The sequence below is a fragment of the Flavobacterium ranwuense genome, assembly GCF_004349315.1.
In the GTDB taxonomy this organism is placed as follows: domain Bacteria; phylum Bacteroidota; class Bacteroidia; order Flavobacteriales; family Flavobacteriaceae; genus Flavobacterium; species Flavobacterium ranwuense.
Genome location: NZ_SMLH01000003.1, coordinates 57,672 through 288,357 on the forward strand (window position 1 = coordinate 57,672; position 230,686 = coordinate 288,357).

205 protein-coding genes and 9 tRNA genes (2 of these 214 only partly in view) are annotated in these 230,686 nt (G+C 34.2%); 130 read left to right on the forward strand and 84 right to left on the reverse strand.

What is annotated here, in order from left to right; all coding sequences use genetic code 11:
* The 6 genes from E0I61_RS06815 to E0I61_RS06840 form a co-directional block, all read right to left on the reverse strand.
* Positions 1-199: the start of an HlyD family secretion protein gene (locus E0I61_RS06815; RefSeq protein ID WP_132070309.1), read on the reverse strand. Its footprint begins 1,148 nt before the window's first position; the window shows 199 of its 1,347 coding nt (coding positions 1-199); the start codon lies at positions 197-199; the stop codon falls past the left edge of the window.
* 2 nt (positions 200-201) lie between these two features.
* Positions 202-1,863: a peptidase domain-containing ABC transporter gene (locus E0I61_RS06820; RefSeq protein ID WP_132070311.1), complete on the reverse strand. Its 1,662-nt coding sequence runs from the start codon at positions 1,861-1,863 to the stop codon at positions 202-204.
* A 15-nt stretch (positions 1,864-1,878) separates the two neighbouring features.
* Complete coding sequence (locus E0I61_RS06825; protein WP_131991792.1) at positions 1,879-2,550, reverse strand: TetR/AcrR family transcriptional regulator; 672 nt, start codon at positions 2,548-2,550, stop codon at positions 1,879-1,881.
* A gap of 123 nt (positions 2,551-2,673) precedes the next feature.
* Entirely contained in the window at positions 2,674-4,191 is a 1,518-nt protein-coding gene (gene gpmI / locus E0I61_RS06830) for a 2,3-bisphosphoglycerate-independent phosphoglycerate mutase (RefSeq protein ID WP_131991795.1), read from the reverse strand.
* A gap of 141 nt (positions 4,192-4,332) precedes the next feature.
* A complete protein-coding gene (locus tag E0I61_RS06835) occupies positions 4,333-6,750 on the reverse strand; it encodes a DUF5916 domain-containing protein (protein ID WP_131991798.1) in 2,418 nt (805 codons plus the stop codon).
* A 135-nt stretch (positions 6,751-6,885) separates the two neighbouring features.
* Positions 6,886-9,279 carry a DUF5916 domain-containing protein gene (locus E0I61_RS06840; protein ID WP_132070313.1) on the reverse strand — a complete coding sequence of 798 codons (2,394 nt, stop codon included), beginning with the start codon at positions 9,277-9,279 and terminating at the stop codon, positions 6,886-6,888.
* Between the two features lie 187 nt (positions 9,280-9,466).
* Here E0I61_RS06840 and E0I61_RS06845 point away from each other — a divergent pair, with 187 nt between their 5' ends.
* The gene (locus E0I61_RS06845; RefSeq protein WP_131991803.1) at positions 9,467-10,189 is read left to right on the forward strand and encodes a murein L,D-transpeptidase catalytic domain family protein; all 723 of its coding nucleotides are present in this window, start codon (positions 9,467-9,469) and stop codon (positions 10,187-10,189) included.
* Here the strand turns inward: E0I61_RS06845 and E0I61_RS06850 are convergent.
* Positions 10,178-11,767 (reverse strand): L,D-transpeptidase family protein, encoded by a 1,590-nt coding sequence (locus E0I61_RS06850; protein WP_235832079.1) that lies wholly within the window; start codon positions 11,765-11,767, stop codon positions 10,178-10,180. The two genes, E0I61_RS06845 and E0I61_RS06850, sit on opposite strands and share 12 nt — an antisense overlap.
* Positions 11,764-12,252, reverse strand: coding sequence for a GNAT family N-acetyltransferase (locus E0I61_RS06855; RefSeq protein ID WP_235832080.1), 489 nt, complete (start codon positions 12,250-12,252; stop codon positions 11,764-11,766). Before E0I61_RS06855 ends, E0I61_RS06850 begins: the two co-directional genes overlap by 4 nt.
* A 123-nt stretch (positions 12,253-12,375) precedes the next feature.
* Between E0I61_RS06855 and E0I61_RS06860 the strand changes: the two genes are divergently transcribed.
* Positions 12,376-12,448: transfer RNA gene (locus tag E0I61_RS06860), tRNA-Gly, on the forward strand.
* A 47-nt stretch (positions 12,449-12,495) separates the two neighbouring features.
* Positions 12,496-12,568 (forward strand) — tRNA-Gly (locus E0I61_RS06865).
* 53 nt (positions 12,569-12,621) lie between these two features.
* Here E0I61_RS06865 and pepE read toward each other — a convergent pair.
* Positions 12,622-13,329, reverse strand: coding sequence for a dipeptidase PepE (gene pepE / locus E0I61_RS06870; RefSeq protein ID WP_131991806.1), 708 nt, complete (start codon positions 13,327-13,329; stop codon positions 12,622-12,624).
* A 147-nt stretch (positions 13,330-13,476) separates the two neighbouring features.
* Here pepE and E0I61_RS06875 point away from each other — a divergent pair, with 147 nt between their 5' ends.
* The 8 genes from E0I61_RS06875 to E0I61_RS06910 all read left to right on the forward strand — a co-directional run bounded on the left by E0I61_RS06875 (position 13,477) and on the right by E0I61_RS06910 (position 20,424).
* Positions 13,477-14,232 (forward strand): hypothetical protein, encoded by a 756-nt coding sequence (locus tag E0I61_RS06875; protein ID WP_132070315.1) that lies wholly within the window; start codon positions 13,477-13,479, stop codon positions 14,230-14,232.
* Positions 14,222-14,950, forward strand: coding sequence for a hypothetical protein (locus E0I61_RS06880; RefSeq protein WP_235832081.1), 729 nt, complete (start codon positions 14,222-14,224; stop codon positions 14,948-14,950). The genes E0I61_RS06875 and E0I61_RS06880 overlap by 11 nt, the downstream gene beginning before the upstream one ends.
* Positions 14,922-15,701, forward strand: a complete 780-nt coding sequence (locus E0I61_RS06885; protein WP_165930189.1) for a hypothetical protein — start codon at positions 14,922-14,924, stop codon at positions 15,699-15,701. The genes E0I61_RS06880 and E0I61_RS06885 overlap by 29 nt, the downstream gene beginning before the upstream one ends.
* An 85-nt stretch (positions 15,702-15,786) precedes the next feature.
* Entirely contained in the window at positions 15,787-16,542 is a 756-nt protein-coding gene (locus E0I61_RS06890; protein ID WP_132070319.1) for a hypothetical protein, read from the forward strand.
* Positions 16,539-17,045, forward strand: coding sequence for a DUF6702 family protein (locus E0I61_RS06895; protein WP_131991818.1), 507 nt, complete (start codon positions 16,539-16,541; stop codon positions 17,043-17,045). The genes E0I61_RS06890 and E0I61_RS06895 overlap by 4 nt, the downstream gene beginning before the upstream one ends.
* A 60-nt stretch (positions 17,046-17,105) precedes the next feature.
* On the forward strand, positions 17,106-19,349 hold the full coding sequence (locus E0I61_RS06900; RefSeq protein ID WP_132070321.1) for a M1 family metallopeptidase: 2,244 nt from the start codon (positions 17,106-17,108) through the stop codon (positions 19,347-19,349).
* A 110-nt stretch (positions 19,350-19,459) separates the two neighbouring features.
* Positions 19,460-19,861, forward strand: coding sequence for a twin-arginine translocase TatA/TatE family subunit (locus E0I61_RS06905; RefSeq protein WP_131991824.1), 402 nt, complete (start codon positions 19,460-19,462; stop codon positions 19,859-19,861).
* A complete protein-coding gene (locus E0I61_RS06910) occupies positions 19,861-20,424 on the forward strand; it encodes a phosphatase PAP2 family protein (protein ID WP_131991827.1) in 564 nt (187 codons plus the stop codon). The genes E0I61_RS06905 and E0I61_RS06910 overlap by 1 nt, the downstream gene beginning before the upstream one ends.
* A gap of 144 nt (positions 20,425-20,568) precedes the next feature.
* On the opposite strand, the gene E0I61_RS06915 is transcribed toward E0I61_RS06910, so the two are convergent.
* Genes E0I61_RS06915 through E0I61_RS06925 form a run of 3 tightly spaced genes read right to left on the reverse strand, consistent with a single transcriptional unit; the run spans position 20,569 to position 21,753 of the window.
* Complete coding sequence (locus E0I61_RS06915; protein WP_131991830.1) at positions 20,569-21,210, reverse strand: O-methyltransferase; 642 nt, start codon at positions 21,208-21,210, stop codon at positions 20,569-20,571.
* Positions 21,210-21,509 (reverse strand): type II toxin-antitoxin system RelE/ParE family toxin, encoded by a 300-nt coding sequence (locus tag E0I61_RS06920; protein ID WP_132070323.1) that lies wholly within the window; start codon positions 21,507-21,509, stop codon positions 21,210-21,212. The genes E0I61_RS06915 and E0I61_RS06920 overlap by 1 nt, the downstream gene beginning before the upstream one ends.
* A complete protein-coding gene (locus E0I61_RS06925) occupies positions 21,502-21,753 on the reverse strand; it encodes a hypothetical protein (protein WP_131991836.1) in 252 nt (83 codons plus the stop codon). Before E0I61_RS06925 ends, E0I61_RS06920 begins: the two co-directional genes overlap by 8 nt.
* 209 nt (positions 21,754-21,962) lie before the next feature.
* Here E0I61_RS06925 and rlmN point away from each other — a divergent pair, with 209 nt between their 5' ends.
* Complete coding sequence (gene rlmN / locus E0I61_RS06930) at positions 21,963-23,006, forward strand: 23S rRNA (adenine(2503)-C(2))-methyltransferase RlmN (RefSeq protein ID WP_132070325.1); 1,044 nt, start codon at positions 21,963-21,965, stop codon at positions 23,004-23,006.
* Positions 23,007-23,079: 73 nt separating this feature from the next.
* Here the strand turns inward: rlmN and E0I61_RS06935 are convergent, their stop codons facing one another.
* Positions 23,080-23,958 (reverse strand): hypothetical protein, encoded by an 879-nt coding sequence (locus E0I61_RS06935; RefSeq protein ID WP_132070327.1) that lies wholly within the window; start codon positions 23,956-23,958, stop codon positions 23,080-23,082.
* A gap of 257 nt (positions 23,959-24,215) precedes the next feature.
* On the opposite strand from E0I61_RS06935, the gene E0I61_RS06940 reads away from it, so the two are divergent.
* The 5 genes from E0I61_RS06940 (at position 24,216) to dnaG (ending at position 30,349) form a co-directional block, all read left to right on the forward strand.
* Positions 24,216-25,193 (forward strand): polyprenyl synthetase family protein, encoded by a 978-nt coding sequence (locus E0I61_RS06940; protein WP_131991845.1) that lies wholly within the window; start codon positions 24,216-24,218, stop codon positions 25,191-25,193.
* Between the two features lie 149 nt (positions 25,194-25,342).
* A complete protein-coding gene (locus tag E0I61_RS06945; RefSeq protein WP_131991848.1) occupies positions 25,343-25,903 on the forward strand; it encodes an RNA polymerase sigma factor in 561 nt (186 codons plus the stop codon).
* On the forward strand, positions 25,890-26,609 hold the full coding sequence (locus E0I61_RS06950; RefSeq protein WP_131991851.1) for a hypothetical protein: 720 nt from the start codon (positions 25,890-25,892) through the stop codon (positions 26,607-26,609). The genes E0I61_RS06945 and E0I61_RS06950 overlap by 14 nt, the downstream gene beginning before the upstream one ends.
* 41 nt (positions 26,610-26,650) lie before the next feature.
* On the forward strand, positions 26,651-28,243 hold the full coding sequence (locus E0I61_RS06955; protein WP_131991854.1) for a hypothetical protein: 1,593 nt from the start codon (positions 26,651-26,653) through the stop codon (positions 28,241-28,243).
* A gap of 123 nt (positions 28,244-28,366) precedes the next feature.
* A complete protein-coding gene (gene dnaG / locus E0I61_RS06960; protein ID WP_132070328.1) occupies positions 28,367-30,349 on the forward strand; it encodes a DNA primase in 1,983 nt (660 codons plus the stop codon).
* 158 nt (positions 30,350-30,507) lie between these two features.
* On the opposite strand, the gene E0I61_RS06965 is transcribed toward dnaG, so the two are convergent.
* Positions 30,508-31,137, reverse strand: coding sequence for a response regulator transcription factor (locus E0I61_RS06965; RefSeq protein WP_131991860.1), 630 nt, complete (start codon positions 31,135-31,137; stop codon positions 30,508-30,510).
* A 94-nt stretch (positions 31,138-31,231) separates the two neighbouring features.
* Complete coding sequence (gene nadE / locus E0I61_RS06970) at positions 31,232-32,032, reverse strand: NAD(+) synthase (RefSeq protein WP_131991863.1); 801 nt, start codon at positions 32,030-32,032, stop codon at positions 31,232-31,234.
* 100 nt (positions 32,033-32,132) lie between these two features.
* On the opposite strand from nadE, the gene gldB reads away from it, so the two are divergent.
* Positions 32,133-33,089: a gliding motility lipoprotein GldB gene (gene gldB, locus E0I61_RS06975; RefSeq protein ID WP_132070330.1), complete on the forward strand. Its 957-nt coding sequence runs from the start codon at positions 32,133-32,135 to the stop codon at positions 33,087-33,089.
* Complete coding sequence (gene gldC / locus E0I61_RS06980) at positions 33,089-33,424, forward strand: gliding motility protein GldC (protein WP_091165314.1); 336 nt, start codon at positions 33,089-33,091, stop codon at positions 33,422-33,424. Before gldB ends, gldC begins: the two co-directional genes overlap by 1 nt.
* 79 nt (positions 33,425-33,503) lie before the next feature.
* On the opposite strand, the gene yihA is transcribed toward gldC, so the two are convergent.
* Together yihA and E0I61_RS06990 are read right to left on the reverse strand one after the other, a co-directional pair.
* Positions 33,504-34,124, reverse strand: coding sequence for a ribosome biogenesis GTP-binding protein YihA/YsxC (yihA, locus tag E0I61_RS06985; RefSeq protein ID WP_131915106.1), 621 nt, complete (start codon positions 34,122-34,124; stop codon positions 33,504-33,506).
* Between the two features lie 32 nt (positions 34,125-34,156).
* Positions 34,157-34,930: an alpha/beta fold hydrolase gene (locus tag E0I61_RS06990; RefSeq protein WP_099714437.1), complete on the reverse strand. Its 774-nt coding sequence runs from the start codon at positions 34,928-34,930 to the stop codon at positions 34,157-34,159.
* A 381-nt stretch (positions 34,931-35,311) separates the two neighbouring features.
* On the opposite strand from E0I61_RS06990, the gene mraZ reads away from it, so the two are divergent.
* The 17 genes from mraZ to E0I61_RS07075 all read left to right on the forward strand — a co-directional run bounded on the left by mraZ (position 35,312) and on the right by E0I61_RS07075 (position 53,174).
* Positions 35,312-35,785: a division/cell wall cluster transcriptional repressor MraZ gene (gene mraZ, locus E0I61_RS06995; RefSeq protein WP_132070332.1), complete on the forward strand. Its 474-nt coding sequence runs from the start codon at positions 35,312-35,314 to the stop codon at positions 35,783-35,785.
* On the forward strand, positions 35,760-36,668 hold the full coding sequence (rsmH, locus tag E0I61_RS07000; protein WP_205728745.1) for a 16S rRNA (cytosine(1402)-N(4))-methyltransferase RsmH: 909 nt from the start codon (positions 35,760-35,762) through the stop codon (positions 36,666-36,668). Before mraZ ends, rsmH begins: the two co-directional genes overlap by 26 nt.
* A gap of 11 nt (positions 36,669-36,679) precedes the next feature.
* Positions 36,680-37,027 carry an FtsL-like putative cell division protein gene (locus E0I61_RS07005; RefSeq protein WP_131991875.1) on the forward strand — a complete coding sequence of 116 codons (348 nt, stop codon included), beginning with the start codon at positions 36,680-36,682 and terminating at the stop codon, positions 37,025-37,027.
* Positions 37,018-39,021, forward strand: coding sequence for a penicillin-binding protein (locus E0I61_RS07010; RefSeq protein WP_132070334.1), 2,004 nt, complete (start codon positions 37,018-37,020; stop codon positions 39,019-39,021). Before E0I61_RS07005 ends, E0I61_RS07010 begins: the two co-directional genes overlap by 10 nt.
* Entirely contained in the window at positions 39,018-40,481 is a 1,464-nt protein-coding gene (locus E0I61_RS07015; protein WP_132070335.1) for a UDP-N-acetylmuramoyl-L-alanyl-D-glutamate--2,6-diaminopimelate ligase, read from the forward strand. The genes E0I61_RS07010 and E0I61_RS07015 overlap by 4 nt, the downstream gene beginning before the upstream one ends.
* Before the next feature lie 6 nt (positions 40,482-40,487).
* Entirely contained in the window at positions 40,488-41,717 is a 1,230-nt protein-coding gene (mraY, locus tag E0I61_RS07020; RefSeq protein ID WP_131991884.1) for a phospho-N-acetylmuramoyl-pentapeptide-transferase, read from the forward strand.
* Position 41,718: 1 nt separating this feature from the next.
* Positions 41,719-43,050, forward strand: coding sequence for a UDP-N-acetylmuramoyl-L-alanine--D-glutamate ligase (gene murD / locus E0I61_RS07025; RefSeq protein WP_132070337.1), 1,332 nt, complete (start codon positions 41,719-41,721; stop codon positions 43,048-43,050).
* A 45-nt stretch (positions 43,051-43,095) separates the two neighbouring features.
* The gene (locus E0I61_RS07030) at positions 43,096-44,382 is read left to right on the forward strand and encodes an FtsW/RodA/SpoVE family cell cycle protein (protein ID WP_132070338.1); all 1,287 of its coding nucleotides are present in this window, start codon (positions 43,096-43,098) and stop codon (positions 44,380-44,382) included.
* A gap of 30 nt (positions 44,383-44,412) precedes the next feature.
* Positions 44,413-45,501, forward strand: a complete 1,089-nt coding sequence (murG, locus tag E0I61_RS07035; RefSeq protein ID WP_132070339.1) for an undecaprenyldiphospho-muramoylpentapeptide beta-N-acetylglucosaminyltransferase — start codon at positions 44,413-44,415, stop codon at positions 45,499-45,501.
* Between the two features lie 37 nt (positions 45,502-45,538).
* On the forward strand, positions 45,539-46,888 hold the full coding sequence (murC, locus tag E0I61_RS07040) for a UDP-N-acetylmuramate--L-alanine ligase (protein ID WP_132070341.1): 1,350 nt from the start codon (positions 45,539-45,541) through the stop codon (positions 46,886-46,888).
* Positions 46,875-47,597, forward strand: a complete 723-nt coding sequence (locus E0I61_RS07045; RefSeq protein WP_132070343.1) for a cell division protein FtsQ/DivIB — start codon at positions 46,875-46,877, stop codon at positions 47,595-47,597. The genes murC and E0I61_RS07045 overlap by 14 nt, the downstream gene beginning before the upstream one ends.
* 6 nt (positions 47,598-47,603) lie before the next feature.
* Entirely contained in the window at positions 47,604-48,989 is a 1,386-nt protein-coding gene (gene ftsA, locus E0I61_RS07050; protein ID WP_131991902.1) for a cell division protein FtsA, read from the forward strand.
* A 97-nt stretch (positions 48,990-49,086) separates the two neighbouring features.
* Positions 49,087-51,030 carry a cell division protein FtsZ gene (gene ftsZ, locus E0I61_RS07055; protein ID WP_132070345.1) on the forward strand — a complete coding sequence of 648 codons (1,944 nt, stop codon included), beginning with the start codon at positions 49,087-49,089 and terminating at the stop codon, positions 51,028-51,030.
* A gap of 338 nt (positions 51,031-51,368) precedes the next feature.
* Positions 51,369-51,818 carry a GatB/YqeY domain-containing protein gene (locus E0I61_RS07060; protein ID WP_132070347.1) on the forward strand — a complete coding sequence of 150 codons (450 nt, stop codon included), beginning with the start codon at positions 51,369-51,371 and terminating at the stop codon, positions 51,816-51,818.
* Between the two features lie 140 nt (positions 51,819-51,958).
* Entirely contained in the window at positions 51,959-52,204 is a 246-nt protein-coding gene (locus tag E0I61_RS07065) for a GIY-YIG nuclease family protein (RefSeq protein ID WP_132070349.1), read from the forward strand.
* A gap of 1 nt (position 52,205) precedes the next feature.
* Positions 52,206-52,279: transfer RNA gene (locus E0I61_RS07070), tRNA-Arg, on the forward strand.
* A gap of 85 nt (positions 52,280-52,364) precedes the next feature.
* A complete protein-coding gene (locus E0I61_RS07075) occupies positions 52,365-53,174 on the forward strand; it encodes a zinc-dependent peptidase (protein ID WP_132070351.1) in 810 nt (269 codons plus the stop codon).
* A 26-nt stretch (positions 53,175-53,200) separates the two neighbouring features.
* Here the strand turns inward: E0I61_RS07075 and rpe are convergent, their stop codons facing one another.
* The 6 genes from rpe to E0I61_RS07105 all read right to left on the reverse strand — a co-directional run bounded on the left by rpe (position 53,201) and on the right by E0I61_RS07105 (position 59,468).
* A complete protein-coding gene (gene rpe / locus E0I61_RS07080) occupies positions 53,201-53,863 on the reverse strand; it encodes a ribulose-phosphate 3-epimerase (protein ID WP_131991917.1) in 663 nt (220 codons plus the stop codon).
* Positions 53,864-54,303: 440 nt separating this feature from the next.
* Entirely contained in the window at positions 54,304-55,167 is an 864-nt protein-coding gene (locus E0I61_RS07085) for a sigma-70 family RNA polymerase sigma factor (protein WP_007137700.1), read from the reverse strand.
* 163 nt (positions 55,168-55,330) lie between these two features.
* Positions 55,331-57,463 carry a polyribonucleotide nucleotidyltransferase gene (locus tag E0I61_RS07090; protein ID WP_131991920.1) on the reverse strand — a complete coding sequence of 711 codons (2,133 nt, stop codon included), beginning with the start codon at positions 57,461-57,463 and terminating at the stop codon, positions 55,331-55,333.
* Positions 57,464-57,616: 153 nt separating this feature from the next.
* Positions 57,617-57,883 (reverse strand): 30S ribosomal protein S15, encoded by a 267-nt coding sequence (gene rpsO / locus E0I61_RS07095; RefSeq protein ID WP_066079886.1) that lies wholly within the window; start codon positions 57,881-57,883, stop codon positions 57,617-57,619.
* Positions 57,884-58,036: 153 nt separating this feature from the next.
* On the reverse strand, positions 58,037-58,978 hold the full coding sequence (locus E0I61_RS07100) for an energy transducer TonB (RefSeq protein WP_132070353.1): 942 nt from the start codon (positions 58,976-58,978) through the stop codon (positions 58,037-58,039).
* Positions 58,979-59,012: 34 nt separating this feature from the next.
* On the reverse strand, positions 59,013-59,468 hold the full coding sequence (locus E0I61_RS07105; protein WP_132070355.1) for a GAF domain-containing protein: 456 nt from the start codon (positions 59,466-59,468) through the stop codon (positions 59,013-59,015).
* Between the two features lie 74 nt (positions 59,469-59,542).
* Between E0I61_RS07105 and xrtF the strand changes: the two genes are divergently transcribed.
* The 8 genes from xrtF to E0I61_RS07145 all read left to right on the forward strand — a co-directional run bounded on the left by xrtF (position 59,543) and on the right by E0I61_RS07145 (position 66,640).
* A complete protein-coding gene (xrtF, locus tag E0I61_RS07110) occupies positions 59,543-60,091 on the forward strand; it encodes an exosortase family protein XrtF (RefSeq protein WP_132070357.1) in 549 nt (182 codons plus the stop codon).
* Positions 60,069-60,512, forward strand: a complete 444-nt coding sequence (locus E0I61_RS07115; RefSeq protein ID WP_132070359.1) for an exosortase F system-associated membrane protein — start codon at positions 60,069-60,071, stop codon at positions 60,510-60,512. Before xrtF ends, E0I61_RS07115 begins: the two co-directional genes overlap by 23 nt.
* Before the next feature lie 58 nt (positions 60,513-60,570).
* Positions 60,571-61,401 (forward strand): ATP cone domain-containing protein, encoded by an 831-nt coding sequence (locus E0I61_RS07120; protein ID WP_132070361.1) that lies wholly within the window; start codon positions 60,571-60,573, stop codon positions 61,399-61,401.
* Positions 61,402-61,442: 41 nt separating this feature from the next.
* Positions 61,443-62,798 carry an MBL fold metallo-hydrolase RNA specificity domain-containing protein gene (locus E0I61_RS07125; protein ID WP_132070363.1) on the forward strand — a complete coding sequence of 452 codons (1,356 nt, stop codon included), beginning with the start codon at positions 61,443-61,445 and terminating at the stop codon, positions 62,796-62,798.
* 108 nt (positions 62,799-62,906) lie between these two features.
* Positions 62,907-63,251, forward strand: a complete 345-nt coding sequence (locus E0I61_RS07130) for an HYC_CC_PP family protein (protein WP_131992564.1) — start codon at positions 62,907-62,909, stop codon at positions 63,249-63,251.
* 71 nt (positions 63,252-63,322) lie between these two features.
* A complete protein-coding gene (locus E0I61_RS07135) occupies positions 63,323-65,335 on the forward strand; it encodes a TonB-dependent receptor plug domain-containing protein (protein ID WP_131991941.1) in 2,013 nt (670 codons plus the stop codon).
* Positions 65,336-65,343: 8 nt separating this feature from the next.
* Positions 65,344-65,685 carry a heavy-metal-associated domain-containing protein gene (locus E0I61_RS07140; protein ID WP_132070365.1) on the forward strand — a complete coding sequence of 114 codons (342 nt, stop codon included), beginning with the start codon at positions 65,344-65,346 and terminating at the stop codon, positions 65,683-65,685.
* A 274-nt stretch (positions 65,686-65,959) separates the two neighbouring features.
* A complete protein-coding gene (locus tag E0I61_RS07145; protein ID WP_131991947.1) occupies positions 65,960-66,640 on the forward strand; it encodes a DedA family protein in 681 nt (226 codons plus the stop codon).
* 73 nt (positions 66,641-66,713) lie between these two features.
* On the opposite strand, the gene groL is transcribed toward E0I61_RS07145, so the two are convergent.
* The 8 genes from groL to E0I61_RS16265 all read right to left on the reverse strand — a co-directional run bounded on the left by groL (position 66,714) and on the right by E0I61_RS16265 (position 73,670).
* On the reverse strand, positions 66,714-68,342 hold the full coding sequence (groL, locus tag E0I61_RS07150) for a chaperonin GroEL (RefSeq protein ID WP_131991950.1): 1,629 nt from the start codon (positions 68,340-68,342) through the stop codon (positions 66,714-66,716).
* Positions 68,343-68,381: 39 nt separating this feature from the next.
* The gene (locus E0I61_RS07155; RefSeq protein WP_035670228.1) at positions 68,382-68,657 is read right to left on the reverse strand and encodes a co-chaperone GroES; all 276 of its coding nucleotides are present in this window, start codon (positions 68,655-68,657) and stop codon (positions 68,382-68,384) included.
* Between the two features lie 136 nt (positions 68,658-68,793).
* Positions 68,794-69,138 (reverse strand): preprotein translocase subunit SecG, encoded by a 345-nt coding sequence (gene secG / locus E0I61_RS07160; protein ID WP_131991953.1) that lies wholly within the window; start codon positions 69,136-69,138, stop codon positions 68,794-68,796.
* 3 nt (positions 69,139-69,141) lie between these two features.
* Positions 69,142-69,993: a tetratricopeptide repeat protein gene (locus tag E0I61_RS07165; RefSeq protein ID WP_132070367.1), complete on the reverse strand. Its 852-nt coding sequence runs from the start codon at positions 69,991-69,993 to the stop codon at positions 69,142-69,144.
* A gap of 97 nt (positions 69,994-70,090) precedes the next feature.
* A complete protein-coding gene (locus E0I61_RS07170) occupies positions 70,091-70,594 on the reverse strand; it encodes an LptE family protein (RefSeq protein WP_131991959.1) in 504 nt (167 codons plus the stop codon).
* Between the two features lie 100 nt (positions 70,595-70,694).
* A complete protein-coding gene (locus E0I61_RS07175; RefSeq protein WP_132070369.1) occupies positions 70,695-71,951 on the reverse strand; it encodes a sigma-54 interaction domain-containing protein in 1,257 nt (418 codons plus the stop codon).
* Positions 71,952-72,041: 90 nt separating this feature from the next.
* On the reverse strand, positions 72,042-73,487 hold the full coding sequence (miaB, locus tag E0I61_RS07180; RefSeq protein WP_132070604.1) for a tRNA (N6-isopentenyl adenosine(37)-C2)-methylthiotransferase MiaB: 1,446 nt from the start codon (positions 73,485-73,487) through the stop codon (positions 72,042-72,044).
* 9 nt (positions 73,488-73,496) lie between these two features.
* A complete protein-coding gene (locus E0I61_RS16265; protein ID WP_165930190.1) occupies positions 73,497-73,670 on the reverse strand; it encodes a hypothetical protein in 174 nt (57 codons plus the stop codon).
* A 310-nt stretch (positions 73,671-73,980) separates the two neighbouring features.
* On the opposite strand from E0I61_RS16265, the gene E0I61_RS07185 reads away from it, so the two are divergent.
* Positions 73,981-74,208: a hypothetical protein gene (locus E0I61_RS07185; protein ID WP_131991965.1), complete on the forward strand. Its 228-nt coding sequence runs from the start codon at positions 73,981-73,983 to the stop codon at positions 74,206-74,208.
* Positions 74,209-74,265: 57 nt separating this feature from the next.
* On the opposite strand, the gene E0I61_RS16270 is transcribed toward E0I61_RS07185, so the two are convergent.
* Positions 74,266-74,436: a hypothetical protein gene (locus E0I61_RS16270; protein ID WP_165930191.1), complete on the reverse strand. Its 171-nt coding sequence runs from the start codon at positions 74,434-74,436 to the stop codon at positions 74,266-74,268.
* Between the two features lie 259 nt (positions 74,437-74,695).
* Here E0I61_RS16270 and topA point away from each other — a divergent pair, with 259 nt between their 5' ends.
* The 7 genes from topA (at position 74,696) to E0I61_RS07220 (ending at position 84,421) form a co-directional block, all read left to right on the forward strand.
* Entirely contained in the window at positions 74,696-77,212 is a 2,517-nt protein-coding gene (gene topA, locus E0I61_RS07190) for a type I DNA topoisomerase (RefSeq protein ID WP_132070371.1), read from the forward strand.
* 1 nt (position 77,213) lies between these two features.
* Positions 77,214-78,365 carry a formimidoylglutamase gene (locus E0I61_RS07195; protein WP_132070373.1) on the forward strand — a complete coding sequence of 384 codons (1,152 nt, stop codon included), beginning with the start codon at positions 77,214-77,216 and terminating at the stop codon, positions 78,363-78,365.
* Positions 78,366-78,631: 266 nt separating this feature from the next.
* Positions 78,632-80,035: a T9SS ring complex lipoprotein PorK/GldK gene (gene porK / locus E0I61_RS07200; RefSeq protein WP_131991974.1), complete on the forward strand. Its 1,404-nt coding sequence runs from the start codon at positions 78,632-78,634 to the stop codon at positions 80,033-80,035.
* 51 nt (positions 80,036-80,086) lie between these two features.
* Entirely contained in the window at positions 80,087-80,734 is a 648-nt protein-coding gene (porL, locus tag E0I61_RS07205) for a type IX secretion system motor protein PorL/GldL (RefSeq protein WP_131991977.1), read from the forward strand.
* A gap of 45 nt (positions 80,735-80,779) precedes the next feature.
* On the forward strand, positions 80,780-82,327 hold the full coding sequence (gene porM / locus E0I61_RS07210; RefSeq protein ID WP_131991980.1) for a type IX secretion system motor protein PorM/GldM: 1,548 nt from the start codon (positions 80,780-80,782) through the stop codon (positions 82,325-82,327).
* Positions 82,328-82,380: 53 nt separating this feature from the next.
* Positions 82,381-83,271: a type IX secretion system ring subunit PorN/GldN gene (porN, locus tag E0I61_RS07215; protein WP_131992570.1), complete on the forward strand. Its 891-nt coding sequence runs from the start codon at positions 82,381-82,383 to the stop codon at positions 83,269-83,271.
* Between the two features lie 100 nt (positions 83,272-83,371).
* Positions 83,372-84,421 carry an NAD(P)/FAD-dependent oxidoreductase gene (locus tag E0I61_RS07220; protein WP_132070374.1) on the forward strand — a complete coding sequence of 350 codons (1,050 nt, stop codon included), beginning with the start codon at positions 83,372-83,374 and terminating at the stop codon, positions 84,419-84,421.
* A 5-nt stretch (positions 84,422-84,426) separates the two neighbouring features.
* Here E0I61_RS07220 and E0I61_RS07225 read toward each other — a convergent pair whose 3' ends face one another.
* Positions 84,427-84,810 carry a DUF983 domain-containing protein gene (locus tag E0I61_RS07225; RefSeq protein WP_132070376.1) on the reverse strand — a complete coding sequence of 128 codons (384 nt, stop codon included), beginning with the start codon at positions 84,808-84,810 and terminating at the stop codon, positions 84,427-84,429.
* Between the two features lie 73 nt (positions 84,811-84,883).
* Between E0I61_RS07225 and E0I61_RS07230 the strand changes: the two genes are divergently transcribed.
* Entirely contained in the window at positions 84,884-86,791 is a 1,908-nt protein-coding gene (locus tag E0I61_RS07230; protein ID WP_131991989.1) for an ABC transporter ATP-binding protein, read from the forward strand.
* 32 nt (positions 86,792-86,823) lie between these two features.
* Here the strand turns inward: E0I61_RS07230 and E0I61_RS07235 are convergent, their stop codons facing one another.
* Positions 86,824-87,792, reverse strand: coding sequence for an App1 family protein (locus E0I61_RS07235; RefSeq protein ID WP_132070378.1), 969 nt, complete (start codon positions 87,790-87,792; stop codon positions 86,824-86,826).
* A 64-nt stretch (positions 87,793-87,856) separates the two neighbouring features.
* Between E0I61_RS07235 and E0I61_RS07240 the strand changes: the two genes are divergently transcribed.
* Positions 87,857-88,747 (forward strand): diacylglycerol/lipid kinase family protein, encoded by an 891-nt coding sequence (locus E0I61_RS07240; RefSeq protein ID WP_131991995.1) that lies wholly within the window; start codon positions 87,857-87,859, stop codon positions 88,745-88,747.
* Here E0I61_RS07240 and E0I61_RS07245 read toward each other — a convergent pair.
* The gene (locus tag E0I61_RS07245) at positions 88,740-89,888 is read right to left on the reverse strand and encodes an 8-amino-7-oxononanoate synthase (protein ID WP_132070380.1); all 1,149 of its coding nucleotides are present in this window, start codon (positions 89,886-89,888) and stop codon (positions 88,740-88,742) included. The genes E0I61_RS07240 and E0I61_RS07245 overlap by 8 nt on opposite strands.
* Positions 89,889-89,984: 96 nt before the next feature.
* Here E0I61_RS07245 and E0I61_RS07250 point away from each other — a divergent pair, with 96 nt between their 5' ends.
* Positions 89,985-90,263 carry a 4a-hydroxytetrahydrobiopterin dehydratase gene (locus E0I61_RS07250; RefSeq protein WP_131992001.1) on the forward strand — a complete coding sequence of 93 codons (279 nt, stop codon included), beginning with the start codon at positions 89,985-89,987 and terminating at the stop codon, positions 90,261-90,263.
* 58 nt (positions 90,264-90,321) lie between these two features.
* On the opposite strand, the gene E0I61_RS07255 is transcribed toward E0I61_RS07250, so the two are convergent.
* A complete protein-coding gene (locus E0I61_RS07255; RefSeq protein ID WP_131992004.1) occupies positions 90,322-90,804 on the reverse strand; it encodes a DUF1761 domain-containing protein in 483 nt (160 codons plus the stop codon).
* A gap of 182 nt (positions 90,805-90,986) precedes the next feature.
* Here E0I61_RS07255 and E0I61_RS07260 point away from each other — a divergent pair, with 182 nt between their 5' ends.
* Complete coding sequence (locus tag E0I61_RS07260; RefSeq protein ID WP_131992007.1) at positions 90,987-91,841, forward strand: leucine-rich repeat domain-containing protein; 855 nt, start codon at positions 90,987-90,989, stop codon at positions 91,839-91,841.
* 271 nt (positions 91,842-92,112) lie between these two features.
* On the opposite strand, the gene E0I61_RS07265 is transcribed toward E0I61_RS07260, so the two are convergent.
* Positions 92,113-92,185 (reverse strand) — tRNA-Met (locus E0I61_RS07265).
* A gap of 32 nt (positions 92,186-92,217) precedes the next feature.
* Positions 92,218-92,290: transfer RNA gene (locus E0I61_RS07270), tRNA-Met, on the reverse strand.
* Between the two features lie 117 nt (positions 92,291-92,407).
* Between E0I61_RS07270 and era the strand changes: the two genes are divergently transcribed.
* Together era and der are read left to right on the forward strand one after the other, a co-directional pair.
* A complete protein-coding gene (gene era / locus E0I61_RS07275; RefSeq protein WP_131992010.1) occupies positions 92,408-93,289 on the forward strand; it encodes a GTPase Era in 882 nt (293 codons plus the stop codon).
* A 284-nt stretch (positions 93,290-93,573) separates the two neighbouring features.
* Positions 93,574-94,884 carry a ribosome biogenesis GTPase Der gene (der, locus tag E0I61_RS07280; RefSeq protein WP_131992013.1) on the forward strand — a complete coding sequence of 437 codons (1,311 nt, stop codon included), beginning with the start codon at positions 93,574-93,576 and terminating at the stop codon, positions 94,882-94,884.
* Positions 94,885-94,950: 66 nt separating this feature from the next.
* On the opposite strand, the gene E0I61_RS07285 is transcribed toward der, so the two are convergent.
* Positions 94,951-95,187 carry a hypothetical protein gene (locus tag E0I61_RS07285; protein ID WP_132070382.1) on the reverse strand — a complete coding sequence of 79 codons (237 nt, stop codon included), beginning with the start codon at positions 95,185-95,187 and terminating at the stop codon, positions 94,951-94,953.
* Positions 95,188-95,311: 124 nt separating this feature from the next.
* Positions 95,312-96,052: a DUF2490 domain-containing protein gene (locus E0I61_RS07290; RefSeq protein ID WP_132070384.1), complete on the reverse strand. Its 741-nt coding sequence runs from the start codon at positions 96,050-96,052 to the stop codon at positions 95,312-95,314.
* A 110-nt stretch (positions 96,053-96,162) separates the two neighbouring features.
* Here E0I61_RS07290 and E0I61_RS07295 point away from each other — a divergent pair, with 110 nt between their 5' ends.
* Entirely contained in the window at positions 96,163-98,931 is a 2,769-nt protein-coding gene (locus tag E0I61_RS07295; protein ID WP_132070386.1) for an outer membrane beta-barrel protein, read from the forward strand.
* A gap of 57 nt (positions 98,932-98,988) precedes the next feature.
* On the opposite strand, the gene E0I61_RS07300 is transcribed toward E0I61_RS07295, so the two are convergent.
* The 7 genes from E0I61_RS07300 to E0I61_RS07330 all read right to left on the reverse strand — a co-directional run bounded on the left by E0I61_RS07300 (position 98,989) and on the right by E0I61_RS07330 (position 105,669).
* The gene (locus tag E0I61_RS07300; protein WP_132070388.1) at positions 98,989-101,535 is read right to left on the reverse strand and encodes a TonB-dependent receptor; all 2,547 of its coding nucleotides are present in this window, start codon (positions 101,533-101,535) and stop codon (positions 98,989-98,991) included.
* Positions 101,536-101,778: 243 nt separating this feature from the next.
* Complete coding sequence (locus E0I61_RS07305) at positions 101,779-102,192, reverse strand: RrF2 family transcriptional regulator (RefSeq protein WP_131992028.1); 414 nt, start codon at positions 102,190-102,192, stop codon at positions 101,779-101,781.
* A gap of 155 nt (positions 102,193-102,347) precedes the next feature.
* Entirely contained in the window at positions 102,348-103,157 is an 810-nt protein-coding gene (locus tag E0I61_RS07310; RefSeq protein ID WP_131992031.1) for a TPM domain-containing protein, read from the reverse strand.
* Complete coding sequence (locus E0I61_RS07315) at positions 103,157-103,594, reverse strand: TPM domain-containing protein (protein ID WP_132070390.1); 438 nt, start codon at positions 103,592-103,594, stop codon at positions 103,157-103,159. The genes E0I61_RS07310 and E0I61_RS07315 overlap by 1 nt, the downstream gene beginning before the upstream one ends.
* 10 nt (positions 103,595-103,604) lie before the next feature.
* A complete protein-coding gene (locus tag E0I61_RS07320) occupies positions 103,605-104,192 on the reverse strand; it encodes a LemA family protein (RefSeq protein ID WP_131992037.1) in 588 nt (195 codons plus the stop codon).
* Positions 104,193-104,257: 65 nt separating this feature from the next.
* Entirely contained in the window at positions 104,258-104,590 is a 333-nt protein-coding gene (locus E0I61_RS07325) for a MerR family transcriptional regulator (RefSeq protein WP_091165014.1), read from the reverse strand.
* A 101-nt stretch (positions 104,591-104,691) separates the two neighbouring features.
* The gene (locus E0I61_RS07330) at positions 104,692-105,669 is read right to left on the reverse strand and encodes a M23 family metallopeptidase (RefSeq protein WP_132070393.1); all 978 of its coding nucleotides are present in this window, start codon (positions 105,667-105,669) and stop codon (positions 104,692-104,694) included.
* Positions 105,670-106,000: 331 nt separating this feature from the next.
* Here E0I61_RS07330 and alaS point away from each other — a divergent pair, with 331 nt between their 5' ends.
* From alaS to E0I61_RS07350, 4 genes are all read left to right on the forward strand, one after another.
* The gene (gene alaS / locus E0I61_RS07335) at positions 106,001-108,637 is read left to right on the forward strand and encodes an alanine--tRNA ligase (protein WP_132070395.1); all 2,637 of its coding nucleotides are present in this window, start codon (positions 106,001-106,003) and stop codon (positions 108,635-108,637) included.
* Positions 108,638-108,861: 224 nt separating this feature from the next.
* Positions 108,862-109,644 carry a hypothetical protein gene (locus E0I61_RS07340; protein WP_235832083.1) on the forward strand — a complete coding sequence of 261 codons (783 nt, stop codon included), beginning with the start codon at positions 108,862-108,864 and terminating at the stop codon, positions 109,642-109,644.
* Between the two features lie 145 nt (positions 109,645-109,789).
* Complete coding sequence (locus E0I61_RS07345) at positions 109,790-110,746, forward strand: GSCFA domain-containing protein (protein ID WP_132070397.1); 957 nt, start codon at positions 109,790-109,792, stop codon at positions 110,744-110,746.
* 2 nt (positions 110,747-110,748) lie between these two features.
* Positions 110,749-111,369, forward strand: a complete 621-nt coding sequence (locus tag E0I61_RS07350) for a DUF4230 domain-containing protein (RefSeq protein ID WP_132070399.1) — start codon at positions 110,749-110,751, stop codon at positions 111,367-111,369.
* Positions 111,370-111,439: 70 nt separating this feature from the next.
* On the opposite strand, the gene E0I61_RS07355 is transcribed toward E0I61_RS07350, so the two are convergent.
* The 7 genes from E0I61_RS07355 to E0I61_RS16275 form a co-directional block, all read right to left on the reverse strand.
* A complete protein-coding gene (locus E0I61_RS07355) occupies positions 111,440-113,197 on the reverse strand; it encodes an aromatic amino acid hydroxylase (RefSeq protein WP_132070401.1) in 1,758 nt (585 codons plus the stop codon).
* A gap of 222 nt (positions 113,198-113,419) precedes the next feature.
* A complete protein-coding gene (locus E0I61_RS07360; RefSeq protein WP_132070403.1) occupies positions 113,420-114,553 on the reverse strand; it encodes an esterase-like activity of phytase family protein in 1,134 nt (377 codons plus the stop codon).
* 79 nt (positions 114,554-114,632) lie between these two features.
* The gene (locus tag E0I61_RS07365) at positions 114,633-115,019 is read right to left on the reverse strand and encodes a group III truncated hemoglobin (RefSeq protein WP_132070405.1); all 387 of its coding nucleotides are present in this window, start codon (positions 115,017-115,019) and stop codon (positions 114,633-114,635) included.
* Positions 115,020-115,080: 61 nt separating this feature from the next.
* Positions 115,081-116,325, reverse strand: a complete 1,245-nt coding sequence (gene ilvA, locus E0I61_RS07370) for a threonine ammonia-lyase IlvA (protein ID WP_132070407.1) — start codon at positions 116,323-116,325, stop codon at positions 115,081-115,083.
* Between the two features lie 222 nt (positions 116,326-116,547).
* A complete protein-coding gene (locus E0I61_RS07375; protein WP_132070409.1) occupies positions 116,548-117,090 on the reverse strand; it encodes a DUF4136 domain-containing protein in 543 nt (180 codons plus the stop codon).
* 50 nt (positions 117,091-117,140) lie between these two features.
* Entirely contained in the window at positions 117,141-119,123 is a 1,983-nt protein-coding gene (locus E0I61_RS07380; protein WP_132070411.1) for a urocanate hydratase, read from the reverse strand.
* 293 nt (positions 119,124-119,416) lie between these two features.
* Complete coding sequence (locus E0I61_RS16275; protein WP_158634650.1) at positions 119,417-119,593, reverse strand: DUF5522 domain-containing protein; 177 nt, start codon at positions 119,591-119,593, stop codon at positions 119,417-119,419.
* Between the two features lie 105 nt (positions 119,594-119,698).
* Between E0I61_RS16275 and E0I61_RS07385 the strand changes: the two genes are divergently transcribed.
* The 5 genes from E0I61_RS07385 to hemL all read left to right on the forward strand — a co-directional run bounded on the left by E0I61_RS07385 (position 119,699) and on the right by hemL (position 125,528).
* Positions 119,699-120,040 carry a hypothetical protein gene (locus E0I61_RS07385; RefSeq protein WP_131992069.1) on the forward strand — a complete coding sequence of 114 codons (342 nt, stop codon included), beginning with the start codon at positions 119,699-119,701 and terminating at the stop codon, positions 120,038-120,040.
* 450 nt (positions 120,041-120,490) lie between these two features.
* Positions 120,491-122,326, forward strand: coding sequence for a T9SS type A sorting domain-containing protein (locus E0I61_RS07390; RefSeq protein WP_132070413.1), 1,836 nt, complete (start codon positions 120,491-120,493; stop codon positions 122,324-122,326).
* An 86-nt stretch (positions 122,327-122,412) separates the two neighbouring features.
* Positions 122,413-123,309: a 1-aminocyclopropane-1-carboxylate deaminase/D-cysteine desulfhydrase gene (locus E0I61_RS07395; RefSeq protein WP_132070415.1), complete on the forward strand. Its 897-nt coding sequence runs from the start codon at positions 122,413-122,415 to the stop codon at positions 123,307-123,309.
* On the forward strand, positions 123,302-124,210 hold the full coding sequence (locus E0I61_RS07400; RefSeq protein ID WP_132070417.1) for a glucosaminidase domain-containing protein: 909 nt from the start codon (positions 123,302-123,304) through the stop codon (positions 124,208-124,210). Before E0I61_RS07395 ends, E0I61_RS07400 begins: the two co-directional genes overlap by 8 nt.
* Positions 124,211-124,241: 31 nt before the next feature.
* Complete coding sequence (gene hemL / locus E0I61_RS07405; protein WP_131992081.1) at positions 124,242-125,528, forward strand: glutamate-1-semialdehyde 2,1-aminomutase; 1,287 nt, start codon at positions 124,242-124,244, stop codon at positions 125,526-125,528.
* A gap of 63 nt (positions 125,529-125,591) precedes the next feature.
* Here hemL and E0I61_RS07410 read toward each other — a convergent pair whose 3' ends face one another.
* A complete protein-coding gene (locus E0I61_RS07410) occupies positions 125,592-126,053 on the reverse strand; it encodes a hypothetical protein (protein WP_132070419.1) in 462 nt (153 codons plus the stop codon).
* Positions 126,054-126,370: 317 nt separating this feature from the next.
* Between E0I61_RS07410 and E0I61_RS07415 the strand changes: the two genes are divergently transcribed.
* The 4 genes from E0I61_RS07415 to E0I61_RS07430 all read left to right on the forward strand — a co-directional run bounded on the left by E0I61_RS07415 (position 126,371) and on the right by E0I61_RS07430 (position 129,878).
* Complete coding sequence (locus E0I61_RS07415) at positions 126,371-126,745, forward strand: hypothetical protein (RefSeq protein WP_235832084.1); 375 nt, start codon at positions 126,371-126,373, stop codon at positions 126,743-126,745.
* Positions 126,746-126,880: 135 nt separating this feature from the next.
* Positions 126,881-127,660: an MbnP family protein gene (locus tag E0I61_RS07420; RefSeq protein ID WP_131992087.1), complete on the forward strand. Its 780-nt coding sequence runs from the start codon at positions 126,881-126,883 to the stop codon at positions 127,658-127,660.
* Between the two features lie 58 nt (positions 127,661-127,718).
* Entirely contained in the window at positions 127,719-128,759 is a 1,041-nt protein-coding gene (locus tag E0I61_RS07425; protein ID WP_132070421.1) for a cytochrome-c peroxidase, read from the forward strand.
* Positions 128,760-128,918: 159 nt separating this feature from the next.
* Entirely contained in the window at positions 128,919-129,878 is a 960-nt protein-coding gene (locus E0I61_RS07430; protein WP_131992093.1) for a transporter family protein, read from the forward strand.
* A gap of 61 nt (positions 129,879-129,939) precedes the next feature.
* Here E0I61_RS07430 and lysS read toward each other — a convergent pair whose 3' ends face one another.
* Entirely contained in the window at positions 129,940-131,649 is a 1,710-nt protein-coding gene (gene lysS / locus E0I61_RS07435; protein ID WP_131992096.1) for a lysine--tRNA ligase, read from the reverse strand.
* 205 nt (positions 131,650-131,854) lie between these two features.
* Here lysS and E0I61_RS07440 point away from each other — a divergent pair, with 205 nt between their 5' ends.
* Positions 131,855-132,586, forward strand: coding sequence for a hypothetical protein (locus E0I61_RS07440; RefSeq protein ID WP_235832085.1), 732 nt, complete (start codon positions 131,855-131,857; stop codon positions 132,584-132,586).
* Positions 132,587-132,781: 195 nt separating this feature from the next.
* Positions 132,782-133,480 carry a lipoyl(octanoyl) transferase LipB gene (lipB, locus tag E0I61_RS07445; RefSeq protein WP_132070423.1) on the forward strand — a complete coding sequence of 233 codons (699 nt, stop codon included), beginning with the start codon at positions 132,782-132,784 and terminating at the stop codon, positions 133,478-133,480.
* Positions 133,481-133,620: 140 nt separating this feature from the next.
* Here lipB and E0I61_RS07450 read toward each other — a convergent pair whose 3' ends face one another.
* Positions 133,621-134,280, reverse strand: coding sequence for a ribonuclease HII (locus E0I61_RS07450; RefSeq protein WP_132070425.1), 660 nt, complete (start codon positions 134,278-134,280; stop codon positions 133,621-133,623).
* A gap of 197 nt (positions 134,281-134,477) precedes the next feature.
* On the opposite strand from E0I61_RS07450, the gene E0I61_RS07455 reads away from it, so the two are divergent.
* The 9 genes from E0I61_RS07455 to E0I61_RS07495 all read left to right on the forward strand — a co-directional run bounded on the left by E0I61_RS07455 (position 134,478) and on the right by E0I61_RS07495 (position 151,993).
* Positions 134,478-137,648 carry a SusC/RagA family TonB-linked outer membrane protein gene (locus E0I61_RS07455; RefSeq protein ID WP_132070427.1) on the forward strand — a complete coding sequence of 1,057 codons (3,171 nt, stop codon included), beginning with the start codon at positions 134,478-134,480 and terminating at the stop codon, positions 137,646-137,648.
* A gap of 14 nt (positions 137,649-137,662) precedes the next feature.
* Positions 137,663-139,126 (forward strand): SusD/RagB family nutrient-binding outer membrane lipoprotein, encoded by a 1,464-nt coding sequence (locus E0I61_RS07460; protein WP_132070429.1) that lies wholly within the window; start codon positions 137,663-137,665, stop codon positions 139,124-139,126.
* 810 nt (positions 139,127-139,936) lie between these two features.
* Positions 139,937-141,886 carry a S8 family serine peptidase gene (locus E0I61_RS07465; RefSeq protein ID WP_132070431.1) on the forward strand — a complete coding sequence of 650 codons (1,950 nt, stop codon included), beginning with the start codon at positions 139,937-139,939 and terminating at the stop codon, positions 141,884-141,886.
* A 199-nt stretch (positions 141,887-142,085) separates the two neighbouring features.
* On the forward strand, positions 142,086-145,142 hold the full coding sequence (locus E0I61_RS07470) for a SusC/RagA family TonB-linked outer membrane protein (protein WP_132070433.1): 3,057 nt from the start codon (positions 142,086-142,088) through the stop codon (positions 145,140-145,142).
* A gap of 12 nt (positions 145,143-145,154) precedes the next feature.
* Entirely contained in the window at positions 145,155-146,636 is a 1,482-nt protein-coding gene (locus tag E0I61_RS07475) for a RagB/SusD family nutrient uptake outer membrane protein (protein ID WP_132070436.1), read from the forward strand.
* Between the two features lie 15 nt (positions 146,637-146,651).
* Positions 146,652-147,419 (forward strand): hypothetical protein, encoded by a 768-nt coding sequence (locus E0I61_RS07480; RefSeq protein WP_132070438.1) that lies wholly within the window; start codon positions 146,652-146,654, stop codon positions 147,417-147,419.
* 301 nt (positions 147,420-147,720) lie between these two features.
* Positions 147,721-149,676, forward strand: a complete 1,956-nt coding sequence (locus E0I61_RS07485; protein ID WP_132070440.1) for a putative porin — start codon at positions 147,721-147,723, stop codon at positions 149,674-149,676.
* Between the two features lie 207 nt (positions 149,677-149,883).
* Positions 149,884-151,245 carry a pyridoxal-phosphate dependent enzyme gene (locus tag E0I61_RS07490; protein WP_132070442.1) on the forward strand — a complete coding sequence of 454 codons (1,362 nt, stop codon included), beginning with the start codon at positions 149,884-149,886 and terminating at the stop codon, positions 151,243-151,245.
* 265 nt (positions 151,246-151,510) lie between these two features.
* Complete coding sequence (locus tag E0I61_RS07495; protein ID WP_131992120.1) at positions 151,511-151,993, forward strand: 3'-5' exonuclease; 483 nt, start codon at positions 151,511-151,513, stop codon at positions 151,991-151,993.
* Between the two features lie 42 nt (positions 151,994-152,035).
* Here the strand turns inward: E0I61_RS07495 and E0I61_RS07500 are convergent, their stop codons facing one another.
* Complete coding sequence (locus E0I61_RS07500; protein ID WP_132070444.1) at positions 152,036-153,709, reverse strand: GLPGLI family protein; 1,674 nt, start codon at positions 153,707-153,709, stop codon at positions 152,036-152,038.
* Between the two features lie 137 nt (positions 153,710-153,846).
* On the opposite strand from E0I61_RS07500, the gene E0I61_RS07505 reads away from it, so the two are divergent.
* Complete coding sequence (locus tag E0I61_RS07505; protein ID WP_132070446.1) at positions 153,847-155,118, forward strand: DUF2851 family protein; 1,272 nt, start codon at positions 153,847-153,849, stop codon at positions 155,116-155,118.
* Positions 155,119-155,182: 64 nt separating this feature from the next.
* Entirely contained in the window at positions 155,183-155,410 is a 228-nt protein-coding gene (locus E0I61_RS07510; RefSeq protein WP_131992129.1) for a PspC domain-containing protein, read from the forward strand.
* Positions 155,411-155,484: 74 nt separating this feature from the next.
* On the opposite strand, the gene E0I61_RS07515 is transcribed toward E0I61_RS07510, so the two are convergent.
* The gene (locus E0I61_RS07515) at positions 155,485-156,936 is read right to left on the reverse strand and encodes an amino acid permease (protein ID WP_131992131.1); all 1,452 of its coding nucleotides are present in this window, start codon (positions 156,934-156,936) and stop codon (positions 155,485-155,487) included.
* Between the two features lie 467 nt (positions 156,937-157,403).
* On the opposite strand from E0I61_RS07515, the gene E0I61_RS07520 reads away from it, so the two are divergent.
* The 20 genes from E0I61_RS07520 (at position 157,404) to E0I61_RS07615 (ending at position 175,538) form a co-directional block, all read left to right on the forward strand.
* The gene (locus E0I61_RS07520) at positions 157,404-158,105 is read left to right on the forward strand and encodes a ComEA family DNA-binding protein (RefSeq protein ID WP_317126166.1); all 702 of its coding nucleotides are present in this window, start codon (positions 157,404-157,406) and stop codon (positions 158,103-158,105) included.
* A 54-nt stretch (positions 158,106-158,159) separates the two neighbouring features.
* Positions 158,160-159,329, forward strand: a complete 1,170-nt coding sequence (locus E0I61_RS07525) for an acyl-CoA dehydrogenase family protein (protein WP_131992137.1) — start codon at positions 158,160-158,162, stop codon at positions 159,327-159,329.
* 238 nt (positions 159,330-159,567) lie between these two features.
* On the forward strand, positions 159,568-159,762 hold the full coding sequence (gene rpsU / locus E0I61_RS07530) for a 30S ribosomal protein S21 (protein ID WP_035670421.1): 195 nt from the start codon (positions 159,568-159,570) through the stop codon (positions 159,760-159,762).
* A gap of 70 nt (positions 159,763-159,832) precedes the next feature.
* A complete protein-coding gene (locus E0I61_RS07535) occupies positions 159,833-160,729 on the forward strand; it encodes a tyrosine-type recombinase/integrase (RefSeq protein ID WP_132070450.1) in 897 nt (298 codons plus the stop codon).
* A gap of 35 nt (positions 160,730-160,764) precedes the next feature.
* Positions 160,765-161,067: a ribosome hibernation-promoting factor, HPF/YfiA family gene (gene hpf / locus E0I61_RS07540; protein WP_131992143.1), complete on the forward strand. Its 303-nt coding sequence runs from the start codon at positions 160,765-160,767 to the stop codon at positions 161,065-161,067.
* Positions 161,068-161,158: 91 nt separating this feature from the next.
* Positions 161,159-161,232 (forward strand) — tRNA-Thr (locus tag E0I61_RS07545).
* A gap of 33 nt (positions 161,233-161,265) precedes the next feature.
* Positions 161,266-161,346: transfer RNA gene (locus E0I61_RS07550), tRNA-Tyr, on the forward strand.
* Between the two features lie 86 nt (positions 161,347-161,432).
* Positions 161,433-161,504 (forward strand) — tRNA-Thr (locus E0I61_RS07555).
* A 55-nt stretch (positions 161,505-161,559) separates the two neighbouring features.
* Positions 161,560-162,747, forward strand: coding sequence for an elongation factor Tu (gene tuf, locus E0I61_RS07560; protein WP_131992146.1), 1,188 nt, complete (start codon positions 161,560-161,562; stop codon positions 162,745-162,747).
* A 58-nt stretch (positions 162,748-162,805) separates the two neighbouring features.
* Positions 162,806-162,876: transfer RNA gene (locus E0I61_RS07565), tRNA-Trp, on the forward strand.
* 17 nt (positions 162,877-162,893) lie between these two features.
* Entirely contained in the window at positions 162,894-163,091 is a 198-nt protein-coding gene (gene secE, locus E0I61_RS07570; RefSeq protein WP_039109059.1) for a preprotein translocase subunit SecE, read from the forward strand.
* Positions 163,092-163,102: 11 nt separating this feature from the next.
* Positions 163,103-163,654: a transcription termination/antitermination protein NusG gene (nusG, locus tag E0I61_RS07575; RefSeq protein ID WP_126455879.1), complete on the forward strand. Its 552-nt coding sequence runs from the start codon at positions 163,103-163,105 to the stop codon at positions 163,652-163,654.
* A gap of 68 nt (positions 163,655-163,722) precedes the next feature.
* Positions 163,723-164,160 carry a 50S ribosomal protein L11 gene (rplK, locus tag E0I61_RS07580; protein WP_131992152.1) on the forward strand — a complete coding sequence of 146 codons (438 nt, stop codon included), beginning with the start codon at positions 163,723-163,725 and terminating at the stop codon, positions 164,158-164,160.
* Positions 164,161-164,173: 13 nt separating this feature from the next.
* A complete protein-coding gene (rplA, locus tag E0I61_RS07585) occupies positions 164,174-164,863 on the forward strand; it encodes a 50S ribosomal protein L1 (RefSeq protein ID WP_131992155.1) in 690 nt (229 codons plus the stop codon).
* A gap of 22 nt (positions 164,864-164,885) precedes the next feature.
* Positions 164,886-165,398: a 50S ribosomal protein L10 gene (gene rplJ, locus E0I61_RS07590; protein ID WP_131992158.1), complete on the forward strand. Its 513-nt coding sequence runs from the start codon at positions 164,886-164,888 to the stop codon at positions 165,396-165,398.
* Positions 165,399-165,490: 92 nt separating this feature from the next.
* Positions 165,491-165,859, forward strand: a complete 369-nt coding sequence (gene rplL / locus E0I61_RS07595) for a 50S ribosomal protein L7/L12 (protein ID WP_131992161.1) — start codon at positions 165,491-165,493, stop codon at positions 165,857-165,859.
* Positions 165,860-166,130: 271 nt separating this feature from the next.
* Positions 166,131-169,943, forward strand: a complete 3,813-nt coding sequence (gene rpoB / locus E0I61_RS07600) for a DNA-directed RNA polymerase subunit beta (protein WP_131992164.1) — start codon at positions 166,131-166,133, stop codon at positions 169,941-169,943.
* 245 nt (positions 169,944-170,188) lie between these two features.
* Positions 170,189-174,502, forward strand: a complete 4,314-nt coding sequence (gene rpoC, locus E0I61_RS07605) for a DNA-directed RNA polymerase subunit beta' (RefSeq protein ID WP_131992167.1) — start codon at positions 170,189-170,191, stop codon at positions 174,500-174,502.
* A 3-nt stretch (positions 174,503-174,505) separates the two neighbouring features.
* Positions 174,506-174,817, forward strand: a complete 312-nt coding sequence (locus E0I61_RS07610; RefSeq protein ID WP_073354716.1) for a DUF3467 domain-containing protein — start codon at positions 174,506-174,508, stop codon at positions 174,815-174,817.
* A 364-nt stretch (positions 174,818-175,181) separates the two neighbouring features.
* Positions 175,182-175,538 (forward strand): hypothetical protein, encoded by a 357-nt coding sequence (locus tag E0I61_RS07615; RefSeq protein WP_131992170.1) that lies wholly within the window; start codon positions 175,182-175,184, stop codon positions 175,536-175,538.
* A gap of 88 nt (positions 175,539-175,626) precedes the next feature.
* On the opposite strand, the gene E0I61_RS07620 is transcribed toward E0I61_RS07615, so the two are convergent.
* Together E0I61_RS07620 and E0I61_RS07625 are read right to left on the reverse strand one after the other, a co-directional pair.
* Complete coding sequence (locus tag E0I61_RS07620; protein WP_132070610.1) at positions 175,627-177,216, reverse strand: peptide chain release factor 3; 1,590 nt, start codon at positions 177,214-177,216, stop codon at positions 175,627-175,629.
* A 188-nt stretch (positions 177,217-177,404) separates the two neighbouring features.
* The gene (locus E0I61_RS07625) at positions 177,405-178,847 is read right to left on the reverse strand and encodes an alpha-amylase (RefSeq protein ID WP_132070452.1); all 1,443 of its coding nucleotides are present in this window, start codon (positions 178,845-178,847) and stop codon (positions 177,405-177,407) included.
* 788 nt (positions 178,848-179,635) lie between these two features.
* On the opposite strand from E0I61_RS07625, the gene E0I61_RS07630 reads away from it, so the two are divergent.
* The 5 genes from E0I61_RS07630 to E0I61_RS07650 all read left to right on the forward strand — a co-directional run bounded on the left by E0I61_RS07630 (position 179,636) and on the right by E0I61_RS07650 (position 189,850).
* Entirely contained in the window at positions 179,636-181,066 is a 1,431-nt protein-coding gene (locus E0I61_RS07630; protein WP_132070454.1) for a peptidylprolyl isomerase, read from the forward strand.
* Positions 181,067-181,184: 118 nt separating this feature from the next.
* Positions 181,185-182,138 carry an AAA family ATPase gene (locus E0I61_RS07635; protein ID WP_131992179.1) on the forward strand — a complete coding sequence of 318 codons (954 nt, stop codon included), beginning with the start codon at positions 181,185-181,187 and terminating at the stop codon, positions 182,136-182,138.
* A 334-nt stretch (positions 182,139-182,472) separates the two neighbouring features.
* Positions 182,473-185,244 (forward strand): bifunctional aconitate hydratase 2/2-methylisocitrate dehydratase, encoded by a 2,772-nt coding sequence (locus E0I61_RS07640; protein ID WP_131992587.1) that lies wholly within the window; start codon positions 182,473-182,475, stop codon positions 185,242-185,244.
* Between the two features lie 122 nt (positions 185,245-185,366).
* Entirely contained in the window at positions 185,367-187,634 is a 2,268-nt protein-coding gene (locus tag E0I61_RS07645; RefSeq protein ID WP_132070456.1) for an aconitate hydratase, read from the forward strand.
* Between the two features lie 722 nt (positions 187,635-188,356).
* Positions 188,357-189,850 (forward strand): peptidoglycan endopeptidase, encoded by a 1,494-nt coding sequence (locus E0I61_RS07650; RefSeq protein WP_165930192.1) that lies wholly within the window; start codon positions 188,357-188,359, stop codon positions 189,848-189,850.
* Positions 189,851-189,930: 80 nt separating this feature from the next.
* Here the strand turns inward: E0I61_RS07650 and E0I61_RS07655 are convergent, their stop codons facing one another.
* Positions 189,931-190,389, reverse strand: a complete 459-nt coding sequence (locus tag E0I61_RS07655) for a VOC family protein (RefSeq protein ID WP_132070458.1) — start codon at positions 190,387-190,389, stop codon at positions 189,931-189,933.
* A gap of 54 nt (positions 190,390-190,443) precedes the next feature.
* On the reverse strand, positions 190,444-191,496 hold the full coding sequence (locus tag E0I61_RS07660) for a glycosyltransferase family 9 protein (RefSeq protein ID WP_132070460.1): 1,053 nt from the start codon (positions 191,494-191,496) through the stop codon (positions 190,444-190,446).
* A gap of 460 nt (positions 191,497-191,956) precedes the next feature.
* Between E0I61_RS07660 and E0I61_RS07665 the strand changes: the two genes are divergently transcribed.
* A complete protein-coding gene (locus E0I61_RS07665) occupies positions 191,957-192,184 on the forward strand; it encodes a CDGSH iron-sulfur domain-containing protein (RefSeq protein ID WP_132070462.1) in 228 nt (75 codons plus the stop codon).
* A 158-nt stretch (positions 192,185-192,342) separates the two neighbouring features.
* On the opposite strand, the gene E0I61_RS07670 is transcribed toward E0I61_RS07665, so the two are convergent.
* A complete protein-coding gene (locus E0I61_RS07670; RefSeq protein ID WP_132070464.1) occupies positions 192,343-192,687 on the reverse strand; it encodes a hypothetical protein in 345 nt (114 codons plus the stop codon).
* A gap of 142 nt (positions 192,688-192,829) precedes the next feature.
* Positions 192,830-193,330: a hypothetical protein gene (locus E0I61_RS07675; protein WP_132070466.1), complete on the reverse strand. Its 501-nt coding sequence runs from the start codon at positions 193,328-193,330 to the stop codon at positions 192,830-192,832.
* Between the two features lie 387 nt (positions 193,331-193,717).
* Here E0I61_RS07675 and E0I61_RS07680 point away from each other — a divergent pair, with 387 nt between their 5' ends.
* The gene (locus E0I61_RS07680; protein ID WP_132070468.1) at positions 193,718-195,124 is read left to right on the forward strand and encodes an APC family permease; all 1,407 of its coding nucleotides are present in this window, start codon (positions 193,718-193,720) and stop codon (positions 195,122-195,124) included.
* Positions 195,125-195,409: 285 nt separating this feature from the next.
* Here E0I61_RS07680 and E0I61_RS07685 read toward each other — a convergent pair whose 3' ends face one another.
* Entirely contained in the window at positions 195,410-196,858 is a 1,449-nt protein-coding gene (locus E0I61_RS07685; protein ID WP_131992206.1) for a glyceraldehyde-3-phosphate dehydrogenase, read from the reverse strand.
* Between the two features lie 161 nt (positions 196,859-197,019).
* Positions 197,020-198,420 (reverse strand): trypsin-like peptidase domain-containing protein, encoded by a 1,401-nt coding sequence (locus E0I61_RS07690; RefSeq protein WP_132070470.1) that lies wholly within the window; start codon positions 198,418-198,420, stop codon positions 197,020-197,022.
* A 137-nt stretch (positions 198,421-198,557) separates the two neighbouring features.
* Between E0I61_RS07690 and dapF the strand changes: the two genes are divergently transcribed.
* The 5 genes from dapF (at position 198,558) to E0I61_RS07715 (ending at position 202,774) form a co-directional block, all read left to right on the forward strand.
* A complete protein-coding gene (gene dapF / locus E0I61_RS07695; protein ID WP_131992212.1) occupies positions 198,558-199,340 on the forward strand; it encodes a diaminopimelate epimerase in 783 nt (260 codons plus the stop codon).
* A 103-nt stretch (positions 199,341-199,443) separates the two neighbouring features.
* Complete coding sequence (locus E0I61_RS07700; RefSeq protein WP_132070472.1) at positions 199,444-199,977, forward strand: GNAT family N-acetyltransferase; 534 nt, start codon at positions 199,444-199,446, stop codon at positions 199,975-199,977.
* Between the two features lie 94 nt (positions 199,978-200,071).
* Complete coding sequence (gene mltG, locus E0I61_RS07705; protein WP_132070474.1) at positions 200,072-201,112, forward strand: endolytic transglycosylase MltG; 1,041 nt, start codon at positions 200,072-200,074, stop codon at positions 201,110-201,112.
* Between the two features lie 2 nt (positions 201,113-201,114).
* Positions 201,115-202,029: a DUF2279 domain-containing protein gene (locus tag E0I61_RS07710; RefSeq protein WP_132070476.1), complete on the forward strand. Its 915-nt coding sequence runs from the start codon at positions 201,115-201,117 to the stop codon at positions 202,027-202,029.
* Positions 202,030-202,126: 97 nt separating this feature from the next.
* Positions 202,127-202,774 carry a peptidoglycan-binding protein LysM gene (locus E0I61_RS07715; RefSeq protein ID WP_131992224.1) on the forward strand — a complete coding sequence of 216 codons (648 nt, stop codon included), beginning with the start codon at positions 202,127-202,129 and terminating at the stop codon, positions 202,772-202,774.
* 69 nt (positions 202,775-202,843) lie between these two features.
* Here the strand turns inward: E0I61_RS07715 and E0I61_RS07720 are convergent, their stop codons facing one another.
* From E0I61_RS07720 to udk, 7 genes are all read right to left on the reverse strand, one after another.
* On the reverse strand, positions 202,844-203,362 hold the full coding sequence (locus tag E0I61_RS07720; protein WP_131992227.1) for a hypothetical protein: 519 nt from the start codon (positions 203,360-203,362) through the stop codon (positions 202,844-202,846).
* Positions 203,363-203,702: 340 nt separating this feature from the next.
* On the reverse strand, positions 203,703-205,841 hold the full coding sequence (gene scpA, locus E0I61_RS07725; RefSeq protein ID WP_132070478.1) for a methylmalonyl-CoA mutase: 2,139 nt from the start codon (positions 205,839-205,841) through the stop codon (positions 203,703-203,705).
* A 36-nt stretch (positions 205,842-205,877) separates the two neighbouring features.
* Positions 205,878-206,174 carry a type II toxin-antitoxin system RelE/ParE family toxin gene (locus tag E0I61_RS07730; RefSeq protein ID WP_131992232.1) on the reverse strand — a complete coding sequence of 99 codons (297 nt, stop codon included), beginning with the start codon at positions 206,172-206,174 and terminating at the stop codon, positions 205,878-205,880.
* On the reverse strand, positions 206,164-206,397 hold the full coding sequence (locus tag E0I61_RS07735; protein ID WP_132070480.1) for a hypothetical protein: 234 nt from the start codon (positions 206,395-206,397) through the stop codon (positions 206,164-206,166). The genes E0I61_RS07730 and E0I61_RS07735 overlap by 11 nt, the downstream gene beginning before the upstream one ends.
* A gap of 72 nt (positions 206,398-206,469) precedes the next feature.
* Positions 206,470-207,834: a methylmalonyl-CoA mutase subunit beta gene (locus E0I61_RS07740; RefSeq protein ID WP_131992238.1), complete on the reverse strand. Its 1,365-nt coding sequence runs from the start codon at positions 207,832-207,834 to the stop codon at positions 206,470-206,472.
* Between the two features lie 74 nt (positions 207,835-207,908).
* Complete coding sequence (locus tag E0I61_RS07745) at positions 207,909-208,229, reverse strand: FtsB family cell division protein (protein ID WP_132070482.1); 321 nt, start codon at positions 208,227-208,229, stop codon at positions 207,909-207,911.
* Between the two features lie 139 nt (positions 208,230-208,368).
* Positions 208,369-208,977: a uridine kinase gene (gene udk, locus E0I61_RS07750; RefSeq protein ID WP_131992241.1), complete on the reverse strand. Its 609-nt coding sequence runs from the start codon at positions 208,975-208,977 to the stop codon at positions 208,369-208,371.
* Between the two features lie 151 nt (positions 208,978-209,128).
* On the opposite strand from udk, the gene E0I61_RS07755 reads away from it, so the two are divergent.
* From E0I61_RS07755 to E0I61_RS07770, 4 genes are all read left to right on the forward strand, one after another.
* A complete protein-coding gene (locus tag E0I61_RS07755) occupies positions 209,129-209,710 on the forward strand; it encodes a Crp/Fnr family transcriptional regulator (protein ID WP_132070484.1) in 582 nt (193 codons plus the stop codon).
* A 90-nt stretch (positions 209,711-209,800) separates the two neighbouring features.
* Entirely contained in the window at positions 209,801-210,553 is a 753-nt protein-coding gene (locus E0I61_RS07760; protein WP_132070486.1) for a pirin family protein, read from the forward strand.
* Positions 210,554-210,589: 36 nt separating this feature from the next.
* Positions 210,590-211,120 (forward strand): YceI family protein, encoded by a 531-nt coding sequence (locus tag E0I61_RS07765; RefSeq protein WP_132070488.1) that lies wholly within the window; start codon positions 210,590-210,592, stop codon positions 211,118-211,120.
* Positions 211,121-211,188: 68 nt separating this feature from the next.
* A complete protein-coding gene (locus E0I61_RS07770; protein ID WP_132070490.1) occupies positions 211,189-211,503 on the forward strand; it encodes a response regulator in 315 nt (104 codons plus the stop codon).
* 55 nt (positions 211,504-211,558) lie between these two features.
* Here E0I61_RS07770 and E0I61_RS07775 read toward each other — a convergent pair whose 3' ends face one another.
* From E0I61_RS07775 to dnaA, 6 genes are all read right to left on the reverse strand, one after another.
* Entirely contained in the window at positions 211,559-212,440 is an 882-nt protein-coding gene (locus E0I61_RS07775; RefSeq protein WP_165930193.1) for an SDR family oxidoreductase, read from the reverse strand.
* Between the two features lie 76 nt (positions 212,441-212,516).
* Positions 212,517-213,644 (reverse strand): methionine aminotransferase, encoded by a 1,128-nt coding sequence (locus E0I61_RS07780; protein ID WP_132070492.1) that lies wholly within the window; start codon positions 213,642-213,644, stop codon positions 212,517-212,519.
* Between the two features lie 190 nt (positions 213,645-213,834).
* Entirely contained in the window at positions 213,835-214,365 is a 531-nt protein-coding gene (locus E0I61_RS07785; protein ID WP_132070494.1) for a hypothetical protein, read from the reverse strand.
* Between the two features lie 508 nt (positions 214,366-214,873).
* Positions 214,874-215,596, reverse strand: a complete 723-nt coding sequence (locus E0I61_RS07790) for an SAM-dependent methyltransferase (protein WP_132070496.1) — start codon at positions 215,594-215,596, stop codon at positions 214,874-214,876.
* Positions 215,597-215,668: 72 nt separating this feature from the next.
* Positions 215,669-216,136 (reverse strand): low molecular weight protein-tyrosine-phosphatase, encoded by a 468-nt coding sequence (locus tag E0I61_RS07795; protein ID WP_131992265.1) that lies wholly within the window; start codon positions 216,134-216,136, stop codon positions 215,669-215,671.
* A gap of 7 nt (positions 216,137-216,143) precedes the next feature.
* Positions 216,144-217,571 (reverse strand): chromosomal replication initiator protein DnaA, encoded by a 1,428-nt coding sequence (dnaA, locus tag E0I61_RS07800; RefSeq protein WP_035674283.1) that lies wholly within the window; start codon positions 217,569-217,571, stop codon positions 216,144-216,146.
* A 184-nt stretch (positions 217,572-217,755) separates the two neighbouring features.
* Between dnaA and E0I61_RS07805 the strand changes: the two genes are divergently transcribed.
* Positions 217,756-218,160, forward strand: coding sequence for an acyl-CoA thioesterase (locus E0I61_RS07805; RefSeq protein ID WP_131992268.1), 405 nt, complete (start codon positions 217,756-217,758; stop codon positions 218,158-218,160).
* Between the two features lie 29 nt (positions 218,161-218,189).
* Here the strand turns inward: E0I61_RS07805 and E0I61_RS07810 are convergent, their stop codons facing one another.
* From E0I61_RS07810 to ribD, 3 genes are all read right to left on the reverse strand, one after another.
* Entirely contained in the window at positions 218,190-218,819 is a 630-nt protein-coding gene (locus E0I61_RS07810) for an IMPACT family protein (RefSeq protein WP_132070616.1), read from the reverse strand.
* 67 nt (positions 218,820-218,886) lie between these two features.
* Entirely contained in the window at positions 218,887-219,489 is a 603-nt protein-coding gene (locus tag E0I61_RS07815) for an HAD family hydrolase (RefSeq protein ID WP_131992271.1), read from the reverse strand.
* Positions 219,482-220,525, reverse strand: coding sequence for a bifunctional diaminohydroxyphosphoribosylaminopyrimidine deaminase/5-amino-6-(5-phosphoribosylamino)uracil reductase RibD (gene ribD / locus E0I61_RS07820; protein WP_132070499.1), 1,044 nt, complete (start codon positions 220,523-220,525; stop codon positions 219,482-219,484). The genes E0I61_RS07815 and ribD overlap by 8 nt, the downstream gene beginning before the upstream one ends.
* 116 nt (positions 220,526-220,641) lie before the next feature.
* Here ribD and E0I61_RS07825 point away from each other — a divergent pair, with 116 nt between their 5' ends.
* On the forward strand, positions 220,642-221,127 hold the full coding sequence (locus E0I61_RS07825) for a GNAT family N-acetyltransferase (protein ID WP_131992276.1): 486 nt from the start codon (positions 220,642-220,644) through the stop codon (positions 221,125-221,127).
* A 61-nt stretch (positions 221,128-221,188) separates the two neighbouring features.
* A complete protein-coding gene (gene prmC, locus E0I61_RS07830; protein ID WP_132070501.1) occupies positions 221,189-222,043 on the forward strand; it encodes a peptide chain release factor N(5)-glutamine methyltransferase in 855 nt (284 codons plus the stop codon).
* Between the two features lie 71 nt (positions 222,044-222,114).
* On the opposite strand, the gene E0I61_RS07835 is transcribed toward prmC, so the two are convergent.
* Positions 222,115-223,359 carry an ABC transporter permease gene (locus E0I61_RS07835; RefSeq protein WP_165930194.1) on the reverse strand — a complete coding sequence of 415 codons (1,245 nt, stop codon included), beginning with the start codon at positions 223,357-223,359 and terminating at the stop codon, positions 222,115-222,117.
* Between the two features lie 344 nt (positions 223,360-223,703).
* On the opposite strand from E0I61_RS07835, the gene hisS reads away from it, so the two are divergent.
* From hisS to E0I61_RS07865, 6 genes are all read left to right on the forward strand, one after another.
* Positions 223,704-225,074, forward strand: coding sequence for a histidine--tRNA ligase (gene hisS / locus E0I61_RS07840; protein ID WP_131992282.1), 1,371 nt, complete (start codon positions 223,704-223,706; stop codon positions 225,072-225,074).
* 310 nt (positions 225,075-225,384) lie between these two features.
* Positions 225,385-225,963, forward strand: a complete 579-nt coding sequence (locus E0I61_RS07845) for a nucleotide exchange factor GrpE (protein WP_131992285.1) — start codon at positions 225,385-225,387, stop codon at positions 225,961-225,963.
* 78 nt (positions 225,964-226,041) lie between these two features.
* The gene (gene dnaJ, locus E0I61_RS07850) at positions 226,042-227,157 is read left to right on the forward strand and encodes a molecular chaperone DnaJ (protein WP_131992288.1); all 1,116 of its coding nucleotides are present in this window, start codon (positions 226,042-226,044) and stop codon (positions 227,155-227,157) included.
* Positions 227,158-227,393: 236 nt separating this feature from the next.
* Positions 227,394-228,314 (forward strand): ABC transporter ATP-binding protein, encoded by a 921-nt coding sequence (locus E0I61_RS07855; protein WP_131992291.1) that lies wholly within the window; start codon positions 227,394-227,396, stop codon positions 228,312-228,314.
* 96 nt (positions 228,315-228,410) lie between these two features.
* Positions 228,411-229,727: an ABC transporter permease gene (locus E0I61_RS07860; RefSeq protein WP_132070503.1), complete on the forward strand. Its 1,317-nt coding sequence runs from the start codon at positions 228,411-228,413 to the stop codon at positions 229,725-229,727.
* Positions 229,728-229,809: 82 nt separating this feature from the next.
* Positions 229,810-230,686, forward strand: the 5' portion of a protein-coding gene (locus E0I61_RS07865; protein WP_131992298.1) for a sigma-54-dependent transcriptional regulator. Its footprint extends 287 nt past the window's final position; 877 of the gene's 1,164 nt are visible here — the first part of the coding sequence; the start codon lies at positions 229,810-229,812; its stop codon lies off the right edge, out of view.

Sequence of the window (230,686 nt, forward strand, 5' to 3'; positions counted from 1 at the left end):
CTGGTTTTAATGTGGTGACACTTCCAGTTCCTGAAATGTTTTGTGTCCAAGGCAGAAAGAGCGCAACGATACCCACTATTGAAACTCCTGCTATAATTTTATTTAAAATCTTATAATGTGGTCTATTGGTCAAGTTTCTAACTGTCTCGAAACGATCTAACGGTTGCAGTTTTGTTGTGTTATTAGATATGTTTAGCATGGCTAATTATTTTTTAAATCAAGTTGAATCGCTCCATTTTGCATAGTGATTCTTCTATTACATTTAGTTTTCCAATACGGATTTTTCGAAGAAACGATAATCGTCCATTTATTTTTTTCTGAAGTGATGAAATCAATAATTTCATTCGCCACTTTCTCATCCATCATGTCAGTTGGGTCCTCATAAAAAAGTATTTTAGGCTTATGAATGATACTCCTTGCCAACAGCATTTTTTGTGCATTGGAAGAGGATAATTGTTTTCCTTCCGGAAAAATGTGTGTCTCCAGTCCTTTTGTTAAAGACTTTACGAATGACGAAAGTTGTACGCCATCAATTGCCCATTTTAAATCTTCGGTGCTTACTGATTTGTCATTGAACGTGATGTTATCTGATAGTGTTCCTTCAAATGGCGTTTCGCCTTGAATAATACTACCAATTTGTGAGCGGTATTGTTTCAAGTTGATTTTTCTAAAAGTATCATCATTTATGTAAAAAGAACCAGATATAGGTTGCAATAAACCGGATAATATTCGGATCAGCGTTGTTTTTCCGGAACCATTTTCACCTTCAATTGCTATTTTTTCTCCTTGTTCAATTTTTAGTGAAATTGTACTCAGTATTTCTTTATCTGAATCTGGGAATTTAAAAGTAAGATTTTCTGTTTCCAATGAAATATTTGTATAACAGGTATCGCTTTTGAAAGTGGTATCTTCCTCTAATTGTAAGTCGGTTACTTGTCCAATTTTTTCAATAGAAGTCAATACATCGTAGAATGTTTCCAGTCCAATTATTATTTTTTCTACCGAATTGATGACCAATAAAATAATAATTTCTGCAGCCACAAATTGCCCGATATTCATTTGCTGTGATAATACTAAAAATCCTCCTATCGATAATAAACTCGCAGTTATTATGATTTTAAAAATAATTAATTGGCTGAATTGTCTTTGGATAACTTTAAAGTGTTTTTCCCGATAATTCAAATAATCACCAACCAGATTATTGTTTTTTTGCAAGCCATAATTATAGTTAAGGTCATTTTTGAAACTGAAATTATTTCGGGCCATTTCTTGTAACCAGCTGGCCACTTTATATTTGAATTTGGATTCTTTTAAGCTGGTTTCCAGTCCTGATTTATAAGAAAATCGGAAGATAAAGTACAAAAGAAAAAACAGTAAAACTCCAAATATAATAAAGTAAGGATGGTACAAAGACAGTAAAATTACTCCGAAAACGATTTGTAATAGTGCTGCCGAAAAATCGATTAATAGCTTCGAAGTTCCTTTTTGGATGGTCATCGTGTCAAAAAAACGATTGGCTAATTCCGGTGGATAAGAATTGTATAGTTGATCCGTTTTTATTTTTGGCAAGCGAGCCGCAAATTCAAAAGAGGAACGAACAAATATTTTTTGTTGTAAATTTTCGGTGATGCGGAGTTGCATTAAAGACAAAACTCCAACTAATGCGACACCAAAAACTACTAAAATAATTAAAACTATCCAAGAAGCGCTGACCCTTCCGGATTGTATAAAGTTTGTGATTGCTTGAATTCCCAGCGGTAAAGACAAGCTTATTAATCCGGCAAAAATGGCATAAAAAAATATTTGATAAACATCTTTTTTATCTAATTCGAGTAAGTTGTAAAAACGTTTTAATGGAGTCATAGCAGTTTTTTTAGTTTATCGGAGGACATTTTTGGCTAGATTTAGATAAAATTCAGTGGTACTCACGGATTCATTACAATCGGTAATCGTTTTTAAATGCTCCGTTAGAAAATGCTGATGCAAACTTCCCTCAACAATAGTAGAAACTAGTGATTTGGGAAAAGGATATTCTGGATTAACCTCTTTTACAATGCCTACAATTCGATTAATTACCCTTTTGTAAATCAGAAAAAAACCTTCCTTGTTTTCTTGATCTACTTCTTTCGTTTGTACTGTTTTTGTGAATTCAGCAATAATAATTTTGTTCAAAATAAATTCATTGATGTGCTCTGTGTTAGCGTTATCAGTAATTTTTTCAGTAACGATAGTTATTGCTTTGTTGAGCTTTTCCTTTGGATCCACAATATTTGTCGTAGCAAAAACCAGTTTATATTCCATCCAGCTCCAGTACCAAGAGGATAAGTAAACCAATAATTTATGTTTGTTTTCAAAGTAACGATAAATGGAACTTTCATTGGAGCCAATTTTTTCTCCTAACTTTTTGAATGTAAAATTATCAAACCCAATTTCGTCTATCAAAAGGATACTTTTTTCTACAATTTTTTTACCCAAAGGGGACGTTTCTGGATCCTTGACATAGATTTTTTCGTTGACTTTTATCTTTAAATTTGATAGTATAGTATTCATGATCGATAATATTTATGCAAATATAATAGTATTACTATCAATAACGAGATTTTAACTTTTATTTATAAAAAAAGCTACTCGTATGGAGTAGCTTTTAATTCAAATATTGGCAGTTTATTTTGTTTAAAGTAAAGAATGACAGGTCATTACGTCGGGCTTTTCTATTCCCATTAATTCCAAAATAGTTGGAGCAATATCGCCAAGAACCCCATCGTGAATAATTCTCAAGTCTTTGTCTACTAAAATAATTGGGACTGGATTTGTAGTATGTGCTGTATTTGGACTTCCGTCAGGATTAATCATTGTTTCACAATTTCCATGATCCGCAATAACAATTGTAGTGTAATCATTTGCTAAAGCAGCCGTGATTACTCTTTCAACGCATTTATCAACTGCTTCACACGCTTGTATTGCTGCACTCATAATTCCTGTATGGCCTACCATATCACCATTGGCAAAATTAAGGCAAACAAAATCTACTTCGCCTTTATAAAGTTCTGGAACCAAAGCATCTGTCAATTCAAAGGCACTCATTTCCGGTTGTAAATCATAAGTGGCGATTTTTGGAGAATTTTTCAAGATGCGGCTTTCCCCTATAAAAGGTTGTTCTCTTCCACCGGAAAAGAAGAAAGTCACATGAGGATATTTCTCTGTTTCGGCAATACGAATTTGCTTTTTGTGGGCTTTTTCTAAAACCTCCCCAAGAGTTTCAGTAATGTTATCTTTGTTATAAACGACTTTTACATTTTGGTAGGTTTCGTCATAATTGGTAAGCGTGACATAATACAAATTGAGTTTGTGCATGTTTTGCTCATGACAATCCATTTGAGTCAATACTTCTGTTAATTCTCTTCCTCTGTCCGTTCTAAAATTGAAGAAAATAACCACATCATCATCTTCAATTGTAGCTAATGGTTTGTCACATTCATCAACTATAACCGTTGGGTGAATAAATTCATCGGTTACATTGACTTCATAACTTTCTTCTATGGAAGCAACAGCATTCATTGAATGTGTCCCAATTCCGTTTACCAATAAATCGTAAGCGAGTTTTACTCTTTCCCAGCGTCTGTCACGGTCCATCGCATAATAACGTCCCACAACCGAAGCCAGTTTCACGGTAGTATTGGCAATGTAATCTTGTAAATCCTGAATGTAATGTTTGCCGGATTTTGGATCCACATCACGACCGTCAGTGAAGGCGTGAACGAAAACTTTTTGTAATCCGTGTTGTTGTGTCGCGTCAATCAAGCCGCGTAAATGAGAAGTATGAGAGTGTACACCTCCATCTGAAACTAATCCTAAAAAGTGTACTTTTTTATTGTTTATTCGGGCATAAGTAAAGGCATCAACTAAAACTTGCTCTTTTGCTAAAGTGTCATGTGCAACGGCAAGGTTAATTTTGGCTAAATCCTGATATACAATTCTACCAGCACCAAGATTCATGTGTCCTACTTCGCTGTTTCCCATTTGTCCCTCAGGAAGACCAACATTTAGTCCGTCAGTTCGAAGTTGAGCGCTTGGATAATTTCTATACAGACTGTTAATAAAAGGTACATTGGCATTATCAATAGCAGAAACTTTTGGGTCAGGTGATTTTCCCCAACCGTCCAAAATCATAAGTATTACTTTTTTATTCATTGCAAATTTGTTTTAAGCAAAGATAAAGTATTTCTAAAAATGTTCGAATGAAAGGAAATCACTATTATACATTCGGAAGCGAACCATAACAAATAATGATTATTTTGTTGTGGAACGTTGTCTTTTTTAAAATTAATGCATTTAGAATTTATTCTTAACTTGATTATAATCTATAAAATAACGCACACTTATCGAGAAAACATGGCTCAGTGCATCGTTATTCAATAAATTAGTGACATTGTCCGTAAACTCTTTATTGATGTTTCTTTCGAAAGCACCAGCATTATTTCGATATAAAACAGAAACTTGACTTCCGGGTGCAAACCACCAAGAATAGGATAAGTCAGCATTCCAGGAATAAAAACTCGAATTTTTATTGGCAGTATATCCTGCAAAATCATCAAGTCTTCCGTTTTGTTGTAATGATAAAGTGTTTTTATTTTCGGCATACGACCAATATTGGCGCAACGAAATATTAAACGTCATTTGGCTGTTCAGTGAGTATTTTCCAGAAAGCGTATTGGAATACGTAATTACATTTCTATTGGCGAAAATTATAGTATTTGGCGTAGCCGAATTCATGTCATCATTAATACTGTCAATGTAGCCTTTATTATTGTTTTGTCTGAAAAAATTGAAGTTGTAATTTAGGGATAATTTATCATTAAAACGATATCTAGGACCAACAGAAAAACCGTAGGAATTTCTTCCTGATTCATCAAAAAAAGCATAAGAAGGATTCACATCAATGGCAAAACTATTATTGTAATTGGTCGAAACGTATAGATAACCTCCAATTTTTGTTGGTTTAATCACGTATCTGTCGGCAGTTCTGGGTTCGTAATAATCAAATGTTTCTAATGCATTGGCGTCAATACCAAGTCCGAAAAAGTGATTTTTTTTGTTCTTAGAATTTATCTCAAAATTGATATTGCTGGATTGAATTTTACCAGTTTCTTTTTGAAATTGTGAATAGACATTAAGGTAAGCACTAAAGCTGTTAAAGTATTTCGTTGGATTGAGAATTCTATAACTGGTATTACCATATAAACTATAATAGTTAGTTTCAAAATTGATTCCTAAATCATTGTTATCGAAATCTTTAGTAACTATATTAGTACCAATGCTATAACGGTATTTTCCGCTGGTTTCAGATAGATTTAATTGGGAATTAATTCCTTTTTTATCTTCAATAGCATTGATATAGCTGTATTTAAAATCTCCGGAAAGACTGTAGGTGTTTTTCTTGGTGTTCAGATCCCAAACTAAAGCCGTAACATTTCCATCCCTGAAACTTCCGTTTCGAGTTACATTCGTATTTACAAACGCAATTGAGGAATTTTTGCGAAAGCGCTGGTCTAAAACCAAAACATTGTAATTTGCGAGTGGTTCAACTATTTCTTTTCGGACTTCTTGTGTGTCGTTATTTCGAATAGTTGCTGAAGTTTTTTCGGTCACGGCATTCAATATTCCTATTCCCAACCCATTTTTGGTTCTTCCAGAAATTTTTAAAGCATTGATAAGATTTACACTTGCCGGATTATCTATGATTTCTTCATTGGCTGCAGGGGTTGGATAATTGATTGGGTTTCCTCCAATTCTTCTTGAATAAACCAAATTTCCTTTGCTGAACAAATCGGTTCCCTCTGTAAAAAAAGGTCTGTTTTCGTTAAATTGTTGTTCGAATGGTCCTAAATTCAGAATTTGATCATCGTATTTTGTTTGTCCAAAATCAGGAATAAGAATCATATCCAGCGTAAAAGCATCATTTATTCCATACTTTAAATCCAATCCGCCTTTGAGTGTTCCGTATGTTTTTTGTTGCGCATTCGCATTTACATAAAAGGAAGAATACGGCAAAAGGAAAAGTCGAGTAGGTGGTTTTATGTTTTCAATCCCTTCCAAAACTCCAGTCTGTTGGGTGAAAGTCCCTAGTTTTGAATCGATGAAATTCCAAGTATATTTATGACGATCTCGTCTAATTTCTCTAAAAAAATTAAGTCCCCAAGTTTGTTTGTTTTCATTGGAAAAGCGTAGTGCAGCGTATGGAATTCTCATTTCTACAACCCAGCCTTTGTCCGTAATTACGGCTTTACTTTTCCAAACGGCATCCCAGGAATAATCCTCGCCATTGGTGTCAGTGGTAATACAATCTGCCTGTCCATCTGCAGCATTGACAAAAAACTGAAAATCTTGTTGTCCATCATTAAAGCCATTTATAAAAACACCAAAAAGGTCAGAAGTCCCAAAATTATCCCGTTGGGTAATTTCTCTTAAAATTTTATCGGGACTTTCATCATACATGATAGCTCCTATATATATGGCGTCATTATCGTATAAAACTTTTACTTCTGTTTTTTTATTTTCTGGAATCGCTTTGCCGTTGTCTGGATCAAACATGATAAAATCATTGGCTATTGAAGCCGTCTGCCATGTGTTCTCATCTAATTTTCCGTTGATTTCAATTTTTTCCGAAATGAATTTCGTTTGTAAGACCTTTTTTTGGCTGTAGCCAAAAACACTTATTAATAGAAAACAAAACAATAAATGATTTTTCATAAAACGATTGATTGGTTGATTGATGTATAATAAAAAAAACCAAAATAGCTTCAAAGGGAGTAATCACCAATCCACGGAATAGTTTGAATTAATAGACTCACTTTTCAATCGAATGTTACAGTTTGATTTGAAAAATTAAAATTTATTTTTCACCGCATTGTAATCAATAAAATAGCGAATGCTTATGGAAAGCACATTGGTGAGGTCACTGTTAAAAATACTTTTAAGATTTTTTGACAGATCTTTTTGAACCATGTCAGTCCTTTCTAAACCATAATTACGATACAAAATAGAGATTTCGCTTCCTGGAGCAAACCACCAAGAATACGATAAATCGAAGTTCCAAGAATTAAAATTCCTGTCTTTGTTCTCTGCGTAAGTACTGTTTGGAGTTAAATAACCGCTGTTTTGTAAGGTGAAGAATTCATGGTTTTTTGAATATGACCAATAATAACGCGCTGTTAAGTTAATCGTCATTTTATTATTCAACGAATATTTTCCGGTAAGGTCATTTTGAAGTATTTCTCGATTACGTTCTGCAAAAATGATTCCCGTTTCATTAGAATCAACCCAGCCTCGATAGTTAGTTTGGTTGATGTAATCCATTGCGAACGCAATAGAAAGCCTATCGTTGAATCGGTATTTTGGGCCTAAATAAAGACCGTAATTACCCCGGCCGTCCTCATTGTATTTTGTGAATGAAGGTTGAATAATTATCGAAAAAGCATTGTTTTCATTTGATGTGAAATTTATTGCAGTAAAAACTTTTTCAGGAATAAAGACATATCTTTCATATTCACGAGGTTCATAAAAATCGAAAGTTTTGAATGGTGAAAATTCAACTACAAACTCTAAATAGTCATTGCGTAATGTTGTTGCTTTTATTTCTGTTCCAAATGCACCAGTTTGTAATTTTTTGGAGGTGTTTTCAATCTCAAAATTAATATATTGATTCAGCTTGAAAGTATTAAAAATTTTAGTTGGATTTACAATTCTATAACTTCCATTCGCATAGGCGTTATGATAATTAGTGTAAAAATTAATTCCTAAATCATTTACATCGTAGTTTTTTGAAACATATTTCCCAGAAAATAAATACCGGTATTTTCCACTGGTTTTTCTGAAATTCAATTCTGCTTTATAACCATCGTAATCTTCAATGGTATTGATAGTACTGTATTTAAAATCTCCGTATAAGTTATACGTATTTTTTTTTGTGTTTAAATCGAATAGTAATCCAGAAACATTCGCATCTCTAAAACTTCCATTTCTGGTGGTATTTGCATTAACAAATGTAACGGATGAGTTTTGGTTGAAACGCTGATCTAAAACCAACATGTTATAATTGGCTAGTGGTTCAATGACCTCTTTTCTAACCTCGCCAGTGTCATTGTTTAAAATAGTAGCTTTTGTCTTTTCAGTAACGGCATTCAAAAATCCAATACCCAGCCCTTTTTCAGTACGGCCAGATATTTTCACGGCATTCAACAAATCTACAGTACTTGGATAATTGGTTATTTCTTCATTTTCAGCCGTTGCGGGTTCAGTGCTTGGAGCGCCGCCAATTCTTCGGGAATAGAATAGATTTCCTTTGCTGAACAAATCAGTTCCTTCGGTAAAAAACGGTCTATTTTCTTCTAACTGTTGTTCGAAAGGCTCTAGATTTAAAATAGCATTATCAAATTTTGTCTGCCCAAAATCAGGGACCAAAATAGCATCCAGTGTAAAGGAATCGTTGATACCGTATTTTATATCCAACCCAGCTTTTAAAGTCGTGTCAGAACCAATATCACTTTGTTGATAGTAAGCAGATGAATATGGAATCAGGAAAAGTCGGGTAGGCGTTTCTATGCTTTCAATTCCTTCAAGAATTCCCGCTTGCGGAATTACAGCGCCAATTTTAGTATCGATCCTATTCCAAGTATATTTTTGTACATCGCGTTTGATTTCACGCATGAAGTTTAAACCCCAAGTTTGTTTGTCAGCTTTTGAAAATCGTAAAGCGGCATAAGGAATTTTCATCTCCACAACCCAACCAAATTCAGTGAGTGTTACTTCGCTGTCCCAGATGGCATCCCAGGTAAAATCTTCAGAATCTTCAGTTGCTAAACAATCCATTTGGACTCCCGAAGCACTTACAAAAAAGCGAAAATCTTGTTGACCATCATTAAATCCATTAATGTAAACCGAAAAATGATCTGAAACTCCAAAAACATCTCGATTTGTTATTTCTTTCTGAATTTTTTCTGGCTCATTATCATAAAGCAATGCCGAAATGTAAATGGCATTGTTGTCATACAGTACTTTTACTTCTGTTTTTTTATCATGGCTTATTGGTTTTCCATTGTCAGGTTCAAACATTATAAAATCGGAAGCAACTGAAGCTGTTTCCCAAATTTTCTCGTTTATCTTCCCATCGATTGTTATGTTTTCTGTTATGGATTTTGCTTGAAGCGTTTTTTTTTGACTAAAAACAGCATGGCTAAAGAATATTAAAAAAAATAGAGCTGTAGAATGTAATTTTGACATAAATTGGGATTAAATCTAAACAAAAATAATAAAATTAACATAGAAAATGTATTTTTTTTGATTATTCACTCAATAATTAGGCATGGTTTTCGTTATAGCAAGACTAAAGTTTTGTTAAATGCAATTTGAATCGTGTTTTTTACTGTACGTTTGCAACCCGAATTAATTTATAACTTAAAGATAATCAATGATTTATACGATACTTCCTACTGTTTTATTTATGCTTGCTTCCTTCTCTCCGAATGAAACAAGTTTTTCTGAACCAAAGAATGTTAAACCAATAGTTTATGCCAAAACGCTAGAAACTAGCGATGAGGCTAAAATTGAAATAGCATACAATAATTTACATTCCGATAAATTTGCTTTACCAAAACTAGAGAGTTTTTCTGTAGCTTTGAAAGGATATTATTCGTTGAAAGAAAAAGGATTGATTAAGAAAGACATTTTAACTTTAATCGACTTTAGTTTATCATCTAATACCAAAAGACTTTGGGTAATTGATTTAATTACTGGAGATGTACTGTTTCATTCTCTTGTTGCCCACGGAAGAAATACTGGCGAAGAATTTGCTTCTAATTTCTCCAATGCTTCAGAGTCCTATAAAAGCAGCTTAGGGTTTTACTCCACAGGTGAAATGTACAATGGTAAACACGGAATGTCACTTCGTTTAGACGGTTTAGAAAAAGGAGTGAATGATAATGCAAGAGCAAGAGGTGTAGTGATGCACGCAGCTGATTATGTTTCTAATTCATTTATAAAAAACAATCACAGGCTGGGAAGAAGTCAAGGTTGTCCAGCTGTGCCGGTAGAATTGTCTAAAGAAATTATCAGTACAATAAAAAACAAATCATGTTTCTTTATTTATCATCCATCAAGGGTTTCTAAATTTGGGGCGGAATCAATTTCTTAGTTTAGAATATAAATTGGCATCTAGATTGTAAATATCATCTCTAAAAATCAGTTTGTTGTTTTCGCTCCAAGCGGTCCAATATAAGAGATGGAAGGAAACTTCTTTTTTGATTTTTATAAATTTTGTTTTTTCGTTTTGTAGGATTTCTGTAATTTTCTCCAGATTCCAATTGAAGGCATCGTCCAATAAATATTCGGTTAATTCTAATGGATCATCTACTCTGACGCAACCCGAACTCAGCGAACGATCTATTTTGTCGAAATAATCCCTGTGATTGGTATCGTGTAAATAAACAGAAAAGCGGTTTGGAAAAATAATTTTAACCATTCCCAACGAATTAAAAGTTCCCGGACTTTGTACATAACGATAACTTCTCGCGTTTGATAATTGCCATTCGTAAGGACTTACGATTCTTCCGTTACTATCGTATACCTTAATATTTGATTCAGATAAATAGTTTATGCTTTTTAAAATGGCTGGAATAACATCTTCCCGCAAAATCGTGGGAGGAACAGTCCAAGTTGGGTTAAAAACAACCTGAGTTAATTTAGACGATAAGATTGGTGTTTTTCTTTTGGCTCTTCCCACTATTACTCTGTGCGTTCTCAACGTATCTCTATCTTTGACTAACGTCAATCTGTAGTCAGGAATATTAATGATCACATATTCCTTTCCCATTTCTTTTGGATACCATTTCCAACGTTCCAGATTTACGATAATTTGTTGTGTTCGTTGTTTTTTAGAAAAATTGAGTGAAGCTATTGTTGCGGGTCCAATTATCGCGTCTACAGCTAAGCCATGACGATTTTGAAATTTTTCTATGGCAAGTACCGTTTCTTCGTCGTAAATAGATGTTAAGCTATCTTTATATTGCAGCTCTTTCCAGTAAGTCAATCTTTTTTTAATGTCAATTATGGAAGGGTTGGTGTCGTTTGGAGAAATTATTTGCTCGATTTTTAATGCTTTAAAATTATCTTTAGGAAAAGTATTGATCAATCTCAGTGCTTTTTTTAATCTTTTATAAACAATATGATTGGGTTTCAATTGCTCTATTTTATCTGCTAAGGAATCACTGTCCAGTAAATCGGTCAAGGTCTCATTTATGTCAATATAGTTTCCTTTTAAATCCCAGTTTTTATATAGTTTTCTGGGATTTAGTGTTCCGTTAGTCAAATGTGAAATATATTTTTGAAGACTCGAGGTCAATAAAATGTCATATTTGGATAAATCAGAATCGTCCAGTTTAGCTGATTTTTTTTCAAAATCACTTAATGTTTTTACTTTGTAATCGGCTGGATTTAAACCCTCTTCGTCAGATTTAAGGAGTTCTGCTAAAATTATTTTTCTGTTATCCTTAGAGTGCCAAATTGTTCTGTAATTAGTTGATTTATAAAAATCGGAAAGTGCTTTACTGTTAAAAGAAATTAGTAAAGTAGAATCAATTCTAATAGATTTGTCTTCGGGTAGAACAGGAGGATTTGAAATATTTTTTTTCAAAATTACCTCACTTTTTAGTTCTGCCTTTTTGCAACCAATAGTTACACAGATTAATAGTATTAGAAATAACGCGTTCATCATTCATTTTTTTTAAACATGACAATGTGTTCTCCGACATCTTTTATTTCAAAAGGCAATCCTTTGACTTGATATCCCATTTTTTTATAAAAACCAACAGCCTCTTTTCGGGCATTAAACCAAATTAAATTTGAATTTTGGTCCATGCAATATTTCTCTGAATTTATAATGAGTTTTTCTCCAAAACCCTTTCTTTGATGTTGCTTTAAAACTGCCATTCCCCGAATTTGAAACTGCTTTTCTGCATCAAATAAATCGTTTTTTTCTTCGAATAATGAAATGACACCTGCCAGATTTTTGTTTTCATACAATCCAAAATGGACGGTGGTTTCTAAAATGTCTCCATCAAAACGACAACTTTCAATTGGTTTTTCAGCACGAAGTACGGGATGTCTTACTGGAAATGTTTCTAAAGCGGTAATTTTTTTGATATTTTGGATCATTTTTTTTAATGTTTTTTCAACATAATAAAGGTATAATAATTTCATAATAAATTCTTTATGATTTTTATATGCTTTATTAAAAAAGGTTGTGGGTGTAAGTTTGTGATTTTTTAAGAAAAAAACTTGCATTGAAGCAAACTTATTAATTATATTTGCACCGTTGTTAATGCGAAAGTAGCTCAGTTGGTAGAGCTCCAGCCTTCCAAGCTGGTTGTCGCGAGTTCGAGCCTCGTCTTTCGCTCTAAGCCTCAAATTTAGGTTTGAGGTTTTTTATTTTACTGTTTTAATGCGAAAGTAGCTCAGTTGGTAGAGCTCCAGCCTTCCAAGCTGGTTGTCGCGAGTTCGAGCCTCGTCTTTCGCTCTTCAAAGCCGAAACTTAATTGTTTCGGCTTTTTTTTGTCATTTATTTTAGAATTACTTTATAAAACTTAAATCAGTTCCACTTTCCAGTTCTTCGGGTGCTTGTTTTTGTTTAAACAAGCGTGCTGTCAAATTCCCTTTCAAAGTAATTTTATCGCCTTTTACATCCAACCAGCTTCCTTCTCTTAATCCTAAAACGGGTACAGAATTATAAGCGTGGAACTCTTTTATTCTGGTTTCACGAGTTTCTCCCATGTGTTTTGAATTGGTGTCGGGATCTAAATAATGCGGATTTAAATTAAAAGGAATTAATCCCAGAGTTTTAAAACTTGGAGGATAAACAATTGGCATATCATTTGTCGTTTGCATCGTTAATCCACAAATGTTACTTCCTGCACTTGTTCCTAAATACGGAGTTCCATTTTTTACAACCTCAGAGAGAATTTCCATACAATTGTTTTTGTATAATTGTGATACTAAAACAAATGTGCTTCCTCCTCCAGTAAAAATTCCTTCTGCATTTTTCATAGCCAGTGCGGCATCCTCAAATTCATGTATTCCGATTACTTTTTTATTTATTTTGGCAAAAGCCAAGCTTACCATTGCGGTATATTCCTCATGAGAAATGCCACCGGGTCTTGCATAAGGAACAAAAAGGATAGTATTGCAATTTTGAAAATGCAATTGTAATTCAGGTAATAAATAGTCGAGATAATTCTGGTTGGCAAGCGTAGAAGTGCTTGCGATTAGTATATTTTTCATTTTTGGTGCATAATTTGTGCTAAAGGTATTAAATCAGTCTTTTTTATTTCACATTTTTAATTAACATTTTTTTACCAACCTATTAGTAATTAATTTGGAACGCATTAAGATACTTTTACGAGGCGTGAATAACGGATTTAAAAACGGATGATTAGAATTGTGTACTTATATTTGGCTTTTGTAGCAACGAATGTTGTAGCACAAGAAACTTCTCGAATAAAATTGAAAGGAAAAGTGACCTCTGATGTTTCTGTTTTAGAAGGGATTTATGTGATAAATTTAAAAAGTGAGCAAGCATTAGTTACAGATAAAGAAGGAAATTTTTCTATATTGGCTAAAGTCGGGGATACATTGCTATTCACTGAAGCGCAGTTTAAAGAGGTTAGAATTGGCTTAACACAAAAGGATTTTGAGCAAGAAATGCTTACTATTAAAATGATGCCCATAGTAAATCAATTGCGTGAAGTTATTGTGAGAAACGGTATCAATGCGGTTTCAATGGGGATAATTCCAAAGGGACAAAAAACATACACTCCAGCAGAACGAAAGTTATATACTGCCAGTAATCTTAATGCCTCTGCTAATGCGGGCACTATGATGGGTGGGTCAATCTCAGCAGATCCATTATTAAATTGGATTTCAGGAAGAACTAAAATGCTTAAAAAAGAAGTTGAAGTCGAAAAGAAAGAATCGTATTTGAGGCAATTAGAGAATATGTTTACCATCGATTATTTTGTAAGTAAATTAAAAATACCTTCTGAATATGTCAAAGGATTTGAATATTATATCGTAGAAAACGAAAGATTTGTAACCATTTTGAAATCTAAAAATGTGGCAATGACTACTTTCTTGATTGGAGAATTAGCCACTAAATACAAAGAAATAATTGCCAGTGAAAATTAAAAGTACCCTACAGTTTGTCGTTTTTTTGTTAGTTCAAGTTGCCTTTGGCCAAACGGACAACGGAAAGGAACTTCGAGGAAAAATTATCGCCGATTCTGTTGCGGTTGATCGCATTACGATTGAGAATGTAACAACAGATAAAACTGCTTTTTCGGATGTGAATGGTTTCTTTACTATAGCTGTAAAAGAAAGCGATGTTTTGGTGTTTACTGCAGTTCATTTAGAAGGTCTCCGTAGGAAAATTAACAAGCAGGATCTGTTACAGGAAGTTATTACAGTGAGGATGCTTCCCAAAAGCATTATTTTGAATGAAGTTATAGTGAATGAATCTACGATTACGGCGGAGAGTTTAGGAATTATACCTTATGGGCAAAAAAAATACACACCAGCCGAGAGAAAATTATACACTGCAACCTCTGGTGGAGGTATCGATGGATTGCTGAATGCAATTTCAGGTCGTAAAGCCATGCTTAAAAAAGAGATTGTAATTGAGAAAAAAGAACAATTATTAGCTAGAATCGAAGTTCTTTTTGAAGATAAATATTACGTGGAAACCTTGAAAATACCCACAGATTATATTAAAGGATTTCAATATTACTGTATTGATGATACTGGTTTTGCAAATGCATTACGATCTAAAAACAAGACAATGGTTATGTTTCTAATTGTAAGGCTTGCCGAAAATTACAATGAAATTATTACTGGTGAAAACAAATAGACTTCTATCGGTAATTTTATTTTTAATGTGTCAAATTTCCTTTTGCCAAACTGCTGGTGAAAAGTTGCTTCATGGTAAAATTAGAGTGGATTCGGGCTATATAAGTGGAATAAATGTCTTAAATTTAGTAAACGAAAAAACAGTCGTCACAAATAGTGAAGGAGAATTTTTTATTTTGGCAAAAGCCAATGATGTACTGGTTTTTACAGCGGTTAATTTAGAACTTCACAAGAAGTTAATCGATGAAAAAGATTTCATTTTAGATGTATTGAACATAAAAATGGTTTCGAAAGTAACGGAGTTAAAAGAGGTAATTGTTAATGAGAATTCAATTAATGCAGTTTCACAGAGGATTTTATCTAAAGAGCCTATGAAATATACTCCTGCAGAAAGGCGACTGAGGACGGCAGGAGATTTTAAACCCATTATGTTGTTAGGTTTGTTAGGTGGGTCAATGCCGCTTGATCCGCTTATAAACAAGATTAATGGAAGGACAAAACGGCTGAAAAAACTCGTTATTCTCGAGAAAAAAGAACAATACATCAAATTGATTTCGGAATTGTATGATAAAGAATATTTTACAATTAAACTGGATATACCTTCTGTATATGTGATTGGATTCAAATATTTCATTGTGGAGGATGAAATATTTTTGAAGGTCTTGGAGTCCAAAAACGAACAAAGGACTTCTTTTTTTATGATAGCTTTAGCGCAAGAGTATAAAGCTTTAATAGCTGGTGAAAATAAATGATTTTTTGTAGACTGTTTTATTCATAATCCTTAGCAAAAATCAATTGCCATGTTTGAAAAAAATAATACTTATAAAATAATCCAAGATGAAAACGAAAATAAGAATCCTTTGTTTGCTTTTCTTTTGCCAATTTTCTTTTGGTCAAAATGAAAATAGAAAGTCATTACACGGTCAATTTACAAATGAATCCGCTTTGGTGGACAATGGATATGTTTTTAATTTGAATTCAAAAACGAGAACCTTTATAAGTAATCAAGGTTTTTTTGATATTTTGGCGAAAGCCAAAGATACATTGCTAGTCTCAAGCGCTTCTTTTAAGTCTAAAAAAATTGTGATTCAGGAGAAAGATTTTTCAAAACCTTTGTTTGTGGTTAATTTAGAAACGCAGACTACGCTGTTGAAGGAAGTAATTGTGAAGCGCAAAGCGGAGATAAAACCAATAACTGGCGGTTCACAGGGTATTGTTGATATGCAGTTTTTTGATGATGCGAAATCCTCACCTATTAATAGAACCATGCCCTCAGATGGAACCATAGAAAATGGAATGGATTTTGTTAGAATATATAAAATGGTTTCTAAATTATTTAAGAATGATTCGGCAAAAAGAACCGATTTGAATCCTGATGTGGATTTTTCTGATGTGGTTTCTAAAGGGATTGATACTTATTTCTTTACAAATACATTGAAGTTGAAAAACGATGAAATTGGGCTTTTTCTGGATTATTGCGAGAATGATCCAAAATCAAAAAGCCTTTTGAAACAAGAAGATGAATTTTTACTAATTGATTTTTTAATCACCAAGAACGAAGAGTTTAAAAGAATTACTACTTTTGAAAAATGAAAAAAACAATTTTAATTACTTTTTTTGGGTTATTATTTTTAACGTTAACGTCCTTTAGTGTGCATAAATTTTATGTATCCTTATACCAAGTAAATTACGCTCCTCAAAAGAAAATGCTTCAAATCACCGCTCGTATTTTTGTTGATGATTTGAATAGTACAGTTGGGAAAAAGTATAGTAAAAAAATCAATTTAGGTTCCGAAAAAGAAACAGAGGAAGATTTGATTTTATTGAAAAAGTATTTAAGCGAAAAATTCTCAATAAAAATAAATGGAAAATCTAAGTCCATGAATTTTTTAAGCAAAGAAATGGAAGGAGATGTACTTATTTGTTATTTAAGTATGAAGGAAATCCCTAAGATTAATTCACTCGAAATTTACAATACAGTTATCATAGAAGGAAATTCAGAGCAACAGAATATTATGCATTTTAATGTATCTGGAATAAAAAACACGTTGCTATTTACAGAATCTACGCCAAAAGGAATGTTAAATTATGAATAAGTGTAGAAACATCTGTTTTAAATTATTATTTTCACGCACTGAATAACCAGATTTTCACCTATGAAAAAATTTACTTTATTATTACTTCTTCCTGCAATTTTATTTGCTCAAGAAAAAACTACTCCTGTTACACCAAAACAAACAGGAAAGTATGATACCAATAAGTTTAGCCAAATGTATGATTTGTTAGCAACGCCTAACATGTTTCGTACTGCTTCTGGAGCTCCGGGTCCGGCTTATTATCAGCAACAGGCTGACTACAAGATAAATATAGAGCTTGATGACAAGAAATCTAAATTGACTGGGTCAGAAACGGTTACTTATTATAACAATTCTCCAGATACTTTAGAGTATTTATGGGTTCAGTTAGACCAAAATCAAGCTGCTAAAACTTCGCAGACTCCATTGGCTGAAAGCCAAAAAATGGAACAGGTTTTTCCTGCTGGAAACTTTGCAAACAAGTTTTTAAAACAGGAACAAGAGCGTGGTTTTAACATTGAATTTGTGAAAGATGTAAAAGGAAATCCTTTGTCATATTCGATCAATCAAACCATGATGCGTATTAATTTATTAACTCCAATGAAACCTGGCGAGAAATTTACTTTTTCGATCAATTGGTGGTATAATATTAATAATTACAGACAAGATGGTGGTCGTTCAGGATATGAATTATTCGAAAAAGAAGGAAACAAATTATATGTAATTGCTCAGTTCTATCCTAGAATGGCAGTTTATAATGATGTTGAAGGATGGCAAAATATGCAATTTTGGGGAACAGGAGAATTTACGTTGCCTTTTGGAAATTTTGATGTAAATATCACTGTGCCGGCAGATCACGTTATGGAGGCTACAGGTGAATTGATGAATAGAAGCGAAGTATTTACTGCAGAGCAAGTAAAAAGATACGAACTGGCTCAAAAATCATTTGATAAACCAGTTGTAATTGTTACTCAAGCGGAAGCTGAAGCTAGTGAAAAAGGGTTTTCAGAGAAGAAAAAAACGTGGAAATTTAGCGCTAAAAACGTAAGGGATTTTGGTATTGCTACTTCTAGAAAATTTATTCTTGATGCAATGGCAGTTCAATTGACTAACAAAACAGTTATGGCTATTTCGGTTTATCCTAAAGAAAGTAATCCACTTTGGGGAGAAACTTCTACCAAAACTGTGGCGCATACTTTAAAAAGTTACTCATCTCACACATTTGATTATCCTTATCCAAAAGCAGTTTCTGTATCAGCAGAAGATCAAGGAATGGAATATCCAATGATTTGTTGGAATTATGGTCGTCCTGACGAAAAAGGAGTGACAAGTGAACGTACTAAAAACGGAATGATTGGTGTAGTAATACATGAAGTAGGGCATAATTTCTTTCCTATGATTGTAAATTCTGACGAGCGTCAATGGTCTTGGATGGATGAGGGTCTTAATACTTTTATGCAATATATGGCTGAACAAGAAATGGGTACAAATTTCCCTTCCAGTCGTGGGCCAGCAAGTAAAATTGTTCCTTACATGAGTGGAGATCAAAAATTCTTGGAGCCTATTATGTCAAACTCTGAAACGATAGTTCAATTTGGTGCTAATGCTTATAGTAAGCCAGCAACAGGTTTAAATATTCTTAGAGAAACTATCATGGGAAGAGAGTTATTTGACCATGCTTTCAAAGTATATGCTAACAGATGGAAATTCAAGCATCCTACACCAGAAGACTTTTTTAGAACTATGGAAGATGCATCAGCAGTTGATTTAGATTGGTTTTTCAGAGGATGGTTTTATTCGACTGATTTTGTTGACATCGGAGTGAAAGAAGTAAAACAATATTATGTATCTGAGACTGCAATTGCAGCATTAAAAGATGCTGTAGTAAGAAGAGGACGTTTTGGTCAAGAAAAAGGACCTTTCGTTTATTTAGTTCCTGGAACAAGTGAAGAATTGTCATCAAAAGATAAGAAGGCATTGGCAATTGCAGATGTAAATTTATTATCTGAGTATGTAAACCAAAATTTTTCTGTTGACGAAAAATTAAAATTAAAATCACCTAAGTATTTCTACGAAGTAGAGTTTAACAAACCAGGAGGAATGTTAATGCCAATTATCGTTGAATTGACGTACGAAGATGATACGAAAGAAACCTTCAAGTATCCAGCTCAAATCTGGAGAAAAAATAATGATACAGCTAAGAAAGTTTACGCAACTGAGAAAGCAGTCAAAAAAATTCAGATAGATCCAAAATTAGAAACTGCTGATATTGATGTAACCAATAACGCATGGCCTAAAGAAGAAGTAAAGTCTAAATTTGATTAAATAAAGACATAAAATTAAAAAAGACTCTGAAAAGAGTCTTTTTTTTATGAAAAAATTAAAAGTCAAGGATTCAAAATTAGGTATCTTTGCAACAATAAAAAATAAGAAATATGTTTGGCATAGGAGGAGGCGAATTAATTTTTATCATGTTTATAGTACTCATGCTTTTTGGGTCGGATAAAGTACCAGAAATAGCCCGCACCATGGGTAAAGCAATGGCACAATTAAAACATGCTACGAATGACATAAAAAGTGAGATTCAAAAAGGAGCAGAGGCTAATGGATTTGATACACAGACATTAACTGATTTAAGAGGGAATATTACATCAGAGATTAATAAAGCTAAGGAAAACCTATTGGGAGATACGTCTCAAATTAGCGATATAACCGGAAATATCACCTCAGAAATCAATAAAGCCAAGGACAATTTACTGGGCGAAACAACCACTCCAATCGAAACAGTTAAAGAAGTTATAGAAGATGTTGCAGGACCTATAAAACGTCAGATGTAATGTTGGAAAAATTACTGTCTTTAGATACGGAATTGTTTGTTTATTTGAATGGGTTAGGTTCGGAAACGTATGATGGACTTTGGTTATTTATTACCAGGCAAAGCAACTGGACTCCTCTTTTTTTACTGCTTTTGTATGTTATTTATAAAAAATTAGGAGTTAAACAAACCTTATATTTATTGCTATTTGTAGCAGCTTTAATCACAATTACAGATCAAACAACAAACTTGTTTAAAAACGGATTTCAAAGATTACGCCCTTGTAATAATTCTGAAATCAATTCCTTTATACGTGTAGTTCAAGAACGCAAATCATTCAGTTTTTTCTCAGGACACGCCGCAAATTCTATGGCAGTTGTAACATTTTTGTATTATAATTTTAAGGACAAAATTAAATTTTTTGGCTTCCTGTTCTTATGGCCGCTCATCTTCGCTTTCAGTAGAATCTATCTGGGATTGCATTATCCATTGGACATTCTTACAGGCTATTTCTTCGGATTTGCTTTTGGTTTTTTGATGTTCAAAGGCTACAAAATAGCACAACAAAAGTATTTTCCACAATAATAATTTTAGAATTATTTAGGAGCTATTTCCTGCTAATCGCTGTATCTTTTTCTTTTCCTTCTTCTTTATCAGTCAGAATTACAAGAAAAAGGATGCCGCTTTTATCAGGGCTAAGGTATTTGTTTTCAAAAGAAATATCCTAAACTAAAGAACTCTGCTCACTGTCAGTCCATCACGAATAGGCAACAAGACTGTTTCTACTCTTGGATCAGTTGCTAATGACTTATTGTATTCCAGCAATACTTTTGTACTCAAATCATTGGGTTGTAAAGGCTCTAGAACTTTACCGCTCCATAACACATTATCTGATAAAATAATCCCACCTTTATTCATTTTTGGAACAATTAATTCAAAATAGTTGCTGTAATTTTCTTTATCAGCATCGATGAAAACCAAATCAAATTTTAAGTCAAGCGTTGGAATAATGTCAATTGCTTCTCCTAAATGCTGAAAAATTTGCTTTCCCCAAGGTGATTTGTCAAAATGTTTGCGTTGAAAATCAACCAACTCTTCTTTGATGTCAATCGTGTGCAATTGTCCGGTTTCTTGCATGCCTTCGCACAAACACAACGCTGAATAACCTGTATACGTACCAATTTCCAGAATATTTACCGGCCGAATCAATTTAGACAACATACTCAAAACCCGACCTTGAAAATGCCCGCTCAACATTCGCGGCAGCAGAATTTTTTGGTAAGTTTCCTTATTCAGAGCTGCCAGTAAAGCCGGTTCTTTTTCAGAATGTTGCTCGATATAATCTTCTAATTCTTGGGAAATGAAATGCATTATTTTAAACTTTTTATCGGGTCATGAAAAGTATTGAATATTCTAACGATATGAATTGTGTTTAGATTGAATTGATAAAGTGTTTTGTAGTTTCTAGTGATAATTCTTCTACAATCAATTCGGTTTTCGTCAATCTGAAATTGCTCGGGAAAAGTAATTAAGTGTATACTTCTAAAAATTTCATCTGTTATTTTAGTAGCAACAAGGGGAGAAATATTTTTTTCTAATGAAAGATAAATGTCTTTTAAATCAAGCTTCGCATTATTAGTCCAGAAAATGGCATAATTAGTATTATTCATTTTTCCAGGTTTTCATTTCTTCGATAAGATTTTCTTGAGAAATTACTCTATTGTGTTTAATATCTTCTAATCCTTCTTCAACCTTATTATTATATTCCGAAAGTGTTAAGGTATTTCCTTTGGTATCGTAAGAAACAATTTCATTCAAATAATTATCAAATACCGACGATACAATACGAAGTACTCTTTCGTCTGCTAAATCCAATTGAAGTTGAATTTTTTGTTTTAATTCTTGAAGTCCCATTTTGCTAATTTATATACAAATTTACAAAATTTTATAATACGTTTCATTATTGTGTCCGGTCAGCTACTTAGACTCTTTTTTACAATTTCCCTCGATACAATCTTCTAATTCTTGGGAAATGAAATACATTTTTTTAAATTTTTCACAAAATTACAAATAACCAAATTCACAAATAACCAAAACCTCAAAATACTTGCTAACTTTGCACCATGGAAATCGATAAAAAAGACATAAGAGCTTTATCAAAAGAACAATTACGTGATTTTTTTGTCGCTAATAACGACAAAGCCTTTCGTGGGAATCAAGTTTACGAATGGTTGTGGAGTAAAGGAGCACATAGTTTTGAAGATATGACTAATGTTTCGAAAGGAACACGTACGATGCTGGAAACGCATTTTGTTATCAATCACATCAAAGTGGATACAATGCAGCGCAGTGAAGACGGAACCGTGAAAAATGCTGTTCGTTTGCATGATGGTTTGGTGGTGGAGTCGGTTTTGATACCTACTGATACGAGAACTACAGCTTGTGTTTCCAGTCAAGTAGGGTGTAGTTTGGATTGCAACTTTTGCGCTACAGCGCGATTAAAAAGAATGCGAAATCTGGAACCGGCTGAAATCTATGATCAAGTAATTGCCATTGATAAAGAAAGCCGTTTGTATTACAATCATCCGTTGTCGAATATTGTTTTCATGGGAATGGGAGAACCGCTCATGAATTACAACAATGTCTTGAAGGCAATCGAAATGATTACTTCTTCGGAAGGTTTAGGAATGTCGCCTAAACGTATTATGGTTTCTACATCGGGAGTTCCTAAAATGATTAAGAAATTAGCAGATGATGACGTGAAATTCAAATTAGCAGTTTCGCTACACTCAGCAATCGATGAAATTCGTTCTAGAATTATGCCTTTTAGTGCTAATTTTCCTTTGGCGGATTTACGCGAATCATTGGAATATTGGTACCGAAAAACTAAAAGTAAAATCTCCTACGAGTATGTCGTTTGGAAAGATATCAATGACAATAAAGCCTCCATAGATGCTTTGGTGAAGTTCTGTAAATACGTTCCTTGCAAAGTGAATCTTATCGAATACAATCCAATCGATGATGGAGAATTTCAACAAGCTTCCGAAGAATCAATTAATGCGTATATAAAAGCACTTGAAGCTAGCGGAATTGTTGTAAAAGTACGAAGAAGCCGCGGAAAAGATATTGATGCTGCTTGCGGACAACTGGCCAATAAAGAGATGTAATCTCAAAAAAAAGCATTAAAAAGCAAATGAGTATTTTGCTTTTTAATGCTTTTGTAATTTACAGAAAAGAAGTTTATTTCTCTAAATGGATTTCTTTAATAACACCATTTATTGTGATAGTTGCAAGATTATCACAACCACCTTTCCCAAAATCTAAAATCGCTTCAGCTTTATTTAATCCTTGAGAATTTGTTTTAGTATTGGTAATTGTTCCTTTTACGGGGAAAGGTAATTTACAACCCATAGAGAAACGAAGCGGGTTTGCTTTGATAGTACTTGTGTATATATCTCCATTCGGTAATTTTGTAATGCTATATCCCCAAACTAAGAAAACATTGTCTTCCCAAACAGTTAGTGTACTAAATCCTTCTATCATTTCTCTAACTCTTGTGCCGGTTCTAGTCAGAACTTTGCCGTTTTCAAAAGTAATCGTTAAGTTAATAGTAAATGTTGAAACGGGATGAATTGCTGCTAATAAATCGGTGCTTTTTAGGGATCTAGTTATGGTTTCTGTACCATTAATTTTTTTGCCATTATGGTAGAATCCATCTAAACGGTAGGTAATCTTATGCTCTAAACTAGTGAAATTATTAGAAAAAGTAATGAAAATTTTTCCTTTCAGCACATTTCCATTAGGAAGAGCGCAACCTTGAGTGCCAAAATCGATTGTTCTTTTCCAAATCCCATCTGTTAATACCGTAGTGACTGTTGCGCAGTCAGGCAAAATGCTTTTAATGGTAGTAGTGCTTTTACTTACGGACCCTTTTTGGACTGAGAATTGATCATCAGCAATGTTTGCAATATCATCAACTGCTATGTCAATATTCGAATCCGCAGTGATTTCTTCCGTTTCAATTGTGGCAATTTGGTCTTGAACTTTTTCATTTGAATCACAACTAATAAAAAAGGATAGCGCTACGAATGCTCCAAGTAATAAAATTTTTGTTTTCATAATAAATAGTTTTTTTAGGTTAAAGTTTTGAGTGGTAAACTAATAAAAAGTTTAATTGGGGCTCAATTAAGTCATAAATATATAAAAAAAATCAATTCAAAAGAGGATGGTTTTAAATGAATCATAATAAACCTGAAAAGCTATTAGATACCATGTTAGGCAATACTTTTTTTGAATTTCAAAGATTGTATATTAAAACACATACTTAAAGGAAATAAACGAATTTTTTTATTAAAAATAGTATCTTTGATTTCTAAATGAATGTCACTTCTAAAATAAAACAGCCCATTTTTAACGAAATGGAACTTTTTGAAAAAAAGTTCTACGAATCGATGACTTCAAAAGTGGCTTTGTTAAATAGAATTACCTATTATATCGTAAACAGAAAGGGAAAGCAAATGCGCCCTATGTTTGTTTTTCTGACGGCCAAAATGGTTTCAACCGGAATAGTAAATGAGCGAACGTATCGCGGAGCTTGTGTTATCGAACTGATTCATACCGCAACATTAGTTCACGATGATGTAGTGGATGACAGCAACCGCAGAAGAGGTTTTTTCTCCCTTAATGCGCTTTGGAAAAATAAAATTGCGGTACTTGTAGGTGATTATTTATTGTCCAAAGGATTATTGCTTTCTATTGATAATGGAGATTTCGATTTACTTCGAATTATTTCTGTCGCTGTACGCGAAATGAGTGAAGGCGAATTACTTCAGATTGAAAAAGCCCGAAGACTTGACATCACAGAGGATATTTACTATGAAATCATTCGAAAAAAGACAGCGACACTTATTGCTGCCTGTTGTGCTCTTGGTGCAAGATCCGTTATTGAAGATGAAGTTCAGGTAGAAAACATGCGCAAGTTTGGAGAACTCATCGGGATGGCTTTCCAAATAAAAGATGATTTATTCGATTATACCGAAGATGCCATTGGTAAACCTACTGGAATTGACATCAAAGAACAAAAAATGACTTTGCCTCTTATTCACGTCTTGAATACGTGTACTTCAAAAGAGAAAACATGGCTTATCAATTCCATTAAAAACCATAATAAAGATAAAAAACGCGTCAAAGAAGTTATTGCTTTTGTGAAAAACAATAATGGATTGCTTTATGCAGAACAAAAAATGATAGAATTCCAGCAAGAAGCGCTTTTGCTTTTAGATAATTATTCGGATTCTGAGTTTAAAGATGCGCTGATTTTGATGGTAAATTATGTGATTGAAAGAAAAAAATAATTTTTTTTAAAATATTTTTCTTTCGTTAACTATTGATTTTATTGACTTTTTTTGGTTTTAATTTTTTAGAATCAAAAAATTTTCTATCTAAGATGCAACCTTTTTGCATTGTCAATCGTCTATACTTATAGAAACACTTTATAAAAATTTTGAAAGTAATCAACTTACATCAGGAGGAAAATGAATTAATCGAGTTAGCTGTCGAGAATAATCGGCATGCACAACAAAAGATTTATACCCAGTTTTCTCCAAAAATGTTAAGCGTTTGCCGTCAATATATAAAAGACATTCATCAGGCCGAAGATATCATGATTACTGCTTTTATGAAAGTGTTTACGAATCTGAAGAATTTTCAACACAAAGGAAGTTTTGAAGGTTGGATTAGAAGAATCATGGTCAATGAATGTATTTCTTATATCCGAGTTGAAAAAAAGCTAAAATATATTGAAGATGAAACCTACTTTGAAGAAAGTTTTAATAACATCGAAAGCCAATTTTCAATAGACGATATTCAATTTTTGATTGACAGTTTGCCGGATGGCTATAAAATGGTTTTCAATTTATATGCTATCGAAGGATTCAAACATCACGAAATTGCAACTATGTTAGGGATTAATGAAGGAACATCAAAATCGCAATTGTCACATGCCAGAAAAATGTTGCAAGGACAGATTAATAAGCTAAAAAATTACAGTAATGGAACCGAATAAATTAGAAACACAGTTCAAAGAGCAATTAAATTCTCGGGAAATCAAACCATCAGAAATGGCTTGGAGCAAATTGGATGCCATGCTTACGGTTGCTGAAAAACCAAGAGCCAAATTTCCTTGGTTGTTTATAGCGGCAAGTTTTGTTGGATTTCTATTGATAGGAACGGTTTATTTTAATGGTTTTAAAACTATAAAAATAGATAAGGGAAATCCAGTAGTTCTAGAAGAAAAAATAGATAGGAATAATTTAGAAGAGCCAGAAATAGTCAGTGAAACTGTTTTGCCTAACCGAATTAAAAAAACAACAATAAAGGTACATAAAATTGTTGCTGACAATAATAATCTAAAAAAGCAGCCAAAGCAACTTAATAATAAAGAGGAAGAGGTTTTAATCATCAATCAATCAAAAGAAAATGGTGCTGTAGTTAATTCTTCTGAAAACAAGAATAGCCAATCAACAAGTGTAAATAAATATATTTCAGCAGAAAAATTATTAGCAGAAGTTACGAATACTAAATTTGAACCTAAAGCTATTGATAAAACACATGAAAAAACTAGGAAAGCTATTGCGGTTAATCCAAACAGTTTACTGGCAAATGCTGAAACTGAATTAAATCAATCATTTAGAGAATCTGCATTGGACAAATTCAATAAAAATTTTAATGCTATAAAAACAGTTTTAGTTAATAGAAATTACGAAGAATAAATAAAAATCAATCATCAATCATCAATCAAAAAACGAAAATCATGCAAAAAATTATTTTATTCACAGCAATTGTGTTGCTTTCTTTACTATGTAAGGTAAACGCTCAAGGAGTAGATGCCATAAAAAATAGTTCAGACTGGCACTATAGAGGTTCAAAGCCGGATAGTTATGAAATGGGATTAGATGCAGGGGCTGAAAAAAACAATCAAATGGTTTACAAAATTAAATCGATTCAAAGTAAAACGAATGGTTTTGGTACTATAATGAAAACCATACAATCGGATGCATTTTTGGGAAAAACAGTCAAAATGACTGCGTATGTAAAAAGTGAAAATGTAAAGTCATGGGCAGGGTTGTGGATGCGAGTAGATTATTATACTGCAGCAGTTTTAGCTTTTGATAATATGCAAAGAAGACCCATCAAAGGAACTAAGGATTGGACTAAATATGAGGTGGTTTTATATGTTCCAACTGAGGCAACAGCTATTTCGTATGGTGTTTTATTAAATGAAACAGGACAAATTTGGTTTAAGGATGTAGTAATAGAAATAGTTGATGACTCCCTTGAAGAAACCGGACAAAATAAAGGAAGAGACCATAAAGTAATTTCCTTTGAAACCAAAGCCAAAGCTATTAGTAACGAAATTAAAGCCATTACAGATAATGAAAAAAATGCCCTAAAAGTGGCTGTGGAATTAATTGACAGGGACTTAGAAAAAGGTGTTGTCACTAAGGAGCAAGCAAGTGACCTTAAAATGCAAAAAGCAAAAATTCATGCTGCAGTCATTGAGGCAAAAGTGAGTGTTGAACAAGCAAAGTTAAATCAATTGGTACAAGATAAAGTTGATGGAAAAGTTGCAGATGAAAAGGAGCATAGAAGCGGAGGCCGAACGATTATTCTAGGTAACAATTCAAATTCAATTGGTTCTCAAACCGAAATTAATATCACTTCTATGAAGGTTTATAATGGTCAGGAAGATAAGGAAGAGCGCCAATCCAAAAGAACTACTTCACAATTTGTATTCGCTACTGGATTGAATAATGTAGTGACTGATGGCTCAATACAAAAATCAGATTTTAGGTATTTAGGGTCGCATTTTTACGAGTGGGGATTGAGTTACAATACCAGAATTTTACAAAATGACAATCTATTGCATGTAAAATATGGATTTTCAGTCACCTACAATAACTTGAGAGCTACGGATAATAGGTATTTTGTAGCTGATGGAAACCAAACAAAACTTGAGGTAAATCCAATTCATCAGGATGATTCTCGTTTCAAGAATGTAAATTTAGTATTTCCAATGCACTTAGAATTTGACTTCACAAAATCCAAAGAAAGAGATGGGAAGACCTATTTTAAAACACACGATAGTTTCCGTATTGGTTTAGGAGGGTACGTTGGTACAAATCTAAAATCGAAGCAATATATAAATTATGATATTGATGGGTATAAGTCAAGAGAAATAACTAAAGGTGATTTTAATGTTGATAGTTTTATATATGGATTAAGCACTTATGTAGGATATAAATCTACCAGTTTGTACTTGAAATATGACTTGAATCCTTTATTCAAAGACAATACAGTGAAACAAAATAACGTTTCCTTAGGAGTGCGTTTCGATTTTAATTAAAGTCTAGTTGAGTTAGTTTTTATACTTTTTTAAGAGCCCTTTCAGAGTTTCAAACTCTGAAAGGGTTTATATCTTTAAAAACTTTGTAACTTTGACCTTTTGCAACTTTGACCCTATATTAAATTGATTTCAAAAGCCACTATAGATACTGTTTTCGAAACTGCTCGTGTTGAGGAGGTAATTGGTGATTTTGTACTATTGAAACGTGCAGGAAGTAACTTCAAAGGGCTAAGCCCGTTTTCTGAAGAGCGCTCTCCATCGTTTATGGTTTCTCCAGCCAAAGGAATTTGGAAAGATTTTAGTTCTGGAAAAGGGGGTAATTCTGTGGCTTTCTTGATGGAACACGAAAAGTTTACGTATCCGGAAGCTATTCGCTATTTAGCCAAAAAATATAATATTGAAATTGAAGAAACCGAGCAAACAGATGAAGAAAAAGCCAATACTGATGTTCGAGAAAGTATGTATTTGGTTTCAGAATTTGCAAAAACCTATTTCCATGATACACTTTTAAATTCGGAAGAAGGAAAAGCAATTGGCTATTCTTATTTCAAAGAAAGAGGTTTTACCAATGAAACCATAAAGAAATTTGGATTGGGTTATTCCCCTGAAGCTTGGGATGCTTTTACAAAAGAAGCTTTAGGAAAAGGATATAAATTAGAATTTCTGGAAAGTACAGGGCTCACAATTCCCAGAGATGACAGGCCTTTTGACCGTTTCAAAAGTCGTGTGATGTTCCCAATACAAAGTATGTCGGGAAGAGTACTTGGTTTTGGAGGAAGGATTCTTACCAATGATAAAAAAGCGGCAAAATACCTGAATTCACCAGAGAGTGAAATTTATCACAAGAGCAAAGTATTGTATGGTATTTTTCAAGCCAAACAATCCATTGCTAAACTCAATAATTGTTATTTAGTCGAAGGATATACGGATGTAATTCAGTTCAATCAATCGGGGATTGAAAATGTTGTAGCTTCTTCAGGGACAGCTTTGACGCCAGATCAAATCCGATTAGTAAATAGACTGACAAAGAATATTACCGTTCTTTTTGATGGAGATGCCGCCGGTTTGCGCGCTTCAATTCGAGGAATCGATTTGATTCTTGAAGAAGGAATGAATGTAAAAGTATGTACATTTCCTGACGGAGAAGATCCGGATAGTTTTGCCAGGAAAACGTCTTATGATGATTTAGTTTTATATCTCGAAAATAATGCTAAAGATTTTATTCAGTTCAAAGCATCACTTTTGATGAATGAGGCCAAGAATGATCCAATCAAAAAAGCGGATTTAATTCGGGATATGGTAGTCAGTATTTCGAAAATTCCGGATAGAATTCAACGCGAAATTTACATTCAGGAATGTTCCCGAATTATGGATATTTCGGAGCAAGTGCTTGTGAGTACCTTGGCACAATTAGTTCAAAAAGATGTTGTTGAAGTTGGAAAAAAGCAAAAACAAGAGTTAGTGCAAAAGGCTTTTGACTTTGTTAAAAATGAAGGGATAGGAGATAGCGAAAAGGTAGATTCACTTTATTTATTTGAAAGGAAAATTATTGAAATTTTGGTGCTTTATGGTAATTTAACAAAGGAGTTTGAAGATGTGTTTTTAAAATCAAATGAAGATGGAGAAATTATAGATGTTACTGAAATTAAAGAATTAAAAGTTTTTCAGAAAATATATTTGAGTTTGCAAGATGATGAAGTAGAATTTGCAAGTCCAATATTTAGAGAGATTTATAAAAATTTAATAGATTATTATTTGCAAAATGAGGATTCTGGGCTTGAAAAATATATAAACCATTTTCAGTCAGGTATTCCAGATGAAGTAACTAATATTATAATGGAGGATGAGAAAAATGTATTGCATAATTGGATAGGTCAAAATATTTTTCCTAAAACCAAAGAGGAAATGTTAAATCAGGATGTTTCGGATACATTACTTACTTTAAGATGGTTTTTAATTAGTGAAATTATAGAAGAGTTAAAAAATTTAGTCTCTAATGAGCCAGACTCAGATAATATGGAGTCATTGTCTTTAGTCATGAATTATATAGAGTTAAGAGGAAAATTTTCAAAAAAATTAGGAAGAGTTGTGGTACGTTATCATTAAAGGGATATGATTTTTTTACGTCACAATATTGACAAATTAAAAAGCTCTGTATCATCTGAATTAGTTTCAGATGATACAGAGCTTTTGTTTATGGTGATGGATTACAATGTATTAATCCATTTTTTTTAAAAATTAGGGAGAGTTATGTCGTGGTATTCTTAAACGATCTCTAAAGTTTTTGCTTTGTTTACCAAGTCTACTAAATTGGTAACATTTAGTTTTGTTAGTAATCGTAATTTGTACGTACTAATTGTTTTTTCGTTTAGTTTCAGAATGTCAGCTATCTCATGATTTTTCTTCCCATCACTTAGATAACGTAAAACTTCTACTTCTCGATTGGAAAGCTTACGGTATAAACGCTCGCTCTTACTTTGTTTTGCAATTAATGCTAGATTTTTCTTTACGGTTTCATTCATGATTATCTTTCCTTGGTGGACTTTGATAATCGATTGGCCCAAAGTTTCTAACTTTTCTTTTTTGTGGATAAACCCGGAAACTCCCGCTTTAATAGCATTGGGTGCGTAAATTTGTTCTGAAAGACCACTGAAGATAATAATTTTAGTTTTCGGAAAATTTTTCAAGAGTGCTTTAACCTCGAAAATACTGGAAAGACCTTCCAGCTCCAAATCTAAAATCAATACATCAATTTCTTTAGTTAAAAGTATATCCCGCACCATCAAAAAATTACCTACATTGGCAACTATTGATATGTCTGCATTGTCTTTAAAGTAAGATTTTACTCCAAAATGCACAACAGGATAATTATCGGCTATACATACTTTAATCATGATTTTAAATTTTTAGAATTAATTGTTATTGGAAATGTAAAATTAATAAATAAATTCTGTAATTAATTGTAAATCAATATAAAATGTGACTTCTTTATTTTTTTGGGATAAAACAAACAGGAATTGCTGTCATTTTATGTTGATTGATCGTATTTAATCGCTTATAAATTTCGAAAACAACTTTTTCTCTTCCTGAAAAAGCATTCGAAGATTTTCCGGCTTCATTTTGGGCCATTGCCCATTCCAGCTCGTCATAACTGGCTCCTAATTGATCTTCATCTGTTCTTTCGTCACCAAATAATCCATCAGTAGGCGATGCATTTAAAATAGAATCCGGGACTTTTAAGTAACTGCCTAAAAGAAAGACTTCTGACTTCATTAAATCAGCAATAGGGCTCAAATCAACCCCACCATCACCATATTTTGTATAAAAACCCACTCCAAAATCTTCTACTTTGTTTCCAGTTCCTGCAACTAATAAGCCATGAATGCCAGCAAAGTAGTAAAGTGTTGTCATTCTTAACCGTGCCCGGGTATTGGCAAGTGATAAATGAACTTTATCGCTATCTGAAATATCGGGTACAGCTTTCTTGAAAGTTTCGAAAACGGAGCTCAAATCAGCTTCAATACTGGATACATTAGGAAATCTTTTTTTTAATTGTTCGATATGTTCCTGTCCACGGGTTACGTGACTTTGTGCCTGATGGATGGGCATTTCAACGCATAAAACTTTTAATCCTGTTTGCGCACATAATGTTGAGGTAACTGCCGAATCTACTCCTCCTGAAACCCCAATTACAAAACCATTTACTTTTGCATTTTCTGCATATTTTTTTAACCAATTTACAATATGAGTATTCACTTTTTCAACAGGTAATGTGCTTTTTTTAGTCATAATAGTTTACATTTTAAAAATCAGGAATGTATATTTGCAAAATCAATTTGTTGCGCATTCGTTTCCTTAGATTCTTTGGACGCAAATTTAATTAATATATATGAAAAAATATCTGTTTCTTGTAGTCTTTTGTCTCTTTCTTTTATCCTGTGATAAGAAAAATAAAGTTGAAAGTGCCGTTACAGCAATTCCTTTGGAAGTAAAAGTGGAACGCTTTGACAAAATATTTTTTGAAACTCCACCGCAGGATTTAGAAAAAGTAAAAAAAGAATTTCCGTTTTTTTTTCCTCCAAGAAATGATAATAGTGTTTGGTTGAATAAAATGCAGGATCCGTTGTGGAGAGAATTGTACACCGAAGTTCAAAAAAAATATAGTGATTTTGGACCAGTAAAAGTGGAGTTAGAGTCACTTTTTAAACACATCAAATATTATTTTCCTAAGACAAAAACACCCAAAGTAATCACTGTAATCTCTGAAATGGATTATAAAAATAAGGCTATTTATGCGGATAGTTTGGTTGTTATTTCGCTTGAATTGTATTTAGGAAAGGATCATAAATTTTATCAGTTTCCAAATTATTTGAAACAAAATTTTGAGGAAAGACAAATCGCGCCAGATGTAGTTTCGAGTTTTTCGGAACGTCAAATCCCGCCTGTTTTGGACAAAAATTTACTTAGTCAAATGATTTATTATGGAAAGCAATTGTATTTAAAAGACTTACTTTTGCCGGATTATACCGATGCCGAAAAGATGGGATATACTCCAGAACAGATAACATGGTGTCAAGAAAATGAAAGTTATATGTGGCGTTATTTTATTGAAAAAGAAATGCTTTACAGTAATGATCAAAAGTTAATTTCCCGGTTTATAAACCCGGCACCATTTTCTAAATTTTATTTGGAAATTGATAATGAATCACCAGGGCAGGTTGGTGCCTGGATAGGATGGCAAATGGTACGCTCTTATATGAAAAATAATGAAGTGCCTATCGCAGATTTATTAAAAACCAATACAAAAGAAATATTTGTGAAATCTAAATACAAACCCAAGAAGTAATGTCGAATAAAAATACATCAGAAATTAAGTTTCTAATTGAATTAGATGAAAACCGAGTTCCGGAAAAATTAATGTGGTCAGCCAAAGACGGTGGAGTCGAACAAGAAGAGGCAAAAGCAATTATGTTGTCTATCTGGGACAGCAAGGCAAAAGAAAGTATGCGAATTGATTTATGGACTAAAGATATGCCAGTTGATGAAATGAAAATTTTCTTTCACCAAACTTTAGTGGCAATGTCCGAAACATTCAAACGCGCTACAGATGATGAAAAAATGGCAGATACCATGAAAGATTTCTGCGATTATTTTGCGGAAAAACTGGAGTTGACAAAATAGAATAGATTGTATGCTAAAAAATAAAATCCCAAAACTAAAATTTTTAGTTTTGGGATTTTTTATATAATAAATTTAGTTCTTAAAACTGACTATTATTTTTGAAAACTTCTTGATTCACTTCGTCAATATAAGAAAGTAATTCTTCTTTTCCAGTCGATTCTGTTGCTGAAGTAACAAAGTAATGCGGCATTTCGGCCCAATTGTTAGCAAACATTTTCTTCTTGTACGCTGCAATATGAGAATCAATTTTCACTTTACTGATTTTATCTGCTTTGGTGAAAACGATACAAAAAGGAATTTCACTTTCGCCCATATAAGACATGAATTCAATATCTATGGTTTGTGCTTCATGACGAATATCAATCAGAACAAAAGCACAAACTAATTGCTCTCTAGTTTCAAAATAATCAGTAATAAATTCTTGAAAAATTGATTTCGTTTTTTTAGAAACTTTTGCATAACCGTAACCTGGTAAATCGACAAGAAACCAATTGTTGTTAATCAAAAAGTGATTAATCAATTGTGTTTTTCCCGGTCTTCCTGATGTTTTTGCTAATTTTTTTTGATTCGTTAGCATGTTAATCAAAGAGGATTTTCCAACATTTGATCGGCCAATAAAAGCATATTCCGGCAAAAAGTCTTTGGGACATTTGGCTACATCGGAGTTGCTGATAACAAATTCGGCAGTATTAATTTTCATTTTTTCTAGGTGTAAAATTCTCCTTTTTAGGATTAGTGCACTGATAAATGCGTGTGTGTTAACCAGTCTTCTAATAAACGATTAAATTCATCAGGATGCTCCATCATGGCAGCATGACCACATTTATCTATCCAGTATAAGGTAGAATTAGGTAATAATTTATTGAATTCTTCTGCAACATCTGGAGGTGTAACTTTGTCGTTTTTTCCCCAGATTATACAAGTTTGAACATGCATTTTTGGCAAATCTTTTGCCATATTATGACGAATGGCACTTTTGGCAATTGTCAGTGTTTTTATCAATTTTATTCTGTCATTTACAGATTCGTAAACTTCATCAATAAGTTCTTTGGTAGCTACTTTTGGATCATAAAATACATCTTCAGCTTTTTTCTTAATGTATTCATAGTCTCCTCTTTTAGGATAACTATCACCCATTGCGCTTTCATAAAGCCCAGAACTTCCAGTTATTACAAGTCCGGCTACTTTTTCAGGATACATTTTAGTGTGGTACAAAGCAATATGACCACCTAATGAATTTCCTAAAAGAATTACCCTGTCTAACCCTTTGAATGTGATGAAATCTTTAACATATTTTGCAAAACTTTTTACATTCGTTTTTAAAATGTTTTGAGTGTATATCGGTAAATCTGGGATTATTATTTTATATCCTTTTGTAGAGAAGTAACTTGCTACAGCGTCAAAGTTGCTAAGTCCACCCATGAGTCCATGTAAAATGACAATTGGAGTTCCTTCGCCAGCTTCATAATAGCTATATCTACCTTCTTTTTTATAGTGTTTTTCCATTTTTTTTGAATGCGGATTTTCAATTTTGACAAATATAGGATTTAATAAATAAAAATGAATTTTTACAACAATTTTTAATTGTAAAATTATACATGTTGCTGTGAAAACAGGCTTCTCTTTTTGTCGTATTTGAGTTTTAAAATTTGATTATTTCGGAATTGGTTGTAAGATTTTAAATTGAAATTTTATTGTATTTCATCTCCTTTTTTTTATAACATTACCTTTCTTACAAATAAAATAAAAGAGAGCTAACGTCTTGATTGTCCAAAAATTAAAGGTTTTTGACCAAAAGTGGTTAAACTTATTAACAAAGTGGTATATAGTGGTAAATTGTGGTAATATTTTTTATATTTTTGCTCAACATCATTTAAAACTTTTTGCTTGGATACAATTATAGGAACATATGAATGTAAAGTCGATGCTAAAGGGAGGTTGCTGTTGCCAGCGCCTTTGAAAAAGCAATTGGCTGCTTCACTTCAAAACGGATTCGTTTTGAAGCGTTCCGTTTTTCAACCTTGTTTGGAATTATATCCTATGCAGGAGTGGGATTTGATGATGCAAAAAATCAATAAGTTGAATCGATTTGTAAAGAAGAACAATGATTTTATCCGCAGGTTTACTGCTGGGGTTAAAGTGGTTGAAATAGATGCTTTGGGTAGATTATTAGTACCGAAAGATTTAGTAATGTTTGCGAGTATCGCTAAAGAGGTCGTGTTTTCATCGGCAGTGAATATTGTTGAGATTTGGGATAAAGATTTATACGAAAAATCAATAAACGGGGAAGACGTTGATTTTGCAGATTTGGCAGAAGAAGTAATGGGAAATATAAATGACGACGACAATGGAATATCATAATCCGGTTTTGCTTCAGGCATCAGTAGATGGTTTAAATATTAGGCCTGACGGCATTTATGTAGATGTGACTTTTGGCGGTGGAGGACATTCAAAAGAAATTTTGAAAAGACTCGGGCCAAACGGAAAGTTGTTTGCTTTCGATCAGGATGAAGATGCTTTGGCAAATTCTCTGCTAGATGAAAGATTTACGCTTATAAATGAGAATTTCCGTTTTATAAAACGGTTTTTGCGTTTTTATGGGGTGAAAAGTGTTGATGGAATCTTGGCCGATTTAGGGGTTTCATCTCATCAATTTGATGTTCCGGAAAGAGGTTTTTCTACTCGCTTTGATGCAGGATTAGATATGAGAATGAGTCAGAAAAATGATTTGAATGCCTATCGGGTTGTCAATGAATATGATGATGTAAATTTGAAAAGGGTGTTTTTGGATTATGGTGAATTGAAAAATGCACCTGCTTTGGCAAGAACAATTATAGAGGCCAGAGAGGAGCAGCCAATCAAAACAACCGATGAATTGAAAGAGGTTTTGGCGAGATATTTACCGGAAAGAGTTAGAAATAAAATATTGGCTCAAATCTATCAGGCTATTCGAATTGAAGTGAATCAGGAAATGGATGTTTTGAAAGAGTTTTTGGAACAATCCTTAGAAATATTGAATCCGGGCGGAAGATTAAGTGTGATCTCGTATCACTCATTAGAAGATCGATTGGTGAAAAGATTTGTAAAAAACGGAATGTTTGAAGGGGAACCTGAACGTGACTTTTTTGGTAATTTTTCAGTGCCGTTTAAAACAGTTGGAAAATTAATTGTTCCGGATAATGCTGAAATAAAAGAGAACAATAGAGCAAGAAGTGCCAAATTAAGAATTGCTGAAAAGATATAATTAGTCATAAAATGAAAAACGGAGTTTACAGCCTATTGAAAGCGCGGTTTCTTATCAATGATGATGCAGTAAAAAACTGGCGGTTTATTGTTTTTGTAATTCTACTGGCGATCGTTATGATTGCTAATACGCAGCGATTTGAACAAAAAGTGTTTCAGATTGCCGAGTTGACAAATCAGGTTAAAGAGTTGCGTTCGGAATTTGTGGACAGACGCTCAGAATTAATGAAATTAAAAATGGAATCAACTGTTTCTGAAAAAATGATAGAAAAAGAAATTTTTCCGTCAACAGTTCCTCCAGTTAAAATAAAAGTTAAAAAAGAAGAAGAAAAAAGCTTTTTCAAAAAAATATGGCAGTAGAAGATAAATACATATCGTACAGAATTTATCTGGTTGCATTCGCTATCTTTTTGATGGCTATTGCGATTGCTGTAAAATTGACAAATATTCAATGGGTTGAGGGAGATTATTATAGAAAATTAGCCAAGGAAAGAACCGTTAAGAATTTTATCATTCCTGCTAATAAAGGAAATATTTATTCTGCCGATGGGAGCCTTTTAGCTACTTCCATTCCTAATTATGAAATACGTTTTGACGCTGTGGCTCCAAAAGCCGAAGCATTTGAAAAAAATGTGAAGTCGTTATCAGATTCATTGGCATCAGTTTTAGGAAAACCATCTAATTTTTTTGAAAACGAATTAAGAAAAGCCAGAGCTAATAAAAACAGGTATTATTTAGTTGCCCGTAAATTAAGTTATACCCAGTATTCTAAAATAAAAGGTTTTCCATTATTCAATTTAGGTGCTTACAAGGGCGGAATTATAATTGAACAAGAAACAGTACGAGAACATCCAATAGGGAAAATTGCAGAGCGCACTGTTGGTTATGAAAGGACTACAGAATCTGGATCATTTGATGGAAAAGGAATTGAATGGGCCTTTAGAAAATATTTGAACGGTAAAGACGGTAAGATTTTAAAGCAAAAAATAGCAAAAGGGCAGTGGAAACCCATTCGTGATATTAATGAAGTTGAACCTCAGGATGGATATGATGTGATATCCACAATCGATGTTTATGTTCAGGATATCGCACATCACGCGTTATTGAAACAGTTGGAATTGTATGAGGCGGATCATGGTTGTGTAGTAGTTATGGAAACTAAAACGGGTCATGTAAAAGCAATTTCAAATTTAGGAAGAGCAGATGACGGAACCTATTATGAAACTACAAACTATGCAGTTGCCGAATCGCATGAACCTGGATCTACTTATAAATTAGCAGGTTTAATGGCGCTTCTTGAAGATAAAAAAACGGATACCAGTACTGTTTATGACAGTAAAGGTGGAGTTGTGGTTTATTCAGGAAAAAAAGTAAACGATTCCCATACAGGAGGTTACGGAAAAATTTCTCTGGCAAGAGGTTTTGAACTTTCTTCTAATACGGTTTTGGTTCAGGCAGTTTACAATGGGTACAAAAATGAGCCTTCAAAATTTGTAAATCATCTTAATAATTTTGGATTAAATAGAACTTTAGGGCTTTCGATTAAAGGAGAAGGAGTGCCTTATATTCCGCAGCCAAGTGATAAAAATTGGTCAAATATTTCACTGCCTTGGATGGCCTTTGGATATGGAGTTCATATTACACCGTTGCAAACATTAGCTTTTTATAACGCGGTTGCCAATGATGGTGAAATGGTAAAGCCTCAGTTTGTTTCTGAAATTAAAGAATGGAACAGAACCATCAAAAAATATGAGAAAGAAGTATTGAATCCAAGAATTTGCTCTCCAGAAACTATTTCAAAATTAAAAGCTGTTCTGGCAAATGTTGTTAAAAAGGGAACGGGGTCAAAACTCTATTCGAAAGATTTTTCTATGGCGGGAAAAACAGGTACAGCTCAGGTTAATTATGGAAAAAGTGGTAGATCTGGAATGTATTATGCTTCTTCATTTGTAGGGTATTTTCCGGCGGATAAACCTATGTATTCTTGCATAGTTGTAGTTCATAGACCTAATACCGCGCTTAATAATTTTTATGGTGCTGATGTGGCAGGTCCCGTTTTTAAGAGAATTGCTCAAAAGATTTTTACAGATGCGCCCTCAACAAATGAGATTAAAAACCTAAATAGAAAGATTACAAAGCAAGAAAAAAGTTATGATTCTTACTTTGTAAAATCAGAAAAGAAATTGCAATTAATCCCAAATGTGAAAGGAATGTCTGGAATGGATGCGGTTGCTTTATTGGAGAATTTAGGTGTAAAAGTAAAGGCTGTTGGAGTTGGTAAGGTGAAAAAACAATCGCTTGCTGCGGGTCAGAATATTGTGAAAAACACAACTATACTATTGGAATTATCATGAGTATATTAAAAGATATATTGTACAAAGTAGCTATCGAAGCCGTAAAAGGTTCGACGGATATTGCTATCAATAAAATGGATTTTGATTCTAGAAAAATCGAGTCCAATGATGTTTTTATTGCTATTCGTGGCTCCATTTCTGATGGTCATGATTTTATAGAAAAAGCAATTCAACAAGGAGCTGTAGCAGTTATTTGCGATACATTTCCGGTGAATATTGCTAAAGGAATTACCTATGTTCAGGTAAAAGACACGAATTCTGCCCTCGCATTTATGGCTGCAAATTATTTTGGTGATCCTTCTCAAAACTTGAAATTGGTTGGAATTACAGGGACAAACGGTAAAACGACCATTGCTTCTTTGTTGTACCAATTATTTAAAAAAGCAGGTTTTAAAGTTGGTTTGCTTTCGACAGTAAAAATTTTAGTTGATGACGTTGAATACAAAGCGACTCACACGACTCCAGATTCGATTACGATAAATCATTATCTAAAAGAAATGGTAGAAAACGGTATTGAATACTGTTTTATGGAAGTGAGTTCTCATGGGATTCATCAAAAAAGAACCGAAGCATTGCATTTTGTTGGCGGTATTTTTACCAATTTGTCTCACGATCATTTGGATTATCATCCAACGTTTGCAGAATACAGGGATGTGAAAAAATCGTTCTTCGATAATTTGCCAAAAACAGCCTTTGCGTTGTCCAATATTGATGATAAAAATGGGCAAGTGATGTTGCAGAACACCGCTGCTAAAAAAATGACCTATGCCTTAAAATCGTATGCCGATTATAAAGCGCAAATCCTGGAAAATCAATTGTCAGGTTTGTTTTTAAAAATAAACGGAAATGAAGTTTGGGTGAAGCTGATAGGAACATTTAATGCGTATAATTTATTGGCTATTTATGGAACTGCGATTGAACTTGGAATGGAAAGTTTGGAAGTACTTCGGTTACTGTCAGATTTAGAAAGTGTTTCGGGACGTTTTCAATTTATTGTTTCCGCATCAAATATTACTGCGATTGTGGATTATGCGCATACACCGGATGCATTAGAAAATGTGCTGAAAACTATCAATGACATTCGTACAAAAAACGAACAATTAATCACGGTTGTAGGTTGTGGAGGAAATAGAGATAAAACCAAGCGACCAATTATGGCTGGAATTGCATCTGATCTGAGCGACAAAGCAATTTTCACTTCGGATAATCCAAGAAACGAAGATCCGGAAGTTATTATTGCTGAAATGGAGCTAGGTGTTGCCTCTCAGAATTATAAAAAAATGTTGACCATAACTGATAGAAAACAAGCCATAAAAACGGCATGTCAATTGGCTCAGCCCAATGATATTATTTTAATTGCTGGGAAAGGGCATGAGACGTATCAGGAAATAAATGGAATACGTCATGATTTTGACGATATGAAAATAGTTAAAGAAATATTAGACCAACTCCATAAATAGAAAAATATGCTGTATTACTTATTTGAATATTTAGACAAGATATTGGATGTGCCTGGAACGGGTGTTTTTCAGTACATCACTTTTAGATCCGCGTTAGCATTGATGCTTTCTTTACTATTGTCTACAATTTATGGTAAAAGAATAATCCGTTTTCTGCAAAAACAGCAAGTGGGAGAAACCGTTCGTGAACTTGGTTTAGCAGGTCAGAACGAAAAAGCGGGTACGCCAACAATGGGAGGGTTAATTATCATATTTGCCACTTTGGTTCCAGTTGTACTTTTTGCAAAACTGCATAACATTTACATCGTTTTGTTGATTGTGACTACACTTTGGATGGGAATAATTGGTTTTATAGATGACTATATTAAAATTTTCAAGAAAGATAAAGAAGGTTTAAAAGGAATATTTAAAGTTGTAGGGCAAGTAGGTCTTGGTTTAATAGTAGGAACTGTTCTTTATTTTAGTCCGGCGGTTACCGTGCGTACCGATACTTCTACATCAGATATTTTTAGAGTGCCAACAGAAACGGTGATTTTGCCAGCGCCAGTTGAAGAAAAATCTACTGCTACGACAATTCCTTTCTTTAAAAATAATGAATTTGATTATGCTGAATTACTAGCATGGACTGGCGAAGGATATGAAAAGTGGGCTTGGTTAATTTTTATTCCAGTTGTTATTTTTATTATAACGGCAGTGTCTAACGGTGCTAATTTAACGGATGGTATTGATGGACTTGCTGCAGGGACTTCTGCTGTTTCAGTTCTGGCATTAGGAATATTTACGTTCGTTTCAGGGAATATAATTTTCTCCAATTATTTGAATATTATGTATATCCCTAATTCGGGGGAAATGACGGTTTTTATTGCCGCATTTGTAGGATCATTGATTGGATTTCTTTGGTACAACTCGTATCCGGCTTCAGTTTTTATGGGCGATACAGGGAGTTTGACAATTGGAGGTATTATTGCAGTTCTGGCAATTGCCGTTCGAAAAGAAATGCTGATTCCTTTATTGTGCGGAATTTTTCTTGTCGAAAATTTATCTGTGGTTTTACAAGTAAGTTATTTTAAATATACCAAGAAACGCTTTGGCGAAGGCCGAAGAATCTTTCTAATGTCGCCATTGCATCATCATTATCAGAAGAAAGGCTATCACGAAAGTAAAATTGTAACACGATTCTGGATTGTTGCCATAATGCTGGCCATATTATCAATTGTTACCTTAAAATTAAGATAGCATGAGGCTAGTAATCTTAGGCGGCGGAGAAAGTGGTATAGGTACTGCTATTCTGGGTAAGAAAAAAGGATATGAAGTTTTTGTATCTGATTTTGGAAAGATAAAAGGAAATTACAAAGAGGTTCTTATCATTAATGGAATAGTTTGGGAAGAAGAAAAGCATACCGAAGATTTGATTTTGAATGCTGATGTGGTCATGAAAAGCCCAGGGATTCCAGACAAATCTCCAATAGTAAAAAAGCTTATCGAAAAAGGAATTCCAGTATTATCTGAAATTGAGTTTGCGGCACCTTTTACGGATGCAACCATAATAGGGATTACTGGTAGTAATGGGAAGACCACTACCACAATGCTTACACATCATTTGCTGAAATCAGCAGGATTAAATGTAGGGTTGGGAGGAAATATTGGAAAGAGTTTTGCCTGGCAAATAGCGGATAATAAATACGATTCTTATGTGCTGGAGTTGAGTAGTTTTCAATTGGACGGAATCATAAATTTTAAGCCACATATTGCTATTATTACAAATATTAGTCCAGATCATTTAGATCGATACGATTACAAATATGAAAATTATATTGATGCGAAGTTTAGAATTACGATGAATCAAACCGAGGAAGATTACCTCATTTATGATGCCGACGATGAAGCCATTGCAGAATGGTTTAAAACACACACAACAAAAGCCAAATTAATTCCTTTTTCATTGACAAAAACTTTCAGCGAAGGAGCTTATATAAAAAACAACAAAATGGAAATTTCAATCAATCAGGAAGAGCTTTCAATGGACACAGTACACATTGCCTTAGAAGGAAAACATAACATGAAAAACGCAATGGCAGCAACCTCTGTGGCAAAATTGATGCAGATTAGAAAATCTACAATACGTGAAAGTTTATCTAATTTTCAGGGAGTGGAACACCGTCTTGAAAAAGTATTGAAAATTCAAAACGTACAATACATCAATGATTCAAAAGCAACTAATGTAAACGCTACTTTTTTTGCATTAGACAGCATGAATACACCTACCGTTTGGATTGTGGGAGGTGTTGATAAAGGAAATGATTACAATGAATTGATGTCATTAGTTCGTGAGAAAGTAAAAGCTATTATTTGTCTTGGTGTAGATAATAAAAAAATTATTGATGTTTTTGGAAATGTAGTTGATATGATGATTGAAGTTGATAACATGAATGATGCTGTGAGAATGGCGCAACGATTATCAGAAAAAGGAGATACAGTTTTATTGTCACCTGCTTGTGCCAGTTTTGATTTATTCGAAAGCTACGAAGACAGAGGGAATCAGTTCAAACAAGCAGTTAAAAATTTATAGTAAGTCTAATTTATTAAGACTTTAAGCTTTAATAAAAATCAAACAATGAAACAACTAGTCAACAAATTAAAGGGAGATAAAGGGATTTGGTCATTCGTGGCCTTATTGGCCTTGTTTTCATTTATGCCTGTTTTTAGTGCTAGTAGTAATTTGGCCTATATTGGTCAAGGAAACGGAAATACATTAGGCTATTTAGTAAAACACATAGCACACATATGTATTGGTTTTCTAATTATATTTTGGGTTCATAAAGTGCCCTATCATTATTTTAAAGCAATTTCTAAAGGGGCCTTGTATATTGTTTGGCTATTATTGGCATACACATTAATCAAAGGGACCGTTATCGCTGGTGCTAATGCCAGTCGATGGATTCAGGTGCCATTTATTGGGATTACATTTCAAACGTCAACATTGGCAGCAATGGTGTTGTTTATTTTTGTAGCCCGTTATTTATCTAAAACCAGAGAAGTTCCTATTTCTTTTAAGTCCTCTATTTGGGAGCTTTGGTTGCCGGTATTCATTACGTTAATATTCATTCTTCCAGCCAATTTTTCCACTACGGCATTAATTTTCTCCATGGTGCTAATGTTGGTTTTCATTGGGAAGTATCCGTTGCGTTATATCGGAATTGTAGTAGGTTCTGGGATTGTGTTTCTGGCATTTTTTATTTTGATTGCTAAAGCTTTTCCGGATGCTTTTCCTAACCGTGTCGATACTTGGATTAGTCGTATTGATAATTTTACCAGTGATAAACCGGATGAGGATGATTATCAAATAGAGAAAGCTAAAATCGCCATAGCTTCGGGGAAAATATACGGATTAGGCCCAGGGAAAAGTGTCCAGAAGAACTTTTTGCCTCAATCTTCCTCCGATTTTATTTTTGCTATAATCGTCGAAGAATATGGACTTATAGGAGGTTTGGGAGTATTGACATTATATTTATTGTTGTTGTTTCGATTTGTGATAGCATCGCACAAAGCCAATTCACTATTCGGAAAATTAGTAGTGGTGGGATTGGGTTTTCCCATGATATTTCAGGCAATGGTAAATATGGCTGTAGCGGTTGAATTATTACCCGTTACGGGACAAACATTACCCTTAATCAGTAGTGGAGGAAGTTCAATCTGGATGACTTGTTTTGCCCTTGGAATCATCATTAGTGTTACGAAAAAAGAAGAAGAAATTACGCAGGAATTAAAAGATACTGCCAAAAGAGAAGAAGCACTTCAAAAATTAATTGACAGGGAATTAGAAGAGGAAGAGGTAGCAGCTGAGAATTATTCGATTGAAGATAAAGCTAAGAATCCGATGCATGCAGTTTTGAATAAATAAGGCGTTTTAGAAAATTAGAAATTAATAAAAATGAAACAGTATAAATTCATATTAAGTGGTGGCGGAACGGGAGGACATATCTATCCGGCAATTGCTATTGCAAATGAATTAAAATCTCGTTTTCCTGATGCCGAATTTCTTTTTGTAGGTGCCAAAGACAAAATGGAAATGCAAAAAGTACCTCAAGCAGGTTACAATATTAAAGGACTTTGGATATCTGGTTTGCAGCGTAGACTGACATTAGACAATGCTCTTTTTCCAGTGAAGTTGCTTTCAAGTTTATTAAAATCAAGAACAATAATCAAACAGTTCAAACCAGATGTGGTTATTGGAACAGGTGGTTTTGCAAGTGGTCCGTTATTGCAAGTAGCGGCAATTGCAGGAATTCCAACAGTGATTCAAGAGCAAAATTCCTTTCCGGGAATTACCAATAAACTGTTGAGTAAAAAAGCAAACAAAATATGTGTTGCTTATGAAAATCTGGAACGCTTTTTTCCAAAAGAAAAAATGATTTTGACTGGAAATCCAGTGCGTCAGGATTTAATTGATATCGAAAGCAAAAGAGAAGAAGCTATTCAATTTTTTAATTTGGATCCAAATAAAAAAACATTATTGGTTCTCGGAGGAAGTCTTGGAGCAAGAAGGGTAAACCAATTAATCGAAAAAGAGTTAGCCAATATGCTTTCTCAAAATGTTCAGGTGATTTGGCAATGCGGAAAGTTGTATTTAGAAGATTATAAAAAATACAATTCAGCAAATGTTCAGGTTGTCGCTTTTATTGAAAGAATGGATTTAGTTTATGCAGCAGCAGATATTGTTATTTCACGCGCTGGTGCATCATCTGTTTCGGAATTATGTATTGTGGGGAAACCAGTGATTTTTATTCCTTCACCTAATGTAGCTGAAGATCATCAGACTAAAAATGCACAAGCGATAGTCGATAAAAAAGGCGCTTTAATGTTGAAAGAATCCGAGCTTGATTCACAATTCAGTCTTGTTTTTGAAGTCTTACTGAAAGATCTGGGAAAGCAAAATCAGCTGAGTGAAAATATAAAATTATTGGCTATGCCAGAAGCAACAAAACAAATTGTTGACGAAATTGTAAAGCTAATTAGATAGAAATAAAAAAGATAATATACCAAAGACTCAAAATAAAATGAACTTAAATCAAATACATAACGTCTATTTTATCGGAATCGGAGGCATTGGGATGAGTAACTTGGCTCGTTATTTCAAGAATCTGGGCAAGAGTGTCTCAGGTTATGATAAAACGCCATCGGCTCTTACCAGTGAATTAATAGAAAGTGGAATTCCAATTCATTTTGAAGACAGTATTGATGCGATTCCGAAAGATTTTTACATAGAAAACACTTTGGTCGTTATTACGCCGGCTGTTCCTAAGACGCATTCAGAGTGGAATTATTTCTTGGAGAGAGATTTTCAAGTAAAAAAAAGAGCAGAGGTTTTAGGAATAATTACAAAAGATACTTTTTGTTTTGCAGTTGCTGGAACACATGGAAAAACAACTACATCAGGAATTTTAGGACATATTTTGCAGGAAAGCGGTGCTGATGTTACTGCTTTTATTGGTGGAATTGTTGAGAATTACAATTCGAATTTAATAGGAAGCGGGAAAACAGTAACTGTTGTTGAAGCGGATGAATTTGATCGTTCATTCCTGCATTTACATCCTAATATTGCCTGCATAACTTCTATGGACGCAGATCATTTGGATATTTATGGAACCAGTGAGGCAATAGAAGAATCTTTCCTTGAATTTGCATCAAAAATAGAAGATAAGAGTAATCTTTTTATAACAAAAGAATTACCAATTGAAGGTGTAACCTGTGCTGTGAATGAAGATGCAGTTTTTAAAGCTTTTAATGTTAGAATTGAAAATGCAAGCTATGTTTTTGATGTACAAACGCCTACGGAAGTAATCAAAGATTTACATTTTGGTTTACCTGGAAGACATAATTTAATGAATGCATTAATGGCTATCGCAATGGCAAAATTATTCGGCACCCCAACCGATGCCATTGCAAAAGCCATTACATCATTTAAGGGAATTAAAAGAAGATTTTCATACCAAATAAAAACAGAAGCTAAGGTTTATATCGATGATTACGCCCATCACCCAACGGAGATAAATGCAGTGCATCAGGCTGTTCGTGAATTGTATCCAAACCAAAAAGTTTTGGCCGTTTTTCAACCCCATTTATTTAGTAGAACGAGAGATTTTGCTGATGATTTTGCCAAAAGTTTATCGGCTTTTGATGCTATTATTTTACTAGATATTTATCCGGCCCGTGAATTACCAATGGAAGGAATAAACTCACAATGGTTGATGGATAAAATGACGAATAATAATAAAAAAATTGTAAATAAAGGCGATTTGATTGAGACAATTTTAGCAAGTGACGCATCGATTATTGTAACAATTGGAGCTGGAGATATTGGAGAATTAGTACCATCAATTAAAAAAGCGATAAATGAAACTCTTTAACTGGACAAATATTCGATTATTACTGATGTTTGTGTTGGTGATTCTTCTGTTTTCGTTTACGTCAAATCGTAATGCAAATAGAAAATTGACTAAATCTATAGTTATTTTTGTAGGAGATAACGCTCCTTTTGTGAAGCAAGAAACGGTTAATAAATTGTTAATAGAAAATAAAAAAGATGCATCAAGCATTCAAAAAGTTAATCTAGATTTGAATAAGCTGGAAACAAGTCTCAATGCACAAGAAATGATTGAAAAATCAGATGTATTTGTGAGTATTGATGGAGTGTTAAAAGCAGTGGTGAAACAAAAGACTCCTATTGCTAGAGTTTTTGACAAAAATGGTTCTTTTTATATTGATTACGAAGGAAATAGAATGCCCTTGTCAACTAATTTTACAGCTAGAGTTCCACTTGTTTCAGGAGGAATAAATAAAAAAAATAACGAAGATTTATCCGATTTATTTCGCTTAATCTATGACGATGCGTTTTTGAAAAAAAACATCATCGGAATTCAAATTATGCCTAATGGAAGCTTAAAAATGCTCAATAGAAATTTTGAATATCAAATTGATTTTGGTAGAATGATAAATGTGGAGCGTAAATTCAAGAATTATAAAGCTTTTTTTCAAAAAGCGGTTTTAGATAGTTCGTTGTATAAATATAAAAAAATTGACCTCCGATTTACGGAACAAGTAGTTTGCACTAAATAATAGATAATGGAAAAAGAGAATATTGCAGTAGGTCTAGATATTGGGACAACTAAAATAGTTGCCATGATAGGCAAGAAGAATGAATATGGGAAACTAGAAATTTTAGGTGTAGGAAAATCTAAAAGTTTAGGTGTGGCTAGAGGTGTGGTAAATAACATCACTCAAACCATACAATCAATACAGCAAGCGATTCAAGAAGCCGAAAATAATTCAGGCTATAAAATAAAAGATGTAGTTGTAGGAATTGCGGGACAACACATCCGTAGTATTCAGCATACAGATTACATCAGCAGAAACAACCCCGAAGAAGTAATCGGTGGGAATGATATTCAGCTTTTGATTGACCAAGTGAATAAATTGGCGATGTTACCCGGCGAAGAAATTATACATGTTTTGCCACAAGAATTTAAAATTGACGGACAATCTGAAATCAAAGAGCCTATAGGAATGTATGGTGGAAGATTAGAGTCTAGTTTTCATGTTGTAGTAGGGCAAGCTTCATCGATTCGTAATGTAGGCAGATGTATTCAAAGTTCTGGAATCGAATTATCAGGGTTGACATTGGAACCATTGGCTTCAGCTGATGCCGTTTTGAGTCAGGAAGAAAAAGAAGCTGGAGTTGCGCTTATCGATATTGGTGGTGGAACAACAGATTTGGCTATTTTCAAAGATGGTATTATTCGTCACACTGCGGTAATTCCTTTTGGAGGAAATGTGATTACAGATGATATCAAAGAAGGATGTTCGATCATTGAAAAACAAGCGGAATTATTGAAAGTTAAATTTGGATCTGCTTGGCCAGGAGAAAATAAAGACAACGAAATTGTTTCTATTCCAGGATTAAGAGGTAGAGAGCCCAAAGAGATTTCTTTGAAAAATCTATCTAAAATAATCCATGCTCGTGTTGTGGAAATTGTAGATCAGGTGTTCACTGAAGTGAAAGCTTACGGACACGAAGATCCTCGTAAAAAACTAATTGCAGGAATTGTACTTACTGGTGGTGGTGCACAATTGAAACACATCAAGCAGTTAGTAGAATATATTACAGGAATGGATACGAGAATAGGATATCCAAACGAGCATTTAGCTGGGAATTCTGATGAGGAGATTTCAAGTCCTTTATATGCAACTGCAGTTGGATTAGTAATGAAAAGCATTGAGAATAAAACACAGAGTGCGGTAAGAATGGATGCCATTGAACAACCTAAAGCTGCGGTATACAGACAGGCAGTTGTTCAAAATCCGGTGGTGAATGAGATTCTTGAGAAAGAGGAAGACGAAGAGGATCAAAACTCAAATGAGAAACATAATTCTACCGTAAATAGGATACAAAGAAATTTCTTTGACCGTTATGTTGACAAGATTAAGGATTTCTTAGATAATGCAGAATAATTTAGAAGTAATAAAAAATATTGTTTTTTTTCCTTTTTGCCCCAAGTAAAAAGAATTAAAAATCAAAAAATAATATAAATATCAAAAACCAAATAAAATGATGAGCAACTCAGAATTTGGAAGTATTTCATTTGATTTACCAAAGAACCAATCAAATGTAATAAAAGTTATTGGTGTAGGTGGAGGCGGAAGTAACGCCATAAACCACATGTTTAAACAAGGAATTAAAGGGGTGGATTTCATCGTATGTAATACGGATTCTCAGGCCTTACAAAGCAGTTCTGTGCCTAACAAAATTCAGTTAGGAGTGCATTTGACTGAAGGACTTGGTGCTGGAGCAAACCCAGATGTAGGACAGCAATCCGCTATTGAAAGTATTTCCGAGATTGAAAAAATGTTGGATAGAAATACTAAAATGGTATTCATCACTGCCGGAATGGGTGGTGGAACTGGAACTGGAGCTGCACCCGTAATTGCACAATTGGCTAAAGAAAGAGACATTCTTACTGTAGGGATTGTGACATTGCCTTTCTTGTTTGAAGGGAAAGTGCGTCAGGAACAAGCGTTAATTGGTATAGAAAAATTACGCAAACAAGTTGACTCTTTAATTGTTATCAACAACAATAAATTAAGAGAAGTGTATGGTAATCTTGGTTTCAAAGCAGGATTTTCAAAAGCGGATGAAGTTTTGGCTACAGCCTCAAGAGGTATTGCTGAAGTAATTACGCATCACTATACTCAAAATATCGATTTAAGAGATGCTAAAACGGTATTGTATAATAGCGGAACAGCTATTATGGGATCTTCTGTTTCTTCTGGTGAAAATAGAGCTAAAGAAGCCATTATTGCTGCTTTAGATTCTCCTTTGTTAAATGATAATAAAATTACAGGTGCCAAAAACGTATTGTTGCTTATCGTTTCTGGAACTAATGAAATTACAATTGACGAAATTGGAGAAATCAACGATCATATTCAAGTTGAAGCGGGGCATAATGCAAATATTATCATGGGGGTTGGTGAAGACGAATCACTTGGAGATGCTATTGCAGTGACTATAATCGCTACAGGTTTTGATATTGAACAACAAAACGAAATAGTAAATACTGAGCCAAAAAAAATTATACACACATTAGAAGATGAACAAAGAAGTGTTCATAATCTAAGTAATAAAACGGTAGCTGCTTTTGATTTAAATGCGGAATCTCCAGCATCTAATTCAAACGAAAGAATAGTTTTTGATTTATTGGAAGATACTGTTGTTGCTCCTGAGCCAGTGGTAACGACACCAACTATTAATAAGGAAGAATTGATGGTGATGTCTGAGTTTATTAAAAATTTAGACGTGACTTTCGAAATTGTTTCTCCTATTACTGACATTGATTTTACAATTTCAACACCTGTTGCTGAAGTTAATGAAGTAAAAGCAGTTCAGCCAAAAGTTATTGAAAGACAAGAACAAACTGCTTTCTCTTTTGATTTACCACTTTTCAAAGCAGAACCGGTAGCTCAAGTTGAAGAGAGCAAAGTGATGTTTGAATTGACGAATGAAACCCGTGATATGAAAGTAAACGAAGCGGTTCAATTTGTTCCCGTAACAGAATTGACTGACAATGGAATTATCAAATATTCTCTTGAAGAGTTCATGGAACCAGAGCATGATTTCATGGCTAAACCAGTTGCTAAAACTCCGGAAGTTGTTATTCCGGCGGAATTAAACATCACAATGAAACAAGTTGATACATCAGTAAATACATCTGTTGACTTTGAAGCTATTTCTCCAATGGAAATGACAATCGAGGAATCATTGCGAATGAGAGCTGATGAAAGAAGAAAAAAACTAAAAGAATTCAATTATAAGTTTCATAACAATGTTTCTAAAATTGATGAATATGAAAAAGAACCAGCTTACAAAAGATTGGGAATAGATATTTCAAACAATCAAGCCAATAATACAAATTCGAGAATTTCTGTGGGAACAGACAGCAACAACGATCTACAGTTGCGTTCTAACAACTCGTATTTACATGACAACGTAGATTAACTAACTCAAACCAAAATGAGGTAGCCCGAAAATTCATTTAATTTTCGGGTTATTTTTTTGTAGTTTCGAGCAACAAAGCAATCTATTGTTAATTACAGTAAATTTCTTTAATTTTGTCGGGCCTTTATCCAGCTGTCGTTTCAAGCTTTTTGTCAAAAATGTTTTTTCTACGTCCTTAAAAGAGCTTCTAAAGTCGCTTTTTAAGTGCATGAAAAAAATCATTTTCTCCTAAAAAGGCTTTCCACTACCATCTGGGTCAAAAAAGAATCGTTTTCATAATTAGCATTTTAACAATCGATTAAACAAATAGTCGATTAATCAAATTAACAATAAAGAATATGAGTTTATCAGTACAAATCATGGACGATATTAAAACAGCCATGAGAGCCAAAGATACAGTAGCATTAGAAGCTTTAAGAGCTATTAAATCTGAAATCCTATTAGCGCAAACTGCAACAGGATCAAAAGAAGAAATCTCAGCAGATGATGAAATAAAATTGTTGCAAAAATTAGTAAAAACACGTAAGGAAAGCGCTAAGATTTTTACAGAGCAAAACCGTTTGGATTTAGCTGAACCAGAATTGGCACAAATCGCAGTAATAGAAAAATTCTTGCCGGCACAATTAAGCGAAGCAGAAGTTGAAGTTGTGATTGCAAAAATTATTGCAGAAACAGGTGCGTCAGGAATTGCTTCAATGGGGAAAGTGATGGGATTAGCGGCAGCACAATTAGGTGGAACTGCCGAAGGAAAAACGATTTCTACTATAGTTAAAAAACTATTGACATAAATTTGTATGATTTAAGGTTAACGATTTTACACCATAAATCTAAAATCGTTAATCAATAATCTTAAATCAAATGGCTGCGTAGTTCAACTGGATACCTGCCTGCCTGCCTGCCGGCAGGGAATATCAGATTTCGACAATAAATGGAATATTTTGTATATATTTTAGAGAGTGAGATTGATGGAAGGCTTTATAAAGGTCAGACAAGTGATATAGATAAAAGAATAATAGAACATAATTCAGGTAAGACAAAATCTACCAAAGGTTTTAAGCCCTGGAAATTGGTTTATTTAGAAACTTTTGGTACAAGAGAAGAAGCAGTTCTTCGTGAAAAATATTTTAAAACAGGAAGTGGAAGAGAATTTTTAAAAGAAAAAACAACAAAATAATGGCTGCGTAGTTCAACTGGATAGAATATCAGATTTCGACTCTGAGGGTTGCAGGTTCGAACCCTGTCGCGGCCACAAACACAAATAAAAATGCTTCAAAAAAATCAAGTTTGCTTGAAATTATTTTGGAGCATTTTTTATTTTAAAGCGGTTATAAAATATGTCATTACAACTTTTTATTTCAGTATTGTTTGGAATATTATTTCTTCTAATAATTGTTTTTAGAGTTCTGGAGCCTGCCTATCTCTTACTATTTAATAAACCATTTTACATCCATTGGTATCCTTTCTCCAAAAAATTAAAATCAAGCCAACGCCAAATTTTAGTAAACGACTTTCCGTTTTATAGCAGGCTTTCTTCTAAAAGGAAAGCGTATTTTGAACATCGAGTAAGTGAGTTTATTGCTAAATATGAGTTTATAGGCAAGGAAGTTGTTATTACGGAACAAATGAAAATACTGATTGCGGGAACGTATGTGATGTTGACTTTTGGGATGAGAAATTATCTTGTTCGTTTATTCAATAAAATAATAATTTATCCTTCCAGTTATTTTTCTACCGTAAATGAAGCGTATCATAAAGGAGAATTTAATCCCAGAATGAAAGCGGTAGTTTTTTCGTGGGAAGATTTTTTATTGGGACATTTAACATCAAGCGATAATATTAATCTGGGTTTACATGAGTTCTCTCATGTGTTGCATTTTCATTGCTTAAAAAGTAATGATCCAAGTGCCATTATCTTTTTTGATGAATTCAATGAAGCCGTAAAATATTACAGCGATCCAGTTTTAAATAACGAGTTGACTCAGAAAGATTATTTTAGATTGTATGCTTATGAAAATCAATTCGAATTTTTATCGGTTATCTTGGAACATTTTTATGAGACACCTCGTGTTTTCAAAAGGGAGCATCCGGAACTATATGCACATATTTCAAGAATGATTAATTTTAAAGAAGAATATTTAAAATAAAAATGGCGCTTTAAGCGCCATTTCTTTTAGAAGTTTGTTAGCTTCTTCAGATCTTGTATCGTTTGGGTTGGATTTTCCGCTTTGAAAACAAAGCTTCCGGCTACCAGAACATCAGCTCCGGCTTCCACTAATTGTTTTGCATTTTTATTGGTTACACCACCGTCAATTTCAATGATTGTAGTTGCTCCTTTTTTAGTGATTAACGCTTTTAGCTTTTCAATTTTAGCATACGTATTTTCAATAAAAGATTGTCCTCCAAAACCTGGATTCACACTCATGATACAAACCAAATCAATGTCATTGATTACATCTTCCAGTAAGTCAATATTAGTGTGTGGATTGATTGCAACTCCAGCTTTCATTCCTTCCGCTTTGATGGCTTGTAGTGTTCTGTGAAGGTGTGTACAGGCTTCATAGTGTACACTTAGAATATTAGCTCCTAATTCAGCAAAAGTTTTAATGTAACGATCCGGATCTACAATCATCAAGTGAACGTCAATTGTTTTTTTTGCATGTCGGTTAATGGCTTCCAGAACTGGCATTCCATAAGAGATGTTAGGAACAAAAACGCCATCCATGATATCGATATGAAACCAATCGGCTTCACTGTTGTTGATCATTTCGATGTCGCGTTGCAGATTGCCAAAATCGGCAGCAAGCACTGATGGTGCAATAAGTGTATTCTTCATTGTGTAGTTGTTACGTTGAGACGCACAGCAGTGCGTCTTTACAGTTGTATTGTTTGTGCAAAAGTAGTTTTTTTACAGCAATTGGCGAAAGTTTTTTTATAGGGACAACTCGCGAGTTGTCTGTACTATGAAATTGCGTAAGGGATTGTAGTGGAAATCCTTTTTATTTTTTTTCTAAAAATAAAAGATTGCAACGGAAAGCCCGACTCGAAGTTTTTACGGAGGGTTACGCCTAAATGATTTTAAACAGAAATAGGTGAGAGAATCTGAAATGAATTCAGATTAAAAAGCAAAACTCCGGTAATCAACCGGAGTTTCAATCATCAATCAAAAAACGAACAGTTAATCAGACCGTCGTTACTTATTAGTCTAAAGCCGAAAGTCAAAAATCATAATGTTGTTGGACTTTATGACTTTTGACTTTTAGACATTTGACTGTTTTATCCTAAATAAGTTTTTAGTATTTTACTTCTTGAAGTGTGTTTTAATCTGCGGATTGCTTTTTCCTTGATTTGACGCACACGCTCACGAGTTAGGTCGAAAGTTTCTCCAATTTCCTCTAAGGTCATTGGGTGTTGGTCACCAAGACCAAAATATAAACGAACTACATCAGCTTCTCTTGGAGTCAATGTTTCTAGGGAACGCTCAATCTCCGTACGCAATGATTCATGGATTAATTCTCTGTCTGGATTTGGAGATTCACCAGAACGCAATACGTCGTAAAGGTTAGAATCTTCTCCTTCTACAAGAGGTGCATCCATTGATAAGTGACGACCGGAGTTTTTCATACTCTCTTTTACGTCATTTACGGTCATGTCTAGCTCTTTTGCAATTTCCTCAGCAGATGGTGGACGCTCGTTAGATTGCTCTAATAAAGCGTACATTTTGTTGATTTTATTGATAGAACCAATTTTGTTCAAAGGCAAACGAACGATACGGGATTGTTCAGCCAATGCTTGTAATATAGATTGACGAATCCACCAAACGGCATACGAGATGAATTTGAAACCACGTGTTTCATCAAAACGTTGTGCTGCTTTTATCAATCCTAAATTTCCTTCGTTGATCAAATCGGGAAGTGTTAATCCTTGATTTTGATATTGTTTTGCTACCGAAACTACGAAACGTAAATTGGCTTTTGTCAATTTCTCTAATGCTTTCTGGTCACCGGCTTTAATCTTTTGTGCTAATTCTACCTCTTCGTCAGCGGTAATAAGGTCAACTTTTCCAATTTCTTGTAAATACTTGTCTAATGAAGCAGTTTCACGATTGGTTACCTGCTTGGTGATTTTTAGTTGTCTCATGTTTTTTTGTCTCCTAAATTTTAAGTGTACAAATGGTTATACGTATAGAGTCTCAAAAAAGTTACAATAGTTTCTAAAATAATTTAATTTAAAACAAAAATCCCGTTTCAAATAAATGAAACGGGATTTTCTATAAATAAACCTTTAGTAAACTAAGATCTGATTACTCTTTTCTTTCCTCACGTGGAGGTCTTGGCATAAGTGCTTTTCTTGACACTTTTTCTTTTCTTGTTTTTGGATCCATACCTAAGTATTTCACTTGAAAAGTATCGCCCATATTAACAACATCAGAAACGTTCTCAGTACGTTCCCAAGCTAACTCAGATACGTGAAGTAATACTTCATTTCCGGGTGCTGCAAGGTATTCTACTACAGCTCCAAAATCAAGCATTTTGATTACTTTCACATCATAAGCTTCTCCCATCTGTGGTTTGAAAGTAATGGACTGAATTTTAGCCAGTACCGCTTCAATTCCAGCAGGATCTGTACCAAGAATCTCGATGACTCCTTGTTCGTCTACTTCGTTGATAACGATTGTAGTTCCGGTAGCTTTTTGTAATTCTTGAATTACTTTTCCACCAGGTCCGATCAAAGCACCAATGAAATTACCAGGAATAGTTCTTGTAATAATTTTTGGAGCATATGCTTTAACATCTGCTTTAGGCGTTGCTAAAACTTCAGTTATTTTTCCAAGAATGTGCAAACGACCATCACGAGCTTGAGCTAATGCTGATTCCATGATGTTGTATGCCAATCCTTCGATTTTGATGTCCATTTGACAAGCAGTGATTCCATCAGCAGTTCCGGTTACTTTAAAGTCCATGTCTCCTAAGTGATCCTCATCACCAAGAATATCAGACAATACTGCAAAACGATCTCCGTCAGTAATTAATCCCATAGCAATACCAGAAACTGGTTTGATCATTTGGATACCTGCATCCATAAGCGCTAATGTACCAGCACAAACGGTAGCCATAGAAGATGAACCGTTAGATTCTAATACTTCTGATACAATACGAATAGTATAAGGACAATCAGCAGGAATCATGTTTTTCAAAGCTCTTTGAGCTAAGTTTCCGTGACCTACTTCTCTTCTTGAAGTTCCTCTTAATGGTTTTGCTTCACCTGTAGAGAAAGGAGGGAAGTTGTAATGTAAGTAGAATTTCTCTTCACCTTGTTGAGATGGAGAATCAATTTGGTTTGCTTCTCTAGAAGTTCCTAAAGTCGCTGTTGCTAATGCTTGAGTCTCTCCTCTTGTAAACAATGCCGATCCGTGAACAGATGGTAAATAATCTACTTCAGCCCAGATAGGTCTGATTTCTGTAGTTTTTCTACCGTCTAAACGTGTCCCTAAATCTAGGGTTACGTTACGAACGGCTTCTTTATTGGCTTTGTAGAAATATTTAGAAACTAAATCCCCGTTTTCAGCTAATTCTTCTTCTGTAAATAAAGATTTTACGAGTTCTTTTACTTCAGCAAATTGGGCTGTTCTTTCGTGCTTTGCTGTTCCTTCTTTTGCAATAGCGTAACACAAATCGTAAGATGCCGCCTTTACTTTGTCATAAATGGCGCAGTCTTCTTTTTCTTGCTCGTATGTTCTTACTTCTTTTTTACCAAAAGCAGCAACTAATCTCTCTTGCGCTTCGATTTGAATTTTGATGGCTTCGTGAGCAAATTTAATAGCTTCCACCATTTCGTGTTCTGAAATTTCTTTCATCTCACCTTCTACCATTGCGATAGAATCTTTAGAAGCACCAATCATCATGTCAATATCAGATAATTCTAATTGCGCGCGACTTGGATTAATAACGAATTTTCCGTCAACACGAGCTACACGAGCTTCCGAAATCAAAGTTGAAAAAGGAATATCAGATAAAGCAAGTGCTGCCGAAGCTGCTAAACCTGCTAATGCATCTGGCATTACGTTTTCGTCATGAGACATCAACTGAATCATCACTTGCGTTTCTGCGTGGTAATCACTTGGAAAAAGTGGACGTAATACACGGTCAACTAATCTCATTGTCAAAACTTCGCTATCGCTTGGTCTTGCTTCTCTTTTGAAAAATCCACCAGGAAAACGACCTGCTGCTGCAAATTTTTCACGATAATCTACCGTTAAAGGCAAAAAATCTACTGGGCTTGCTTTTCTGGCAGATACAACTGTTGCAAGCAACATCGCATTTCCCATTTGTACTACTACTGAACCGTCAGCTTGTTTGGCTAGTTTTCCGGTCTCGATTGAGATGCTTCTGCCATCTCCTAAATCGATAATTTCTTTTGAAACTTTTGGAATCATAATTTGAATTCTCTTTAGATTAAACAATGGGTTCTAGTTGTGTTGTAGTTGTTGTTGTGCGTAGTTAATGCCTAAAACCCAATGAAAAACCAAACTTTTTTATTATTGTATATAAAAACAAAAAGAGGCACTTTCGCACCTCTTTACTATTGATTATTTTCTGATATTCAATACTTTGATAATTTCACGGTATCTGTTGATTTCTGTTTTCTTCAAGTAATCCAACAAAGATCTTCTTTTACCTACAAGCAATACTAATGAACGCTCTGTGTTATAATCGTGACGATTTTTTTTCAAGTGCTCCGTTAAGTGGCTAATTCTGAAAGTGAACAAAGCAATTTGAGCTTCTGATTTTCCAGTGTTTGTTTTTTCTCCGTGTTTAGCGAAGATTTCTTCTTTAATCTCTTTAGTTAAATACATTCCAATATTTGTTTAATGATTTTTATGTATGTCATACAGCTATTGTAAGACCGTGCAAAAGTAGTATTTATTTTTTGGAAGAACAAGTTTTTATGAATATTATTGAGCTTTTGGGGAAACCCTAAAAAATCAAAACTAGTTTTTACGGTCTATTTATCTAATTGTGATGGGCAGGGAATACAAAAATCTCACGGGAATACCTTTCATTTTGCCAGGAGTCCAACCTCTATAACTCTTTAATACCATGATGGCCTCATCATCGAGCCCGTAACCCAATCCCTTTATTATTTTAATGTCGTCTATGTTTCCGTCGCCTTTAACTATAAATGTTAAATATATTTTACCTGAAATGTTGTTTATTTGCGCTTCTTTTGTTTTCCTAATATTATTTGCGATGTAGCTGTAAAAATGGTCGATTCCTTTTTTGGGTTCGGCCTTTGATAATATAATTTTATAGGGATGCTCTACATTCCTGGAGTCAATGCTTATTCCTGAAATGAATTTGCCGTTTTCATAAATTTCCGTGTAGCTACAATTAAGGTTTTTACTTTGTCCTTTCCAGATACCATCATGAAATCCGTTTTTTATTTTTCCGCTTTCGTGCTGTTTGTCATCGGAGTATTCATAATCCCCGTTGCCGTCAATAACTTTTTGGACATTTTCGGTATTCCAAAATTGATTAACGCTGATTTCAGAAATAGGTCCGTTTTGACTTTCTAGATATTCAATTTCTGATTTGATTTGTCCATTTTCATGCCAGTCATACTGTTTGCCACTTGGTCTGGAATTTACATAATTCGCAATAGATCTTTTATTTCCATTTTCATAATAATATATAAATTGTCCTTCTTTCGATAAATAATCTTTGGCTTTTGAGGCTCCTTTCATTTGTATTTTTCCGGATTTATAATAATCTTGAAAAATATATTGGTCTTGTTCTAAAGAATAATCTTTTACGATACGATAGTATTTATGATTGATTTCATCAGTTTCATTCCAGAGGGAATCCAAATAAACTTTTTTGCTAATAGGGGTTTGAGAGAATGATAAAATTGGAATTAGAAAAAACAGTATAAAATGTAAGTTTGATTTCATAAATAATTTAGATTGAAAATTAAATGTATTAATTCTAATACAAATTTGCAATTTCGCGATTTACAAACTCCAAAAATTGCTCGTCAGCTTCAGAAAATGGATCCAACACATGGCTGTCAATATCAATTTGTCCTATGTTTTCTCCGTTTACAAAAAGTGGCACTACGATTTCTGATTTTACGGTAAAACTACAAGCAATATAATTGTCTTGCGCTGCAACGTCAGGAACGACAAAGTTTTCATTAGAAACTGCTACTTGCCCGCAAATTCCTTTTCCGAAAGGGATTACAGTATGATCTGTTTCTGCACCTACGTAAGGACCTAAGTGTAGTGTTTTAGTTTCTTGATTTGCAAAATAAAATCCAACCCAATTGTAATATGCAATAGAGTCGCTAAGTAATTGACAAATAGACAAGAGTTTTTCGTCTCTTGACAGCGTTTTGTTTAATGTGATTTCGGTAATTTTTGGTTGTAATTCTTGAAATGTCATGTTTTTAATTTTATTTATGCAAAAGTATTTAAAGCAGGTTTCAAAAATTACATAAATTTGTTAAAAAATAGATCTTGAAAAAATATTTTATTCTGTATAAACCTTTTTTGCTTTTTCTGGCAACTTTTTTTCTGGCTTATATCGTGCTGACTTTTTTGTATCAACGCTATCTTATGAGTTTTGAAGAAAATGAAATAGATTTAATTACAAGAATGGTGGGAAAAAATACGGCGCAAGTGTTGCAACTATTTAATGATGGGTCTTCGATTGAAGAAAGTGTTGCGCATCCTTATATGAAGTTGTTTTATAGTCAAAAATATGTAGCCCGAATTGTAGAAGGTTGTAATGCAATCAGTGTAATTATTTTGTTTATTTCATTTGTGGTAGCTTTTTCAGGAAAACTAAAGACGACGCTACTTTTTATCTTTGGAGGAAGTTTACTGATTTATGTGTTGAATATTTTGAGAATAGCAGCTTTAAGTGCGCTTATTTTTTATTTTCCAAAACAAGAACCATTTTTACACGGAGTCCTTTTTCCTTTGTATATTTATGGAGTCGTTTTTATTTTGTGGTTAATTTGGGTTCGTAAATTTTCAAGATATGCTTCAAAAGATATTAAATAACAAGCTAAGATTCATACAATTCCTTTTTTTAGTTGTATTATTAGTGCTTGTTCGCGCTTTTGAAAATCAGTTGTTTTATGACCCTTTTCTGGATTTTTTCAAAAAAGATTTTACTAAGTTAAGGTTGCCAAGTTTCAATTCAACCCAATTGTTTTTAGGGTTATTGTTCCGTTATACAGTGAATACTACTATTTCATTGGGTATTATTTATGTTCTTTTCAAAGACGTGGCAATGGTTAAATTTGCTTTCGTACTCTATTATTTTTTCTTCATAATTTTAATTGTTGCTTTTTTCTACATTGTCTACTTCGCGAATGAGCATAGTAATTGGGTTTTATTTTACGTTCGCAGGTTTTTGATTCAACCTATTTTTGTCTTATTATTTGTTCCGGGATTTTATTATCAAAAACAAAATAAATAGTCTTTTTTCTTTATCTTTAATGTTGATTTAAGTTCCTGTTTATCAAATAAATAAGGATATGAAAATAATAAAACATTCTGGAGATATTGTCGAATTTAATTCTGATAAACTCAAAAAATCACTTTTAAAATCCGGAGCAAGTGCTATTGCGGTCGACAACATACTTTATACGATAAAAAAACAAATGTATGAAGGTATTTCTACGAAGCAAATCTATAAAATGGCTTTTTCATTATTGAAAAAAACAGCTAATTCCCATGCAGCACGTTATAATTTAAGAGAAGCAATACGATTGTTAGGTCCTGCAGGTTTCTTTTTCGAAAAATACATTGCCCGTCTTTTTGCTTCGGAACAGTATCAAACGGTAACAAATATAACCTTGCAGGGCAAATGTGTCTTGCATGAAATTGATGTTTTAGTAAAGAAGAATGAGGATATTTCCATGGTTGAATGCAAATATCATGTGGGTAGAGACGCCGCTTCGGATGTGAAAGTTCCCATGTATATTTTGTCGCGTTTTAATGATTTGAAGGAAAGACAGCATGCTATTTTCGAAAAAAAAGATAGTATTTCAAATTGTTGGATCGTCACAAATAACAGGTTTACAACAGATGCGGTCGATTTTGCAAAATGTTCTGGATTGAATTTATTAAGTTGGAATTATCCGGAAGACAATAATCTAAAAACGAAAAACGACACGAGTTATCTTTATCCGGTAACTTGCTTAACCACGTTATCAATAGCTGAAAAAGATAAGTTATTGATATTGGATGTGATTTTGGTAAAAGAAATAATAAACCATTCCGATTGCTTGGAGAAAATTGGATTAAGCCCAAACCGGATAAAACACGTATTAAAAGAAGCATCAGAATTATGTAGTTATACTTAAAATGATAGGTTTTGGATTGTTTAATTTTAAATTCAAATCAAATGAAAGTTAAATTTATTGGTGGAGCAGGTACAGTGACCGGTTCTAAAACATTAATTGAAAGTAATGGGATTCGGATTTTGATAGATTGCGGGTTGTTCCAAGGCATTAAACCTTTGCGGGAACTCAATTGGGAACCTTTGCCTATTTTGCCCTCCACGATAGACTTTGTTTTACTCACTCATGGTCATTTAGATCATTGTGGTTGGTTGCCAAGACTGGTGAATCAGGGCTTTGACGGTAAAATTTATTGCACGAGTCCCACAAAAGATATTACTAAACTCATCCTTCTGGATAGTGCTAAAATTCAGGAGGAAGAAGCTAAAAAAGCAAATGAAGGAAAATATTCCAAACATGAAATTGCCGAACCACTTTATACGGTAGAACAGGCTGAAAAAGTTTTTCCGTTTTTTAGAGTAATTAAAACCAATGAGCCTGTTCCTTTGGATGCTCAAATTGAAGCTATTTATACCAATGCAGGTCATATTTTAGGCGCGTGCAGTATTGCATTGACACTTGAAAATAAAACCTTAGTTTTTTCCGGAGACATTGGCCGTGATAATGATGTGTTGATGTATCCGCCAACTAAACCCAAAAAAGCTGATTATGTTTTTCTAGAAAGCACCTATGGTGATCGATTACATCCTCAAACTGATACCAAATTAGAACTGGAAACTTACATCAACAATACAGTTGAGAAAGGCGGAACGATTATTATTCCAAGTTTTGCAGTAGAGCGTGCCCAGACAATCATGTATCTGATATGGCAACTTAGAGAAGAAGACAGGATTCCCAATATTCCTTATATTATTGATACCCCAATGGGAATTAATGCACTGAATATTTTTTCGAATAATAAAAAATGGCACAAGTTATCGCTGGAAGAATGTGCCGAAATGAGTAAAATGTTTTCATTGGTTTCTGATTATCAGGAAACAATTGAAGTGATTTTTGATCAAAAGCCTAAAGTGGTGATTGCGGCTAGCGGAATGGTTACAGGCGGAAGAGTGTTGAGTTATCTCGAACATTATATTGGCCTTCCGGAAACTACTGTAATCATTGTAGGATATCAGGCCGAAGGAACACGTGGAAGAAAATTATTAGAAGGAGCAGAAGAAATTAAAATTCATGGTCGGTATTATCCCGTAAAAGCAAATATTTTGGAAATACAAGGTTTGTCAGCGCATGGAGATCAAAAGGATTTGCTTAACTGGCTGTCAGCGCTGGAAAATAAACCGACAAGAGTTTTTCTCGTGCATGGAGAGAATCAGCCGATGGATGAACTTCGGATAAAAATTCATGAAAAATATGGTTTTGATTGTAGAATTCCTTTAATGGGACAAGAATTTGAGTTGTAAATTTTTCAGGAATTTGATTTTTTGATTTGATAAAATCACTAATTTTGCAATGTGAAATTTAATAAACATATAAGTATACTTCTGGCTATTTTTATATTGGTTTCCAATATGGGATTAGCATTTAATGTTCGTTATTGCGGGAACGAGATTGCTTCGGTTACTCTTAAAACTCCTGCTCAGGATCAAAATTTAGAAAAAGATTGTTGTGGGGTTGTTGAAAAAAAATCACATTGTTGCAAAGACAAAGAGGTTAATTTTCAAAAGAAAACAGATAATTTAATTCAAAAAATAGTTTCTCTCCATACGGATTTTACATTTTCAATAGAGGAATGGAATCCTTCTGTGTTATCATTTGTTTCAAATTTTAAAAGCAGCCCATTTATTTCGTATTACTACGATGCAAATGCGCCTCCTTTTTTTAAATTATACCACCAATATATTTTCTACGCGTAGTTTTAATGTTTTAATAAAAACTTGAATCACACCTTTGTGATTTTACATTTTTTAAACATTAAAAAACAATCATGCAAAAACAAATTTCAATACTTTTATTACTCTTCTTTTGTGCTTTTAATTCTTATTCGCAAGATACTTTGCAGGAGATAAAAGTAAAAGGCAACAGTAAAAGTTTAAAAAAATCATATAGCCTAACGGCTAATACTACAACGTTGACAAGCAAAGAATTACTTAAAGCCGCCTGTTGTAATCTGGCAGAAAGTTTCGAAACAAATCCTTCAATTGATGTCAATTTTTCGGACGCTTTGACAGGAACGAAACAAATAAAAATGCTGGGATTGACGAGTCCTTATTTGATGATTACGGAGGAAAACATTCCTTCGGTTCGTGGTGCTTCTCAAGCCTACGGATTGTCTTTCACGCCGGGAACTTGGGTAGAAAGCATCCAAATTACAAAAGGTGCAGGAAGTGTAGTCAATGGCTTCGAAAGTATTTCGGGACAAATCAATACCGAATTAATAAAGCCAATCAGCGATATTCCGTTTTTTCTGAATGCCTATGGTTCAACAGATTCTCGGTTTGAATTAAATACGCATTTCAATACCAAAATTTCTGATAAATGGAGTAGTAGTTTGTTTGTTCACGGAAACACAAGAGTTTCAAAAAACGATATGAATGACGATGGTTTTCTGGACAATCCATTGGCAAAACAAATCAATGTTTTAAATCGTTGGCAATATACCAATGCCGAAAAAGGTTGGGTGAGTTTCATTAACTTCCGGTATATGAATGATCAAAAACAAACAGGAGAATTAAATTTTGACCCAGATAGAGATAAGGGGACGACTAATTATTGGGGTTCCGAAATCAATACGGAACGTTTTGATGTTTCCACTAAATTAGGCTATGTTTTTCCAGATATGCCGTATCAGAGTATTGGTTTTCAGAATGCTTTTAACAGTCATGATCAAAACTCTTATTTTGGCTTAAATCAATATAATATTAAACAAAAAAGTTATTATTCGAACTTAATTTTCAATTCGATTATCAATAATACGAAACATAAATTTTCAACGGGTTTGAATTTCACGTATGATAAATACGGAGAGTTTGTCAATGTGAATGATTACAGCCGAATTGATAATTCGGTGGGTGCTTTTTTCGAATATACCTATGATAATACAGAGAATTTTAGCGTAGTTCTTGGCGGTAGGATTGACAATCATAATCGTTTGGGGACTTTTGCTACGCCAAGATTACACGTGCGATACAATCCTTGGGAAAAAGGTGTCTTGCGATTTTCAGCAGGAAGAGGGAAACGAAGCGCTAATGTTTTTGCTGAAAACCAACAGCTTCTGGCAAGTTCAAGAACCTTTGAATTTTTAGATACCAATGGAAAAATATACGGTTTGAATCCTGAAATTGCATGGAATTATGGGTTGAGTTTTATGCAGGGTTTTTTGCTTTTTGGCAAGAGTGCTGATGTTGGATTTGATTTATACAGAACCGATTTTCAAAATCAGGCAGTTGTTGATGTATTGCAAAGTCAGCAACAGGTATTGTTTTACAACTTAAAAGGGAAATCGTATGCGAATAGTTTGCAAGTAGAGTTCAATTATGAATTAGCCAAACATTTTAATTTGAGAACAGCCTACAAATACTATGATATTAAAACGGATTATTTATCAGGAACATATCAAAGGCCATTGCAGGCAAAACATCGTTTCTTTGGGAATTTAGGATATGAAACTCATATTTTAGATAAAGGAAAACAATGGAAGTTTGATTATACTTTCAACTGGCTTGGAAAACAACAATTGCCCAATACTTCAACAAATCCCGAAGAAGACAGGCTGCCTGAATTTTCGCCTTCATTTTCTGTGATGAATATACAAGTTACCAGAACTTTTTCTTCTACTTTTGAAGTATATATTGGCGGTGAAAATATTGGGAATTACAAGCAAGATAATGTTATCTTGGGTAATGAGAATCCATTTGGACCTACTTTTGATGCATCGATAGTTTATGGTCCGGTTTTTGGACAAATGTATTATGCGGGTTTGCGTTTTAAAATTAAATAATATAAATAATGAAAAATATAATAGTACTAATATTGCTGACATTTGCTGGATTTACAGTTCAGGCTCAAGTGGCGAAAAATAAAAATGCTAAGGTTGAATTTCATGTGAGCGGGAATTGTGAAATGTGTAAAAAGAGAATTGAAAAAACGGCATTAAGTGTTTCGGGTGTGAAATCTGCCGATTGGCATATGGATTGTGGTACTTTATATTTGATTGTAAACGAACAGAAAACGAATGTCCCAACAATTCAAAAAGCTATTGCAAAAGTTGGTCATGATACAGGTGAAGTCAAGGCATTAAAGGAAGATTATGACAGTCTGCATACTTGTTGCCAATATGAACGAAAATGATTTTTAAAAAAAACCAAAGTGAAAGCTTTGGTTTTTTTAATGCCATAGTTTAATAAATTTTTTGAGTGAAATGGAGGCTGTTAACTATAAAAAATCATGTTTTTAAGGAACTAGAATTGTGATTATTAAAAATAACATTTGATTGTTGGTAATGTAAAGTTAATTTGGTTAATTTAAATAGTTAATAAAACTTTAAAGTAGTACCATAAATTGTGGTTAAGATATATTATCCGTACTTTCACGCACGAATAATTTTAGCATAAAACACCGTAGAATGAACGATTTTGATTGGAAGAATTTGATTGACCCGCTTTTTTATATTCATTTTGATATTAATGGAATTAAATTGGGTATTTATATAGTTTTATTTATTGTTTTTGCAGAAACAGGTCTTTTTGCAGGTTTCTTTTTACCGGGAGATAGTTTATTGTTTTTAGCAGGGATTTACAGCCGGGAATTAATAGAGAATATTTTATTCATTGATAATGATTTTATAAATGTTGTTCTTTTAGCAACACTTGTGGCTTTATCAGGAATTTTAGGGAATATTGTAGGATACTGGTTTGGTTCAAAAAGCGGATACTATTTGTACAACAAGGAAGATAGCTTTTGGTTTAAGAAAAAGTATTTAGTTCAATCAAAAGATTTCTTTGAAAAATATGGAGGAAAAGCAATTATTTTTGCTCGATTCCTTCCAATATTTAGAACTTTTGCACCAATAGTAGCTGGGATTGTTTCTATGGAGAAAAAGAAGTTTATGTTTTACAATATTCTAAGTTCTTTCATTTGGTCATTCACCTTGATTTTCGCAGGACATTATTTATATGGTTTCCTACTTGAAAATTATCAGATTGATTTGAAAGAGCACATAGAAATAATTGTTATCGCTTTAGTTGGAATTACTGTTTTGCCGGTAATTTATAAGTTCAGCAGAAAATCTAAAGTTAAAGAATAAATCAATAATTTATAATCCATAAAAAAACCGTCTCATGTAAATGAGACGGTTTTTTGTTTATAGTGGATTGCTATTACATCATTCCTGGCATACCGCCACCCATTGGGTTTCCTCCACCATTATCTTCTTTAATATCAATCAAAGCACATTCAGTAGTCAATATCATTCCAGCAACCGAAGCTGCGTTTTCTAATGCTACACGCGTTACTTTTTTAGGATCAATAATACCTGCTTTAAGCATGTCAACATATTCGTCAGTTTTTGCGTTGTATCCAAAATCACCTTTACCTTCGGCAACTTTTGCAACAACAACTGAACCTTCAAGACCTGCATTTTCAACAATAGTTCTCAATGGAGACTCTACTGCACGAGATACAATTTGAATTCCGGTAGCTTCATCAGCATTATCAGCTTTAATAGTGCTAAGTGCGTTTTTAGCTCTTAGAAGCGCAACACCACCACCAGCAACAATTCCTTCTTCAACAGCTGCACGAGTTGCGTGAAGAGCATCATCAACTCTGTCTTTTTTCTCTTTCATTTCTACTTCTGAAGCAGCACCTACATAAAGGACAGCAACTCCACCAGCTAATTTAGCCAAACGTTCTTGTAATTTTTCTTTGTCATAATCAGAAGTTGTAGCTTCCATTTGACCTTTAATTTGGTTGACACGATTTTTGATCATATCAGCTTCACCTGCGCCACTTACAATTGTTGTATTGTCTTTATCGATAGTCACTTTTTTAGCAGTTCCTAACATTTCGATAGTGGTGTTTTCTAAAGTATACCCTCTTTCTTCTGAGATTACAGTTCCTCCGGTTAAGATTGCGATATCTTCCAACATTGCTTTTCTTCTATCTCCAAAACCAGGTGCTTTTACGGCTGCGATTTTTAAGGCTCCACGTAATTTATTTACTACCAATGTAGATAATGCTTCACCATCAACATCTTCAGCAATAATTAATAATGGTTTTCCAGATTGAGCAACTGGTTCCAAAACTGGTAATAATTCTTTTAATGAAGAAACTTTTTTGTCATATAAAAGGATGTAAGGATTTTCCAATTCTACTTCCATTTTCTCTGAATTAGTAACAAAATATGGAGAAAGATATCCTCTGTCAAATTGCATACCTTCCACAACATCTACGTAAGTGTCAGTTCCTTTGGCTTCTTCAACAGTGATAACCCCTTCTTTTCCAACTTTTGCGAAAGCTGCAGCGATTAACTCACCAATTACTTCGTCATTGTTAGCAGAAATTGAAGCAATTTGTTTTATTTTTTCAGAATCACTTCCTACTACTTTTGCTTGTTTAGCTAAGTCAGCTACAATAGCTTCAACCGCTTTGTCAATACCACGTTTCAAATCCATAGGATTTGCTCCTGCGGCAACGTTTTTCAATCCTTCTTTCACAATTGCTTGTGCCAAAACAGTTGCAGTTGTAGTTCCGTCTCCAGCTAAATCATTCGTTTTAGAGGCAACTTCTTTAACCATCTGAGCACCCATATTTTCCAATGGGTCTTTTAATTCAATTTCTTTTGCAACAGTAACACCATCTTTAGTAACAGTTGGTCCACCAAAAGCTTTTCCAATAATTACATTACGACCTTTTGGTCCAAGAGTTACTTTTACTGCATTAGCTAATGCATCAACGCCACGTTTTAATCCATCACGTGCTTCAATATCAAATTTTATATCTTTTGCCATTTTTATTTTATTTGTTAATTCGTTTATTTGTTAATTCGATTATATTATTGCTAAAATATCGTCTTCACGCATGATCAAATAGTCTTTACCTTCTAGTTTTAATTCAGTTCCAGCGTATTTTCCGTAAAGAACAGAATCGCCAATTTTTACAGTCATTGTGTGGTCTTTTGTTCCGTTTCCAACAGCAACAACAGTTCCTTTTTGTGGTTTTTCTTTAGCTGTATCTGGAATGAAAATCCCTGAAGCTGTTTTTGTTTCAGCTGCAACGGGTTCGATAAGAACTCTGTCTGAAAGTGGTTTAATGTTTAAAGCCATGATTTTATATTTTTATATTATTTATTTTAACGTCTATAAAGATTTCAGAAATTGTGCCATCCTAATGAAACTGACATAATTTCTTATAAAAAATGCCAGCTTTGACAGGCTGGCATCTAGAATATGTTGTAATAATTTATTTTGCTGGATTTGGTTCAGCAGGTGTGTTTTGAGCAGGAGCAACTGGCGTGTTTGTAGCTGGTGCTGCACTTCCTGTGTTTTCAATGATTTTAGAATCAGTATCACTTAATGTTCCTGTAAAGCTTAAGCTTGAAAGTAGTATAAGTGCAATTAGTATAGTTGCTAATGTCCAAGTGCTTTTGTCTAAAAAATCAGTTGTTTTTTGTACTCCACCTAGCATTTGAGAACCACCTATTGTAGATGATAATCCACCACCTTTAGGGTTTTGAACCATTATAACTACGATTAATAGAAAACAAACTATAGTTATTAAAACTAAAAAAATTGAAAATGTGCTCATTGTTTAATTATTATTATGTTGTAAAATCTTAATATCCGATATGCGGTCTGCAAAGAAACTACTTTTTTCTGGATATTTCAAAATTAATATTTCATAAGCTTGAATCGCTTTTTGATATTTCTTTTGTTCCAAATAGACTCTGGCCAAAGTTTCCGTCATCAAGAAGGAATTGTCGGCTGCATTTAAGTCAAAAGTAACGGTTGAAGCAACTCCGTGTTTGACCGGAGAAATCTTAGGACTCGCTTCGATAAATTTGTCTATTAATTCTAATTTCTTTCTTTTATCAGCATCTATTATAGGAGGCGGTGGATTAGTAGGATTATCTTTTTCTCTTTCGATAGGTTTAGTGCGCGAAAGTTGAAGCCATTCTTGGAAGGAATGTTGTTCGCTTTTAGAGAAATCTAAGGGCTTACCAATTGCCAGTTTCTCTTCGGTAGTTTTTGAAGCATCATCAACATCGATTGTTGAAGCTTCTTTTATTGAAGTGAGTATGGATCTTTCTAAAGAATTTATTTTGGATTCCGGTTTTTCTTCAGTAACAATAATTTCACTGTCGACTACTTTTATATCAAGAATTTCTAACGCTTTTTTATCGTAAAGACCTTTTTGAATCGAAGTGAACGTATCTGATGTAATGAAATCAAATAAAATAGATCGGTCAGTTGAATGTGCTGCAGTAATTTTTAAAGCAGTATTGTATTTAAAACTGTTTTGATTGTAAAGACCTTTTAATTGAATCGCTCTGGCACTTTGGAAGTAAGGAAACTCGGAGAGCACTTTTTCTAATGCTTCCGTTTGCTTCTCATGAATAGCATCTGGTTTATTAATCAAATAAGTATAATCGGTTACGTTCATTTTTTGAGTGTTCAGTGTTCAGTAATCAGTGTTTAGTGTTTAGTATGCTTATTGCAGCTAACTGAATACTAAAAACTGCCAACTGAACATTTTTTTATTACCATTTTGCGAGTGACTCATTAAAGATGTCCTGTGTAATTCTTTCAAAAATTTCCTTTAAAGCGCTGTTTAAAGTTGCTCCTGTCAATTGTTGCTGAGCGGGATAGTCATAGAAAAAAGTAAATGGTTTTTCAAAATCATCTGCTTCTTTTTTCTTATTGGTAAAACGAACATTAACCCTGATTGTCAAACGGTTTTGAGATGCTTGTTGATCTGCAGTAGCCGTCATTGGGCTTATTCTGTAATCTACAATTTCTCCTTCGTAAGTCAAATCAGCACCATTTTTGACCAAGTTTAAATTGGTTTGGTTCTGGATTAAATCTTGAAGTTCTAATGTAAATGTTCTGTCAATACCAGGTTCAATCAATTCAGCATTATTCTGAAAAAAACCAACTTGAAATGTTTCGGCATCAATTTTACCAGTTCCAGTAAAGTTATAAACCGAGCAACTGTTGATGCTTACTATAATTATTGAAAGAAGAATAAATTTTATATGTTTCATTTTCTATTTTAAAAATTGCTTCGTCAGTTTGCTAACGGCTGGGTCAAAGATATTCATTTTGAATTAAATCATTTATGTCTTAGTGTTTTTGTGGTAAAAACTACAAGTCAAATTGCTTAATTTTTCTATATAAAGTCCTTTCAGAAATGCCCAGCTCATCTGCTGCTGCTTTTCGTTTTCCTTTGTTTTTTTCTAATGATTTCTTAATCATTTCGATTTCTTTTTGTTCTAAACGCAATGTTTCTTCTTCTTCGATTGTTTCTGCAAAAAGATAATTATCATCATTTTCCTGATACAACTCTTGATTGTTTTGGGTAGTGATTAAGGCTGATCTTGGTTCTTCTTCAAAATCGATTTCACTGTCATTTTCTTTCGAACCATATATTTTTTTTATCAAATTCTGATTGGTTTCCTGTACTTTGGACACGCCATTTTGAATCAATTCCAAAGTTAATTTTTTCAAATCATTCAAATCACTTTTCATATCAAAAAGGACTTTGTACAAAATTTCTCTTTCGGTACTAAAATCACTTTCGCTTTTCTTATCCTTTATGACAGATGGCAAATTGTTCCCCAAAACCGGCAAATACGATTGTAAAGTCACTGCGGATATATCGCGATTCGTTTCCAAAACGGAGATTTGTTCCGCTACATTTCGCAATTGTCTGATATTACCGCTCCAACGAAATTTCTGTAATAATTGGATAGCATTTTCGTCCAGTTTTAAAGGAGGCATTTTATATTTATGGGCAAAATCAGCAACGAATTTTCTGAATAACAAATGGATGTCATCTTTTCGATCGCGCAAAGGCGGCAAAGTAATATCCACCGTACTCAAACGATAATACAAATCCTCACGAAATTTTCCTTTTTCGATAGCGTCAAATAAATTGACATTCGTAGCGGCAACAATTCGCACATCTGTTTTCTGTACCTGTGAAGATCCCACTTTTATAAACTCGCCATTTTCAAGAACACGTAACAAACGCACTTGAGTGGTAAGTGGTAATTCACCTACTTCATCCAAGAAAATTGTTCCGCCGTCAGCTACTTCAAAATAGCCTTCACGTGTATTGGTTGCGCCAGTAAATGCCCCTTTTTCATGCCCAAAAAGTTCACTGTCAATCGTTCCTTCTGGAATGGCTCCACAGTTTACGGCAATGTATTTCCCATGTTTTCTGTGCGAAAGTGAATGAATAATTCTAGGAATATTCTCTTTTCCCACACCGCTTTCTCCCGCTACTAAAACGGTAATATCAGTAGGAGCTACCTGTATGGCTTTTTCTATCGCACGATTAAGCTTCGGATCATTTCCGATAATCTCAAATCGTTGTTTTATAGCTTGAACTGTTTCCATATTGTTATTGCGAGGCACGAAGCAATCTCATTAATAATTACTTAAAACTCTTTTTATTTTTAATGAATTAAAAATTAGTGGCTAATTTTTCTAATTCATCTCACTCAACCCAACTGCTTCACCCTTCAAAGTTCCGCTGGTACAAGAAATAATTCTCACATTTACAAAATCCCCAATCTTGTAATTTTCCTTTGGAAAAACCACCGTAATACTTTGTGAATTTCTTCCAGAAAATTCTTCCGTTGATTTTTTTGAAACTTTCTCTACCAAAACTTCTACGGTTTGTCCAATGAATTCCTCAGAGCGGAACCAAGCGTGTTTTTGTTGTAAATCGACAATTTCCTGTAATCTTCTGGCTTTAGTTTCTTCGGTAACGTCATCCTCCATTTTTCTTCCTGCCAATGTTCCCGGACGTTCGGAATACGAATACATATAACCAAAATTATATTTTACATATTCCATTAAACTTAAGGTATCTTGATGATCTTCTTCGGTTTCTGTTGGAAAACCAGTAATCATATCTTGCGAAATCGAACCATTTGGAATAATAGTTCTGATTTTATCAATCAAAGTCATGTACTCTTCACGCGTGTGCAAACGGTTCATTTCTTTTAGTATTCTATTGCTTCCAGATTGGACAGGCAAGTGAATGTGTTTGCAAATATTAGGATGTTTCGCAATAACGTGCAAAACACTTTCATGCATGTCTTGTGGATTAGAGGTTGAAAATCGGATTCTCATTTTAGGAAAACCAACAGCCACCATTTCCAGTAATTGGTCAAAATCAACAGCTGTTGCTTTTTGCATTTCGGTAGCATTTTCAAAATCTTTTTTCAATCCGCCGCCGTACCAAAGGAAACTATCCACGTTTTGTCCCAAAAGCGTAATCTCTTTAAACCCTTTGTCCCACAAATCTTGAATTTCCTTCATGATACTCTGAGGTTCACGGCTGCGTTCGCGTCCGCGGGTAAAAGGTACCACACAAAACGTACACATATTATCACAACCACGAGTAATTGAAACCAAAGCGGTGATTCCGTTGCTCATCAATCGAACTGGAGAAATATCTCCATAGGTTTCATCCTTTGACAAAATCACGTTAATCGCATCGCGCCCTTCTTCCACTTCTTGTAAAAGGTTCGGTAAATCTTTATATGCATCAGGACCGACAACAAGGTCAACGATTTTTTCTTCTTCCAAAAACTGACTTTTCAAACGCTCGGCCATACAGCCTAAAACACCTACTTTCATTTTTGGATTAATGCGTTTTACAGCATTGTATTTTTCCAAACGTTTTCGAATAGTTTGCTCAGCCTTGTCCCGAATAGAACAGGTATTGACTAAAACCAAATCGGCTTCCTCCAGAACTTGCGTTGTATTGTATCCGTTTCCAGACAATATGGAAGCTACAATTTCACTGTCCGAAAAATTCATCGCACAGCCGTAACTTTCTATAAATAGTTTTTTTGTATTCTCAGGTTTATTTTCTAAAACAAGACTTTCTCCCTGCTTACTTTCTTCAATAATCTTTTCCATCATGTATTTTCAAAGCACAAAGATAACGCAATTCAAATAAATATGACAAGATGTCAGATGAAGAATTAACAATGTTTTAGAATAATGCTTATCAGCAGCCAATCCCGCTTTTCCGCTACAATCCACATCCTTCGGGACTCGCAAAGAAAGTAAAGTTTCCAAAGTTCTAAACAGAGCTTCCATTGGTCGTTTTTTTAGAACAGGAAATTTCTGCTTTTTTCGTTCCGTTTTTTTTACTTCAGCCGGCGCTGGTATAGAAATTATTTATAAGTTTTTAAAATATAGCCTCAAAAATAAAGGATGCGTAAAATTATTAAAAACACAGCCAATTGAGCTTAAATAAAAATATATTATCTTATTTTAAGGTTAAATTATGTGAATTATGTATTCTTTTTGTTTAATTATGAAACATTTAATAAAGATAATTTCGTTACCTTTGGTAGGTTAAAACTCCTAAAATAATATTTATCATTAATTTTAAAAACGATTTAACATGAAACAATTACAGAACATCAGCGTAATGTCAAAAAAGTGTTTAGCAATTAGTGCATTTTTCTTTTTTCATAGTCTTTTGAGGGCGCAAAATGAAGAGGTGGATGTAAATTTGACAGTGGGTGAGGAAGGAACTGATTGGTTTGCACAACCATGGGTTTGGGTAGTAGGGGGAGCGGTTTTTATTATAATAATAATAGCTCTTGTAAGGGGTAAAAGTGAAAGCTAATCATTTATTCCTTTTTATATAAATGATTCGGCATACAAAAAATCGATTATTATCGGTTTAGTTCTCTAAAACCCATTCAAAGAGACCAAACTCTTGAATGGGTTTTTGACACGCTGTTGAAATTCTGCCGTTAGCATGGAGTTGGGAAATATTAAACTTAAACTTCAATTCCATACTGATTTCAAAATCATAAAACACATCTTTAGTATTATATTTGAACCCATACATCTACTTGGATGTAATTTTGCATGTAATTGCTGAAATCATTTCCTAAGAAAGTTTCTTTTCTTGTTTAGATTTTATTTGCCCAACTTCTTAATAATCCATCTTGTCATAAACCGTAATAATTTTTGTAGAGTTAATTCGTAAAAACGGCTATAATTCACAACAGTTTAAATCTTTTGTTCAACGATAAAAATTACTTTTAGAAATACAAAAGCGCAATATTTAAAAAAAAAAGATACTTTTGTCTCAGAAAAATAGAGCAATGGCAAAGAATTTAGTTATAGTTGAGTCCCCTGCAAAGGCAAAAACAATCGAGAAATTTCTAGGAAGTGATTTTCAAGTCGAATCGAGTTATGGGCATATTGCCGACTTGCCTTCTAAGGAAATTGGAGTAGATGTAGAAAATGGTTTTAAACCCAAATACGAAGTTTCTGCTGATAAAAAAGCGTTGGTAAGCAAATTAAAGACTTTAGCCAAGAATGCCGAAATGGTTTGGTTAGCAAGTGATGAGGATCGCGAGGGTGAGGCTATTTCTTGGCATTTAGCCGAAGAATTAAAATTAGATAAGAAGAAAACCAAGCGTATTGTTTTTCACGAAATCACCAAAACTGCGATTCTAAAAGCAATTGATAATCCACGTGAAATCGATTATAATTTGGTCAACGCACAACAAGCACGTCGTGTTTTGGACAGGTTGGTTGGTTATGAATTGTCGCCTGTACTTTGGAGAAAAATTAAAGGTGGACTTTCTGCGGGTCGTGTACAATCGGTTTCTGTTCGTTTGATTGTAGAGCGTGAAAGAGAAATTCAAAACTTTAATGCAATTGCAACATATTCCGTTGTGGCAGAATTCACTAACGAATCAGGGAAATCATTCAAAGCCAAACTGCCTAAGAATTTCAATACTAAAAAAGAAGCCGAAGATTTTTTAAACAAGAATATCGGTTCAACGTATAAGGTATCAGATTTAGAAACGAAACCTACCAAAAAATCACCTACAGGTCCTTTTACGACTTCGACTTTACAACAAGAAGCTGCGCGTAAATTGTATTTGCCTGTTGGAATTACGATGCAACTCGCACAACGTTTGTACGAAGCTGGACTCATTACTTATATGAGAACGGATAGTGTGAACTTATCCAAGGATGCGATGGAAGCTGCTCAAGCTGAAATCATCAAATCGTACGGAAAAGAGTTTTCAAAACCTCGAACTTTTGTCAATAAAAGCAAAGGCGCGCAGGAAGCACACGAAGCAATTCGTCCTACAGATATGTCACAACACACGGTAAATATCGACAGAGATCAAGCCCGTTTGTATGATTTGATTTGGAAAAGAACGTTGGCTTCGCAAATGAGTGACGCACAATTGGAGCGTACTAACGTGAAAATTGAAGCGAACAATCACGGTGAAATATTCACAGCATCTGGAGAAGTTTTGCTTTTTGAAGGTTTCCTGAAAGTGTATCTTGAAGGCCATGATGACGATGAAGAAGAGCAAGAAGGGATGTTGCCTGCAATGAAAGTCAACGAAAAATTACAAAACAATTACATCACCGCGACCGAAAGATATTCTCGAGCTGCTGCAAGATATACCGAAGCTTCTTTGGTAAAAAAATTAGAGGAATTGGGTATTGGTCGTCCTTCTACTTATGCGCCAACGATTTCTACGATTATCAACAGAAATTATGTAGAGAAAGGAAATCTTGACGGTCAGGAACGTAATTATACGCAACTGATTTTGGAATCCGGGAAAGTAGGAGAGAAGTTGTTGAAAGAAAATACAGGTTCTGATAAAGGGAAATTAGTCCCTACAGATATTGGAACGATTGTTACCGATTTCTTGGTAAAGAATTTCGGAAACATTTTAGATTATAATTTCACTGCAAAAGTGGAGCAGGATTTTGATGAAATTGCAGAAGGAAATATCGTTTGGACAAAAATGATGCAGGAATTCTACGATAAATTTCACCCAACAGTGAAAGACGTAGAAGCCAATGCAGAAAGAGAAAGCGGTGAAAGAATTTTGGGAACTGATCCAAAAACAGGGAAACCGGTTTCGGTGCGTTTAGGGAAATTTGGACCAATGGCTCAAATTGGAGCTGCTGATGATGAAGAGAAAAAATTTGCCAGTTTAATGGCAGATCAAAATATTGGGAACATCACTTTAGAGGAAACGTTGAATTTGTTTTTGTTGCCAAAAAATCTTGGAGAATATAAAGGAGAAGAAGTTGAAGTAAGTAATGGTCGTTATGGTCCTTATATTCGTCACGGAGCAGCTTTTGTCTCTTTACCAAAAGGAGAAAATCCTCTAGATGTAGATTTTGAAAGAGCCCAGGAATTAATCGAAGAAAAAGCCGCCGCCGATGCGCCGATTGCAGTTTACAAAGGGGAAGGCGTTCAGAAAGGTGTGGGTCGTTTTGGTCCTTTTATCAAATGGAACGGTTTGTTTATAAATGTAAGTAAAAAATACGATTTTGATAATTTGTCTCAATCAGATATTGAAGCGTTGATTGAAGATAAGTTACAAAAAAATATTGATAAAGTTTTGCATAATTGGGAAGACGAAGGAATTTTGGTTGAAAAAGCCCGTTGGGGACGTTCTGTTATCACCAAAGGAAAAATCAAAATTGAATTAAGTAAAGATGTTGATGCTACAAAATTAACATTGGCTGAAGTTCAGGAAATGATTGCCAAGAAAACGCCAGCTAAAAAAGTAGCAGCTAAAAAAGCACCAGCGAAGAAAGCCGTAGTAAAGAAACCAGTAGCAAAAAAGAAATAAAATGGAATTTGATTTTCTGAAACCCGTAGATGATGAAATCCTTAGCTATATAAACGGATTGACTTCTCAGCAATTAGGAAGTAAAATTGTATTGCATACAGAAAAACAGTTCCCAGATTTAAATAAGATTAAAATTGCTGTAATTGGCGTTTTAGAAAACCGAGGAAATAAAAAAGCTGTTTCGGATGTAGATTTAGTGCCACTGAGAAAAGAGTTATATGGATTGTTTCCGGGAAACTGGGACGCTTCTATTGCTGATTTAGGTGATATTCTTGCAGGAAATTCTGTTGAGGATACTTATTTTGCAGTAAAAAAAGTTGTTGCAAGTCTAATCAAGAAAAAAATTACTCCTATAGTTATTGGAGGTTCCCAAGACTTAACATATGCACTTTACAGAGCTTATGATGATTTGGAACAAATGGTCAACTTGGTTTCCATTGATAATAAATTTGATTTTGGTAAGGATGAAGAGGAGGTTTCGGCTTCTTCCTATTTGACAAAAATAATTGTAGACGAACCTAATAATCTTTTCAACTATTGTAATATTGGGTATCAAACGTATTTTAATTCGCAGGAAGAAATAGATTTGATAGAGAAATTGTTTTTCGACGCCTATAGATTAGGAGAGGTTTCTAATAATATCTCTATTTCGGAACCTGTTTTTAGAGATGCTGATTTGGTAAGTATTGATCTGAATTCGGTTAAATCATCTGATTCAGGAAATTTTATTTCGTTTGCACCAAATGGTTTTAATGGAAAAGAGATTTGTTCTTTGTCACGGTATGCAGGAATAAGTGATAAAGTATCTTCTTTTGGGATATTCAATCATAATAATTCGGCACAAGAATCTGTCATCATAGCGCAGATAATTTGGTATTTCATAGAAGGGTTTCATTATCGTTCTAATGAGTATCCTTTTGGAAGTAAAGAAAACTATTTGAAATACATTGTCCCATTGGAGGAAGAGGAACTTGTCTTTTATAAAAGTGATAAAACGGATCGCTGGTGGATAGAAATTCCTTTTATTTCAAATGTTAATAATAAACTAAAAAGAAATACGTTATTACCATGTTCATATGACGAATATTTATTGGCATGCAACCAAGAATTGCCTGAAAGATGGTGGAAAGCACAACGTAAGAATATTTTATAATTATTATTTAATGTTTACAATTTTTGCCCTGAAAATTGTTTAAAAATTAATATGATTTATAAGCTTAACATTATAAAATACATAAAAAAATCAATTTTTATGTATTTTATCGATTATTTTGGCATTTTATCGACAAAATATTTTTTTTGTATTTTATTTAACATTATTTTTGGACTCAAATTAATTCATAACAAAAATATTGTTTTATTAATAAATAATAAATAGGTTTACACACTTAAAAATAATGAATAGATAACCAAATTTATATGAAGAAGTTCATTGCATATACGTCAATTTTAGCCCTTTTGATCGGCTGTGGTAAATCAAGCGATAAAGGAGAATTAGTTGGTATTAATGGAGGTAAATGGCATCCTGAAAAGCCCTTTGGAATGGCTTTAATTCCTGGTGGTGCCTTTATTATGGGTAAATCAGACGCTGATTTAGCTAATGTGGAAGATGCTCCTACTAAAACTGTTACTGTTCGTTCATTTTACATGGATGAAACTGAAATTACCAATAGTGAATACCGTCAATTTGTAGAATGGGTAAAAGACTCTACAATGAGAGTTCGATTGGCAATTATGGCTGATATGAGCGGGCAAACAGCTGATCCAGGAGCTGCTAAAGGTAAAAATGCCGGAAGTATTGGTGATTTTGCTTTTAATGATTCTGATCCTGAAAAGATGACCGCCTATGATAAATACATGTATGATAATTATTATAGTATAGGTACGGCTGACGATCAATATGCCGGAAGAAAATTGAACAGAAAAGTGAAGCTAATCAAAGATACTAAGTTGTATCCGGATGCAGATTATACTGAAGTGATGGATTCTATGTATTTGCCAATAGAGGCTTCATACAATGGATTACGAACTATAGATGTAGATAAATTAAAATTCCGTTACTCTTGGATGGATATTCAGGCTGCTGCAAAAGCTAAAGTAGGAAATAGAAAAAATTTCATCAGAACAGAAGAAGTAAAGGTATATCCTGATACAACGGTTTGGATTAAGGATTATGCTTATTCTTATAATGAGCCTATGCATAATGATTATTTCTGGCATAAAGCGTATGGAGACTATCCAGTTGTAGGTGTAAAATGGACTCAGGCAAAAGCTTTTTGTGCTTGGAGAACTTTAAATAAAAACACCTACATAAAATCTAAAAAGAAAGGTCGTGATTTGATAAACTCTTTCAGATTGCCAACAGAAGCGGAATGGGAATATTCAGCAAGAGGCGGTTTAGAATCAGCTACTTATCCTTGGGGTGGGCCTTATACTAAAAATGACAGAGGTTGTTTTTTAGCTAATTTTAAACCTAATAGAGGTGATTATGCGGCAGATGAAGCTTTGTATACTGTAGAGGCAAAATCGTATGAGCCTAATGGTTATAATCTTTATAATATGGCAGGAAATGTTTCTGAATGGACGGATTCATCCTATGATCCAAATGCTTACGAATATGTTTCTTCTATGAATCCGAATGTTCAGGATTATAAAAATCAAAGAAAAGTAGTTCGAGGTGGTTCATGGAAAGATGTTGCTTATTTTCTTCAAGTAAGTACTCGTGATCATGAATATGCTGATTCTGCAAGAAGTTATATAGGTTTTAGAACTGTTCAAGATTATATGGGACTTCAAACCACTGGAAACGGTAAAAAGAAATAAATAAACAAAAAATAAACCAATCGACATCTATTAAAACTAAAAAAAACTATTATGGCATTACTAAGTAAAAAACAAATGAATTTCGCATACGGTATGGGAGCTGCGGTTGTAATTATTGGTGCATTATTTAAAATAACTCACATTGAATTTGGTATTATTACTGGGAATTTAATGCTTACAATTGGTCTTGTAGTTGAAGCTTTAATTTTTGCTCTTTCTGCTTTTGAACCGGTTGATGATGATTTAGATTGGACATTGGTTTATCCCGAATTGGCAAATGGAGTAAAAGGAGAACCAAAGAAAAAAGTAGAAACGCCTTCAGATGCTCAAGGATTATTGTCCCAAAAATTGGACGCGATGTTGAAAGACGCTAAAATTGATGGAGAATTAATGGCGAGCTTAGGAAATAGCATTAAAAATTTCGAAGGAGCTGCTAAAGCAATTTCACCAACGGTAGATTCTATCACTGCAACCAAAAAATACAGCGAAGAATTATCTATGGCTGCGGCACAGATGGAATCTTTAAACAGCTTATACAAAGTACAATTAGAAAGTGCTTCAAGAAATGCTGAAGCAAATAAAGAAATTGCTGAAAATGCAGGAAAATTAAAAGAGCAAATGCAATCTATGACTGCAAATATTGCTTCATTGAACAATGTTTATGGTGGTATGCTTTCTGCAATGGGTAATAAAGGATAATTAGTTTCAAACTATAAAAAAATAATAAACTAATTAGTAGAAAATATGGCAGGAGGAAAACTAACCCCTAGACAGAAGATGATTAACCTTATGTACCTGGTTTTTATCGCGATGTTAGCATTAAATATGTCTAAAGAGGTATTATCAGCTTTTGGGATTTTGAATAATAAAATAGTAGAGTCTAACTCTATCACTGATACTAGAAATGAAAGTTCATTTCAACAATTAGCTCAAAAAGCAGTGGATCAGCCAGGGCAATTTGGGGATAAAAAAGCCAAAGTTGAAAAAATTAGAGCTTTGTCTAAAGATTTTAATGACTATTTAGAAAACATCAAGACGACTGTTACCAAAAAATTTGAAAGAGATGCTGAAGGAAATTTGCCATACGAGCAAATGGATAAAGGAGATTTAATTGACAGAATGTTCTTTACTGGAGATAGAGTTTCTAAACAAGGAAAAGAGTTCTTAGATAAGATTAATAATTTCTCAACTCAGATAAAAGCAATTGGGGGTAGTTCAATTGCGGAATCTGAAATGAAAAAGATTGAAGCCAGATTTGCTACAAAACCAGTTTATTCTGAAAAAGCAGGTGCTAAATTAGATTGGATCGATTACAATTATAAAGGATATCCTCTTATTGCGACTATTACTAAATTATCGCAATTGCAAGCAGATATCAAAACGACGGAGAGCGATGTAATGACAGGAATGTTTCAATCGGATTTAGTGGCTGCAGCGTCACTTACAGCTTACCAGCCTATTGTAGTTCTTGATAAATCTGTTTTCTTTCAAGGAGAAGCGGTAACAGGAAAAATTATTTTAGGTAAATTTGATCCATCATTAAAAGCAAAATCTGTTATTGTCAATGGATCTAGTGTACAAGCGCAAGCGGGTCAAGCTAAATTCTCTTTTGGAGCAGGCAATATTGGAGAACATGCTATTGGCGGTTCCTTTAATTTTGATGAAAATGGGAAAGTGGTTAGCTTGCCTATTAAAGATAAATATGTTGTTGTTGCGAGACCAAAGTCGGCTACTATTTCTGCAGATAAGATGAATGTAGTTTATAGAGGTGTTGTAAACCCAATGACTATTTCTTTTGCAGGTGTTACTGCAGATAAAGTTTCAGCTAGTGCTCCAGGATTAAGTTCTGCGGGTGGTGGTAAATATAACATGAGTCCAGGTTCAGGTTCAGAAGTGGTTATTAATGTAACTGGTACACTTCCTGACGGTTCTAAAGTTTCGGATAAGAAAAACTTTAGAATAAAAGGTATTCCTGGTCCAACAGGAACTATTAGAGGAGAAATGGGCGTTGTTAAAGGGCCTAAATCAAATTTACAAATTGCGACAATTGGAGCTAAATTAGTTGATTTCGACTTTGAAGTTGGTTTAAATGTAGTTGGATTTAATTTAAAAGTAACAGGTCAACCTACTGTTGTTGTTCAAGGAAATAAATTAAATGCACAGTGTAATGCTGTTCTTTCAAAAGCAGTTAGAGGAGATCAAGTTACTATTTCTGAAATAAAAACAAAACTTGTAGGTGCAGGTAGTTATTTATTACCAAGAACAGCTCCAGTAATTTTTGAAATACAATAAATAATAAGTAAGTTTATATTTGACCTACTTCAATATCTTATTATGATACCATGATGAATCTAAGAAATTTTTTAATCGCTATTGTCTCTATTACAGGAAGTTTCGCCTCTTTTGGACAGTCTAATTTGCTTAATGCAAAAACTCCTGACCAAATAGGACTTAAAACTGCGGCACAACTCATTTCAGATAATGATAAACCATTAGTCTATGGTTATGTGCATGATAGAGATGTTTTAATGGGTAAGACTACATGGGAAATTATTGACTTAAGTGAAAAAATTAATTTTGCTTTGTATTTCCCAATTGATACCGCAAATATTGGGTCTGATAGAAGATCTTTGTATGATGTGCTTACGAAAGCTTTGAAAAATGGTAAAATTACTGAGGTCTATACCGATAGTTATTTTAATACCAAAAAATCGATGCAAGACATTCAAACATCATTGACTCGTATTGATACAACTGATGCAGGTAGAGAACAAATTAATGCAGGAAATCAAATATCTGACGAGTATATTTTAAAACAAGACTTAGCAGCTCAAGATGTAACCCAATATAAAATTAAAGGATACTGGTATTTTGACAAGCGCCAGAGTGAATTGAAATATCGTTTATTGGGAATTTGTCCTGTGACGCCAGATGTTTATACCATGAACAGTGATGAAAAAGATTATATCGAATTGTTCTGGGTATTCTTCCCGGCAGCAAGAGATGTTTTACATGAAGCAAAAGCGTTCAATGATAAAAATTCAGCGATGCCAGTTTCATTTGATCAAATATTAAATTCCAGGCGTTTTAACAGTGTTATTTACAAAGAAGAAAATGTATATGGTGATAGAACTATTGATGAATACATGAAGGATAACGCTCAAAATCAATTATTAGAATCGGAAAGAGTAAAAGAAAAAATTCGCAATTTCGAACAAGATATGTGGAATTATTAATGCCGATTTTATAATATAATAAAAAACTCTTACTGTAATGGTAAGAGTTTTTTTGTTTTAATGTGTTTACTTTGCACTTATTTAAAAGGTGTTATTTCAAATGATTGATTATTTAATTATTGGTTCTGGTTTAGCAGGTATTTCATTCGCAGAGATTGCTTTGCGTAATGACAAATCTATTTTTGTATTGGATAATAATTCTCAAAATTCATCCAAAATTGCCGGAGGTTTGTATAATCCGGTTATTTTAAAACGTTTCAGCGAGGTGTGGCAAGCTCAAGAGCAATTAGTATTGATGAACGAATTTTATACTTTTTTAGAAGAAAAACTAAATTGCAAAGTTGATTTCAAAAGTCCTATTTTAAGAAAATTCTTTTCCGTTGAAGAACAGAATAATTGGTTTGCTGCTTCGGACAAAATAGCGCTGGCTCCTTTTTTATCTACACAATTAATTTCTAAAAAATATATAGGAATTGATTCCCCTTACGGGTATGGCGAAGTTTTACAAACGGGTTATGTGGACACCGCTTTGCTTTTAAATAAATACAGGGAATACCTGAAACAAAACAATCTCTTTCAAGAGGAAGCATTTGATTATGATGCTTTAAAAATCGAATCGGATAGTATTCAATATAAAAATATTCGAGCTAAGCATATCATTTTTGCGGAAGGTTTTGGTCTGCATGCAAATCCTTATTTTAATTACTTGCCTTTAGACGGAACCAAAGGAGAGCTTTTTATTATTAAAGCACCTCAGTTGGATTTAGATGTAATTGTAAATACGAGTGTGTTTATTTTGCCTCTTGGGAATGATTTATTCAAAGTTGGCGCAACATATAATTGGAAAGATAAAACAGATTTGCCTACTGAGGAAGGAAAAACGGAATTAGTAGCAAGAATAAAAGAAATTATTAGCTGTGATTTTGAAATTATAGAGCATTTTGCTGGCGTGCGACCTACTGTAAAAGACAGAAGACCATTAGTAGGAACACATCAAAATTATGAATCAATACATATTTTAAACGGTTTGGGAACAAGAGGAGTCATGCTTGGACCGGCAATGGCAAAAGTATTATTTGAAAATATAGAACATCAGATTCCTTTAAATAGGGAAATTGACATTGACAGATTTCTATCTAAAGGGCAGTAATACTATTATTTTAGTTTGGTTTTTGGATCATAGGAAACAAACATATTGATGTATATGTTTCTGGACCATCGCAAGATAAATGGGAATAAGACAATAAGTGATGCGATTATAGCAATAAATGCCACCTTAAGGCTGGAGCCAAAGATTACAAATGAGATTATAAAGGCTGCTATTCCAACGGCGACATTCAATCCGTAACTGACATACATGGCACCATAAAAAAAGGAAGGTTCAATTTGATATCTCAACCCACAATGGCTGCAATTTTCATGCATTTTCAAGATTTTATTGAAATGTAATGGATTTTTATCGAAATACATACTCTCATTCTGACATTTAGGACAAGTTCCTGTTAAAATGCTATATAATTTGGATCCTTTTTTTAACATTTGCAAAAAATTTAATTTTTCCTTTTTTAGAGTTACAAATTTACGCATTCAAAAAGGAATAAAATAACAATACATGCTTAATATACACAATTTATCCGTTTCGTTTGGTGGTACTTATTTATTTGAAGAAGTTACCTTTCGATTGGGTGCCGGAGACCGTGTGGGTCTTGTAGGGAAGAACGGAGCGGGAAAATCTACCATGCTTAAAATGTTGGCAAAAGATTTTGCTCCTGATTCAGGTGTTATTTCTCAAGAGAAAGATCTTCGTATGGGATTCTTGCGTCAGGATATCGATTTTGAACAAGGAAGAACAGTTCTTGAAGAAGCGTATGAAGCTTTTACTGAGATTAAAATTGTTGAGAAAAAGCTCGAAGAAATTAATCACTTGTTAGTTACAAGAACTGATTATGAAAGTGACGAATACAGCCAAATTATTGAAGACTTATCTGATTATACGCACCGTTTTGAATTGTTGGGCGGTTATAATTATGTGGGTGATACGGAGAAAATTTTACTTGGTTTAGGGTTTAAAAGAGATGTATTCGATAATCAGACCGAGACTTTCTCTGGTGGATGGAGAATGCGTATAGAATTGGCCAAATTATTATTACAGGCCAATGATGTTTTGTTGCTGGATGAGCCTACGAATCACTTGGATATAGAAAGTATCATTTGGTTAGAAAGTTTTCTTCGAAATTATCCTGGAGTTGTTGTGATTGTTTCACACGATAAAATGTTTTTGGATAATGTGACCAACAGGACTATCGAAATTTCCCTTGGTAAAGCGTATGATTTCAATAAACCGTATTCTCAATATTTAGAATTGCGTCACGAAATTCGTGAAAAGCAATTGGCAACGCAAAAAAACCAAGCCAAAAAAATTGAAGAAACGGAAAAATTAATCGAAAAATTCCGTGCCAAAGCTTCCAAAGCTTCGATGGCGCAGTCATTAATCAAAAAATTAGATAAAGTAGAACGTATCGAAGTTGATGAAGATGATAACTCGGTGATGAACATTACTTTTCCAGTTTCAAAAGAACCGGGAAGAGTCGTGATTGAAGCCGAAAATGTAACTAAAAGCTACGGTGACAAAACAATTTTGAAAGATATCAATCTGTTAGTGGAGCGCGGAAGTAAAATTGCATTCGTTGGACAAAACGGTCAAGGAAAGTCAACTTTCATTAAAGCTATTGTTGACGAATTCGAATATAAGGGAAATATCAAGTTAGGGCATAATGTACAGTTGGGATATTTTGCGCAAAATCAGGCTGAATATCTGGATGGCGAAATCACTCTGTTGCAAACAATGGAAGATGCCGCTGCAGATACAAACCGAATGAAAGTACGCGATATGCTAGGTTCTTTCTTGTTTCGAGGCGATGATGTAGAGAAAAAGGTAAAAGTCCTTTCAGGAGGCGAAAGAAACCGTTTGGCGTTATGTAAATTATTGTTGCAGCCCATTAATGTTCTGTTGATGGATGAGCCTACAAATCACTTGGATATTAAATCTAAGAATGTTTTGAAAGCCGCGTTACAAAAATTTGGAGGTACTTTATTGCTGGTTTCTCACGATAGGGATTTCTTGCAGGGAATGTCAAATTTAGTATATGAATTCAAAGACCAAAAAATAAAAGAATATTTAGGGGATATCAACTATTTCTTGGAGCAACGCAATATGGAAAATATGCGTGAAGTCGAGAAAAAAGATGCTCAGAAAGCTGCTGCACCTAAAGAAAGTAATAAAGCTTCTTACGAAGATCAGAAAAAAGGGAAAGCGTTGCAGAATAAATTGAGCAAAGTGGAGAGTCAAATTAAGCAATTAGAAAAGGACATTCAGCATGATGATAAAATGCTTGCTTCTAATTATGACAAACACATTGAAGACGCTAAATTTTTCACGGCATACAACAAGAAAAAAGCAGAACTGGACAAACTTCTCTCAGATTGGGAAATAGTTCAGGAAGAAATTGATAATTTATAAAAACGAGAGTTCCATTTTTTGGAACTCTTTTTTTATACAATAATTCCAATCATTTTAGAGTGCGCAATGGCTTCGCTGCTATTTTGGAAATAACAAACAGAAACTTTCAGTGTTTCTAGATTTTTTAAAATTGTGATTACTTTTTCCTTTTTAGAATCACTAGTTTGTCTAATATAGACTGCTTTTACGGTTACGGGGAAAATTTTACAAATTGCCTCGTACAAAAATGGATCGTGTTGCGAATCATCTCCAAGAAGTACATATTCTAAGTTTGGGTAAAATTCTAAAATGTGTTTTATTTTGTCAAACTTATGATTGTGGTTGCCTCTGCCGGTCAAGAAAAAATCAGTGAGACTCGTTTTAATATCTTTTAATAGCAAAACTGCTTTTGGTAGTTGATGAAGTTCTGTAAATTTTATAATAAAGCGATATAAATTCCATTCGCTGCTCGAAACATAGAAAAAAGCATTAAACTCCTCTTTATTTTCCCTTCCGGCTGTACTTAAAGCTTGATAATGGGTGACAACATCTTCGTATATTTTTCTCTTGTTTACGTTTTTAAATAATAAAACATACAATTTTTTCAAAGGATTCAATGTGTGAGAAACTAAAAAAGTGTCGTCTATGTCAGATATGATTCCTAAATTTCCTTTGTGTGGTCGAATGTAACTGTCTCGTGTTGAAATGGACTCATTTTTGTAAACAATACTTACCTCATAATCAATCCAGCCATAATTAGTGTTTTGGTCTAATGGGACACAGAATTTAAAATAACCGTCGATTAATGTTCTGGTATGAATTTTGGCATTGTTATGTTCTAAATAGACATCGGCGTTTGCTTCTGTTTTTATTTGAAACATTTTAATTACAGAAGTAGCATTTTTCAGATTCTTTTTTTGAAAATTATACTCTTTAATTGTTGTTGGTTTAAAAACATGTCCCATGACAATTAATTCCTGTTCATTAGCGTAGCCACGATATAATTTTAAAATTGGTTTCATTTATTATAGTACTTTTGAGTGTTGTTGAAATTAATTATTTTTAGTCAATAAAAGAAGAAAAATTTTGAAAAAAAATATTATGCTCGTTGTAAATCCTGTTTCTGGGAATGTTGATAAATCAGATTTGGTTGATGCGGCGACAAATTTTGCCGGAAAAGAGAATTTGAACCTTGTGATTTATAATACTTCTGGAGCATCAGATATTGAGAATATAAAAGTACTCTATAAAACCTATAATCCAGAAAGAATTGTTGTAGCAGGAGGTGATGGAACTATAAAAATGGTTGCTGAAGCGATGGAAAACCATGATGTTATTATTGGGATTTTACCGGCTGGTTCTGCCAATGGTTTAGCGGTAGATTTAAATTTGCCATCTACAATCGAAGAAAACTTAGAAATCGCTTTTCATAATGATTATATGGAAATAGACATGATTTCTATCAATGGAAAAAAAAGCATTCATTTAAGTGACTTGGGCGTAAATGCGGAAATGATTAAGAACTATGAAAGTAGTAGTATTCGAGGAAAATGGGGTTATTTTTTGCAAACTTTCAGTACTTTAATTGATTTAGATGACCCTTTTACAGCAACAATTACTGGCGATTTTGAAACAATTGAATGTATGGCAAGAATGATTGTCATTGCGAATTCTCAAAAATATGGTACAGGAGTTTCTATAAATCCTAATGGTGTTATGGACGATGGAAAGTTTGAATTAGTTATTTTGAAAAATTTAGATTTGGTAGTGCTTGGAAAAATTATTTCTGGAAATATGCCGATAGATTCCGAGGATGTTGAGATAATTTCTATAGAAAAAGCAATCGTTAAGACAAATGTTCCGGTTAGTTTTCAAATCGATGGAGAATATTGCGGTACTGAGACAAAACTGGATATTAAAATTTTGCCCAAACAAATGAAAGTAGCGGTTCCAAAATTAAATAGTGAAGTTATTTAAAAGGGTTTCGTTCTTGCCAATTAGTTTCAGGCTCCAGATATCTAAATATTTTTGGCATGTACGAATTGACTATTGGATTGCTATGCGCGATGAATCCATACATTTTTAAAGGTTTTGCGCCAACAGAACTTTTAATTTCCAATGCTGTTCTTGCAAACACAATTTCCTTAAACCCTTTATTAATAGAATACGCTATCATATCATACAGCATGTTCAAATACAGCATTTTTTCACGTTGAATATTTTCGTCGTACCCCAGAAAATAAGTGTCCATTACGAAACCATTTTTTATTAAAGTATTAAATCCAATTAATTTTTCATTAATAAAATAGCCATAAAAAAGAAATTTGTCTTTAAAGATTTCTTTAAAAATTCTGAAGTGGTTCTTTGGTAGAAAAAAAGTATTGAAAGGAGCGTTTTTGGCTACATGAAAATACAAATCATAAATGGTATCTTCTAAAGCTATGATGTCCTCCAAATGCATTTTTCTTTTCTCAATAATTGCTGCTTTTTTTCGGGCTCTTTTATACTGATCTCTATATTTTTTTGAAAGTGAGTCGATGTAATCTTGTTCTGATTTCCAGCTTTCATCAATGTGAAAAACCATATTCGGCTGTGTCGAAAACTGATAATCATTTTTGAATTCCGGAATGGCAAAGTTCGTAATGTCTTCTTTGTGAAAATCTTTATAAGTGGTAATATGAATTTTTTTTCCTTTAGATTGAAACAATTTTTTCAATGCTAATGCCGCTGATTTCAACGCTTGCAATGCTTTCTTTTTATCAATAGATTCTGATAATGCAAAAGCGTTTTGTCCAGTCAGCATATTGTTTCCAATTACGAGAACATGAGAACCTAAATTTCTGAAAACTAAATTTCGAACAGTGGTTTTAATGCATTTATCCCGATCTCCAAAAGACTCCAGTTGATTTAAATCTAAAAATTGAGAAAGTGCAATGCCTATTAAAGTTTCATTTTCGAATAGTCCAATAAAATGACAAACCATATTTTCCGGAGATGATTTTTCTAAAATCTCCAAATATTTTTTGGATAAAAAAATGGTTGAAACCGCTAAATCATCCCAGTTTAAAGGGAGTTGCGCTGTAGTACTATAAATTTTAAAGGAATAAGGTGTATTCAACTTGAAGTGTAATTTTTTTCAAAATTAGTTAATAAAGTTAAAGTATTTCTCAATGTCTCGAAATTAACTAACTTTATATAAATTAAAAAGTAGATTATGAAAACCTATTCAGCAGAGACAATTCAATCAGAGTTAAAAGGGCTTAAAGACTGGCATTTTGCTGCCAATGGAATGGAGAAAAAATTTGTTTTTTCAGATTTTACGCAAGCATTAGGTTTTATAGTGCAAGTAGGAGTGATGGCCGAAAAAAGAAATCACCATCCGGAATTATTCAATGTGTATAATAAAGTGACAATTAGGCTGACTACACATGATGCAAATGGTGTTACTGATAAAGATTTAGATTTAGCCAAAGCTATTGAGGGAATTAAATAAAAAAAATTTCGTCTTGATATTATTCGAAGACGAAATTCATTTTAATATTTTTTTGTAATTATTTCCAAGCGCAAATAATTCCACCCATAATCATAAAGCATACTATCCAAAAACCACCGGTAACGAGTGTGTATTTGAAACTTCTTCTTTCGTATAATGCATTTGTACCTATAATTGGTAATGCTAAAAATAGTCCAGTCATAAAACCGTGTAAAGCTCCATGCTTGAAAGTTCTAAATGCTAATCCATAATCTGCCATGAAAGCTTCGTAAGAAGGTTTTGCGATAGTAGGATCTCCGCCAACCATTCCTAATGCACCAAATTGATGTATAGTTAGCATTTGAAGGACAAAGCTTATGAAAAAAGCGTAAAGTAATGATACTCCAAATGTCAGGAGCATATTTCCTCCTTTCATTTTTTCTTCAGTCATGCCGGATTCTTTCATCCAGATTGTTCCAAAAACTTTTGGATTGTACCAAACAAATCCTACTACAAGTGTAGACAATGCTGCAACAAAAAGTGCTAAAAAATTGATTTCCATAAAATTGGGTTTAAAGATTAGTTAATCAAATTTAACAAATTAATATTTAATTAAGAAAATTAAATATTTCTGTAAGATATAACTCTCTAAAAAATAAAAAAGAATGTATTTCGTCGATTTTATTTGCTGATTGGCTTCGTTGTGCGTAGTTTTATAGGTATCAAAGATATAAATCCAACGTTATGAAAAATATAACTACTCTATTTTTAACCCTTTTCTTTTCGTTTTCAATGTTTGCAGATGTGTCTCAGTCAGAGAAAGATGCGTTGGTAAAACTGTATCAGTCTACAAATGGAAATCAGTGGACAGTAAAATGGGATTTGTCATCGCCAATTTCTACTTGGCATGGCGTTACTTTACAAGACGATAAAGTAATTTCTATTAATTTAGACAATAACAATTTGGTTGGTGAAATCCCGGAAGAAATTTTAAACTTAGTAAGTTTACAAGAATTGGATTTGCACAAAAATAAAATATCAGGTACGATTCCTTCTGCTATCGGAAAATTAAAAGAAATGAAAGTATTGGATCTTTCTTTTAATAAAATTTCTGGGACAATTCCTTCTTCTATTTGTGAAATGAGCAATTTGAAAAATTTAGAATTGTATATGAACATGCTTTCAGGAGAATTACCAATGCAAATAGGTGCTTTGAATCAACTAGAAATCCTGTCTTTATTTAATAATGAAATAGTAGGGCAAATACCAAGTTCTTTATATGAAATAAAAACGCTAAAAACATTACTCTTAAACAGTAATAAACTTTCGGGAGGATTAAGTCGTGAAGTGGCAAATATGGCGTCACTTGAGAATCTTAGTTTATTTGATAATAAGATGAATGGTCAAGTGCCTTTTGAGCTTGAAAAATTAGATGAATTAAAAGAAATGAATATTTCTTACAATATGTTTAATGGATTAATATCTAAAGACTTGGCAATTTTAGATACGCTGAATATGACAATGATAAATGATAAGGGAGTAGCGGTTTTATTAGAAGTAAATACTGGTAAAAATACAGCTATTGCTTCTGAAGATTAGTTTTGAAATAAAAAAGAGATTGCACTAACGCTCTTTTGTGTTATCGGTTAGTAGATTTTAATACCTTAGTTTTAATGAATATAGTTGTTTAAACCTGTGAAGCTTGCTTCACAGGTTTTTTTATTTAGATTCCTTTCCGAAATAATACTATTATGAAAGTTGGTTTTTTAGGATTGATCCTACTTTAAGAGGGATTTGTATGTAGTTAATGTTATTGCATCCTCAAATTCATTCCATAAAAAAAGCTCCAGATTTCTCTGAAGCTTTCTAGTAGCGGGAACAGGACTCGAACCTGTGACCTTCGGGTTATGAGCCCGACGAGCTGCCTACTGCTCTATCCCGCGATGTGCGTTTGTAATTTCAATAAAATTCTTAGTAGCGGGAACAGGACTCGAACCTGTGACCTTCGGGTTATGAGCCCGACGAGCTGCCTACTGCTCTATCCCGCGTTGTTTCGGGTGCAAATGTACGACGAAATATCGTATTTCCAATAAAAACTTTAAAAAATGTTTTATTTCGTCTATTGACTTGATATGCCTACCTTTGCAAAATAAATTATAATAAAAATGTCACATAAAGCAGGTTTTGTAAACATCATAGGGAATCCAAACGTCGGGAAATCAACGTTGATGAACGCCTTTGTTGGAGAAAGATTATCAATTATTACTTCAAAAGCACAAACAACACGTCATAGAATTCTTGGAATTGTAAACGGAGAAGATTTTCAAATGATCTTATCGGATACACCTGGAATCATCAAGCCGGCCTACGAAATGCAGGAATCGATGATGAATTTCGTTAAATCCGCTTTTGAAGATGCTGATGTGCTGATTTATATGGTGGAAATTGGAGAACAAGAGTTGAAAGACGAAGCGTTTTTCAATAAAATAATCCATGCCAAAATTCCTGTTCTATTGTTGTTGAATAAAATTGACAATTCAAACCAAGCTCAGTTGGAAGAACAAGTGGCTTTCTGGACTGCCAAAGTTCCTAATGCGGAAATTTTTCCAATATCGGCATTACAGAATTTTAATGTGCCGGAAGTTTTTGGAAGAATCATTGAATTGTTACCAGAATCTCCTGCGTATTACCCAAAAGATCAATTGACAGATAAACCGGAACGTTTCTTTGTTAATGAAACTATCCGTGAGAAAATCCTGTTGAATTACAGCAAAGAAATCCCATACGCAGTAGAAATTGTTACCGAAGAGTTTTTTGAAGATGAAAACATCATTAGAATACGTTCTTTGATTATGGTGGAGCGCGATACCCAAAAAGGAATCATTATAGGGCATAAAGGAGCCGCTTTGAAAAAAGTCGGAATTGAAGCCCGTGTTGATTTAGAGAAGTTTTTTGGAAAGCAAATTCATATTGAGTTGGTGGTGAAAGTGAATAAAAACTGGAGAAGCAACGCTAATATGTTGAAGCGTTTTGGATACAATCAGTAAGAAAGTGTTCGGTAATCAGTGTACAGCCGCAGTTTTTATTTTGAAAAATTAAGATTGATGTTGTTTAGAAACGCAATGTCCTAGCCCTGATAGCAGTGAAAATCCTTTTTCTGGCTTTTTTAGCAAGGAAAAGATTGTAACGAATAGCAGGAAACAGCTCCAAAAAAGAGTTTTCGGTTGGCAGTTTACAGTCGCTGTTTTAATGTCTTAAAACTGAATATTTAAAACTGGCCACTGCTAACTAAAAAAAAGACTACCTTTGCAAAATATTTGAAAAAAGGATTATGAATAACATTGTTGCGATAGTAGGAAGACCTAATGTAGGGAAATCAACCCTTTTTAATAGGCTGATACAAAGAAGAGAAGCGATCGTAGATTCGGTTTCGGGTGTGACCCGTGATAGAAACTACGGTAAGAGCGAGTGGAACGGAAAAGAATTTTCTGTAATTGATACGGGTGGATATGTTCGTGGATCGGATGATGTTTTTGAAGCCGAAATCCGTAAACAAGTAGAATTAGCTATTGACGAAGCCGATGTAATTATTTTTGTGGTAGATGTCGAAGAAGGTATTACGCCTATGGATGATGCTGTAGCGAGATTGTTGCGTAAAGTGACGAAACCGGTTTTACTTGCTGTAAATAAGGTGGATAACGCCATGCGTGAGAAAGATGCAATTGAGTTTTACAACCTTGGTTTAGGAGAGTATTACACATTTGCCAGTATTTCTGGAAGTGGAACAGGTGATTTATTGGATGCATTGATTGATGCTTTTCCAATTAAACCAGAACCAACACAAGAAGAAGTGGTATTGCCGCGGTTTGCAGTTGTAGGTCGTCCTAATGCTGGGAAATCAAGTTTTATCAATGCATTGATTGGTAAAGACAGATATATTGTTACTGATATTGCGGGTACAACCCGTGATTCTATTGATACAAAATTTGACCGTTTTGGGTTTGAATTTAACTTAGTTGATACGGCAGGAATTCGTCGTAAAGCGAAAGTAAAGGAAGATTTAGAGTTTTACTCGGTAATGCGTTCCGTTCGTGCGATTGAGCATGCTGATATTTGTATCTTGATTATAGATGCCACTCGTGGTTTTGAAGGACAGGACCAAAGTATTTTTTGGTTGGCTGAGAAAAACCGTAAAGGAGTAGTAATCTTAGTGAATAAATGGGATTTAGTTGAAAAAGAAACGATGTCAACCCGTGATTATGAAGCTAAAATTAGAGAAGAATTAATGCCATTTACAGATGTGCCTATTCTTTTTGTTTCGGCATTAACAAAACAACGTTTGTTGAAAGCACTAGAAGCGACGGTGAAAGTTTTTGAAAACAGACAACAGCGTATTGCAACTTCAAAATTTAACGAATTTATGTTGAAAGTCATTGAAGCCTATCCGCCGCCAGCGACAAAAGGGAAATATGTAAAAATTAAATATTGCATGCAGTTGCCAACGCCAACACCACAGTTTGTGTTTTTTGCCAATATGCCACAATATGTAAAAGAACCTTACAAACGTTACCTTGAAAATAAAATTAGAGAAAACTGGGACTTTTCAGGAGTGCCAATCGATATTTATATCAGAGAGAAATAATATGAAAGTCCCGAGAAATCGGGACTTTTTTTGGTTAAAATCGATATTTAATAGTAAAGAGTATTCCTAATTTTCTTCCTCTTCTAAAGTTTCCATTGGATGATCGCCGTACCAATCTTTAAATGTTTTGGTAGTTTTATAATCATCATGTAGTACGGTATAAACCATAAACAGGATTAATGGTATACCAATGCAGTATAGGGTCATTATTACCGGCAAAGCAACGTTAGTTTGACATAAACCGGCAAATACAAAAACATAAATGGTGGTGAACCACACGAGTTTAATTGCAAAATTTTTCATGGCTATATCTTTTTAATAAAGTTACGCCAGGAATTTTAAATTTTAAGTTAATATATTGATAATCAATGTTTAAAATATAATTAATTATTTGTTTTTCTTATCAATGAAAAGTCATAAATTGTGTTTAAACCTTTTTTGAGACTTTTATTTTGTGGAAAATACTGAATCTGATAATATCTCTGTTGAAATAATCGATTCCATTAGCTCGTCGTTGAAAACTGTTTAAATAGCCCAATTCAAATGCAATATTTTTGGTTATGCCGTATTGTATCGCGGCATAAATTCTATTTTGGTCAAAAGTATTTTTGATGATAGTTTTTCCCGCATTGAACATTATTTCATCTGAAAGAATAGTTTTTAAATATTGATTTTCTTTTTTCCAAAAAGTACAATCGGCTTGAAGTCTGTATCTGAATCTCCAAGAAAATGTTGTGCCAGGTAATAATGATACTTTATTGGCATTATGTATAAATCGTTCTTCTGCCTGAAACCGTTGATTCAATGTGACTTTGCCAACATTTTGTTTCCATGTAATGTCTTGTTGTCCTCTGTATTCTGGGGTTTTAAAAGTATAGGATACTTCAGGTTCTTGTGTAGCAACTGAGAAATGAGTAAAGCCAATTCCTGTTTCTAAATGTTCATTGATTTTATAGCGGCCTTGAACTCGTATGACATATAAATTTTCTTTTACGGGTTTTAAAAAAAGCCTATTATCAAATTCTGTATGCAAAGACCATTTTTCATTTAATAGCAATTGATTGTAATAGCGTGTCCAAAGAATGCTTTGATGATCTATGTTTTTCTCCGTTTGAGCTCGGGATATAAAGCAGACTAAGAAAAAGAAAAGGATTTTGGCTATTTTCATGAAGTTTCATTCAATTTTCGGTAAATTTAAGCAAACGTTTTAAAAAGAATCACATAGGTTAAACCTTTTATTTATTTAGGGGTCTTAACCGTTTCTAAACAAAGTTTTATATGTCTAAATTGTTCTTTTTTTTACTTTTTTTGCTTTTTTGTTTTTCTGCCATTGCACAAGAAGAATATATTATTAAAGGAACTGTTCTTGATGTGAATACCCAAATTCCTTTAGAGGCGGCAACGGTTTATTTTTCCAATGTAAAAGATTCTACGGTATTAGAATATACAACCACGGATAAAAGCGGTCTTTTTAAAATGAGTTCCAAAAAATATGAAAAACCTGTTTTTTTGAAGATATCCTATTTGGGATATCAAACCTATATTGAGGAACAAAAAGGGATTTTGGAGAATAAAGATTTTGGAAGACTCTATTTGTTAGAAAATGCAAATGCTTTAGCTGGCGTGACTATAAAAAGCGAAGCGCCTCCAATCCGTGTAAAAAAAGACACACTGGAGTTTCATGCAGGATCTTTTAAGGTTCGTCCTGATTCTAATGTAGAAACTTTGTTGAAGCAATTACCCGGTTTTGAAGTTGATAATGATGGAAAAATTACGGTAAATGGTAAAGAAGTTACCCAGTTTTTAGTAAATGGTAAAGCTTTTTTTGATAGAGAAGGGGCAATGGCTTTGAAAAACTTGCCAGCCGAAATCATTAATAAAGTTCAGGTTTCGGATTTCAAGACTAAAAAAGAAGAATTGTCTAAACAAGAGTCAACTTCAGATTTCTCGAGCATCAATTTGACTATTGATGAAAAAAAAAATAAAGGGTTTTTTGGAAAATTCTTAGGAGGCTATGGTACTGATGATCGTTATGAAAGTAGTATGGTAATGAACTTTTTTAATAACAAACAAAAAATAAGTGTTTTAGCTTCTTCCAACAATATTAATTCTACAGGTTTTTCTATGGATGAGGTATTTGATAGTATGGGTGGAGGAAGAAACAGTAGAGGAGGTAATATTTCTTCAGTAAGTGGAAAAGGAATTACACAGTCTAATTTGGCGGGATTTAATTATACCGATGAGTGGTACAAAGATTTCAATGCTACTGCAAACTATAATTTTTCGAATACCAATACCAAAAATGACAGTAAGTCCAAACAAATCAATTTATTGCCTACCGGTAGTTTCTCCACTGAATCGGAGTCGAAGTCAAGAGACGAAAATACCGGAAATAAAGCAAATTTGGAGTTTGAATATAAAATTAATCCAACAATGAGACTTGTAGTTACTCCAAAATTGAATCTCTCAAATTCTAATAGTAATTCTAGTGCTGAAAGCTTCTCCAGAGATGAAGATGATGAACTTTTAAACGAAAGCATATCAAAATCATATAGAGAAAACAAATCGACTAATTTTGGGAACACGATAAATTTTAATAAAGCGTTCCAAAAAAAATCTCGTAATCTAAGTTTTGTTTTTACTAATAATAATACCAATAGTGATTCAGATGCTTTAACGGAATCTAAAACTATTTTTTATCAAAATGGTCAATCCGATGATGAGAGAAATCAAAAGAGTAAAAATGAAAATACCTATGATTCGTACTCGGCTGATATTGAATATACAGAACCAATAACCGATTCTATACGAGTTCGTTTTGGTGCCGATTTTGATTGGACGAATGACGTAAAAGATTTGAAAACCTTCGATTTTGAGGGTAATTCTCAATCATATTCTGTACTAAATGAGTCTTTGACTAATTTTACCACTTCCAGACAAAATTCAGTTAGTCCCAAAGTTGGAATCACTTTCGAAAAAAATAAATTTACTTTTAATTTGAATTCCAGTACTTCCATTATTGATTTTGATAATCATTCGCTATACTTAAATAAAGTAACCGATTTGAATAAAAAATATGTGTTGCCTTATGGAAGAGCACAAATTAGATACAAGTTGGATCGTTCAAAATTTATTACTTTGAGATATGATTATTCCAATAGTCTGCCTTCGTCAAGTCAATTGCTGCCAGTAGAAAATCTGGCTAATCCTTTGAATACGATAATAGGAAATCCTGATTTGAATCCCAATGAAAAGCATAGTGCCAATATCAATTTCAGGAATTTTGATTTCCGTAGCCGTTCGGGTTATAGTTTGTTTATAAGGGGAGATTATAATAATAGTCAAGTAGTTTCTATTTCGGTATACGATGCGAGTAGAAAAAGGACTACGACTTATGAAAATATTTCAGGAACGTACTCTACTGCTATAGGGGGAAATTGGAATCAATCCATAAAAAGTGAAGCACATATGTTACGATATGGGATTGGTTTGAACAGTAGTTATTCTTTGGATAAAGGGTTTACCAATGGTGTTTTGTATAGTGCTAAATCATTCGGAATTACTCCGAGGGTATATTTGAATTATGATTATGGCGAAGTGTTGACCATTGCGCCATCGTATAGTTTATCTTATAACGAATCAAAATATTCAAATTATGTAACCAATGGAAGTGCTAATGTAGTACACCGGATTAATCTGCAAACCACCAGTTATTGGCCTAAAAACTGGATATTCGGAAATGATTTTGGATATACGTACAACTCCAGAATCGCAAGTGGTTTTAAGAAAGATTTTTATCTTTGGAATACCAGTTTGTCTTATAGTTTTTTTAATAAAAACATGATTGCTAAAGTAAAAGTCTATGATGCCCTGAATCAGAATCAGAATTTTTCCAGAACTATTTCGGCTACTACTATTCGCGATGAAGAAAACACCATTTTAAAACGATATGCTATGTTTTCGCTAACTTATAAAATTCAAGATTTTTCGGGCATGAAGAAGCTTCCAAGAGGTGAAAATAGGAGAGAAGGTATGGGAGAAAATTAAAAGAAGCGGTTGTGATTCACAACCGCTTTTTTATGGGATTATTTCAGTTTGGAACTATTATAATGAATATTTCAATGTAATTCCATACGTTCTTTGATCGCCTATTACACCAGCATATTGTCCTGTATTTCCACCAGCAGGCAATAGTTGTTCGTAGTAATCCTTATTTAAAAGGTTACGTCCCCAGAATTGTACCGAGAAACCATCTGTTGCACGGAAACCTAAACGAGCATTAAATAAGGCATAACCCTGAACTATTAAATATTTTGAAGCAGATGGACTTGAGGAGAACTCAGAACGAGCATAAGAATCAACGGCAATGAATATTTTTCCTGAATTCCCAAAGAATTTTGCATTGTCAGAAAGCTCACCTCCTAAAGATCCAGCCCATTTTGATGCGCCAGGTAAATTAGTTCCTGAAACATCTTTGAAAGCTACAGAAGCTCCTGTTTCTTCTAATGGAAGTGGAGCATTTGTAAATTTAATATACTTTCCGTCAGTATAAGTTACAGCTCCGTTTATGGTTAGGTGATTGTTAACTATAATGCTAGCATCTAGCTCTGCACCACTTACACGTACTTTATCTGCATTAGCAAGATATCCACGGTTAACACCTAATTCGGCAGCTTGAACATTGGTTTGAAAATCTTTGATATCTGTATTAAAGAATGTCAAATTTAATATTGAGTTTTTAAACGGTGATGTTTTTACTCCTATTTCATAATGATTTACTTTTTCTGGCTTAATTACCGCAAGATCAAGTAAAGGCTGCCCTGACGAATTAGTTGGAAGTCCAGCTACATTCACACCAACTGGTTTGTAGCTTTTTGCATAAGTTGTATACGCATTAATCTTGTCAGTAGCTTTAAAAGACACGGTTAAATTTCCAGAAAAGTCCGTATTATCAGTATTTGATGTAAAAGCTTGGTCAGAATAAACTAGTTTTTTTAAAGCAAGTAGTGCAGGGTCGGTAGTTTGAAGGCCTCCGTATGTTTTTCGGCTGTAATCTGCATCTTTTTTGTCAAAATTGTATCGCAAACCTGGTAATACATGCAAACGATCTGTTATTGCCCAGTCTAATTGACCGAACACTGCCGCACTGGAAGATCTGATACTGGCATCGGTTTTTATTCCGTATCCTTCAAAAAGACCTGGAGTTTTCCATAATGCGCTGGGAGTACTTTGTGCAAATCGCCATTGCGCATTACCGGATTCTTCTGTACCGTCTGTTTTTGATGTTTGGTCAATAAAAAATACACCCACAACACCACTCACTTTTGATATAAGCTGACCAGCATAACGAACTTCTTGCGTTATTTGTGTCTGTCTGGTAGGATTTTGAGATTTTGCCAATACTTGTAATCCTGTAAAGTCTCTGTCATTGGATGGATCCCAATTCCAAAAGCGCCAAGCAGTGGTTGAGGTAAGCGTCCCGTTTCCAATTTTTGTATCAATATTCAGGGATATACCACCTAAATCTTGTCCAGAACGCCATGGCGTATCGTGGTCAATTTTACGATCAAAGGCATTTAAGCTTGGAAGTTGATAATTCAAATCGGCAATAATTGCATTAAACTGACGGTAAGCAGCTCTTTGCGTAGGAGCTACGCCTGCAACGACTTGAGCGTATCCGTCCGGACGTTGCGTTGTAATATCAGCCGCCAATATAATATTGGTTCTTTCTGTTGGCGTATAAAGTAATTGTCCTCTGATTCCTTGATTATTGAGGGTGTTTGTAGATTTTCCTGTTGCTACATTATCTATTAAGCCGTCACGCTGTGTACCAGAAAAAGAGATACGACCTGCTATTTTTTTGCTTAATGCTCCTGTAATTGAAGCCTTGGCTTGTAGGAATGCATAATTTCCGTAACTCACTTCAAAGTCAGCACCTGAAGTAAAGCTTGGCTTACGAGTTGTGATGTTAAAGGCTCCCGAAGTTGTGTTTTTGCCAAACAATGATCCTTGCGGGCCACGTAATATCTCAATTTGTTCTACATCGATAAAATCTAAAGTTGTTGCTGCTGGACGTGCATAGTAAACACCATCAACATAGAAACCAACACCCGGATCGATACCATCATTTGTAAGTCCAAAGGGAGAACCTAGGCTTCGAATATTAATACCTGTATTTCTTGGGTTTGACGAATATAATTGAACTGATGGAACAAGTTCTTTTATGCGATTTACGTTAAAAGCTCCAGTTTGTTCTGCCTGTTTTCCTGTTATTACTGATATAGCGATTGGCACATCTTGTACTTTTTCTATTCTGCGTCTTGAGGAAACTACAACCTCGACCAAAGCATTTTCTTCATTAAGTGTTATTTGTAATGAAGGTATTGAAAAAGAAGTAATTTCTATTTCTGCAGTTTTGTATCCTACATATTGTGCTAAAAGAGTTAGAGGGAGTTTTCCTTTGGTGTCTATTATAAATTTCCCTCTAGAATCTGAAATTGTGTTAGAGGTTGTTCCTTTTATTACAATATTTACGGCTTCTAACGGAATGTTTTGGTTTGTTGTAACTAGACCTTCAATGTTTTGTGCAAATGATATTGAGAAAGTTAAAACTGATACTATTGTAAGTTTATTTTTTATAGAATTTTTCATTTATATTAAGTATATGTAATTAGTAGAATTTAAATTAAATTTTTTTACTAACACATGCACATCATTTGTGAACTCTTTTTTTCAATTACAATTAGTTCATTTTTTCGGGATTGCCTATTCAAAAAAGCAAACTTACTTCGGTACGTTTTCATACGTTTAAATTTGGATTATTAATGATTTATTAAATTCGAAGCAAATATACAATTAATTCTATAAAATTAGTAGAGTTTAAAAAATATTTTTTTATTTTTTTACTAACGAAGCTATAGTAATGCCTTCCATTGCTTTTAAAGTTTCTTCTCTAATGGTAATTAATCCGTGTCTTAACAGGCATTCCGATTCGTCGGCACAATCAGAACAGCGTTCGTAAAAATTCAGTGATGCGCAGGGAAGTAGGGCAATAGCGCCATCAAAAAGTCTGTGAATGTCAGCTAAAGTAATGTCGTTTTTAGATTTTAAAAGATAATAACCGCCAAATTTCCCTTGTTTACTTCCTACGAAATGGCCTCGTTTTAGATCCAATAAAATCTGTTCCAAAAACTTTTTTGGAATAGTGGCCGCTTCGGCAATTTCGATAGTTCGAGAAACATGGGTTTCTTCTTGTTGCGCTAAATATAACAGAGCTTTTAGGGCATATTTGGCTTTATGTGAAAGCATTTAATGTGATTGATTTATGTTTTTTTGAATAGATTAAACGCTGCAAATGTTTAAAAGAGTCTTTAATTTTTTGAAAGTTGATTATAAATCTCGGATGTACTTGTTTTATCAAGATGGGAACTGAATACTGCGACTGAGCACTGAATACTAAAAATCTACCAATCTCCACTTGATCCACCGCCAGAGAAACCTCCGCCACCAAATCCACCGCCGAAACCACCGCCACCAAATCCACCACCAGATGAACCTCCGCCGAAACCACCTCCGCCACTGTTTCTTCCAAGGCTACTTAGTATGATAACATCCAATAAACTAGGTCCTATACCACTGCCTCTGTTACCGGAATTTCCACCACCACCTTTGTTTCTTGAAATCAGCACGAGTATAATGATTACAATAACGATTAAGGGTAAAATGGGGAATCCTTTATCTTTGGTTTTTTTTACCCGTTCTCCTTTGTATTTTCCTTTGAAAACATCAAATAAAGCATCCGCTCCTTTATCAAGTCCTTTGTAATAACTTCCTGCTTTAAATTCCGGAATAATAATGTTTCTGATTATTTCTCCCCCAATACCGGCAGTCAACCGATCTTCTAATCCGTAACCTGGGTTTATTGCAATTTTTGTTTCGGCTTTAGCCAATAAAATAATGACACCGTTGTCTTCTTTTGCCTGGCCTATACCCCAAGTATGTGCCCATTTTGTCGCTAATTGACTTATATCTTCCCCTTTAAGGCTTTCTACAGTAATTACAACAATTTGGGTTGTAGTGGAATCAGAATATTTAATCAGTTTTTCTTCTAATTGTGCTTTTTCTGTTGCGCTTAAAACATTTGCATAATCATAAACAGAAGTTTGTAAAGTTGGTTTTTCAGGAATGGTAAATTGCGCAAAGCCAATTTGTGTGAATAACAAACAAACAAACAGCTTTAGGGAAATTAGGGTACTCTTTTTTTGTAATAGCATTATCCTCTAGATATTTCGTTTGATAATTCATTTGTATCGCCTTCCAGCCAAGGAAAATAATGCTGTAATTGTTCTCCGGCTCTGGTGATTCCATCAATTAGACCTTGCTTGAAATCTCCTTTTTTGAACTCAGCCACCATAATATCGCGGGTGCAATTCCAAAAATCATCTTGAACTACATCATTAATGCCTTTATCTCCACAAATTACAAAATTGCGGTCTTCTACAGCTAAGTAAATTAAAACACCATTTTGAAGCTCGGTTTCATCCATTTTCAGTTCATGAAAAACTTCCATGGCGCGATCATACGCATCCATGGAAGTTGTTTTTTCTATATGAACTCTTATCTCGCCAGAAGTATTTTTTTCAGCCATGCGAATAGCTTCAACAATTTCTCGTTCATCTTCTTTGGTTAAAAAATCTTCTACTTTTGACATTGTTTTTAAATTAGAATTTTACTTCAACTGGTTTGTCTGCACCTTCAACTGCATTAAAGTATGCTTTCTCTTTGAATCCAAACATTCCAGCAAATAGGCTATTTGGGAACGTTTTGATATGAGAATTATATGGTTTAACAGCTTCGTTGAAACGAGTTCTCGCCGTTAGGATTTGATTTTCAGTACTCGCCAATTCATCTTGTAATTTTAAGAAATTTTGGTTTGCTTTCAATTCAGGATATGCCTCGACAGTTACTAATAACCTTGATAATGCTGATGAAACTCCACTTTGTGCTTTATTGAATTCCGCTAATTGTTCCGGAGTAATATTTGTAGGGTCAACATTTACTGATGTTGCTTTAGAACGTGCTTCAATAACAGCTGTCAAAGTACTTTTTTCGAAATCTGCGGCACCTTTTACAGTATTTACTAAATTTCCAATAAGGTCATTTCTTCTTTGATACGCTGTTTGAACATCACCCCAAGATTGTTCTACATTTTGGTTTAAAGTTACTGCGGTATTATTAATTCCTTTAACCCAGCTGTAGATTACAAAAATCACAACTGCTCCGATAATCCAAGGCAAAAATCTTTTCATGTTTATTTAATTTAAGTTTAGTATTTAATTGTTTAAAAATTTCAATCAGTGAGAAGTCGTGTTGATTATAATTCGTTTTTTATATTTGTTAATTGTGTGCGTATCGTTTCTAATTTTCGAATGATTTCAAACTTATCCAATGTTTTCTTTTGTCCTTCTTTTAAATGTGTTTTGGCACCTTCCAATGTAAAACCTCTTTCTTTTACTAAATGATAAATCAATTGTAAATTAGTGATGTCTTCCGGAGTAAACATTCGATTGCCTTTAGCGTTCTTTTTTGGTTTCAGAATATCAAATTCATTGTCCCAAAAGCGAATCAGCGATGCATTCACGTCAAATGCTTTGGCTACTTCGCCAATGCTGTAATATCTTTTGTCTTTAGATAATTCAATATGCATATCTATTTTTTATTTTTTGTCCAGTTGAATTAATCACTGAACACTATTTTTTCTTCTTCTATCTGAACACTGCCAACCGAACACAGAACACTATTTTTGTGTTAGTCTAATGATTGATTCTCCTGATTCGCCAATTGTGCAATGGCAAGATACTCCACTGCCGAAATATTCCCGTAATAAAAATTAAGCGGATTCACCACATTATTACCCTTGTGGACCTCATAATGTAAATGCGGTCCTTCGGATCTTCCCGTGCTCCCTACATATCCTATGACATCTCCTCGTTTCACACGTTGTCCTGCTCTAGCTTTGTATTTGCTCAAATGTGCGTATAAAGTTTCGTATCCAAATCCATGCCGAATAACAATATGATTTCCATATCCTGAGGCGGTATTGTCTGCTTTTGATACCACTCCGTCGCCGGTGGCATAAATGGGAGATCCTGTTTTAGCTGTAAAATCCATGCCTTTATGCATTTTTCTTACTTTTGTAAAAGGATCAGTCCGGTATCCAAAACCTGATGCCATTTGTTTTAAATTTTCATTTCGTACTGGCTGAATAGCTGGAATAGCTGACAAAAAATCACTTTTGGCTTCTGCCAATTTCAAAATAGCATCCAATGATTTTGACTGAACCGCTAATTCCTTGCTAAGGACATCAATCCTTTTTGTGGTATTCATTACTAACTGGGAATTGTCATAACCTTCTAATACTTTATACCTGTTTTTTCCCGGTAATCCTGCTTTTCGAATAGAATCAGGGATTGCCGCTTTGTTAAAATACACACGGTACAAATTATTATCCCGGTCTTCAATAGCTTCAATAACATCATTTACCCGATCCATTTTTTTGTTCAGCAGTGCATAATTCAATCTTAAATTTTCAATTTCACGCGCTTGCAAACGGTCTTTTGGCGTTTCAAAATAAGGAGTGTTCAATAAAACAATAAAACTTAAGAAACCAAACAAAGCCGATGCCAATAAAAACAGAATAATAACACCAAATTTTCTTCTTTTTTGTGTTTTTATTTTTCTATAGGCTAGATTTTCGGAATCGTAATAATATTTTACTTTCGACATATTTTAAAATACCCTATTTTTGCACACTGTAAAAGGTTAGACGAACAAATTTAATAAATGTTTCATTTGTTACACCCTTTTTTCAATAATAAATAAAATAATGTGCCTATTCCAGCTATTCGTTACAAGTTCTCGTTTATGAATCTTTTTTTCTAATGAGCCAGCAGGAGCTTCCTCCGGTCGCTCTGCCACCTCAAGAAAAAATAAATCTATAAATCTCGAAGCTTTTCACTGCTATCTGGGGCAAAAATGTTGATTTGTTCATTTGGTTATTCGTTTATGCGATACAGCCGATTACCCAAATTAACAAATAACCGAACAAACAATAAAAATGACATCACAAGACGTACGTAAACAATTTCTGGATTTTTTCGCATCAAATGGACACTTAATTGTTCCATCAGCACCCATAGTTCTTAAGGATGATCCAACCCTGATGTTCAACAACTCAGGAATGGCACAGTTCAAAGAATATTTTCTGGGTAACGCCACGCCAAAAAGCAATAGAATTGCCGATACACAAAAATGTCTTCGTGTTTCAGGAAAACATAACGACTTAGAAGATGTAGGTTTTGATACCTACCACCACACCATGTTTGAAATGCTTGGTAACTGGTCTTTTGGTGATTATTTCAAAAAAGAAGCCATCAACTGGGCTTGGCAACTTTTGACAGAAGTGTATAAAATCCCAAAAGAAAATTTATACGTTTCCGTTTTCGAAGGAAATCCAGATGAAAACGTACCATTCGATCAGGAAGCTTGGGACATTTGGAAGGAATTGATTGACGAAGACCGAATCATTCTTGGAAACAAGAAAGACAATTTCTGGGAAATGGGAGATCAAGGACCTTGTGGGCCGTGTTCAGAAATTCACGTTGACATTCGTTCTGCGGAAGAGAAAGCTTTAGTTTCAGGAAAAAGTTTAGTAAATAATGACCATCCACAAGTAGTAGAAATTTGGAACAACGTATTTATGGAGTTCAATCGTAAAGCTGATGGTTCTTTAGAAAAATTGCCTGCGCAACATGTTGATACCGGAATGGGATTTGAGCGTTTGTGTATGGCATTGCAAGGAAAAACGTCTAATTATGACACTGATGTTTTTACGCCGCTTATTGAAAAAGTAGAACAAATTACTGGATTAAAATACACTTCAAACGAAGTTTTAAATATCAGCGAAGAGCAAAACAAAACCAATATCGCTATTCGTGTAGTGGTAGATCACGTTCGTGCGGTGGCTTTCGCTATTGCTGACGGACAATTGCCATCAAACACAGGTGCTGGTTATGTAATTCGTAGAATTTTGCGTCGAGCAATCCGTTACGGATTTACCTTCTTGAATACAAAAGAACCGTTCATCAATCAATTGGTAGCCGTTTTAGCGAATCAAATGGGTGAATTTTTCCCGGAAATCAAATCGCAACAACAATTGGTTACGAATGTGATTCGTGAAGAAGAGGCTTCTTTCTTGAGAACATTAGACCAAGGATTACAATTACTGGAAAATGTAGTTGCCGACACTAAAGGAGCAACTGTTTCAGGTGCAAAAGCATTTGAATTATACGATACTTTTGGATTTCCAATTGACTTAACGGCATTAATTCTTAGAGAAAAAGGATTCGAACTGGACGAAGCTGGTTTTAACGCTGCGATGCAAGAACAAAAAAATCGTTCCCGTGCCGCATCAGAAGTTTCTACCGAAGATTGGTCCGTATTAATTCCTGGAAATGTAGAAACATTTGTAGGGTACGATCAATCAGAAAGTGACGTAAAAATCACTCGCATCCGTAAAGTTGACAGTAAAAAGGACGGTATTTTATACCAAATCGTTTTAGACAATACGCCATTCTATCCAGAAGGTGGTGGACAAGTGGGTGATAAAGGAACCTTGTTTTCTGCAAATGAAACTATCGAAATCATCGATACCAAAAAAGAAAATAACCTGATTTTGCATTTTGCAAAAAAATTACCGGAAAATGTAAATGCTGGTTTTACAGCTAAAGTAAATCAGGATTTGAGAAGTCTGTCTTCCAGAAATCACTCGGCTACGCACTTAATGCACCAAGCGTTGAGAAGTATTTTAGGAACACACGTAGAACAAAAAGGATCCTTGGTAAATCCAAACTACTTGCGTTTTGACTTTTCTCATTTTGCTAAAATGACAGAATCTGAATTACAACAAGTGGAAGATTTTGTAAACACAAGAATTCAAGAGCAATTGCCACTAATTGAAAGAAGAAATATTCCTTTTGCGCAAGCAGTTCAAGAAGGAGCGATGGCTTTGTTTGGAGAAAAATATGGAGATGAGGTTCGTGCTATTAAATTTGGCGAAAGCATGGAATTATGCGGTGGAATCCACGTAAAAAATACCGCTGAAATCTGGCATTTCAAAATCGTTTCAGAAGGAGCGGTTGCTGCAGGAATCCGTCGTATTGAGGCGATTACAAGTGATGCCGTTAAAGCACATTTCGCTTCGTATGAAAACACATTGAATGAAGTAAAAACAGCATTGAAAAATCCTCAGGATATTTTGAAAGCCGTTCATTCGATGCAAGAAGAAAATGCCAAACTGGCCAAACAAATTGAGGCTTTGGTAAAAGATAAAGTCAAAAATTTGAAAGCGAGTTTAATCGCTGAAATTCAGGAAATAAACGGCATACAATTCCTAGCGAAACAAGTGGATTTGAATCCGGAAGGAGCAAAGGATTTGGCTTATGAATTAGGGAATTTAGGGAATAACTTATTTCTAGTTTTGGCTACAGCCGACGAAGAAAAACCAATGTTAACTTGTTATATCTCTAAAGAATTAGTAGCGGAGAAAAACCTAAATGCTGGACAAGTAGTTCGCGAATTGGGTAAATTTATCCAAGGTGGTGGTGGCGGACAACCGTTTTTTGCTACAGCAGGAGGGAAGAATGTTGCAGGAATTCAACAAGCTTTGGAGAAAGCGATAGAGTTTGTAAAGTAAAACAAATTTATTTTTTATAATAGAAACCCTTTTAGGACATAAGTTCTAAAAGGGTTTATTTTTTTTGTTCAATACACTATTTGTAGGGTTATGGTGAGGTTAAAAAAAAGTAGTTTAACCGAAATATAGGGATTGTAACGATGAATATTGTCTCTTTTACTTTATTTTTTTAGGTTTGATTGATGTAGCCCCAAAAGGTTTAGTAAAGGAGTACACGATTTATTATGATGAAAATAAATAAATATATATATTGGGTTTTATCAATTTTTTTATTGACACTTTATTCGTGTTCAACTGATACTGACGGTAGTGCAAAATTGCTAAAGAAGGTTGTTGAGACTTCAGCGCAAGGTACTGTAGGAACAACGTTATTTACTTATAATGGAACTGAAATAGTTAGTATTGAAGGAGCTCAGAAACGTACTGATTTTACATACACGGATGGTTTAATCACAAAAAGTGTAACGCTAAATAAAACAAATCAGCTTATTGAGACTATTGAATATAGTTATCTGGAGGGTAAATTGGTTGAAGCGGAGTCTTTAGGTAATTATAGAATAAATTACATTCATAATACAGATAACACCGTTTCTTATCAAAAATTCACCATTGGTTCAGGAAATCAGGAGACAAAAGAATTTCACGGAACATTGTATTTTGAAAACGAAAATCTCATCAAAGAGGAAAGGATATTCGATAATACCGCATCAGGTGTTTTGTCAAAATATAGTGTGAGTTTTGATTATGATTCTAAGCATAATCCGCTGTATAATATATTGGGATACAAAAAACTATTGGAATATAATGAAGGAATTTCGTCAAATAATAGTTTAATAAGTACAGTAATTACAAGTGTTTCTAAAGACAATCAAATAACATCCTCCGCTAATTTTTATAAAAGTTCTTTTAAATACGATTTAGATAATTACCCAACGGAACAGGTTTCAGAAAATGCTATTGCTACTAATGGAAATGTCGGTTATTTGAAATCAGAATACTTCTACTAAGAAAATATTTATTTTATAACAACCCTTTCAGCAAATTAAACTCTGAAAGGGTTTTTTAATTTAAAGTGTGTCTGATGAATGAAAAAAGAGTGAAACAGTATTTAATTCGCTAAAATTATTCAAATTTGTAGTAAATAAAATAAAAATGCAATTCAGGACCCCAATACCCATTTCTAAAAGTAATCATCCTTTAGATTACAATTCAAAGATTGTCTCTTTAGGTTCTTGTTTTGCAGAAAATATTTCTGAAAAATTCCAATATTTTAAATTTCAAAACGCCACAAATCCTTTCGGGATAATTTTTAATCCGGTTTCTATGGAGAAAATTATCGATAAAGCTATACATGCAACTTTATTCACGGAAGAAGATGTTTTTTTCTATAACGAACGATGGCATTGTTTTGATGTGCATTCGGATTTGAGTAATTCAAATAAAGAGGATTTATTAGCATCTTTAAACACAATACTTGAATCAACAAAACTGCAATTACATCAAGCTTCTCATGTTATTATCACATATGGAACATCATGGGTCTATCGAAATATTGAAAGCGATTCTATTGTGGCGAATTGTCATAAAGTGCCACAAAAGAAGTTTCAGAAAGAATTGCTTTCGGTTGAAACGATAAAAGAAAGTCTGGTAAAGACAACCAAATTAATTCACTCGGTAAGTCCTGATTGCAACATCATTTTCACGGTTTCGCCGGTACGTCACTTAAAAGACGGTTTTGTCGAAAATCAAGTAAGTAAAGCGCATTTAATTGCTGCAATTCATAGTGTTCTGAATTCTGATCACTGCAAACTGATCACTGAATACTTTCCTTCTTATGAAATCATGATGGATGAACTTCGGGATTATCGGTTTTATGCCGAAGATATGTTGCATCCCAATCAAGTGGCGATAGACTATATTTGGAAACGTTTCAAGGAAGCTTTTATTTCTGAGGCTGCTTTTGCTACGATGGAAGAAGTGGAGAATATTCAAAAAAGTTTGTCTCACAGACCTTTTAACCCTGATTCAGAAAGTCACCTGAAGTTCGAATCCAAATTGAAAGAAAAAATCACTAAATTGGTTTCACAATATTCATTCATGAAATTTTAATTATGCTTAGAAGAATACTTATTGGAATAGGAATTATAGTTGGAATATTTTTATTGTTCAAATTTTGCGACTTTAAGAGAAACGATGATGACGATATCAGTTACAACACGAATCTCATTCAGCAACAAATTGTAAACGTAGGGAAATTGGTGGTTACGGAAGGCCACTTCTCAGAAGTGATAACCTATAAGAACCAGCAGAAATACCTGTTAGACATGATTTCTTTCGAGAAAAAAGCACTCATTGTTGTCAATGCTGATGTAACGGTGGCTTATGATTTGCACAAAATGAAATACGATATCGATGAAAAAAATAAAACTATCACAATTATTAGTATTCCAAAAGAAGAAATAAAAATAAGTCCGGATATTCAGTTTTATAATGTGGAACAAAGCAAATTGAACCCTTTTACCGGTGATGATTACAATAAAATAAACAAATCGGTAAAAGCGAATTTGGCCAAGAAAATTGAAAAATCGTCCTTGAAAACAAATGCTCAAAACCGACTAATAAGTGAATTGTCTAAAATATTAATTCTGACCAATACGATGGGTTGGAAATTACAATACGAGGGAAAAGTAATCGAAAACGAAAAAGATTTCGGTCAGCAAATAAAATTATAATTTAAAAAATGAACCGCAGATTAACAGATTTTAGATAACTCTACTAATTTGCGAATCTGCGGTTCCTTTTTTAAGCTTTCTCTTTATCGAAAATCAAATCCAAACCTCCAGTTATCAAATGGGCTACTTCGGGTCTTTTTTCTTTTAATTGATCAAGATAAGCCATTATTTCCTGTAGTAATTGTGGTTCGTTTCTGTCTTTCAAAAGTTCCGTGATTTCAACAGCTAACAACCAATCGTTTGGATGATTGTTACGTAATTTATCAAAAATCGGTACCACAGAAGTTTCTGTATCCTTGGTTTCTCTACTATTTCTAACCGTTTGGTATAAAACCTCTAAATCATCACGTTCCGCGGTATGTTTCGCCTTGATGGTTTTACTTGTTGGAACATGTGAAATCAAATCAAAACTATTCACATCAGCAGGACCTGAAAAAGCAGAAACCACTTTTTTACCAACAGCCATATCGTAAATTCCCCATTGCGGTTGAAACAAAATAGTTTTTCCATGGGTTACGGTACAATTTTTTAAACTGATCAGAATAATTTCACCGTGCAGGTTTCTCGATCCGGTAATAATTTCCCCTTTTACGGTAATATCACCTTCAAATTCTAGCGTTACAATTTGATTTTCAGTAATAGAATAGGCACTTAAATCTCTAGGACTCATGTCTTCAATGGCAAGATTAATGCCTTTTAGTTTTCCAATAGGACTTCCAAAACCTTCTGTATGTTTGATTGTTCCATGACCCACTAACTCTTTTTCTCTATATGATAAAGCTGTTTTGCCCGTTGTTTGGATATAAACGGGTTTTCCTTCTTCTTCGATAACATTGGTGAATACTCCTGAAATTTGAATCCCGGTGCTCAATTCAATTGTGCCTAAAGCATTTGAATGGATCAATTTATTAATTCCTGATAATCCTCCGGTACGCAACGCCATTTTATTGGCAAATTCCTCTAAAACCAAGCTTAAATAAGCAAAATCTGGAGTGACGTAAAGTTGCGGTTGCAGTTTAGTAATGTCAAAACTCTGGTTGGCAGCTGATAGGTCGTAAGGGATTTTCTTTACATTATCCGTCATGCACCAGGCACTTTCCCCAATAGACGAAAGCAGTCCGGCACCATATATTTTTGGATTGTCAATAGTTCCAATCAAACCATATTCCACGGTCCACCAATGCAGGTTTCTGATTTGCGCCATTTCCGATAATTCACCCATGTTATTCTGCAAATCTTCCACTGCTTTTTCGGCTGCATCAATATCGGCTTGTGGGGTATCTTCGGCTTCTTTCAAGATAGAAAGCAATCGGATGGCTTCATACATTTGGTAATCTTTGTGCGAAGAAATCGCTTTGCAGCCTATCTCACCAAAACGACGCAGGTATTCCGCATATTCGGGATTGGCAATAATGGGCGCGTGACCGGCACCTTCGTGAATAATATCCGGTGCAGGCGTGTATTCTATGTGTTCGAGTTGGCGAATATCAGATGCAATTACAAGGACATTATATGCCTGAAATTCCATGAAAGCATTTGGCGGAATAAATCCGTCAACCGCTACAGCAGCCCAACCAATTTCGGTTAGAATACGGTTCATACCATACATGCTGGGAATGTTGTCGACTTCGATTCCCGTTTTTTTCAAACCTTCCAAGTAGGAACTATGAGCCACTTTTGATAAATAATCCACATTTTTGCGCATCACATAACGCCAAACCGCTTGATTTATGGGCGTGTAATCGCTATAATCCTGAGGTTTAATAAATTGCTTTAAGTGTTTTGGCAATCGGTCTAATAACGGATTACTTTCTATAGTTGTGTTCATATCGAAAACGTTGTAGTTCAACTGCAAAAGTACGAATTTCAGGAGCTATTTCCCGCTTTTCATTGCAAGTTTTTGCAAACCCGTTTGTTTTTCTAAAGTTTATAAAATAGCTTCCTCCGGTCGCTTTTTATAAACAAGAAAAACCAAAACGGCTTTCGCAAAAAGCTTTCCATTTCAATCTGGGCTAGGGGAGTTGTGGATTGATAGATTTTTTTGGATTTACTACTTCACCAACTCAAATACCAAAACCTGCGTTTTTTGTTTGTCTGAAAAATTATTATCCGAAACAAAAATTATCGAGCGGTTGCCATTGGCTAATTTTGGTCCAAAAGTAAGTCCTTCGATATTATCAATAAAAATTCCCAAATTATCCATGTTTAGAATGAGTTTTTTAGAAGCTAATTCAAATTTCTGATTCTTTAAGGAAGCGTAATTTTTTACATTAGTTGCTTTTTTCAAATCACAAAGAAATACTTTTATCGTGCAAGCTTGCGTACCGGTAGAGTAGGAACGTTCCACAACCAGCAATTGGTTTTTACCATAATACTGTATCGCTGAAACTCCATTTACAGCAAAAGAGCCTTTTGGGTCGGGCTCATGTGCAATGGGTTCCAGTTGGTACCCGTATTGGGCGGTGTTCTTTTTTGTTTTTGCATTAAATTGATACAATCTAATCAAACCTCCTATGCTGGTATTGGCTTTGTCGCCATCTTCAAATAAAGGTTCTTCAATGTTGGTATAGATTTTTTTATACTTTTTGTCAAAAGTAATTCCTTCTAAAGTTCCATTATTTCTCGGACCTTTTTCCAGTTTCTGCATTTTTAAATTTTCCGATAATGTGACATTGCCAAGAAAATCACCTTTTAAATCCATGAAATTTATCGATGGATTTTGTAAAACTTCTTTATCTGCAGTAATCACTCGAGCACCTTCGCTACTCCAAACCAAAGTGTTCGTTTTTGGATTGAATCGGATATCTTCTGGATCTGCTGAAGTAGTTGGTGTTGTGGTCCAATTGCCATACACTTTTCCGATTTCATTTTTTAAAGTACTAACACTTTGGAAATGGATACTTTCTAATTTATTTTCGACCAAACGAATTTTTGCGGTGTAAAATCGGGAATCATTAGTCTGGGATCTTTCATCACTTATCAAGTAATACAAGTCGTTTTTTGCATCATAATCGATTCCAGATAAACCGCCCACTTTTGTATTCTGAAAAGTTTCATCAAATGGAATTTCGATCGAACTGATTAGTCTTAAACTGGGAGTTGGTTTGTTTTCAGTGGTTTGTTTTAAATTGGAGCAAGAAAGAAGAACGGCTGGTAAAACAACGAGAAATAAAAGTTTACGCATGAAAGAATGTGTTACTATTTGCAAAAGTGAACTGATGTATTGATTAAAAAGCTGCTGTAAAAACTACGGATTGTTAATTTTATTTTTTTTCGGCATTGCGGAAATACTCAATTTTGTAGTTGAACATTTCAGCCATATTTTTGGCGCGTAGTTTTGCTTCTTCGGCCAATGGACCTGCAAATAAACTATCAGTAGTTTCCGTGAAAATTTCCATCCAACGCTCAAAATGTTCCTTGGTAACCGGCAACTGTTTGTGTGGTGGAAACGGACTTCCGGAATAAGAGTGTACTTCGAGTAAAATGGTTTGCCAGAAACGATACATTTTTTCCAAATGTTCGGACCAGTTATTGCCTATTTTTTCGTTGAATATGGGTCCAATAAAGGTGTCTTTTTGAACTTTAGAATAAAAAGTGTCAACAAGCAATTTGATGTCTTCCAAGTTGGTAATATCCGTGAGTGTTGTCATGATTGGGTATAAAAAAAGCCTACGCAAAGGTAGGCCTTTATGCTGAAAATGGATAATTCTTTTACCCAATTAAATGCGTAAATAAATCTTGCTTTTCGTTGAGGTATTTAAACTCAAAACCTTTGTTCGTCATCTGGGATTTAATGGATAAAATGTCATTTTTGTTTTTTAGTTCTAGTCCAACTACTGCGGGACCTACTTCACGACTGTTCTTTTTGGTAAACTGAAAATAGGTAATGTCATCATCAGGTCCTAAAATATCATTTACAAATTCCTTTAATGCACCAGGGCGTTGCGGAAACTGGATCATGAAGTAATGCATTAATCCTTCATACAGTAAAGAGCGTTCCTTTATTTCGGCAGTTCTTTCGATGTCATTGTTACTTCCACTGACGATGCAGACTACGGTTTTGCCTTTTATTTGGTCTTTATAAAAGTCCAAAGCAGCAATGGTTAACGCTCCGGCAGGTTCGACAACCATGGCTTCTTCGTTATACAATCGCAAAATGGTGGTGCATACTTTACCTTCAGGAACCAGAATGATATCGTCTAAATTTTTACGGCAAATTTCAAAAGTGATGTCGCCTACCTGTTTTACCGCTGCGCCATCCACAAATTTGTCAATGGTTTCCAGAGGTGTGTTTTTGCCATTGGCAATAGCCGTTTTCATCGAGGGTGCACCTTCGGGCTCTACACCAATGATTTTAGTATTGGGGCTCAAATGTTTAAAAACCTCCGAAAGTCCAGCCGCCAATCCGCCACCGCCAATAGGGATAAATACATAATCGATAGGGTTCTTAAATGATTCTAAAATTTCTAATCCGACTGTACCTTGACCTGCAATGACTTTTACGTCATCAAACGGGTGAATAAAAGCTTTGTTGCTTTGGGTTGCATCTGCTACGGCTTTTGCGTAAGCGTCATCAAAAGTATCTCCTGTTAAAACAATTTCTACGTATGATTTTCCAAACAACTGCACTTGTTTTACTTTTTGCTTAGGCGTTGTTTTAGGCATGTAAATCTTGCCCATTATTTTTAGCAGATTGCAGGAATAGGCCACTCCTTGTGCATGGTTCCCTGCGCTGGCACAAACAATACCCTGTTTTTTTTCCTGTTCTGTAAGAGAAATCATTTTGTTGTAAGCTCCCCTAATTTTGTAGGAGCGAACGATTTGTAAATCTTCGCGTTTTAACAGGATGGTTGATTCGAATTCATCGGAAAGATTCAGGTTTTCTGTCAATGGAGTAGCAGGAACCACTCCTTGTAACTGATTTTTTGCCGCTACTACTTCTTTAAATATATTCATGGTCGTTGTTTTCTAGTCTTTAATTTTTTTTTTTGATATAAAAAAACCTCCCGATGTGGGAGGTTTGATAAATTGTATATTGCTTACTTATTTATATAACACCTCGCCATTATTGTTGAATTACAATAATGTTAATAGCGATAATAATGTTATTTAAGTTGTTCATTGTTTTTGTTTGAGCTGCAAATATATAGATTGTCTGATAAGATCATATCAAAATGTTTATTTTTTTGAAGCCGAAGGTGGGAATTGTTCTAAAATTTTTGCCACAAATTCATTGATTTGTTTTTCTTTTTCACTGCGGTTTTCAGTCAAATATCCAACTCCTTCTCCTTGCCAAACCAATTCTTTTTTCTTGGCATCTATTAAATCAATATACAATGTTCCTTCGGTTGAAGACGAAACATACGTACTGCGTCCTCCCCAGAAATAAGGATTCCATCCGTAACCCCATCCATAACCCCAACCGGCATTGTATTGGTTCACGTCAATTTTTTCTCTTTCTTTGGTGAGAATGTTAATCAGCAAATCTGGATTTTCACTTTTGGTCATACCTTTTCTGCTAAGTTCTCGGTCGATAGCATTAAGTATTCTTTTCTTATCCAATTCTGAAATTTCAACTCGATCGATGCCTTTTTTATGAAAAGCATACGTTTTATATTGACTGAAATCTACATTATTATCATAATCTGAATATACTTTTACGGAACTGCAAGAGGCAATTACGAAAAGTAGAAATACGGGAAGGAATTTTATTGCTTTCATGGTGTGATTATTTGATTACTATATGTTTACTAAAGATACACTCAAATTTTTTAAAAATCCAACAAATTGTCGGCTACTATATTAGGGATGGTCACTTTCAATAAAGGTTGCGTCTCCATCGCTCTTTTTATGGCAAATAGTGCTCCGTCATTTCTAGCCCAGCTTCTTCTGGATATTCCGTTATTGACATCCCAGAAAAGCATTGATGCTAAACGTCTCGAAGCTTCTTTAGATCCATCAAGAACCATACCAAATCCACCGTTAATTACCTCGCCCCAGCCAACACCACCGCCATTGTGAATGGATACCCAAGTGGCACCTCTAAAGCTGTCACCAATAACATTTTGTATCGCCATATCAGCCGTAAAACGGGAGCCGTCATAAATATTAGAAGTCTCTCTGTACGGGGAATCCGTGCCGGAAACATCGTGGTGATCCCTGCCCAAAACTACTGTTCCAATTTCGCCTTTGGCAATAGCCTGATTAAAAGCTTCGGCAATTTTTACACGACCTTCGGCATCAGCATAAAGAATTCGGGCTTGAGACCCTACTACCAGTTTGTTTTCCTGAGCACCTTTTATCCAGTGAATGTTATCCTGCATTTGCTGCTGTATTTCTTCAGGAGCCGTTTTTGCCATTTCTTCCAAAACTTGACAAGCAATAGCGTCTGTTTTGGCTAAATCGTCCGGTTTTCCCGAAGCACAAACCCAACGGAAAGGTCCAAAGCCGTAATCAAAACACATAGGTCCCATAATATCCTGTACATAACTTGGATATCTGAAATCGATATGATTTTCTGCCATAATATCGGCACCGGCACGGGAAGCTTCTAGCAAGAAAGCATTTCCATAATCGAAGAAATAGGTTCCTTTTGCAGTGTGTTTGTTAATTGCAGTTGTGTGTCTGCGTAACGTTTCCTGTACTTTTTCTTTGAATAAATCTGGATTGTTGGCCATCATTTCGTTGGCTTCTTCAAACGAAATACCAATTGGATAATAGCCTCCAGCCCAAGGATTATGCAAAGAGGTTTGATCCGATCCTAAATCAATATGAATATTTTCCTGATCAAATTTTTCCCAAATATCGACCACGTTTCCTAGATACCCGATAGAAACGATTTCTTTATTGGCTTGTGCCGAAGCGACTCGTTGCACCAACTCATCAATGTCTTCAACCACTTCGTTTATCCAGCCTTGACTGTGGCGAATATGCGTTATTTTTGCATTTACTTCGGCACAAACGGTGATGCAACCGGCAATATTTCCGGCTTTCGGCTGTGCGCCACTCATTCCGCCCAAACCAGAGGTTACAAATAAACCACCTTTTGGACTGCGTTTTATTTTACGAAAACCATTCAAAACAGTAATGGTTGTTCCGTGTACGATTCCTTGCGGACCGATGTACATGTAACTTCCGGCAGTCATTTGTCCGTATTGCGAAACACCCAATGCATTCATTTTTTCCCAATCGTCCGGTTTAGAATAATTAGGGATTACCATTCCGTTGGTTACTACTACTCTAGGAGCTTCTTTATGTGATGGAAACAATCCCATCGGATGTCCGGAATACATCGTCAAGGTTTGCTCATCGGTCATTTCCGATAAGTATTGCATCGTCAAAAGATATTGTGCCCAGTTTTGAAAAACAGCTCCATTCCCGCCGTATGTAATCAATTCATGCGGATGTTGCGCCACAGCATAATCGAGATTATTTTGAATCATCAGCATGATGGCTTTGGTTTGCTCACATTTTCCGGGATATTCGGCAATAGGTCTTGCGTACATTTTATAATCCGGACGCAAGCGGTACATATAAATACGACCATACGTTTCCAATTCTTCCGAGAATTCTTTTATTAATTCAGCGTGGTGATGTGGTTCAAAATAGCGTAGGGCGTTTCGTAACGCTAGTTTTTTCTCTTCGTTCGAAAGGATTTCTTTCCGTTTTGGAGCGTGATTGATGTCTATTTCGTATGGTTTCGGTTTTGGTAAAACTGATGGAATTCCTTGTTGTATTTGTTCTTGAAAAGTCATGTTTTTTTATTGAAAAATTTAAATATTGAAAAATTTAAAGAAATAGCAATGTTTTCTACATTTTTATGTCTTCAAATTAACTCATTTTCGAATTGTATTTATACTCGATTCGCATTTTGTTCCTTATTTTAGTTAAGGAATACAGCCAATAAAAAAAACGACTATGGATAACGGATATCCGATCTATGGTAGGATTTGTATATTTTAATCCTATACTTTAATGATTGATTATCCATGTTTTAGGGTTAGTTGATTTTGTGATTGAATACTGTAAACTGCTATCTGAAAACTGTTTACTTTTTATTCGTTCCTGTTTTTTTATCAAATCCATAAGGACAATGACGACAACCACTCTTACAGCAATAACCACGTTTTAAATGGTGTTTTTCAGTAAAACATTTATAGCCTTCAGGTGTGTAATAGAAATCTTCGCCTTCTATTAATTTATTTTCATTACTTTGGTCAATCATATTTGGGATTATTCGATTGTAAAATTCATGAAATCAACTCAAACGATTGAGTTTTTCATTAAATAGAACCATTTTATTATTACAAATTTATAAATTTTATAGCGAATGTTTCTGATTGTTGCTAAATATTTAATTCCTAAAGGCTATCACGGACTAACTGTATTTCCTTTTGTGTTTGTAAAATATGGTATAGATAAAGAGAATGCTATTTTTATCAACCATGAAAAAATTCATCTTCGGCAACAACTGGAGCTTTTAATACTACCTTTTTTTGCTTGGTATCTGTTAGAATATTTTGTTCGCTTGTTTCAGTATAAAAACACCAATTTGGCCTATAGTAATATCAGTTTTGAAAGAGAAGCTTACGCTAATGAATCTAATTTTGAATATCTAAAAAGCAGACCCTTTTTAGGTTTTGTGAAATATTTATACTTAAAAAATAAGTAGTGCTTGTCAAAACCATTTTAGAACTTAATGTATTTTGATGTTACCTTCGATTGCATTTTGCTGTCTCGTATTTATTGACCTAAAACAATTATACAGTATTAACTTATAGGTTGTTAAATGCTTTTTATTTAAAATCCTGAAGTATTTAATCATTTTTGCTTAATTTTTTAATTATAGGAAATAACATATTTAAAACATTAAAAACATGTATTTAGTCGATTATTTATACTTTTTGTCGACATTTATGTTGACTCCTATCCTGTTTTTTTGTAGTTTTAATGAAATTAACTCAAAACAGATTTTTTTGACTAAAATCCTTGATTAAGAATGTTTTTTTTAGACCTTTTTAAAGTTCAAGAGATTTCATTTTTTATAATTAAAATAATATTACTAAAATAAAATGTCTCATAAAAAAATCTGATTTTAGATGAAAATTTAATAAGCAAGCTTATGAATTCAAAATTACTTAAAATAGCATTGTTGATTGTTACTGGATTTTTTTTACAGAACGGTGCCAATGCCCAGATGTATATAAGTCCTAATAGTTACGTTTTTGCGAATAACGAAGTCGTTTTTATAAAACAGCAATTAGAGTTAAATGCTGCCAACAGTAATTTCTATTTAAGGAAGGATGCCCAGTTGGTTCAAGGTTCTACGTCAGCCGGAGCAAATAAAGGACTTGGGAGTTTATCTGTTTTTCAAGAAGGAACTACAAACAATTTTCAATTTGATTATTGGTGTTCTCCAGTTGGAGGCAGTAATGCAACTGCAGGAAACACTGCTTTTGGAATTACTCAGCTTAAAGATATTGTAAACTTGACAAATAGTAATAATTCAACACCTTTGGCAATGAACAATTATAATGGGACAGCCAGCCCATTTGCAATTGCACCTTATTGGATTTTTAAGTTAACCGCCACTTCCAGTTATTCAGATTGGATTCAGGTAGGAGCAACTTCAGGTGTAAATGCAGGAGAAGGATTTACGATGAAAGGGAGTTCAGGAACTAATTTAACTACAGTAAATGGAGTTCAAAATAATCCTGGAGGCAAACAGAGATATGATTTTAGAGGTAAGCCAAATGATGGAACTATTTCTATACCAGTTGCATTTGAGCAATTTACATTGACAGGAAATCCCTATCCATCTGCCATAGATTTATCTGCTTTTTTAATTGCACAAACACATTGCACCGGAATTGCTTATTTCTGGGAACAGGATGGGACAGTTGATTCTCATTACATTGCAAATTACAAAGGCGGATATGGTGCTTTTTCTCCAGGTGATATTACTACTAATGGTATATACGTACCGGCTACTTTTTATTCGTACGATGGTTCTGGAAATGAAGGATCGGCTTCCGGTACAGGAGGAAGTTATGAAAGACGTTTTTCTCCTATTGGGCAAGGATTCATGATTGATGGACTTGTAAATGGAACTGTAGAGATGAAAAACAGCTACAGGGTTTTTGTTAAAGAAGATGTTTTGAATTATTCTCAATTTGAAAAAAATATAAATTCAAATAAAACAAAGACCACTTCTACTTACATGTCAGATATCCCATCAGTATCCGGATTTGATTATAAAACGGTAAGTACTGCACCAACGCCGCAAATACGATTTAATACCTTATTGAACAATCAAGGAATTCGTCAAATTGTTTTGGCATTTATTCCTGGAGCTACTGATGGGGTTGATCGTGCAATGGATGCAATATCTTCCAGTGATGATAGTCCGGCCGATGTTTACTTTGTAATAGATGATGAAGAATATCTTATAAACGCAGTGAATTTTGATATTGATAAAAAAATTCCAATAGGTTTTAAAAATACTGATCAAGCCAATTTTAAGATTACAGTAAAAGGAATGTTGAATTTCACAGGTACCAATGCCGTTTATTTACACGATAAAAAAACTGATTTATATCATGATATCAAAAACGATTTTTATGATTTGACATTGCCGGCAGGAGTAAACAACACACAGTTTGAAATTACGTTTAAAAATAATACTACTTTAGGATTTGACGAAACATCACGTCAAAGTTTAGTGGTTTATCAAAATAATACCACTAAAAACCTAACAATTAGTAATCCTTTACTAGTGGATCTTGCTTCTTGTAATTTATATGATGTTGCCGGAAAATTAATTTTCAATAAAAAAGATTTAGGTTCAAATCCCTCTTATACTTTTTCTACTTCGGGACTTAGTGATGGGATTTATATCGTTAAAATAGCCACTAAAGATAAAAATGAAGTTGGTCAAAAAATAATTATCAGAAAATAGAGTCAATATAAAAGAAACGAAATGCAATCTTTAGAGGTTGCATTTTTATTAGATATAATTTTACCTTTGTGCCAAAATCACTTAGCTTGAATCAACATCTAACAACTCTGTTTCCAAACGCCATTTCAGTAGCCATCAAACGGGAAGATTTGATTCATCCTTTTATTTCCGGAAATAAATTCAGAAAGCTGAAATACAATTTGCTGCAAGCAAAAACGGAGTATTATGAAACGCTACTTACTTTTGGAGGTGCTTTTTCGAATCATGTAGCGGCAGTGGCTTTTGCAGGAAAAGAAAAAGGATTTAAAACCATCGGAATTATTCGTGGGGATGAGTTAGGGAGTAAAATATCGGAGAATCCCACATTGTCATTCGCTCAAAATTGCGGAATGCAACTGGAATTTATTTCAAGGGAGAAGTACCGATTGAAAAGCGAACTTTCTTTTTTAGAGAACTTAAAACAGCAATTCGGGGACTTTTATCTAATACCTGAAGGCGGGACAAATGCGTTAGCCATCAAAGGTTGTCAAGAGATTCTAACTCCGGGAGACGCTGAATTTGATTATATTTGTTGCTCAATAGGAACTGGCGGAACCATTTCAGGAATTATTAACAGTGTTTTGCCACACCAAAAAGTTTTAGGATTTCCCGCTTTGAAAGGTGATTTTTTGAAAGAGGAAATTCGTAATTTTGCCCAAAATGAAAACTGGGAGTTAATTACCGAGTATCATTTTGGAGGTTACGGAAAAGTAAATGAAGCCTTAATCGAATTTATCAATCAGTTTTACAAGGAAAATCAAATTCCCTTGGATCCTATTTATACGGGAAAGATGGTTTTTGGCGTTATAGATTTAATTCAAAAAAACTATTTTCCTGCCAAATCAAAAATTTTACTAATTCATACGGGTGGAATTCAGGGAATTCAAGGAATGAATGTGAAATTAAGAAACAAACAATTACCAACAATAGATATCTATGTTTAAAAAAATCCTACTGCTTCTTACCATAATTACTTTGATAGGTTGTAATGCCGCAAAACCTGTTATTGTAACAAAGAAAGCTCCTTTAAAACCAAAATCAGAAGTCGTTCGCACGATTAAAAAAACAGCTACATCAAGCTCTAATACAGCAAAAACAACTGTTGCAAAACCTGTAAAAAAAGAACAAAGTAATCGTGAAACAGAAGTAATCGTTTCAACATCAAAAACAGTAGTCACAAATGATGTTGTCGTATCTTATATTTCTAAATTTAAAGAAATTGCGATGGGAAACATGAAGAATTATGGGATTCCCGCAAGTATTATTTTAGCTCAGGGGATTTTAGAATCAGGTGCAGGAAGAGGAGATTTAGCAATAAGTGCTAATAATCATTTTGGAATAAAATGTCATGCAGGATGGACAGGAGAAAGCGTTAAGCACGACGATGATACTGATCAGGAATGCTTTAGAAAATACGATAATCCTTCAGAATCATTCAAAGATCACGCTTTATTTTTAACGGGAAGAAGCAGGTATTCTAAACTATTCGGATTCTCAAAAGGCGATTATAAAGCTTGGGCAAAAGGCTTAAGAGCGGCAGGGTATGCCACAGATCCTAAATATCCGGATAAGTTGATTTCTTATATTGAGCGCTACAATTTGCACGAGTATGACAATCAGGTTTTAGATGTTAATTATGTGTCTAATGAAAAAGAGATGGTTGAGGAATTAACTATAGAATCCAGAAAGACAATCAGTCAAGACTTATTTTCATACGTTGTTCAAAAAGGGGATACGCTTTATTCCATTTCAAAAAAATTCGATTTAAAAGTCGATGATTTAAAACAAAAAAATAATCTTTCTGACAGTATATTATCGATTGGACAGAGATTGGTAGTAAAATAATTAAAAAATAACTATAACTCATAATTCATAAATGTTGTATAAAAGAAGCAGTCAGCTTTTTGCTGAAGCAGAAAAAGTAATTCCGGGAGGTGTAAATTCACCAGTGAGAGCTTTTAAAGCAGTGGGTGGAACTCCAATTTTTGTCAAAAGTGCTAAAGGTGCTTATTTGTATGATGAAGATGGAAACCGTTTGATTGACTATATCAATTCTTGGGGTCCAATGATTTTAGGACACGCTTACGAACCGGTAGTACAAGCCGTGATTGAGAAAGCAAAATTAGGAACCTCTTTTGGGATGCCAACAGAATTGGAAACTCAAATTGCAGCTTTGGCTGTTGCTATGGTTCCGAATATCGATAAAATCAGATTTGTAAACTCAGGTACTGAAGCATGTATGAGCGCTGTAAGGCTGGCTCGTGGATTTACTAAAAGAGACAAAATAATAAAATTTGCAGGTTGTTACCATGGTCATTCGGATTCGTTTTTAATCCAAGCGGGAAGTGGAGCAATTACTTTTGGTTCACCAAACAGTCCGGGAGTAACAGCAGGAACGGCAAAGGATACTTTACTTGCAAAATACAATGATTTAGATAATGTAGCCACTTTAATTGAAGCGAATAAAAATGAAATTGCAGCCATAATCGTGGAGCCTGTTGCGGGGAACATGGGCTGTATTCCACCAAATAAAGGCTTTTTGGAAGGCTTGCGCCAATTGTGTACCGATAACGGAATTCTATTGATTTTTGATGAGGTGATGACTGGATTCAGACTCGCAAGAGGCGGTGTTCAGGAATTATTTAATATAACTGCTGATATTGTTTGCTTCGGGAAAGTAATCGGTGGAGGATTGCCTGTTGGTGCTTTTGCCGCCCGTGCAGAAATTATGAATTATCTGGCTCCGTTAGGTCCCGTTTATCAAGCAGGAACATTGTCAGGAAATCCATTGGCAATGGCAGCAGGATTAGCGATGTTACAAGCATTAGATGCTGATCGTGCTATTTTTAAAAGATTAGAAGAGAAAACAGCATATTTGGCTGCAGGAATTGATAAAGTTTTAAAAGCAAATGATGTTGCATTTACAATCAACAGCATTGGATCTATGATTTCGGTTCATTTTGATGCCGCTCCGGTTGTAGACTTTCAAACAGCTGCAAATGGCGATAATGAAACCTTCAAGAAATTCTTTCACGGATTATTGCAAGAAGGAATTTATATTGCGCCGTCTGCTTATGAAACATGGTTTATAACCGATGCATTAACGTATGAGGATTTAGATTTCACCATTCGAGCTATAGATAAAGTATCGAAAACATTTTAAATAAAAAAAGCCCCAATTGGGGCTTTTTTTATGAAATAAGATGAAATATTTCAAGTGAATGGATTATTTTTTATCACCCATTTCTGCTGGTTTTCTATCTTTATGATGTATCATTCTTTTTTTTATTCCGTGATGTTTTTTTCCTTTCATGTCATCCCATTTTTTATATTGTTCTGATGTAAGAATTTTTTTCATTCTTTCTTTCATAACAATTTGTTCGTCTAACATTTTGCTTTTTTTAGTAAAAAGTTCGTCAGAAGTTAGTTTTTTAGCCGAATCTTTAGTTGCTTTTCTTTCTGCCATTCTAGCTTCTCTTTTGGCACTTTGTTCTGCAATGATTGTACTCATTTCTTTTTGTTGTGAAGCATTCAAATCTAATTCCAGAGTCATTTTTTTTAACTGCAATTGATTTCTTTGCTCAGGTGTCAATTGCTCCATTTGGGTGCGCTCTGGTCTTGCTTTTTTTTCTTGTGCAAAGCTTGTCATTCCGACAATTAATAATGCAGCGATAAATAATTTTTTCATTTGTATTGTTTTAATTTTTATGCATATAGGACAATAATTTTCATAAAAAGTTTAATCGTTAACAAAAAATTATCGTTTGGATTTAATAGTAAATGAATATTTGTAGTAGCTATTTTTGTATATAAGACACCAAAAAAGTAGCTTTTATTGTTGCTAAAGCATGATATTTATTAGTTTTTATAAAGTTTAATTTTTCGACTTTTTGAGGTTATTTATTTAAATTATTTTGGATGACAATACTTTATTTTGAATTTGGTAAACAAGATTATTCTATTTAAAACATTTTTTATGACCTAATGATTTAGTAAATTCGCACCGTGAAAAAAATCGTATTCATAATTGTATTAATCATGCTTGTAAAGCCAATTCTACCGGTTTTAGAGTATGTCGTGAATTATGAATATATTTCGAAAGTACTTTGTATCAATAAGGACAAACCTAAAATGCAATGTAACGGAAAATGTCATTTGATGAAAGAATTGGCTAAAGCTTCTGATGCTGAAAAGCCTCTTTCTTCCAATAAAAAAGGAACTTCTCAAATACTTGACGTACTCATTTTTGAGGAAATCAAATCTTTCGTAATTACACCCGTTTGTTTTGGTAACAAAGAAAAAATAAACTCATACTATTCTAATTTATACTTTCACTTGAATAGTGCTTCAGTATTTCATCCACCCCCTTTCATTTCTTAAATTTTTATGCACGTAGTGTGCTTTTCTTGTCTGTTTTATGCAACGGATGAGATTCTGTTTGCTTTTTTTGGAAAAAAATCGTCCAAAAAAGGCATGCAAATCAATACCTAAATTTAAAATAAAAAAACTAAAGAAATGAAATTTCAATTAAAAAATATACTAGCTGTACTAGCTATTGCCATAACAATGTTTTCTTGTTCAAATGATGATAATGAAGCGATTACTGGTGAAGGAAACCTTAAATTAGAATTTGACAATACCTATAAAACGGCTGATTTTGCCATGAATACTAATTATACAAATTCTAATGCTGAGGTTGTTGCTGTTTCGAAAGCGATGTATATTGTGAGTAACATTGTCTTGACAAAAGAAGATGGGACAACCTTTACCTATCCAAAAAGCCAAAGCTATTTTATCGTGGATGAAGCAACGCCTGCAACATTAGTATTGAATCTTTCCAATATTCCTGCAGGAAATTATACTAAAGTAAAATACGGAATAGGAGTTGATAAAACGCAATGGGAAGCGGGAGCAACCGGTCAAGGGGACTTTTTGGCGAAAGCCCAAACCGCAGGAATGATGTGGTCATGGAGTGCCGGCTATAAGTTTGTGGCTTTCGAAGGAACTTTTACTTCATCCACTGTGTCAACAGCAAAACAATTTAAAGTGCACACCGGACAAACTGGAACAGATTATAATTACACCGAAGTGACGCTAGATTTTCCTAAAATTGCTTTGGTAAGAACTACAATTACACCTCAGGTTCACATTATGGCCGACTTGTCTCAGCTTATTGATGGTGCCAATAAAATCAGTCTTTCAGAAGCCGCAACTGTTATGGGCGGGGCTAAATTAGCATTGGTTACTGCTAATGTTTCCTCTATGTTTACAATAGACCATGTGCATAACGACTAAATTTTAATGCAATAGCGGTTGGTTTTTTGGCTGACCGCTTTTTATAAAAATATAAAAAATGAAAGCACAATATATACTGTTGCTCATTTTGCCGTTGCTGTGGTCTTGCTCTAATGATAATGCCGAGGAATATCAGAATCTTCCATTAGACTTTCAAGTGCCGTCTAATTTTCCGGTTTTGGCGTATGATTTAGCAAATAATCCACCAACAGAAAAAGGATTCGAACTCGGAAAAAAGCTTTTTTATGACGGGCGTTTGGCTTCGGATGGAATTGTTTCCTGTGGATTTTGTCACATTCAGGAAGACGCTTTTACGCATCATGGACACACTTTTAGTCATGGTGTTGATGACGCTATTGGAACACGAAACACGCCACCAATTCAGAATTTGGCTTATCAAACCACTTTTATGTATGATGGAGCAACAACACATTTAGATTTGCAGCCTATTATTCCGTTTACGAGTCCCATTGAAATGAATGGCGATTTTACCAAAGCCATCACTATGATGAAAGACGATCCAGCGTACCAAAAGCTATTTAAAAATGCTTTCACCGATGGACAAATTAATTCCGAAAACATGCTCAAAGCCTTGGGACAATTTATGGTTATGGTCACGTCCTCGAATTCCCGTTTTGACAAGTACCGCCGCAACGAATCTGGCGGAACCTTAACTAGGGATGAACAGGATGGATATGCAATTTTTAATCAAAAATGTGCCAGCTGTCACGCTACGGATTTGTTTACTGATAATTCTTTTAGAAATAACGGTTTGCAAGTGAATCCTGCTATCGATGATGTCGGTCGTTTTCGTGTAACTGAGCTACCTCAGGACAAGTACAAATTTAAAGTACCAAGTCTTAGAAACATAGAAAAAACGACGCCTTATATGCATGATGGACGACTATTTACGCTGGAAGCTGTCATGGAACATTACAATTCCGGAGTAGTGAATTCAGCTACTTTAGACCCAATTTTATATAAAAACGGGTCACTCGGCATTCCTTTAACAACAAATGAAAAAATAAAAATAATCGCTTTTCTAAAAACATTGACGGACACGCAATATCTAACGGATAAACGTTTTTCCGAATATTAATTTCCGAAGCTATTTCCTGCTGTACACTACAAGTCCTCGCGAAAAAAGCCGTTTTTCTAAGTTCTGAAAAGGGCTTCCTTTGGTCGCTTTTTCAGGACAAGGAAAACAAGCTTTTTCGCTCTGGGCTTTCCGTTTCCATCAGGGCTAAAAACAACAAATATGAAAAAATACGCACTACTATTTCTGCTGCTTTTTCAATTGGCAAACGCCACCGAAAAAGACAGTTTAAACACTGTTAATCCATTTGTAAAATACCATTCGTTTCTTGAAGAAGAGGATTTTTGTGATGCTTGCGGTTGCTCAGCCAGCGGTGGAAGCATGGGATTTACATCGATGTTAAATTCTAATTTTGTCGGGATACGGTATTTCAATCAACAGTACAAATCCATGGATGGTTTGTACAGCAATTCGCCTTGGTACAAGGAAAATTTCAACACCGTTCAGGCTTGGGGCAGAATTCCAGTTAGCGAGACTGTTCAGGTTTCGGCTTTAATTCCGTATCATTTTCATGAGAGAGAAACGGCAACAGGCAATAAAAGTATAAATGGAATTGGTGATATTACGGTTTTGGCGATGTATCGTTTGTATCAAACCCACAAAGACAGTACTTTTTTGGTGCATACGTTGCAATTAGGAGGTGGGATAAAAGCGCCAACGGGAAAATTTAACGAAGCTAATTCCGGAAGTATAAATCCAAGTTTTCAGGTAGGAACGGGAAGTTGGGATTATCTTTTGGCTACCGAATATGTCGTTAAAAGAAAGCAGTTTGGTTTGAATTTCATGCTAAATTATGTGATAAAAACCGAAAATCAAAAGAACTACCGTTTTGGAAATCAGTTGAATTATGCAGGAACTTTTTTCTATTTATACGAGAAAAATAGCTTTTCTATAGTTCCACAACTTGGTTTTGCGGGCGAAGTCTATGAAAGCAATTATCAGCACAATCAAAAATTGAAAAACACAAATGGAGATATTCTTTTCGGGAAAATTGGTTTAGAAGTAGGGAAGGAAAGACTTTCTTTTGGAGCCAATGCCATGTTACCTATCAATCAAAACCTTACGGGTGGCAATGTAGAAGCTAATTATCGTTGGAGTATCAATTTGAATTACAGTTTGTAAAATAGAAAAAGGAGTTTCGATTGAAACTCCTTTTTTTATAAATATATTTTATCGAATAAAATTATTCTTTCAGTCGACACGCTTTGCTATCGCCATTAACGACAACTTCAGTCAATCCTAAAGAAGATAAATTTTTCATGGCTTTGTCCCATTTTTTACCGCTCAATTCCGATTTTATTTTTAAAAGACCAAAATCCATTTGGTTTTCATTTCCTTGTAATAGCGAGACAATTAATTTCTCATCCTCTTCCAGTTCAATTTTAACTTGAGTTTTCTCTGGTCGCATTTGTGGGAACAACAATACTTCTTGAATAGAAGCATTATTTGTCAAATACATAATCAATCGGTCCATTCCAATTCCCATTCCAGATGTTGGAGGCATTCCGTATTCTAAAGCTCTCAAGAAATCCTCATCAATAGTTCCGGTAGCTTCATCATCTCCTTTTTCAGCCAATCTCATTTGGTCTTCAAAACGTTCTCTTTGGTCAATTGGGTCATTCAATTCAGAATAGGCGTTTGCAACTTCTTTACCGCAAATCATTAGCTCAAAACGCTCTGTCAATTCCGGGTTGTCACGGTGTTGTTTACAAAGCGGAGACATTTCTTTTGGATAATCCGTGATGTAAGTAGGCTGAATATAATTTCCTTCGCATTTAGCGCCAAAGATTTCATCAATCAGTTTTCCTTTCCCCATGGTTTTATCCACGTCAATTCCCATTCCTCTGGCAGCGTCAAATAACTCTGTTTCACTTTTTCCTGAAATATCAAATCCTGTAAAATGTTTGATGGAGTCCGTCATTGTAACGCGAGCATAAGGCGCTTTAAAATTGATGGTATGTTCCCCAAAAATTACTTCTGAACTTCCATTTACGGCAATTGCGCAATGTTCCAAAAGGTCTTCGGCAAATTTCATCATCCAGTTGTAGTCTTTGTAGGCTACATATATTTCCATGGCGGTAAATTCCGGGTTGTGTGTACGGTCCATCCCTTCATTACGGAAGTTTTTTGAAAACTCATAAACCCCTTCAAAACCACCAACAATTAATCTTTTTAAGTACAATTCGTTTGCAATACGCATATAAAGCGGGATGTCAAGCGAGTTGTGGTGCGTGATAAAAGGGCGCGCTGCAGCTCCACCGGGAATCGGTTGCAGGACAGGCGTTTCTACCTCTAAATATCCTTTATCGTTAAAGAAAGAACGCATCGCATTAAACAATTTAGTTCTTTTGATAAAGGTTTGTTTCACGTGATCGTTTACGGTCAAATCCACGTAACGACGACGGTATCTTTGTTCTGGATCAGCAAAAGCATCGTGTGTTTTTCCATCAGCATCCGTTTTTACTACTGGAAGTGGTTTTAAGGCTTTCGCCAAAACCGTCAATCCATAAACATGAACCGAGATTTCACCTACTTGCGTTTTAAAAACTGTTCCACGAACCCCAATAAAATCTCCAATGTCCAATAGTTTTTTGAAAACTACATTGTACATCGTTTTCTCCTCATCAGTCGAAATATCATCTCTAGAAACATATACTTGAATGCGTCCTTCAGCATCTTTCAATTCCGCAAATGAGGCCTTTCCCATGATACGTTTACCCATCAAACGACCTGCTAAGACAACCTCTTTTCCTTCGTATTTCTCGAAATCAGCAAGGATTTCGCTGGAATATGCTGTTGTGATAAATTCGGCTGCAGGATAAGGTTCGATGCCTAAATTGCGTAATTCTGTAAGTGCTTCTCTACGTAGAGTTTCTTGTTCGGATAATGCCATTTTATTCTGATTTTAAGAGCGCAAAGATACTGTATAAGTAGCAAAGTAGCAAAGTGCTAACCGTTTTTTGGAGCTATTTCCAGCTTTGCGCTACAATCTTTTTATTTTTAAAGTAAAAATAAAAAGGATTTTCACTGTACTCTGGGCTAGGGATTGTAGTTCTTAATTTACATTTGGTGAAAATCACGATTCAAAATTATAGAAATTGAAAAATAAAATTTACGCTTTGTTGTTTTTAGGATTACTCGCTACAAGTTGTCAAATCACCGAAACCATCCATTTAAATCAGGACGGAACGGGGAAAATAGAAACCGAATCACTTCGAGACGAACACAGTTATATGCAAGTAGCGGGTGAAAATTATTCGAAAGAAGAAAAATTCGAGGATACAACTTACGTTTTCAAGGATTTTATAACGAAATATTCGGAAACATTTTCAAAACTTCCAGCATTCGAAAAAGCTATTTTTCAAAAATATGCAACCGTTAACGTTCACATCAAGAAAAGTTCTTACGAGAAAGAATTTCGAACAACAATCAGTCAAAATTTTAATACAATAGAGGAAGTTGCGGATTTATACAAAACCGAAGAATATGCAGATGATATAGAAAATAATTATGCATTGGTTGCCGAAGAGCATTATTATTCAGTCAGCTACACTTTTGACGGAAGTCTTTTTAAAAGGACAGTGGAAATTACAGATGCAGTTGAGCTAAAAAAACAGCAGGATAAAATTGAAGGATACAAAACTCAAATTTCTAAATCTAAAATCACGCAGCTTTATGTTTTAAAGTATCATTTTCCCAGAAAAATAAAGACAGTGTCAAATACAAAAGCAAAAATTAGCGAAGACAGAAAATCATTGGAATTGCAATTTCTGTTATCTGATTGTTTACAAAATCCAGAACGCACGAATTTAGAAGTAATTTTGGAGTAACGATGTTAAATTTAAAGAATCGTTCTTCTTGTCCAGTCGAGCGCAGTCGTGACTCCTTTAATTAGTCTCGACTGCGCTCGACTGGACAAACGTGTAATTAGGAACAACTTCATAATTCATTCTTGAAAACTTTGTACCTTTGCGATTCAAAAATAAGGGGACGAAATAGGATTGCTTCGTTCCTCGCAATGACAAATGAATAAAACCATCCAACTTCAAGATTTAGGAACCAAAGATTACAAGGAAACTTGGGAATACCAAGAAGAATTGTTCAAGGGTATTGTTGATTTGAAAATTCGAAATCGCAGAGAAGAACTCGATTTAGAGACTCCAAATTACTTTCTTTTTGTGGAACATCCGCATGTTTATACTTTAGGGAAAAGTGGTGATCTGAGTAATTTACTGTTATCTGAAAAACAATTGGAAGCTAAAGGAGCGACTTTTTATAAAATCAACCGAGGTGGTGACATAACGTATCACGGACCGGGCCAAATTGTGGGTTATCCCATTATAGACTTAGAAAATTTCTTTACAGATATTCATAAATACTTGCGTTTTTTGGAAGAAGCCATCATTCTTACCCTTCAAGAATATGGAATCGTTTGCGGTAGAAGCGAAGGCGAAACTGGAGTTTGGTTGGGCGTAGGAACTCCATTTGCAAGAAAAATATGTGCTATGGGCGTTCGCGCTTCCCGTTGGGTAACCATGCATGGATTTGCTTTAAATGTAAATGCTGATTTGGGTTATTTTGATAATATCATTCCGTGTGGGATTCGCGGTAAAGCCGTAACTTCATTAAACGTCGAACTTGGCGTAGAAAAAGTAAACGAAGCGGAAGTGAAAGAAAAAATCCTAAAACATTTTGCAGATTTGTTTGAAGCTAAGTTTGATTGAAGATTTTAGATTAACGATTTTTGATTTCAGATCTGTGTCAGACTTATGAATTTCATTATTATTGAATATTTTAAAAAAAAAACAATTTTTAATGTAATCGATTTCCTTTCAATCTGAAATCAAAAATCGTTATTCCTCATTCAAAAATCAAAAGAATACTGTTCCGGTAACAATCGAAACGTCATTCGGTGGTATTTCGTCACGCCATATTTCCGTATCGCTTCTCTATGCTCTTTGGTAGGATAACCTTTGTTTTGTTTCCAATTGTACATTGGGAATTCCTCATGAATCCGGTTCATGTATTCATCTCTATGCGTTTTTGCTAATACAGAAGCGGCAGCAATACTCATAAATTTTGCATCTCCTTTTATGATACTGGCACTCGGAATCGAATTTAGGATTTCGATTTCAGCATCTGTAAAAATCTTTCCTCCTCGATTTTTAATTCCTCCTTTAGGAATTAAAGGACTATTTCCATCTACAATAATAGATTCAGGTCTTGGATCCAGTTTTAGAATACTTTCCTGCATTGCTTTTATAGAGGCATTCAGAATGTTTATTTCGTCAATTATCAAAGGTTCAAGATGTGTTACTGCAAACGTAACGGCTTGTTGTTCTATTAAAGGTTTTAATTTTTCTCTTGCTTTTTCAGATAACTGCTTGCTGTCATTTAATATATCATTTTGAAAATCAAATGGCAATATTACAGCAGCGGCAGTAACCGGTCCGGCAAGACAGCCTCGGCCGGCTTCGTCAGTTCCGGTTTCTAAATTTGGTATTAAAAAAAATAGGTTTAGCATTAAAAGTGATTTTGGTAAAAATATAGTTTTACACATAATTATTTCTATATAATTGTATTTAATAATTAAATTATTTAGGAATGTTTTTTCTTTTGGCGAAAATGTTAATAAATATAAAATATGTTTTTTGTTATTAATATTGTTTTTTAAGATTTTTTTAAGATTTTTGTCGAATAACTAATTCAAACAAATTTAATATGAGATTAAAATTCAAATGGATTTTTACGCTATTGTTAGCGTTATCTATGCAGTTTTCTTTTGCACAAGAGAAAACCGTTACTGGTGTTGTTTCGGATGCCGCTGGACCAGTTCCGGGGGCGAATATTGTGGTCAAAGGTACAAAAAACAGTACTCAAACTGGTTTTGACGGAAGATATTCTATCAAAGCCAAAGCGGGTGATGTTTTAGTGTTTTCTTTTATAGGTATGAAAGAGATTACAGCTAATGTTGGAACTTCTTCGACAGTTAGTGTAATTTTAGTTAGTGATTCACAGTCACTAAATGAGGTTGTGGTAACATCCTTTGGAATAAAAAGAGATAAAAAATCTCTGGGTTATTCTACACCAAAAATCCAAGCAAAAGAACTTACTGCCGCAAAAGCTACTAACGTAACCAATCAACTTGTAGGTAAAGTTGCTGGTGTACGCGTAACCGGATCAGGAGGAGCTTTTACGGGTTCTAGTATAATAATAAGAGGACTTACAACTTTTACCGGAAGTAACCAACCGTTGTATGTTGTGGATGGGGTGCCTATCGATAACAGTGGTGGAGGTGCTTCGTTACAAAGAGGTGCATCGCCATCAAATCGTGCTGTCGATATTAATCCTGAAGACATTGAAAGCGTAGTTGTTTTAAAAGATGCTGCTTCAACTGTTCTTTATGGATCTAGAGGTGCATCTGGTGTCATTGTAATTACTACTAAAAAAGGTAGAAAAGGAGAGAAATCATCAATTACTTTTGACTCAAGTTTTAACATAGGAAATGTAAATCGTTTACCGGATTATCAAAATGAATATGCGCAAGGTTTAAACGGTACGTTAACACCTGCTCAAATTGGTTCTGCTTTAGTGCCTAATAGATCAAATTCCGCAGGCCTTATGGTCGCATCTTCATGGGGGCCTAAGATTATGGGTCAAACAATTACAAACTCATATGGTCAACCTGAAGTATTGCAAGCTTATAAAAATAATGTTAAAGATTTTTTTAAAACTTCTTATAACGCTCAAAATAACTTAAGTTTTGCTGGAGGTTCTGAAAAGTCTAGTTTTAGACTTGCTATTGGAAATACAAAAGAAACGTATGTTATTGACAATAACAATTTATCTCGAACTAATCTAACTTTTTCAGGAAACACTCAAATGTCTGAAAAGTTGAACATAGGAGCTAATATTACCTACACCAATACAACTTCACAAAGAACTTTACAAGGAAACAACTTGTCTAACCCATTGTTTAGAGGATATTTTACTCCAAGATCCTATAATTTAAGTGGTTTGCCGTTTGAAAATGCACAAGGTCAGCAGTTGTATGCAGGTGGTGAGGACAACCCTTATTGGACTATTAAAAACAATCTGTACAATGATAAAGTAAATAGAATATTGGCTAATTTTAATGCTAAATACGATTTTGCTTCATGGTTGAGTGCTGACTTTAAAATCGGTACAGATTTCTATAATTTGAATAGTGCTGGTTTTGATGAGATTGGAAACAGAGGTGCTGGTTTTGTGCAAGGTTCAACTAATATTGGAGGTTTAATAGAGAGCGCTACAAACGTTCACAATTTGAACCAATATTTTACATTGAATGCCTCTAAAAAGTTCAATGATTTTACTTTGTCTGGATCACTTGGAAATGAGTTTAATAATAATTATAGCTTTGCTTCTCAAGTTACAGGTCTAAATTTAGTGATTCCTGGATTTGCCAATTTATCTAATGCTGTGACGTATGCTCCTGCTTCCTCTATTGTAAATACAAAATTGTTTGGAGTTTTTGCAGATGTTGTTCTAGAGTATAAAAATTTCTTGTCCGTAAATGTTAAGGCTAGAAATGACTGGTCCTCTACATTAGCTCCAGAGAACAATTCTATTTTCTATTCGGCAGTGTCAGGAAGTTTTGTTTTGACTGAGGCATTTCCTGCAATTAAGTTTGGCGATAAAATCAATTTAATAAAGTTTAGAGCAAGTGCAGGTGAAGTAGGAAAAGGTGCTCCTGCTTATGCAACGAATACTTACTTCGCTCAAGCTAATGCTTCTGATGGTTTTGGTCCACAAATTGTTTTCCCTTTCAATGGGAATGCTGGTTTTTCTCTTTCTAATACAGCTGGTAATGCAGATCTTACACCAGAGTTTACTAAAGAGATTGCTTTTGGAACTGAAATGGCATTTTTTAATAATCGATTAAATATTGATGCTACCTATTACGAACGTAATACTCGTAATGTAATTTTAAGTGTACCAGTATCAGCAGGATCAGGAGTTACAAACGTTTTGAAGAATGCAGGAAAGCTTTCTACAAAAGGGCTTGAAATTGCAATATCTGGAACACCAATCAAAACTCGAAATTTTTCATGGGATTTAGGAGCAAATTATACTCAGTATGTATCTACAGTTGATGAATTGGCTCCAGGTGTAACTAATATATTTTTAGGTGGCTTTACAACTCCTAATATTCGCTTAGTTGCAGGTGATGAATATGGTCAAATTTATGGTTCTAAATATCAGCGTAACGCTAATGGGCAAATGTTAATTAATCCTGCAACTGGTTTGCCATTGCAAACTACAAGCGTAGAGAAAATTGGAAATCCAAACCCTGATTTTACAATGGGTATTACCAATACTTTTACGTACAAAAACTTTAGTTTATATGTTTTGTTAGACATTCGTGAAGGAGGAGATCAATATTCAAGAAATATAGCTGACGTACAAAGAAATGGTGTGGCCGTAGAGACAGCTGAATTTCCTAGATTTGCAGCCGATAATGTTACTGCTAACACACCATATCTTTATGAAGGTGTTTATGCCTCAGGCGTAAATGCAGGTCAGCCGAACACCATACAGGTAAATGCTCAATCTTATTATGGTAATCAAGGGAAGTATATTGCTGCTGAAGGATTTATATATGACACCTCTTGGTTTAGAGTTAGAGAGATGTCCTTTTCATATAAACTAGGCTCTAGTTTATTAGCGAATACCGGAATTAAACAATTTGAGGTTGGAGTATTTGGAAGAAATTTATTCTTGCACGCACCTAATTATCCACATTTTGACCCAGAACAAAATGCTTTAGGGGTTAGTAACGCACAAGGTTTAGAATTTAACTCTTTACCAAATACAAGAACAATTGGATTTAATCTTAAAGTAGTACTTTAATAATAATTTTACATATGAAAAACATAAAAAATAAAATAGTATCAGTTCTATTCTTAGTTGCTTTCGTAGTGACTGGCTGTGAATTTGGTGATGTCAATGAGGATCCAAGCAGTGTAGTAGCTGCTCCAATTAATCAGCAGTTAACTTCATTGACCGTTAATGTTGGTTTTTTAGCTGGTAGCGATTTAAATCGATATTCTTCTTTGATAATGCAGCAGTATTCAGGACAAACTGTTGGTGCAACTACTCAGACTCAATTTTTCGAACAATTTCAGATTGTTGGTTCGGATTTAAACAATGTATGGTCTAGTATTTATGCTACTATCTTAAATGATGCGGAGAATATAATAGTTGAAGCAACGGCTTCAAATAGCCCGCACTATTCAGGTGTTGCCAAAATTTTAAAGGCATATACTTATCAAATTGCTGTAGATACTTGGGGTAGTATTCCTTATTCAGATACTCAAAAATTAGCTGCAAATGTTAAGCCTAAGTATGATTCGGATGAAAGTATTTATGCTGATTTAATTACTTTATTAGATCAAGGTATTGCTGAGGTAAATGCGCCAACTTCGGCAATTTCGCCAGGTACTAATAGTACAATATATCCAGGGGCATTTTCAACTACTAAGAACAACTGGATAAGATTTGCTAATACATTGAAATTAAGAATATTTTTACATTACAGTGAAAAAAATCCAGGTTTTGCTAAATCTAATATTGATGCATTAGTAAATTCTTCTGCTTCTTTTTTAGCAAGTAATTTGGATAATTTTCAGATGAATTTTGTTGATGCTGCTAATGCGAGAAACCCAATTGACCAATTTGAAACTAATAGACTTGGTAATTTAGTGGTTAATGCAAAATTGGTTAATATGATGAATTCTAAAACAGACCCAAGAAGACAATTTTATTTTACTCAATTACCTGCAGGTTCTGGTTTGTATGTTGGTGCTGTTGCTGGAGCGCCGGCAGGTCCAGGTAACTATTCTAAATTCCACACTTATCTAAGAGGATCACTTGCTGGTTCAGTGTATACTGGAGCGGCGCCTATTAGAATGTTGACCTTTGCTGAATATAACTTTATTAGAGCTGAGGCATCACTAAGGTTTAGTTCTCCTGGGAGTGCTCAAACATTTTTTCAAGATGGTATTCGGGCTTCAATGCTAAGTGCTGGTGTTGGTGTACTGGACATTAATACTTATTTAGCAACAAATGGTACATTAACAGGAACTGATGCTCAAAAACTTGAGCAAATAATAAACGAAAAATTTATCGCTAATTATGGTGTAACGTTAGAACCATGGTCAGATTTTCGTAGAACAGGGTATCCTGTTTTAACTTTACCGTCAAATGCAGTTGTACCATATTTTCCAAGATCACTTTTTTATCCTCAGTCTGAGCTTGATTTAAATCCTGAAAATGTTCAGCAAAAGGCAGGTATGAATGTGAAAGTTTTTTGGGATACCAGACTATAAAAAGGGGAACATTTTTTTAGTTCCAAAAATACATGCAGGATTAAAAAAAGAGTAAACAAGAATTATTAAATTAGGCTGTCTCAAATTAAATTTGAGACGGCCTAATTGTTTTAGATGATTTTCATTTGTTTTTTAATGAATTTTAAATACCATTCAATTCTGAGAGAGTTGATTTTGATAAATAGGCAAACCGAGTCTTTTAGGCCACTCTTTTTAAATATTTTCTGTGACTGCCAATAAATCAGCTTTTAATGCTATTGTTTGTTTACGCTTTAGCATGAAGCGTCGGAATCCTTTTTTTGCTTGATATTTGCGAAAAGTTGTTCTACTATGTGGTGAAACGGTTTTCGTTGTTCTATATTTTTTTCACTGTTCAGGAGTCGATGAGCTTTAAGTTTTTATGGCCAATACCGCAATTGGAATTGGACTCTAATCCAACTTTAAGAGCACAACAAAATCCTGGTTAATAAAATTAATATTTGTAGCGGATTGAATAAGATTGGTAAGTTGTTATAGTTAACAGCCTTGAACAGATGGTATAGATTAATTAATAATTATTTAAACAATTGGAAGATTTTTCTTTTATATGTTTTTTTATATATAATACTTTAGTTTTTTATTTAGCTTGATGTTTGCAATAGTTCTATACTTAATTAAATTAAAATGTATGTTTTATTATACTTTATGTGAAATACTTTATGAAAAAGTAATTTATTGAATTAATCAGATCATCTAGTATTATTCTTTAACATAAATAAGTTATTTTTTATTTTAATTTTGCAAGCAAGAAAATCCATTTAATTTCAAATCATGAAAAAAAATACTTTTAGAATATTATTGTTGTTTGCGCTGTTTTTTTCGGTTTTTTCATATTCACAAACTGACAAAGAAAAAAATGTTATTTTAAATCAGACCAATGTTTCAAATCTTAAAAAATTGAAAACGGAGTTTGGTAAAAAGCAAATCGAAAATTATGATCAAGCAATTGTTCTGGCGAAACTGAATGGATGGCCCGTTAAATTCACAAGTTCTGATGGGACTCATTCAGAAATAAAGGAAGTTACAGAAAATGGATTTCCGTTATATCGTGTTACCAGAAACGAAGGCTCCGCATTTACTTCTAGAGCAAATAAATTACGTCCCAATGGTGGATTAGGTTTAAATTTAACTGGTAACGGATTATTCGTTGGAGTCTGGGATCAAGATAATGCTCTTATTGAGCATGAGGATTTTGGGGGTAGAGCTTTTGTTTATGATAATAATACCAATCCCACTTCGTATCATTCAAGCCATGTAACAGGAACAATGATTAGTTCTGGTGCAAATTCAACTAATGGTTTAGGCAGAGGTATTGCTTATCAGGCTTATGCTTATGTGAGTAATTGGACTAGAGATTTAGAAGAAATGGCTGAATTGGCTACAAATAATGGTTTATTACTGTCTAATCATTCTTACGGAGTTCTTGCAACTAGCGCAAGTTTTCCTGAGTATATTTTTGGAGCTTACAGGAGTGATTCGAGAGACTTAGATAAAATAACTTTTGATGCGCCTTATTATCAACCAGTTATTGCGGCTGGGAATGATAGAAACAAAACGCCTAACATTAATGCCTCAAAAGAGGGCTATGATTTGCTAACCGATTTTAGCACTGCAAAAAATGCAATAGTAGTTGCTGCTGTTGAAGGTCTGGGAGTCAATGGTTATGTTAATTCAAGTAGTGTTGTCATGTCCAATTTTAGTAGTTGGGGACCAACAGATGATAATCGAATAAAGCCAGATATTTGTACAAAAGGCGTTAATGTATATTCAACAACCAATGCAGCAGGTAATAAGGGCTATGGAACTATATCTGGAACTTCTATGGCTGCTCCGGGTGTGACTGGAACTTTATTGTTATTACAAGAGCATTTTAGAAACATTACCGGAGGATTTATGCGTTCTGCAACATTAAGAGGATTAATGATTCATAGTGCAGATGAAGCAGGTGATACAGATGGACCAGATCCTAGATTTGGTTGGGGTTTAATTAATGCTGAAAAAGCAGCTTTACTGATTTCGAATGCATATCAGACAAATAATAAAGTTTTAATTCAGGAATTTGATTCTAGAACATCTCCTTTATTGCAAGGCGCAGTTTTTACTAAAGTTATCAAAGCTAAAGGTACGGAACCATTGGTTGCTAGTATTTCTTGGACAGACCGTTCAGGCATTGCCAATACTGGTACTGTTGACTTGATAACTCCGGTTTTGATTAATGATTTGGATATCAGAATTACAAAAAATACTGAAGTTTTTTTTCCATGGCGATTAAATGATATAAGAAATCAGCCTGCTATTAAAGCAGATAATAGTGTTGATAATATTGAAAAAATCGAAATTAATAATCCGACTACTGATCTCTATACAATTACGGTTAGTCATAAAGGAAATTTGATAAGTAATAGCCAAGATTTTTCTTTAATAGTTTCAGGTGTAGATGAAAGTACATTGTCAAATTATGAGTCTGATTTCGAATCATTAAATGTATGGCCTAATCCAATGAATGATTTTGTTAATATATCGGTTCAATCTGATCTTTCTGATGAAATGTATTTAGAGGTGTATGATGTTTTAGGAATTAGACAACTTTATAAAAAAATTGATCATTCAAATAATGGTTTTGTAAATTCAATAACAGTAGATTCTTTAGAAAAAGGACTTTATATTTTTAAAATTAAGCAAGGTAAAAAGCAATCAATTTGGAAAATATTAAAAAATTAACACTTAGAAAACTAAAATTTTTTCTTTTTAATAGATTTTTCCATTATAAAAATCGTTATAACCATTTACTGTGTCAAAAGTCTTGTTTTTAATAAAAATGACTGTTTTACCTAAATGTTGAGAATATTAACTATTAAATGTTTGTTAATTAATAATTAATTGATAGTTTTGTTTTTTAACTAACTCAAAAAAAATATTTATGAAATCAAAGTTTACTTGGATTCTGACGTTATGTTTAGCGTTTTTTATTCAGTTTTCCTTTGCGCAAGAGAAAACTGTTTCGGGTACTGTTACTTCTAAATCTGATCAGATGACTATGCCAGGGGTAAATGTCGTTGTTCAAGGTACAAGTCGTGGAGTACAAACCGATTTCAACGGAGAATTTTCTATCAAAGCTTCCGTTGGAGAAAGATTAGTTATTTCTATTGTCGGGTCAAAACCTGTTACTGTTGTAGTAGGTGCTCAAAATAGAATTAACGTTCAGCTTGAAGATGATACTACTGTATTGGAAAATGTTATTGTTGAAGGTTACAACGTAACAAAAACAAAAGCAAAGTCTAACGTTGCTTCGGTAACTGTTAGTTCTAAAACTATTGAGGGGAGACCTAATGCCTCTTTTATTCAAACCTTACAAGCACAAGTTTCTGGTTTGAATATTACATCAGGAACGGGACAACCTGGAGGGAATAGCCAAATTATTATTAGAGGTACAGGTTCTATCAACGGTAAAGTCGAGCCATTATTCGTTATTGATGGAATTCCTTTGAATTCTGATAACTTTAGAAGTATCAATCCAGATGATATTGAATCAGTTTCGGTTCTTAAAGATGCTGGTGCAACTTCTATCTATGGTAATAGAGGAGCAAATGGTGTAATCATTGTTAAAACTAAAAAAGGTAGTTTTGATTCAGCGTTAAGCGTTAAATATTCCTCAACTACAGGTTTTTCAACTTTGCAAAAAACTAAATACAACTTGATGAATTCTCAAGAATTACTTACTACTGAGAGAGCATATGGTAGAGGTAGAGGTTTTACTACTGGTCCTAATGGTGGTCCAATGACAGATGCTCAGATTGCTGCAGCACCAAATACAGACTGGAATGATTATTTTTTTAGAACTGGTGTAACTCAAAATCAAGTTTTGAGCTTATCTGCTGGTGGAAAAAATATGACTTCATTTACATCTCTTGGATATTTTGATCAACAAGGTATCTTGAAAGGATCTGATTTGAAAAGATTCAGTTTTAGAAGTAATATAAGTGGTAAATCTAACAATGAAAAATTAACTTATTCTACTACTACATCTATCAATTTTTCTAGAAGAAATGAAGCAAACGCTATTGGTACTGGTGGTGTAAATCAAAATTATGTATTAGGTGCTAATAATAGTGCGCCATACATTACACCTAGTGAATATAGTACATCTGCGCAACTTTTTGCAGATTATGGTACTCAAGGAGGGACTTTATTGTTAACTCCATTATTTCTTATTGATAAGTTAAAAACTTTTGAGAACAGAATAGATGAATTAAAAGGTTTGATCAATATTGAAGGTGGTTATAAAATTACTAAAGATTTAAGTATTGGTACATCTATAGCATTAGATTACACACAACAAAATTTATATACTTGGCAAAGTCCAGGAGCTTTTAATTCACTCCTTTTTGCTGGAGCTGCAACTGCACCTGAATTTGAAGACCAATTGTTTGAAAGAGATGCAGCTATAACTTCAAATACGCGTTTGAATTATAACCGTACTTTTAATGAAAAGCACACTGTAAATGCAGGTGCATATGTTGAATACATCAAAGCACACAGAAATGGTTTTAATTTTAGACAAAGAGGTTTAAATCCTAAAACTACTTCTCCTGGAGCTGGTACTGGATACATTTTAGATGGTCCAACTAACGATAGATTTGTACCTACTATAGGTGCTTTTAAACAAGAAACAGGTTTGTTCTCTTATTTTGGTACTGCTGATTATGATTATGACAGCAAATATGGTTTTGGCGCTACTGTTCGTAGAGATGCTTCTTCTAGATTTGCAGGGGACAATAGATGGGGTACTTTTTACTCATTAAGTGGTCGTTGGAATATAGACAAAGAAGCTTTCATGCAAGGTTCTGTAATTAATGCTCTTAAACTAAGAGGGTCTTATGGAACATCAGGGAATCAAGACGTTTTAAATGGAACATACTTAGCTTTAAATAATACAAGAGAGTTATATACTACTGGTGTTGGTTATAATGGAACTCAGTCTTTTATACTTTCTCAGTTAGCTGTGCCAGATTTACGTTGGGAAACAACTGCTCAAGCAAATATAGGTCTTGACTTTGAGGTTTTTAAAGGTAGATTGAGTGGTTCATTTGATGTGTATAGAAAGAAAACGACAGATTTGTTTATTCCAGTACCTTTGTCAGCGGTTAATGCAACAGGTACTATAAATGCTAATTTTGGAGCATTAGAAAATAAAGGAGTAGAAGCGACTTTGAATTATGACTTGATTAAAAGTGCAAGTGGTTTTAATCTAACTTTAAACTTTAATGGTGCTTATAATAAAAATACGATTCTTGATATTGCAGGTACAACAGGATTAATTGATAATGGAACTACCGTTATTCAAGAAGGCGTTACTATTGATGAATTTTTTCTTACAAGATATCAAGGGGTTAATCCAGCTAATGGTAATTTACTTTTCCTAAATGCTGCTGGAGAAGTTACAGAAAATCCTAATCCTACTGTTGATAGAGTGCTTACTGGTAAGTCTAGAATTCCCTTGTATCAAGGAGGATTTGGTTTTGATTCAAGCTATAAAGGTTTTTTCTTAACAACTAATTTTTCTTATGCTGCTAAAGTGTACAGAATTGATTTTGATTTACAAGGATTACAGAATCCTACAAACAATGTAGGAGTATTTAATGTTTCTGCTGACTTATTAAATGCTTGGACGGTTGATAATAGAGTTACTGATATTCCTGCGTTGAGAGCTGCTAATTATGCTGCGCAAAATAATTCTGACCGCTATTTAGTAGATGCTTCTTATGTTAGACTAAGATTTGCATCTTTTGGATATGATGTTCCTAAAAAACTACTAGACAAAACACCTTTCAAAACTGTGAAGGCATTTGTTCAAGGAGAAAACTTAGTTACATTCTCTAAGTGGAGAGGTTGGGATGCGGAAAGTCCACGTACTGCTGATCAATACCAATACCCTACTCCAAAAATCGTTTCTGTAGGATTACAATTAGAATTTTAATATAAAAAAGATATGAAAAAAATTAATTTTATTTTATTAGCATTGATCGTGTCATTTTTCTCTTCATGTGAAGATGCGATTGATATTATTCAGCCTGGTGAATTAGGTCCAGATGTTACTTTTCAGACCGTAGATGATTTGCAATTGGGTCTTAATGGGGTGTATGCTGCTGTTGCTGGTGAGAACGCTATAGCTTTTAGCACTGTTTTTACAGATGAAGTTGCTATTGGTTTTGCCAATGGAGGTCAAGGATTGAATGGTGGTGAATATGTTTTTAATCTAACAGCGGCCTCAGCTGATCCTGCAGCAATATGGTATTCTAATTATGCTTTAATAAATAGAGCGAATAGAGTTATCGCTGGAGCTGCGCTTGTTACTCCAACGGCTGCTAATGAAGCCGCATACAAAAACATATTGGCACAAGCACACATATTAAGAGCTTGGGGACATTTTGTATTGTTAAGTCATTTCACAACAAATATGGCTGACGATAGCGCACTTGGTGTGATTAAACTGGATTTTGTCCCGCTTGTTACTGACCAATTGCCAAGAAATACGAATGGTGAAGTTTTTGCATTAATCAATGAAGACTTGAATTTTGTTTCTTCATTGTCTACAAATGCGGCTAATACTTCACGTACTTTTGTTTCAACTGATTTTGTGAAAGCTTTCAGAGCCAGAATGGCAGCATACAGAGGTAAATATGCTGAAGTAACTGCTTTGGCAGATCAATTAATAGCTGCTTACCCTTTGACTCCGAGATCTGCTACTGTTGCTACAGAAGCTACATCTTTATATTTAAATATTTGGACTGACGTAGCTATACCTACAGCTACTCAGAATGAAGTTATTTTCAAATTGGAGCGTGTTCCAGGAAATAGATTGATAAATGCAACTTGGGCATCTGTTAATAGTACTGTAAATGGTTCTCCTTTTTATGAAATGAGTACTCGTTTATACAATTTACTTAATAATCCAAATGATATCAGAAGACGTGCTTTTTTAAGTCCTTCTTCAGATCCTGCTGGGAATAGAATTGTTATTGGTAAGTATCCTGGTTCAGGCGGGATTGTTCAATTAAATGACATTAAGATTTTTAGAACTCCAGAAATGTATTTCTTAAAAGCGGAAGCTCTTGCTGATGCTGGAAATTTTACAGGTGTTGCAGCTCAATTGCAAGCGGTTACTAACGCTAGATTTGTTGCGGGAACTGCTCCAGTTATAGCTACTCCTACTACCGCACAAGCGGCATTTGCAGAAATCTTGAAACAACGTAGAATAGAGTTGTGTTTTGAAGGACACAGATACTTAGATTTAAAACGTTTGGGTGTTAGAGCGGGTGTCTCTATTGATAGAGATCCAGCGGACTGTAGTATTTATAATGCTTGTACTATACCAAATACTGATTATAGATTTACAATGCCTATCCCTGTTGGTGAACTTAGTGCTAATACAGGTATTAAAGATCAACAAAACCCTGGTTATACTAACTAATTTAACTATAGTAATATGAAAAAATATTTATTAAAAATAATCGCAATTGCCCTTTTTATGGGGGTAATTGCAGGTTGTGAAAGCGAGAGTGTTGTATTTGATAATGTAAATGGCCAAGAAGGTGTTCAATTTACAACAAGAAGTTATAATATTACTGTTCCTGCTGAGGGAACAAAAGTAACTATACCAGTAAGCGTTACAACTATTTCTGATGTCGCTAGAACATTTCAAGCAGTAGCAGATGCAAAGTCTACTGGCGCAGCCGTTTCTTATGCAATAGGTGTTGCAAATATTCCTGCTGGATCTTATGAGGGAACTTTAGATGTTACTTTAAATACTAATTCTTTGCAAGATGGTATTGCATATGCACTGCTTGTAAAGTTAGTAGCGCCAGCTGGTGGTTCGGCTTTTAACAATGTTGCTACAATAAATTATAATAAAAAAGTTGTATGTAATAATGTGGTTCTAACTGTAACTACTGATCAATATGCAGAAGAAACTTCTTGGAAAATTAGAAATGCTGCTGGAGTAGTAGTTGCGTCAATACCTCCTGGAACCTATGGACCTGCTGGATCTGTAGCTAGTAGAGGAAAAGTTTATACGCATAATATTAATTTACCTAACGGAAAGTATACTCTCATCATGGAAGATGTTTATTGTGATGGACAAACTGATGGTGTTTATGAGGGTAGTTATAAATTAGACTGTTCAATTATTAAGCATGCGTCTGGTACTGGAGCCTTTGGATGTACAGAAGTAACAAATTTTGAAATAAACCCATAAAAATTTTTTCAAAAAAAATAGAAAGAGTGTTTTGTGACTAACAAAACACTCTTTTTTTTTGTTGATAAATAGCTGAAGTCATATAATTTATCGTTAACAACCGACAAAAATAATAAATGATTATAGAAATAACTTCTGCTCTTAAAGCATAAAGATTGTTTTGTTAACAGATTAATTTACCAACCCTTATTTTAATTAATTCAGTTTGAATTCATATTGGCATTTCTTTTTTTAATTATATCTCTTAATAATATATCTTTGCTTGATTATTTTTCCAATCGGTTAATTAGATTATTTGTCAATGAGAAAATTATTTTTATTCTATTTTATAGCAATTCCATTTATAGTACTTTCTCAAGAAAAAACAAGAAAGATTTTAGATTTTAATAGTAAGTACAATAGTTCTGATTCTATTAAAAAGAAAAATGAAAAAATTGCCACTATTGACATGTATCGTTTTATCACTATAGATAACGATACAACTTACATTGATACCTCTCTTACAATTCAAAAAGAATACAGTCACAATTATTTACGAAAAGATATTTTTGGACTTTTACCTTATGCAAATGATGGACAAACCTACAATACGTTGCAGTATAGTTTGACCGATTTTTCACCTTATCCAGAATTTGGTTTTAAAGCAAAACATTTCAATTTTTTAGAGGCTAATCAAATAAAATACAGTTCTGTAGCTACTCCTGTAACCGAATTATATTTTAAAACTACTGTTGGAAAAGGACAATCTGTAGATGCATTTATAACCTTGAATACTTCTGAGAATCTTAATTTTTCTATTGCATACAAAGGGTTGCGTTCTGAAGGAGAATATATTAATCAGTTATCCAGTACAGGTAATTTTAGATTTACTACAAATTATAATACCAAAAGTAAGCGCTATTTTGCTAAAGCACATTATACTTTTCAAGATATTCTGAATGAGGAAAATGGAGGGATAACAACAATAGAAGATTTTGAAAGTGAAGATCCCAACTATAATAATCGCCAAAGATTTGAAGTTTATTTTTCAGACGCGAAGTCATTTCTAAAAGGAAAAAGAATATTTCTGGATCATAATTTTAGAATAAATTCAGAAAAGGGTGATAATAACCTGTATTTAACCCATCAGTTCAATTATGAAAATAAATTTTTTGAATACAACCAGGCTACTGTTCCATCAACTGTAGGAGGGACAGTTGTATATAGATTTGGTGAATCTTTTAAAAATAGTGGGATAAATGATCAAACCCGTTATAACAAAATGTACAATAGAGTAGGGCTGGTTTATGAGAATACCACTTTAGGAAAATTTCAATTTTTTGCGGATGATTTTAGATCGAATTATCATTACAATCAGATATTAATTTTTGATGATAAAACAATTCCTAGCTCATTCAGTCAGGAAATTAATAGTGTTGGTGGTCAATATGAATACCGACAAAATAAATGGAATGGTAAATTTTTATACTCAAGAGCTGTAACGGCACAATCGTTATCAAATCTGGATGCTAAATTAGAATATGATCTTAATGATGAAACACAATTCTCATTTCGATACCAAAACATAAACAAACTGCCAAATAATAATTATAATTTGCATCAGAGTAGCTATGTGCAATACAACTGGTCAAATGATTTTAAGAACGAAAAAATAAATTCAATTAGTGCTAATGCGATTACTCCATGGGTTGATGCGGAACTACAATTTTCGGTTTTAAAAGATCATCTGTATTTTAATAATGTGTCAAATTCTGAACAAACACTGGCAAAAACACAAATAGTGGCGCCGTCACAGTATGATGGGACAATAAATTACTTGTCTGTAAAAGTAAGTAGAGAATTAAAATTCGGAAAATTTGCTTTAGATAACACCATTCTATATCAAAAAGTGGGTCAACAAGATGCAATTTTAAATGTTCCGGAAATTGTCACAAGAAACACATTTTATTATTCCAATTATTTATTCAAACGTGCTTTGTTTTTTCAAACAGGAATAGTGCTAAATTATTTTACGAGCTATTATGCAAACGATTATAATCCGGTTATTGGAGAGTTTTTTGTGCAAAACGAAAAACAAATTGGAAACCATCCAAATTTTGATTTTTTTATAAACGCAAAAATCCAAAGAACTCGAATTTATTTCAAAGCAGAGCATTTTAACTCTTCTCTTACGGGTAATAATTTTTATGCTTCACCCAATAACCCTTCACGTGATTTCACGATTCGATTCGGATTAATTTGGAACTTCTTTAATTAATTCGCGACAAATAATATAGTCTTTCAATGCTCTTTTCTTGGGCGTTTTATCGTGCTATCCGCTATATCTTTACTCGCTTAAAGGAAGCAAGTAAAGGATGCCGCTTTTATCACGAACGCAAAATTCCGTAAACAAGAATGTTTTATAACAAAATACTATCTTTGTACCAGTATTTACAACAAATTACAATCTTAAATTTATAATAAAATGCGCTACGCAGAAAATATATTAGGCACAATAGGCAATACACCATTAGTAAAACTGAATAAAGTAGTTGCCGGTATTGATGCTTTGGTATTGGCCAAAGTAGAAACTTTTAATCCAGGAAATTCTGTAAAGGATAGAATGGCAGTAAAAATGATTGAAGATGCCGAAGCTGATGGAAGATTAAAACCGGGCGGAACCATTATTGAAGGAACTTCAGGTAATACAGGAATGGGATTGGCATTGGTAGCCATCATAAAAGGCTACAAGCTGATTTGTGTGATTTCAGATAAACAGTCCAAAGAAAAGATGGACATCCTTCGTGCAGTAGGTGCTAAAGTGGTAGTTTGTCCTACTGATGTAGAGCCTACAGATCCACGATCGTATTATTCAGTTTCCAAAAGATTAGCGGAAGAAACATCTAATTCCTGGTATGTGAATCAATACGATAATCCTTCAAATGCGATTGCACATTACGAGCAAACGGGTCCAGAAATTTGGGAGCAAACGGGAGGTAAAATTACACATTTTGTTTCTGGAGTTGGTACTGGAGGAACAATTTCAGGAGTTGGGAAATATTTGAAAGAGAAAAATCCGAATATTAAAATCTGGGGAATTGATACCTATGGTTCTGTGTTTAAAAAATACCATGAAACAGGTATTTTCGATGAAAATGAAATCTATTCCTATATCACTGAAGGAATCGGTGAAGACATATTGCCAAAAAATGTTGATTTCTCTTTAATAGATGGATTCACAAAAGTAACTGATAAAGACGCCGCCGTTTATACCCGTAAAATAGCACTTGAAGAAGGAATATTTGTTGGGAATTCAGCAGGTGCAGCCGTAAAAGGATTGTTGCAACTCAAAGAGCATTTTAAACCGGAAGATGTTGTTGTGGTATTATTTCACGATTCTGGAAGTCGTTATGTAGGTAAAATGTACAATGACGATTGGATGCGCGAACGCGGTTTTCTGGACGAAGAAATTACAAAAGCAGAAGACGTTATCAAAGACCATATCGATAAACCATTGATTGTAGTTCGTACGGAAGAATTAGTTTCACACGCTATCGAAAGAATGCGTAAATACAAAATTTCTCAAATTCCGGTTATTGATGTTACGGGATTCGTTGGTTCTGTTGATGAAAGTGACTTGTTCCAAAGTTATGTGCATGACAAAAATTCAGCAGAAAGACCTATTAGAGAAATCATGGGGCAACCCTATCCGATTGTGAAATTAGGTACGCCAATAGAAAAAGTTTCTAAATTATTTACCAAAGAAAATGAAGCGGTACTCATTGATTTAGGAAATGGGAGACACCACATTATTACCAAATATGATATTATTGGGTCGATAAAGTAAGATTTAAGTACAAATTTATTTTTATACTATATACTCCTGCAAGGTTTTTTTTAACCTTGTAGGTTTTTTAGATTAAGTACTTTGATTTTGCAAAACTTGAGGAATCTGTAATTGCTCTTCATCAGTGCAGAAGTAAAAGTTTTAGAACCCAAAAGTTTACAAGAAGAAATGAAAAGAAAGTTGTTGAATGCTTTGAACTTGTATAATTGATAGTATTTTTGTAAATCTGAAATCAAAAATCGTTAATCCTAAATCTAAAATCAAATTGACCTTCACCGCTATAGATTTTGAAACCGCAACCGCATTCCATCCATGTTCTGTGGGAATTGTTACCGTAGAAAACGGAATAATTGTAGATGAATTTGTTAGTTTAATCAAGCCTCCAAATAATTTATATTCTCCCTTTACCATTCAAGTACATGGGATATATCCACGAGATACGGTTCATGCAAAATCATTTGCACAAGTGTATCCTGAAATACAAAAACGCCTTCAAAATAGAGTAATTGTGGCTCATAATGAGAGTTTTGATAGAAATGTTCTGGCCAAATCAATGGCGCTTTATGGTTTGGATTATGCTGATCTGAATATCGCTTCGCGTTGGGAATGTACCGTTAAAATTTACAAATCCAAAGGATTAAAACCAACAAAATTAAGTGATTGTTGCCGAGAAATGAATATTAAACTAAACCACCACGAAGCATTATCTGATGCTCGGGCTTGTGCCAAATTGTATTTGTTGAGATAAATTAGCTGTTTCTTTATTTGGTACAAATCCGAATATCATTATTTATTCTCCGATTAAACAGCCAGAGACATTCCAAGAGCTAAAGCTGGTTCCTTCTGATTGACCTTGAGGGATTTTTATTTGTATCGTATGTTTTCCGGGTGAAAGATTTCCTAAATCAATATAAATTGGATTAGTTACTGTTCCAGGACACCAGTTGGAACGACTTAAATCGGATGAGGATAATCCGTCGCTGAAATTTCCCGATGCGGGATTACTCAATCGATAAGAACCACAATCTGTTCGCCAAGGTGTGAAAGCAAAAACTTCTTTAGAGTCAACTAGAATGGTGTTTTTCTTGGGAACAAACTCATCCCCATTTCCCCAGCCTCCGTGACCGGTGGTGATGTATCGCAATTTGAAATTTTTGTACCTTTCAGGAACTTCAAAAGTCACTTCCAATCCTTTTTCGTTGTTAAACATGGTTGCGTATTGCTGACCAGCCATTTCCATGACATTATTAGTATTGAAAACTGGCAATAACCACATGTTTTGTTTGTTATCTTCTCCGGGATGAATGGTAATATTCAGGCTGGCTTTGTGTCCGCCTTTGTCGTAATTACCAATGTTCATACCAATCCAAACTTCTTGATTGCTCAAAGCAGGAAGCATTTCAGAAATATCCTGACGGTAAGAAACGCTGTCTTGCCAGACTTTGTTTTTCAGTTGAAGAGTGTTGAATTGCTTTACGCCAAAAGGAGTAAAAAAACGCATCAATTCTAGTAGCGGAGCATAATTTTGAGTTCGAACCACACCTTGGTATTTTTCGCCATTTCCATTTTCGTAAACAGGCAATTCTTTGGCTCCATTTTTCAAACCATCAAGAAACGAAATGTTTTTGTCCGTAGGAATTAAAAAAACGGAACCGGTTCTGTCATAAGCATCACCATTGGATTGTTCCGTTAAATCGACAAAAATGCGATTTCCTTTTTTGATTTCCGGGATTTTTACTTTTTTAAGAATTATGGTTCCATTAGCAAATCGCAAGATGCTGTCATTGGATTTGGATGCATCCGAAAAGTTGATAATTTCTTTTTCGAAAACAGCAATATTGGTAAAACGACTTTTCCAGATTAAATCCTTATAGGTTAATTGGTCTACCGTTTTAGGCAAAGGATTTGGCAATGCCAGGAGAGCTGGAACAGACTTTAATTGTTCTATTTTGGTGGCTGTAACTTTAAAATTTCCGTTGCGGACCATTTCAAGAACCAAACCCAAATCATGTCCCAAGACAGTTGGGGCGCCTTTTATATTCAATTCATTGGTGTACCATAATTCAATCGAGTTAGAATTTACCGTAGTTTTGGCTTTCTTGCAGGTGTAACCCAGTATTTTTTTGGTGTCATCCGTAAGTACAAAAGTTTGTTTTCCTAAAGCCAAACTGTCAATGTTTAGTATCGACTTTCCGTTTTTAAATTGTGCGAATTGTGAAATGGATTTTGCTTGAGAATCCACTAAAAATTGTTCAATAGGGAAATTGGTTTTTTTTAAGGTTATTTTCTCCGAAGTGATTAAACTGGTTTTGCCGGAAGCAAAAGCGAAAATCGGGTCTTGGTTTTCAATAAGTTTACCGTTTGAACTTTTGAGATAGGTTACTTTTATTGATTTGACATTTTTTTGGGCTAGAGTTGAAAAGACAAAACAGAAAACAAATAATAAAATGAAGTGGTTTTTCATAGTAATGGGAGTTAAAAGAGCAAATATAAAAAAATTAGGTTAGGATTTATTTGAGGTTATTTTTTTTCAGGCTATCTCGATGTATTTCGGCGTGATAATTTTCATTACTTTAGTATCTTATCTTGAAATTTAAAAAAATGAAAGAAGATTTTCTCCATTACCTCTGGAAGTTTAAGAAATTTGATACTTTGAATTTAAAAACTTTCAATAATGAGGAAATCACAATTGTTAATGCGGGCCAATATCTTGGATTGGCAGGGCCTGATTTTTTTAATGGTCAGATCGTTATTGGTACTCAAAAATGGGCTGGAAACGTTGAAATTCATCTTAAATCTTCTGATTGGTATGTGCATCATCACGAAAAGGATAAAGGGTATGAAAATGTAATTTTGCACGTGGTTTGGGAGCATGACATGGCGGTTTTTAGAAGTGATAATTCTGAAGTTCCAGTTTTAGAATTAAAAAAATACGTTGAAAAAGCGACTTTTGAAAATTACCGGTCTTTAATGGCTCCAAAATCATGGATTTTTTGTGAAAAACAGTTGAAAGAAGTTGACGTATTTATATTGCGAAACTGGCAAGAGCGTTTGTTTTTTGAACGGTTGGAAAGAAAATCTCAATCTATATTTGATTTATTGGAACAAAGCAATCAAGATTGGGAAGGAGTTTTGTTCTGCTTGTTAGCTAAAAATTTTGGTTTAAACACAAACGGAGAAATCTTTTATAAAATCGCGCAATCTATTCCTTTTTCAATAATTAGAAAGGAAAGTTTTGAAGTCGAAAACCTGGAAGCTTTGATTTTTGGAGCTGCTGGATTATTGGATTCTGAAAAAGAAGACAACTATTTCAAGGATTTAAAATTTAGGTATTTCTATTTGTTGCATAAGTATCAAATAGAGAAAATTTGTATAGAACCAGTTCAGTTTTTCAAGCATCGTCCTGATAATTTCCCAACAATACGATTGTCACAATTAGCTAATTTATACCACAGTCAGCAGAACTTATTTTCGAAAATCAGCAGTTTAAATTCATTAAAAAGCACTTACGAATTGTTTCAAATTACTGCTTCTGAATATTGGCAAAACCATTATCAGTTTGATAAAGAAAGTCCGAAGAAAAATAAAACGCTCTCTAAATCTTTCATTGATTTAATTGTAGTAAACACCATAATTCCGATTCAATTTGCTTTTGCAAAAAGTCAAGGGAAAGAAATTTCGGAGGATTTAATCTGTTTGTTAAATGAAGTTGCTGCAGAGAAAAATGCCATTGTAGAAAAATTTACTTCTTTTGGAATACAATCAAAAAATGCTTTTGAAACACAATCTTTGTTGCAACTCAAGAATGAATATTGCAATAAAAGTAAGTGTTTAGAATGTGCTATAGGTACAGAATTAATGAAAAAATGTTGATTCGTTAATTCGGTTATTGGTTTATTCGAAAAATTTGTAATTTTGCTCATAATCCATGACTAAAATGAGAACAGTAATAAAACTCAAATATTTTTTTGAAAAACACGGTTTCCATGTGTCTTCACGTCTGGCAGATAAATTAGGGATGCGAGTAACAAGCGTGCGGTTGTTTTTTATCTATATATCGTTTGTTACGGCTGGATTGGGGTTTGGGGTGTATTTGACCTTGGCTTTTTGGATTCGTTTGAAGGATTTAATTCGGGCCAAACGAAGTTCGGTTTTTGATTTGTAAATAACTGTAAATGAAAAAAGGGATTATAAAGTATTTAAGCACTTTATAATCCCTTTTCTATTTATGATAAAATTCTATTTATCTGGATTGTTTAATTTACTGTTTTTCTTTCCATAGATAAAATAGATAACAACACCTAATGCCATCCATACTACAAGTCTCGCCCAGCTTTCATTTGGCAATGAATACATCAAGGCCAAACAGATTAGGATTCCTGCAATTGGTACAAATGGTACCCAAGGAGTACGGAAAGATCTTGGTGCATCTGGCATTTTTTTACGCATTACCAATACTCCAATACATACTAAAACAAAGGCTAATAATGTTCCAATACTTACCATGTGACCTAAATCACTTACTGGTACAAAACCTGCAAAAAGACTCACAAATACCATAAAGAAAATATTTGTTTTCCATGGTGTTCTGAATTTTGCGTGAATATCACTAAAGAAAGAAGGCAATAGACCATCTTTACTCATCGTGTAGAAAACACGACTTTGTCCCATTAACATTACAAGCATTACTGAAGTATAACCCGCTAAAATAGCTACGATTAATCCGGTTTGTAAAAATGTATATCCAGTTCTTGCAAATGCAGTTGCTGCTGGTTTAGCATCGCCTGCAAATTCATTGTAAGGAACAAGACCTGTCATTACATGTGCAAACAATACATATAAAATAGTACAAATAACAAGAGATCCTAAAATACCAATTGGCATCCCTTTTTGTGGATTTTTTGCTTCTTGAGCAGCTGTAGAAACAGCGTCAAAACCAATGAAAGCAAAGAATACAGTTCCAGCTCCTGCAGCAATTCCTGACCATCCAAACTCTCCAAAAACTCCTGTATTTTCAGGAATGTAAGGCGTGTAATTTGCAGTGTCAATAAAGCTCCAGCCTAAAACGATAAACATAATAACTACTATTACTTTTACTACAACAAGAAAGTTATTTATAGATGCAGATTCTTTAGTTCCTCTTATCAATAATAATGATAGCATTGAAACGATAAAAATAGCAGGAAGATTAATGATTCCTCCCTCTATAATAGTTCCGTCACTTAATTTTAATGTTTCCCAGGGAGAACATATTAAATCATGTGGAAGATGTATTCCGTATTTGTTTAATAATTCGAGTAAATAGCGAGACCAACTTACACCTACTGTAGCGGCTCCTAATGCGTATTCAAGAACTAAATCCCAACCGATAATCCAAGCCATAAATTCTCCCATAGTAGCATAAGAGTACGTGTAAGCACTACCTGCTACGGGTATCATTGATGCGAACTCAGCATAGCAAAGTCCAGCAAAAGCACATCCTACAGCGGCTAAAATAAATGAAAGTGTAACTGCTGGGCCGGCATGTTCTGCGGCAGCAATACCTGTTAATGAGAATAATCCTGCTCCAATAATTGCTCCAACTCCAAGTGCTACTAATGAACGTGAAGACAAAGTCCTTTTTAATCCTTTTTCGGATTCTGATGCTTCATTTAGCAGTACCGACAGTGGTTTAGTTTTCCAAATTGACATGGGTTATATGGTTTTGTTTGTTATTAAGCTCCAAATGTATAGTTTTTTATAAAAAATAAAAACAATAATTGAATTTTAAGTTCTAAAAAATTAATTTAATCGTTTTTATTAGGGTTTAATCTATGGGAAAACTTTTTTGGAGTGTGTTTAATAGATATGTTGCTTTGTTTTTGGCATCATAAATTTTACTTTTTTCGAATGTTTTTCTTTAGAAAGGGATACATCTTGATTTTAATTTATAAATTTAGGATTCTTATATAAATTTACTAACCCAGAATTGTCAAATGAGTTTTAAAACGATTCACACTTATTTTAAGTTCACACGGGATCAAAGGACGGGTGTGTTTTTGTTATTTGCAATCATTATTGTTTTACAGTTCATTTATTTTTTTGTTGACTTTAATGCAGTAATAAAAGAGTATCCTGAAAGACAAAAATGGCTTTCCCTTCAGTCTAAAGTTGACTCCATGAAAATAGATGATAATAGGAAGTCACCTAAAATATATCTTTTTAATCCTAATTTCATAACCGATTATAAGGGATATAAGTTAGGAATGTCAGTGGAGGAAATTGACCGCTTGTTCGTTTTTAGAAATGAAAATAAATACGTTAATTCACCTAAGGAGTTTCAAAACGTGACTAAAATTTCGGATTCATTGTTAAACGTGATAGCTCCTTATTTTAAATTTCCGGATTGGGTAAATAATAAGAAAGAATATAAAGAATTTAAAAAGTATCCAAATCAGGCTTTCGCCAAAAAAGAAAAAATTGCTTTAATCGACATCAATCAGGCATCCAAGGAGGATTTGATAAAAATTTACGGAATAGGTGAGGCAATTTCTTTGCGAATTTTGAAACAAAAAGAAAGTTTAGGCGGATTTGTTTCCATGGAACAAATGAAAGATGTTTGGGGATTATCGCCCGAAGTGATTGAGAATTTGAATACTCATTTTAAAGTTTCGGAACTTCCGAATTTTAAGAAAATAGAGATTAATAATGCTTCTTTAAAAGAGCTTTCCCAGTTTTATTATTTCAGATATGCTTTGGCAAAAGAAATTGTGACTTATAGAAGTATGCGGGGAAACATTAACAATATTGAGGATTTAACAAAAATTAAGGGATTTCCTGTTGATAAAGCAAATATAATTGGCTTATATTTGGACTTTTAATTTGAAGGACACCTTTCAGTTTATTAAAAATTAATAAAAAAATTAATTAATTATATGAATTCAATATATTTCACAGAAGAACATCAATTATTTAGAGCAAGTTTGCAAGATTTTTTACAAAAAGAAGTTGTGCCTCATATTGAAAAATGGGAGAAAACTGGTACAATTGAGCGTTTTATATGGAAAAAATTTGGAGAAATGGGCTTTTTCGGAATACGATATCCTGAGGCTTATGGCGGATTGAATTTAGATTTATTTTACACAGTTATTTTTTTAGAAGAACTTCAAAAAATAAAATCATCTGGTTTTGCAGCTGCTATGTGGGCGCATTCTTATTTAGCAATGACACATTTAAATGCGGAAGGCGATGAGCGAATTAAACAAGAATATTTGGCACCGAGTATTTCTGGTGATAAAATAGGAGCTTTGTGTATTACAGAACCTTTTGGTGGAAGTGATGTTGCAGGTATGCGTACTACAGCTATAAAAAAAGGAGATAAATATATTATTAATGGTTCTAAAACATTCATAACTAACGGTATTTATGGCGATTATTATGTAGTTGCTGCGAAAACAAGTCCAGAACTTGGAAACAAAGGAATAAGTATGTTTTTGATGGATAGTAACCTTAAAGGAATTTCCACTACAAAACTTGATAAATTAGGTTGGAGAGCTTCAGATACAGCAGAAATTGCATTTGATGATGTAGAAATTCCTGTAGAGAATTTAATGGGTGAAGAAGGAAAAGGATTTCCTTATATTATGCAACATTTTGCCTTAGAGCGTTTGATTATGGCTATAAATGCTCATGCAAGAGCTGAATATGCAATTGAGTATACAATCGAATACATGTCACAACGAGAAGCATTTGGGAGAACAATAGATAAGTTTCAGGCGTTAAGACATACATTAGTAGAGCACGCAACAGATGTTGAGCATTGTAAAGTGTTTAATTATGCTGCCGTAGCCCGATTAGACAAAGGAGAATATGTGGTTAAGGAGGCTACTATGGCCAAATTAAAATCTACAAAAGTGGCTGATGAAACAATTTATAGTTGCTTGCAAATGTTGGGAGGTTATGGCTACATGGAAGATTATCCATTAGCACGTTTATTTAGAGATAGTCGTTTGGGGCCAATAGGAGGTGGAACTTCAGAAATCCTTAAGGAGATTTTATCGAAAATGATAATTGACAAACAAAATTATAAGCCAGCTGTGAAATAATAACTTTTTAGAATATAGAGAATAGAATATTGAGCCAAGAAACAAGTAGTGTGACTTGGCTTTTTTTAGCTATTATAACAACTAAAAAACGTCTTTGTATTACAAATAATTCATTAGTCTAACAATCTAAAGATCGAATAGTCTAAAAATCTAATTAAAAAATAATTCGTAATTTATAACTCGTAACTCGTAATTAATACATACTTTTGCACACTTAAAGAAAGGGGGTGTCTATATTATGTTAATTATACCAATTAAAGACGGAGAAAATATCGATAGAGCGTTAAAACGTTACAAAAGAAAATTTGATAAAACAGGAACTGTTCGTCAACTAAGAGCACGTACTGCTTTTATTAAGCCTTCAGTTACCAATAGAATCAAAATTCAAAAAGCGGCTTATATCCAAAATATGAGAGATAACTTAGAGAGTTAGTCAATATCTATTAGAATAAATTACCGTTAGTCATTAAAAGTTTTATAACTTTGATGCTAACGGTTTTTTTATGGCTACTAATAAAGATGCATTTCGAGATTATCTACAGTTGGAGAAAAAATACTCTTCACATACCGTTACGGCGTATTGTAATGATATTACTTCTTTTGAATCATTCAATACTATTCATTTCGATCAAGAGAATCTAGAGCAAGTCAATTATAGTCAAATTAGAACTTGGATTGTCTCTCTTGTTGATAATGACATATCAAATGCCTCAGTTAATAGAAAAATGGCGTCCTTAAAAGCATTTTATAGGTTTTTGTTAAAAACAAAGCAAATAGAAGCGAGTCCGTTGTTAAAACACAAAGCCTTAAAGACTCCGAAGTTGTTGCAGATTCCTTTTTCTGAAAAGGAGGTTGCTGATGTTTTAGGTGTAATGCAAGGTGCGATAGGATTTGAGGAGATTAGAAATAAGCTCATAATTGATTTGCTTTACACTACAGGGATGAGGAGAGCGGAATTAATAAGTTTAAAAATAGCGAATGTTGATTTGTCCGGCAGTGCAATCAAAGTGTTGGGAAAGCGAAATAAAGAGCGTATACTTCCTGTTTTGCCAATAATAAAAGAACAGTTCACTTTGTACTTAGGAGGGCGAGAGGGTTTGTTATCTATTGTGGATCATGATTATTTATTTCTCACAAAAAAAGGGTTAAAATTAAATGATTCCTTTGTGTATCGATTAATAAATTCTTACTTTAGTACTGTCTCCGAAAAAGTAAAAAAGAGCCCCCATATATTGAGACATACTTTTGCAACGCATTTGTTAAATAATGGAGCGGATTTAAATTCAGTCAAAGAATTATTAGGGCATTCTAGTCTGGCGTCGACGCAAATATATACGCACAGTAGTTTGTCAGAACTGAAAAGTGTATATAAAGAGGCGCACCCACGGGGTCAGAAGTAATTTTGAGAAATGTTTAACTATTAAAAAAAATGATTATGAAGGTAAGTGTTCATGCAGTTAACTTTACTGTTGACAAAAAGCTAGTGGATTTTGTTCAAGAAAGAATGGACAAGTTGGAAAAGTATTATGACAAAGTAGTATCAGCGGATGTTTTTTTGAAAGTTGAAAAGACAAGTGACAAAGAAAATAAAATTGCCGAGGTAAAAATCAATGTTCCGGGAGATGATTTTTTGGTAAAAAAGCAATGCAAAACTTTTGAAGAAGCGGTTGAGCTTTCGGCGGAATCCTTACAGAGAATGTTGGTTAAAAGGAAAGAAAAAATAAGTTCTCACATTTAATATGATTTTTTTTTAAAAAATGTTTTGATTGAGAGATAAAATCTATACATTTGCAGTCCGTTAGAAATAGCGGACTTTTTTTATAGATATTGCCAGCGTAGCTCAGTTGGCTAGAGCAGCTGATTTGTAATCAGCAGGTCGTGGGTTCGAGTCCCTCCGCCGGCTCAAAGCTGTAAAGGTTTGATAATAGAAAAAGTAGGGGAGATACTCAAGCGGCCAACGAGGGCAGACTGTAAATCTGCTGTGTGAACTTCGCAGGTTCGAATCCTGCTCTCCCCACAAGGATGAATTTCAGATTGTAGATTTGAAAAGTCTAAAATTAGAAGTCTATCCTGATAGCTATCGGGACTAAAATCAAGGATTCTGCCGACTTAGCTCAGAGGTAGAGTGCTTCCTTGGTAAGGAAGAGGTCACGGGTTCAATTCCCGTAGTTGGCTCAAGATTAGTAAGAAATTGAAATAAATATATAAACTAGATTAAAAATTAAGTAAAATGGCAAAAGAAACCTTTAACCGTAACAAGCCCCACTTAAACATTGGTACAATTGGGCACGTGGATCACGGAAAAACTACATTAACTGCAGCAATCACAAAAGTGTTATCTGATGCAGGTTACTGTCAAGCAAAATCATTTGATCAAATTGATAATGCTCCTGAAGAAAAAGAAAGAGGTATTACAATTAATACATCTCACGTTGAGTACGAAACTGCTAACCGTCATTACGCACACGTTGACTGTCCAGGTCACGCGGATTACGTAAAAAACATGGTTACTGGTGCTGCTCAAATGGACGGTGCTATCCTTGTTGTAGCTGCTACAGACGGACCAATGCCACAAACTCGTGAGCATATCCTTTTAGGTCGCCAAGTAGGTATTCCTAGAATGGTAGTATTCATGAACAAAGTGGATATGGTTGATGATGAGGAATTATTGGAACTTGTTGAAATGGAAATTAGAGACTTATTGTCTTTCTATGAATATGATGGAGATAATTGTCCAGTTATTCAAGGGTCTGCTCTTGGAGGATTGAATAATGATCCAGCTTGGGTACCAAAAATTATTGAATTAATGGCTGCTTGTGATTCATGGATTGAAGAACCAATTCGTGATACTGCAAAACCATTTTTGATGCCAGTTGAAGATGTATTTACAATTACTGGTCGTGGAACTGTTGCTACAGGTCGTATCGAAACTGGTATTGCTAATACAGGAGATGCTGTTGAGATCATTGGTATGGGAGCTGAAAAATTGACTTCTACTATTACAGGAGTTGAAATGTTCCGTAAAATCCTTGATAGAGGTGAAGCAGGAGATAACGTAGGTTTATTGTTGCGTGGTGTTGATAAAGAATCTATCAAAAGAGGAATGGTTATCATTAAGCCAGGTTCAGTTAAGCCACACGCTACTTTCAAAGCAGAGGTTTATATCTTGAAAAAAGAAGAAGGTGGTCGTCACACACCATTCCATAATAACTACCGTCCACAGTTTTACGTACGTACAACTGACGTAACAGGAGTTATTACTTTACCAGAAGGTGTAGAGATGGTAATGCCAGGAGACAACTTAACTATCAATGTTGCTTTGTTAAGCCCAATCGCAATGAGCGTTGGTTTACGTTTCGCTATCCGTGAAGGTGGTAGAACAGTAGGTGCTGGTCAAGTAACTGAAATTGTAGGATAATCTACTAAAATAAATTCAAAAAATAGTGTCGTTTAACGATGACACTATTTTTTATTCTACGGGCGTAGTTCAAGGGTAGAATAGCGGTCTCCAAAACCGTTGATGGGGGTTCGAATCCCTCCGCCCGTGCAAAAAAATAAATCATAATGACAAAAGTTGTTAATTACATATCAGAAGCATTTGAGGAATTAAAGTCAAATGTTACTTGGCCAGCTTGGGCTGAGGTACAACGTCTAACGATTGTTGTTGCTGTTTTTTCAGTATTATTCGCTTTGGCAACTTGGGGAGTGGATGAAATTTTCGCAAAAGCTTTGGCTGGATTTTTTAACTGGATAAAAGCATAATTTTTTTTGTTATGGCAGATAATAATATTAAGAAGTGGTATGTCGTTAGAGCGGTAAGCGGACAAGAAAATAAAGTGAAAGCTTATATTGAAACCGAAATTGCGCGACTAGGAATGGGTGATTATGTTTCGCAAGTTTTAGTGCCTACTGAAAAAGTAGTGACAGTAAAAGAGGGAAAAAAAATAATCAAAGACAAAGTTTATTTTCCTGGTTATGTTATGATTGAAGCTAATCTTATTGGTGAGATACCTCATATTATTAAGTCTATAACAAGTGTTATTGGTTTTCTAGGTGAAATCAAAGGTGGAGAGCCTGTGCCATTGAGAATTTCAGAAGTAAACAGAATGTTAGGTAAGGTAGATGAGTTAGCTGTGAATACAGATACTCGTTCTATTCCTTTTAACATCGGTGAGACTATTAAGGTTGTTGATGGACCTTTTAATGGTTTTAACGGTACTGTTGAAAAAATTAATGAAGAAAAGCGTAAACTGGAAGTGATGGTTAAGATTTTCGGAAGAAAAACACCATTAGAATTGAGTTTTATGCAAGTTGAAAAAGTATAATTTTTTGTTACATCTATAATATCCATTACAATCGCTTCCAATGATTGTAGTGTTAAATTTTTTAAAAAATGGCTAAAGAAATTAGTAAGGTAGTTAAACTACAAGTTAAGGGAGGTGCTGCGAACCCGTCGCCACCGGTTGGACCTGCTTTAGGAGCTGCTGGGGTAAACATCATGGAGTTCTGTAAGCAATTTAATGCTAGAACTCAAGATAAACCCGGCAAAATATGCCCAGTACAAATTACTGTGTATAAAGACAAGTCTTTTGATTTTGTCGTAAAAACTCCTCCAGCTGCTGTCCAGTTATTGGAAGCTGCAAAGCTAAAGTCCGGATCTGGTGAACCAAATCGTAAAAAAGTAGCTAGCGTTACTTGGGATGTTATTAGAACAATCGCCGACGACAAAATGGTAGATCTAAATGCATTCACAATCGAATCTGCTATGAGCATGATTGCTGGAACAGCTAGATCTATGGGTATAACTGTATCAGGAGATTCTCCTTTTTAATTAAGAGAAAGACATGGCAAAATTGACAAAAAAGCAAAAAGAGGCTGCTTCAAAAATTGAAAAGAACAAACTATATTCTCTTAAAGATGCTGCGGCATTAATAAAAGTTTTAGCTTCTGCAAAATTTGATGAGTCTGTTGATATCGCAGTTCGATTGGGTGTAGATCCAAGAAAAGCGAATCAAATGGTAAGAGGTGTGGTAACATTACCTCATGGAACTGGTAAAGATGTTAAAGTATTAGCATTAGTTACTCCAGATAAAGAAGCGGAAGCTTTGGCAGCTGGTGCAGACTATGTTGGTCTTGATGATTACCTTCAAAAAATTAAAGACGGTTGGACAGATGTTGATGTTATCATCACTATGCCTGCTGTAATGGGTAAATTAGGTCCATTAGGTCGTATATTAGGACCTAGAGGTTTGATGCCAAACCCTAAAACAGGTACTGTAACTATGGATGTTGCTAAAGCTGTTGCAGAGGTTAAAGCTGGTAAAATTGACTTTAAAGTTGATAAAACTGGTATTGTACATGCAGGAATTGGTAAAGTTTCTTTTGGAGCTGAGCAAATTTATGACAATGCACACGAAATTATTCAAACATTAATCAAACTTAAACCAACTGCTGCTAAAGGTACCTATATTAAAGGGATTCACCTTACAAGCACTATGAGTCCTGCAATTGCATTGGACCCAAAAGCAGTATAATTGGTAGTTAATAATTTTTAGTATGACTAGAGAAGAAAAATCAATCGCGATTGAAGAATTAACTGCACAGTTAGCTGGTACAAATATCATTTATGTATCTGATATTTCTGGACTTAATGCAGAAACGACTTCAAGCTTGAGAAGAGCTTGTTTTAAAGCAGGTATAAAATTAGAGGTTGTAAAAAATACTTTGCTTGCAAAAGCAATGGAAGCTTCTGCTAATGATTATGGTGATTTACCATCTGTATTGACAGGTAACAGCGCTATATTTATTTCAGATGTTGCAAATGCACCTGGAAAAATAATTAAAGATTTCAGAAAAAAATCGGCTAAACCTGTATTAAAGGGAGCTTATATTAACTCTGAAATTTATATTGGAGATGATCAATTAGATGCATTAGCAACTATTAAATCTAAAGAAGAGCTTATCGGCGAAATCATTGGATTGCTTCAATCACCAGCTCAAAGAGTTATTTCTGCTCTTCAAAACCAATTCGCAAAAAGCGAAGAGGCTACAGAAGAAGTAGAAGCATAATAAAACCGACTTTAATAGTCTAAGTTTTATTTTAAAAAGCGCACAATAAATAAATTATATTTTTACAAATCATTTTAAAAAAGATAGAAAAAATGGCAGATTTGAAACAATTCGCAGAACAATTAGTTAACCTAACAGTAAAAGAAGTTAACGAATTAGCAACAATATTAAAAGATGAGTACGGAATCGAACCAGCTGCTGCAGCTGTAGTAGTTTCAGGTGGTGGAGAAGCTGCTGCTGAAGAAGCTCAAACTGAATTTACAGTTGTATTGAAAGAAGCTGGTTCTTCTAAATTAGCAGTTGTAAAATTAGTTAAAGAACTTACAGGTTTAGGTTTGAAAGAAGCTAAAGATGTAGTTGATAGCGCTCCAAGTAACGTTAAAGAAGGTGTAACTAAAGAAGAAGCTGAAGGGCTTAAAAAATCTTTAGAAGAAGCTGGAGCTGTTGTTGAGCTTAAATAGTTAAACTCAGTTTAAAGAATTAGGTTTAGGTCTTGGGTTTCCCAATGACCTAAACCATTTTTCGTATAACAAAAGTCTACCTTGTATAATTACATAATAGTCTTTGAAAACAAATTCATTTTACCCATTACGAGGAAAAAAAATTAACAGATAATAAGAAAGTAGTTATCTTAAATTGGTTTTTAAAGATGTAATGGTTGTAAAAGAAAAGTATAAATAGATCAATATTTGTACAAAAAAATTACTTTTTTAATCAAAATTTTGTCCATTGATGATAACAAATCAGACCGAAAGATTGAATTTTGCCTCTACAAAAAATATTCCTGATTATCCAGATTTTCTAGATGTTCAGGTTAAATCGTTTAAAGATTTTTTTCAATTAGAAACTAAATCTGACGAAAGAGGCGACGAAGGGCTTTACAATACCTTCATGGAAAACTTCCCAATTACTGATACAAGAAATAACTTTGTATTAGAATTTCTTGATTATTTTGTAGATCCACCACGTTATACAATTCAAGAATGTATAGAAAGAGGTCTTACCTATAGTGTGCCTTTAAAAGCAAGGTTAAAACTATATTGTACAGATCCAGAACATGAAGATTTTGAAACGATTGTTCAAGATGTTTATCTTGGTACAATTCCGTATATGACACCAAGCGGTACCTTTGTTATTAATGGTGCTGAGCGTGTAGTTGTTTCTCAATTACACAGATCTCCAGGTGTTTTCTTTGGTCAATCATTCCATGCAAATGGTACAAAATTATATTCTGCGAGAGTAATTCCTTTTAAAGGTTCTTGGATAGAATTTTCTACAGATATTAATAGTGTAATGTACGCTTATATCGACAGAAAGAAAAAATTACCAGTTACCACTCTTTTTAGAGCAATTGGTTTTGAAAGAGATAAAGATATTCTAGAAATTTTTGATCTTGCGGAAGAAATTAAGGTTTCTAAAACAGGTCTAAAAAAATATATCGGTAGAAAATTAGCTGCCCGTGTATTGAATACATGGCACGAAGATTTCGTAGATGAAGACACTGGTGAAGTAGTTTCTATCGAACGTAACGAAATAATCCTTGATAGAGATACTATTATCGACAAAGATAATGTGGAAGAAATCATTGATTCTAACGTTAAATCTATTTTGTTGCACAAAGAAGATGCTAATCAAGGCGATTATGCTATCATTCATAATACATTGCAAAAAGATCCAACTAACTCTGAAAAAGAGGCTGTTGAACATATCTACAGACAATTACGTAACGCTGAACCGCCTGATGAAGAAACGGCTCGTGGTATTATTGATAAATTGTTCTTTTCTGACCAACGTTACAACTTAGGTGAAGTAGGTCGTTATAGAATAAATAAAAAATTAGGTTTAGATACTCCAATGGAAAAGCAAGTCTTGACCAAAGAAGATATCATAACTATTGTGAAATATTTGATCGAATTGATCAACTCTAAAGCAGAGATTGATGATATTGATCACTTATCAAACCGTCGTGTTAGAACAGTTGGAGAACAATTGTCTCAACAATTTGGTGTTGGTTTAGCGCGTATGGCTAGAACTATCCGTGAGAGAATGAACGTTAGAGATAACGAGGTGTTTACACCAATAGATTTGATTAATGCTAAAACATTATCTTCTGTTATCAACTCTTTCTTTGGAACGAACCAGTTGTCTCAGTTTATGGATCAAACGAATCCACTTGCCGAGATTACGCACAAGAGAAGATTATCTGCACTAGGACCAGGTGGACTTTCGAGAGAGAGAGCAGGTTTTGAGGTACGTGATGTTCACTATACGCATTACGGACGTTTATGTCCAATTGAAACTCCAGAGGGACCAAACATTGGTTTGATATCTTCTCTTGGTGTTTATGCTAAAGTAAACGGAATGGGTTTCATTGAGACACCTTACCGTAAAGTAACTAACGGAACTGTAGATTTAGTTTCTACTCCGGTATACTTAAGCGCTGAAGAAGAAGAAGGAATGATGATTGCTCAGGCAAACATTCAAATGGATGCTACAGGAAAAATAACTGCCGAAGACGTAATTGCACGTCAAGAAGGTGATTTCCCGGTTATTGAACCAACGCGAGTTGATTATACGGATGTAGCTCCAAATCAAATTGCTTCTATCTCCGCTTCTTTGATTCCTTTCTTAGAACATGATGATGCGAATAGAGCCTTGATGGGATCTAACATGATGCGTCAGGCCGTACCATTAATTCGTCCTGAAGCTCCAATTGTTGGAACTGGTTTAGAGCGTCAAGTTGCTTCTGATTCCAGAGTATTGATTAATGCTGAAGGAGATGGAGTTATAGAATATGTAGATGCAAATATCATCACTATCAAATACGATCGTTCTGAGGAAGAAAGAATGGTGAGTTTTGAGCCAGATGAAAAAACATACAATCTAATTAAATTTAGAAAAACCAATCAAGGTACAAGTATCAACCTTAAACCTATCGTAAGAAAAGGGGATAGAGTGGTTCCTGGACAAGTATTATCTGAAGGGTATGCGACTCAAAATGGTGAATTAGCTTTAGGTCGTAACCTAAAAGTTGCATTTATGCCATGGAAAGGATACAACTTCGAGGATGCGATTGTAATTTCTGAAAAAGTAGTTCGTGACGATATTTTTACCTCTATTCACGTGGATGATTATTCATTAGAAGTTAGAGATACTAAATTAGGTAACGAAGAATTGACGAACGATATTCCAAACGTTTCTGAAGAAGCTACTAAAGATTTAGATGAAAATGGTATGATCAGAATTGGAGCCGAGGTTAAACCTGGCGACATTCTTATCGGAAAAATTACTCCAAAAGGAGAATCAGATCCTACTCCAGAAGAGAAATTGCTTCGTGCAATCTTCGGGGACAAAGCAGGTGATGTAAAAGATGCTTCATTGAAAGCGTCTCCTTCTTTACATGGTGTTGTCTTAGATAAAAAATTGTTCGCAAGAGCAGTAAAAGATAAACGTAAACGTACTCAGGACAAGGATGCTTTAGGAGCACTTGAAATGGAATTTGAAGTTAAATTTGTTGAATTAAAAGACAAATTAGTAGAGAAACTTTTCTTGATCGTAAACGGAAAAACTTCTCAAGGTGTAATGAATGATTTGGGAGAGGAAGTTTTGCCAAAAGGTAAAAAATACACTCAAAAAATGCTTTATGCTGTTGAAGATTTTGCTCACTTGAGTAAAGGTCAATGGGTTGCTGATGATGCAACTAATAAAATGGTTAATGATTTAATTCATAACTATAAAATTAAATTGAACGATTTACAAGGTGCATTACGTAGAGAGAAATTCACTATTACTGTTGGAGATGAATTGCCAGCAGGAATCTTGAAATTAGCGAAAGTATATATTGCCAAAAAACGTAAACTGAAAGTTGGGGATAAAATGGCGGGACGTCACGGTAACAAAGGTATTGTTGCTCGTATCGTTCGTCATGAAGACATGCCTTTCCTTGAAGACGGAACGCCAGTTGATATCGTGTTGAACCCACTTGGTGTACCTTCACGTATGAACATTGGTCAAATTTATGAAACGGTTCTTGGTTGGGCTGGACAAAACTTGGGTAGAAAATTTGCTACACCAATTTTTGACGGAGCAACTTTAGACCAAATCAATGAATTGACTGACGAAGCTGGAATACCACGTTTTGGACATACACATTTATATGATGGTGGTACAGGAGAACGTTTCCATCAAGCTGCAACAGTAGGAGTTATCTACATGTTGAAACTTGGACACATGGTTGACGATAAAATGCACGCACGTTCTATAGGTCCATACTCGTTGATTACACAACAACCACTTGGAGGTAAAGCTCAATTTGGAGGTCAGCGTTTTGGAGAGATGGAGGTTTGGGCACTTGAAGCGTATGGAGCATCAAGCACACTTAGAGAAATCTTGACTGTGAAGTCTGATGATGTTATCGGTAGAGCTAAAACTTACGAAGCAATCGTAAAAGGTGAATCTATGCCAGAACCAGGATTACCGGAATCATTCAATGTATTAATGCATGAATTGAAAGGTCTTGGACTTGACATTCGTTTAGAAGAATAAATAATAATTTGTCACTGGTAGAGACGTTCATTGTAACGTCTCTACTTTGGCATTTATAAAAGTTTTTAGGATTTATACCCGTAACCCGTTCCGATTTTTTATTTAAACCCAAAGGTTTTATAAATAGCACTTCAAAAATTTTATTTGAAGTTTAGAGAAGTAATTCGAGGTAATAGTTTAATGATTAAAGAAAATCATAAATCTACAATCAATTTTTAATTGCAAATAAATCAATAGTAAAAACTATGATGAATAATAGAAATAATAACAATAAAGATAAAAACCCTGTAAAAAGGTTTAATAAAATCTCCATAGGACTTGCTTCTCCTGAATCGATCTTGAAAGAATCAAGAGGTGAAGTATTGAAGCCAGAAACGATCAACTACAGAACGCACAAGCCAGAGCGTGATGGACTTTTCTGTGAACGTATTTTCGGACCAGTAAAAGATTTTGAATGTGCTTGTGGTAAGTATAAAAGAATACGTTACAAAGGGATCATCTGTGACCGTTGTGGTGTTGAAGTAACAGAAAAAAAAGTACGTAGAGACAGAGTAGGTCACATCAATCTTGTTGTGCCAATTGCTCATATCTGGTATTTCCGTTCTCTTCCAAACAAAATTGGTTATATCCTTGGTCTTCCATCTAAGAAATTAGATATGATCATTTACTACGAAAGATACGTAGTAATCCAAGCAGGTATTGCTAAAAATGCAGAAGGTGAATCGTTGCAAAGACTAGACTTTTTGACAGAAGAAGAATATTTAAATATTTTAGATACACTTCCTGCTGACAATCAGTATCTTGATGATTTTGATCCAAATAAATTTGTTGCCAAAATGGGAGCAGAGTGTATTATGGATTTATTGGCAAGAATAGATCTTGACGCATTGTCTTACCAATTGAGACACAATGCTAACAATGAAACGTCTAAACAACGTAAAACGGAAGCGTTAAAAAGATTGCAAGTTGTGGAATCTTTCCGTGAGTCTAACTTGAACCGTGAGAATCGTCCAGAATGGATGATTATGAAAGTGGTACCAGTTATTCCACCAGAATTACGTCCACTTGTGCCACTTGATGGAGGTCGTTTTGCAACTTCAGATTTAAATGATTTATACCGTCGTGTAATTATACGTAACAACCGTTTGAAAAGATTAATGGAGATTAAAGCTCCAGAAGTGATCTTAAGAAACGAAAAACGTATGTTGCAGGAATCTGTAGATTCACTTTTCGATAATACGCGTAAAGCTTCTGCAGTAAAAACTGAATCAAACAGACCATTAAAATCATTATCTGATTCCCTTAAAGGTAAACAAGGACGTTTCCGTCAAAATTTACTTGGAAAACGTGTGGATTATTCTGCTCGTTCGGTAATTGTTGTTGGACCAGAATTGAAATTATCTGAGTGTGGTATCCCAAAAGATATGGCAGCAGAATTATACAAACCTTTCGTTATCCGTAAATTGATAGAAAGAGGAATTGTAAAAACTGTAAAATCAGCTAAGAAAATAATAGATAAGAAAGAGCCTGTAGTTTGGGATATCCTTGAAAATGTAATCAAAGGTCACCCAATATTACTGAATCGTGCTCCTACTTTGCACAGATTAGGTATTCAAGCATTCCAACCAAAATTAATTGAAGGAAAAGCAATCCAGTTGCACCCTTTAGTTTGTACTGCATTTAATGCGGATTTTGATGGGGATCAAATGGCAGTTCACTTACCGTTAGGTCCAGAAGCTATTTTGGAAGCACAACTATTAATGTTGGGTTCACATAATATTCTGAATCCTGCAAATGGTGCGCCAATAACGGTACCTTCTCAGGATATGGTTTTGGGTCTATACTATATGACCAAAGAACGTTTGTCAACTCCTGAGCTTAAAATTTTAGGAGAAGGAATCACTTTTTATTCTGCTGAAGAAGTAAATATTGCTTTGAATGAAGGTAGATTAGAATTGAATGCTTCTGTGAAAATTAGAGCAAAACACTTTAATGAAGCAGGTGACTTGGTTTACCAAATCATAAAAACTACTGCGGGTCGTGTATTATTTAATGAAGTAGTACCGGAAGCAGCTGGATATATCAATGATGTATTGACTAAGAAAAACCTTAGAGATATTATTGGACACGTTTTAAGTTCTACTGATGTACCTACAACAGCGGCTTTCTTGGATAACATGAAAGACATGGGGTACAAATTTGCCTTCAAAGGTGGATTGTCATTCTCTCTTGGAGATATTAGAATTCCAGATCAAAAACCTAAATTAATTGCTGACGCCAGAGAACAAGTTCAAGGTATTTCTGCTAATTATAACATGGGTCTTATCACTAATAACGAACGTTACAACCAAGTTATTGATGTATGGACTTCAGCAAATGCACAGCTTACAGAGTTAGCAATGAAAAACATTAGAGAAGACCAACAAGGTTTCAACTCTGTGTATATGATGCTTGATTCTGGAGCAAGGGGTTCCAAAGAACAAATTCGTCAGTTAACTGGTATGCGTGGTTTGATGGCTAAGCCTAAAAAATCAACTGCTGGTGGTGGTGAGATTATTGAAAACCCGATTCTTTCTAACTTTAAAGAAGGTCTTTCTATCCTTGAGTACTTTATTTCTACTCACGGTGCGCGTAAAGGTCTTGCGGATACGGCATTGAAAACTGCCGATGCAGGATATTTAACAAGAAGATTGCATGATGTATCTCAAGATGTTATTGTTAACATCGAAGATTGTGGTACACTTAGAGGTGTTGAAGTTTCAGCATTGAAGAAAAATGAGGAAATTGTTGAATCATTAGGAGAAAGAATTTTAGGACGTGTTGTTTTACAAGACGTAATTAATCCTTTAAACAATGAAGTTTTAATTCAATCTGGACAACAAATCACTGAAGTTATAATGAAAGCAATTGACGCTTCTCCAATCGAGAAAGTGGAAGTGCGTTCACCATTAACTTGTGAAGCGTTAAAAGGTATTTGTGCAAAATGTTACGGTAGAAATTTAGCTACTGGTAAAATGACACAAAGAGGTGAAGCAGTTGGTGTTATTGCAGCACAATCTATTGGAGAGCCTGGTACACAGTTAACATTACGTACATTCCACGTTGGTGGGGTTGCGGGTGGTATTTCTGAAGAATCAAGCATCGTTACGAAATTTAATGGTAAACTTGAAATCGAAGATTTAAAAACGGTTAAAGGTGAAGATAGTGAAGGAAATGCAGTTGATATTGTTGTATCTCGTTCTACTGAATTGAAATTAATTGATGAAAGAACAGGTATCTTGTTAAGTACCAATAATATTCCTTACGGTTCAAGTATTTTCGTTAAAGACGGTCAATCTGTCGCTAAAGGAGATGTGATTTGTAAATGGGATCCATATAATGGGGTTATCGTTTCTGAATTTACCGGTAAAATTGCTTACGAAGATTTAGAGCAAGGTCAATCATTCATGGTTGAAATTGATGAGCAAACTGGTTTCCAAGAAAAAGTAATTTCTGAATCTAGAGCTAAAAAATTAATTCCAACTTTATTGGTTTACGGTAAAGAAGGGGAACTAATTCGTTCTTATAACTTACCAGTTGGAGCCCACTTGATGGTTGAAAACGGTGAGAAAATTAAAGCAGGTAAAGTATTGGTAAAAATCCCGCGTCGTTCTTCTAAATCAGGAGATATTACAGGAGGTTTACCTAGAATTACAGAGTTGTTAGAGGCTCGTAATCCTTCAAACCCAGCTGTTGTTTCTGAAATCGATGGTGTTGTTTCTTTTGGAAAAATCAAAAGAGGTAACCGTGAGATTGTTATCGAATCTAAATTTGGTGACGTTAGAAAATACTTGGTTAAATTATCAAGCCAAATTCTAGTTCAAGAAAATGACTTCGTAAGAGCAGGGGTGCCTTTATCTGATGGTGCAATTACTCCGGATGATATTTTAAGAATTCAAGGACCAGCAGCTGTTCAACAGTATTTGGTAAATGAAATTCAAGAAGTATACCGTTTACAAGGGGTAAAAATCAACGACAAACACTTTGAAGTAGTCATACGTCAAATGATGCGTAAAGTAAGAGTACAAGATCCAGGTGATACTTTATTCTTAGAAGATCAATTGATTCACACTAAAGACTTTATCGTTCAAAATGATAAATTATATGGTATGAAAGTAGTTGAAGATGCTGGAGATTCTAGTGCTTTAAAAGAAGGTCAAATTATTACGCCTCGTGAGTTGCGTGATGAAAACTCTCTTTTGAAACGTACAGATAAAAATCTTGTTGTAGCTCGTGATGTTGTTACTGCAACAGCAACACCAGTTTTACAAGGTATTACAAGAGCATCGCTTCAAACTAAATCGTTTATTTCTGCTGCATCTTTCCAAGAAACTACTAAAGTATTGAACGAAGCTGCTGTTGCAGGTAAAATCGATTACTTAGAAGGATTGAAAGAAAATGTAATTGTAGGACATAGAATCCCTGCCGGAACAGGTATGAGAGAATATGATCATACAATTGTAGGTTCAAAAGAAGATTATAACGATATGATGGCTAACAAAGAAGAATATATTTATTAAAATATGAGTAATTCTAATCAACAACAAGAGCAAATTAATATTGAGCTTGATGAAAAAATTGCCGAAGGAATTTATTCCAATTTGGCAATAATAAATCACTCTTCATCAGAGTTTGTTTTAGATTTTGTAAGCATCATGCCTGGTATTCCTAAAGCTAAGGTGAAATCAAGAATTGTCTTGACGCCACAACATGCTAAAAGATTGTTGAAAGCAATAGGAGAAAATATTCACCGTTTTGAAGTCGCTCATGGCGAAATAAAAGACACTGAACAAGCACCGATTCCGCTTAATTTTGGTCCTGCGGGACAAGCATAATATTCTTTAAAAAGGCTCCAGAAATGGAGCCTTTTTTTGTTTATAGATTAATACTTTCTTTTGTAGCCTCTTAATTGTCAGCTGCGCATTTTTGATTTTTAAGATGTATGTCAGAACTAGTTCTATATTCTTCTGTCAACGGTTCCCGAAATTTTGAATTTCTAAAAAAAAAATCAAGCGATACCTTTTATTTGATAAATTGACATTAAGAAACTATTAAATTCAGAGTATTGATAACAAGTTTGTGCTTTAAACGATTATTATTGTGCTTCATCGAAAATATTTTTTGCTGGTAATTAAATGATATACTTTCGTGCTCGAGATGGGGAAGCAAATCCTATCCATCATAAAAAAACGAATTGTTATGAAATATTTTTCTTTAAAAGCGGACACTAAAGGGATTTCTAATCTCTTGATAATATTCGTTTTTATGTTAATGTCAAACGTATCTGTATTTGGTCAATCTGCTCAAAAGCTAGTTGATGCTAATGCTGTAGAAGTTAACAGTAATGCAAAAAAAGAAAATGTTTCAGCAACTTCTTCAAATAGTATGAATTTCGTACTATGGTTTATGGGTACAAAACAAGGTCCAAACGGTACAATTTCTAAAGAAAGTACAAGCGCAAAAATACAGGTTATAACATCTGGTTCTGCTCCAAATCGTTTGTTGATTAAAGCTTTTTTAAAGAAAGCGGTAGATTCTGACAGTATGATTTCGTAAATGAAGATTTATTTTAAAAGGGATATAAAAAAAACGCTAATTTTTAAATTAGCGTTTTTTTTATGCAACGTTTTATGAGGACGTAATTTTACTCAAATTCTGAAGTAAAATATAATTTCACATTTGGATATTTATTCTGTGTCATTTGGATCGTAAAGTCAGAATCAGCTAAAAACACTAATTGTCCATATTTATCATGCGCCAAGAATTTTTGTTTGATTCTTCGGAATTCTTTAAATTCATCACTTTTCACATCATTTGGTTTTACCCAACATGCTTTGTGTACCGGAAAGTTTTCATACGTACATTTTGCGCCATATTCATGCTCTAAACGGTATTGGATAACCTCGTATTGAAGTGCGCCAACCGTTCCAATGATTTTTCTGTTGTTCATTTCCAGCGTAAATAATTGTGCTACACCTTCGTCCATTAACTGATCAATTCCTTTGTCCAATTGTTTGGATTTCATTGGATCAGCATTATTAATATATCTGAAATGCTCCGGAGAGAAACTTGGAATCCCTTTGAAACTCATGATTTCTCCTTCGGTCAAAGTATCTCCGATTTTAAAATTTCCGGTATCATGCAAGCCTACAATGTCACCTGGATAAGAGATGTCTACAATTTCTTTCTTTTCTGCAAAAAAGGCATTCGGACTCGAGAATTTTAAGTTTTTCTTCTGGCGAACGTGATAATACGGTTTGTTTCTTTCGAAAGTTCCAGAAACAATTTTTATAAAGGCCAGACGGTCTCTGTGTTTTGGATCCATATTGGCGTGGATTTTAAAAACAAATCCAGTCATTTTTTCTTCTTTGGGATCTACTAATCGTGTTTCAGAATCTTTTGGTCTTGGAGATGGAGCAATTTGGACAAAACAATCCAATAATTCTCGTACTCCAAAATTATTCAATGCCGAACCAAAAAATACAGGTTGCAATTTCCCATCTAAATAATCCTGACGATCAAATTTTGGATATACTTCGTCAATAAGTTCCAATTCTTCACGTAAACTGTCAGCAGGTTTTTGCCCAATAATTTTCTCTAATTCTGGATTTTGAACATCGGAAAAAGCGATTGTTTCTTCAATGTTTTTGCGGCTGTCACCACTAAACAAGTTGATATTTTGTTCCCATAAATTATAAATTCCTTGAAAATCATAACCCATTCCTATCGGGAAACTTAATGGAGTAACTGTTAAACCTAGTTTTTGTTCCACTTCATCCATCAAGTCAAAAGCATCTTTTCCTTCTCTGTCTAATTTATTGATAAACACGATAATTGGAATTTTTCGCATTCTACAAACAGCTACTAATTTTTCCGTTTGTTCCTCAACACCTTTGGCAACGTCAATTACAACAATAACGCTGTCAACAGCGGTTAAGGTTCTAAAAGTGTCCTCAGCAAAATCCTTGTGTCCGGGAGTATCGAGAATATTTATTTTTTTATCTTTATAATTGAATGCTAAAACCGAAGTAGAAACCGAAATTCCTCTCTGGCGTTCAATTTCCATAAAGTCACTGGTAGCACCTTTTTTAATTTTATTATTCTTTACAGCACCAGCTTCTTGAATCGCACCACCAAAAAGGAGGAGTTTCTCAGTAAGTGTTGTTTTTCCGGCATCAGGATGTGAAATAATCCCGAAAGTTCTTCTGCGTTGTATTTCTTCTAAAAAGCCCATATTTGTATAAATAGTTTGCAAAAGTACTATTTATAAATGCCAATTAAAAAAATTGTATACTCTAAATGGAGTAGGCGAGTTTTGAAGTTGTAATTCATGTGGTTTTAAACCAGTATTAAAATTACGAATATGTAACAGCTGATAAAAAGAAGGCTGCCCTTTCAGACAGCCTTTATGATATTTATGTGTTACATATTGATTGACCAAACAGAATATCCATTTGGTGGACATTGAATTTTAACCCATTTGTCACCTTGGGTTGTCGGAAGCCAAGTTGAATTTCCTGTGAAATCTTTGATTTGCGCATTTGCCCAATTCGTTTGAATCCATCTTTCTTGCCAAGTTGATGAGTTATTAATGTAAACCACTAAACCAGGATTTCCATTATAGCCATTTCTTCGTGCGATATATTCATCAGTATCGGTGTATAAAATAGATGTAGTTCCGGTTCCTTTATTGTTGTGAATCCAAATAAGGTTGTCCATTTTTGTTTTATTCAACCATTCTTCATAATCTCTATAAAAAATAGTTGGATATCCTTCGTGAGTTAAAATGTAAGCGTATGCTAGCTCTTTTTTCCAAATTTCATCAGTGTCATGATTGGAAACGAAAGTAACCGCTTTATAAGGATTTCTTTTCCACATCATATCATCATTCAAAAGATTTAAATTATTTCCATCAAATGCGTCGTTCATTTTATAATAACATGCAAAATCAAAAACAGAACTATTAGCATTATTAGCCCACCACTCTAAAGTATTTACGTTTGAATCCCAATATTCTCCAACAGAAAACCCACCCACATTAGCATTCCAGTCATTCACAACCCAAGGAGCAAAACCTTTCACGTAATCAAATCTCCAGCCATCAAACTTCATAGTGTTTTTATAATATTTACCTACTCCGTCTGCTCTTTTCCAAAGCCAGTCTTGTACATTTGGTACCACATGAGCTAAGTCAGGAAAACCTCCAAAAGCACTTTCGTCGTTATTTCCATATGAATTTTTATAAAAATCAGCACTTGTTCTAGGGAATTTGCCTGAAGCGACACCAGTAAAATTAGTATACGTTTGAGTTCCCGTAAAAGGATTGTTTTCTAATTGTCCGCCGCTATTATGATTTAATACCATATCAGCATATACTTGCATGTTTTCGGCGTGTACTTTTGTTATCAGACTTTCTAATTCTGTGCGGGAACCAAATCTTGTTTCCACAGTACCATTTTGATTGTAATTTCCAAAATCGAAATAATCAGTAGGGTCGTAACCCATAGAAAATGGTCCGTTTTGAGCTTTTGAAACTGGTGGGAGCCAAATGGAACCAATACCGGCATTTGACCAAGCGGTTATTTTCGTATTAATGGTATTCCACCACGTTCCACCCGCTGGGACATCCCAATAAAAAGCCTGCATCATAACGCCTCCTCCAGGATTTGCAGCATATCTTCCAGTTGTCGAATTAGTCGATTTTCCAGTACTGAAGGGATGTCCATCGTGATGTGTAACATTGATTACTTTGAATTGTGAAGCTGCAGCAGCTGAATCGGTTACCAGATCGTCATTCGAATTACAGGAATACATACCAACTAATAAAGCTGATAATAGATAAATTTTAAAATTTTGCTTTTTCATAAAAGGAATAAATTAGGTTAAATAATAGATTTTGGAATGACAATTGAAAAACAGAATGCAATATGAATTCTAGAAATTTAATTTTTATTTAGTTGTTTTATTTTAATTTGGAATAACCCCCCCCCCATTTTATTAAAAATCAAAAAATAAATTAAATAATTATTATAAATTTATTTTTATAGCTAATATTTTAATAAAAAATTACTTTTTTAGCTAATTTATACAAATTCTTACGTGATGAACATGAGAATTTTTTTAATCCCTAACGAAAACGTTGTAGTGTTTACAACTTTTCAAATAGTGCGCTAAAAATGAGAATTTTAAGCTCTTATTTCTTAGTTATTTTTTGTTTTAGGATATGATTTTTTTAATCAGAACTCGATTCGGAACAAATGAAACATTAGAAAAAAGAAAAGCAGATTTTGTAAAAAAATGGGATGTTTGAAAAAGGGAAGTAAAATAATGCTGTTGCAATTCAAGAATGTGCAATTAAGATTTTGATTTTTTGACTTCTAATGCTCAGTTTCTTTACGATTTAGGAGTTAAACATCACAATAAATAAATGCGTTTATAATTTTTTGTTAATAGTAGGTAGGAAACTTGTATTATGTAATTGAATTGTTATTTTTGTTCGTTTTAAATTTAAAGAATGGTAAGAAATTGTATTATAAATTCAATTCGCTTCTTGATTCTTAAAGTGTATATTTGCCAAAATTATTCTGGCCTTTATAAAATAGGTTTAAAGACAATTGAATAAAGATGTTTTACAATAAATACAAATTATAATAATGCCAATAAATAAAATACAAATGAGATCCATTAATAATAGAATTGCACTTATTTTTTTTGTTTTGCTTTTTTCCAGTGTTGTAGCAAGTGCTCAAGAAATTATTAAGGATAGTGTCATTACTCCGGTTAAGAAAATACAATCTACTGGGAAACAAAAGATTGACGGTGTTATTGCCACTGTAGGAGACTATATTATATTAGATTCAGATATTGACAAGTCGTATCTTGAAATTTCAGCAGGGGGAGGTTCTGTAAAAGACATCACAAGATGTCAAATGTTAGGGAAATTACTCGAAGATAAATTATATGCTCATCAAGCCATTCAAGATAGTATTGTAGTGACAGATGCTGAAGTTAAAGGCATGATGGAAGAGCGTTTGAACTATATGATAGAGCAAATAGGATCTTTGGACAAAGTGGTGAAGTACTATAAAAAAGATTCTGAGGAAGAATTTAGAACTTATTTCTCCGATATTTTGAAAGAGGGAAAGTTAAGTTCAGAAATGCAAAAGAAAATTGTTGATGCAGTAGAAATTACTCCTGAAGAAGTCCGTAACTATTTTAAAACAATACCTACTGCAGATCTTCCTTTTTTTGGTGTAGAATTAGAAGTAGCGCAAATTGTTGTTACTCCTAAAGTTTCGGCAGAGGATAAGCAAAAAGTTATTGACAGATTGAATGGCTTTAAAAAAGAAATAGAAGAAGGTTCTAGTTTTTCAACTAAAGCCGTTTTGTATTCTCAAGATCCGGGTTCAAGATCTAACGGAGGATTTTATAAAATGAATCGCAGAACACCATTTGTAAAAGAGTTTAAAGATGTTGCTTTTAGTTTAGCTGAAGGAGAAATTTCGGCTCCTTTTGAAACAGATTTTGGTTTTCATATCATTTATGTTGAAAAAATTAAAGGACAAGAAATAGAATTGCGTCATATATTATTGTCACCAACTGTTACAGAAGCAGCTCTGAATGAAGCGAAAGAAAAAATTACTTTGATTAAAAAAAGAATCACAGACAAAGAAATCACTTTTGCAGATGCGGCCAGAACATTATCTGATGAGAAAGAAACAAGAGCTAACGGTGGTGCTTTAATCAACCCAAAAACACAAGATACTCGTTTTGAGTTGACAAAAATGGATCCGGCTTTCTATAGCCAAGTTTCTAATTTGAAAGAAGGTGAAGTTTCTGCTCCGTTATTAGAACAAGGAGAAGAAGGAAAGAAGAAGTTCAAATTAATTACCGTGACGAATAGAATAGATGAGCATGCGGCAGATTATGCTAAAGATTACATCAAAATTAAAGATTTGGCTTTAAAAAGCAAACAAATTACTACTATTGGTAAATGGTTTGATGAGAAGATTAAAGAAACGTACATCAAAATCATTGGAGAATATAGAGATTGTAGTTTTACAAACAATTGGCTTAAAAAATAATATTTCTATTCCTTTACCAGGTTAGAATTAGGAATAAAAAATTTTCGATAAATAAATAAAAAGAGTTAGTTTTATGTTTTCATAACGCTAGCTCTTTTTAATTTTAAATACTTAATACATGTCAGACGTAGCAGCAATACATAACTTAGTTCAAAAAAGGAATGAGCTAAAAGCGGAGATAGCAAAAATCATTGTAGGTCAAAATGATGTAGTAGATCAAATTTTGCTTTGTATATTTTCTGGAGGTCATGCATTATTGGTCGGAGTCCCTGGGCTGGCAAAAACATTGATGGTAAATACACTTGCGCAAGCATTGGGGCTTGATTTTAAAAGAATTCAGTTTACCCCGGATTTGATGCCGTCAGATATACTTGGGAGTGAAATATTAGATGAAAATCGCCATTTCAAATTTATAAAAGGACCCATTTTTTCGAATATTATTCTGGCCGATGAGATCAACAGAACGCCACCAAAAACACAGGCAGCTTTGCTGGAAGCCATGCAGGAACGTTCCGTTACTATTGCTGGTGAAAATTATAAACTAGACTTGCCTTATTTTGTTTTGGCAACTCAAAATCCTATTGAGCAAGAAGGAACGTATCCTTTGCCGGAAGCGCAGTTAGACCGTTTTATGTTTGCTATAAAACTGGAATATCCTTCTTTTGAAGAAGAAGTTCAGGTAGTTAAAAGAACTACATCAGATATAAAAAACACTATAAATCCATTATTTACAGCACAAGAAATTATTGATTTCCAACAATTAATCCGCAGAATACCTGTCGCTGATAATGTAATTGAATATGCAGTAACATTGGTAAGCAAAACAAGACCGGACAATTCTTTGTCGAACGAGTTTGTGAAAAATTATCTGGATTGGGGAGCAGGACCGAGAGCCTCTCAAAATTTAATTTTGGCTGCCAAAGCGAACGCTGCTTTCAATGGGAAATTTTCTCCGGATATTGAAGATGTAAAAGCTGTGGCAATCGGAATTTTACGTCATAGAATCATCAAAAATTATAAAGCTGATGCCGAAGGAATTACGGAAGAAATGATTATTGCGAAATTAATTTAATTGAAAAAGGTAATTTAGAAAGGTTCTTTATTCAATTGCGAATAAAGAACCTTTTTGTTTTTAGGGATGAATTTCGACTTTGCTGGGAAAAAGATCTTATATTATTGATTGTTTAGTTTTTTGATAAAAATTCGTGTTTTTATTAATATAAAGCAATAAAAACGATTATTTTACAATAATAATTTTTCAAAAGACGACTTCTATTAAATTTTTTTTATTCTCATCTTTAATTGTTAAATTTGCTCCACAAAATAAACTAACACCTATTTATTATGGCTTTTGTTATTGAAATGATCAATGAAATCTGCCTTTAAAATTGAAAAATACTTCTATTATGAATACTTATAAGGATTACATTCAAGAAATTGAAGAACGAAAAGGCCAGGGACTTAACCCAAAGCCAATTGATGGTACTGAATTGCTAAGCGAAATCATTGCACAAATCAAAGATTTGAGTAACGAGTACAGAGAGGATTCTCTTAACTTCTTTATTTATAATGTTGTTCCAGGAACTACTCCTGCTGCTAATGTGAAAGCTAAGTTTTTAAAGGAAATCGTTTTAGGTCGATCAGTAGTTGCTGAAATTACGCCTGCTTTTGCTTTAGAGCTATTATCACATATGAAAGGTGGAACTTCTATAGAGGTATTACTTGATTTAGCTTTAGGTAATGATGTTGCTACTGCAAAAGATGCTGCGGAAGTTTTAAAGACACAAGTTTTTCTTTATGAAGCAGATACAGATCGTTTAGAAGCTGCTTTCAAAGATGATAATGAAATTGCTGCAGCAATTCTAGAGAGCTATGCAAAGGCTGAGTTCTTTACTAAATTACCAGAAATAGCAGAAGAAATTAAGGTAGTTACTTTTATTGCTGGTGAAGGAGATATTTCAACTGATTTACTTTCTCCAGGAAACCAAGCGCACTCAAGATCAGATCGTGAACTTCATGGTAAATGTTTAATTTCTTCTGAAGCACAAGCTGAAATCAAAGCATTAGCTGAAGCGAATCCTGATAAGAGCGTGATGTTAATCGCTGAAAAAGGAACTATGGGTGTGGGGTCTTCAAGAATGTCAGGTGTAAACAACGTGGCGCTTTGGAGTGGTAAACAAGCAAGTCCATATGTTCCATTTATTAATATTGCTCCAATCGTTGCAGGAACAAATGGTATTTCTCCAATTTTCCTAACAACTGTTGATGTTACTGGTGGTATTGGTCTTGACCTTAAAAACTGGACAAAAAAATTAGATGAAAATGGTAACGTTCTTCGTAATGAAAGCGGTGATCCTATTCTTGAGGAAGTTTATTCTGTTGCTACTGGTACTGTTCTTACAATCAACACAAAGACGAAGAAACTTTATAATGACGATAAGGAATTAATTGATATTTCTAAGGCATTCACACCTCAGAAAATTGAATTTATAAAAGCTGGTGGATCGTATGCTATTGTATTTGGAAAAAAACTTCAAACATTTGCATCAAAGACTCTTGGTATTGATATTGTACCTGTATATGCTCCGTCAAAAGAGGTTTCTGTTGAAGGACAAGGTCTTACAGCTGTAGAAAAAATATTTAATAAAAACGCAGTTGGTTCAACTCCGGGTAAGGTTTTACACGCTGGTTCAGATGTTCGTGTTACCGTAAATATTGTTGGTTCGCAAGATACAACTGGTTTGATGACTTCTCAGGAATTAGAGTCTATGGCTGCTACTGTGATTTCGCCAATCGTTGATGGTGCTTACCAATCAGGTTGTCACACTGCTTCTGTTTGGGATAATAAATCTAAAGCAAATATTCCAAGATTAATGAAATTCATGAACGACTTCGGCTTGATTACAGCTCGTGACCCGAAAGGCGTTTATCACTCAATGACTGATGTTATTCACAAAGTACTTAATGATATTACTGTAAACGAGTGGGCTATCATCATCGGTGGTGACTCTCATACAAGAATGTCTAAAGGAGTCGCTTTTGGTGCTGACTCAGGAACGGTTGCTCTTGCTCTTGCTACTGGTGAAGCTTCAATGCCAATTCCTGAATCTGTAAAGGTAACATTCAAAGGAGATATGAAAGGGTACATGGATTTCCGTGATGTAGTACATGCTACGCAATCTCAGATGCTTAAAACATTTGGTGGAGAGAATGTATTCCAAGGAAGAATTATTGAGGTTCACTTAGGAACTCTTAATGCGGATCAAGCCTTTACGTTTACGGACTGGACTGCAGAAATGAAAGCAAAAGCTTCGATATGTATTTCTGAGGATTATACCTTGATCGAATCACTAGAGATTGCGAAGGGTAGAATTCAGATCATGATTGATAAGGGAATGGATAACAAAAATCAAGTTCTTAAAGGACTGATTGCTATAGCTGATAAGCGAATAACTGAGATCAAAACAGGTGTGAAACCAGCTTTGACTCCGGACGCAGATGCTAAGTATTATGCTGAAGTTGTTGTTGATCTTGATGTGATTGCTGAACCAATGATTGCAGATCCAGATGTTAATAATGCTGATGTTTCTAAGCGATATACTCACGACACCATCAGACCGCTATCTTTCTATGGAGGTGTTAAAAAAGTAGATCTTGGATTTATCGGTTCTTGCATGGTTCATAAAGGAGATATGAAAATTTTAGCTCAAATGCTTAAGAATATAGATGCACAACAAGGCAAGGTGGAGTTCAAAGCACCACTAGTTGTGGCTCCTCCAACCTATAACATCGTGGATGAACTTAAGGCTGAAGGAGACTGGGAGATTTTACAAAAGTACTCTGGTTTTGAATTTGATGATAGCATACCTAAAGCAGTAGCGCGTACATCATATGAGAAAATGTTGTATTTAGAGCGTCCAGGATGTAACCTATGTATGGGTAATCAGGAAAAAGCAGCCAAAGGAGATACTGTAATGGCAACTTCTACACGTCTTTTCCAAGGAAGAGTTGTTGAGGATACTGAAGGTAAAAAAGGAGAGTCGTTGCTTTCTTCTACACCTGTTGTAGTTTTATCTACAATCTTAGGTAGAACTCCAACAATAGAGGAATATAAAACGGCAGTGAAAGGTATCAATCTAACTAAGTTTGCGCCTTCTCATAAGTTATTAGTTAAATAATTCACATAATTAGTTAATTATAATTTAAAAGCCTGAGTCTAATGACTCAGGCTTTTTTTATACTCTATTTTTTTGTATCTTGTATGTTTAAAATAGAATAGTAACAATTATATATAAATCTTATGGCTTTTGATATTGAAATGATTAAAAAAGTGTACGACAACATGACAACTCGTGTTGATAAAGCACGTGAGATAGTTGGTCGCCCACTTACTTTAACAGAGAAAATTTTGTACAATCACCTTTGGGACGGAACTCCATCTGTCGCTTTTACAAGAGGTGCTGATTATGTTGATTTTGCTCCGGATAGAGTTGCTTGTCAAGATGCAACGGCTCAAATGGCATTATTGCAATTTATGCATGCAGGTAAAAAGAAAGTGGCTGTTCCTACAACAGTACATTGTGATCACTTGATTCAAGCTAAAGTTGATGCTGCAACCGATTTGGCCAGAGCAAAAACACAAAGCAATGAAGTATTTGAATTTCTTTCTTCAGTATCAAATAAATACGGAATTGGTTTCTGGAAACCAGGAGCGGGAATTATTCATCAAGTAGTTCTTGAGAACTACGCATTCCCAGGTGGAATGATGATTGGTACTGATTCTCACACTGTAAATGCAGGGGGTTTGGGAATGGTAGCGATTGGTGTTGGTGGTGCTGATGCGGTTGATGTTATGTCAGGAATGGCTTGGGAATTGAAATTTCCTAAATTAATTGGAGTAAAATTGACTGGAAAACTTTCCGGTTGGACAGCTCCAAAAGATGTTATCCTTAAAGTTGCTGGTATTCTTACTGTAAAAGGAGGAACAGGTGCGATCGTTGAATATTTTGGTGAGGGTGCTACTTCTATGTCTTGTACAGGAAAAGGAACTATCTGTAATATGGGTGCCGAAATTGGCGCTACTACATCTACTTTTGGTTACGATGCTTCAATGGGACGTTATTTGCGTTCTACAAATAGAGCTGATGTTGCTGATGCAGCTGATAAAATTGCTCCTTATTTAACAGGTGATGCTGAAGTATATGCAAATCCAGAATTGTATTTTGACCAAGTGATCGAAATCAACTTAGACGAATTAGAGCCGCATTTAAATGGACCTTATACACCGGATTTAGCTACGCCAATTTCTAAAATGAAAGAAGAAGCAATCAAAAATAACTGGCCTTTAAAAATTGAAGTAGCTTTGATCGGCTCTTGTACAAACTCTTCGTACGAAGATATTGCTCGTGCAGCTTCTTTGGCTAAACAAGTTACCGATAAAAATTTAAAAATAAAATCTCAATTCACCATTACTCCAGGTTCTGAAGTAGTGCGTTATACAATAGAACGTGACGGATTTATCGATATTTTCGATAAAATGGGAGCAACTGTTTTTGCTAATGCTTGCGGACCATGTATCGGAATGTGGGACAGAGAAGGTGCTGAAAAAGAAGAACGCAATACAATCGTTCACTCTTTCAACCGTAACTTTTCAAAACGTGCCGACGGGAATCCAAATACTTTGGCTTTCGTAGGTTCGCCTGAATTGGTAACGGCACTTGCTATTGCTGGAGATTTAGGTTTCAATCCATTGACTGATACGTTAATCAATGAAAATGGTGAAGAAGTAAAATTAGACGCTCCAACAGGAAACGAATTGCCTCCAAAAGGTTTTGATGCTGAAGACCCAGGTTTTCAAGCGCCTGCCGAGGATGGTTCAGGTGTTCAAATCGCGGTTAGTGAAACTTCAGAAAGATTACAATTATTAGCTCCGTTCTTACCTTGGGATGGAAAAAACATCACAGGTGCTAAATTGCTTATCAAAGCTTTCGGAAAATGCACAACAGATCACATCTCTATGGCTGGACCATGGTTGCGTTTCCGTGGACATTTAGATAATATTTCTAATAATATGTTGATAGGTGCGATTAATGCATTCAACCAAAAATCAAATGCAGTTAAAAACCAGCTGACGGGTATTTATGATGCAGTTCCTGCTGTAGCGCGCGCTTACAAAGCTGCTGGTGTTCCTTCGATTGTTGTTGGAGACCATAACTACGGAGAAGGATCTTCTCGTGAACATGCAGCTATGGAACCTCGTTTCTTAGGTGTAAAAGCAGTACTGGTAAAATCATTTGCTCGTATCCACGAAACAAACCTTAAAAAACAAGGTCTTTTAGGATTGACATTTGCTACTGAAGCTGATTACGATAAAATCCAGGAAGATGATACTATCAACTTCATTGATTTAGTTGATTTTGCTCCAGGAAAACCATTAACTCTAGAATTCGTTCACGCAGATGGAACCAAAGATATCATCTTGGCAAACCATACGTACAACGAAGGACAAATTGGTTGGTTCGTTGCCGGTTCAGCATTAAACTTGATTGCTGCTGCTGGAAAAGCATAAGTAAATTATATAGTTTATATTCAAAACTCTCAAGGAAACTTGGGAGTTTTTTTATTCATTCCCAATTTATTTCAGGAGCTGTTTCCTGCTGACCGTTTCAAGCTTTTTCGCAGAATTGCTTTTTTCCAAGATAAAAAAGGAGCTTCTTTTAGTCGCTCTTTTTTCTTAGGAAAAATGGGCAATTCTGCTTCAAAAGGCTTTCCATTTTCATCAGGGCTACAAATCAGAAATTAGAATTTCAATTTCTATTTATTGATTTGGAACAATTTTTTTTTTGAAAAGCAAAAGAGCTTTAAGCCTAAAATAGAGGCAAAATTCAAAAAACAGGGCAAAATTTTATTTTTTGAACGTTAAAATTTAAAAAAAGACTATGTTTTTTGATTAAATCACTTATATTAGCCTTTTTGGAAAATTAAATTTTAAAAGAAGCTTTTTTGATTGTTTTTAAAATCAACCTTCTTTAGAATTTTTATTTTCAACGCAACAATACATTAGGATTGTAAGGCGTTACTGTTTCAGCTGCTTTTACAATTGAAATAAAAAATCAACTAGAATTTAAAATGAACACATTCTGAACCTCTTTTTTTTGAAAGAGACAAGGATTATTTTTACAATTTTTTAAATAAAAAAGTAAAAAAGCAAACCATAGCGAGATTTAATAATTATATCCCGAAATCGCTGTGTAGAATAAAAAAGGGGTAAGTAATTTGAAATAAATGAATATGAGTTTAAGATTAATTGTAACATTGTTTTTATTGAATAGTATCGTTCTTTTTTCTCAGGAAAATAACATGAAACACACCATAGTAAAAGGAGAAACAATTTCTAGTATTGCTGAAAAATATGATGTAAAACAAAGCGCTATTTTTAAACTAAATCCAAACGCAAAAAATCTTTTAAAACTCAATTCCATTTTATTAATTCCTGTAGCATCCTCAAAGAAAACAAATACTAAATCCAAGGTCGCAACAAATTCTTCCGCAAAAGAACACGAAGTACTTGCCAAAGAAACGCTTTACGGAATTGCAAAACAATACGGAATCTCTCTAAAAGAATTAAATGAGCTCAATCCAACATTAGAATCTACAGGACTGAAAATTGGCCAAAAAATTATAATTTCAGCGAACACATCTTCAACAGAAGTAGCTGTTGCTCCTCAAGCCAATAAGGTTTCTCAAAAACCTGAATTATTAGTTATCCCACAAATAATTGAAACTGAAAAATCCACTACGGAACAAACCACGGTTGAAGTGCTGTCAAAAGAATCAAAATATTCTATCGCAAGAAAATACGGAATTACGGTTAAAGAATTAGACAAAGCCAATCCAACTTTAGGAACCAAAGTACTTAGAGTAGGTCAAAAAATAACGATTCCAGGAAATGGAATACCAGTGACTGAAATAGCAATTATACCACAACAAAACAAAGAATTAACAAGCGAAGCAGTGGTAGTTATTGCTGAAACGGTTAAAGTTGTACCCAAAATAGAAGAAGTAGTTTCTCAGCCGAAAATAGATTTACCGAAATCAGAAGTTACAACTGTTTCTCAATCAAATGAAACAGTAAGCGCAACTTCAGAGAATATTGTTCGTGAAGTTTTGCCAAAAGAAACTAAATATGGTATCGCTAAACAATATGGAATTACGGTTCAGGAATTAGAAAAACAAAATCCAGAAATTAAAAACGGACTTCGTGTAGGAAATAAATTGAACATTCGGGCGAATAATGTACCACTAGAAAACAATGTTGTTGTTAGCGCTGATAGTAACAATACTACTATTGAAAACACTAAAATTGATTTTAACAATTCAATAAAACCTACTTTCAGTCATGATTTTCTTGATCAATTGATAGAACGTGCTTCAGAAAATATAGGAACCAGATACCGTACAGGAGGAACTTCAAAAGCAGGATTTGACTGTTCCGGTTTAATGTGTACTACCTTTGGGGCATTTGACATTAAGCTACCAAGAACATCAAGAGAGCAATCAGGTGTTGGAACTAAAATAAATACCGAAGAAGCTCAAAAAGGGGATTTAATTTTCTTTAAAACCAACGGTAGAAGCCAAATTAATCATGTAGGTATGGTTGTAGAAGTTTGTGAAGGAGAAATAAAATTTATTCACTCTTCAGTGAGTAATGGAGTTATAATTTCCTCAACAAAGGAAAAATATTATGAGAAAAATTTCTCCCAAATAAATAGAGTTTTGCAGTAATTGTAATTGGTGAAATTCAAAAATATAAGAACTAAAAAAGCGAAACTCCTCAGGCAACTGAGGAGTTTCGCTTTTTTAGTTTAGTGTTGTTCTGCACTATTTATTTCAATCCAATAGCCATCTGGATCCTGTATGTATATTTGTTTGATTCCATCTGCTCTAACGGTTATAGTATCGAGTTTTCCCGGCCAGTCAGAATAAGTAATGTGTAGTGCTTTAAGTACTTGAATCAGTGCCTCAAAATTAGCCGATTTAAACGCAAGATGTACCGCTTTGTTTATCGTAACAGGCCCTTTAATAGTGGAAACTAAGTGTAATTCTTTGCCATCACCCAATGAAACCCAACGGATGCCTTCCTTTCTTGTAAGATTGGTAATTTCAGAAAGTTTTAAAACGTTAGTGTAAAAATCAACTGAACGATCCAAGTCTTTTACTGAAAGTGCCATGTGATCCAACTTCAAAGCAAATAAGTTGGTCTTCTGGGCGCAAAGTGTTCCGGTGAATACAAATACAATTAGGAATGCGGTTATTTTTTTCATGAGTAATTTGATTTATATTTCACTAAAGTAGTATTTGTTGTTTTGTATTTATAATCAATTCTTACCAAGAATGTTATTTATTACCTTAATTGATTCCTCAGTTGTGCTAGTATTGGTATTTATAGCCACACTATTATTGTTGTAGGGTTCATATTTGTTTTGATTTGAGCGAGAAAATAAACCCACTGTAGGTGTTAATGAAGCACTGGCCAAATGCATAATTCCACTGTCAGCGCCAATGAAAATTTCAGTATTTGCAATTACAGACCCAATTTCTCGAATGTCTTTACTATAAAAAGTAGGTGCTTTAAATCCTATTTTTGAAATATTTTCAACTGGTAAAACTTCTATAATATTGTAGTCTTCATATTCTATTTTTAATCGGCCATAAAATTCTTCCCACCACGTTTCGGAATAGCATTTGTCATCAGTTGCATAGGTAAAAATAGAAATGGTTTTTTTGTCATCAGGAACTATTTTGTCTACTATTTTTTTGCCTTCAGCAAGTTCAGCAAGGCTTAACTTAAGGTCTAAGGATGGAACTGGATTCTCGTTTTCCTGAAATCCTAATTTGGTTAAAAAACTCCTAAATTCATATACCGGATATTTTGCAATATGATCATAATCTGTATGTTTTAGCTGAATTGTTTCGTCAGCCTCACCAAAAAATTTATATTTTGCATCCGCAAATTGTGCGGATAATCTCCCAGACGAAGAGTTTTTATCAACATTAATAACAATGTCATAGTGTTGTCTTTTAATTTTTATCCAAACTTGAAAATAAGCGATTAGATGTTTAAAGGGTTTTTTGGGAAGTTCAATGATGTAATCGATATTCGTATAATTTTTAAATACAATAGGTGTTAAACCACCTTTTACAAACAAATCAATTTTACACTCAGGAAAAGTAGTTATTACATCTTGAACCAGTGGCGTAATTAATAATAGGTTTCCCAATCTATGATTTGGTCTGGAAATTAAAACCCTTTTGATTTCAATTTTTTGAGTCAAATCTATATCTTGATTTTTTTGAGAACTGCCGATATTTTTAGTTAGGCTATGCGTTAAAATCCTTCGAAATACATTTACTTTTTTTAAGATACTCATGCTTTTAAAATATTATATAGTATTGAATTTATTTTTAATTATAAAATTGAAAAGGTCTGTTTTTATTCTTTTTCACAGAATATAGAATAACTAAGATGAACCAAAACGTATCAGCTAACAGGCAAATATACAATATAGAAGCTAATAATATTTGTAGCCCTTTATTATATACCTTAATTTTAAAGGTGGCTTAATCTTAAAGTGTTTTTCAAGGCTATATTAAAATCAGAAAGATTAAGATCAGGATATGCAAATAAAAATACCTTCTTTCTCGATTATCCAAATTTCAATATTTAAAGACTTCTAGTTTCTTTCAGTTAATTACTTTTGCTCCTAATTTAAGCTTTACATAATATAGAATTAGTGTAAATTAGGATTTGGAATCATAAAAAAGCACATCAATGCTAAACGGTGATAATATATTTTGCAATCTTTGAACTCTAAAAAATTAAACAGCATTATGAATAAGACGAAACTAACAATTAATCGCAACGGATCTATAAAAATAGAAGGCGATTTCGAAATAACAGACAGCGAAGGAAAAGTATACGGATTAGAGGGAAGAACTGCTTTGGGTCTTTGCCGTTGTGGATTATCAGTAAACAAACCTTTTTGTGACGGCTCACACCGCAATGGTTTTGAGCATGAATCAGCTGCATTTGATTTGCCACCAATGAAAACGAAGTAATATAATTTTCTGATTCGATTAAACAAGAAAAGCTAAATCTTTATGGATTTAGCTTTTTTTGTTTTTAGATCTTTTTCGTTGTGGATATTGAAAAAAATTTCCGCGCAATTATTCTAGTAATGATTGTAATCAGACTGATCGGAGCGGGTTTTATTAATTTACGTACTCCAATAGAAGAAATTTAGAAGTTTAAAGAGTGCAATTCCTGTAGCTACTCCAATTAACATCCAAAAAAATCTTTGTGATTTGTCTACTTTTACCAGTAACTCTTTTACCAATACTCCATTTTCTTTCAATTCAAGTTTGATTTCTTTTTTGTCGAATTGTTTGTATTTAGATTCCAATATTAAATCTCTTGCATGTAGTTTTATTTCATGCTTAATTCCAGAAAAAGAAAACTTTTTAGAAATTATTTTCCCATTCAATAAAACGCTTTCAATTCCAAAAGTAGAGTTCCAGAATTCTATTTCATTCGAGTCAATGTTAAATTCAGCGTATTTCATTTTCTTTTTGAGTTTTTTAAGACGCTAAGCGGGGTTGCTGTTGAAAGCGGGTTGAGTTCTCTCTGTCAAGATAAATAGAAATTGTTAAAGTAAAACGTTCTAAGTCTACAAATCAGCAATTTTATATTAGCGGCGATTAGGTTTACATTACTTTAATGATCAGATAAAGTAAGCACAATAATGATAGAAAAAGAGAGAATAGCGAAAGTGTAGTTTGTTTGTTGATTTTATTGCCATATTCATTTCTTTCATCAGTAGTCCAATCTTGCTCACCCGCAGCGAATCTATGTATTTCCATTTGCCTGTAATCAATATAAATCATGAAAACCATATTGATTATCGGAAAAATAATTGTCCATAGTTTTAGATGAGGCGCATTATTTGGAAATGTACCGAGTACTAAGAATGCACCAATTAATACATTATTGAAATTAAATATTTTGTCATGGATTCTATCAAAGGTATTTTGTATTTGGTCGAGTGAATTTTCGACTCTTCTATCAGATTTGTCTAAGAATTTATGAGTGTCGGACATCATTTCATTGGATTCTTCTCTAACATTAATTTTTGTAAGAGAGTTATTGATTTGTTCAAGTAATTTTATAGCGTCTTTATCCATGATAGTGTTTAGTATTACACACAAATTGTATAAACCCGAAACAAACTTTCGCAAAGCACGCCTAATCTAGTTGTATAAGCGAAGGTTTTTCTCGTTTTATATTCCTTCAAATATATTAAAATTTTCTTACAATTTTTAATGAAATAAATTTATGTCATTGGTATTACGGTTTGCGCGAGGGATGGAAGCGACATCCTTTATTTTCTTTCTTTAAGGAAATAAAGATACAGCGTACGGCCCGACCCGAAGTGGCGAGGAGGTACGAAGAAGCAATCTGCGAGGTCATGCACAAACTTACAATCTAGTTTCTTATCTCACTATTTACTTTTCACTTCTCACTTTTTTCATCCATTTTATGAAATTTCCAAAAAAAGTATATCTTTAGCCAACTAAAAACCAAAAACCCAATATATGGAAGACCAAAAACCAGAAGATTTTAAAAGAGAATTAGGATTACTCGACGGAACCATGCTTGTGGTGGGTTCTATGATAGGTTCCGGGATATTTATTGTGAGCTCTGATATGGTACGACAACTGGGTTCTGCCGGCTGGTTGATTGCCATGTGGGTGCTTACGGGAACAATTACGGTGATTGCCGCCGTGAGTTATGGCGAGTTGAGCGCGATGTTTCCTAAAGCGGGTGGTCAATATGTGTATATCAAGGAAGCTTACGGGAAACTGGTGGGTTTCTTGTACGGTTGGAGTTTCTTTGCCGTGATTCAAACCGGTACCATTGCTGCCGTGGGTGTGGCTTTTGCTAAATTTGCTGCTTATTTGTACGCGCCTTTAAGCGATAAAAATATTTTGTATGAGATTGGCGATTTCCAACTTAATGCTGCCCAGATTGTTTCTATTTTTACCATTATTTTGTTGAGTTACATCAACAGTCGCGGAGTAAAAAACTCTAAGATTTTACAAACGGTTCTTACCGTAATCAAAATTCTGTCGTTGGCAGGTTTGATTATTTTTGGTTTTATGGCTGCCAAAGCAGAGGTTTGGGACGCTAACTGGACCAATGCCTGGACGTCACAATCACTGAATGTGGAAACTGGTTCTTGGTTACCCATCAGTGGAACGGCTTTGATATCTGGAATTTCGGCTGCCTTAGTGGGTTCAATGTTCTCCAGTGTGGCTTGGGAAGGAGTAACTTTTATAGCTGGTGAAATTAAAAATCCAAAACGCAATGTGGGATTGAGTTTGTTCTTAGGAACCTTGATTGTGAGTGTGATTTATATTTTGGCTAATATTATGTACTTGGCCGTGGTGCCTTTGTATGATATAGCAACGGCAGAATCAGATCGTGTGGCTGTAGTGGCCTCGCAAAGTATTTTTGGATCGGTGGGAACATTGATTATTGCTGTGATGATTATGATTTCGACTTTTGCCTGTAACAACGGATTGATTATGGCGGGTGCCAGAGTCTATTATACGATGGCGCAAGATGGTGTTTTCTTCAAGAAAGCAGCTGAATTGAATAAAGCCAGTGTTCCTGCTTGGTCTATCTGGGCGCAGTGTATCTGGGCTTCGGCGTTGTGTTTGACAGGGAAATATGGTGATTTATTGGATTTTGTAGTCATCATCGTCTTGATATTTTATATCTTGACTATCTTAGGAATATTTATTCTTCGCAGGAAAATGCCAAATGCCGAAAGACCGTATAAAGCTTTTGGATATCCATTTTTGCCGGGGCTTTACCTTATTATCGCCAGTGCGATTTGTATTGCTTTACTGTATACGAAAACAAGTACAAGTGGTTGGGGTGTTTTGATTATGCTTATTGGTATACCAGTGTATTATTTGACTAAAACAAAGGAGTAGTTTTTTTAAGTTATGAATTGTGAGTTATGAATTATGAATTTGCGATGTATTACTTTCATGACTTTTAAAAAATCCGTGGAAATCGGATTGATCTGAGTCGTCTGCGTGCCAATTCGGTATAAAGACTCTTATAAAACTTAAATAAATAAAAAAAATCCGTCTCGTTTTCATAACGCGACGGATTTTCTATTTAATTCAGGTTGGGTTGCTGCTTTCTTCAATCTAAAACTAAAAACTAAAAAACTAAAAATTACAATCCGCAACCAACAACCTGTAATCTAAAGGCTAGTAATATGTAAAACGTCTTACTTTGGCAATGTATTTTGCTAATCGGATTACTTGGTGGCTGTATCCGTATTCGTTATCGTACCAAATATATAACACGATATTTTTTCCGTCGGCAGAAACGATTGTGGCGTTACTGTCATAAATTGCAGGAGCTGATGTTCCCACGATATCCGAAGAAACCAATTCGTTATTCAAAGAATATTTAATTTGCTCAACTAATTCGCCTTCCAATGCATATTTTTTCATGATGGCATTGATTTCTAAAAGCGATGTTTCTCTGGACACTTCAAGATTCAAGACTACCAATGAACCATTAGGAACTGGTACCCGAATCGCATTTGAGGTTAATTTTCCGGCAAGGCTCGGCAATGCTTTTGCAACTGCACTTCCGGCACCAGTTTCGGTAATCACCATATTCAAAGCAGCGGCTCTTCCACGACGGTATTTTTTGTGCATATTATCCACAAGATTCTGGTCGTTCGTATACGCATGGATCGTTTCTAAATGTCCTTTGACAACTCCTAATGTGTCTTCAACAGCTTTCAATATTGGCGTAATGGCATTCGTAGTACACGACGCAGCCGAAAAAATATTGATTTCGTCAGGATTGTATTCGTTTTGGTTTACGCCATGAACAATATTAGGAACTCCTTTTCCCGGAGCGGTAAGCAATACTTTATCCGCACCTTTGGAAACTAAATGTCGGCTTAACGCTTCGTGTGTCGTAAAAGCACCTGTGTTGTCAATTACCAATGCATTGTCGATTCCAAAAAGCGTGTAATCAATTTCTTCAGGTCCGTTGGCGGTAATGACGTGAACGGTAGTTCCGTTGATAATCAAAGCATTATTTTCAGGGTCAGCAGTTACCGAGCCTTGAAAATCGCCGTGAATAGAATCGTATCGTAATAATGAAGCTCTTTTTTCAAGTGAAGTGGCGTCATTTTTATCGCGTGTCACGATAGCGCGCAATCGCAATTGACTTCCTTTTCCGGTTTTTGACATTAATTCTCTGGCCAATAAGCGGCCAATTCGACCAAAACCATATAGTACAACATCTTTCGGTTGAATTTCCTCAGAGTCTTTTGCGTATTTTAATTTATCAATTACAAAATATTTGGCATCAGGATATTTTTCATCTTCCAAACGATATTCGTAAGTCAGTTTACCGATGTCGAGTTTAGAAGGTGGTAAATCCAATTCTAAAATAGCTCTGGCTATTTCTACAGAATCGAATACCGAAATAGGTTTGCTCACAAATTCTCCCGCATATTCATGTAGGTTGATGATGTCGCTTACATTTCTATCAATTAATTGATTTCTAAATAAGACCATTTCTATAGATTTATCATACCATAGATCGCTGATAATTTTAATCAATTCTACTCCTGCACGTCGCCTGTCGGCTTGAAAAGTAACTTCCTTTTCGTATAAAGTTGTGGTTGCCATGTTGAAAATTTAATGAAAATAAGTGATTGTATTTTTTACAAATTTTGCGCAAAAGTACCTATTTCAATCGATTTCGTAACACATTTCATGAATTATTTATAAAATAAAAAAGCCACCTTGTTTTTTCAAGATGGCTTTGGTTTTTTTTTTAACAGGATGCGTTAGAGAATCACGCGCATTACTTCTCCGTTTTTATTAATCATTTCGATGCGTACCGTTTGGTTTTCCTCTTTTTTACTTAAAAGTTTAGAAACCGTTTCCACATCCGTAGCTTTTACATTGTCAATACTCAAGATAATATTTCCTATTAACTCCTCTTCGTACTGTTTCAGGTTTTCGCTGGTAATTGATTTAATTCGTACACCGTAATCAATTTTAAATTTCTTCTTGTCAGCTGCCTCAATGTTTTCTAATTCGATGCCTTTAAATTCAGCATTGAAAAATTCATTTTTACTTAAGATTACAGGAACCGCTCTGGTTTTCCCATCTCTGATATAGGTAACCTGTACTTTGTCATTAGGTCTTTTCGTATTGATGTACTTGGAAAGATCAGCAAAAGTGGCCACATTTTGCTCATCTAATTTGATGATGACATCGCCTTTTCCAAGTCCTGATTTTTCGGCACCGGAATTTTTGGTTACTTTATTAATGTAGAATCCTTGCGTTTGCGTTATTCCTAATTCCTTGGAAGTAATACTGTTCAATTCGCCTCCTTCAACCCCAAGAATTCCACGTTGTACATTCCCAAACTCCATAAGATCTTCAATGATTTTTCGGGTAATATTCGAAGGAACCGCAAAGGAATAGCCTACGTAAGAACCCGTCATGGATGAAATCATCGTGTTGATTCCTATCAGTTCACCACGCGTATTGACTAAAGCACCACCACTGTTTCCAGGGTTTACCGCAGCATCTGTTTGTATGAAAGACTGGATTCCGCTGGAGTCTAAATCTCTGGCTTTCGCCGAAACAATTCCGGCGGTTACCGTAGAAGTTAAATTGTACGGATTTCCAACTGCCAAAACCCATTCGCCAATTTTCACCGAATCAGAATTGGCAAAAACAGTATAAGGTAATTTCTCCTCCGTGTCAATTTTCAATAAGGCAATATCCATTTTAGAATCAGTTCCAATGAGTTTTGCCACATATGATTTTTTGTTATTTAAGGTAATTTCAATTTCTGATGCGCCTTTAATCACGTGATTATTGGTCACAATATAACCGTCTTCAGAAATGATTACTCCAGAACCCGTTCCTACTTGTTCCTGGGATTGTCCTCCTTTATAACCATAAAAATATTCTAAAATGGGATTCGTAATAGTTCTGCGGGAAACGTTTTTTACGTGCACAACTGTATGGACAGTTTTTTCTGCAGCTTCAGTAAAATCAAGTACATCCGATGACAATCCTACTTTCTTTCCGTAAGAATAGGGTGCAGTTGTGACTCCTGAATTTTTATCATTAGAAAAATATCCATTGGTGTCAAATAATAATTTGTATGAACCTAGTGTTACTACTCCGCTCAACAGGGAAACCAAAAAAAGTGTTGAAAATTTTTTCATAATTAAATTCGTTTATTAAGATATTTACTCGTAAAAATAAAACTAATTTAGCTTCGTAAAATACAGTTTAACGCTCTTTAACAATGATTAACATTTCATTAATAGTTCGTACTTTTGTATAACTCAATTCAATTAAAATGCAACTAGAATTTTATAAATACCAAGGAACAGGAAATGATTTTGTCATAATTGATAATCGTTTGGATTTTTTTCCAAAGGAGAATACACAACTCATTGCGCATTTATGCGACAGACGTTTTGGAATAGGAGGCGACGGTCTTATTTTACTGGAAAATGACACGACTACAGATTTTAAAATGGTCTACTACAACTCTGATGGAAACCAAAGTTCCATGTGTGGCAACGGTGGAAGATGTTTAGTGGCTTTCGCCAAAAAGCTGAACGTAATCAAAAACAGTACTACTTTTATTGCGACAGATGGTTTGCATCACGCGACAATTGAGGAAGACGGATTGGTTGCGCTACAAATGATAGATGTTGCTGAGGTAAAAGTAAGTTCAGATCATGTGTTTCTAAATACGGGTTCGCCGCATCATGTGCAACTGGTAGATGATTTAGAAAATTACAATATAAAGGAAAACGGAGCAGCTATTCGATACGGAGATTTGTATGGAAAAGTAGGAAGCAACATCAATTTTGTAAAACAAATTAACGATACCACTTTTTCGTTAAGAACGTATGAAAGAGGGGTGGAAGACGAAACACTTTCTTGCGGAACAGGCGCGACAGCAGTTGCAATTGCGATGAACGTTTTAGGAAAAACAGATTCTTCTTCTATTGATTTGAATGTAGAAGGCGGAAAATTAGTCGTTTCTTTTGATAAAAATGAAGGGCAGTTTACCCATGTTTTTCTCAAAGGACCAGCGGAATTTGTATTTAAAGGAACGATTGAGATTTAAAAAATAATCACTCTGAAACTTGAGGAGTCGATTTGACAACTCAAGCCTTTAACCCCTAACCCCTAACCCCTAACCTATAACTTCTAACCCCCTAACTTCCAAAATGAAAACATTAAAAGGCGATAACATCTATATTCGTGCATTAGAACCCAATGATTTGGAGTTTGTATATGCCATAGAAAACGACCAGAGCATTTGGGAAGTCAGTAATACGCATACGCCTTACAGCCGGTTTTTAGTCAAACAGTATTTAGAAAATGCCCATCAGGATATTTATGAAGCCAAGCAATTGCGATTGGCTATTTGTCAAGATCAGGATTTTCCAGCCTTAGGTCTAATCGATTTATTTGATTTTGATCCAAAGAATAATAGGGCAGGAGTGGGTATCGTTATCCAAGACAACGAAAACCGAAAACAGAATATTGGTTCAGAAGCTTTGGGGTTATTAATCGAATATGCTTTTTGTAATCTTAATTTACATCAATTATATGCAAATATAGGAACCGAAAATGAAGCTAGTAAAGCTCTTTTTACTAAATTTGGATTCGAAATGATGGGTGTAAAAAAAGATTGGACCTTTGTGAACGGCGTTTATAAAGACGAAGCTATTTTTCAATTAATCAATACTAAATTTTAAAGTTTTTAGTTTTAAATCAGTACTATTTCAAAATCAAATAAATAGGAATAATGGTCGTGTCATGATTCCACAAAAAAAACAAATAATACCACCTATGAATATTAAGAAAATTATCACCATTGCTTCTGTTGTTTTAATATCAATATTAATGATTTATGGATTAATACTTTTGAAACAAATTTTTTCTGCCAACACAAAATTTGCGGATAAAGAAGTGTATGTCTACGTTCCAACCGATTCTAAATACGAAGATGTCAAGAAGATAATCGCACCGTACATAGAGAATATGGATCGTTTTGAAATGGTAGCAAATAAAAGAGGCTATTCTGATAATGTAATCCCGGGTCGTTTTCTATTCACAAAAGGGATGAACAGTTATGAATTGGTAAAAACCTTGAGACTTAATTCGCCTGTGAAATTGGCATTCAATAATCAGGAACGAGTGGAGAATTTGGCTGGACGTGTAGGTTCTCAAATAGAAGCCGACAGTTTATCATTATTAACTTCGTTCAAAGATTCTATTTTCCTGAAAGAAAACGGGTTCAATGAAGAAAATGTTTTGGTTATGTTTATTCCTAATACGTATGAGATTTATTGGAATACTACGGCTGAAAAGTTTCGCGATAAAATGATAAAAGAATACCGTAATTTTTGGAATAAAGAAAGAGTTGCCAAAGCTCAAAAACAAGGGTTAACTCCAATTGAAGCAACTATTCTGGCTTCAATCGTACACAAAGAATCCGTTAAAAAAGACGAGAGACCTAGAATTGCAGGCGTGTATTTGAATCGTTTAAGAGCGCAAATGCCATTGCAAGCTGATCCAACCGTTATTTTTGCGATGAAAAAGAAATCGAATGATTTTGACCAAGTCATCAAAAGGGTTTTTTACAATGATTTGACGATGAGTCATCCCTACAATACGTATATGAATGTAGGACTTCCTCCTGGGCCTATCGCCATGCCTGATATTACAGCATTAGAAGCTGTTTTAGATCCTGAGAAAAATAATTTCATTTACTTCTGTGCCAGTGTGGAGCGTTTTGGATACCACGAGTTTGCAGCTACATTAGAGGAACACAATAAAAACGCCAAAAAATATTCGGATTGGATCAACAGTCAAGGCGTAAAAAGGTAGTTTTGGGATTTAAAGTATTCCTTATATTTTTACTCTTAGTTGGATTTCAAAGTGGCCATTCACAAAATAAATCGGATAGTTTCTTTAAGCCATCCGATTCTTTACACCTAAAAAGGCAAAATACAGTTGTCATTTCCGAAGCAGTTTTGGCTACGGGAACTTTAATAGGTTTAAACCAAGTTTGGTACGCCGATTATCCCAAATCTGATTTTCATTTTATAAATGACAACTCAGACTGGCTTCAAATGGATAAAGCCGGTCATGTATTTTCGTCGTATCATTTGGGGCGATTTGGTGCCGAAATGCTGCAATGGAGTGGTGTCAATAAAAAAAATCAAATGCTGTACGGAGCGGGCTTAGGCTTTGCGTTTTTAACTGCAGTTGAGGTTTTAGATGGATATTCCTCTGAATGGGGCGCTTCATTAGGGGATGTTGTTGCTAATGCCTCCGGGACAGCTTTATATGTTTCACAAGAATTAATATGGAAGGAACAGCGTATTACACCTAAATTTTCTTTTCATACTACAAAATATGCCGGATACAGACCAGAGGTTTTAGGAAGTTCATTTACAGAGGAAATTCTAAAAGACTATAATGGACAAACGTATTGGCTTTCGGTCAATTTACATTCTTTTGCTAAAGGCTCAAAAATACCAAAATGGCTCAACTTGGCTTTGGGATATGGGGCCGACGGTATGATAACTGGAAATAAAGAAGATACTTCCCCCGTTTTAACGTCTAATCCACGAAGAGTCAGACAATTTTACTTGAGTTTAGATGTCGATTTGACAAAAATTAAGACGAAATCTCGTTTTTTAAAGACTGTTTTTTCCATTTTTAATACCGTTAAAATTCCTGCGCCGACAATCGAATTTGTGCGTTTTAACGATATAAAATACCACTTAATCTATTTTTAGAAAAGTTTAACTTGCTGATTATCAGTATAATTATTTTTATTGTATCTTTGCGCATAGAAATTTCTTAACGGGACAGCGTTTTGAAGAAAAACAATTTATGATAAAGAAGTGGTATTTTTACACTAGTCTGACTGTAATTACAGTTTTTTTAAGCTCAGGTTTTAAACCGTTTAACTTAGAAACCAGCCCTTGGTTTCTTATCAATGAAGAAGAGGGAACGCACTACTTATTTCCTTCTGAAAAGCAAGAAGATTACACCAATCTGAACATCCCTTTTACTGGAAATTTTTTCGTTGGCTTTAAAGAAGCAATCGGATACAGAGAATCTGAAAGTAAATATAAAAAAATCAATTCTTTAGGATATTTAGGCAAATACCAATTTGGTATTGAGACCTTAAAGTCTGTTGGAGTTCGCAATAGTTCTACTTTTTTAAATAGTCCTGAGTTACAGGAAAAAGCATTTATCGCACTTTTGGCTAAAAATAAATGGGAGCTGAAAAAGGAAATTGAAAAATACGAAGGAACAATACTCAACGGAATACATGTTACTGAATCTGGGATTTTAGCAGCTGCTCATCTTGGTGGTGCAGGATCAGTAAAAAAGTACTTTAAAAATAAGGGTAAACGTTATTTTAGAGATGCTTACGGAACTTCCATAAGAACTTATATGAAACTATTTGGCGGTTATGATACTTCGTCTATTGTTGCGGATAGCAATGCAAACGTAAAAAACATACAGATCTAATAGTCAAAAATAAAATAAAAAAGGCTGTCTGAATTATTTTTGGCAGCCTTTTTTTTATTCTAAATCGAATTATTTCGCTTTAAGAATTTCCCCATTGGGACGTACCACTAATTTCATGGTTTCTTTATCTTTTTTGATTTTAATGTTATATTGTTTTTTGATAATATCCCCTTCTTCCTGTGAATAAAGAAAAGTGTCATTTACAATTGACCAACCGGGATATGTTCTGTAAATAGAATAGATAACCTCACTGGGAAGCTTTACGTTTTTGAATTCTTCCACAACGCGTATTAATTTTCCGTTTTCATTATAAGTAGCGGTCAAAGAACCGTTTTTCACTTCCATTACGACAAGGTATTCTTCAAATCCTTCAGCATCTTTACCTAAATCATAGGCAATAAATTTTTCTTCTACGGTTCTTACTCTTTGGTCAGGATTATTATCAGGAATATAAACAGAAAAATCTGTTCCAACTCTCTTAATAACCACACCGGGTAGTTCTTCGATTTTAATTTTACCTTTTTCAGTTACTTGGGAATATGATGCTATAGTAACACTTAAAAAAAGTAAAATAATAAGAGATTTCATAATATTTAGTTTTAAATTAATAAATGAGTTTTTATAATTCCAATAAACAAATAAATCATTAAGGCATATTGTTTTACTTCCCCTTTTCTTTAGATTTAACTATCTATATATCAATGTTTTAAAATTTATATTTTTTAAAAAAAATAAATATGCTTATGTAAATTTAGCTTTTTAATTTAGTTTTTAGCGTTAATTTATACCATAAGTTATGTTAATAAAATTAGTTAAATTGCCTCTTTTTTAATAGGAATAGTATATTTTTAATCTGTAAAATAAAACAAAAAAGCACCAATCTTTTGATTAGTGCTTTAGATAGAATTGACAATTATAGTGTCCTTTTTTATTCGAAACTGTCTATTAAAATTTCTAATATTTTAATGGCAGCTTCGCTGATTTTTGTTCCAGGCCCAAATACGGCAACTGCACCGGCATCAAACAAAAATTGGTAATCTTGCGCAGGAATTACTCCGCCCACAACCACCATTATATCTTCTCGACCGTATTTTTTTAGCTCTTCGATTACTTGCGGCACAAGGGTTTTGTGCCCTGCCGCGAGTGATGAAACGCCCAGAATGTGAACGTCGTTTTCTACCGCTTGTTTCGCAGCTTCAGCCGGTGTTTGAAAAAGTGGACCTATGTCAACATCAAAACCTACATCTGCATAACCTGTAGCCACAACTTTAGCACCACGATCGTGCCCGTCTTGCCCCATTTTGGCAATCATTATTCGAGGGCGACGTCCTTCTTTTTCAGCAAATTCATCTGCTAACTGTTTTGCTTTTTCAAAACTTTTGTCGTCTTTTATTTCTTTACTATACACACCGCTAAAGGATTTAATTTGTGCTTTGTATCTTCCAAAAACCGCTTCCAGTGCATCACTGATTTCTCCTAATGTTGTTCGGTTTCTAGCCGCTTCTACGGCAATTTCCAGTAAATTACCTTCTCCTGTTTGAGCACAAAGGGTTAGTTTTTTTAGTGAATTTTGGACTTTTTCTGTATCTCTGGTTGCTTTAATTCTATCCAATTGTTCCAATTGTTGCTTGCGAACCATTTGGTTGTCTACATCCAGTATCTGTAAAGGATCTTCTTTTTCTAATCGGTATTGATTTACGCCCACAATAATATCCTGACCGCTGTCTATTCTCGCTTGTTTTCTGGCCGCCGCTTCCTCTATTCTAAGTTTTGGAATTCCAGATTCAATGGCTTTGGTCATTCCGCCCAGTTCTTCGACTTCTTCAATAAGTTTCCAAGCATTTTCGGCTATTTCATTCGTCAAGCTTTCTACATAATAACTGCCGGCCCAGGGATCAACGGTTTTTGTGATTTTAGTTTCTTCTTGTAAATATAGCTGTGTGTTTCTGGCAATTCTTGCAGAGAAATCTGTTGGTAAAGCTATAGCTTCATCCAAAGCATTGGTGTGTAAGGATTGTGTTCCTCCAAAAGCAGCTGCGGCAGCTTCAATACAGGTTCGAGCTACATTGTTAAAAGGATCTTGCTCCGTTAAGCTCCAACCCGAAGTTTGACAATGGGTTCGCAAGGCTAATGATTTATCGTCTTTTGGTTCAAATTGTTTTACCAGTTTTGCCCATATCATTCTTCCCGCACGCATTTTGGCAATTTCCATAAAATGGTTCATTCCAATCGCCCAGAAAAATGATAATCGTGGAGCAAACTCATCAATTTTCATTCCGGTCGCTAATCCAGTTCTAATGTATTCCAATCCATCAGCTAGTGTGTAAGCCAATTCGATATCAGCAGTGGCTCCCGCTTCCTGCATGTGATAACCAGAAATGGAAATAGAATTGAATTTCGGCATTTTTTTGCTGGTAAATTCAAAAATATCAGCGATTATTTTCATTGAAGGAGTTGGAGGATAAATATACGTGTTGCGCACCATGAACTCTTTCAGAATATCATTTTGTATCGTACCGGAAAGTAATTCGGGTTTTACACCTTGTTCTTCAGCAGCGACAATGTAGAAAGCCATAATAGGCAAAACAGCACCATTCATCGTCATGGAAACTGACATTTCATCCAACGGAATTTGGTCGAATAATACTTTCATATCTTCGACGGAGTCAATCGCAACTCCCGCTTTTCCTACATCGCCTACTACACGTTCATGATCAGAGTCATAACCGCGATGTGTAGGTAAATCAAAAGCTATGGAAAGTCCTTTTTGACCCGCAGCCAGATTTCTTCTGTAAAAAGCATTGCTTTCTTCAGCAGTTGAAAATCCTGCATATTGGCGAACGGTCCAAGGTCGGCGAACGTACATCGTAGCGTAAGGTCCGCGTAAATTTGGTGCAAAACCGGCGCCAAAATCAAGATGAGCAAGATTCTCAATGTCTTGTTCCGAGTACGTTGGTTTTAGTTCGATTCCTTCTGCTGTTAGAAATGAAGCAGCCAAAGAATTTTCATTCTCCACTTTTAACGGCGTATTTTCTAATTTTATATGTTGTAAATCTTTTCTTTTCATTTATTTTAGCACAAAGATTATAGTTTTTTGAAATTTTTAATTCCTTTCAATCCATATTTCAGCATTTCTTGAAGTATGAAAAATAGCTTTAATTACAATTATGTTATCGTAACTATTGAAATGAATTAAGTATGGAAAATTTTCAATTAAAGCCACTCTAGAATTGTCATATCTTATTTGAAACAGTAGCGGATTTAACTTAATTATTTTTAAACTTTCTCTAAAAGACTTGGTGAACCTTTCTCCTAGTTTAGGCTGAATGCTTTTGTACCAATCCAAAGTTGTTTTGAAATCAAGTTTAGCTTCCTCTACAATTACAATTTTATATTTCACCGTCAATTTCTTTTAGAAAATCATCAATGTCTTGAGCTGAAGAAGGATTTTTAAGATATTTCTCCGTTCTTTCTCTAACTTGGTCTATTTGCCATTGAGGGATTTCCACATTATTCGATTTAGGAAGAATAATCACTTCTACTTCATCAGCATTAAAATCATCGGGCAGTGTGATATTTATTTTGTGATTTCTCACCTTAACGATTTGTCTTATGGCTTCCATTATTTTGTTTTTTTAGTAAAGTAAATATACTCTTTTGCAATGGTATTAAATCAAATAACAAAATCTGACTGACTATTCAAGATCCAATCGCTCTTGTTCTATTTTTTCTGCCAATCGTTTTTCGATTATGGGTGTAATCAATGTTTTTCTTGGTTTGACTTTTACAAAAGGGAACAGCTCTAAATCATGTTTCATGGTATCCTGTTTGTTGGGATGTTTGTTTGTTCCCAATAAAATTTCTTTACCGTTGTCAAATAATGCTTGAGCCGTATCTGCACTTTCCTGAATTTTTCTTTTGATGATTCCATCGTTAAGTTGTTTCAAGAAACCGCCATTTGCCTCAATATCTTTGAATAAAGCCAATGATTTTTCAGCTAATTGATTGGTAAGATTTTCGATATAATAACTGCCGTCAGCTGGATTATTAACTTTGTCAAAATAACTTTCATTTTTGAGAATCAACAATTGATTTCTCGCGATTCGGTCTCCAAATTCATTGTCTTTGTGGTACAACGCATCGTAAGGTAAGTTTGCAATAGCATCTGCTCCGCCAATAATAGCACTCATACACTCGGTAGTGGTTCGCAACATATTTACGTTAAAATCGTATAATGTTTTGTTTCGTTTTGTAGGCGAAACGATGATGTTGCAATCTAAGTTGTGGTTGTATTCTTTGGCAATCACATTAAAAAGTAATCGTAAGGCACGCAGTTTTGCAATTTCAAAAAAGTAATTTGTCCCAACGGCAACTTCAAAAACAATGGGTTTATTTATAGCTTCAATTCTATTGAAATATTCATTGGCATGTCCTAAACTATAGGCAATTTGCTGCACCATGTTGGCTCCGGCATTTTGATACAATGACGCATTGATGCTTATTAACGATACAGATGTTGTTGCTGCAGAAAGTAAATTCAGGGTGTCAAAATTGCTTTTTTCTTTGGTTGTAAACCAGTTTCCATCTTTGGCTAATTGCCCGATTGGATCCAGATTACAGAAAATAGTAGTATTGTTTTTCTTTGCAAAAGCATCAATTTTTTTGACGAAATCGATTGAGATAAAATCCAAATGAAAGTAAACGGTAACTTTTTCTAAAGGTAATTTCTCCAATAGATTGGTAACATCGATAGACTCGTTTTCTATTGTAAAACGAAGACTATCAGCACCACGACTCAAGGAATCTAATGCTCTTTCGATTGATTTTTCAATATCGTAAACAAATACGTTTTGGCAAATTCTGAAATTTGTCGCTTTTGTAGTTACCGAAAAAACTTTTGAGAACTCATCTTTGTGATAAAAAGGTTTCACTTGGATGTCTTCGGGAGAATTCCAAACTAAGGTTTCATTATAATCAGCTCCATTGAGTTCAAACTGAATTTTTTGTTTCCATTGTTTGGAAGAAATGGGATTGAAATCATCGAAAAGATTTGTTGTCATTTTGTTTATGGTTTTTCTAATCCCAGCCTTCTCCGTCCCGAAGTTTCGGGGGAGAGTGAGCTGAACTTTGTGTTTTATTTTTCAATCGTGTCGCCTTCGAATTCAATGATATAAATATCTTCACTATCTTTTTTCATATAGTATTTCTCTCGGGCGTATTTTTCTATCTGTTCTGAGTTTTTTAACTGCTTGATATTCTCTTGGTCTTTTTTTATTTCTTCCTTATAATAATTTGCATTGTCTTCCAATTCGTTGATTTGTTTGTCTAGAACACGATGTCCGAAATAGGAATAGTTATCCAGAAAAATCATCCAGGCAGCAAAAAATAACAAGACCCAGACATATTTGTTACTTAAAAATTTAAACCAAGGTTTGTCTTTATACGGATTTGTCATTTTTTATTTTTTTTAGCCCCGATTACAGTGAAAATCCTTTTAGTAGGTGATGATGACGAAGGAAGATTCACCTACTAAAAGATTGAAACGGAAAGCGGGAAATAGCTCTTAATAATTATTACACTAAAATTACACTAAATTATAGAATTTTTTGATTTATTACCGCACGAACTACATCAATGGCGACCGTATTGTATTTGTCGTTTGGTATGATGATGTCTGCAAATGCTTTAGTTGGTTCTATAAACTGTTCGTGCATTGGCTTTAATGTTGTTTGGTATCTGTTGATTACTTCATGCATATCTCGGCCACGTTCAGCGATATCGCGTTTCATACGACGGATTAATCGTTCGTCAGAATCAGCATGGACATAAATTTTCACATCGAATAATTCTCTTAATTCTGGGTTTGCCAAAATTAAAATTCCTTCTACAATCATTACTTTTCTAGGATGTGTGAAAACCGTATCGTCCGTTCTATTGTGCGTTACAAACGAATAAACGGGTTGATGAATGTTGTTTCCTTCTTTTAAATCTTTAAGGTGAGTTACCAATAATTCGAAATCAATGGCACGCGGATGATCAAAATTAATTAATGCTCTTTCATCAAATGACAGTCCGTGATTTTCTTTATAATACGAGTCTTGCGAAATAATTCCTACTTCGGTTTCTGGTAATTCATTCATAATTTGATGTACAACGGTTGTTTTTCCGCTTCCTGTACCACCTGCAATTCCTATAATGAGCATAATTTTTTTGTTATGTATTTTATCCCGACAAAAATAGGAATTTAATTGGGAGTGGATTTTGTTTTTTGAGGAAATCTTGCTAATTTAATATATTTATGGGTCGTTATTAATTGACATTTTTTTCTATCTTTAGTTTCTAAAACAGACTGCTTTGTATTCACAAATCAATAAAAACATAAGCCGCTATGTCGCTCTTGATCCTGAAGAATTAGAAATTTTCAATTCTTTATTGGAATATAAATCTGTTCCTAAGAAAACGATTTTACTTCATGAAGGCGAGATGTGCAATTTTGAAGCTTTTGTTATCAAAGGTTGTGTCCGGAAATATTATATTGATGCCAATGGTTTTGAAGTCATTCTACAATTTGCCATCGAAAATGCTTGGGTGAGCGATATTTCTTTTAGTATTTATGAAGATAAACCGAGTCGGGTATATATTGAAACATTGGAAGATTGTGAGTTCTTTATGTTTAGTCCAGACACTAAAGAAGAGTTATTCGCTAAAGCACCGAAGTTTGAAAGAGCTTTCAGGATATTAATGCAACGCAATCTTGCTGTTACTCAAGAACGCTTATTCAATACTATTTCTAAAACTGCTACCGAGAAATATTTAGAGTTTCTCGAACATTATCCCACACTTTCACAGCGCGTTGCCCAGCATTACATTGCTTCTTATTTGGGTATTTCGGCTGAGTTTTTAAGTAAAATAAGGACTAAAATGGCTAAACTATAAATTCTTGTTATTTTTCATTTCTTGTCCTAGTTCAATGCATGCGCTTTTTTTTTGACGCAACTTTGCATCATATTATTAATGAACAGAACAATGGAGAATACAAATAAAATATTAGAAGGTGTAATTACCAATTCAGTTTTGCATAAAGCAAATACTCGCGGTCATGCCAATCACGGTTGGTTAGAATCGTATCATACTTTTAGTTTTGCGAATTATCAAAATCCAGAGCGTATGAATTTTGGCGTGCTGCGCGTTTTGAATGATGACAGAGTCAATCAAGGAATGGGTTTTGGGGAACATCCGCATGACAATATGGAAATTATTTCTATTCCGCTGGATGGTGATTTAGAACATCAAGACAGTATGGGAAATTCTACCGTAATCAAAGAAGGTGATATTCAAGCCATGAGTGCCGGTACCGGAATTTTTCATAGCGAGTACAATAAAAATAAAGATCAGTTGGTTAAATTTTTGCAGATTTGGATTTATCCGAATCAGAAAAATGTAACGCCTCGTTATGATCAAATTACTTTAGACTTAAATGATCGTCACAATAAATTGCAGCAAATTTTATCGCCAAATCCAGAGGATGATGGGGTTTGGATTCATCAAGATGCCTGGTTTCATATTGGGAAATTTGACAATGATTTTTCTACTCTGTATGAATTGAAAAAAACAGGAAATGGAATATATGCTTTTGTTTTGAAAGGGGATTTCACCATAGGAAATATCGCTTTAAATGAACGTGACGGATTAGGAATTTGGGATACCAATACTATTAAAATTACCGCTAATTCCGCCAATGCCGAAATCCTTTTGATGGAAATACCCATGAAATTGTAATTAAATAAATGAATAATAGAAATAACTAATAATACTATGTCAACAATAAAATGGGTAATTGACCCCACACACTCAGAAATTGGTTTTAAAGTGAAACACATGATGTTCACTAATGTTTCAGGTAAATTTTCAAAATTTGATGCAACGATTGAATCAGAAGACAACGATTTTGAAAACGCAAAAATTGAATTCACAGGAGCAATTGATTCTATAACAACAGGAAATGTGGATAGAGATACTCATTTATTGAGCCCGGATTTTTTTGATGCTGCGCAGTTTCCAGAAATTAAATTTAGCGCAACTTCTTTCACCAAAATTAATGAAGGTGAATATGAATTGGTTGGAGATTTAACATTGCACGGTGTTACAAAATCAGTAAAATTAGCTGCAGGATATGGAGGATTAATAAAAGATCCATGGGGTAATATCAAAATGGCACTTTCATTAGAAGGAAAAATCAACAGAAAAGATTGGGGATTAAACTGGAATTCTGCTCTTGAAACAGGTGGTGTTTTAGTAAGCGAAGAAGTTCGTTTGAATATCGAATTGCAATTTTTGCAACAATAATTTTAAAATAAATACAAACAAACCTCAAAGAATTAATTATTTGAGGTTTGTTTTTTTATAAAAGAAGAATGATGGAAACCATAAATATTTTATACATAGGAAGACATCTCGAAATTTTGGCAACTGTAGTCCGATTAATAAATGCAAACGATAATTGGAATGGAGTAGGCGTTATGAATGATGAGGAAGCTAAGGAAATTTTTCTAAGAAAAGATTTTTCACTTGTGTTGTTGGGTTCCGGAATTCAGGAAGAAAGTGAAACTAATTTGTGTGCTTTTTTCAATAACCAGAATCCAAATATAATTATTGTGCAGCATTATGGCGGCGGAAGCGGTTTGCTGAAAAGTGAAATTCTAGATGCCTTGGAGAATAATAAAAATTAGCAGAAACAAAAAAGAGAGCCATGTGAATGACTCTCTTTTATATTTTATAAAACTATTATTTATTTTTCTTTGCTTTGATCATCATTTCCAACTGATCCCAAAGTTCTTCTGGAATAGCTTCCAGAATATTAAATTGACCGGCGCCTTTCAGCCATTCACCGCCATCAATGACAACTACTTCGCCATTTACATATGCTGAAAAATCAGAAACTAAATAAGCCGCTAAATTGGCTAATTCCTGATGATCTCCCACACGTTTTAACGGTACTTTTTTAGCCATATCAAATTTTTCAGCTAAATCTCCGGGTAACAATCGGTCCCATGCTCCTTTAGTTGGGAATGGTCCCGGTGCAATCGCATTAGAACGAATTCCATATTTTGCCCATTCTACCGCAAGACTTCGTGTCATGGCCAAAACTCCAGCTTTTGCAGTAGCACTAGGCACTACATAAGCAGAACCCGTCCAGGCATAAGTCGTTACAATATTCAAAATGGTAGATGATTTCTGTTTGGTGTCAATCCAATGTTTTCCAAAAGCAAGTGTACAGTTTTTGGTGCCTTTTAAAACAATATCAATTACAGTATCAAAAGCATTTGCAGATAATCTTTCGGTTGGAGAAATAAAATTTCCGGCAGCATTATTAAGCAAAACATCAACTTTGCCAAAAGCTTTCAAAACTTCTTGGAGCATATTTTCCACTTCTTCATAATGACGCACATCACATTGAATTGGTAGACATTCTCCACCCGTTTCCGTTTCCAGTTCTGCAGCAGTATTTTTTAGTTTTTCTAAATCTCTGGACGTAATGGCAACTTGTGCACCTAATTCCAAGAAATATTTAGTCATTGCTTTTCCTAAACCGCTTCCGCCTCCGGTTACGACAATCACTTTGCCTTTTAGAGCATCGTCACGCAACATTTTATCTGTATAACTCATATGTTTTATTTTTTTTATTGTAAATATAATAAATTAAATAGTATGCATGCATAATAAAAAAACAAAATCGTTTCTTTTAAATAGCAGACAGTCTTTTAGCAGCTTCTTCCAGCGTAGCGTTGTCTTTAGCAAAACAGAAACGTATTAATTTCAGGTCTTTTCCATCGGCATAAAAAGTAGAAATAGGAATTGCAGCCACGCCATGTTCCATAATGAGGCGTTTGCAAAAATCAACATCATTCTCATTTGATATAGTTGCGTACGAAACTACCTGAAAATAAGTTCCCTCGCACGGCATGAGTTTGAAGCGGCTGTCTTTTAATAATTGTCTAAAGTAATCTCGTTTTTTCTGATATAGTTTCCCGATTTCAGCTATTGAAACGATGTCTAGATACTCGCTAATGGCAACCTGACAAATGCTATTTACGCTAAAAACTAAAAACTGATGGACTTTTTTGATTTCTGTCATTAAGTATTCTGGAGCTACCAGATAGCCCACTTTCCATCCTGTTACGTGGAACGATTTTCCAAAAGAGGAAACCATCACACAACGATTTAATAGTTTTTCACGGGTATGAGCCGAAATATGTTTTTCTTCAAAAGTGATGTATTCATAGACTTCATCAGAAAGAAGTACGATGTCAGGATATTTTTCCAGCAGGATTTGCAATGATTCAAAATCAGATTCAGTTAAAATTTTCCCCGTTGGATTATGCGGATTATTAATGATAATCATTTTGGTTTTTGAAGTACATGCTTTTTCGATAATTACCCAATTTGGAGTATAATCATCGTTTAGTGCTACCCGAACAGGATTTGCGTTGCATAGTAATACGGGCGCTTCATAGCAATCATAACTCGGATCTAAGATAATTACGTCATCATTGTTTTTTACTAAAGCCGTTATGGTGGTAAAAATGGCTTGCGTCGCTCCTGCGGTAACTAATAATTCCGTTTCAGGATGAACAGTTCTACCATAGGAATTATTGACTAGTGTCGCTATTTTTGATAATAACGGCGCGTAGCCTGACATCGGTATATATTGATGAACATTTTCTTTCGCCAGTTTGGCAACAATATCAGTCAATCTTTCATCAACAGGAAAGTTTGGAAAGCCTTGTGAAAGATTGATGGCGTTATATTCAGCTGCCATTTTTGACATAACCGTAAAAATACTCGTGCTGATATTTGGTAGTTTACTCATAAAATGATTTCATTTATTACGTGATAAAAATAGTAGTTTTATCCTAATTCCAATTTTTTACGGGCTGGTAATTATCAAAAAATTAAGTTCTTACCTTTCTTATTAATTTAGAGTTAAAAAGAAATTGCTAAATCGTATTCTAAAAAAAAGCCACCGGAATGGCAGCTTTTTCTTTATGGTTAGTATCAGTTTAATCTTCTTTAACAATTTCACCATCTGGTTTAACAACTAATTTACGAACTTCGTTGCCTTTTTTTATTTTAAGGTTGTACTCTTTTTTAACGATATCACCTTCTTTTTGAGAATATAAATACTTGTCATTTACAATCTGCCAACCGGGGAAATTTTTATAAATGGAATAAATTACACTATTGGGAAGTTTTATATTTTTATAATTTTCAATTACACTAGTCAATTTACCATTTTCATTATATGTTGCAGTCAATGATCCTTTACTGGTTTCCATAATCACCAAATAATTCTCAAATCCTTCATAATCCCTACCTAAATCATAGGCTATGAATTTTTCCTCTAGTGCTCTTACACTTTTATCTGGGTTTCTATCAGGTATGTATATAGAAAAATCTTTTCCGGCACTTTTAATTACAACTCCCGGTAAATTCTCCATTTTAATATTCCCTTGCCCTGAATTAATTTCTTTATCCTGGGAATAAATTGTGCTTATACTTAAAAAAAATAAAACAATTATATATGATTTCATGATATTTTGCTTTTAAATTAATGATTTTATACACAATGCATTAATGATTAAATTAACTGTTAAGGCTTACTTCATTTCTTCCCCTTTTTGTTTTTTGCAATTTATTTATATCATTATAATTCATAACATCAGTAGTTCTATTTTTTTTGAATTTTGAATCAAAAAACGACTGTGGGCAGTAGTAAAATTACCTTTTTTTCATAGGTACACGGGTTAATTTTTTTGTAAATAATGTTAATGTAAACAGGAATTTTGTTCGAATATTTTAGCAGGAAAATCCATTTGCTATATCGAAGAAATAACGAAGTATTTACTATTTCGAAACAAAAAAGAACCTTTTAGTAAGTAATTCTTTAGTTTATTTAATAGACAGGAGGAAATCTTTCAAAAAGTTTAATTTTGAAATGAAATTGTAGCGCTAAAAAAGAAGTGTTTTAGGATTGTTATGATAGCGATTGGTTTCTAAATAAGATTTTGGACTCAGTTTTAAAGTCAAAAATCAGAAATATTACATTTTGTGAATGATGAAAATTGTAGGGCGGTTGTGTAAATCTACTTTTGTTTTTTTCCAATCAGAAGCTCGCATGGTTTTGATATATTCTGTAGGTAAAGTAATATCCGTTGCAATACAAAGGTGAGTTGCGGGATTAATAGCCTGTAAAATATCCTCGAGCATTTTATTATTTCGATACGGAGTTTCAATGAAAATTTGAGATTGGTTTTTCTCCTGAGATAGTTTTTCCAGATTTTTCAGAGCTGTCTTTTTTTTACCTTTTTCAATAGGCAAGTAACCATTAAACGTAAAACTTTGTCCGTTCATTCCTGAAGCCATCATCGCCAAAAGAATAGAAGAAGGTCCAACCAACGGTACAACTTGGATTCCTTTTTCATGTGCCAATTTCACAATAACAGCGCCAGGATCAGCAACACCTGGGCAACCAGCTTCACTCATTAATCCCATGTTTTTACCTTCTAATAAAGGTTTAATGAAATCTAAATGCTCTTTGGTTTCGGTATGTTTATTTAATACAAAAAGTTTTAGCTCCGATTGTTTCTTTTCAGGATTTACGCCTTTAATAGATTTACGGGCTGTTTTTTCGTTTTCAACAATATAATAATCAATGAAATCAATGCTTCTTTTTACGGTTTGAGGCAACACATCCATTGGATCGCAATCGCCCATGGTAGTAGGGATTAAATATAATTTTCCTAATAAAGTAGTTGTTTGCATTGCTATAGTTTTACGTTTCTAGAGTAAATTTCTGTTAATTTTTCTTCTGAAAAATTTTAAATTCAAAGAGAGTTATTGATGTTTGTCTATTAATTTTTTTGCAATTACATCGCAAACTTCATCAAGCATATTATAAACTATTTCAAATCCATTGGGTAAACCAAAATAAGGATCCGGAACATCTACTTTTTCGTTGGGAAATAATTCATTTAAAATTAATTGTACTTTTTGTTTTTGTTCTTGACTTTCGGCAAGCTGAATAACATCATCATAATTAGAATTATCCATTACATAGATGTAATCAAATGAATCGAAATCAGATTTACTAAATTGTCTTCCTTTTTGATCTGAAATGCTTATTTTATTCTTTTTAGCTACAGCAATGGAACGGTAATCTGGTTTATGGCCAACGTGCCAAGCACCAGTTCCTGCTGAATCAACTTTGAATTTATTTTTTGGAAGCTTTGAGGCTAATATACCTTCGGCCAAGGGTGACCGACAAATATTACCTAAACAGATCATTAAAATTTTTACGGACATGATGCGTTTACAACGTTAATTTTTTATTGATGTCTTCAACAAATTTTTTGAATTGTTTGTCGGTAGCAACTAAATTATCAACGGTTTTACAAGCATGTAATACGGTAGCGTGATCTCTGTCTCCAATTTGAGAACCTATATTTGCCAAAGAAGCTTTAGTGAATTTTTTTGCAAAAAACATTGCCAACTGTCTGGCTTGAACAACGTGCCTTTTTCTGGTTTTTGATTGAAGTGTTTCTAAATCCAATTGAAAGTAATCAGAAACAATTTTTTGAATGTAATCGATAGAAATTTCTCGCTTTACATTTTTAACAAATTTTTCAACAACACTTTTAGCAAGTTCCAGTGTAACTTCTTTTTTATTGAATGAAGATTGTGCAATCAAGGAAATGATGGCTCCTTCCAGTTCTCTAACATTCGATTTGATATTACGGGCAACATACTCTATTATTTCTTCAGGGATTTCAACACCATCTCTGTATAATATATTTTTTAGGATAGAAATTCTGGTTTCATAATCCGGTTGGTGCAATTCAGCAGACAATCCCCATTTGAAACGAGATAATAACCGTTGTTCAATATCTTGCATGTCAACTGGCGCCTTGTCAGATGTCAAGATTACCTGTTTACCATTTTGGTGTAAATAATTGAAAATATGGAAAAAAACATCCTGCGTTCCAGATTTTCCGGAAAGGAACTGAACATCATCAATAATTAAAACGTCAATTAATTGATAGAAGTGTATGAAATCATTTCGATTGTTTTTCTTTACCGAGTCAATATATTGTTGCGTGAAAATCTCAGCTGAAATGTATAAAACTGTTTTTTCCGGGTATTTGTCTTTTATTTCTACACCAATAGCATGCGCTAAATGTGTTTTTCCCAGACCAACTCCTCCAAAAATCAACAACGGATTAAAGGAAGTTCCTCCAGGTTTATTGGCAACAGCCATACCTGCTGAACGGGCTAATCGATTAGAATCTCCTTCTAAAAAATTATCAAAACTGTAATTTGCATTAAGTTGAGATTCAATTTTTAAATTTCGGATTCCCGGGATTACAAATGGATTTTTTAATTCTGGGTTTAAGTTCTTGAATGGAGCATCAACTTCTTGAGGTTTCATAGGAACTCTATTAGCACTTGGCAATTGCTCCGTAAACGGTTGTTTGTTGCCATAAGTGTTTTCCATTCTAATTTTATAAAGTAACTTAGCGTTTTTTCCAAGTTCTTTGGTAAGCGCCACTTTTAATAATTTCACATAGTGTTCTTCTAACCATTCATAGAAAAATTTACTTGGAACTTGAATATATAATGCGTTATCGGTAAGTTCAACTGATTTGATTGGTTCGAACCAAGTTTTGTAAGCTTGATCCTGAATGTTGTCTTTTATAAAAGACAAACAGTTTTCCCATACTGATTGAGCAGTTTTGTTCATATATTCTATTAAATTATTTTTAATTGGTAATTGTTATCTTACAAAAAAAAAGGTGTTTTCCTATTATTTATCGGGTTAACAAATATGTGAACAAATTTCTGTAAAAAAAAATATATTGGACAATAATTTTCCGAATTATTGTTGTAAGGAGCTTTTTGAATTTAAAAATTTTAATACATAATTAATGAAAGATCATCAAATACAAGTTAGGGTGCGTTACTCTGAAACGGATCAAATGGGTGTTGTATATCATGGAAATTACATCCCTTATTTTGAGATAGGAAGAGTGGAATGGCTTAGAGACAAAGGGATTTCGTATAAAAGCATGGAAGAAAGTGGGATTGCGCTTCCTATTGTTTCCATGAATATAAATTATAAAAAATCAGCTCGCTATGATGAGTTGCTTACGGTTCACACTGTTTTCAAAAGTCAGACTTCTGTCAAGATAGAATTTGATTGCGCTATTTATAATGAGTCTGATGAGTTATTAACAACTGCCCAATTTATTCTTGTTTTTGTGTCCTTAAAAACAGGTCGTCCTATTGCTCCGCCCGATTATATTTTGGAACTCTTAAAAACTATAGAATAAATTATAAAAAAAGCAATTTTGAGCAGAAATTAGAGTCGTTTTATATCGATTTCAAACATTGAATTAAAAATGTCGAATACCATTTCGGCATTTTTTTTTCGGGTTTTTATTTCGATTTTGCCTATCGGAAGTCCTGAATCTTGATTTATTTCCATTTCTTGACTTACAATTTCCAGTTTTTTTTCCTTGATTACCCGCATAACTTTATTCATGTTTTTATAATCAAATGTGATTGTAAAATGAATATCTATTGTTTTTTCGACAATTTCACAGGCCTCAAGAACCATTTGTGCGGTCGTTTTATATGCGGAGATTAATCCTCCAACACCTAATTTCACGCCACCAAATATTCGGACTATAACAATAAGTATATTGGTTACGGAAAAAGACTGAATTTGTCCGTGAATAGGTATTCCTGCACTATTACTGGGTTCGCCGTCATCATTTGCTCTATAAGTTACAGTATCCGCGCCTATTTGATACGCATAACAAAAATGTCCTGCATTGGGGTGTTGTTTTCGTAAGGTTTCGATTAACGGTTTTACTTCTTCTTCTGATTGAATTGGAAATGCATAACCAAAAAATTTACTGTTTTTTTCTTTGAATAATACTTCTTCAGAGGGAAATTCAATAGTGTTGTAGGTGTCTTTCAAGTTCAATGGCAATTTCAAAAATCAATTTCAATTTCAAAACGTCATTGTTATTGATTTTTTTAAATTATTTTTTTTAAATTATTTTTTTGTCAAATAAATGAACTACATCTTCTTTTCCCACTTGTAGATTCCAAACTTGAAATCCTAATGCAAGTGCTGCATCTGTATTTTCTTTTTTGTCATCAATAAATAAAGTGCGTTTTGGAGTTAACTCATGTTGCTTTACCAAGTATTTGAAAATTTCGGCTTCAGGTTTTCGCATACCTAACTCAAAAGAAAAATAAACTCTTTCAAAACATTGATAAAATTCTCTGTAAAAAGTTATTCCGGCTTTGTGCTGAAATCTATCGATGTGGATTGCATCGGTATTACTTAACAAAAACAAACGGTATTTTTGCGAAAGCATTTGCAAAAATTCAAGTCTGTACAATGGAAAATCCAATAAAATGGTATTCCATGCATTCCTGATCTCATCTATTGAAGCTTTAGGCATATGTTTCTGGAAGCCTTCAATGAATTGAAGTTCAGAAATTTTTCCTTTTTCAAATGATAGGTTTAGTTCATCTAAATCCTCAGTCCATTCTTTTAAACCTAATTTAGAAAACTCGACAATGGGAGCTTCTTTGTCTAAATTGATGAAAATATCTCCAAAATCAAAAATTATAGTATTAATCATAGTTTCTAGATAGTATTAATTCATCATTACCAATCGATTGCTTTTTGAACTGGTTTTTATCTAGTATTGGGGCTTTAATTCCTTCTTTAAATACTACGTTTCCAACAAATATCCTAGCTTCGTCCCAAAGATTGGCATCAATAAATGTCTGTAAAGTTTGTCGTCCCCCTTCAATAATAATGGATTGAATTTGATGTTGATATAGCGATTGTATTATTTGGGTTGCTATATTTTGTTCAAAATCAATATACTCAAAGATACTATTTTCTTTTTTAATAGGTTGTTTTGATTTAGAAAATAGGATTGTTTTTGCTTGATTGTCAAATACATGATTGTCTTCAGGAATGCGATTGTTTTGGTCTAAAACTACTCTAATCGGATTGTTTCCTGACCAATCCCGTGCGTCTAATTTTGGATTATCATCAATGGCAGTTTGAGTTCCCACCAGAATAGCTTGCTCGTCTGTTCGCCATTTATGTACCAATTGTCTAGAATACCGATTTGTAATCCAGACCGGTTTTTTTTCTGATTTTTCCTTAGGCGCGATAAAACCATCTTGACTTTCGGCCCATTTCAAAATAATATAAGGCCTTTTCTTTTCGTGAAAAGTAAAGAACCTTTTATTAAGTTCATGACATTCTTCTTCAAGAATCCCTACGGTAACATGTATTCCGGCTTCTATTAGTTTTTTGATTCCGTTTCCTGCCACTTTTACATTGGGGTCAACAGTTCCTATAATGACATTTGGGATTTTATTTTTGATAATCAAATCACAACAAGGCGGAGTTTTGCCAAAATGACTACACGGTTCTAAACTCACATAAATAGTCGCTTTTTTCAATAACGATTTGTCTTTTACAGAATTTACAGCGTTTACCTCGGCGTGTGGTTCTCCCGATTTTTTATGCCAGCCTTCGCCAATGATTTTGTCTTCATAAACAATAACACTGCCTACCAAAGGATTTGGATACGTTGTTCCCAAGCCATTTCTGGCTAATTCGATGCACCGTCGGATGTATTTTTTATGTATTTTCACAATACAAAAGTAGTTATTTTGGGTTTAGCCCCGAAACTTCGAGATTAGTTTTAAAACTTTCTAAAATAACACTAAACAATTTTTACTTTTGCATAAAAAATTAGTTTTTGATAAAAATGGAAAATTACAGCATTAGAAAAATAAAAAAAGAGGACAATCAAGCAGTTGCACAATTGATAAGAGCAGTTTTTGATGAATTAAACATTCCAAAAGTTGGAACAGCCTATGAAGATCCATATTTGGATTTAATGTTTGAGGAATACAGTAAGCCAAAATCGGTTTATTTTGTTGTGGAAAAGGATGGAAAAATCATTGGTTCTGCCGGTGTTGCGCCACTTGAAAATGAAGCGGAAACCATTTGCGAACTTCAAAAAATGTATTTTCTACCGGAAACCAGAGGTCTTGGAATAGGAAGCCAAATGATGGCCAAGTGCTTGCAAAGTGCCAAAGAATTTGGTTTTGAAAAATGCTATTTGGAAACAATGCCTTTTATGCTTGATGCTCAAAAACTGTACAAGAAAGTAGGTTTTGAATACATTTGTTCTCCTATGGGAAGCACGGGGCATACCAGTTGTCCTGTTTGGATGCTGAAAGAGTTATAAGTTTTGAATGATGAGTTATGAACTGAGAGTGTTTAATTCATAGAATCGATAACCCAATAAAATGAAAATAAAAGAATACAGAACCCAATTTATTCAAGAACTGACTCCAATTTATGATGCTGGAGAAGCGGAGAGTTTTTTCTATTTAATTTTAGAAGAAAAACATCAATTGAAAAGAATAGACTTGGCGTTGCATCCTGATTTGGTTTTTTCGGAAGCAGAAATTGTAGTTTGGAATTCGATTTCAGAACAATTGAAACAGGAAATTCCAGTACAATATCTTTTAGGGAAAACGAGTTTTTATGGATTGGATTTTGAAGTCAATGAGAACGTTTTGATTCCAAGACCAGAGACCGAAGAACTAGTTGAATGGATTTTAGAAAGTCAAAAGTCAAAAGCCGAAAGTCAAAAAGTAAAGATTCTAGATATTGGAACTGGAAGTGGCTGTATCGCTATTTCATTAGCAAAAAACCTTCCAAATGCACGGGTTTTTGCAATTGATGTTTCTGAGAAGGCTTTGGCTACAGCCCAAAAAAACGCAGAAAATAATTCCGTAAATGTTACTTTTATCAATCAAAACATTCTTGAAACGGAAGATTTAATGCAACAATTTGATATTATTGTTTCTAATCCGCCATATGTTCGCAATTTAGAAAAGGAGGAAATCAAGAAAAATGTATTGGAGAATGAACCGCATTTGGCACTTTTTGTAGAAGATAATGATGCGTTGATTTTTTATAAAAAAATAGCCGAATTGGCCCAGAAAAACCTATCTGAAAACGGAGAATTGTATTTTGAAATCAATCAGTATTTAGGAAAAGAAATGGTCGATTTACTCGAAAAAATGAATTTTAAAAACATCGAATTACGAAAAGATATTTACGGGAGTGACAGGATGGTTTTTGGTAAAAAGTGAGATGTGAAAAGTAAAAACCGAATATCTCGATTCACTTTTTACTTTTCACATCTCACCCTTAAGACTCTAATCTACTCATATCGTAATGCCTCAATTGGGTCCAGTTTCGCAGCTTTTACAGCTGGATATAGACCGGAAACGATTGCCACGATAAAACTGGTTATAAACGCGGACATAATGGCGCCCCAGGGAATTACAAAATCGAAACTCATTGCTGTTGCAATACCAAAACCAATTAAGATTCCAAAAATTATACCGACTAATCCACCTAATTGACCAATAAGTAATGTTTCTATAAAAAACTGAAAGGCAATTGTCGTTTTTTTGGCTCCCAAGGCTTTCCGAACCCCTATTTCCCTTGTGCGCTCGGTTACCGAAACAATCATAATATTCATCAAGGCAATTGAAGATCCAAGAACGGTGATGATGCCGATAAGCCAAGATGCAAGCCCCAGATATTGTGTGATTCCAAGGATTTTGTTGATGAGGTCATCGCTACGAACTACTCCAAAATTATTGTCTTTTACCGGACTTAATTTACGAACTCGGCGCATAGTACTTGTCGCGTTGTCTATTGCCTTATCTAAAAATTCTTTTTTAGAAACCATGACGCTCATGGTGTAATTTATGTTTGGTGCAGTAAACAAGGAACGTGCCACTTGAATAGGTATTAAAATCCTTAAATCTTGACTGTTCCCAAAGGTTGATCCTTTCTCTTTTAGGACTCCAATAACTTTAAATTTGGCTCCTCGAATCGAGATAATTTTATCAATAGGATTTACATCTTTTAATAATTCTTTTTCAAAATCAGAACCTACAATACACACATAGGCATTGTTATCGATGTCAAATCCCGTAAAATTACGTCCGGAGCTGATTTCTAACCCGGAGTTGGTAACAAAAAATTCATCGACACCAACAACCGTGTTTTCGGGATCCGTTTTAGAAGATTCATATTTTACTTCGGCAGCAGTAGTTGCGGTAAAAGAAAGCGAAGTTTCAGTAAAAGGATATTTATATTTATTTTTAAAAGCGACCGCTTCAGGGTAAGAAATGATTGGATTTATTATTTCTCTTTCTCCGCTACCACGATTTCGAGTTGTGTTTTCGTATTGATTGATATTAAAGGTATTGGCTCCCATTGATGCGAAATCAGAGGAAATAGTGTTTTCCAAAGCAGAAACAACAGTAAGAATACTAACTAAAGCCGTGATTCCAATAGCTATAATCAGCACGGTAAGAACGGTTCTCAACAATTGTGTTCTGATGGAACCGAATGCAATTCGAATATTTTCTTTGAATAATTTTAACATCATAGCAGTTTGACACGAAAATACAATTTTTGTTACAAATTTCCTTTTCAAAAAGTCTAATTTATTTTTTAGGAGCTATTTCCAGCTTTCCGCTACAACCTGTCAGTGAAAATAATTTGTTTTAAATTGCCTAAAAGGAGCTTCCTTTGGTCGCTCTTTCAGGCAAGAAAACAATATTATTTTTCACTTCCCTATTTCCGCTGTAATCTGGGCTAGACATCGGGTAATAAAATGCTGAAATTTGTAAACAGATTTATTTTAAAAATAAGATATTTGCAAAGAATTAGAATTTGGAATTTTTTCAACAATTCCTAAATCTGAAAATCTAAAAATCCAATAATCAAAAAATGGCATCAAAACCGAGCATTCCAAAAGGAACCAGAGATTTTTCACCAACTGAGGTGGCAAAACGTCAATATATCATTCAGATTATAAAAAGTAATTTCGAGAAATTTGGTTTCCAACCCATAGAAACGCCTTCATTCGAAAACTCCGAAACCTTAATGGGGAAATACGGAGAAGAAGGCGATCGTTTGATTTTTAAAATATTAAATTCAGGAGATTATTTGGCGAAAGCCAATGCGACTCATTTAGAAAATAAAGACAGTACTAAATTAACGTCAAGTATTTCTGAGAAAGCCTTGCGTTATGACTTAACGGTTCCGTTTGCGCGTTATGTGGTACAACATCAAAATGATATAGAATTCCCATTCAAAAGATACCAAATTCAACCCGTTTGGAGAGCAGACCGCCCACAAAAAGGACGTTTCAGAGAGTTTTTTCAATGTGATGCTGATGTGGTAGGTTCTAAATCATTGTGGCAAGAAGTAGAATTGATTCAATTGTACGACACTGTTTTTTCTGCTTTAGGTTTAGAAGGTGTAACCATCAAAATCAATAATAGAAAGATATTATCTGGGATTGCTGAAGTGATTGGCGCATCAGATAAATTAATAGATTTTACCGTTGCGTTGGATAAACTCGATAAGATTGGGGAAGATGGCGTTAAAAAAGAAATGATGGAGAAGGGAATTTCGGAAGAAGCGATTCTGAAAGTACAGCCGTTATTTAATTTCACAGGAACAATTTCAGAGAAAATAAATCAACTTTCGGTTTTGCTTGCGGAGTCTAATGAAGGAATGAAAGGAGTTGAAGAACTGCGTTTTATTTGTGACAATGTTACTGAATTGGGATTGTCAACAGCAATTTTAGATTTGGATGTAACCTTGGCCAGAGGATTGAATTATTATACGGGTGCTATTTTTGAAGTGGCTCCGCCAAAATCAGTTGCCATGGGATCCATAGGTGGCGGTGGAAGATATGATGATTTGACCGGAATTTTCGGATTGAAAAACATGAGCGGAGTGGGAATTTCTTTTGGGTTGGATCGAATTTATTTGGTTATCGAAGAATTGAATTTATTTCCTGAAACCGTAACCGCAACATCCAAAGCGTTGTTTGTTAATTATGGTGATACAGAAGCTTTTTACGCGATGAAAGCGATAAAAGAATTAAGGAATTCAGGGGTAAAAGTAGAATTGTATCCGGATAATGCGAAAGTAGCGAAGCAGTTTCAACATGCTGATAAAAGAGGGATTCCTTTTGCGGTAATCGCAGGGGAACAAGAAATGGCTTCCAATTCTTTTTCGCTTAAAAATTTAGTGAGCGGAGAACAGACTTCAGTGGATTTTGAAGGTTTAAAAAACGCATTATTATAGTTTTATTTTAAAAGCATAAAAAAAGCTTCGTCTACTAGACGAAGCTTTTTTTAATATAAGACAATGGTGAATTAATAATTTGTAGGTAAACTTTAGTTTTTTCATTTACAGAAAAATAACGGTAAACAATTGAAACAAATTTATATAAACTATTTCGAGATAGTCTTAAAATTATATTAAATTTTTGAGAAGGAAAATTTGTTTTAAAGAGTGTAAAATTTAAAAAGAATTATAAATTCAATAAAAAGATGACAATTTGACATTTTATAAGATTTGGCAGTACTTTTGCAATCCATAGAAAAGAATAAAAATGAAGTTTAAGAATATTTTTAAAAATACAAGTACTATGACTACTGAAAATACAGAAATCGATCAAGAAATAGATGAGGCAACATTAGAGAATAATGCCAATGGAGAGCAGCTTATTATTGAGGAATTGGGTGTAGAAGAGCAATTAACACAAGATTTAGCCAAAGAGAAAGACAAGTATTTACGATTATTTGCTGAATTTGAAAATTATAAACGTAGAACTTCAAAAGAGCGTATCGAGTTGTTTAAAACCGCTAATCAAGAAGTTTTGCTTGCCATGTTACCTGTTTTAGATGATTTCGACAGAGCGATTGTAGAAATAAGCAAATCAGAAGATGAACTTCTTTTAAAAGGAGTGGAGCTTATTCATGAAAAATTAAAAAACACTTTAGTTTCTAAAGGGTTAGAGCAAGTTGAGGTAAAGGCTGGAGATGCTTTTGACGCTGATTTTGCTGAAGCAATAACTCAAATTCCTGCGCCTTCAGACAAAATGAAAGGGAAAATTGTTGATGTTCTTGAAAAAGGATATAAATTAGGAGACAAGATCATTCGTTTTCCAAAAGTTGTTATAGGGCAGTAATAGATTCGTGATTAATCGCGTATTTATATCACGCGTAGAGGCGCATTGCAGTGCGATTCAACAAAAGAAAAAATAAAAATGAAAAAAGATTTTTACGAAATATTAGGCATTTCAAAAAATGCTGATGCTGCTGAAATTAAAAAAGCATATAGAAAACAAGCAATAGCACATCATCCTGACAAAAATCCTGGAGACAAATCGGCAGAAGATAAATTCAAATTAGCTGCTGAAGCTTACGAAGTATTAAGTGATCCTCAGAAAAAAGCAAAATACGACCAATATGGTCATCAAGCTTTTGATGGTTCTGGCGGTTTTGGCGGAGGTGGTCACGGCGGAATGAATATGGACGACATTTTTAGTCAGTTTGGTGATATTTTCGGAGGCGGTTTTGGTGGTTTCGGAGGCGGTGGAGGCGGCGGAGTTCGTCGTGCTAAAGGAAGCAACCTTCGTATCAAAGTAAAATTAACATTGGAAGAAATTGCCAATGGCGTGGAGAAAAAAGTAAAAGTAAAGCGTAAAGTTCAAGCACCTGGAGTTACTTATAAAACATGTTCTACATGTAACGGTCAAGGACAAGTGATGCGCGTTACGAATACAATTTTGGGCAGAATGCAATCTGCTTCTACATGTCCAACATGTAGTGGTTCAGGTCAAATTTTAGATAGAAAACCATCAGAAGCAGATTCACAAGGAATGATTCTTGAAGATGAAACGGTTTCGATAAAAATACCTGCGGGTGTCGTGGACGGAATGCAGTTGAAAGTTTCTAATAAAGGAAACGATGCTCCGGGAAACAGTATTCCAGGAGATTTAATTGTTGCTATTGAAGAATTAGAGCATGAGTTCTTGAAACGAGAAGGGGAGAATTTACATTACGATTTATACATCAGTTTCGCTGAAGCTGTTCTTGGAATTTCAAAAGACATCGAAGCTATAAATGGAAAAGTGAGAATCAAACTGGAAGAAGGAATTCAGTCCGGTAAAATTCTGAGATTAAAAGGAAAAGGAATTCCTAGTATCAATGGATACGGAAACGGTGATTTATTGGTGCATGTGAATGTTTGGACTCCAAAAACGTTAAACAAAGACCAAAAACAGTTTTTCGAAAAAAATCTTACCGACGAGAATTTTATTCCAAATCCGGAAAAATCAGACAAGTCATTTTTTGAGAAAGTGAAAGACATGTTTTCATAATAAAAAGTTAGATGCTATTTATAGCGTCTAATTTAAAAAATATATTCCCCATCCTTGTTAAAATAAGGATGGGTTTTTTATGAAATCGCCACTAACAATTTGTTTGTTGCAAACAGACACCAATAAATATAAGGCGATAACATATATGACCGCTAAAAATTAAATGCTACATATATGAAACTATTCTAAGTATTTCGGCACTAATTATTTACTTTTACACCAATTAAAAAATAAGCATGAGTAATATTCTTGAAGTGAATAAAGTTGTCAAGCAATACGGTGATTATGTGGCGCTTAACGAGGTTTCATTAACTGTTCCAAAAGGAAGTATCTACGGACTTTTAGGTCCAAATGGAGCCGGAAAAACATCACTTATCCGAATTATAAATCAAATTACATTGCCTGACAGTGGTGAAATTATTTTGGATGGTGAAAAACTGCAACCCAAACACGTTCAATATATAGGCTATTTACCGGAAGAAAGAGGATTGTACAACACGATGAAAGTAGGAGAACAATGCTTGTATTTGGCTCAAATGAAAGGACTTTCTAAGGCTGAAGCCAAAAAACAACTGGAGTATTGGTTCGAAAGATTAGAGATTCAAGGCTGGTGGAACAAGAAAATTCAAGAACTTTCTAAAGGAATGGCGCAGAAAATTCAGTTTGTGGTATGTGTTTTGCACAAGCCAAAGTTGTTGATTTTTGATGAACCTTTTTCTGGTTTTGATCCCGTAAATGCCAATATTATCAAAGATGAAATCCTTGCCTTGAGGGAAGAAGGAGCTACCATAATTTTCTCGACACACCGCATGGAAAGTGTTGAAGAATTATGTGATCATATTGCGCTGATTCACAAATCCAATAAACTGATTGAAGGAAAACTGGACGATGTAAAAAGACAATTTAAAACCAATAGTTTTGAAGTGGGTATTTTATCTGAGAATGTAGAAGGTTTGATGTATGCTATTACGCAGAAATTTACCGTTGGTCCAGCTAATTTTAAATCACTGAACAACGAATTAAAACTGGAAATTCAACTCGGGAATGCATCGCCAAATGAGTTATTGAATATCCTGACACAATGCGGTCAAGTAACGCATTTTGTAGAAAAAATACCAAGTGTTAACGACATTTTTATTCAAACAGTAACACAATAAGATTGTTAGACTTCTTAGATTGTTAGACTTTTTACAGTCTTCTAATCTAATCGTTCTAAAAAATCTATATAATCTAAAAATCTAAGCAGTCTAAAAATGAGCATCATATCATTAATTATAAAAAGAGAGTTTATTGCCAAAGTGCGCAATAAATCTTTTATTGTTATGACTTTTTTAAGTCCGTTACTATTTGTGGGAATAGCCGTTTTTGTAGCGTATTTAAGTTCCATGAAAGCAGACACCAAACAAATTGCTATTCATGATGAATCGGGTATGTTCATAAAGGAATTTACGTCGCAAAATAATAAAAATCAAGCGTACAAATACCTTGATTTGTCTTTAATAGATTTAAAATCCCTGAAAGATAGTATCACAAATGAAAGCTACCAAGGATTGTTGTACATTCCAAAAGTGAGTAATTCCAAGGATTTCGAAAGTAAAATCCAATTTATTTCAAACAGTAGTCCAAGTATTTCATTCATTGAAAATGTTCAGGATGTAATTGCAAGTAAACTGACCAAAAACAATTTAGAAAAAGCACATTTGGATACATTGGCAATTAAAAATGCCCAATCAAAAGTGAATATCAGCTTAACAAAAGCATCTGGTGAAGAAAGTGTCAAAGGTCTTAACGAAATCAAAATCGGGATTGGAGGAGCATTTGGATATCTTATTATGATGTTCATAATCATTTACGGAAACATGGTGATGCGAAGCGTGATCGAAGAAAAAACCAGCCGAATCGTAGAAATTATAATTTCCTCGGTGAAACCATTTCAATTGATGATGGGAAAAATCATAGGAACTTCATTAGCTGGATTGCTGCAATTCTTTATATGGGCAATGATTGGAATGTCATTAATGTTTGCTGCCTCCGTCTTTTTTGGAGTAAATGTGGGACCAACAGCTAGAGTTTCACCTGAATTGATGCATACTGCACAGCAGGAAATGACTGGAACTGCCCAAATGTATATTAAAGAATTATGGAATTTGCCCATTGCAAGTATTCTTATTGGATTTGTGATTTATTTCATAGGCGGTTATTTTTTGTACAGTTCATTTTACGCGGCAATTGGAGCTGCAGTCGATAATCAAACGGATTCACAGCAGTTTTTGTTGCCTATCATTATGCCATTAATGTTGAGCGTTTACGTTGGCTTTTTCACTGTTATAAATGATCCACACGGGACAATTGCAGTCATTTTTTCAATGATTCCGCTTACCTCACCCATCGTTATGCTGATGCGAATTCCGTTTGGTGTACCTTTGTGGCAAATTGCAATATCAGTTACATTATTGTTCGGAAGCTTCTTTTTTGTAGTTTGGTTTGCCGCAAAAATATACCGAATAGGAATACTCATGTACGGCAAGAAACCGACGTGGAGTGAAATGTACCGATGGTTGAAATATTAAATAAAGGTTAATTCGGTTATTTGATTATTCGTTTAATCGATTAAATAAATAACCGAATTAACAAATTAACAAATTAACAAAAATGAGCAAAATACTAATCATAGAAGACGAAGCCGCCATTCGAAGAGTACTTACAAAAATACTCTCTGAAGAAAACGACACCTATCAGGTTGAAGAAGCCGAAGATGGTGTTGCAGGTTTTGAAAAAATAAAAAACAACGATTACGATTTGGTTTTGTGTGATATCAAAATGCCAAAAATGGATGGTGTTGAGGTTCTGGAAGCAGTCAAAAAAATCAAACCCGAAATTCCTATGGTGATGATTTCCGGTCATGGCGATATGGAAACGGCTATCAATACGATGCGTTTGGGAGCGTTTGATTACATCTCAAAACCGCCCGATTTAAATCGATTATTGAATACGGTTCGCAACGCTTTAGACAAAAAGCAATTGGTGGTTGAAAATAAAATTCTGAAGAAAAAAGTCAGTAAAAACTATGAAATGATTGGCGAAAGTGAAGCTATCAATCACATCAAAGTAATGATTGATAAGGTTGCACAAACCGAAGCCAGAGTTTTAATCACCGGACCAAACGGAACCGGAAAAGAATTGGTTGCGCATCAATTACACGAAAAAAGCGAACGTGCCAATTTCCCTTTGATCGAAGTGAACTGCGCCGCTATTCCATCTGAATTGATAGAAAGTGAATTATTCGGTCACGTAAAAGGGGCGTTTACATCGGCAGTAAAAGACCGCGCAGGAAAATTTGAAGCGGCTGATAAGGGAACTATTTTCTTGGATGAAATTGGTGACATGAGTCTTTCGGCGCAAGCCAAAGTATTACGTGCTTTACAGGAAAGTATGATTACCAGAGTAGGAGCAGACAAAGACATCAAAGTTGATGTTCGTGTTGTTGCTGCTACTAATAAAGATTTGAAAAAAGAAATTGCCGAAGGTC

What these genes read in the sequence shown, in the direction of transcription:
- porN (WP_131992570.1), top strand. Translation starts at nt 82,381, where the DNA reads ATGAATCTAAGAAATTTTTTAATCGCTATTGTCTCTATTACAGGAAGT.
- era (WP_131992010.1), top strand. Translation starts at nt 92,408, where the DNA reads ATGTCACATAAAGCAGGTTTTGTAAACATCATAGGGAATCCAAACGTC.
- murC (WP_132070341.1), top strand. Translation starts at nt 45,539, where the DNA reads ATGAACTTAAATCAAATACATAACGTCTATTTTATCGGAATCGGAGGC.
- E0I61_RS06920 (WP_132070323.1), bottom strand. Translation starts at nt 21,509, where the DNA reads ATGAATAATACTAATTATGCCATTTTCTGGACTAATAATGCGAAGCTT.
- E0I61_RS07290 (WP_132070384.1), bottom strand. Translation starts at nt 96,052, where the DNA reads ATGAAAATAGCCAAAATCCTTTTCTTTTTCTTAGTCTGCTTTATATCC.
- E0I61_RS07015 (WP_132070335.1), top strand. Translation starts at nt 39,018, where the DNA reads ATGAGTATATTAAAAGATATATTGTACAAAGTAGCTATCGAAGCCGTA.
- rsmH (WP_205728745.1), top strand. Translation starts at nt 35,760, where the DNA reads ATGACGACGACAATGGAATATCATAATCCGGTTTTGCTTCAGGCATCA.
- E0I61_RS07835 (WP_165930194.1), bottom strand. Translation starts at nt 223,359, where the DNA reads ATGATGTTAAAATTATTCAAAGAAAATATTCGAATTGCATTCGGTTCC.
- scpA (WP_132070478.1), bottom strand. Translation starts at nt 205,841, where the DNA reads ATGAAAAGAAAAGATTTACAACATATAAAATTAGAAAATACGCCGTTA.
- topA (WP_132070371.1), top strand. Translation starts at nt 74,696, where the DNA reads ATGGCAAAGAATTTAGTTATAGTTGAGTCCCCTGCAAAGGCAAAAACA.
- E0I61_RS07305 (WP_131992028.1), bottom strand. Translation starts at nt 102,192, where the DNA reads ATGCTTTCACATAAAGCCAAATATGCCCTAAAAGCTCTGTTATATTTA.
- E0I61_RS07045 (WP_132070343.1), top strand. Translation starts at nt 46,875, where the DNA reads ATGAAACTCTTTAACTGGACAAATATTCGATTATTACTGATGTTTGTG.
- porM (WP_131991980.1), top strand. Translation starts at nt 80,780, where the DNA reads ATGGCAGGAGGAAAACTAACCCCTAGACAGAAGATGATTAACCTTATG.
- E0I61_RS07425 (WP_132070421.1), top strand. Translation starts at nt 127,719, where the DNA reads ATGAAAGCACAATATATACTGTTGCTCATTTTGCCGTTGCTGTGGTCT.
- E0I61_RS07420 (WP_131992087.1), top strand. Translation starts at nt 126,881, where the DNA reads ATGAAATTTCAATTAAAAAATATACTAGCTGTACTAGCTATTGCCATA.
- rpsU (WP_035670421.1), top strand. Translation starts at nt 159,568, where the DNA reads ATGTTAATTATACCAATTAAAGACGGAGAAAATATCGATAGAGCGTTA.
- E0I61_RS07625 (WP_132070452.1), bottom strand. Translation starts at nt 178,847, where the DNA reads ATGAAAAAGCAAAATTTTAAAATTTATCTATTATCAGCTTTATTAGTT.
- E0I61_RS07715 (WP_131992224.1), top strand. Translation starts at nt 202,127, where the DNA reads ATGATAAAGAAGTGGTATTTTTACACTAGTCTGACTGTAATTACAGTT.
- alaS (WP_132070395.1), top strand. Translation starts at nt 106,001, where the DNA reads ATGACATCACAAGACGTACGTAAACAATTTCTGGATTTTTTCGCATCA.
- E0I61_RS06905 (WP_131991824.1), top strand. Translation starts at nt 19,460, where the DNA reads ATGTTTGGCATAGGAGGAGGCGAATTAATTTTTATCATGTTTATAGTA.
- E0I61_RS07460 (WP_132070429.1), top strand. Translation starts at nt 137,663, where the DNA reads ATGAAAAACATAAAAAATAAAATAGTATCAGTTCTATTCTTAGTTGCT.
- E0I61_RS07765 (WP_132070488.1), top strand. Translation starts at nt 210,590, where the DNA reads ATGTCAACAATAAAATGGGTAATTGACCCCACACACTCAGAAATTGGT.
- E0I61_RS07645 (WP_132070456.1), top strand. Translation starts at nt 185,367, where the DNA reads ATGGCTTTTGATATTGAAATGATTAAAAAAGTGTACGACAACATGACA.
- E0I61_RS07285 (WP_132070382.1), bottom strand. Translation starts at nt 95,187, where the DNA reads ATGAAAAATTTTGCAATTAAACTCGTGTGGTTCACCACCATTTATGTT.
- E0I61_RS07500 (WP_132070444.1), bottom strand. Translation starts at nt 153,709, where the DNA reads ATGAAAAACCACTTCATTTTATTATTTGTTTTCTGTTTTGTCTTTTCA.
- E0I61_RS07690 (WP_132070470.1), bottom strand. Translation starts at nt 198,420, where the DNA reads ATGAAAAAATTTTCAACACTTTTTTTGGTTTCCCTGTTGAGCGGAGTA.
- E0I61_RS07760 (WP_132070486.1), top strand. Translation starts at nt 209,801, where the DNA reads ATGGAGAATACAAATAAAATATTAGAAGGTGTAATTACCAATTCAGTT.
- E0I61_RS07780 (WP_132070492.1), bottom strand. Translation starts at nt 213,644, where the DNA reads ATGAGTAAACTACCAAATATCAGCACGAGTATTTTTACGGTTATGTCA.
- E0I61_RS07325 (WP_091165014.1), bottom strand. Translation starts at nt 104,590, where the DNA reads ATGCATATTGAATTATCTAAAGACAAAAGATATTACAGCATTGGCGAA.
- E0I61_RS06825 (WP_131991792.1), bottom strand. Translation starts at nt 2,550, where the DNA reads ATGAATACTATACTATCAAATTTAAAGATAAAAGTCAACGAAAAAATC.
- rpe (WP_131991917.1), bottom strand. Translation starts at nt 53,863, where the DNA reads ATGAAGAATACACTTATTGCACCATCAGTGCTTGCTGCCGATTTTGGC.
- E0I61_RS07135 (WP_131991941.1), top strand. Translation starts at nt 63,323, where the DNA reads ATGCAAAAACAAATTTCAATACTTTTATTACTCTTCTTTTGTGCTTTT.
- rplA (WP_131992155.1), top strand. Translation starts at nt 164,174, where the DNA reads ATGGCAAAATTGACAAAAAAGCAAAAAGAGGCTGCTTCAAAAATTGAA.
- E0I61_RS07175 (WP_132070369.1), bottom strand. Translation starts at nt 71,951, where the DNA reads ATGGAAACAGTTCAAGCTATAAAACAACGATTTGAGATTATCGGAAAT.
- E0I61_RS06890 (WP_132070319.1), top strand. Translation starts at nt 15,787, where the DNA reads ATGAAAACGAAAATAAGAATCCTTTGTTTGCTTTTCTTTTGCCAATTT.
- E0I61_RS07620 (WP_132070610.1), bottom strand. Translation starts at nt 177,216, where the DNA reads ATGGGCTTTTTAGAAGAAATACAACGCAGAAGAACTTTCGGGATTATT.
- E0I61_RS07075 (WP_132070351.1), top strand. Translation starts at nt 52,365, where the DNA reads ATGTCATTACAACTTTTTATTTCAGTATTGTTTGGAATATTATTTCTT.
- E0I61_RS07065 (WP_132070349.1), top strand. Translation starts at nt 51,959, where the DNA reads ATGGAATATTTTGTATATATTTTAGAGAGTGAGATTGATGGAAGGCTT.
- rplK (WP_131992152.1), top strand. Translation starts at nt 163,723, where the DNA reads ATGGCTAAAGAAATTAGTAAGGTAGTTAAACTACAAGTTAAGGGAGGT.
- E0I61_RS07615 (WP_131992170.1), top strand. Translation starts at nt 175,182, where the DNA reads ATGAAATATTTTTCTTTAAAAGCGGACACTAAAGGGATTTCTAATCTC.
- lipB (WP_132070423.1), top strand. Translation starts at nt 132,782, where the DNA reads ATGAATAAAACCATCCAACTTCAAGATTTAGGAACCAAAGATTACAAG.
- E0I61_RS07155 (WP_035670228.1), bottom strand. Translation starts at nt 68,657, where the DNA reads ATGGCTTTAAACATTAAACCACTTTCAGACAGAGTTCTTATCGAACCC.
- E0I61_RS06935 (WP_132070327.1), bottom strand. Translation starts at nt 23,958, where the DNA reads ATGAAAACAAAAATTTTATTACTTGGAGCATTCGTAGCGCTATCCTTT.
- pepE (WP_131991806.1), bottom strand. Translation starts at nt 13,329, where the DNA reads ATGAAAAATATACTAATCGCAAGCACTTCTACGCTTGCCAACCAGAAT.
- E0I61_RS07855 (WP_131992291.1), top strand. Translation starts at nt 227,394, where the DNA reads ATGAGTAATATTCTTGAAGTGAATAAAGTTGTCAAGCAATACGGTGAT.
- E0I61_RS07475 (WP_132070436.1), top strand. Translation starts at nt 145,155, where the DNA reads ATGAAAAAAATTAATTTTATTTTATTAGCATTGATCGTGTCATTTTTC.
- E0I61_RS07310 (WP_131992031.1), bottom strand. Translation starts at nt 103,157, where the DNA reads ATGCTATTACAAAAAAAGAGTACCCTAATTTCCCTAAAGCTGTTTGTT.
- E0I61_RS07010 (WP_132070334.1), top strand. Translation starts at nt 37,018, where the DNA reads ATGGCAGTAGAAGATAAATACATATCGTACAGAATTTATCTGGTTGCA.
- E0I61_RS07030 (WP_132070338.1), top strand. Translation starts at nt 43,096, where the DNA reads ATGAAACAACTAGTCAACAAATTAAAGGGAGATAAAGGGATTTGGTCA.
- nusG (WP_126455879.1), top strand. Translation starts at nt 163,103, where the DNA reads ATGGCAGATAATAATATTAAGAAGTGGTATGTCGTTAGAGCGGTAAGC.
- der (WP_131992013.1), top strand. Translation starts at nt 93,574, where the DNA reads ATGAATAACATTGTTGCGATAGTAGGAAGACCTAATGTAGGGAAATCA.
- ilvA (WP_132070407.1), bottom strand. Translation starts at nt 116,325, where the DNA reads ATGAATATATTTAAAGAAGTAGTAGCGGCAAAAAATCAGTTACAAGGA.
- E0I61_RS07295 (WP_132070386.1), top strand. Translation starts at nt 96,163, where the DNA reads ATGTCTAAATTGTTCTTTTTTTTACTTTTTTTGCTTTTTTGTTTTTCT.
- E0I61_RS07770 (WP_132070490.1), top strand. Translation starts at nt 211,189, where the DNA reads ATGATGGAAACCATAAATATTTTATACATAGGAAGACATCTCGAAATT.
- E0I61_RS07490 (WP_132070442.1), top strand. Translation starts at nt 149,884, where the DNA reads ATGCGCTACGCAGAAAATATATTAGGCACAATAGGCAATACACCATTA.
- hpf (WP_131992143.1), top strand. Translation starts at nt 160,765, where the DNA reads ATGAAGGTAAGTGTTCATGCAGTTAACTTTACTGTTGACAAAAAGCTA.
- E0I61_RS06955 (WP_131991854.1), top strand. Translation starts at nt 26,651, where the DNA reads ATGCAAAAAATTATTTTATTCACAGCAATTGTGTTGCTTTCTTTACTA.
- rpsO (WP_066079886.1), bottom strand. Translation starts at nt 57,883, where the DNA reads ATGTATTTAACTAAAGAGATTAAAGAAGAAATCTTCGCTAAACACGGA.
- dapF (WP_131992212.1), top strand. Translation starts at nt 198,558, where the DNA reads ATGCAACTAGAATTTTATAAATACCAAGGAACAGGAAATGATTTTGTC.
- E0I61_RS07505 (WP_132070446.1), top strand. Translation starts at nt 153,847, where the DNA reads ATGAAAGAAGATTTTCTCCATTACCTCTGGAAGTTTAAGAAATTTGAT.
- E0I61_RS07510 (WP_131992129.1), top strand. Translation starts at nt 155,183, where the DNA reads ATGAGAACAGTAATAAAACTCAAATATTTTTTTGAAAAACACGGTTTC.
- E0I61_RS07825 (WP_131992276.1), top strand. Translation starts at nt 220,642, where the DNA reads ATGGAAAATTACAGCATTAGAAAAATAAAAAAAGAGGACAATCAAGCA.
- E0I61_RS07485 (WP_132070440.1), top strand. Translation starts at nt 147,721, where the DNA reads ATGAGAAAATTATTTTTATTCTATTTTATAGCAATTCCATTTATAGTA.
- rplL (WP_131992161.1), top strand. Translation starts at nt 165,491, where the DNA reads ATGGCAGATTTGAAACAATTCGCAGAACAATTAGTTAACCTAACAGTA.
- E0I61_RS07390 (WP_132070413.1), top strand. Translation starts at nt 120,491, where the DNA reads ATGAATTCAAAATTACTTAAAATAGCATTGTTGATTGTTACTGGATTT.
- prmC (WP_132070501.1), top strand. Translation starts at nt 221,189, where the DNA reads ATGAAAATAAAAGAATACAGAACCCAATTTATTCAAGAACTGACTCCA.
- porL (WP_131991977.1), top strand. Translation starts at nt 80,087, where the DNA reads ATGGCATTACTAAGTAAAAAACAAATGAATTTCGCATACGGTATGGGA.
- nadE (WP_131991863.1), bottom strand. Translation starts at nt 32,032, where the DNA reads ATGACTAAAAAAAGCACATTACCTGTTGAAAAAGTGAATACTCATATT.
- E0I61_RS07660 (WP_132070460.1), bottom strand. Translation starts at nt 191,496, where the DNA reads ATGAGTATCTTAAAAAAAGTAAATGTATTTCGAAGGATTTTAACGCAT.
- E0I61_RS07735 (WP_132070480.1), bottom strand. Translation starts at nt 206,397, where the DNA reads ATGGAAGCCATAAGACAAATCGTTAAGGTGAGAAATCACAAAATAAAT.
- E0I61_RS07300 (WP_132070388.1), bottom strand. Translation starts at nt 101,535, where the DNA reads ATGAAAAATTCTATAAAAAATAAACTTACAATAGTATCAGTTTTAACT.
- E0I61_RS07340 (WP_235832083.1), top strand. Translation starts at nt 108,862, where the DNA reads ATGATGAAAATAAATAAATATATATATTGGGTTTTATCAATTTTTTTA.
- E0I61_RS06875 (WP_132070315.1), top strand. Translation starts at nt 13,477, where the DNA reads ATGATTAGAATTGTGTACTTATATTTGGCTTTTGTAGCAACGAATGTT.
- murD (WP_132070337.1), top strand. Translation starts at nt 41,719, where the DNA reads ATGAGGCTAGTAATCTTAGGCGGCGGAGAAAGTGGTATAGGTACTGCT.
- E0I61_RS07740 (WP_131992238.1), bottom strand. Translation starts at nt 207,834, where the DNA reads ATGACAACAAATCTTTTCGATGATTTCAATCCCATTTCTTCCAAACAA.
- E0I61_RS07220 (WP_132070374.1), top strand. Translation starts at nt 83,372, where the DNA reads ATGATTGATTATTTAATTATTGGTTCTGGTTTAGCAGGTATTTCATTC.
- E0I61_RS07185 (WP_131991965.1), top strand. Translation starts at nt 73,981, where the DNA reads ATGAAACAATTACAGAACATCAGCGTAATGTCAAAAAAGTGTTTAGCA.
- gpmI (WP_131991795.1), bottom strand. Translation starts at nt 4,191, where the DNA reads ATGAATAAAAAAGTAATACTTATGATTTTGGACGGTTGGGGAAAATCA.
- hisS (WP_131992282.1), top strand. Translation starts at nt 223,704, where the DNA reads ATGGCATCAAAACCGAGCATTCCAAAAGGAACCAGAGATTTTTCACCA.
- E0I61_RS06940 (WP_131991845.1), top strand. Translation starts at nt 24,216, where the DNA reads ATGAATGTCACTTCTAAAATAAAACAGCCCATTTTTAACGAAATGGAA.
- porK (WP_131991974.1), top strand. Translation starts at nt 78,632, where the DNA reads ATGAAGAAGTTCATTGCATATACGTCAATTTTAGCCCTTTTGATCGGC.
- lysS (WP_131992096.1), bottom strand. Translation starts at nt 131,649, where the DNA reads ATGGCATTATCCGAACAAGAAACTCTACGTAGAGAAGCACTTACAGAA.
- E0I61_RS07195 (WP_132070373.1), top strand. Translation starts at nt 77,214, where the DNA reads ATGGAATTTGATTTTCTGAAACCCGTAGATGATGAAATCCTTAGCTAT.
- E0I61_RS07630 (WP_132070454.1), top strand. Translation starts at nt 179,636, where the DNA reads ATGCCAATAAATAAAATACAAATGAGATCCATTAATAATAGAATTGCA.
- E0I61_RS07360 (WP_132070403.1), bottom strand. Translation starts at nt 114,553, where the DNA reads ATGCGTAAACTTTTATTTCTCGTTGTTTTACCAGCCGTTCTTCTTTCT.
- E0I61_RS07640 (WP_131992587.1), top strand. Translation starts at nt 182,473, where the DNA reads ATGAATACTTATAAGGATTACATTCAAGAAATTGAAGAACGAAAAGGC.
- E0I61_RS07815 (WP_131992271.1), bottom strand. Translation starts at nt 219,489, where the DNA reads ATGATTAATACTATAATTTTTGATTTTGGAGATATTTTCATCAATTTA.
- E0I61_RS07655 (WP_132070458.1), bottom strand. Translation starts at nt 190,389, where the DNA reads ATGAAAAAAATAACCGCATTCCTAATTGTATTTGTATTCACCGGAACA.
- ftsA (WP_131991902.1), top strand. Translation starts at nt 47,604, where the DNA reads ATGGAAAAAGAGAATATTGCAGTAGGTCTAGATATTGGGACAACTAAA.
- udk (WP_131992241.1), bottom strand. Translation starts at nt 208,977, where the DNA reads ATGCTCATTATAGGAATTGCAGGTGGTACAGGAAGCGGAAAAACAACC.
- E0I61_RS07430 (WP_131992093.1), top strand. Translation starts at nt 128,919, where the DNA reads ATGAAAAAATACGCACTACTATTTCTGCTGCTTTTTCAATTGGCAAAC.
- murG (WP_132070339.1), top strand. Translation starts at nt 44,413, where the DNA reads ATGAAACAGTATAAATTCATATTAAGTGGTGGCGGAACGGGAGGACAT.
- E0I61_RS07480 (WP_132070438.1), top strand. Translation starts at nt 146,652, where the DNA reads ATGAAAAAATATTTATTAAAAATAATCGCAATTGCCCTTTTTATGGGG.
- E0I61_RS07805 (WP_131992268.1), top strand. Translation starts at nt 217,756, where the DNA reads ATGAAAGATCATCAAATACAAGTTAGGGTGCGTTACTCTGAAACGGAT.
- E0I61_RS07120 (WP_132070361.1), top strand. Translation starts at nt 60,571, where the DNA reads ATGAAAATAATAAAACATTCTGGAGATATTGTCGAATTTAATTCTGAT.
- rlmN (WP_132070325.1), top strand. Translation starts at nt 21,963, where the DNA reads ATGGAAATCGATAAAAAAGACATAAGAGCTTTATCAAAAGAACAATTA.
- E0I61_RS07345 (WP_132070397.1), top strand. Translation starts at nt 109,790, where the DNA reads ATGCAATTCAGGACCCCAATACCCATTTCTAAAAGTAATCATCCTTTA.
- rpoB (WP_131992164.1), top strand. Translation starts at nt 166,131, where the DNA reads ATGATAACAAATCAGACCGAAAGATTGAATTTTGCCTCTACAAAAAAT.
- E0I61_RS07085 (WP_007137700.1), bottom strand. Translation starts at nt 55,167, where the DNA reads ATGAGACAACTAAAAATCACCAAGCAGGTAACCAATCGTGAAACTGCT.
- E0I61_RS07515 (WP_131992131.1), bottom strand. Translation starts at nt 156,936, where the DNA reads ATGTCAATTTGGAAAACTAAACCACTGTCGGTACTGCTAAATGAAGCA.
- rpoC (WP_131992167.1), top strand. Translation starts at nt 170,189, where the DNA reads ATGATGAATAATAGAAATAATAACAATAAAGATAAAAACCCTGTAAAA.
- E0I61_RS07365 (WP_132070405.1), bottom strand. Translation starts at nt 115,019, where the DNA reads ATGACAACACTCACGGATATTACCAACTTGGAAGACATCAAATTGCTT.
- E0I61_RS16265 (WP_165930190.1), bottom strand. Translation starts at nt 73,670, where the DNA reads ATGGAAGCTCTGTTTAGAACTTTGGAAACTTTACTTTCTTTGCGAGTC.
- E0I61_RS07130 (WP_131992564.1), top strand. Translation starts at nt 62,907, where the DNA reads ATGGGATTAGCATTTAATGTTCGTTATTGCGGGAACGAGATTGCTTCG.
- rplJ (WP_131992158.1), top strand. Translation starts at nt 164,886, where the DNA reads ATGACTAGAGAAGAAAAATCAATCGCGATTGAAGAATTAACTGCACAG.
- secG (WP_131991953.1), bottom strand. Translation starts at nt 69,138, where the DNA reads ATGAGCACATTTTCAATTTTTTTAGTTTTAATAACTATAGTTTGTTTT.
- E0I61_RS07235 (WP_132070378.1), bottom strand. Translation starts at nt 87,792, where the DNA reads ATGAAACCAATTTTAAAATTATATCGTGGCTACGCTAATGAACAGGAA.
- E0I61_RS06820 (WP_132070311.1), bottom strand. Translation starts at nt 1,863, where the DNA reads ATGACTCCATTAAAACGTTTTTACAACTTACTCGAATTAGATAAAAAA.
- E0I61_RS07410 (WP_132070419.1), bottom strand. Translation starts at nt 126,053, where the DNA reads ATGAAAAAATTATTTATCGCTGCATTATTAATTGTCGGAATGACAAGC.
- E0I61_RS06895 (WP_131991818.1), top strand. Translation starts at nt 16,539, where the DNA reads ATGAAAAAAACAATTTTAATTACTTTTTTTGGGTTATTATTTTTAACG.
- E0I61_RS07795 (WP_131992265.1), bottom strand. Translation starts at nt 216,136, where the DNA reads ATGTCCGTAAAAATTTTAATGATCTGTTTAGGTAATATTTGTCGGTCA.
- E0I61_RS07470 (WP_132070433.1), top strand. Translation starts at nt 142,086, where the DNA reads ATGAAATCAAAGTTTACTTGGATTCTGACGTTATGTTTAGCGTTTTTT.
- gldB (WP_132070330.1), top strand. Translation starts at nt 32,133, where the DNA reads ATGAAAAAATATCTGTTTCTTGTAGTCTTTTGTCTCTTTCTTTTATCC.
- E0I61_RS07315 (WP_132070390.1), bottom strand. Translation starts at nt 103,594, where the DNA reads ATGTCAAAAGTAGAAGATTTTTTAACCAAAGAAGATGAACGAGAAATT.
- mraY (WP_131991884.1), top strand. Translation starts at nt 40,488, where the DNA reads ATGCTGTATTACTTATTTGAATATTTAGACAAGATATTGGATGTGCCT.
- E0I61_RS07320 (WP_131992037.1), bottom strand. Translation starts at nt 104,192, where the DNA reads ATGAAAAGATTTTTGCCTTGGATTATCGGAGCAGTTGTGATTTTTGTA.
- dnaJ (WP_131992288.1), top strand. Translation starts at nt 226,042, where the DNA reads ATGAAAAAAGATTTTTACGAAATATTAGGCATTTCAAAAAATGCTGAT.
- E0I61_RS07255 (WP_131992004.1), bottom strand. Translation starts at nt 90,804, where the DNA reads ATGGAAATCAATTTTTTAGCACTTTTTGTTGCAGCATTGTCTACACTT.
- E0I61_RS07685 (WP_131992206.1), bottom strand. Translation starts at nt 196,858, where the DNA reads ATGGCAACCACAACTTTATACGAAAAGGAAGTTACTTTTCAAGCCGAC.
- E0I61_RS07790 (WP_132070496.1), bottom strand. Translation starts at nt 215,596, where the DNA reads ATGCAAACAACTACTTTATTAGGAAAATTATATTTAATCCCTACTACC.
- E0I61_RS16275 (WP_158634650.1), bottom strand. Translation starts at nt 119,593, where the DNA reads ATGATTGACCAAAGTAATGAAAATAAATTAATAGAAGGCGAAGATTTC.
- E0I61_RS07525 (WP_131992137.1), top strand. Translation starts at nt 158,160, where the DNA reads ATGAATTCAATATATTTCACAGAAGAACATCAATTATTTAGAGCAAGT.
- ftsZ (WP_132070345.1), top strand. Translation starts at nt 49,087, where the DNA reads ATGATGAGCAACTCAGAATTTGGAAGTATTTCATTTGATTTACCAAAG.
- E0I61_RS06885 (WP_165930189.1), top strand. Translation starts at nt 14,922, where the DNA reads ATGAAATTATTACTGGTGAAAACAAATAGACTTCTATCGGTAATTTTA.
- E0I61_RS07260 (WP_131992007.1), top strand. Translation starts at nt 90,987, where the DNA reads ATGAAAAATATAACTACTCTATTTTTAACCCTTTTCTTTTCGTTTTCA.
- E0I61_RS07115 (WP_132070359.1), top strand. Translation starts at nt 60,069, where the DNA reads ATGCTTCAAAAGATATTAAATAACAAGCTAAGATTCATACAATTCCTT.
- E0I61_RS07125 (WP_132070363.1), top strand. Translation starts at nt 61,443, where the DNA reads ATGAAAGTTAAATTTATTGGTGGAGCAGGTACAGTGACCGGTTCTAAA.
- mltG (WP_132070474.1), top strand. Translation starts at nt 200,072, where the DNA reads ATGAATATTAAGAAAATTATCACCATTGCTTCTGTTGTTTTAATATCA.
- E0I61_RS07145 (WP_131991947.1), top strand. Translation starts at nt 65,960, where the DNA reads ATGAACGATTTTGATTGGAAGAATTTGATTGACCCGCTTTTTTATATT.
- E0I61_RS06965 (WP_131991860.1), bottom strand. Translation starts at nt 31,137, where the DNA reads ATGATTAAAGTATGTATAGCCGATAATTATCCTGTTGTGCATTTTGGA.
- E0I61_RS06915 (WP_131991830.1), bottom strand. Translation starts at nt 21,210, where the DNA reads ATGCATTTCATTTCCCAAGAATTAGAAGATTATATCGAGCAACATTCT.
- E0I61_RS07450 (WP_132070425.1), bottom strand. Translation starts at nt 134,280, where the DNA reads ATGCTAAACCTATTTTTTTTAATACCAAATTTAGAAACCGGAACTGAC.
- E0I61_RS07400 (WP_132070417.1), top strand. Translation starts at nt 123,302, where the DNA reads ATGTTTAAAAAAATCCTACTGCTTCTTACCATAATTACTTTGATAGGT.
- dnaA (WP_035674283.1), bottom strand. Translation starts at nt 217,571, where the DNA reads ATGAACAAAACTGCTCAATCAGTATGGGAAAACTGTTTGTCTTTTATA.
- E0I61_RS07250 (WP_131992001.1), top strand. Translation starts at nt 89,985, where the DNA reads ATGAAAACCTATTCAGCAGAGACAATTCAATCAGAGTTAAAAGGGCTT.
- E0I61_RS07745 (WP_132070482.1), bottom strand. Translation starts at nt 208,229, where the DNA reads ATGACAAATCCGTATAAAGACAAACCTTGGTTTAAATTTTTAAGTAAC.
- E0I61_RS07225 (WP_132070376.1), bottom strand. Translation starts at nt 84,810, where the DNA reads ATGTTAAAAAAAGGATCCAAATTATATAGCATTTTAACAGGAACTTGT.
- E0I61_RS06840 (WP_132070313.1), bottom strand. Translation starts at nt 9,279, where the DNA reads ATGTCAAAATTACATTCTACAGCTCTATTTTTTTTAATATTCTTTAGC.
- E0I61_RS06910 (WP_131991827.1), top strand. Translation starts at nt 19,861, where the DNA reads ATGTTGGAAAAATTACTGTCTTTAGATACGGAATTGTTTGTTTATTTG.
- E0I61_RS07330 (WP_132070393.1), bottom strand. Translation starts at nt 105,669, where the DNA reads ATGTCGAAAGTAAAATATTATTACGATTCCGAAAATCTAGCCTATAGA.
- E0I61_RS06950 (WP_131991851.1), top strand. Translation starts at nt 25,890, where the DNA reads ATGGAACCGAATAAATTAGAAACACAGTTCAAAGAGCAATTAAATTCT.
- E0I61_RS07665 (WP_132070462.1), top strand. Translation starts at nt 191,957, where the DNA reads ATGAATAAGACGAAACTAACAATTAATCGCAACGGATCTATAAAAATA.
- E0I61_RS07860 (WP_132070503.1), top strand. Translation starts at nt 228,411, where the DNA reads ATGAGCATCATATCATTAATTATAAAAAGAGAGTTTATTGCCAAAGTG.
- E0I61_RS07385 (WP_131992069.1), top strand. Translation starts at nt 119,699, where the DNA reads ATGTTTCTGATTGTTGCTAAATATTTAATTCCTAAAGGCTATCACGGA.
- secE (WP_039109059.1), top strand. Translation starts at nt 162,894, where the DNA reads ATGACAAAAGTTGTTAATTACATATCAGAAGCATTTGAGGAATTAAAG.
- E0I61_RS07775 (WP_165930193.1), bottom strand. Translation starts at nt 212,440, where the DNA reads ATGAGTTATACAGATAAAATGTTGCGTGACGATGCTCTAAAAGGCAAA.
- E0I61_RS07090 (WP_131991920.1), bottom strand. Translation starts at nt 57,463, where the DNA reads ATGATTCCAAAAGTTTCAAAAGAAATTATCGATTTAGGAGATGGCAGA.
- E0I61_RS06990 (WP_099714437.1), bottom strand. Translation starts at nt 34,930, where the DNA reads ATGGAAAAACACTATAAAAAAGAAGGTAGATATAGCTATTATGAAGCT.
- E0I61_RS07100 (WP_132070353.1), bottom strand. Translation starts at nt 58,978, where the DNA reads ATGAAATCAAACTTACATTTTATACTGTTTTTTCTAATTCCAATTTTA.
- E0I61_RS07140 (WP_132070365.1), top strand. Translation starts at nt 65,344, where the DNA reads ATGAAAAATATAATAGTACTAATATTGCTGACATTTGCTGGATTTACA.
- E0I61_RS07355 (WP_132070401.1), bottom strand. Translation starts at nt 113,197, where the DNA reads ATGAACACAACTATAGAAAGTAATCCGTTATTAGACCGATTGCCAAAA.
- miaB (WP_132070604.1), bottom strand. Translation starts at nt 73,487, where the DNA reads ATGGAAAAGATTATTGAAGAAAGTAAGCAGGGAGAAAGTCTTGTTTTA.
- E0I61_RS07535 (WP_132070450.1), top strand. Translation starts at nt 159,833, where the DNA reads ATGGCTACTAATAAAGATGCATTTCGAGATTATCTACAGTTGGAGAAA.
- E0I61_RS07060 (WP_132070347.1), top strand. Translation starts at nt 51,369, where the DNA reads ATGAGTTTATCAGTACAAATCATGGACGATATTAAAACAGCCATGAGA.
- E0I61_RS07720 (WP_131992227.1), bottom strand. Translation starts at nt 203,362, where the DNA reads ATGAAATCTCTTATTATTTTACTTTTTTTAAGTGTTACTATAGCATCA.
- E0I61_RS07375 (WP_132070409.1), bottom strand. Translation starts at nt 117,090, where the DNA reads ATGAAAGCAATAAAATTCCTTCCCGTATTTCTACTTTTCGTAATTGCC.
- E0I61_RS16270 (WP_165930191.1), bottom strand. Translation starts at nt 74,436, where the DNA reads ATGTATGGGTTCAAATATAATACTAAAGATGTGTTTTATGATTTTGAA.
- E0I61_RS07610 (WP_073354716.1), top strand. Translation starts at nt 174,506, where the DNA reads ATGAGTAATTCTAATCAACAACAAGAGCAAATTAATATTGAGCTTGAT.
- E0I61_RS07700 (WP_132070472.1), top strand. Translation starts at nt 199,444, where the DNA reads ATGAAAACATTAAAAGGCGATAACATCTATATTCGTGCATTAGAACCC.
- yihA (WP_131915106.1), bottom strand. Translation starts at nt 34,124, where the DNA reads ATGAAAATTAATACTGCCGAATTTGTTATCAGCAACTCCGATGTAGCC.
- E0I61_RS07650 (WP_165930192.1), top strand. Translation starts at nt 188,357, where the DNA reads ATGAGTTTAAGATTAATTGTAACATTGTTTTTATTGAATAGTATCGTT.
- E0I61_RS07465 (WP_132070431.1), top strand. Translation starts at nt 139,937, where the DNA reads ATGAAAAAAAATACTTTTAGAATATTATTGTTGTTTGCGCTGTTTTTT.
- E0I61_RS07380 (WP_132070411.1), bottom strand. Translation starts at nt 119,123, where the DNA reads ATGACTTTTCAAGAACAAATACAACAAGGAATTCCATCAGTTTTACCA.
- E0I61_RS07105 (WP_132070355.1), bottom strand. Translation starts at nt 59,468, where the DNA reads ATGACATTTCAAGAATTACAACCAAAAATTACCGAAATCACATTAAAC.
- E0I61_RS07165 (WP_132070367.1), bottom strand. Translation starts at nt 69,993, where the DNA reads ATGAACGTAACCGATTATACTTATTTGATTAATAAACCAGATGCTATT.
- E0I61_RS06855 (WP_235832080.1), bottom strand. Translation starts at nt 12,252, where the DNA reads ATGAAATTATTATACCTTTATTATGTTGAAAAAACATTAAAAAAAATG.
- tuf (WP_131992146.1), top strand. Translation starts at nt 161,560, where the DNA reads ATGGCAAAAGAAACCTTTAACCGTAACAAGCCCCACTTAAACATTGGT.
- E0I61_RS07785 (WP_132070494.1), bottom strand. Translation starts at nt 214,365, where the DNA reads ATGAAATCATATATAATTGTTTTATTTTTTTTAAGTATAAGCACAATT.
- E0I61_RS06900 (WP_132070321.1), top strand. Translation starts at nt 17,106, where the DNA reads ATGAAAAAATTTACTTTATTATTACTTCTTCCTGCAATTTTATTTGCT.
- groL (WP_131991950.1), bottom strand. Translation starts at nt 68,342, where the DNA reads ATGGCAAAAGATATAAAATTTGATATTGAAGCACGTGATGGATTAAAA.
- E0I61_RS07520 (WP_317126166.1), top strand. Translation starts at nt 157,404, where the DNA reads ATGAAAATAGATGATAATAGGAAGTCACCTAAAATATATCTTTTTAAT.
- E0I61_RS06845 (WP_131991803.1), top strand. Translation starts at nt 9,467, where the DNA reads ATGATTTATACGATACTTCCTACTGTTTTATTTATGCTTGCTTCCTTC.
- gldC (WP_091165314.1), top strand. Translation starts at nt 33,089, where the DNA reads ATGTCGAATAAAAATACATCAGAAATTAAGTTTCTAATTGAATTAGAT.
- E0I61_RS06835 (WP_131991798.1), bottom strand. Translation starts at nt 6,750, where the DNA reads ATGAAAAATCATTTATTGTTTTGTTTTCTATTAATAAGTGTTTTTGGC.
- E0I61_RS07350 (WP_132070399.1), top strand. Translation starts at nt 110,749, where the DNA reads ATGCTTAGAAGAATACTTATTGGAATAGGAATTATAGTTGGAATATTT.
- hemL (WP_131992081.1), top strand. Translation starts at nt 124,242, where the DNA reads ATGTTGTATAAAAGAAGCAGTCAGCTTTTTGCTGAAGCAGAAAAAGTA.
- E0I61_RS07170 (WP_131991959.1), bottom strand. Translation starts at nt 70,594, where the DNA reads ATGAAACATATAAAATTTATTCTTCTTTCAATAATTATAGTAAGCATC.
- E0I61_RS07455 (WP_132070427.1), top strand. Translation starts at nt 134,478, where the DNA reads ATGAGATTAAAATTCAAATGGATTTTTACGCTATTGTTAGCGTTATCT.
- E0I61_RS07005 (WP_131991875.1), top strand. Translation starts at nt 36,680, where the DNA reads ATGAAAAACGGAGTTTACAGCCTATTGAAAGCGCGGTTTCTTATCAAT.
- E0I61_RS07670 (WP_132070464.1), bottom strand. Translation starts at nt 192,687, where the DNA reads ATGAAATACGCTGAATTTAACATTGACTCGAATGAAATAGAATTCTGG.
- E0I61_RS07845 (WP_131992285.1), top strand. Translation starts at nt 225,385, where the DNA reads ATGAAGTTTAAGAATATTTTTAAAAATACAAGTACTATGACTACTGAA.
- E0I61_RS06850 (WP_235832079.1), bottom strand. Translation starts at nt 11,767, where the DNA reads ATGATGAACGCGTTATTTCTAATACTATTAATCTGTGTAACTATTGGT.
- E0I61_RS07635 (WP_131992179.1), top strand. Translation starts at nt 181,185, where the DNA reads ATGTCAGACGTAGCAGCAATACATAACTTAGTTCAAAAAAGGAATGAG.
- E0I61_RS07230 (WP_131991989.1), top strand. Translation starts at nt 84,884, where the DNA reads ATGCTTAATATACACAATTTATCCGTTTCGTTTGGTGGTACTTATTTA.
- E0I61_RS07680 (WP_132070468.1), top strand. Translation starts at nt 193,718, where the DNA reads ATGGAAGACCAAAAACCAGAAGATTTTAAAAGAGAATTAGGATTACTC.
- E0I61_RS06925 (WP_131991836.1), bottom strand. Translation starts at nt 21,753, where the DNA reads ATGGGACTTCAAGAATTAAAACAAAAAATTCAACTTCAATTGGATTTA.